A 230,686-nucleotide genomic window follows, 5' to 3' on the forward strand; every position below is an offset into this window, starting at 1 on the left:
CAGCCTCTTACTCGATTGAAAAGACACACTCATGACCTGGTTGAAAATGTTCCTGCTGTCGATCATTCAGGGGATCACCGAATTCCTGCCCGTCAGCTCTTCTGGACACCTGGTCATCGTCGAAAGTTTTATGGAGATCCAGTCAGACCAGACCGACGTAAATATCGTCCTGCACGCAGGCACGCTACTCTCGATTCTGATTTTCTACCGACGGACGATCTTTCGACTGCTCAGCCAGGACATGCGCGTCATCCCCCTCTTAATCGTTGGCACGCTGCCGGTCGTCGTGATTGGCCTGGCCGCGAAAAAATTCGCCGAGCATTATCTGGAGAGCTCACTGCTGGCGGGCTGCATGCTGCCCATCACTGGCCTGTTTCTATTGATGATTCCCCGCATCCCAGAGACTGAAAAGAGCTACACCGAGATCACCTACAAACAGGCGCTGCTGATCGGTTTCGCACAGGCATTTGCGATACTTCCCGGTATCTCACGCAGCGGCAGCACCATTGTGGCTGGGCTGCTGATGGGACTTTCGCGACAGTCGGCGGCAACCTTTTCTTTCCTGCTGGCGATCCCGGCTATTTCGGGAGCGACCATCCTGGAAACTGCGGAGATTATCTCCAACAAGGACCTGACCACTCCCCTGAGCCTGCTGGCTGCAGGGGCCGTCATTTCAGCAGTGGTTGGAATCGTCGCTCTCTGGCTGCTCGTACGCTGGCTGGAGAAAGGCAAGCTACACTACTTCGCCTACTGGTGCATCCCGCTGGGAATCATCATTGTGATTATCCAGCTCATGCAACAGTAGTCAGGCGGAGTACGCGAATCTCACCTGCGTCCCACTTTACGCGTATAGCACTTCAGCGAGCGAGGCGGCAGTACCGCCACGCGCGGGAAGAGCGTCGTTCCGTCCCGCTTCGGGAAGATATCCAGTGGAGACCGGGCCGAAGTGTCGATGACCAGACTCCAGGCCTTTGGCTTGATACCGTCCGGCAGCTCAAATGCCTGAGGATCGGGCGATGTATTGACCATGATCATCAGATCCGAGCCATCCTTGATGCGTCGTGAGGAGTGCTTCGCCCCCAGAATACACATCAGGCAATTCCTGTCGTGTTCCCAATTGACCGGCTCTCCCATGACGTTGTACCAGCTGACATCTGGCAGCTTCTCCACACCATCGGATTGACCAGTCAGGAAGTTCCGCTGTCGGAGCGTAGGCTCATTCAGACGGAAGTGGATCAACTCCTTACAGAAACGATACAGGCCACGATGCTTGTCGACCAGTGACCAGTCGAACCAGGAAATTTCGTTATCCTGACAGTAAGTGTTATTATTCCCCCGCTGTGTTCGACGACATTCATCGCCGGAAAGCAGCATGGGCACGCCCTGACTCAGAAAGAGAGTCGCGAGGAAGTTTTTGATCTGACGTTCCCGCATCGCATTGATCGCAGGATCATCCGTGGGACCTTCCACGCCGAAATTCATGCTGATGTTGTTGTTTTCACCATCACGATTGTCTTCGCGGTTCGCATAGTTGTGCTTATGCTCGTAGCTCACCAGGTCATTCAGTGTGAAACCGTCGTGCGCTGTGATGAAGTTCACGCCATGAAACGGCTCGCGTCCTGTTTTCTGATACAGATCGCTCGATCCGGAGATACGGGTCGCATAGTCGCCCAGTGAAGGCACATCGCCCCGCCAGAAGCGTCGGATGTCATCACGATAACGGCCATTCCACTCCGCCCAGCGGATATGCGAGAACGATCCGACCTGGTAGGCGCCAGCGGCGTCCCAGGCTTCTGCGATCAGCTTGGTATCTGCCAGTAGCGGATCTTCGGCGATCGCCTCAACCAACGGGGGATTCGGAACCAGATGCCCGCTGCGGTCACGGCTTAGAATGGAAGCGAGGTCGAATCGGAAGCCATCAATGTGATAATTACAGGTCCAGTGACGCAGGCAGTGGAAGATCATCTCGCGGACAACCGGGTGATTCCCGTTGATCGCGTTTCCACAACCGGAGTAGTTAGAGTAGTACTTTCCGCCCTGCTCCAGATGGTAATACACCTGGTTTTCCAGTCCGCGGAAAGACAGAGTCGGGCCGTTCTCATTTCCTTCCGCAGTATGATTAAATACCACGTCCAGAATGACCTCGATCCCCGCCTCGTGCAGTGCCCGCACCATCTCCTTGAACTCACGCACCTGCGCGCCCGGTTCTCGACTGGTGGCGTACCCTCGGTGCGGTGCAAAGAAGGCCAGTGTCTCGTAGCCCCAGTAGTTCTGATGATCGGTGAAAGTGCCGTCAGCTTCATTCATCGGGAATTCGTGGATCGGCATCAGTTCGACGGCCGTCACGCCAAGATCAATCAGGTAAGGAATTTTCTCAATCACACCCAGGTATGTCCCGGGATGGTCGACTTCACTGCTGTCTGAATTGGTGAAGCCGCGAACGTGCATCTCATACACGACCGTGTCTGCCAGATGGTGCCGTACATGGCGGTCTCCCTGCCAGTCGAACTGATCATCGACGACTACACATTTCGGTGGCCGCACAATGCCGTCGGGTGATGGCTGGAAATTACCAGCCAGCGCCTTGGCGTAAGGATCAATCAGACGAGCCCGCTTATCAAATCGCTGTCCGATTTCCGGCTGATAGGGACCGTCGGCCTGGAAGTGATACAGCTGCCCCGGACCGATACCGGAAATGAACGCAGTCCAGATATCTCCCAGTCGCCCATATTCCTGATTGAAGCGGATGACTTCGGAGGGCTCCGTGTCATCGACATGGTTGTACAACAGCAGCCACATGGCAGTGGCCGAACGGCTATAGACAGAAAACAGAACCCCGTTATCCTGCGGAATCGCTCCGTAGGAAAAAGTATGCATTGAATGTATCGGGGAGCTGAGTGAGTGTACCAATTCGCGACCCATTTATTACCTGATCCTCACTTGCACTGTGTTGATTCCGATGTCTGAAAAGCTTTGAGTTGCTCTCCCGAGTGCCAGAACAGCAACCATTGCTCTCAGTCCAACACAGTTATTTATCTCTATCTTAACAGCAGAAACCAGATTGTGAATACGAGTCCCTGCTGAAATACCTAACCAGAATATCTTCACTTAATATACTTTCGACGTCATCCAGGAGAATGATCATCCCTTTTTGCAATTCCTGCGGTGAACCGGGGAATCCATCACATCTTCAAATTAACTTCGAAATAACAGAAGTTTTATCTCCCGTTCCATTAATACTCAGTTTACATATAAATTGTTTGTCAGTTGCAGTCATTTTAACAGTCAAAACAGGTTTCCCCAGAATATTTTCAGCGAAACCTGTTTCACAAAAGAGAACTGAGCTGCGAGAGTCCCCCGCAGCTCAGTTTTTACTTAACCACATTGTCTATCCTGTAGTTAGGAACCTGGTTTACATCAATCACACCGGCCGCTTAAGGAAAAAACGGATCATTTCGAATGGAATTGGTCGACACAGGTACCGCACTACGATAGACGGGCTGAGCTACCGGACGGTAAGTCTGGTACTGGGGACGGCTATTCCAGTTGGGAGTGTTATAGCTGGGAGCGTTATAGCTGGGGTAACTCTGCACAGGGTAACGATACTGTGAAATCCCACAGTTACCACCGGGGCAGTTGTTAAAACCAGTTCCACAATTCCCGGTCGCACAGCTTCCAGTAGGACAGTTACCGGTCGTACAGGAACTGCTGTAACCTGAGCCTGTATAGCATCGGCCGTTGGCGCAGTTGGTGTTACCGTAGTTAGCCGAACCGTAGTAAGGCTGGTAAGCCACCTGGCGGGGCTGTGACTGGAATGGTGCTGACAGAGCCCGGAACGGAAAAGTCAGAACATCGACCACACCACTGCCCGGCTGAGAAGGATTGTAAGCGGTCTGTACCGGCTGAGTCAGACTGGTGTTGCTGAACTCGGCTGCTTCAGATTTTTCAGAGACCATAACCATGGCTGCCAGGCAAACTGCAAGCGTTGGAAATAAACGTTTCATTGCGATTTCTCCACATTCGTGAAAGTCATTAAACTGATGTCATTTAAACCACCTCGTGGTGACTCTCCACTAATGCATTCGCCGTGCCATTCATCTTACACCAACAGACAATACAACACCCATCATAAACAATAGCAGACACTTACAACATTTACCCACAAAACAAAAATATCATTTACGCAACACCCAGGCACCTCAAAATGTAACATTTACGATACCACATCTACAAATCAGACTGATACACAGGACCCATTCTTCAACTGCGCAAACTTTGACGGCATCAGATGCAATCTAATCTACCTGACCAGTATATATTCGAACTGAAACTTGAATCGAATGTTATCATTTTGATTTTGCACCTCAAATCAGGATGAGGCCTGCTCGGATTATTCTGAATAGGCGCTTCTGCCGATATCCAATATAAAGCCGCTTCCCCTCACGAAATTCACCAGCCATTGTTCTATCTGTCAGAGCGATTTACACGATGAACCGGTACACCAAAAAAGTCGATCAGTTTGCAGCCGCTCCCATGTTTACGGTTTCAATTCTGTTCCTGGCCTTTTTCGCCGGCTTTCTGCACCTGAAGAATCTGGAGTCAGAGGGAATCCCACTCTTAATCTGCGAGTGGAGTCTGTTCCTGCTCTACCCCTGCTTCATGATCGAAGCCATGGTGCACCTCGCACTGGGAAGTCCCCGCTGGAAACTGAATCTGCTCTACTGCCTGATCCCTCCTCTCCGCATTACAGCCCGCGACCAGATGAGCGGTCGTGCGATCTGGTTTCCGCTCCTCGCCTGGAGCGAAGTTGATAAACAGTTCTGCAAACGGGTTAGCAAAACGTTTTCCGCCCCCATGCTGTTAATCGCGCTGCTCGTCTTACCACTGTTTGCCGCCGAACACTACTGGTCGGAACAGATCCAGGCCAGCCCCATGCTGGCCGACCTGACAGCGATCGCCACCGGTTTCATCTGGTTCGCCTTCACGCTGGAATTCATTATCATGATTTCCATCGTGCAGAAAAGACTGGATTATTGCCGTAAACACTGGATCGATCTGGCAGTCATCTGCCTGCCCATGGTCGCGTTTCTGAAATTTTTCACGACCACCAGTAAACTGCTGCGACTTCAGCAACTTGCACGCTCTGCACGGATCTTCCGCCTGAAAAGCCTGGTGATGAAGCTCTACCGGGCACTGCTGATACTGGAAATCGTGAACCGGTTCCTGCATCGCAACCCGGAAAAACGGATCGCCCGGCTGGAAGAACTGCTCATCGAAAAAGAGCACGAAATGGAAGCGATTCGAGCCGAGATGGCACTGCTCTCAGAGCGAATCGCGCTCAATTCACTGGATGAAGATTCAGAAACCGAAGTGCTTCCGCTCCCACAAAAAAAGGCTGCCTGAAGACAGGCAGCCTGGGAACATCTCTATCTGGTTGAACATTAAATTGTGGTCGGAGATTTCTCCCTAGACCTGCGTCTCTGCTCAATCTCTACTCATCTCGGTCATACCGGGGACGACGATCCGACCAGTCGCCGGGAAGTTTTTTCAGGTGGGCATCCAGGAACTTGAGAATATCGACTTCCAGTCCCAGCCGTTTCCCCAGCATGTCAGTACCTCTCAGCTTTCCGGGGTAAGACTCCTTGTACATTCTCCCCTTGGAATTTGCAGCCGAGGTCAGTTGCGAAAAGAGCTTCTCAGTATAATTACGATCGTAAGAATCACCTGAACTGCTGCAGACAAAAAAACTGATACCGAAAACAGGTTCTTTCAAACTCACGGAAGGTTGTGAAGAAGTCAGCCCTTTGACGCGGGATTCAGGAGAAATCAGCACCAGTGCCCGTACGGTCTGACCTTTGGGAGTCTTAGCTGCCAGCACGGGGGCGTCATCATAGGGTACTTTGCCCCAGTCCAGTAACGCGTAGTTCAAAGCAATCGGTACACTCATATCAGAAGCAATGATGGCTGTCTTCTGCATATTGAGGTGCTTTTTCTGGTGTTCGTCGAACAGAAATTTCCAGATGGTTTCCATGTCGAACACAACCATCGCTTTGTAATCCAGTGCAGAAAGATTATCCCCTCTGCCCCCCTTCTGATTCTGGTTACCACCACCGGGAGCGTTCGGCTGGCTCTTTCCATGTTTACGCAGGTCGACAGACACAACCGCGTAGCCATTCTTCTGCAGGACCGGGGCAAACCCGTTATCCCAGGCCCGCTTGCTGCCCCCCTTACCGTGCAACAGAACGACGACCGGTGAATCCGCTGCGTTACTCGATTCATAATAAGTAATCGCAATCGGCCAGCCTCCCTGCGAAGACAGGGTCAACTCCTGCGGCTTCGGAGGGCCTTTCACATCCTTACTCTGAGCGAACACTGCACTGGAAGTCAGGAGTACCATTGAGAGAAACGTAAAGAGCGAACGCTTCCATTGACCATTTTGCATGCTGACGAATGACATTCTCACAGGACCCCCTCGGCGTTGGAATTATCTTGTTGTAACTGTAAACTGAACGTAAACAGTTGTTCTCGCGATTCAAAAGACAGGTTCTTATTCAATTCATTCTATGGATAACGGGAGATCAGGTCAAATAGAAGTCGGCAGTTCTGTGCAGAGATTGTACTGACACATAATATTCACCCACAAAGACTTACAACGGATGTGTTTACCGACTTTTTTCCCGTTGATTCCCCATGAACTGATCACCAGTCCCAACAGCATCCTAGATTCAGGCAGCCTGCGGATGGAAAACCAGACACCGGATGAATCAACGCCGCAGACCTTTCTGGGTCTGCACCGGAGCGATCAGTATTTTTTAGGTGTACTGCTGATTGTGATTCTCTGCCTGTCACTCCTGCATCTGGCGCGACTGTCCCGCTGGGGAACCGAGCCACTCGAAATTGAGAAACAGACACCGCTGCCTTACGATTATCAGCTCGATATCAATCAGGCAACCTGGGTAGAGTTTGCCCAGCTCAAGCAGATCGGTCCTGTTTTAGCCAGGCGCATCGTTGACTATCGCGAGATACACGGCCCTTTTCGCTCAATCGATGATCTGCTGCAGGTCAAAGGCATCGGACCCAAAAAACTGGCAGCGAATCGAAAACATTTTCTGCCCCTTCCCCCAGGCGTCAATCCCTGAAACAGACGGACAGACGTTGTCGCGAATCCCCCCGAAAATTAACAGTAGATTCTCATTTCTTTGCCGCTCGTCTCCGATGACAGTTGATTCCACGCCCGATTCCGGGTTGAATAGGCTTTCCTTATTATAACATCTGATCTGACACTTCTGACTGATCAACCCCGATTATAGCGTTCAACTCAAAGGGTTTACTTCTTATGGCAGGTTTTGATCACGGCCCGAATGAGCCGGGAGAACAGGAAAACCACGAGACGATCTCTCGTAACACGCGACTGGGTTTAATCCTGTTTACCGTTTATCTGTTGCTGTATGGCGGTTTCGTTTTCCTGAATACGTTCTCACCAGCCAAAATGGAAGTTGTGGTCTTCGCCGGACTCAACCTGGCCATCGTCTACGGCTTCACGCTGATCATCGCTGCCTTCGTGCTCGCCATCATCTATGGCTGGATGTGCCGCAATGATGTCGCCTCCTCCGGTTCCAGCAATCAGGGGGATGCATAATGCTTTACGAACCCTCTCTGATGGCGGTCCTCATCTTTGGTGTGATCGTTGCCATTACCCTCGGACTCAGTTTCTGGCTCGGTGCGAAAGCGAAGTCGGCCAAGGGATACTTCGCCGCCTCAGGTGGCATTCACTGGTTCATTAACGGCGTCGCCTTCGCTGGTGACTACCTCTCCGCCGCTTCCTTCTTGGGAATCTGCGGGATGATCGCCTTCTACGGTTACGATGGCTTCCTGTATTCCATCGGTTACCTGGCCGGATGGATCGTCGCCTTGTTCGTGATCGCGGAACCCCTCAAACGCATGGGGCGTTTCACCTTTGCCGATGCCCTCGACAGCCGTTTCCAGTCACGGGGTATTAAATTAGCCGCTGCCATCAGTACCCTGGCTGTCAGTATCTTCTATCTGATTCCTCAGATGGTTGGCGCCGGTGCACTGATCACTCCCCTGCTCGGCTTTCCACACTACGTCGGCGTGCTCCTTGTCGGGACGATCGTGATCATCATCGTCGTCACCGCCGGCATGGTCAGCACCACCTACGTGCAGTTCCTCAAAGGGTCGCTGCTCGTTATCTTCAGTACCCTGCTCACCGTCCTGATTCTGCAGCGCGGTTTCTCTACCGATCCGGTGAATAACGGGAAATCGACGCATCAGTTCCAGATCCTCGGACCGGCGGCCAGCGATGACATTGAACTCTGGAACAATGAACTCGGCCTGACCGAACAGGACTCCCTGACCCCGCTCAACGAAGGCCCCTGGAAAGACAAAGGCTACCTGCAGCTGACCCGCGCTGACAAAACATCCTACTGGAAACTGACTCAAAACGCGGAGCAGCAGTACTTTCTCTCGGAAACACAGTACAAGGAAAAAACAGCGGACGGTAAGATCATCATCAACGGCCTCCCACAGGGAACCGGCGAAGGGGAAACCGACTTCTACCCGGTCGGCCGTATCAGCAAGCTGCCGGATGACAAGAAAGAAACCGGTCCACTGGGGCTCACCGAGTTCTTCAGCACGCTCAGCAAAAGTGAAGTGATCCTCTGGGGCTCCGATACCGTCAAACTGAAAGACGGCGCAGACCTGACGATCTACTTCCCCAAGCCAACCTCAGGCGAGAAAGTTCTCAGTCCGGGCAACCATCCCAAATTCGCCGGGATCCGGGGTTCCGATCTGAAAGGTAAGCTCAACTTCCTCTCCCTGATGCTGGCCCTGTTCTGTGGAACCGCCTCCCTGCCTCACATTCTCATTCGTTACTACACCGTGAAAGACCAGGCCAGCGCCCGTAAGAGTACCATCGTCGGTATCGGGAGCATCGGCTATTTCTATATCCTCACACTCTTCATGGGGCTTGGAGCCATGACCAGCGGTGCCATGGATGTCACCAACTCCAACATGGCCGCTCCTCTGCTCGCCAAGAGCATCAGCGACTGGCTCTTCGCGATCATCTCCGCGATCGCTTTCACCACCGTGCTGGGAACCGTCAGTGGTCTGATTATCGCTTCCAGCGGTGCGGTCGTGCACGACCTGATGTCGAGCTTCATGAAAATCGAAATGAACGACTTCGCCAAAGTGCGGATCGCTAAAATCGCGTCGGTCGTTGTTGGTCTGATCGCGATCATCCTCGGGATTCTCTTCAAGGAATTCAACGTGAATTACCTGGTCGGCTGGGCCTTCAGCGTGGCTGCTTCCGCGAACCTGCCCGCCCTGGTAATGCTGCTCTTCTGGCCCAAAACCACCAAGCAGGGTATCACCGTCGCGATCTTTGTCGGCATGATTTCTTCGCTCGCCTGGATTCTGCTCAGCGCCGATTCCTATAAAGGCATCTATGGACTCAAACCCGAAGACGCGATCGTCCCCTTCAGCCAGCCTGGACTGGTGACGATTCCGCTCGGCTTCCTGACACTGATCCTCGTCTCCCTGCTGACTCAGCCCAAAAAAGAGGAGGCAGCCAGTTGAACGAGCAGCCACCCGAACAGGAATGGCTCACTGCGACCGCAGTCGAAGAAGGCGTGACCGTATTGTTTCGTCTGCTCCCCCACGTCCCGCTGGGCATCAAGACCAGTGATTATCCGGACCGCGTGGAGATCGTCTGGCCTTACCAGTCAGAGAACGAAAGCAAGCTCCCCGGTCCCCTCGATCGGGAGCAGATGAGCCACTTCGAAGAACTGCTCGTCAACCTCTGGGGGGAAAACGGTCTGGGACACCTCACAATGCTCATCACGGGAAACCAGGTCTGTCACTGGCAGTGGTACGTTCGGAACGAGGAAGAAGCACTCGCCATCTTCAACAAAGCGGTGGAAGAACTCCCCACGCTGCCGATCCAGATTCACTCCCAGCACGACCCCGACTGGCACGCCTATTCTGATTTCATGCATCAAGTCAGGAAAAGCAACTAAAACAGGCTGACACGGTCAAACCGCACCAGCCTGTATTTTTCAAAGTTCATTTGTGAACAATCGGTAGTTCTGAACTACTCTTGAGTCTGCTCCTGCGAACCGAACCGATCCAGGATTTCATTCACCGTCGACCGGATCGTAATGCACAGACCATCCAGATCCAGGTCGTCTTCATCCAGGCCGAACGGCTCTTCCACAGAGTGTGCGATCACTTCAATCCCGATCATGAAGTAAGCCATGATCACTGTCATCGGCACTGTCCAGAATTTAAACTCTTCCACCAGGCCCCAGGGGAGCGTTAACAGGTAAAGCGTAATACAGTGCCTGACGAATGTCCGGTACGAAGGAGACAGTCGCGTACGACGAATCCGCTCGCACGCCCCACAGATCTCCATCAGCTCACGGGTCTCCGAATCGATGATTCGCAGCTCGTCACCATCAATCATACCCGTACGCTTCCAGCCAATCACTCTGCGGTAAATCAGGTCCGCGATGTAAGCCGGAATGTGACGCGGAGGCGGATCGATCTGTTCCAGTTCCGGAAACATCGAGAAGTCGTCATCCTCACGCAGGTGATCCCGTAATGCTTCCGGAAAGGCGACAAGCAGATCTGCAAGTTCTCTTAGTTCCTGCTTGGTGAAGTTCGTCAGCTCGCGAAATTTGATCGCCATATTGCGGCTGATGTTAACCAGCTTGCCCCACAGTTTACGCGCTTCCCACCAGCGGGCATAGGAGCTGTTCGTCCGAAAGACCAGCAGCAAACCCAGCACCAGGCCGATGATCCCGTGTAGGCTGGAAGAGAAGTCACCAAACTCTTCAATCTCAACAATTCGCTCAGGATGTACGCCAAGACCTTCTAAAAAACCCCCGGCGATTGCACCTAAATCATTCTTGATCAGCGGGATCAGGCTATACAGCCCCACGAGACCTGCATAGTAAGCAATACGCCCGACGGTCCCCAGCTTTTTCTCGATAAACGAAAGATTCAGCTCTGCATCAGCTGCCATTGATATACGTTCCCTGTACCTGTCAATTTACGGTGATCGTTTCAGTCGCGCGAGACGAATATCAGAACTCTAGTTTTTTCGTCCCAATAACACAACAGATGTGTCGTCATGTCTTCCTGAACCGTCCGTAAATGCATTCGAATCCCGAAACAGATTCTCCAGTGCCGACTCCAGGCAGGTCGAGCGAGATTCCTGCAGAGACTGCATGATTCCCGGAATGCCGAATTCGCCGAACTGCTCCTTCTCGCCGGGAAATGCTTCCGCCAGACCATCGGTAAAAATCAGCAGCCGACTGTCGGGCGGAATTTTTGACGTATGCACGTCGTAGTCCACATCCGGAACAATCCCCAGAGGCAACCCGCCATCATCCAGTGTGCCGAGCTCATAAATCTGGTTCGTTTCCAGCTCGTGCACAATTGGAATTGGCGCCCCTGCAGACGTCCATTGAAATTCATTCGTCCGGGAATTCAGAATCCCGTACAGCAGCGTGATAAAACCACCGTCATCATTCACGACCGCCTGTTCGCACAACCGGTTATTCACATCCTTCACGAACGCCGCGGTATCCAGGTAACGATTCGAACGGATCATCCCCACCAGCGTATGCATCGTCATGATCGACATGCAGGCTTTCATCCCATGCCCCGAGGCGTCCCCCACCAGCAGCACCAGATTCTCATCGTCCAGCATGAAAACATCGTAATAGTCGCCACCAGCCAGCGTCACAGGCTGTCCGCCAAACACGCGGATCTGTGAAGATTCATACCGCGCAGTCACATCAAATCGATCCGGGGATAGAATGTTCGTCGGAATGATCGATTCCTGCAGCTTCCGCACCGACTCCACCTCTTCACGCAGTCGCTCTGCCACAAACCGCTCGCGTTCCGCTTTGACCGAATTCACCACGCTTTCCAGCGTCACTTCCATCAGGAACATGAAATCACCGCCGTCATCGCGGATGATGTAAGCCCGCATCCCCGCCGTCAGAAAGCGGGCGAGATGAAACGTATCCTGGCCGGGGCACGCCCCCACGATCGGCGTATCCAGATGCTGTTGTCGCACCTGCTCAAAGTTGTCATACGCCGTCTGAGGATCAGGGCTCGTAATCGACATCAGAATGATGTCCCATTCATCCTGTGTCGCTGCCTGCTGGAGGAACTCCTCCGGCGTCGCACAGATTCTGACTTCATTCTCACTCACCCCCAGATACATGGAGATCAGCTCACACTCCTGGGGATTATCCCACCCTACAAGAATTCGCATGACTGGCCCGCCTTCACTATTTCGAATTCGTATTCTGATTCATAATTTATTAACACGGCCATCATAACTGCTTCACACATTTTTCGCGAATAAAATTTGCATAAACTCTTCCCCTGAAAACACATCCTTCATTTCAAACAGCTGACAGAACCACAGTATGAACAGGTTTGAACTTCCCCGTTTGCACGCCTGAATTCACTGCTCAGACTGACCTTGATCCGCACTTCCCGAACCATATTCTTGTGCAATTGTGCTTCGCGCGCGAGGCGGATGATGCGTGCACCGGAACACCGCGCACAAGTCACTCACATTCACCTGAATCGTCGTCGATTTTTCCCGATCTTCACCGGAACAAAATGAACCACTGCGATCTGTGCCCCGCAATTTCAAATCAACTCGCAGCACTTTCAGAGCAATTGAAAACGATCTCGTCCACATCTCATCACCCCCTCCCCTGAAATCAGAGCACAATCCCCCTTGACCCCTGCGCGCCCTTCCACAAGATGAGCAACACTGACAGACAGAACAATTAACTCCCATTTCAGTCAAAGTAGGGGCGGCCCCATGTGTCCGCCCGCCTGGCGAGAAACGATTCCAGCTGCTGTTACGCCAGGCACGGGACAACCTGATAAATGGGAATTCAGGCGTAGGGGCGCCCCTGTGTGGTCGCCCGCAAGTGTGACCTGCGCTTCGCCAGCTAATGGCACACATCCTGATTATTCCTCTCAATTCAACATTCAGCATTCAACAAACGGAATGAACTCATAAGCCTCACCACACAGAAAGGAACAAAATCATGCACCAGGAATCCCCACAATCCACCACCACACCCTCACCCCGCAGATATCTCACGCAGGACGAACAGACCGTCATCGTCCGACTCATCAAGAAAATGATCGGACTGGGCCGGTTCACCTCCGAAATCAAAACCGCCATCTCCGCCGAATACGGTCTCAGCCGCCATTCCGTCACGCGCTACGTGAATCGCGCCCGCCGCGAAATGCGGGAATTCCTCGAACAGGATCTGGACCAGCACCGCGCCGACTCCTATTTCTTCTACCGCTCCATCATCGAACATCCCGACGCCTCCAATCACGAACGCATCCGCGCCCGCGAACGGATCGATAAAATCATGGGCCTCGAAATCCCCAGCAAATATCAATTGAACCAGGACTTCAATAAATCCATCGAGGAGATTGAAAACATGTCGGATGAAGAGCTCGACACCTACTACAACAAGCTCAAGAAAAAATACAGTTGAACCGCGCATACTACTCAAAGGCACCACTCAAACGAGCTGCACCTTCCGCACCGGTGCTCACACTGAGTGAACCGGAAGCACGGGAATGCGGTCACCGGTTTACTTTTGCCCCCATTCCTGTCATCGTGTCTCCCAACACAACGTGATTCTCGCGCAGGAAACGACGAACCGCATCGGAAGTATCAAACGGAAAATTGCCTGACACCCGATCGGGCAACTACACAGGGAAGCAAATGGCCGAAACTGAAAATTCAAAGCTGGGAATGTTCTCGACCCTTTCCATCGGCATTGGAGGCATGGTGGGCGGAGGAATTTTTGCCGTTACCGGACTCACCATCGAGATCACACGGGGTGCCGCTCCCGTCGCCTTCCTGATCTCGGGCATCGTCGCCCTGCTCACCAGCTATTCGTATCTCAAATTAACATTGCGGTTTCCCGGCGAGGGCGGAACCGTTGAGTATCTCAACCGCGCCTTCGGCAGTGGTATCCTGACCGGTGCCGCCAACATACTGCTGTTGATGTGTTACATCGTGCTGGTTGCTATCTACGCCTATGCCTTTGGCAGCTATGGTGCCAGCGTGTTCCCCGCCGATCAGAATAACTTCTGGCAACATACACTGGTCAGTGGTGTCATCATCGGCTTATGCCTTCTCAATATCGTCAGCACCGAACTGGTGATCCGTTCGGAGAACTTCTTTAACGGCGTCAAAATGGTCCTGCTGGCGATATTCGTCGTGGCCGGTCTGCTGACACCCATGGACTGGACGCGGCTCGGTCCGGAAAACTATGTCTCCCCCGTCGGCCTCATTGCCGGAGCCATGCTCATTTTCCTGAACTATGAAGGCTTCGAATTAATCGCCAATGCTTCCAATGACGTGGCCAACCCGAAGAAAACCCTACCTGTAGCCTACCTCGGTGGAATCTTTGTGGTGATGGTGATCTATGTATTGATCGTGGGAGTCGTGGTTGGACACATGAGTTTCGCCGAAGTCGGAAAAGTGAGCGATCGCGCGCTATCGGTGGCGGCAACCCGCATTGCAGGCACCCCCGGCTTCATCGCAATTTTGATTGCAGCACTTCTGGCCACCAGCTCTGCCATCAACGCGACCTTCTACGGCACAGGCCGCCTAACGTATATCATTGCCAAGACAGGCGAACTGCCAACAGAGCTCGAACGTTCGATTCGCGGCCAGCACCTGGAAGGTACTCTGATCTCAGCTTTCCTCGCATTACTCGTAGCGAACTTTGTCCCCCTGGAAGCGATCGCCACGATGGGCAGTGCCGGGTTCCTCTTGATCTTTCTCGCCGTCAACCTCGCCAATGTCCGACTGGCAAAACAGACAAACAGCCACGTCTGGCTCTCTGGTTTAGCGGCACTCAGCACAGCGGTGGCACTGATTGTTTTGTGCATCAAGGTTGACGAAAACCCGGCCACCCGCAACCACCTCTGGATCCTGGTTGGAATGATCGTCGCTTCGCTACTCATCGAATTCTATTACCGTAGTATCACGGGACGCAAGATTCACCTGATCCGACACCATAAACATCATCACAGCCAGTGAGTATTGTATGGTTTCACGAGTGATCTTTAGAACTTTTACCAGGCAAGCATCAATACACGCCGATACAACACCCTCGCCCTTGTTTATAAATCACTGACAGCAGAAAAAACAATTTTGCTACAGGGCATCAGCCCCGAATGAAACAACATGGGTGTTGAGCGTGCGAATTAAAATAACACGAATTGTCCAGCCTTCATCCTCTGACGAACAGGGGAGTAACGCAGTGAAACAGGCATCTTTACGGAGTTTTTACTTTACATTCACCTCGCTGCTCTATAATGGAAAGAGCAGCGGTCAGGCACTGAGATCTTCCCTCTACCTGTTAAACAACACGGTCCGTGAAACGGCACATTAGTTCGATACGCAGCGAGAGTAACTCAATGTGCAACTTCGATCTCTATTTCACGCTGGTTCAGCGATTGTCTGCCTTCACAACTGACAAGTGGCTCCTTCAGACCACCACCGCTCTCTGTTTCTCCCTGATCTATCAGACAGTCGTCGGCTGTCACTTTTCTCAATGAACAAGGATACTGCAATGAGACTTCAAATGTGCCAGTTACGCTCCCTGATTCTGTCGGCGCTGGCAGTCACCATCAGTCTGGCGATCGCCGTCCCCGCACACGCGCGACAGAAAAAACCGAACATCCTGCTCATCGTCTCCGACGACACCGGCTACGGTGACCTGGGCCCCTACGGCGGTGGTGTCGGCCGCGGCATGCCCACCCCTAATATCGACAAAATGGCCCGCGCAGGCATGACCTTCTTCTCCTTCTACGCGCAGCCCAGCTGTACCCCCGGTCGCGCCGCCATGCAGACCGGACGCATCCCCAACCGCAGCGGGATGACCACCGTCTCCTTCCCCGGACAGGGGGGCGGACTCCCCAAAGAGGAATGGACGCTCGCCTCGATCCTCAAACAGGCCAACTACCGCACGTACTTCACCGGAAAATGGCACCTGGGAGAAGCCGACCACGCTCTGCCCAATGCACACGGCTATGACGTGATGGAGCACTGCTTCCTCTACCACCTCAACGCCTACACCTATGGTGATCCAGAGCGGTTCCCCGACATGGATTTCAAGCTGCGGCTGATGTTCAATCTCGTTACGAAAGGGTCCCTCTCAGGCAAAGCGGGAGAGGCGCCCAGGCAGGACTGGAAAGTCGTCGGTGAATACATCGACACGCCGGAAAAGGGATTCGTCGGCGTCCCCTATCTCGATCAGTACGTCGAACAGTCGGGTCTGAAGTTTCTGGAAGACGCCGCCCAACATCCCGATCAGCCCTTTTTCATCAACGTCAACTTCATGAAAAACCACCAGCCCAACCTGCCGGCTCCCGAATTCAAACACAAATCCATCTCCAAAACCAGATACGCCGATTCCATCGTCGAACTCGACACACGCATCGGCAACCTCATGAACAAACTCAAAGAACTCGAACTGGAGCAGGACACGCTGGTCTTCTTCACTACCGACAACGGCGCCTGGCAGGACGTCTATCCTGACGCCGGCTACACACCGTTTCGCGGTACCAAAGGCACCGTCCGCGAAGGGGGCAGCCGGGTCCCCGCCATCGCGGTCTGGCCGGGTAAGATCAAAGACGGCGTCCGCAATCACGATATCCTCGGCGGCCTGGATCTCATGGCTACTTTCGCTTCCCTCGCCGGTCTGGAACTTCCGGAAAAAGATCGCGCAGGCGAACCGATTTGCTTCGACAGCTACGACATGTCACCCGCCCTGTTTGGCACAGGCAAGTCGAAACGGAATTCCTGGTTTTACTTCACGGAAAATGAACTCGCCCCCGGTGCCGCTCGTGTCGGCAATTATAAAGCCGTCTTCAATCTCCGGGGGGATGGCGGCCAGGCGACAGGCGGCCAGGCCGTCGATACCAACCTCGGCTGGAAAGGACCGGAGAAGTATGTCGCCACCGTTCCACAGGTCTTTGACCTGCTGCAGGACCCGCAGGAACGCTATGACATTTTCATGAATAACTACACGGAACGTACCTGGACCCTGGTGACCTTCAATGCCGTCATCCGGAACCTGCTGCAGAGTTACGTCGACTATCCGCCACGCAAAATGCAGAGCAAAATCTATCACGGACCGATCACCCTGACGGATTTCCACAAATTTAAATTTATCAGGGATGCCCTCAAAGAGGAAGGCATGAAATTTTCGCTCCCTTTCGGCAAATGATTACCTGGCTTGACTGATAATTGCGCGGACCGCTGGATCTCACCTGTTGGCTCATCTGATAACACTTGTCAGATCCAAACCAGCCAATTCGAATCAATAAACTCAAGTATGTTCCAGTCGTACCTGCCCCCCCATTTTTCACAGAGTTTTTACTTTACATTCTTGCCACCCGATTATAATGAGGTTAGTGTACCCAAGTCAGGCACTAACCTAAATCGATCTCATCATTGAGGAATCCTTCTATGCAGCGGGAATCATTGCCAGTTCCCCTATATGCTGAAGCCTGGTTCCGAAAATCCAACTACACTCTTCGCCCTGTCTGGCATCCTGAGTACATTCTGCTTAACTGCTATCGGCTTCGTTCTACCACTCAACTTAGACAGGGAAATAACGTCTGCTCCCTGACACTGTCGACAGCCCCCGGGCTGTTATCTACTCTCAACTGCTAAGGTCTCCACCATGAAACATCTTGCTCTTCCATTTCGCTCATTCCTTCTGCCCTTCCTGGCAGTCATCACCATCCTGGTGATCGCCCTCCCGGCACAGGCCCAGCAGAAAAAACCCAATATTCTGTTCATCGTCTCCGACGACACCGGTTACGGTGACCTGGGTCCCTATGGAGGTGGGGTCGGTCGTGGCATGCCCACTCCCAACATCGACCGCATGGCCCAGGAAGGGATGACTTTCTTTTCCTTTTACGCACAACCCAGTTGCACCCCCGGTCGGGCCGCAATGCAGACCGGCCGCATCCCCAACCGCAGCGGGATGACAACCGTCGCCTTCCAGGGACAGGGGGGTGGACTCCCCAAGGCTGAATGGACACTCGCCTCGGTCCTCAAACAGGCCGGCTACCAGACCTACTTCACGGGTAAATGGCACTTGGGAGAATCTGATTATGCCCTTCCCAATGCACATGGTTACGATGAGATGGAGCATTGCTTCCTCTATCACTGCAATGCCTACACTTACGGTGACCCGAACTGGTTCCCTGATATGAAACCAGATCTGCGGGCCATGTTCGACCGCGTTACTAAAGGGTCGCTGTCAGGCAAAGCAGGGGAAGCTCCCAAACAGGACTGGAAAGTCAATGGACAGTATGTCGACACACCTGAAAAAGGAGTCGTAGGCATCCCGTTCATGGACAAGTACGTCGAAAAGTCAGGATTGAAGTTTCTGGAACAGGCAGCCCAAAATCCGGATCAGCCTTTCTTTATCAATATCAATTTCATGAAGGTCCACCAGCCAAACTTGCCAGCACCGGAATTCAAACACAAATCACTCTCCAAATCCAAGTACGCTGATTCGGTTGTCGAACTCGACACGCGGATCGGTAACATCATGGACAAACTCCGTGAACTCGGCCTCGATAAAAATACCCTCGTCTTTTACACAACTGACAACGGCGCCTGGCAGGACGTCTATCCCGATGCCGGCTACACACCATTTCGAGGAACGAAAGGCACAGTCCGCGAAGGGGGCAACCGCGTCCCTGCTATCGCAATCTGGCCCGGAAAAATCAAAGCCGGCGTCCGTAACCACGACATTCTCGGCGGCCTGGATCTGATGGCCACTTTCGCCTCTGTTGCCGGAATTAAACTGCCCGAAAATGATCGCGAAGGCAAACCCATCTACTTCGACAGTCTCGACATGACCCCCATCCTGACCGGAACGGGCGAATGCCCCCGGGAGTCCTGGTTCTACTTCACCGAAAATGAACTGACTCCTGGAGCAGCCCGCGTCAACAATTACAAAGCCGTTTTCAACCTTCGGGGAGATGACGGATCAACCACGGGAGGTCTGGCCGTCGATACCAACCTGGGCTGGAAAGGCCCCAACAAATATGTCGCAACCGTTCCCCAGATCTTCGATCTCTGGCAGGATCCTCAGGAACGCTACGATATCTTCATGAATAACTACACTGAACGGACCTGGACACTGGTGACATTTAACGCCGAAATCAGCAAACTGATGAAAACTTACGTCAAGTATCCACCGCGGAAACTGCAAAGTGAAGTCTATACCGGACCACTCACGCTGACCGAATACCAGCGGTTCAAATTTGTCAGGGACGCTTTGAAAAACGAAGGCATCAGTCTGCCGCTGCCCACTGGCAACTGAGTGCGTGTGCCGACTGAAAACCGTGCAGACCGCCTGTACTTCAGGCGGTCTGCATTTTCCATCGAAGTTTGGTCCCCTTACCCGCCAGAGAGAGTGAACACATGAGATTTCAGTCACATCGTCGATTACTGACCGTCGTTCTTTTTCTGACTTGCTGTGCATATCAGTTACACGCTGCTGACCCGCTCCCCTCCTGGAACGAATCTGCCGCCAAACAGAACATCATCCAGTTCGTCGAAAAGGTGACCTCCAGGGATTCTCCCGATTACGTCCCTCCGGAACTCCGCATCGCCACCTTCGACAACGATGGCACCCTCTGGACCGAAAAACCGCAGTACTTCCAGGTTTTCTTTGCCATCGATCGGGTCAAAGCCCTCGCCCCCCAGCATCCGGAATGGAAAACGGAGGAACCCTTCGCTTCAGTTCTCAGGGGTGATTACAAAACCGCCTTCGCCGGGGGAGAAGCAGCCGTCCTGAAAATGGTTATTGCCACACACAGCGGCATGACCACCACCGAATTTGAAAAGATCGTCAACGAGTGGAGCAAAACCGCCCGGCATCCGAAAACCGGACGTCTCTTCACCCAGATGGTTTATCAACCCATGCTCGAACTGCTGGCCTACATGCGTGCCAACGGCTTCAAAACCTTCATCGTCTCGGGAGGCGGAATCGAATTCATGCGGCCGTGGACCGAACGAGTTTACGGCATCCCCCCCCAGCAGGTGGTCGGCAGCAGTGTCAAAACGAAATTTGAAATGCGTGAAGATGGTCCCGTGCTGATTCGTCTGCCGGAAATCAATTTCATTGACGACAAAGCCGGCAAACCGGTTGGCATCAACTCGCATATCGGCCTGCGTCCCATCGCCGCCTTCGGGAACTCCGATGGTGACATCCAGATGCTCGAATGGGCCACCGGTACATCCGGTGCCCGCTTCGCACTGCTCGTGCATCACACCGATGCCAAACGTGAATACGCCTACAATGTCGGTGCCGTACAGGCTCTGAAAGATGCCAGTGAAAAAGGCTGGACCGTTGTGAATATGAAGGACGACTGGAAAGTCATCTACCCGCCCCTCAAGAAATGAACCCCGTGCAACCGTCGGCCCATACTGCTGATACACATTGGGCCGACGCTTGATTCATCGCATCAGCTTAATCGAGTCAGGCACTCTCGACCGCCGGTTGCTGTGCCTGCTCTTCCTCGCGCACCGTTTCCGGCAGCATTAACACGGCCCCGAGAAAAAAACAGATCGCCCCCTGCAACGTAAAGGCAACCGCGACAGTCTCCATCCATTCTATGGACTGACCGGGAAGCGAGATCGCAAAACAGGCGGAGACCATAAAGCCTACGCAGCCCAGCAGGTTGATCACCACAATCCACCACGAAAGATTCTCCGACCGCCAGCCCCAGTAACGATGGCAGATCTCAATATAGGCCAGGTAACCGGAGGCCAGAAACAGCACCGAGCCCGCAAAGTTAGGAACCCACACCAGAAGATCGGTCTGAATCCACGTGAGCCCGGGCCACAGCGCATCGAAGGTATTGAAGTTAAACAGGATCGTCCCCACAAACTGCAAGGCACAACTTAACCAGCCCGCCTTCCACGGCTTCCACCCCAATAGACGGTATCGTTTCCCGGAATGATCGGGCTCGTCCGGCAGTGGCCCGGCATTCGCGGCCTGGTAGAGTTGCAGATAGGCGGCAGTCGTAAAGGGAAGCGAACCGGCAAAGTAAATCGCATTCACTTGAGTTGAACTCAATGCCAGCGCGTTCGCCAGCTCGGGTGCAAGTAACAGCACACTCGCCGTCGCAAACAGCAACGACCCGAACGCAAACAGACTTCCGATCCACCAGTTTAACTCGCCCGGCATCCACAGACAGCGGATCAACAGCTGACCGACAGCTTCCGCCAGACCGATTTCACGGGCAACCAGAGCCTTGCGGTGCTTGCGTGACAGCCATTCCCACAGCGTGCCGTCGGCGTGACGAAACAGACGGCGCGTAATAAACGGCCCCGCCCCTTCCTCTTCTAAACACTCCCACCCTTCAGTTTTCTGACGCGATCCAGACATACCCGCAGTCTACTGCAACGCATCCCAAAATACGAATGCAGACCGGATGATGATTTTCAGATGAGACAGTGATAATTTTCTTGACTCCCTGAAAACTGCAATCAACAATGGCGAAATACCCATCGGAACATAAGTCGAGTCATGTACAATGTTCGTTTTCCTGTCTTTCCTGAACGTCACTTGAATGTAGAGCTGGAATCCCCATGAATGATGAACTCACGCCTGAAGAACTCGTATCCTCCGAATCTGCCACCGATGTCATCGGATCTGAGAATGACCCGACGGTCATGGTCTGGTCGACCAGTTCGGGTGACAGCACCCTGCTGCACGTAATGCAGATCGACCCCACGGGCATTGCCTGGCTGCTCGATATCAAAAAGCCGAAAGTCCTCGAAGAACTCGTCGGCCGCATCAACGCACAGCCAGACGAGGCAACCGCGATCATCGCTGCAGAATCCAAGGGGACCTTCCTGCCGCGCGCAGAACTGTCCCGCGTCACCTACACGGAAGGTCTGAAGCAGCTCACCATCATCGACCAGGCCGGCAAGAAACAGAAAATTACCGAGGGCAACGCAGGCGAACACAGACAGATTTTCGATGCGGTCCGTCATCATCTGGGGGGCACCGCCGGCGAGGAAGAAGCCGATGCCTGGTCGGTCATGCAGGGTCCCCTGCTCGGCCTGGTCCTCACGGCGGCCATCGGCGGGTTCATGATCTTCCTCTCCACCGAAGCCGATCCGAGTCGCGAATTCTCGGGACGCCGCAGTGGTATGAAAAAGCTGATCAACTGGCTGGGCTACACCATTGGCCCCACCTGGATGTCAGTGATTGTCGGCGGGATCTTCCTGGTCATCTTCGCTTCCATGATGCACTCACTCGTCAAACGCCCCCTGCGGGAATTCCTGGCCTTCAGACCGGTCTGAAGGAGATTCATATGCTCCGTTTACTCGCAACAGCTGTCATCGTAACTGTCTGCACACTGCAGTCAGTCGTTCCGGGATATGCGGAGGAACCCCTGACCGACGCCGCCCGGGCCAAACGGACGCAGGAGTTGAGCGCTGGATTGCGACTCACTCAAAAATTCATCTTCCATACCGGCTATCTCTTCATCGGCGATCTGGCCCACACTCACCGGAGCGGCAAACCACGCCTCCCCTTGACCGACAACCAGGAACAGACCATCGCCAGCCTGGATCGCCTGATCTTCCTGGCACAGTTGGAAACCTTCAGTCGGGACGCCGATTACCTGGAAGGCAACCCCCGGGACTTCGCCGTTTACCTGGAACGGAGCAAAACGCGTCAGTCTCAGGCAATCCACCACGGTCAGCTCATGACGTTAACCGGCCTGCTCTCCCCCACACAAACCCGCTACAGCCTGCAGCACTACATTGCAGTCCGTAAATGGCACGCTTTATACGTTGACCTGATCCAGGAACTCTTTGAACTGACAACAACTCAGAAACGGCAGCTGCAGCAGGCGCAGACAAATTACAACAAGAGTACCAAACCTCTGTTCCTCGGCTCAATGCGGCCCAAAGCAGATCAACGCGACATCCAGGCCGGCATCGATCTTTACAAGGAAGAGTTTCGCCGTGCATCGCGTGCAGTCCTGACACCGTCCCAAAACACAAAATACGATGCACTACTCATTCAGCCAAAACTTCCCCAGGTTCTGCCTTCCACGCCCCCACTCTCAAATGACGATCAACAGCGTTTGGCACTGGAATCGCGTTCCCCAATCTTCCGCAGCATCCGCCAGCAACAGAAGCAGCTCAACCTCTCTATGAAACAGCAGGACTTCCTGCAGCAGCTGACCCAGGTCACACAACGCGGCTTACTCTGGATCGAAACCTCAGAGACACAAGAGACGGAACAGGACCTTCCCCTTTTCTCTCACAGCCAGGCAGCTTTCCTGAAACACGCCGAACAGGTCGCCCTGCAGGGCATCCTCTCCGAACAACAGGCACAGTTGGTCTTAGACGCCAGCTGAAACAGACTGCTGCCGTTCAATCCGTTCCTGCCGCCGAACCAGGTACCAGCCCAAAAGAAAGGTTGAGATCCCCACACAGGAAAACAGATATTTGAGAAGACCGGGACCAAACAGACTCCCCAGATAGTAGCCATTCAGGTACGGAATCCCCTCGACCTCACCCTGCACGCCCCCTTTCCCGTCAGCGGTAAAACGAACGCCGTTAGTATAATTCCTCACATCCACACCCGCTGGAAAAGTGAACGCCAGGTCCTGGTCTGTCACCGTCCCAAATGAGACAGCCTCAACCTGAATTTCCAGTGCGGATCCACCGGCTTTGGCTGTAGGCAGCTCAGTCCCCTGCAGTAAATACAGTCGCGCGGGAAACCAGATCCCCTGCTGCTGTTCCGCCTGCTCAACACGCATGGCCTCAAACCAGCGTAATTTTCGCCCTTCGACACGTTGATCAAAGCGCTCCAGCCGATAAGCCAGCGGAAGAAACTGACGCGCGGGATCAAAATTCACGCACATGATGCCCGTCCAACTCTGCCGACGTTCGACCTTGATTGGATACGAAATCGAAATCGTTTTCCGATCACCAATCTGCCCCGACTTAATGCTTGGTGACGCATCCAGATCTACCTCAACTGTCTCTAATGCCAGTACCGCATCCTGAATGAAGAAAATCTGATGCTGCCCCGAAGTTCCACGCCCCCAGCGTGTCAGCATCCCAGCCGGATTCTGTCCTTCTTTGAGGTGCGATATCTGCCCCCGCGACTGGGACTCTTCCTTCCCGTTAACCAGAGTCGCAGACCGAACCTCGCCCTGCTGCACATCACAGACTTTGATCATCTTGGCGTCTCGGATCTCCTCGTGCTCGGGGGTTTTCGGCACCGTGAATGTGAAATCATCCCGGAACGATTCTCCCAGGCAACGGGTCCGACCTTCAGCGCGTAAGATGATCTCATCAGCAGGATCCGGGATAGCCCCCTGGTAAGGAAAGGCAACCAGATCGGCGTGTACCTTATATCTGCGACTGCGGGCCTCGTAGGAAATATTCTCAAACAACCGCAGTCGTTGTTCCAGGGCCTCAACCAGCAGAGCCCGCTGCTCCTCCACCGGCAGCGCAAAAAAAGCATCGGCACTCATCGCAGGAATCTGCGGCAGCACAGCCTCATCGGCCGCCACCTCTCTGTCACCAAAACACAGACCCAAAGTCCCAACCAGGATCAGCAGCAGAAAATTCCAGCGCAACATCACATCCGCCTTTCGAGAGAATCATCAACTCAACAGGACATGCAGAGAATCAGCTTCCATAGTACATGTGCATCGTCGGCGAATTCAAGCAGCAATGTTTAGAGGAGCGTCTTTCCAAAACAGAATACTAAAAGAGTAGCAAGCCTCACTTTCACTCCCTTACCGCATCATACTGCGTCAGATACCAGTTCTCCGCGAGCTGATCCGACCGGACGAGGTACGACGTCCAGTTGTCACCGCTAATTTCGACCTGTGGACCGCTGCTCCCTGGCGGATGATATTCCAGCAGGTACAGGTAGTGCGGCGACAGTGCGAAGCTGACGCCGCCGTCGGGAAGTTGCTCAACGTCCGCACCGAATTGTTCGTAGGTTCGATACTGCGTCTTTCCCAAAGGGGTGAGTTTTCCTGGACGTGTTTCATGCGCAAAATACCTGCCAATCTCTGGCAGTGTTCCGGATCTCGCAGGCCACTCCTGTAATAACGGTTCCAACGCTCTTTGGAACCGGGGTAAATCATTGGAAATACGGTGTCGCGCCGCGTACCAGAGCAGATTGTCCTGCTGAGATGTGATAAACACGAGGCCACAGACAACCAAAGTGAACCCGACCAGATAGGTTTTACTCGCCCCCCTCAAAATGACGTGCGTCCCTGCCAGCAGCAAAGCAACCGCACTCCCGCACATGATAAAGATCATCGCAGCAATTCGAGATCCAAGAACCGAAAAAGAATGCGTCCTCTGGTAAAATGAGGGTTCTTCCGTAACTGGAATCATCAGATCACTCAATGAGCTCAGCTTGAGATATCCCTCCCCCATGTCATCTGGGATACTCAGATCAACTCGTGCCCAGGTATACGCGGATTGAAAACTGGCATCCCACCAGAGCCAGGCAGGAAAGATGAGCAGCACCAGCCAGAGAAACCCCAGTGACCATTTGGAAGTCCTGTCAGTAACCTTTCGAACCACCGCGAGCAGTCTTTTCACTTTCGCGCGGAAATTGTGTGTTGCCCAGACAAAGAGAACAAAACCAGCCAGACAAATCAGCCCCCCCTCCAGCCGGTATACTCGAAAACGCGACCATCCGCCCACAAACATCCACACGGCAACCACTTGCAGAAACAGCCGCACCAGACGTCCCGACAACGGGATATGGTCGCACTCCTCGCAGACGTCGGACTGGATAATGCGGAACACCACCCTCCGATTGCCGCCACATTTTTCGCATTTCAAAACCATAGTTTCGAAAACGAAAACGCCTGCCACGGGATCAAACTAATTCAGATTTGCTGAAGCAAGATCATTTTCAACTCAAATCAGCTCGCTGATCAACTCCCGGCGTTCCAGGATGTACCGCGGGCGGCCACTGTGATCCAGGAACGTGGTCGAGGGATCGATGCCCAGGTGGCGATAGAGCATCGCCAGCACATTCTCAGGACGATACGGCGCGTCGACCGGCGTCCCACCTTCTGCATCGGAGGCGCCAATCACCTGGCCGGTTCTGATGCCGCCGCCCGCTAAAGCGACGCTCATCACACGTCCCCAGTGATCGCGGCCCGCGTTCTTGTTGAATTTCGGGGTCCGCCCGAATTCGCCCATCGCCACCACCATCACTTTTTTATCGATCCCGCGGGCGTGCAGATCTTCCACGAGTGCCGCGAAGGCGCGGTCGTAGGGAATCGCTTTCTGCTTCATTCGTTTGACCAGATCACGATGATCGTCCCAACTCGGGCCGGTCACCCGAACCGAAGCCACGGTCACCCCGTGTTCCACCAGGCGGCGGGCCAGCAGAATATTCTGGCCGAAGGAGTTCCTGCCGTAACGGTCGCGCGTCGCCTCATCTTCCTGGGAGATATCAAAGGCATTCCGCGCCGCATCGCCGGCCACCATCTCGAAGGCTTCCCGGGTGAACTGATCCATGGCATCGCCTACGCCGTTGTTGTCGATGATTTCGCGTGTGGCGTCAAAGCCCTTCAGCAACTGCTTGCGGTCTTTGAGACGTTCTGAAGTCAGACCGCGTAACAGCGTCAGGTTGGGCACCTCAAAGTTCTTCCGGTCTGCATCGCGGGCGGTGATGAACGGGTTATACCCCTTCCCCAGCCAGGCAGCGCGACCAAATCGCATATCGCGGGGCAGTGAAACATACGCGGGAATTCCCTGTTCGTTACTGCCGCGGACCTTGGAGGTAATACAGCCGATGCTCGGCATTTCGTTTTCGTTACTCTGTCGATCGCGCAGATAATACCCGGTCTGCGTCAGGTGACTGCTGGTCCGATGGCTGCCCGAATTGTGATGAATCGAGCGAATGACCGCCAGCTTATCCATCACCTGTGCCTGCTCTTTCATGAACTCACTGAACTGCACGCCCGGGACAGAGGTGCTGATCGGATTCAGCGGGCCACGATAATCGGAAGGTGCATTGGGTTTCGGATCGTATGTCTCATGCTGAGTCGGTCCCCCCGCCAGTTCCAGAAAGATGATCGCCGTATCGTCCTGCGCGCGTCCGTTCGTCGAGGCAGCCTGGGCCTTGAGACGCAAAATTTCAGGGAGAGACAGCCCCATCAGGCCGGTCAGACCTGCTTTGATGACTGAGCGTCGCGAGATTCCATCACAAAATTCAGAGGTTCGTCGAGACATTCCTGCTCCTTTCCCGGGTGTGTCAGGTGGGATGGTTGCGGGGGTCGGCACTCATTGCCAACAGGTGGGAAGACTCTATTGTACAGGACCCACGGCCTTACATCAACAGCAATGCATATATCCAGCGTAGACTTCGACTTGTAAAACAACAGTGAGAGGAGAGATACAGCAGAGAAACCTACTTCAACCCCGCCGGTTCCCCCAGCACCTGGATACTCAGCAGATGATGCGACGGCATTTTGGTGCCGCGTTCGACCACGGGGACTTTGCCATCCTCTTCCAGGTCTGTTTTCATCAACTTCCAGAGCACGCGTTTGTCACGGGTGATTTCAAACGCCTGCACGTCGTTGTCCATCCCTTGGCGATGATGATAATCGGAATTGATCACCACCAGATTCCCGTTGTTCCGCACCTGCACCCCCACCGGATACAACAGTTCGAAACCGAGGTCGTCCCGCTTGTCCAGAATCCAGGTGATCTTCCCTTCGGGATCGACTTCGATAATCTGATACGACGTAATACAGGGAATCAGGGTCCTCCCGTTTGCCAGCCGGATCGCTGTAAAGGGACGGTCTTGCGGTTTCAAGTCGTACCGCCAGACCTCTTTCCCCTGAGCATCCAGTTCCAGAATCACCTTGTTTTCACGATACGAAATCAGATACGTCCCCTGCGGCGTCTTGCGTGCCTGCATATACCGGTTATGTACATTCTTGCCACCGTCGGGCAGATCGATTGATAACGTCACATTCTGCTGCCGATCCACTTCCAGCAACTTCTGATTGCCGCAATCCAGAATCAGCACCTTTCCATCACCCAGCGGCTGACAGGAATTAATCTCCTGCTGCCCCTTGATCGGAGGGACTTTAAAATCCCAGACCGTTTCCTTCTCACGATTGACTTCCCGCACACCGAACCGGTGCGCAAACAGCACATTCCCGTTCGGCAGCTTCCAGGCATCGTAGACCGTTTCAATGCCGGGCTGCTGATAATGCCACACAATGTCATTCTGCCCGTCCAGTTCGAGAATCCCTTCCCCATAGCCGATCAGGAGTCGACGCTCAGCTTCCTTTTTCACCGGGACGGTCTTTTTTACCGCTCCGGTTTCAGGCTCCCCTTTCAGCAGCCGACTTGCCTTGCCGGCCAGTTTGAGATAATGATCGCTGGGTAAACCTTCGTACGTGACAAACTTGCCCCCGTTCCCGGTCGGCGGGTGATTGGTACATTTGAAAATCGCCGTCGCTTCGTCCACTTCATCAAACATCGCGATATACAGCATCCCACAGCCAATCCGTTCCGCCGCCTTGATCTGGGACCAGAGGAAATCTCCCTTCCGCCGCGGAATCTGATTCAGTTCCCCCCCGTGCAGGTTGTGCCAGCTGAATCCCGGGAACGCAACCGGCAGGAAATCGAGCCCCTCTTCTGCGCACCATTGACGATCCAGCTGCCAGACCTGTTCCGCATGCCGATCCGCCTCTTTGGGACTCCGATAGCGACCCACCGACCAGGGGCTGATTACATCAGCGGCTTTGATAATCTCCTTCAGCAACGGATCGTCAACCGCGTCCCGCGTCCCCTCGCGCCAGTAAGACGGAACACCCAGCATCACCGCGCAGCCGTTCCTCTTGAACAGTTTCACCAGTTCATAACATTCCTGCAGCGAATACGGCCGATCATCACTGAAGCCAATGCCCCACACCGCGACCAGCGGTTTCCCGTTGTGCCGCTGGTATTGAGTATCCTCAGCCACGCGCTGGATCTCGCGGAGTTCCGTCCAGTCATCAAAGACCCGCTCAACCTCTCCCTCCTGCAGACCACTCAGGTCATACATCACGGCGAACGTGCGTCCCGACTTTCTGGCTCCCTCGCGAACATGGTTCAACACCTGATTCATATTCTTGAGCAGCCGCGGATCCGACAGTCCGGAGGGGTGTCCGGAGACAAACCGTTGCAGAAAGGCCCCATCGATCCCGTATTCCTGCATCCAGCGAAAATGTCGCAACACGGTTTTACGATTCGCACTGCTGAAAACTTCCGCCCGGCTGCCGTCTGCATGGCGAAATCCGGTCGCATAGCGTTCATCGGCATCCAGCTCCGAAACATCGGGCCACAGATCCACGGTCACATTTCCCGGCCCGAATTGTCGATGCCCCAGCCTGGCCCAGTGCTTCCAGCCCAACTCGGAGCCATCCTTCGGACAGTTAAACCAGCCCTGGTAACCCACCATGACTTTTCCGGTCAACGTTCCGGGATCGACCGGCTGCACATTCTTCTCATCCTGGGCAGCCAGCGGTTGAACCAGGCAGGCCAGCAGACTGACCAGCAGTAAAATACAGGGAGCAGCGCTTCGATTCATATCTCTATTTCCAGATCCTGTTCGGACAAACTAACAATCAGACTTCAGGCACCAGCTTGACCGGATATGTGTTCCCAGACGCGAACTGGGGCACATATATCGCCCCGTCCGCAGCAACCACCAGGTCATGCGGATGCCGGAAAAAGCCCCCCTGCTGTGACATGGGCTGCAGCTTCCCATTTACATAGCGGGGTGCCGTTCCGCCGATATTCGACACAATTTTATAATCGCGATCCAGCACCGAAATATACCCCTTGCTCTCCCGGTCTTTCGGCCAGTTATCCGCCAGATGGGGCACAAACATGTGTTCGCCCACAATCTGGATCATCCGCGGATTCGAACCGGGCAGCGATATCTCCTCGATCAGCTTTCCCTCCAGTGTGAGTCGCTTGATCGTCTGCTGATCGCTCATCGCGATGACTAGTTCGGGCTCCCCCGGACCACGCGTATCAATCACGCCCCCGTGCGGCCCCCAATGGGCGATGCCCCCTTCCGGACCGCCAAAGTAATCCAGCAGCTTTCCCGCACGGTTGTAACGCAGGATGTAATCTTTGCCGTAACCGTCGAGCACGAAGAAATCCCCGTTCGGCAGATTCAGCGTCCAGGCGGGGCGATACTCTTTCTCATTAGCATACTTGCCCGTCGACTTGGGATACGTCAGCTCCATCAGAATTTCGCCGTCCAGCGTCGTCTTGAAGACCCGGTGCAGATTGAGATCGGTAATGAACAGCACTTCGCGATCGTCCTCTTTGACAATCTCCAGACCATGCGCTCCGGGAAACCGCGTGCCCCATTTCTGCAGCAGCTTCCCGTCCCGGTCATACACGATCACATTATTCGCACAATGATCGGTAAGTAAATAAATCCGCCCCCGCGCATCGACCACCATCGCACTGCAGTTCTTCACCGGCGTCCGCTCATCCAGCACACCCCAGCTGGCGACAGGCCGATAACGAAATTTCCCCTGCCCCAGCACGGGCAACTTTCGTTCTTCCGCAGCCAGCCGCCCCGCCCCCAGCGCACAGGCCCCGGTGAGCAGACTCTGATAAAGAAAATCGCGTCGATGCAGTTGATGATAAGACATGAGTAACTACCTGATGAAGTTCATAATAAAAATGGTATCTCAATTCCTGATTTGTTGATCAGCTGTCATTTTCCCGCTCATTTAAAAATTCCATGATAAATGAGTATCTCTCGAGAACTTCTTTGTTTGGATGATTCTTCATGATTTGAAGAAGTTCTTCACACTCTTCCGGATCAACCAGATGTGACCATAAGAGTTGATCTACAATTCCTGCAGACCAACATTGAATGCCGTCATCAGGATCTTCTAATAAGCCCTTAATCCACGGCAAGGCTCTTCTGTCAGCTACGACACGGAGAAGTTCGATTGCCTCGACCCGCGCATCAGGATCTTTTTCATTCTGGTAGATCTCATAACAGCGTTCCATTGCACACCAGGGATGAAGCAGCCAGAGAACATTACGAACCAGCTCGGATCCTTTCTGTTGACTGACGTAATGGTCAACAGCAGCACGTAAATGTTTTGTTCCAATAATCATGCAGATAGCTTCACGTGCAGTTGTACTACTTCCCCACTCGCGTCCGTCGTCATCCAGCGCTCCCAGAGTTCTGGCAATCGCCGTCCAATCGATTTCACCCTGGTTCATTTCATCTGACAAAGCCATTCCGTTCATCCTCTTCTCTCTAAATCATCAGCGACTAAGCCTGATCATACGGATTCACAATCTTCCGCCAGCCCGGGTAGTTGGGCACGTCGCTGCAGTCGGTGGTGGAACATGATTAATCCTTTGAAAATCAGATGCTTCTCTTATTTACCTTCAGCATGCCAGCGTTTCATCAAATTGATATTTGCTTCCAGCTGCTTTGCCTCAGCCGGATTCCGTTTGCGACTCTTCGCCAGGTAGGGCGCCATATCACTATCGTACATCGCCTCTGCTTCAGGGAAACGACCCCGGTCGTCCGTCTCGAGTTCCCAGTTGGCCAGCAGACATCGCATTTGTGCGACCTGCTGTTTAAATGCCGGGTCGCCAGCCAGATTGTGGATCTCCCAGGGATCTTGAGCCAGATCGTAGAGCTCTTCTTCCGGCCGCGTCTCAGCCAGGTGCAGAGACTGCACCGCATTCAACTTTCCCGCAGCATTTAATTCGCGCAGCACGGGCATGAACGGTTTCCCGTCCTTATATTTACACGGCTGTAGATACGGGCGTTGAGGCAGATAATTGCGGATATACTTGAAATTGCCTTTCCGGATACTGCGGATGTGGTCTACGGTTTCATCACAACGGTCGCGGGCTGACACCACATACGCACGCGGCTTCGCCTGCGAACCAAACAGGGGGCGTCCCTGCATCCACTTCGGAATTTCGATTCCCGCCAGTGCCAGACTCGTCGCGGAGAGATCAATCTGTGTAATCAGATCATCGCGTACGACCCCGGCAGATAAATACTCTGGAGCCCAGACAACAAACGGGATTTTCACCCCTTCCTCATAGAGGAACTGTTTGCCACGGGCGTGACTGATGCCATGATCGGTCAGAAAAAAGACAACGGTCTTGTCGAGTACATCTTCCTCTTTCAACTGCTGGAGAATCTTTCCCACCTGATAATCGGTGTAGGAGACAGAGTTCAAATAGGCAGCCCAGTCTTCGCGGATCACGGGATGGTCCGGGTAGTAAGGCGGCAGCGTGACTTCGTCTGCCGTTACGAGCTGTTTCAGACCGGCTTTGACTTCTGCATACCAGCGATCCACATTTCGCAGTTTCCCTCCCTGAAGTTGATACTGCGCAAAGAACGGCTGGCCGGGCGCCCGTTTTCTCCAGTCGAATCCATCATAGAGATCCGCTTTCTGGTAAACGAAGTTGTAATCTTCTTTTCCCTGGCGGGTCCCCTCCGGGTTGGCATTCGTGGTGAAATAACCGGCTGCACGAAACAATTCAGGGATGGTCTGCATCCCTTCCGGCAAATGAATCTTTAATTCTCCCCGGGAGCTGCGATGATGATGCGCGCCAATTGTGGTCTGGTACATTCCCGTAATTACCGCTGAGCGAAATGCAGAACAGACCGGCGCCGTCGCATAGGCATTACTGAAAATAACACCTTCCCGGGCCAGTTGATCGACATGCGGTGTCTTAACCAGTTTTTCTCCCTGGTAACCAAAGTGGCACGACATGTCGTCCACCAGGATCCAGACAATGTTCGGCTTCCCATCCCGCTGTGCGCCTGCATTCCTCGCTGGCTCATCCGCCAGAACGGGAAACACCACAGTCAATGTGAGCAACAGTAGAAACAGTAAGCTTTTGACAGGAGCGCGCTTCACGTTTACTTCTTTCTGGTCTGATCTCAAAAATAACCGCTAATCATTCGGGTTCACAATGTTCCGCCAGTCCGGGTAGTTGGACCGTGCCCCGGCATTCGGACCTCCCTTGACCGGCGGCGCGGGGGGAATGGTCGACAGCGTCTGCTGCAGCATCCCGCGTGCAGCTTCTCCCTCTGTTCCGGCCTGACCTGCGGCGAGGTTCTGACTCTCGGTCAAATCGACGGGCACATGGAAGAATCGCCCGTCACGGTACAATTTGAAACCCTCGTTCCGCACGTACTGATCCCCTTTAAACCGGCCCCAGTAAGGCTGGTAGTGATTCAGCACCCACTCCCGGGGCTCTCCCGCTTTGCCATTGAGCTGAGGCAGAAAACTGCGCCCGTCGATGGGATCGTCTTTCCCCAGCTTGATCCCGGCCATCGCGGCGAACGTGGGATAGAAATCGGTGAAATCGACTAGATCATCCAACACCACACCCTGCGGCGTGTGTCCTTTCCAGTAAGCAACCAGCGGCACATGCGTGCCCATGTCGGTAGTCGAACCTTTCCCGCCATGAATCGTCTGGCCGTTCCACTGAGATTTGATTTGCACATTCGTGCCATTGTCGGCGGTAAACAGGATCAGCGTATTCTCCAACTGGCCGACGTCCTCCACCTGTTTGACCAGCTTCCCTACGATTTGATCCAGGTAATTGACCATCGCCACAAAGTTGGCTTTCCGGGCCGCTTTCCCTTTGGGCTGTTTGTTCGCAGCCTGTGTTCGCGGTGCCGATCCAATCGTATCGGGCGTGGGCACAAACGGATTGTGCACCAGCGTACTCGGATAGTAAACAAAGAACGGCTGATCCTTGTTCTTTTTGATGAAGTCGCACAGGAAGTCCGACATGATGTCCGGACCGTACTTCCCCTGGTTGTCTTCAATCGAAAGATATTTGCCGTTCTGTTCCAGCGGCGGACTCCAGAACCGCTCGCCGCCCCCCTCTTTGACTTTCACTCCCGTGGTCACCTGCCACAGGCAATACTCATCAAAGCCCGCTTTGAACGGTCGCGTATTATCCTTAAAACCGTCCGCCTTGTGATACAGTCCGTTCAACTGCCATTTTCCCGCAATCGCCGTCTTGTAACCCGCCGACTGCAGCAACTGACCGAACGTTTTCTCATTGGGATTCAGATAGCCGAAATGCGTGTAGTTGCGAAAATTGTATTTCCCCGTCATCAGCTTCACGCGGGACGGCGTGCAGAGCGGCGTGGAATAACAGTTCGTAAACCGAATGCCCTGCTTCGCCAGCGCATCGATGTGCGGCGTCTCGTAATCTTCCGCCCCGTAACTACTGAAACATTCCCAGCTGACGTCATCCGCCATGATCAGAATAATATTCGGCCGGCGGGCCTTTGATGCAGCCTGTTCCGCGGCATGACCGGGCATCACGCAGGTCATCACAAACAGGAATAAGATCAATCCAAGTCGCTTCATTCCAACCTCATCAATTTTCGATTCGCAGAAACACAAAGAACATTGCTCTCTGAAAGGAACAGGACATGCTTCAATTATCCTACCCGGTTCCACCAATGATGAACAACCGCATCCGGTACTTTCCTTAGAATCGTTGCCAGTGGTTTCTTCCATATAACACCACATTTGGTCTCTGAGCGCTCAATCGAAATGCCAGCCTGACGACCGCATTGATTGACCAGCGACCAGCTGACCAGTGCAGTCTCTGCTTATAAACCGCATAGCCAGCAGATATCGAACGGGAAAGGGGGTGCTGAGCATTGGCACACGATTCGCTACTGTCCAAATGACCTTTCAATGATTGATCTTCAGACTCTGAATTCATCGGAGACCAGATATGAATGAGATTCAACAACAGCAAAGCACGATATCAGCCCCGAGTGAGGGAGTTTTAGACGCGATCGGTTCGACTCCCCTGATTCATCTCCGCCGCTATCTCGAATCGGCGGATGTTCAACTTTACGCCAAACTGGAATCCTGCAATCCGGGAGGCAGTGCCAAGGACCGCCCCGCCCGGACGATGATCGAACACGCATTGCAGACCGGAGAAATCGACGAGAACACCACGGTCATTGAAGCCACCTCCGGGAACATGGGTATCGGACTGGCCCAGGCCTGTAACTATTATGGCATCCCCCTGATCTGCGTCGTCGATCCGCACGCGCAACCACAGAATATCGGTATTATGGAAGCCTATGGTGCCATCATCGAACGTGTCACACAGCCCCTGTATGGGGATTATCTGAAAGCCTGTCTGACCCGCGTGCAGGAACTGCTGCAACAGATCCCCGATTCCTACTGGCCTAATCAGTATGCGAATCTGCAGAATCCCCAGGCCTACGAACAGGGCACAGTACAGGAAGTCGATGCAGCTCTGCAGGGAGAAATCGATTACCTGTTTGTCGCCACCAGCAGTGTTGGTGCGGCGCGTGGCTGTCAGGAATACTTCACGAAACGGGGGCGCCAGACCAAAGTGATTGCCGTCGATGCCGCAGGCAGTCTCCTGTTTGGTGGGCCGGGTGGCGCGCGTCGCATTCCCGGCCTGGGTTCGGGAAACATCCCCCCACTGGCAGCAGGACAGGATTTTGACCGGGTCGTCCGGGTCACCGATCTCGACTGCGTCACCGGCTGTCGCAGGATGGTCAAGTATGAATCAATCCTCGCCGGGGGATCGGCCGGCGGAGTACTGGAAGCAGTCCGTTCCATGATTCCGGAACTTCGCACCAAAGTCTGTGCCGCGATCCTGCATGACTCCGGCACGCGCTATCTGGATACAATTTACTCAGACAATTGGGTCGAACAGGAACTGCGTTACCCCGTGGAAGAATTAGAGATGCGGATTGAACAACCCAGTCGAGTGAATAAGTCGTTCTCCACACAGAAACCAGTGCGTTTCAGTCCTCATTTTCTGGAACATGCAACGGTATGATCATTTAGCCGGACTCAGCTCTCTGTCCCGCTGAACGAGCCCGCATCCCGACAACGACGGCGTATCTCCGCCTCGCCGTTGTCGGTTGCGGGCTTATTTTACAGATTCATTCAACAGCGGGAAGATCCGGATCCGTTCGTACTCCACTTTCGTCATCCGCTCCCGGTTATTATTCAACGCCCCGACCAGCACACTGTACTTACCGATGTCAAAATCGAGCGTAAATGGTTCTCCACACTGTTTCCCATTTAAGAACACGGTGATCTTGCGGCCTTCGATCAGAATCAGTAACTGATCGATCTGGTTCACCCCGCGGGTCGGTGCCTCTTTCTCCAGTAGTTTGTACCCGGGCATCAACGTATTCTTCCGATCCCCGAACAGAGAAGCTCGGGCGGCCATTTCCCCATCTTTCAATTCGATGAGAAAACCGATATCTTCAGAAGTATGCAGATTAACCAGCCAGCCGGCGCCTTCCAGCAGCTTCACATCCACCTGAATCAGCCCCGATCCGTTCCCGTCGATCCAGGGCCAGGCACCATCATAGGAGCCTGCATTCATCTCGATCAACAGGCGACCGTCCCGGAAGGTGAGATTTGAAACATCAATCCGTTCCGGACCACGTTTAAAGTCAAACTCCTGAACCATGTCTGGCTTCTGTCGCATCATCGCCAGCAGTCGGGCCAGCACGGGATCGGGTTCATTCAGGGGAGGACTTTCGCTGGCAGGTTTTGCCACTGGTTTTTCAACAGGTGGTGCAGTCTGATCCAGCACTTCGATGACCAGCGGTTCGTTCCCGTTTTCCGCAACCACAAAATGAAACTGATCATAGCCTTTGACGATAGTCCCGTTGTGGGTCACTGTCACTTCATGCGGGCCGATCGCCAGTTCGACCTCACCCTGCTTGCCTGAAAATCTGACTCGCTGTTTTCCATCGATGGTCACCACGGCTGACGGATCATCAATCGTCACCTGCACGGTCCGCTCACCGGCACGGAACAACAGGACGATCGCCCCCAGCAGAAATACGATCGGCAATGCAGCCGCCAGGAACACCGCCCGACCTGACACAGAACCATTCCGGAAGTCAAACCAGTGAGACGCCGGTTGTCGCTCCGGCGTCAAAGATGACTTTCGCTTACTTTTGGCTGCAGAGGTCTGTCCTGATTTTTTAAGGAACGCAGTCAGCGCATCGACGACTTCCTGCATCGACTGATAACGATCGTCGATTTTCTTCGCCAGCATTTTCAGGCAGATCGCTTCGAGCTCGGGCGCCACTCCCTCTACCTCACGGGACGGGGGAACGGGCTCTGCCGTCAGAATTTGACCGATCAGAACCACGGCTGGTCCCTGGAATGGCAGCCGGCCCGTGAGCAGCTCGTACAAGATGATACCCAGGTTGTAGATATCACTCTGCGGTCCCACTGCATCAATGTCGCCGGTGACCTGTTCGGGAGACATATACGCCGGCGATCCCATCACCATGCCGGTGACCGTCAGACGTTCCGCTTCCTGCTTTCCCAGTTGACGGGCCAGTCCGAAGTCCATAATTACGGGCTCGTTATCTTCATCCAGCATGATATTCGCCGGCTTGAGGTCGCGGTGGATCACTCCCTGCTGATGCGCCGCTTCGAGTGCCAGGGCCAGCTTGCGCATCACGATCCCGATTTTCCGCTGCGAATTGATTATCCCCTGGGCGATACAAGTCGCCAGCGGCATCCCGGGAATAAAAGCCATGGAGATGTAACTCACTCCCTCCTCGCACCCGACATCATAGACGGGACAGATCCCCCGATGTCGCAGTGTGGCTGCGGAACGAGCCTCACGATAGAAACGCTCCAGCACCATTTCGGCCGACTCGGAATCATCCAGCCTGGGCACTTTCAACGCCACCTGCCGTTCCAGTTCCAGATCCTCCGCCAGGTACACGGTGCCCATCGCCCCCTGTCCCAGCACCTTTTCAATCTGGTAGCGACCAAATCGCCCCTGCAACAACTGGCTCTCTATATCAGACTCAGAATGACCGCCCTGCCGATAATGGGCCGTCTGCTCTGCCTTCGCATTCCACTCGGAAGCATAACACTGCTCCGATGCAGTAGGGCCGGCCAGTTTTTCGATCAGTGCCACGTCAGCCAGATAAGCTTCGAGCTCTGCCTGCAGATGCGGATGATCCCTCACCAGCTGTTGAGCATCGATTTTCTCCCCCTGATCGATCTTCCGCATCAGACTGGCAATAATCTGATCCAGATCGCCTTCCATCAGTTCGTGCTCTTCAGACATGATCGCCTCGCAGTGAATGGCCCTCAGCATCAGACAGCAACTACTGCCTGAAATTACCGGTCGCTTAACCTGTGTCTCGTTTGTCCCTCTGCTTTGAAATGGAGAGATTCTCCCAGGCCCCGGAACCAGAAACTGCCCGGGCCGAATCAATCATTATGCACAAACGTCTCGCCCATGGAAACCGAATTCTCAGTTCGCAGACCGCGTCCACATCCTATCAGGCGTAATGCTTCGCGAAACCGGTCGGTGAAATATCTAGATTTTGAAAAAAAGCCGGAAAATGGCAGGTCGGCAAACGGCATTGATTCAATCGCCGGCACCTGAAACAATGTCCCAACACTCCCCATCAACTGGACAACCTGATGCCCGAGGTAAACCTTGCAATCTTCAATCTCCCGCTGCTCACTTTTAATAATGCTACTCTCGCTTATCGGCTTGACTGGCTGTTCAGACTCTGCCGATTCCGTAGCCACCGATCCCCCGCTGCCCGTCGCCCCGGCCAGTGACAATCAGGTTCCCGACGATCATTCATTGCCGTTAGCTGAGTACCTGGAAGCCGGAGTCCCCGCCCACGATCGCAACTGGACCGGCAGTGACATGCAGCAGGCGGCCGAAGCCCTGGGCAAGCTGACCAAAGAGGACGCTGCGCTGCTCCCGCGTTACCAGAGCCCTCAGTCCGGCAAGCTCTTCGAGCGGATCACCTCAGCCGAGAATCTGGACCTGTATCAGAACGAAGGTTCTCCCATCGAGGTCCGCGTGCATGAAGCCATCCTGCTGATGCAGTCCAGTAATCAGATCCTGGTTCTCTATGCCACCGCATTTGCAGACCAGAAAGTCGCCGACAGCGAACTGATCGAAATGATCGGCTCCACTTTGCGCTTATCCGCCACCATTGTGCAGCTCATCAACGAATTTCTGCCCACACTGGATAAGAAGGATCCCACCTACCCCACGCGCATGGAAAGTCTGGACAACGTGCGAAAGAATCTGGCAACGGTGGTGATCGCCAATCTGAAAGTCCTGACCGAATCAGACCTTTATCGTACCTCGGAACTCAAAAGGCTCCTCGGCTACATGCAGAACACCTACCCGGTAATTCTGCCCGCTCTGCCAGAAGCCAGCCGCGCCGAAGCCCTGCAGCGTCTGCGGACATTAATTGAAGATCCAGAAATGCAGCCCCTGCGGCCGGAATTAAAATCGCTCTTAACGGCCGTCGAGCAGTCTCCCGAACAGACTGAGTCTGCACAGCAGGAGCAATAGAATTAAGTGACGTCTCATTTTTCATTAATAACAGACTTGTGATCCGCCAGCAGAATCTCTTCAGATCTGTCCGCTTCGCGGCTTAATTGTGTCTTCGATTCCAGCAGGATTCACATCCGTTGATGGTTCATCATACTTCCTGATCATCTTCCACAGTTCAGCACTTAAATCCACAATCAGTTCGTCATCCATATCTTCCAGATACGTCTCCATAAGTGTCCCCTGCACGCGTATCCAGAGCCCGTGACCATAGCGGTTCTTACGCATTGCCACAATCTTCTTTCGCGGCCATTCAGTTTCGATTCGCTCTCCCAGTTCGGTGGCAACCAAAATCATACGAAACCGGTCGGCATCAATTTCAAACAGCGCCCGCAGCGGCGTCTCCTGTTGCAACAGCAGACGTTCTAGATACAACTCCATTAAATTGAGCGATTTAAAAGGCATCTGCTGCATCCTCTTAATCAGTGGAGGCGTCGGCACCACCACTCGCACGCAATCCCCCTCGTAAGAGACAAGAAATCGCTGTTCAGCCATGTTAATGCTCCGAATATTTGACGGCGAATCACTTAACTGTATGGATCTGATTTTATCAGAACCAGATCAAACATTCATTAACTTTTTTGCCCTGTGTATTCAGCCGCATGAATCCGATACAGCCAGCTCTCCATCCCCGATCCATCCGTTCGGCTGCCGTCACGAACTCCGCCGATCTTTTCCACCGCCCGCTGCGAACGAATGTTTTCCGGACCGATCAGAAAGATCACCGCATCCACAAACTGAAATGCGTGCTGCAGCATCAGCTGCTTCATTTCGCCGTTAAACTGTCCGCCCCAGTGCGAACGCGCCAGAAAAGTCCAGCCGATCTCCACTTCGGAGGCACTCTCGTTATATCCGTGATAGCGCGAAGAACCGATCACGGCACCGGTCGCCTGATCGATCGCCAGCAACGCCCCGCCCGATTCCATCGCGTCCCGGAAGAATTTCTGAAACACTTCCGGCTGGTAACGGTCAGACGCCGGATGCTGTTCCCAGATCAACCGATCAGAGGCGACCGCAAACAAAGCGTCATAATCGTCCTCCTGCAGCGGACGCAGTTCCAGCAGTCTGCCGGTCAGTGTGGGTTGTGCCTCGAATACCATCTGTCTTGCCTCTCTGTATTTCACTCTGGTTCAACTTTAAGTTGACGAAAGCATCATAGTGGGACACCTCAGATTCGGATAGACAAAAACAGTCTGCAGACGTGTCGGTCGAATTTCGGAATGCTATACTGAAATCAGACAGCGAACGTATCGGACCATCTTCCCCCGTTGATGTTTCGGAGAGCACCCGAGATGAGTACTACCCAGCCCGCCTCCCGCAATCGTTCAGACAACTCACCAGACCTGGAACGGGAAGAACTGGACGTCGTATTTCAGCAGCTCCAGACCTCTCCCCAGGGACTGACCTCCACCGAGGCGGCGTCACGCCTGGCACAGTACGGCCGCAACGAACTGGAAGATCACCAGCTCAGCGATCTGCAGAAGTTCCTGCGTTATTTCTGGGGACCGATCCCCTGGATGATCGAAGCCGCCGCCCTGCTCTCGGCACTCATTGGCCACTGGCCCGACTTCGGCATCATCATGGGCCTGCTGATCTATAATGCCGGCTCCGGATTCTGGCAGGAACGCAAAGCCAGCAACGCGCTGGCCGCCCTCAAGGCAGGCATGGCTCCCCGGGCCCGAGTGCTCCGCAACGGCCAATTCGCATCCATCGACGCCGCCGAGGTCGTTCCCGGCGACATTATCCGCATTAAACTCGGCGAAGTACTAGCAGCCGACGTCCGCTTCATTGCAGGTGACTACATCAGCATCGACCAGGCGGCGCTGACCGGTGAATCCCTGCCTGTCAGCAAGAAAGTCGGCGACAGCGGTTATTCGGGCAGCATCGCCAGGAAGGGAGAAATGACGGCCGTCGTCATCGGTACCGGGAATAAGACCTTCTTCGGCCGCACCGCCAGCCTCGTCGCAGCGGCAGGCACAGAAGCCTCTCACTCCCAGAAAGCAGTAGGCCAGATCGGCGACTTCCTGATTTTCCTCTCGATGTCCCTCGCCTTTGTATTGATGGGTGTCGAATTTTATCGGCAGGTCGTACTCCGGGATGACTGGCACCTGGAAGAACTGGTCAACATTCTGCGCATGGTTCTGGTCCTGCTCATCGCGTCCATCCCGGTCGCCATGCCCACCGTCATTACCGTGACCAACGCCCTGGGCGCCCTGGCACTCTCCCGGAAAAAAGCGATCGTCTCTCGACTGGAAGCCATCGAAGAATTAGCGGGCGTCGACATCCTCTGCTCCGATAAGACAGGCACCCTGACCAAAAACCAGCTGAGCCTGGGAGAGCCGATTCTGTTCGCCACCACCGATCCCCAGGAAGTCATCCGCGGCGGTGCCCTGGCTTCCAAACGGGACGACGACGATCCCATCGACCTGGCGGTCATCGCCGGTCTGCAACAGCCAGACATCCTCGATCAGTATCAGTTGCAGAAGTTCGTCCCTTTCGACCCGGTCAGCAAACGTACGGAAGCCACCCTGACCGACTCCCAGGGAACTTCCTGGAAATTCACTAAGGGGGCTCCGCAGGTCATCATCGAATTATGTCACCTCGACCCGGATACCCAACACCGCGGCGAACAGTCTGTGCTCGACCTCGCCTCCCGAGGCATGCGGGCTCTGGGAGTTGCCCAGTCGTCAGACGACGGAAAGAGCTGGACGTTTCTCGGCATCCTCTCGCTGCTCGATCCACCCCGTGACGATTCCCAGGAGACCATCCGCCGTGCCCAGGAACATGGTCTGGGCGTGAAGATGATCACCGGCGACGACGTGGCCATCGGCAGCGAAATCTGTCGTCAGCTCGGCATGGGCACACACCTGCAACCCGCATCCGACCTGTTCACAAAAGAAATGGACATGAGCCACCTCCCCGAGTCGATCACCGCCTGCGTCGAACGGGCCGACGGTTTCGGACGGGTCTTCCCCGAACACAAGTACGGGATCGTGAAAGCCCTCCAGGACCGTGGGCATGTCGTCGCGATGACCGGCGACGGCGTGAACGATGCCCCCGCCCTCAAGCAGGCGGACTGTGGTGTGGCCGTCAGCGGCGCCACCGATGCCGCCCGGGCTGCTGCGGACCTGATTCTGACCGAGCCCGGTCTCTCCACAATCGTCGATGCCATCGACGAAGCCCGCAAGATCTTCGAACGCATCATCAACTATGTCCTGTTCCGGGTCACCATGACCCTCGACATCATGTTTGTCGTCGTGCTCTCGACCATCATTTTCGGCTTCTCCCCCTTAACGCCGGTCATGATCGTCTTCCTGGCACTCCTGGACGACGTCCCGATTATGACAATCGCTTACGACAATACACTGCTGCCCCCCAAACCAGTCCGCTGGAACATGCGACGCCTGCTGTTGATCTCCAGTTTCATGGGACTGCTCTCAATCGTCCAGACGTTCGGCCTGCTCCTGATTGGCGAAGAATGGATCACGAACCCCGACTGGATGGCCCGCATCAGCCTCAATCACGATCAGCTGCAAACCATCATTTTCCTGCAACTCGTCGCGGGGGGACACCTGCTGCTGTTCGTCATGCGTTCGCGAGGCGCGTTCTTCATGCCCCCCTGGCCGGCCCTTCCCCTGTTTTCGGCCATCGTCGGCACGCAGATCCTGGCCGTACTGATGTGCGGTTTTGGCTGGTTCGTCACGCCCATCCACTGGAAGCTGATCGGTCTGGTCTGGCTCTATATGCTGGCCTGGATGGTCCTCCTCGATCTGGTCAAGCAGGTCATTTATCGCAAAATCTCAAACCACGAGAACGGTCGTCCGCCCTGGTATAAACGTTTTTTACACAGTCGCAGCGCAGGTCGAAAATAAGTTTTTGAATTTCACCGCAGCAGCTGTCTGTCTATCAAGGAAAGCACGTCATGGATTACATCAGCAGATTTCGTGTCGAACCGGGCAGCCAGGTCGATCTCTCGAAAATCGATGCCAGCTTTAAAGACCAGCATGAATCACATCAGCACGCCTTGCCCGAAATCGAAACCTATCGCCAGCAACTCGCCGACCTGCAATACCTGATGTATGCCGAAAACAAACGGTCGCTGTTGATCTGCCTGCAGGGCCGCGATGCAGCAGGCAAGGACGGCACCATCAAGCACGTGCTGGGGGCCATGAACCCGCAGGGCTGCAAGGTCGCCGCCTTCAAAGTTCCCACCAGGGAGGAAGCCGCCCACGATTTTCTCTGGCGTTACCATCGGGCCACCCCCGCGAAAGGGGAAGTCGCGATCTTCAACCGCTCGCATTACGAAGATGTGCTGGTCGTCCGCGTACACAACCTGGTGCCTCAGGATGTCTGGTCGCAACGTTACGCGCACATCAACCACTTCGAGCAACAGCTGGCTGACAGCGGGACACACATCCTCAAGTTCTACCTGCACATCGATGCGGACGAACAACTGGCCCGCTTCAAGCAGCGAATCGACGATCCCGCCCGCCACTGGAAAATCAGCGACAGCGATTATTCAGAGCGTCCCCTGTGGGACGAATACACGACAGCCTTCGAAGCCGCCCTCAGCCAGTGCAGCACACCCCACGCTCCCTGGTTCATCATTCCCTCCAATCACAAATGGTTCCGCAACCTGGCGATCTCCCGCATCGTATCCGAAACCCTGTCAGCGCTGGACATGAAGTTCCCGGCCCCCACGGTCAACATCAACGAGATTCGCAAGAAGTACCATCAGATTGAAAAGGGGGAATCTCCCTCGTGATCTTGTACAGTGCCATTTGATTCAGGTACCACTACTCGGTTCGACTGGAAAATTCGAACCACCGCCGTGTCCCTTTTGCCTGGACCCCCACGGCCAGAGAATCCCCTGCGGCACTGAAAACCAGGTCCACCAGTTCGCCGCGAGGCAGTGGCTCGTCGAGTACGAGATCCCAGGTGCGTGTATCAAAGATCTCCAGTTGCCCGTCACTGCGCGCGACCGCCAGTAACGGCTCGCGGGGATGAAACTGAGAATAAACTGCCTGCGCATCGGTTCCGATCTGATGCACCATTCGACCGGTTTCGACCTCGTGAATCTGCACAAGCCCCTCCCGGGTATCGATCGACAGCAGCCTGCTGTCCGGTGAAAACTTTATCGGTCGGTTCGTTTCAAAGGGTTGCTCAGCCGTCGGCTGCCAGGTTTTGGTGTCGATCCGTTTTCCGTAGATGAACAGGTATTTTCCATCCGGGGTAAATCGCAGCTTGCCATTTCCCTCCTCCATGAATTTGAGATCGTGATTGCGATGAATGATCTTCTGCTCCAGAATCGACCAGATCACGAGTGCATCGGCGTGCCCCACTGCCAGCAGATTCCCGTCGGGATGAAAATCCAGGTCAGTATTGACGGGCCAGGGATCACAGCGAAGATGAGCGACCTGCTCACCGGTTCTCATCGAGAACAGATCCAGAAAATCATTACCGTTGATCAACGCCAGCATCCCCGTGGGTGCGTGAAAGGCAACGCGACGAGCCTGTTCATAAAAGATATCCGAGGCATGCTTCAGACTGACAACCCGCGTTTCAAGGTCCACCGTATCCTGCCCCTGATCGTGGATCATTACCACCCAGGGTTCTTCCTGATCATAAAGGATATTCGGATAGACGCGATTTCGTTTGTGAGGCTGAACGGGCTCCCATTTAGCCAGTTCAGTCTCCACAGTCTCTGAGTGAAACCGGCGGATGCGCAGTGGTGCCTCACGGATCCTGACCGCCTTAGCTTCGATGGTCGCGAACTGTTCGCCTGTTGGACTGACAGCCGTCCCCATCGCTTTTCCCAGGTATTCCCCGGTCTCTCTGTGCCACCAGCAGATCTCTTTTTTCTGGGGAACCGGACTTTCTGTGTTCCCCGAATTCAAAACCACGTAGCGATCGTTCGTGGAGAGCGCAAAACCACTGGCCTGGTTGAACGTATTCAAGGTCATGCTCTGCAGCTCCGCATACTGGAACAGGGCATGCGCTACGGAATCGTCAGTTTCCAGTACCGAAATCATACGTGCCGGAAACTGCACAACCGCGGCCTGACCCGCGGGAACCATTTTATTGCGTCGGTTCCAGGGCCAGGGATCTCTGAGTTGCCCCACCACGTACTTCTGATCCTGGGAGACATTCCAGTGAGTCGCGCCCAGCCGGACCATGATTGTCCGGGAAACCGTCTGCTCCTGGTCAGCCGAACCAATTGAGACCAGGTTTTTATGACGCAGTGCCAGTTCGGTTCCCTCCGGGTTCACGCTGAAATTGAAAGGCAAGCAATCCGGACCGGTCCCATGATCGACCTCTTTTCCCGTGATGAAGTTCCAGGACAGGTAATGCGCCTGCCCCTTCTCATTGATTTTCTGCAGCACGACCTGTTCGGACTCTAATCGGCTGGGAGAAAAATTGCGAATCTTCTCCCGAGTGGCAATGATTTTATTTTGCTCGACATCGTACACGCCCAGCTTCCCTTCGGAAGGCAGTCCGTTGGGCATCCGGTTCCGTAAATTCACCAGCAGATAACGTCCCCCTTTTGTGAAACCAATTCCCCCCGGCGCCACAAAATGATAATCGTCTCCCACACGCTGCAGGAATTTTCCCGTACGGGCATCACAGATCCAGGTCACGGCGCGATCATCGACCACATGTGCCAGCGCCAGCTTCTCCCCTATGTCGTCAAAATAGACGTTCGCATTCTTAAACTCCTGTCCGTCCGGATGGGGAATCGTACACAACACGCGAGGAATCCGCGCGGACTGCAGTTTCCAGACCCAACCACGATCCTGCGGATCGACGGCTTTCAGCAGTTCTTCCGCTTCATAAAAGCGCCCTGCACGAATATTGTATCCCGCCAGCAACAGACTGTTCCGCGCCGACTCTTTACGCTGCTCCTCCGCCGCCACCAGGGCATTGTCCCGCTCGCTCACAGCCTCTTTTTCCTGAATTTCCGCGTAAGCCAGATTCTGCCGAGCTTCATCGCGGGCTTCGGATGCTGCAAACAGGGAAAAAGAAACAACCGTCAGACTGACCAGGAGTATCAGCGCACTGGAGAGAATCAGGCTGCTGATCACCCTGTTTCGCTGACACCATCTGGTAAATCGTTCGATCTGCGATACGCGACGCACCGAAACAGGATGCCCGTCCAGCCAGCGACTGAGATCATCGGCAATCGCCTGGCAGTCCGGATAGCGATCCTCGCGGGTGGGCTCCAGCATTTTCTGACAGACGGCAATCAAATCCACGGGGATCACTGTCTCGGGGCCTGCGATCTCAGGGGGAGGCGGATCTGTCTGCAGTTGAAGCAGCACAGAGTGCGTCTTACCTGACCAGCGGGGGTTGCCCGTCAACAGTTCATAAAAGATCCCCCCCAGTGAATACTGATCGCTCTGTTTCCCCAGTTCCTGGGTCTGTCCCCGCGCCTGCTCGGGCGACATGTAGGCCGGAGTCCCCATAATCAGACCGTCGGAGGTCAGATCGAGTTCCTGGTCAATCCGCTTGGCCAGTCCGAAATCCATAATCATCGGACGCTGACGCGAGTTGATAATCACATTGGCCGGCTTCATATCCCGATGAATGATATTCTGCTCGTGCGCGTAAGCCAGCGCTTCTGCCAGATCCCGGATCCAGGTGACTGCCTGACGGATCGCAGGGCGTGTGCGATCCAGGTACTCTTTCAGCGTTTCGCCCTGGACGTAAGCAGCGGAAATATAATACTGCTCCCCAACCTGTCCCCGCTCCCAGACAGCCACAATGTGCGGATGCTGTAACTGGGCGGCAATCTGTGCTTCTGCCAGAAATCGATCGATACGCTCCCGATCCTGTTGATCGAAACGGGGCAGTTTCAATGCCACCTCGCGATCCAGTGTCGGATCGTAGGCCAGGAACACCGTCCCAAAGGCCCCCCGCCCCAATTCGGACTTGAGAATAAAGCGACCGAAGTGGGATTCAGTCGGTTCAGCGTTTTCCGGTTCCGCCAGGCTCTCTTCTGCGGATTCCAGACTGGATGAAACCAGCGTCGCCTGTGGTTCCGTCGCCGCTGTCTCAATCACCGCATCAATCGCCTCGCGATATTCGGGATACAGCTTCAGGTAATCGAGGCGGGCTGCGGGAACACCTTTTAACTGCCGCAATTCGACATCCACCTTCAACAGTTCCAGGAAGGCAAAACGCCGTAGCGGTACCGGGCACTGCTCAAGGACAGATTTCAACGTCAGCGCACTGTCCGGCGTCCAGCCCGATTCATACGCATCGCAGACCGAATCGATTTCCAGATAATCATCAAACCGCAGTTGATCAATCATGGAGTTTCCTGAATGAATTGGAGCGAATGAGACAGGCCAGTTCTTCGGCTTTACTTCGTTTCCAGCAACCGCAGATCAAGGTATTCCACATCGCCATGATCGTTCGTCCGCCCTGATAAGCGTTTCCCCGTCGCATCCAGGCGAAACTGCAACTGCGTGTCCCAGTTACCAAATACATTTCCAGGCCCCGATACTTTCTGCTTTTTCTTCAATACCAGTCCAAAACCGTTCGTCCCTCGATCCGAAGTATCCAGGCTCCCCTCAAACACTACTTTTGCTTTCTGCTGAACCTTAGGCACCAGCTCCAAGGTAACCTGTTTTCCCTCTAATTCATAACCACGAACAATCATTTTCACTTCGGCCGTCTGTTTATGTTTCAGACTTCTGATGGTCCCTTCCCATATCTTCCCCGGAGTCAGTACTGTTTGCCAGACCTCTTTGCGTGCTTTGGTCGCCAGTTGATCTGTACTTTCCACACTAGCATCCCGCTCCAGAGTCAACATTTCCCCTCCGGAACTCACGCCATACAGCTTCTTGCCATCGGGTGAGATACGAAAGACTTTTTTATCTTCAGACTCCCAGCGGCTGAAGAAGACACCGAAGTAGTCGTGTTCATAAATCGTCGCCGCCCCATACTGCTGCATCACCAGACCGTAGCCATCAATCATCCCGTTCCCGTTGAGCAGAGCCCCCTCGTAAACGACCTGCTGCACCGGTTCGTCGTCCCGGGCAAGAGTCAACCGCACATATTTGCCCTGGTCGCGCACTTCCGCCACACGCAGGGTGACCTGCTTCACTGCTTCGTCTCGCCATTTGGTCACACCGCGCCACGCAGCGCCCGGCACCAGCGTATTCTGCCAGCGCTGTTCGGCAGTGATGACCTCAGATTCTCCGGAACGGCGTTCGAACATGACCTCCGCATCGGCAAACCGGCCCCGGAATCCCTGTTCGACGGGAATCAGTAACAGTTCACTGCGAGAATTATGGGTAAAGAGTCCCGATTTTGGTTTGCGCTGACTGGGATGCGTATGGCTGGTGACCTGCTGCAGCCGAATCGGGATTCCCAGATGATGCGGTGCCTCCAGTTGCAACTTGCCTTCAAATACCGCAAAGGTAAAAGGGGTCTGCGCATCTTCAATGACCACGCGCATGTTCCCCGTTTCCGCTTCATAGCCGGTAATCGACATGACCACCGCCCGGTCTGCCTGGCCGACGATGGACTCGCGCCCCGTGTGTTGTGCCCCTTCCACGATTTCCTGCTCACGACTTCTCCCCGCTAACGCTTGCGCCACCTCTGAATCGGTCGCCACCTGCAGCGTCTCGCTCCGGCGTGCATCGGACAGTTGATACAAATTACTGGCGGGATCGTAAAACAGAATCCGGTTTTCCCGCACCTTGCGTGCCATCCGCGAGAGACTGGGATCTTCGTTATTGAGGATCAACATCCAGCCGTCATGAACCCGGCGTAACTTCTGTGACGCGTCTGAATTCACTGGAGGCAGAGACAAGTCACCCCGAAAGACCACCCGTGACAGCGGATCTTTCTGATCGATGGCCACCGCATTCAAGCTGGTCTCAGTCTTCCCCCGTTCATGCAGGAAGACAACGGCTTCCGACTCCGACTGCGCTGGAAAGAGTTTTCCCGAAAGTGGCAGGGAATGTTGAATCAGTTTTTCCAGGGCCTGCTTTTCCTTCAGCAGTCTGTGCTCCATCTCTGTACTTGCCTGCGCGACTCCCGCCACGAATTCTGCCTGCAATTCTCTATATTGACGTAAGGGATCAAGCGGCCCCCCATCCGCCAGCACCGCCTCGGACGGCAGAGAGGAGCGGGCAATCAGATCGCGCACAGCCGTCCCATCCGACAGTTGCAGATCAGACAGGGTCATTTGAGTCTCTTTCCCCGATCGGTCCACAAGCACCGTCGCCTTCCATTTAACGGGCTCTCCCTTGCGGCAGCTCAGCTGAAACAGTTCCGGAAAAGTAAACTGCTCGAGCTTGCGACTGTGCGGAATCCATTTCTGACTTTCGGGCGCACGTAAGTTCTGTAAGGTCTGAAGCGCAGCCTCGTACTTCTGCTTCAGAGAGTCCTCCCCCTGCAGTTCTGCTGAGGGATCCAGTTTCAGCAGCCAGTCTTCCTCGGGAGTCTCCTCGCATTCAATTTCCACATTCCAGCGCTGGTCCCCGTCAGCTTCCAGCGACAGGATTGTCAGTTCCCGAGCGCTGATCGCCAGCGGGTGCGGAGCCTCACGCGACATCAACTCGGTCAGTTCCCCGGCCCCTGGTTTCCCGGAGCAGCCTGCGCCGATTCCCAGCAGCAGGAGCACAAGCAGCCCCCGCGAGAAACAGACGTTGATAAAAGACCAGAGAAATGCATGAAAACCTTGATGAGTCATTGACTTACTCCAAACCCGAAAGTGATAATTGAACTGACAGACGCAGTAAAAAGAAGCATTTTTTCTTCCCCTCAATCAGTTACTGCCCAGAACAAATCCGCATCCGACAGTCTTTTTCCAATTTTTTAAAAATGCAGCAACCACCAGACGACGTGTTCTCTGATGACTCTTCGCAGGACCTCTCGCTATTCGCGGAAAGTGTGCTGGAAGAGATGCAATCCACCATCTCGCCTCGCTTTGAGCATCTCTGGGATCGATTTCATCAGGTCCTGAAAGACTACGTGGAACGCCGGATTTCGCCTCAACTGCAACCGCATGTCGGTGCCAGCGATATTCTGCAAAGCGCGTTTCTCAGCCTGTGGAGAAGACTGGAAGATTCTTCGAAACCACCCCTCACCGACCAGGATGACCTCTGGGGATTTCTGATGACCATCGCCCGCCGCAAACTCGCCAGACGCTGGCGACAGATTCAGACGCAGAAACGGGGAGCCGGAAATGTGATTACGGCGACTGACTATACCAGCTCCACTTCAGGAGCTGCATTTGAAGAGATTTTCTACGAGGAAGTCAATCAGCAGCTCAAACTGGAACTGGAAGAAGCCTCTGACCGGCTTGATGTGGAATGCCAGACCATTATCTCCATGAAGCTGACCGGCATGACCAATGCCGAAATCGCAAACGAATTGAAGTGCAGCATCCGACGTATCGAACGTAAAAACAACCTGATCCGCAAAGCATTCACGGACGCCGAGGCTGATTCCACTATCATCGCCGAAAGTTGACGCAGCTCTTACATGCCACGACAATCAAACTGTTCCCGATTATTCGCGCCCGTATTTCAGGAAAGTAAACCCCCTATGATTCCCGCATCGCCCCTCAGAAAGATATTCAGGTTCACGACCCTGCTTGTTGTCAGCGGCATACTGCTCCCCTCTGTCATTCCAACCGCTCAGGCCGCTCCCGCGACACGCCCGAATATTGTCCTGATCATGGCCGACGACCTCGGCTTCTCGGATCTCGGCTGCTACGGTTCGGAAATCAAAACACCCAACCTGGACCAGATGGCCAACGAAGGACTGCGATTCAAACGTTTCTACAACGCGGGACGCTGCTGTCCCACCCGGGCCTCGCTGATGACCGGCCTCTATCCGCACCAGGCAGGCATGGGCTGGATGAACCGCAACGATAACCTTCCCGGCTACCAGGGAGAACTGGGCAAGAATTGCGTCAGTATCGCCGAGGTCCTCTCCGCCGCCGACTATCGCTGTTATCACGTCGGCAAATGGCACCTGACCTATCGTATGCGGGAAGCCAATGAGAACTGGCCTCTGGGCAGAGGCTTTGACCGCGCCTATGGCACCGGCGGTGGGGGCAATTATTTCGCACCGCGTCCGCTCTATGAAGACAATCAGCTGATCAAACCACCCAAAACGGGTTACTACATTACTGATGCCTTCAGCGACCGCGCGGTCGACTATTTGAAAGATCACGCTGAGCAGCACAAAGCAGAACCTTTCTTCATGTATCTCGCTTATACGGCCCCTCACTTCCCGTTGCACGCACTTCCGGAAGACATCGCCCGTTATAAAGGACAGTATCGGGGCGGCTGGGATGCTCTTCGCAAACAACGACACCAGCGCATGCAGCAACTCGGGCTGATCAACTGCCCGCTCTCCCCACGTGATCCCGATGCCCAAGCCTGGGACAGTCTCTCGGAAAAAGAGCGCGAGGAATGGGATCTGCGCATGGCCGTCTATGCAGCCATGGTGACCAGCATGGATCGAGGCATCGGCCAGGTCCTGAAGCAAATTGACCAGATGGGCCAGAAAGACAATACCCTCGTGCTGTTTCTCTCCGACAATGGCGCGAGCGCTGAATACATCGACCGGGGACACCAGCCCGGCGCGATCACCGGCACCCGGGAATCGTTCCGCTGTGCTGAGGTCGGCTGGGCCAACAGCAGTAACACCCCCTTCCGCTTCCACAAAATGTGGGTGCACGAAGGGGGCATCTCCACGCCCCTCATCGTCCGCTGGCCCGACCAGATTCAGCAGACCGGAGGCTGGACCAACCAGGTAGGACACATTATTGATGTAATGGCGACCTGCGTTGACATCTCCGGTGCGAAATATCCCGCCACCAAAAATAATCAGGCCGTTTTCCCTTACGAAGGCAACAGCCTGCTCCCCACGTTTCAGCATCCGGAAACAACAAAGTCCCGCATGCTTTACTGGGAACACGAAGGTAACAAAGCCATTCGCCAGGGGGACTGGAAACTGGTAAAAGAAAACGGTCACAAGTGGGAACTCTACGATCTGAGTCAGGACCGCAGCGAACTGCAGAATCTGGTGAAAAGCGAACCGCAGCGGGTGGAAACCATGTCCCGCGAATGGGATGCCTGGGCCGAACGTGTCGGCGTCGTTCCCTGGGACGATCTGCCTCCCCCCGGCTACAGAAGTAAGGGGCCGGACTTCTACCGCAAGAAATAAGTGCTGGCTGTCCGTCTGCTGTGCCCCCCACCAGTCTCAATACGAGGCCCCGGCAATCACACAGGAAAACAGCAGATCACTTGAATCTGCAGGCCCGAAACGGGATAGTTGAAGAAATGTGACCTCAAGGTCGTCCATCAACCGGCTGGTGAGACCGCCACTCCTGCCTGCGTTGGTTTTTCCAACCCTATCAATAGAGAATGTCAGCCTTTCATGTCCACAGTCGCCTCTTCGCCGTTACTGAAACTGCACCCGGAAGATAACATCGCCATCGCCCGTAATTCTGTGGCAGAAAACCAGGAATGTGCGATCACCGACACCGAGAACGTGACCGCCCGGGAAAGCATCGATCTGGGACACAAGGTCGCCATTCAGCCCATCGCGAAAGGGGAACGGATCCGTAAATTCGGTCAGGTCATCGGTTTCGCGACCTGCGACATCGAACCCGGCGACTGGATTCACAGCCACAACCTGGCAGCAGGCGAACTCAGCCTCGATTACGCGTTCTCCAGCGACGTCCCTGCACCGCCTGCACCTGTGGAGGGACGGACTTTCATGGGCTACCGCCGTCCGAACGGCAAAGCTGCCACTCGTAACTACCTGGCGATCATCAGTACCGTCAACTGTTCGGCCACCGCATCCAAGTACATCGCCCGGGAACTGGCCCAGACCTCACTGGCCGACTATCCCAATATTGATGGCATCATTCCCCTGGTCCATAAAGGGGGCTGTGCGATGCAGTATGATGGAGAAGACCACCATCAGCTGATGCGGACTCTGGGGGGATTTGCGAAGCATCCCAACATCGGCGCTTATGTTATTCTGGGTCTGGGTTGTGAAACGGGGCAAGGTTCTTTCCTCTCCGACAACGAAGGACTGGTCCAGTTGCAGAACCTGAAAGAGCCCGATCCCATGGAGCCGCTGGTCCTCAACATCCAGGATATCGGGGGGATCAGAAAGACCGTCGACTACGTTTCAGACGTGCTCAAGGACTATTTACCGAAGGTCAATAATGTCGTTCGGGAGCCAATCCCGGTTTCCGAGCTCATTCTGGGCACCGAATGCGGCGGCAGTGACGGGAACAGCGGCGTGACCGCGAACCCGGCCCTGGGAATCGCCAGCGACCTGCTCGTCGCTCACGGCGCGACCTCCATCCTGGGAGAAACCTCCGAAATCTATGGTGGCGAACACCTTCTGACACGTCGCGCCATCACGCCGGAAGTCGGTCAGAAACTGATCGAGCGGATTAAATGGTGGGAAGAATACACGGGCAAATTCGGCGTGGTGATCGATAACAACCCCTCACCGGGTAACAAAAGAGGTGGTCTGACCACGATTTATGAGAAATCACTGGGAGCCATCGCCAAGGGGGGCAGCACCGCGCTGCGAGCCGTCTACCGCTTTGCAGAACCGGTCACCGAAAAGGGTTTCGTCATTATGGATACCCCCGGCTACGACCCTGCTTCCGTCACCGGCATGGTGGCCGGAGGCGCGAATGTGGTCTGCTTTACCACAGGCCGGGGCAGCTGTTTTGGCTGTAAGCCAGTCCCCAGCATCAAAATCTCCACCAATACCCCTATGTTCGAACGCATGCAGGACGACATGGACCTCGACGCAGGTCGCATTCTGAACGGCACCTCAGTAGAAGAAGTGGGCCGCGAAATCTTCGAGTTAATCATCGAAGTCGCGAGTGGAAAAAAGACAAAAAGTGAGGCCCAGGGCATCGGTGATGAAGAATTTTGCCCCTGGAGTATTGGTCCGGTGCTCTGATTTCCCGGATTTGAGCAGAATTCCCGCTCCCGTTCGTACCTGACCTCTTCCAGGAGCGTTCCGAGCGGGTCTTTTGGCCCAGCATTCATCTTAACGTATTATGAAATAACCAGTTCCCTGGCTTGCTCTCTCTGTCGGATCAACCTCTAAATCAGTCAGGCCGACTTTCAAACACCCACCACAACTATACATTCAAACACACAAGAGCACCCTCGATACAACCGCTAGAACTCTTGAAACAGGAAAATTCGGCATCTCCCGAATAATCGCTACAGTTTACCAGAAGCCCTGTCCGATATAACCAGCAACAGACTCCGCGCATTTCCGTTTTAGACGCGCGGATTGTTATCAGGTTTCCGCTGTTTGTTTGTAAGGACGTATAGATGCGGCTTCTTCATTGGCTAGCACCGGTTTTGAGCATCGTTCTGATCTCACACGCATACTCCACAGTACACGCGCAGGGATTTCCTCCAGCTGAAATGCAGTCGCGTATGATACAACCTGTATCATATAACCCTGCCAGCTTCCCGGGATATCCCCAGAACGCTCAGGCCATGCCTGCACCCGTACAACCTGGATTCTTCCAGGCTGCGGCAGGCAGCAATGGTTATCCGACTCCACCGGGAGTCCCCATGAATGCCGGACCCGAGTCGCCATTGAGTGCGTTCCCTCGGATCTCGCCGTTCGAGCACCAGTTCCAGCAGCACCGGGTTGATAGTAACGGTCTCTGGTCTTACCGGGCCAGTAATAACGGTAAGCGGCACTTCCTGAGTATGGAAGCGTTGTTCGCCCGTTATCAGAACCCGGGTGGAGCCCTGATCGGTAATGTCGGTACTCAGTCCTACCTGGGCATGGTAGAAGACGAACTCATCGACGCCACCGACGAAGATTACTATGACCAGTTCAGTGAAAATACCGGACTGCCTTACTTCGATCAGAAGTACTTCAATAATGTACCAAAACTGAATGCTCCCGGTTTCCGTCTCCGTTGGGGCTGGTATAACGATGATGAGAGTGGGTTTGAATTCACCGGCTGGTGGATTTCACAGGCTGATTCAGACTGGTCCGCGATTGAACAATCGACTCACAAACCGAATCCGGCGAATCAGGCCATCATGGACATCCTGCTTTCTCCGCCTAACTTTATCGATCCAGCAGGTACTGGTGTGGTCTCTTCGATCCCCGGTGTGACTACTGCTCAGGTGAACGAAGTGCTGCAGAACGAACTGATGAACCTGGGTGGCCTGCCACTGGATGACGGTACTGTTGACGGTGTCACCGTACCTTACGACCTGGATTTCCGTGTCAAATCAGTCAGCCAGGCCTGGGGTACCAACGCCACCTGGTTGTCGACTCCGATTGTAGACAAGAAAGCCCTTAAGGTTCGTGGTCTGGCCGGTGCCCGCTACATGCAGGTACGCGAAGGCTTCAGCTTTGTCGGTCGCGACAGCGGTCTGCTCTACAGTGATGCTACTAACATCGCCGGTATCCGTCCTGACCTGAAACTCTTCTCGCTTCCCACCGGAACCGACGAAAACCAGGACGGAATCGTGGACAACGCTGGGGTTGTTGAAGATGACAGCACTGGTGGGGGAACCACAGGTACCTCAACCGCCTTCTTCGTTGCTCCTGTTGACCCGGTAACTGGTCAGCCCGTTCAGCCCTACACCACCTGGGTCAACAACACCGTTGATACTCATCTGGCTGGTCCTGAAGTTGGTTTCCAGTTTGATCTCGGTGGCGACAAGTTCAAGATCTGGGGTCAGACCAAAGTCGGTATCATGGCCAACCAGGAAAAGATTAAATTGAACGGTAACAACGTGGGGATGGGCATTCGGGCCGACCCGGATGACATCGATCGTCCCAAGGCTCTGATTGATGCAACTCCAGGTAACCCAAACCCGAACGCCTTCAGCGATTCACAGAGTCACACCCACGTATCACCCATGTTCGAACAGTCGATCTTCATGGAAATGGCAATCTTCGACAAGGTGCCTGTCCTCAAACGCATGAAAATGCTGGAAGAAGCGAAACTGAAAGTGGGTTACACCTACATCGTTGCCGGCGAAATCGCCCGCCCTTACGACAGCATCCGCTGGCAGGGTATGCCGACCCGCGGCCTGTTCCCCTCGATCGATGTCGAGCGTGAATCATGGAGTGTCGGTACCTGGAGTGTCGGTCTCGACTGGCTCTACTAAAATCGTGGCGAATCAACGAACCATCTTAAACGGTCGAGAATCATTCTCGGCCGTTTTTTTATGCGCCTGACGCTCGCTAAAGTCCAACCGCTCAATCCAGCCGTTTGAGAATCACATCACCCCGCGTACTGTTGTCGCCGGGATAGACACGATCGGCTCCCTCTTCCTGAAACCAGATATCCAGCATGCCGGTTCCCGACTGCAGTTCGAAACGGGCCGAGGCCTGATCTGCTGACAGAAATTCGTGCGATCGCTTCCCCTGCCAGTTGACAGTCAATTTGCCCGGTTTGGTATCAGCGCCCCGCTGAATTTCCACCTCATAGCGTCCGGGAGTCTCTACCTGAACCATCCAGCCCTCTGACGTTCCTTGCATGAAGGTTCCATCCTGGTACCGACACAACGTGGTCGGGTTCTCTTTGCCGCTGTTGATCACAATCAGGCCCGGTTGAAAATTGCGGGACTGTTTCACATCCGCAAACCAGCGTTCATAGTCCTTGCGTAAACCAGCGGCGATGTCGGGCTGTGTGGAGATCAGATTCTTCATCTCCCCGGGATCGCTGGTCAGATCGTACAGCTCCAGTACCGGCTCGGCATCGCGCATCAGGTTTTCTTCTCCGAAGGTGCCGGGATACCCTACCAGTTTGTACCGTTGTGTCACTACGGCGCAGTTTTGATAACGCTGCGGGGTCAATCCACGATGCACCTGGAAGAACAGCTTCCGTTCGGGCAGTGTCTTGACTTTCCCCGTCAGCAGGCCAGTCAGATCGATGCCATCCAGTTTTAATGATTTCGGTTTTGGGGTCCCCGTCATGTCGAGCAATGTCGGCAGAAGATCGATGTGTGCCGCGATCTGGGCACTCTGTGTCCCCGCGGGAATGTGTCCGGGCCAGGTCGCCACAAACGGCACGCGGATTCCCCCTTCATAAACCCACGACTTCCGCCCTCTCAGCCCCGCGGTATAACGTTTCTGCTGAGGACCATTGTCTCCCAGAAAGATCAGGATCGTGTTCTCCTTCAGTTTGGTCTGATCCAGATGCGCCATCAGACGTCCCAGGTTTTCATCCAGGTTTTCCACCATCCCATACACGCGGGCCGTCGTTTCATCCAGTCCCTGCTCTTGATAAGGCTTCCAATAGGAGTCCGCTATTTCCAGAGGCGTGTGCGGGGCATTGGTCGGCAGATAGACAAAGAATGGTTTCCCCGCCTGGGCCTGTCGATCCATAAACTCCAGGGCAGCGTCAAAGAACAGATCTGTGCAATAGCCCTTGCCCTGCTCTCGCTGACCGTTCTTCCACAACCAGGGATCAAAATAACTGTTAGGTTTATCGGGAGCCTGACCAATGCCACCACTCCGATGCACCAGCGACTCCGCAAATCCCTGATCCTGCGGCCGCATCGGATAATTGTCACCCAGATGCCATTTACCGAAGATGCCCGTCGCGTAGCCTGCTCCCTGCAGCAGCTCGGCCAGCGTAGTCTCCTCGCCGTACATCTTCGCACCGCCGCGTGAGGTGTGTACAACTCCCGATCGATAGTAATAACGTCCAGTCATCAGACTGGCCCGGGTCGGTGCACAAACCGGACTGCAGTAGAAACGTGTCAGCTCCATTCCCTGCCGAGCCAGTTCGTCCATGTGCGGGGTGCGGATCTGCGCGTTGCCATGAAAGCCGACGTCTCCGTAGCCCTGGTCATCGGTCAGCAACAGAATCACATTTGGCTGTTTCCCCTCTGCTGCCATCCCCTGTGAGAACCCAAAGATCAGGAAAACCAACAGCCCACACGGAATCAGTCCCCAGTTTCTCTGTAACAGTGCTCGCAGCATCACGTTCCCCTTCACACGCTAAGCAATATCAGCGAGCCCACTTACCCCCATTCGAGCTAAAGAATGCACGCGGGCAGGCGACGCTGGTTGAAAAAACAGTTGTCCTCTTCGGCCTGAAATCATACGATAGAACAAAGCCAATCGTGTGACTCGGGAGGACGTACTGATGAATCGTAAACTGACCTGCCTGTTAGTGTGCTGTGGAATGCTGGCTCTGATGAGTCTTCCCGCTCACGCACAGGTCCTGCGAATTCAACAACCCATCGTACAACAATTCTCGGTGGGAACAACAGTCACAGTGCCGGATCGAGGTACCGCTCTGTTGGGAGGCGTCAGTTCCGGACGGATCCACTCCCGCCAGGTTGGTCCTTTTCGTCGTGGCTCAATTTATGGACAGGAATTCCAGAGCACAACCAGCAGCGTAAGCGTCTATATACACGACTTCGAAGCCATGGACCGTTACCTGCTCAACTCCGCTCCACGCAGTATTCGTGAAGCAGCCGCTCATCCCAGTGATCACTGGCGAGATCAACTGCATGCCCCTGTGGCGCACAATCAGCCCGGTTCCTCAATCGCGCGAGAAAAGCAGGCTGCGTCGCAAGCCAGAACCCAGGCCAAAGCACAGCGGTTTTATGAACTGGGGAAGCAGGCCGAACAGAAACATGCCACGTCGAACATCGCAATCCTGCACTACACCGCTGCCGCCAGGTACGGCAGCCTGCCGGCACAACAGCGACTCAAGGAACTGAAAGCCGAGTCGACCTCGATTTCAGCAACAGAGTGATATCTGGCAGTGCTGATGCTTTGAGGGGACCTAGGCGGCTTCTTCGTCGGCAAAGATGCGATTTGGCAGATTCACTTTCGCGTAGCGTTCGCCACGGGCATCGTAGAAATAGATCATGTTGGAGTCAGAAGCCCAGATGGCTCCCAGGCGAACCGAACGCGGACCGTTAATCGAAAACTGAAGTCCACATCCCCGACCCCGGCGTTGTAAAGCCATTTCAGACATCGTGAACTGCTCTTCGAGCAGGTTCTCTTTTTCACACAGTGTTTTGTGGATGTACTGACGTAGATCGTTTAGTGACTGGATATTATCGACACTGATGCTCATGCACGCTACCTCTTGCAAAGATTCTCGTTCACCTGTTTTTTCAGGTCTCTCCCCTGACTGTCAAAGGGGACCATTCTCGAATCGACAGGTTGACCTCACGAGTATCGTCCAACCGCAGAGGCATCTGTCACAAGAGTTTGTGTGCCGTTGTCTTTGTTAAAATTTGAGAAGATTATGGAGTTCCACTATTCGTTAACGGGACAGACTTTTTCCCTGTGCGATCCGCATTTTTAGAATTCCGACTGATGAATGCCCCCGCTGGCAATTCACTGAAGTCGTTTCCTGCCCCCTCAGAGGCATGGAATACCATGCCGCTTTTATCTAACCGGAACACTCCTGCTACATTGAAGCACCCTGCACAACGCGGATGCCGGGCTGCGTACTGATTTTTCTGCTCAACAGGAAAAATCGGACGATTCACTAAATTTACCGGATCTGGATTTGTTTGTATGATGAAGGCCAACGTCAGCTTTACATCAGTTATGGCATGTAAATTTGCTCATTCAAACATCCATTAACATAGAGGGTCATCAGAAGTGCCTGTTATCTCTGCCGAGTCGCTGCAAAAATTTACCGAAACGCTCATGCTCAAAGGCGGCGCCAATGAAGAAGAAGCGCGCATCGTTTCCAAGAGCCTGGTCGACGCCAACCTGCTGGGGCACGATTCCCACGGCGTGATGCGTCTTCCCTTCTACATGGGCCGTGTCAAAGAAGGCATTCTCAAAGCCGGTGAAACTCTGAAGATCCTGAACGAAACACCGGCTGCAATCAACGGCGACGGCGGCTGGGGATTCGGTCAGACCGTGATGCACGATCTGATGAATCGCCTGATCGAAAAAGCGGGCAACCTGGGTGTCTCTGTCGGAACCCTGAAACACGCTTCGCACATCGGCCGCCTGGGAGAATATGCGGAAATGGCTGCCGCCAAAGGCATGGCATCCATCATCTGTGCCAACACACATGGCTCCGCCCCCCGCGTGGCGCCAGTGGGAGGCAAGCGTCCCCGTCTGGGAACCAATCCGATCTGTATCGGCATGCCCGGCGGAGAAAAGGGTCCCTTCGTACTCGACTTCGGCACTTCTGCCACTGCAGAAGGTAAAGTCCGCATCAAGAAAATTGCCGGCGAACAGGTTCCTCCCGGCCTGATTCTGGATCCGGATGGCAATCCCACTACCGACCCCAATATGCTCTATGGCGATCCTCCAGGGACAATCCTTCCCATGGGCGGCGATCAGGCTTACAAAGGTTTCGGTCTGTCTTTCATGGTCGAAATGCTCTGTGGTGCCCTCTCGGGTGGACAGTGTGCCTTCCCTGATCCTCCACCACCAAAGGGGAACTGTGTGTTTGTGGTCGTGATCGACCCCACTCACCTGGGAGGCCAGAATCACCTGTTGAACGAGATTACCAATCTCGAAAAGTATGTCCGCAGCGTGCCTCTCAAGGATGGCGTTACAGAAGTCTTTCTGCCGGGCGACCCGGAAAAGAAAACCGCTGCCACCCGTAATGAAACGGGCATTTCCCTCGACAAAGGGAACTGGGAAGCACTGACCAAACTGGCTGAAGAACTCGACGTTCCCGTTCCGGAAGTCCAGGACTGATCAGCCATCAATGACACAACAGCCTCGCGAATTGACCAGACAGTTCGCGAGGCTGTCTGATTTCAATCAGCCGACAAACCGGGAGCTTTAGCCATGGCGAATGAAATGGATCCGAATTCGAACCAGCCCGCTCCCGAGCAGGATGCGCGGCTCTATGTGCCCATCAATGATGCAGAAAACATCACGATTTTCGTGAAAACATCCTCGTCCAAGGAGTACTGCTTCTCCAAGTTTCCGGGCGAGGATCATTTTCACCTGCTGATGCATGGCGAGATCGTTGTCACTAACGGCCATGACCTGCACTGCGTCGACTGTGCCCTTCGGCACGGATTTCTGACCCGCGATCGCCTCAACTGGCAGCATAAGTCCCGCAGTTAGAACGCTGTCGATCCAGGTATCAATCAGACATTAACGGGTAGTACCGTCGTCGCTTTCAGATAATCGGACTCAAATTCGTCATCTTCGGAGACATGCTGTACCATATGCTCGGCTTCAGACCACCACGCGGATGCCTGGGCCTGGGTCCAGCTATTGACCTGTAACTGCTCCAGAGCTTCCAGCAGTTCGGCGGAGTTCTGGTAACGATCGTCCGGCTTCTTCTCCAGGCATTTCATAATGATCTCTTCCAGTTCAGGAGAGACCTCCGGATTCAGTTCCCGCAACGGTTTCACGGCCTGGCTCGCATGGGCGAACATCACCTTCAAAGCGTTATCCCCTTCAAAGACCGGTTTCCCGGTCAGCAGGTAATAAGCGCTCGCCCCCAGTGAGTAAATGTCGGACCGCGGTCCGGGACTGCCATCTCCAGTGACCACTTCAGGACTCGTATACAGCGGAGAGCCCACCACGGCCCCTTCCATGGTTAACTCCAGCGAAACGTCATCGGTACGATGATACTTCACCAGACCAAAGTCGAGCAGCTTAGCCACATCGAACAGACCGCCACGCTCGGCTGAGAAAATGTTCCCCGGCTTGATATCGCGGTGAATCAGCCCTTTCTGATGTGCTTCCGCCAGGGCAGAACAGACCTGTCTGAGCAGATACACAACCCGCTCCTGGGGCAGAGGTCCAAACCGCTCCACGATTTCCTGCAGGTTCAGTCCGGGCAGGAATTCCATTGCATAATAGAATGTCCCCTCTTCGGTATGCCCGTAATCGTAAATCTCAATTGTATTCGGGTGCGTCAGGCCAGCAGTCGCCTGCACTTCGCTTTCAAAACGCAGCAGGACATTTTCATCATCGACCTTGTCCCGCCGGATCAGCTTGATCGCACAGGGACGCTTCAGCAACCGATGCTCGGCCAGATAGACTTCGCCCATCCCGCCGCTGCCAATCTGTTTGCGGAGCGTGTACATCCCCACGCTTTTCAAATCGAAGGCTTCGCGCCTCAAACTGTCAACCCGATGCGAACCATAGACGGCTGTGCTCGCGGCAATCATCAGCAGGATGATTATCTCCGACAAACCGCCGCTATACAGTACTTCTGACACCTGGGGCACCTGCATCCCGGTCATGATCGCGCCCACAATCGGGCTGATGACCATCAGGCTCACCACCGAGATCACGCCCTTCAGCGAGTTCGGAATGAAGATCCCGTAAGTGAAAATCAAGATCACCCAGGGAAATGCGGTTCGCAGGGGAAATTCAAAAGCGACTTTGCCCAGTAATACCGGATCGCAGGCGCAGAGTTCACTGAAGTGCCACCAGATGAAAAATCCGGCAGGCGCACCGAAGGTGATCGCCTCACAGATCCGCAGGCGGTATTTACAGAGACAGGGCTTCCACCACAGAAAGGCGGAGACGGAGAAAAGAATCACCGCCAGAACGCCATCCAGCAGCAGCATCTGACTGTCGTGGGGGTTCTTGTACTCACCCAGCCAGAAACCGCGGATCAGGAATGCAGTTGCCCCCAGGCCTAACAGCAGGGAAGCCATCCGCAGACGCTGGAGCAGCAACGTACGTCCCTGCTCCTGAAACATACTGCCTGAACCACGAGAGACGACCCCGGCATGCGGACAGAATTTGCCGGCATCTTTTCTGATCTCCTTGGAAATCAGAGTAGGCATCGATTTTGTGTTTGCAGCAGAATGGGGTGTTGGTTTTGAACTCATCCTCAAAGTTCCCCGGTAGAAACCTGGATTAGACAGGAGCATCGCTGGATACCGTCCGTGAGCGCCTCGTTGTCAGCCGCAGCGATCTGTGATTCCTGTCTGGTTTTCTTCAGGCTAGTACCGTCTGTTCGATATATCAAATAAACTGAACGTGGAGGGCAGCATATTGACAACTATTATAGGTACTCGGAGATACGATTGACAGTAGTTTTTCTCCGGGAAGCTCAAATATGCGTGGGAGGGTATAAGCTGTTACAATCACGTAACTTATACTACTCAGACAATCTCTTCTGGTAACACTCACCCAGGTGGACCATCATCTCCAGTGCCAGCAGGTCCGCCCGCGACATGACATGCCGTGAACTTCGGTTCCCCAGCCCCCGGACAATCGTCTCCACACACTCCAGATGGAACTCCAGCACCTGACGCGAGGTCAGTCGGGCTGCCGCCAGCAGTTCCGCGATCTGGATAATCTCGTCCTTCAGACTCCCGGAGCCCATAATGACATAGGTCCGCAGCAGCTCATGATAGTATTCCGGAATGTCAGCGGGAATCTGCGCATCCGACATCGACTCTTCGGAAAGACTCTGTTCAGCCGGTGCTTCTCCAGCAGACGGTTCCAGTTCTCCCGGGTAGACCAGTGTCTGCAGTTGTTCGACCATCGAGCGCTGCTGATTCAACAACCGCTCGGCTTCATCCCGTTCACGGACCAGGCGACGATGATTTTCAACCTGCAGACGATGATGGTCTTCCTGCAGTTGCTGAACCCACAATGCCCGTTGCACATAATCCAATAATGCGGGTGAGTCCCAGCCGGCGGGGGAAACCAGCAGTTCCGCCTGGAATTCGCAGGCAGCCAGAGACAGTCGATCATCGGGTACGGATGAAATCAGAACAATCGGTTCATCACAACCACTGACGCGAATCGCCTGCAGCAGTTCGCTGCAGTGATGACGTCCCTCAACGTCGGCCTGAATCAGCAGACAATCGTAGCTGTGATTGCTCAGCAGTTTGAGCATCTCTTCGGCATTCGAGGCCCACTCCAGACGGGGCTCCTCACAGCCGATGGCATCCAGCCGTAAAGCAAAGCCCACCCACTCGGGACGCTGGCTGCTTACAAACAGCAGACGAAAGCGGGGCGGAATCACGGAAGCATGATTTTGCTCAGAGGAGGCTTGAGAGTCATCTGTCGGCGAAAGTCGGTCTGACTGCGGAGACCGGGACTGTCTTTCTGCGAAATCCGCGAAAGCAGCTGCCCCTGTCTGGTTGTGTTCATCATCCTGCACGTTCATATCCCGACCTGAAATCAGCCTGAACTATAGGGTTTTCCGTTCAAAACTGTCAATACGAGGTCGCGTTTCGCGTCTAAAATATCAGCTGCTCGGCGTTAAACACGGGCCCTTCTACGCAGGTTCGCCGATAGTCCCAGTCGTCGGCACCGACGCGGACTTTCGCCACACAACTGAAACAGGCGCCAAAGCCACAGGCCATCGGAGTCTCCAGTGACAGCCAGCAGGAAATCCCCGCTTCCCGGGCGAGCTTACTGACCGCTTCCATCATTGGTTCCGGACCACAACAGAAGATCGTTTCGGGAGGTGCAGCGCTTTCAATCCGCTGCTTGAGCAGTTCGGTGACATAGCCGGCATGTCCAAACGAGCCATCATCGGTAGCTACTTCGACTTCCAGCCCATCGAGGCGAAAATCATCCAGCCCTGCCAGGTATGCTTCCGAACGAGCCCCGTAGAGCAGGCTCACCCGTTCGGGAAACGCTTCCAGTTTCCGCGCTGGTTCACCATACGTACGTTGTCCCAGTGCTTCCCGGGCGGTCGCCAGAAACGGCGTCTGTCCGATCCCTCCCGCCACCATGACCAGCGAACCGGAACCGGGCTGCGGGAAGCCATTCCCCAGCGGTCCCCAGATTTCGACCTGATCACCGGGTTGCCAGTGCGTCATGCGGGACGTCAGTTTTCCAACCACCACATAACCAAAGTCCAGTCCGATCGGCTGTCCCGCTTCGTCCAGGCAGGTATCGTAGAGTGCGAAGGGACGCCCCAGCAGCGGATCGTTCACGCCCGGCTCGCGGACCATGAAGAACTGGCCCGGCAGAATCACCCGCGCAATTTCGGGACAGTGAATTCGCAGCCGCCAGGTATCCTTTGCCATCTGGACCTGTTCGGTGACGGTCGCTGCCAAATACTGGGGGGTTGCACAATCGCTGAATGCGTGAGTCTCTGTCATGTTTGCTTTCCTTGCCGGCGCTCAGTGGTGCCCGTTCATCAATCGCCGATAATACGGCGTCCAGTAGACTTCTTCTGAGCGGGTTTCTTGGGAACCGCAGAGGCCCCTCGTTTTCCTTTATTGCCGACAGACCGTTTTTTTCCACCTGTCTCTTTGTCTGAAATATTTTTTCCCGCACCACGCCGGGCCGGTTTTCCACGACTGGGAGCCGCTTTCTTCTTGCTTTTGCGTTTGCGGAGATCGGGGGAATGCTGCTCATTCAGCATCTCCCGCAGTTTTTTAAGTTCGGTATCCGACAGCCGTCGGTATTCGCCCGATTTGAGTTTCCCCAGGTTCAGCGGACCAAAGCGGACGCGAATCAGCTGCATGACTTTATGGCCGATCCTGGCCATCATTCGCCGGATCTCACGGTTCTGTCCTTCGTGCAGCGTCATTTCCAGAAAGGTACTTTTCCCCTGCTTTTTCAACGGTTTTAAACCGGAAACGCGGAAGACACCTTCTTTGAACCGCACCCCTTTTCGCAGTTCGTCCAGCTTTTCCCGAGTCGGATGACCGGCGACCTGCACATGATAGGTTCGTGCGACGCGATAACGCGGATGCGCGAGACGCTGAGCCATCGCACCGTCATTGGTCACCAGCAGCAGGCCTTCACTGTTTTCATCCAGCCGACCGACGGTAAACAGCCGCTGCCCTTCGCCGGGAAACAGGTCAATCACCCGTCGCCGTCCCGCCGGATCCTGGTTCGTACAGAGAAAACCGGACGGTTTGTTCAACAGAAAATAACGACGGGGTTCCATCCGGGCCCGCTCGCCATCCACGGTGATGACCTGCGTTTCAGGGTCGATGCGGGCGCCCAGTTCAGTCACGATCTCCCCGTCGACGGTCACGCGTCCGGTTTCGATGTACTCTTCACAATGACGACGGGAACCCAGACCGGTCGCTGCCAGATATTTCTGCAAACGAATCAGGTGGCTGTCGTCTGTGGGGGAATCGGATTCGGACGGGGTGGGGTTATCGGAACTCATGATCTTTCAACTATGGTAAAATTTTCAGGTCAAAGCAGGCCTGCTGGCCGCGTACCTTATACCACAGCGGAGAGATGATACCAATTATGCAGAACCGATTTCTTGGCAGGGAACTCAAAGGATTTCAGAAATATCCGGTATTTCCAGACTCTGCTCCTCAATCACGTCCCGCATCCGCTGCAGCGAGCGGATGGTCAGTTGACGCACCCGTTCGGTACTCACGCCGAAGTCTTCCGCAATTTCGCGGAACTTTTCAGGCACCTCGGCCGGCGGCAGTCCAAAACGACGTTTGAGAATCTGTTGCTCGCGTTGGCCCAGGGAACACAGTACCTGTTCGAGGACCTGTTCAATCGACTTATGATAGGTTTCCTGCGAACGCATAGTCGAACGAATATCACTGAGGCCCAAGGCGAGGGTCTCAGCCCCGTTGACAAAGTTCTTGCGGTACTTTCGCCCTTTTTTCGTAGTACGAAACAGATAATTTCGCACTGCCCAGGTTCCGTAAGTACTGAACCGGTTACCGCGATCGATATCGAAAATCTCCACCGCCCGAATCAAAGGCATATAGCCGTCACTGACAATATCTTCGAATGAATTTGCCCGATCGGTCAGATTTTTGGCAATCGAGACCACCAGCCTCAAATTCGCCTGAATGATGTAGTCCCGCAGGCTGTTCGCATCTTTCAGTTTCTGCTCGATCCGGTCCAGCACACCAACGCAGGGTGCTTTGAGATCAACCTGTTTTTGCAGCATCGCCGCTCGATACTTCAGATAATTCATCCCGCGGAAGAGAATGATTTCCTGCTCTTTGCTCAACAGGGGAACCGCATACAGACGCGTCTGCAGCAGACCCGCATCGCTGGTCAGGTCATCCTCGGTATCCGGCTTAAGTTCCGCACAGAGTTGCTGCAGGGGAATCAGCACCTGATCCATGGCTTCGGGTTGATCGAAGCGTTCGCTGTGAACGTACTCGATTTCTTTTGAGTACAGACGCTCAGCACGAGCCTGTAATTCACGTGTCACACAGACTTTTCGCATCCGCGCCGCCTTTTTGACCGCCAGCAGTTCGCACTGGCAGGACTGCGACTGGTCCAGGTGCACAGCACGTTCGCCCAGATCGGAAAATGTGTCCAATTCTGATGCGGGATAACTTGGTTCGTATGACATATATCCGAGACTCACTGAGAGAAATTTTCTGGCATATCGATTCTGTAAAACAGAACCTGCGGGTCCTATCTTAGAGAATTGGATCCAATAAAACAATTTTAACAATCTAAATTGCTTAAATTGGACAATTTTTATACAGACGTTTCACATCGATTATGACTGATGTATTTTATTCCCATCCCGAGCACACATTAACACAAGCACACAGGAACACCACTCGAAATTCCAGTCAGACTCACGCCCTCTCACCTCAAAAGCCGATCATATCAACAGGGATACTCTTCCCGGCCCGCCTGAAAACCCACGAAAAACCTGCCTCATTTCCTTCAAAAAGCCTGTCTCCGGCGCCGTCTCAGCTATATATGACGTTTGCTATGTCTATTAAAGAGTTTAGACCGGTTGCTATCACTCGCAAAACCGAGGGAAATCAGCTAACATTTCGATTAACGAGATCAGTCACCGCTTTCGCGATGTATTCCAATCTGAATCTGCGGCGGGATGGCCTCAAAAAAGCCCCGGTTTAGTTCCCTTAACAGCGGTGCATTCCTAGAATTGTTTTATTACTCAGCTGCGTGATTTCTTCCAGATCGTGAACTGGTTAGTGATCTGAGAGAAGTTACGCTCAACGAACGAATATACTCAGTCAGGTTGAAAGAACCTTATCTCATGGCAGAACAGACAGTTACAGGTGCAGTGCCTGGAGTCGATCCGGCAGAACTGGAAGAATGGTTTGAGTCACTGGATGATCTCATCATCCGCTATGGAAAGGAACGCGTACAACACGTTCTGGCTACTCTTCAGGAACGTGCCTATCGTCAAGGCGTGACGATGCCTTTCACTGCCAATACGCCTTACATCAACACCATTCCGCAGGATGATCAGCCTCTCTTCCCCGGCAACCGGGAAATCGAGCGGCGGATCAAAAGTATCATCCGCTGGAATGCGATGGCGATGGTCGTTCGTGCCAACAAAGATCATGACGGCATCGGCGGTCACATCTCTACCTACGCGTCTGCAGCCACACTCTGGGAAATCGGATTCAACCACTTCTTCCACTCTCGGACAGAAGACCATTCCGGAGACGTCGTCTACTTCCAGGGTCACGCTTCTCCCGGTGTCTATGCCCGTGCCTTTGTCGAAGGACGACTGACCGAAGAAAACCTGCAGCGGTTCCGCCAGGAACTCCCGCGCGGTGGTGGACTCTCTTCCTACCCGCACCCCTGGCTCATGCCTGACTTCTGGCAGTTCCCCACCGTATCGATGGGCCTCGGTCCCATCATGTCCATCTACCATGCCCGCTTCCTGCGTTACCTGCACAACCGCGGCATTATGGATACATCACAGTCGAAAGTCTGGTGTTTCGTTGGTGACGGGGAAACTGATGAACCCGAAACCCTGGGTGCGATTACCCTCGCCTCCCGCGAGCATCTGGACAACCTGATCTTCGTCATTAACTGTAACCTGCAGCGTCTGGACGGACCGGTTCGCGGGAACGGAAAGATCATCCAGGAACTCGAAGCCGCCTTCCGCGGTGCCGGCTGGAACTGTCTCAAAGTCATCTGGGGCAGCGACTGGGATCCCCTGCTCTCCGAAGACGAAGACGGCCTGCTCGTCAAACGCATGGGCGAAGTCGTCGACGGTCAGTATCAGAAATACGTCGTCGAATCCGGGTCTTACATCCGCGATCACTTCTTCGGCGAAAACCCCGAACTGCTCAAGATGGCCGAGCATCTCTCTGACGAACAGATTAAGAAGATGAACCGTGGCGGTCACGATCCGGAAAAAGTTTACGCTGCCTTCAAAGCAGCCACGGAACACACCGGTTCGCCTACGGTCATTCTCGCCAAAACCATCAAAGGCTACGGTCTGGGTGAAGCCGGTGAAGGCCGCAACGTGGCTCACAACGTGAAAAAAGCCAACGAAGAAGAACTGCGCGACTTCCGCTCCCGCTTCGGTATTCCCATTCGCGACGAAGACGTCAAGAACACACCGTTCTACCGTCCCGAAGAAGGCAGCCCCGAAATGCAGTACCTGCAGGAACGGCGGAAAGAACTCGGCGGTTACCTGCCCGAACGGAAACCCACGGAAGAACGCCTGGAAACTCCCACGCTCGAATCGCTGGGCAAGTTCATGGACTCCATGGCCGGCAAAAAAGGTTCTACCACCGGTGCCCTGGGCATCCTGCTGGCCACCCTGCTCCGTGACAAAGTCGTCGGCAAACGTATTGTGCCGATCATCCCCGACGAAGCCCGTACCTTCGGTATGGAAGGCCTCTTCAAGCAGTGCGGTATCTATGCCAGCCAGGGACAATTGTACGAACCGGTCGACCGCGATCAGCTGATGTACTACAAGGAAGCTAAAGACGGCCAGATCCTCGAAGAGGGGATCAACGAAGCCGGTGCGATTTCCTCGTTCATCGCTGCAGGAACCGCGTACTCGAACCAGGGCGTGAACATGATTCCGTTCTACGTCTACTACTCGATGTTCGGCTTCCAGCGTGTTGGCGATCTCGTCTGGGCCGCCGCTGATTCCCGTACCAAGGGCTTCCTGCTCGGCGGTACTTCCGGCCGCACCACCCTCAACGGAGAAGGTCTGCAGCACCAGGACGGGCACAGCCACATCATGGCTTCTACCGTTCCCACCCTGCACGCCTACGATCCTGCTTACGCTTACGAGCTGGCGGTCATCATTCAGGACGGCATGCGACGCATGTATCAGGAAGGCGAAGAGATCTTCTACTATCTCTCCGTCTACAACGAAAACTACGAAATGGCTCCGATGCCCGAGGGCGACGACGTCGTCGATGGGATCATCAAAGGGATTTATAAATTCCGTTCTCTGGAAGCCGACAAACCAGCCGTCGACGCTCGTCCGCAGCTGTTCGGCAGTGGTCCGATTCTCCGCGAAGTACTGCGAGCCCAGGAAATCCTGGCCGAGAAATACCAGATCGCTACCGATGTCTGGAGCGTCACCAGCTACAACGAGCTGGCCCGTGACGTGAAAGATGCGGAACGTTACAACCGTCTGCACCCTGATGCAGAACCGCAGAAATCCTTCCTGGAAACGACCTTTGAAGGCGTCGCAGGCCCCTTCATCGCTTCCAGTGACAATATCAAAATTGTCGCCGACCAGATCCGTGAAGGTATCCCCGGTAACTACTGTGTACTGGGAACCGATGGCTTTGGTCGCAGCGAAACCCGTGAATCGCTCCGCCGTCACTTCGAAATTGACGCGGAAAACGTGGTGCTGGCAACACTCGTCGAACTGGCCGACGAAGGCAAGTTCGATAAATCGAAGTTAGCCGCCATCATCCAGGACCTGGGTATCGATCCGGAGAAAGTCAATCCCCGGCTGGCCTGATCCCGGTGCACCTGACCCAGTGACAACGGTTCAAACCAAACATTACCATCATCAGATAGAACGATAAGACATGGCTACTGAATTTAAACTTCCAGAAGTAAGCGAGGGCGTGGAAACCGCCGATGTCGGACAGATCTCTGTTGCCGTCGGCGATACCGTCGAACAGGGACAGCTCCTGATGGACATCGAGACCGACAAAGCGGTCGTCCCTCTTGAATCTCCTTATGCAGGCGTGATCAAAGAACTGAATGTCTCCGAAGGGGACTCCGTCGCAATCGGCACCGTGCTGCTCTCCATTGATGAATCCAATGGCGCAGCTCCTGCTAAGGAAGAAGCCAAAGCAGAAGCGCCAGCTGAAGCAAAAGAGGAAAAGCCAGAACCGGCAGAATCCAAATCGGCTCCCGCAGCGGAAAGCAAACCGGAACCGACACTGTCTGCACCTGCCAAGTCGCAGCCTCAACCGGCTGCCGGATCTTCCGACGACAAAGCTCCTGCACCGGCAGGTCCCGCGACCCGGAAAATGGCCCGCAAACTGGGTGTCGATCTCTATAAGGTCGCCGGCTCCGGCCCCGGTGGTCGTATCACTCAGGAAGATGTCGAAAACTACGTCAAGAACCTGATCGCCAACGGCGGTTCCTCAGGCGGCGGTGGTGGCATTGCTGTACCGCCCCTGCCCGACTTCAGTCAGTTCGGCGAAATCGAACGCAAGAAGCTCAACAAGCTCTCACGCGTTTCTGCCCAGAACCTGAGTCTTTCCTGGCAGGTCGTGCCCCACGTCACTCAACATGACCTGGCGGACATCACCGATCTGGAAACGGCCCGTAAGCTCTTTATCTCCAAACCCAAGTACTCCGGTCCCAAGGTCACCATGACCGCCCTGGCGATGAAAGCCATCGCCATCGCGCTGCACGAGTTCCCCGTCTTCAACTCCAGCTTCGATACGGAAACAGAAGAGATCATCTACAAGCAGTACATCAATATCGGCGTCGCCGTCGATACCGAAAACGGCCTGGTTGTTCCCGTGGTCAAAGATGTTGATAAGAAAAACATCATCACCATTGCCAATGAAATGAACGAACTGGCCGTCAAGGCCCGTGATCGTAAACTGGAAATGAGTGACATGCAGGGCGGCACCTTCACCATCACCAACCTGGGTGGCCTCGGTGGTACCTCGTTCACACCGATTGTGAACTATCCCGAAGTCGCCATTCTGGGCATGTCCCGCTCACGCCATGAATTCCAGCTGATCGACGACAAACCGGTTTCGCGGCTCATGCTGCCCCTGTCGCTTTCCTACGATCACCGGGTGATCAACGGTGCCGACGCTGCACGCTTCATCGTGCGACTCTCCGGCCTGCTGTCTGATCCGTTCAACCTGCTGGTCGACTGCTAAGCCCCGAGACATTGCTACCACGTTAAAGCATCAATAGACAAAGAAAGTTAATGCACATTATGTCTGGATCTGCAACCAGAGAAACCGATATTGTTGTCATCGGCGGTGGTCCCGGCGGTTACCCGGCAGCGTTTGACGCCGCCGACAAAGGGTTCAAAGTCATCATGGTCAACGACGACGTCGCCCCCGGCGGCGTCTGCCTGAACCGGGGCTGCATCCCTTCCAAGGCGCTGCTGCACGTGGCCAAGCTGATCAACGAAACCAGGGAATCCTCTGATTGGGGCATCACCTTCGAAAAACCGAAGATCGACCTCGACAAGCTTCGCGAATTCAAAGAGAAAGTCGTCACCCAGCTGACCGGCGGCATCGGACAACTCGCAGGAGCCCGCAATGTCGAAATCGTCAAAGGCTTCGGTCGCTTCAAAGATTCTCACACCGTCGAAGTCACCAGACACGACGGCACCACGGAAGCAATCGGCTTCAAGTATGCCATCGTTGCCACCGGTTCTTCCCCCGCGGTTCCCCCGGTCTTCGATCTTGATGATCCCCGGATCATGGATTCCACCGGAGCCCTGGAACTGGCCGACATCCCCGAAAAACTGCTGGTTGTCGGCGGCGGCTACATCGGCCTGGAAATGGGCAGCGTCTACGCCGCCCTGGGTTCAGAAGTCACTGTCGTTGAAATGACAGGCGGCCTGCTCCCCGGGGCCGACCGCGATCTGGTCAAACCGTTGCAGAAACGACTCCAGGAAAGTTTTGCTGCCATTCACCTGAATACCAAGGTCGAAAAACTGACTCCCACCGATGACGGCATCGTCGCTGACCTGAGCGGTGAAGGAGTCGAGCCACAGCAGACCTTCGACCGCGTGCTGATCTCGATCGGCCGACGTCCGAACAACAAAGGCATCGGACTGGAACACACAAAGCTCGAACTCGACGAGCGTGGTTTCATCAAGAACGATTCCAATCAGCGGACCGCCGAATCCCACATCTTCGCCATCGGTGATATCGCCGGCGAACCGATGCTGGCTCACAAAGCAACCCGCGAAGCCAAAGTCGCCGTGGAAACCATCGCCGGTGAACCAGCCGAATTCGATAACATCGCGATTCCCGCGGTCGTCTTCACCGATCCGGAACTGGCCTGGTGTGGCGTCACTGAACAGGAAGCGAAAGATCAGGGACTGGATGTCGAAATCACCCGCTTCCCCTGGGCCGCCTCCGGTCGTGCTCAGACCCTGGCCCGCACGGAAGGGCTCACCAAAATCATTTTCGATAAGAAAAAAGGACGCGTACTCGGTGTCGGCATTGTCGGTCCGGGCGCAGGCGAACTGATCGCCGAAGGGGTGCTGGCCGTTGAGATGGCTGCCGTCGCCGAAGATGTCGCCGAGAGCATTCACGCTCACCCGACTCTCTCGGAAACCCTGATGGAAGCCGCTGAAAGCTTCCTCGGTCAGGCGACTCACATGTACCGACCGAAACGAAAGTAAACATTGAACAGGGCAGCATTTGACACTTCAGAGTCTGACTGTCGAATGCCTGCCTGCCAACGGGAACTTAACTCAAGAAAGGGCGTTTCTGCATGCGATTTCACAATCGATCTTCAACGCCCTCTTACTTCAGTCGCCGGGACCAGGTCCGGCTCTTTCGCCTGGTGGCCGCCCTCGGAGTGATCCTGCTGGCGATCCTCTACGCCTCCCGCGAATCAACCTGGTACTGGCTCACCGGTCCCCCGACAGAGCAGCGTCAGGGAGAGCAACAACTCGATCCCGATCGCGACGTCGATTACAACGTCAAAGAAGACTCAGCCCTCAGACCGGGCGAGTTCCGCTCCCAGCCGGAACCGGAAGTGGATATCCCCGAGTCGGTCAATCCGCAGCTGGAAAACGGCGAATACGACGTTCGCGTCGATCCTCGTCTGCTCAAACAGGTCACCGACAGTGTTTCGGGCATCCGGCCCTATGAAGCCAATGCCCTGTATTATCTCCTCGCGAAAGCAGCGTCGATTCCGCAGAACGTCCTCGAACGCTCCGCCGAACCCGCACCTCCGTTCGTCGTGCTCATGAACGAGTCCAGTAAATACCGGGGCGAACTGATGACCGTCAAAGGTCAGCTCAAACGCCTGGTGCCTCTCAAGCCGGAAGAGAATAAGTTCGGCATCAAAACCCTCTACGAAGGCTGGTTCTTTTCCAAAGATTCGGGCACCCATCCCTGGCGATTTCTCTGCACGCAGTTACCCGAGGGGATTCCCACCGGTCCTGATCTCCAGGAGATGCCTTCCGTCCAGATCACAGGTTATTATTTCAAGAAGTACGGCTACCCCTCTCAGGCAGGTAAGCTGCAGACGGCGCCCCTGTTGATTGCAGGCCAGATCCGCTGGTTCCTTGCCTCCGAGACGCCACAGGCTCCCAGCTCTTCCGGAGCCGTGAAATACATCGTCATTCTGTTTCTGGTGATCAGCATCACCCTCGCTTTTCTGATCTGGCGTTTCACCATCAACGACCAGGAATTTGCCCGCAGCAAGACGGCCAAGCTGATGGAACGTCCCGACATGTCGATGGACGATCTGAAAAACATCAAAACCGTCGATATCGGCGAGGTGCTCAAACAGCTCGGAGAGCAGGCGGATTCAGACTCAACCGATAAGCCCGGCAAACCCGACCCCGACTCTGACAAACCCTGATCAGGCTACCTGCAGGCTGATTGCTTTATCGATGGCCGCAAACACCACATCGCACAACTCGTGGATCTGCGCGGCCGGCATGCCTGGCGCTGGCATCAGAATCACCACGTCTCCCAGAGGTCGAATGATAACACCCTGCTCACGCGCTGCCAGGGTCACCTGGTGTCCCATGCGGCGGTCGGCAGGAAAGGCTTCCCGGGTTTCCCGGTTCGCCACCAGTTCGATCCCCACCATCGTCCCTTTGTGACGAACTTCTCCCACGTGCGGATGGTCTTTCAACTCCGCCAGCCGTTCTGCGAGAATCTGTTCGTTCGCTTTCACATTCTCCAGCGTGTTCTGAGAATCGAACAGCTCCAGCGTCGCCAGAGCGGCCGCACAGGCCAGGGCGTTCCCGGTGTAAGTATGCCCGTGGTAAAACGCATTGTAGTCGGTATGCTCACCTTCAAAGGCAGCCGCGATTTCATCGGTAGTCATCGTCACCGCCAGGGGCAGATAGCCGCCTGTAATCCCTTTGGCCAGGCAGAGGAAATCGGGCGTCACCCCTTCCTGCTCGCAGGCGAACATGGTCCCCGTGCGTCCCAGTCCGACTGCCACTTCGTCAGCAATCAACGGAATGCCATAGCGGGTCGTGAGTTCCCGTACCCGTTTCAGATAACCGGGCGGATGCATCTGCATGCCGGCGGCTCCCTGCACCAGCGGCTCGATCACAAACGCCGCCAGTCGTGTATGGTTTTCTGCCAGCAGTCGTTCCAGTTCCGCGTAGCAGTGTGCGTGATAGTCAGCTTCGCTCATCCCTTCAGGACGATGATACGCCGCCGGACAGGGCATCTGCACCGAATGGAACAGCAGCTTCCCGAAGATCTCGTGGAAAATGGAAATCCCGCCCACACTCACCGAACCGATTGTGTCGCCGTGATAAGCGTGCTGCATGCAGGCGAACAGATCCCGCGACTGAGCATCGGGGTTAGGCTTCTGATTGTGATACTGGAACGCCATCTTGAGGGCGATCTCCACTGCGGTGGAGCCACTGTCCGAGTAAAAGACTTTGGTCAGCCCTTCCGGCGCCCGTTTAACCAGCTCTCCCGCCAGCTCGATGGAGGGCACACTTCCCAGCCCCAACAGCGTGGAATGGGCGATGCGGTCGAGTTGATCCCGGACTGCCTGATCCAGTTCCGGCACACGATGCCCGTGCACGTTACACCACAGTGAAGAGACGCCATCCAGGTAGCGTCGTCCTTCGACGTCGATCAGGTAAAACCCGTCCCCGGATTCAATCAGGGGGACGTTTTCTGCACGATGCCCCCGCATCTGGGTAAACGGATGCCAGAGGTGTTCGTTATCGATTTGGCGTAATTCTTCAGGCTGCATGAGCGTCTCACATCGAGAATTCAGAAAAAACAGTAAGTGTAAAAAGAGAAAGAGCCACGCCGGGAGATCGTGACTCTTTCACTAAGACTGAAACGCGAAACCGAATTACTCCGGCAGCAGGTCGCGAACGACGTCCCGCTCTTCCCGCAGTTCCTGCAGGGTCGCGTTGAATTTCTCCATAGCGAAGTCATCGTGCTCGATGCCTTCGACGATCTTCCAGGTGTTGCCGTCGCTGGTCAGCGGGTAACCGAAGATCAGACCTTCATCCACACCGTAGCTGCCATCGCTGCAGACAGCAGCACTGAAGCTTTCGCCCAGCGGGGTAGGAGTGATAATGCTCTTGATCGTATCCAGGGCAGCATTCGCAGCGGAAGCGGCACTGGAAGCACCACGGGCCTGGATCACAGCCGCACCACGCTTCTGGACGGTTTCGATGAACTCGCCCCGCAGCCAGTCGTGATCTTCGATGATTTCCGGAACTGGTGTGCCGTGAATGGTCGCGTGGTAGAAGTCCGGGAACTGAGTCGCGGAGTGGTTACCCCAGATATTCATGTTCTTGATTGCGGTCACAGGCTGACCCGATTTTTTGGCGATCTGGGTGACGGCCCGGTTTTCGTCCAGACGGGTCATCGCGTACCAGCGATCGCGGGGAACCTTGGGAGCATTGGCCATTGCGATCAGGCAGTTCGTGTTACAGGGGTTTCCGACAACCAGAACCCGCACGTCATCGGCAGCGGCGTTCTGAATCGCCTGACCGGTGCTGGTGAAGATCGGACCGTTAACGCGGATCAGATCGCCCCGCTCCATACCTGCTTTACGCGGTACACTGCCCACGCAGATCACGAAGTTACAGTCAGCGAAAGCGTCTTCCAGATGATCACTGTCTGCTTTAACGACACCGGCCAGGGTCGGGAAAGCACAGTCTTCCAGTTCCATTTCCACCCCGTCCAGAGCGGACAGAACCGGAGGAACTTCGACCAGATGCAGGATTACCGGCTGATCGGGGCCAAAGATCTGCCCGGAAGCCAGACGGAATAACATAGCGTAACCAATCTGGCCAGCTGCCCCGGTAACTGCAACTCGAATCGGATGATTCATCTCTTTATCGCTCCTTAACTTATGAATGTGGCTCAGTGAACCTGTCTCCAGGTGGAAGTTCGCAGATTTATTCTGTTTTTTGTACCTCCACACTGCCGGATCGGCAACCGACTGAGGGCATCAGTTTCCAATTTCTGAAGACTCGTCGCAAATGCGATGCTCCCGCGCGTCACAGCCTGTGAAAATAGACGATTTCTACCCGTTCTGACCCCAGACGAACACGATCCTTGCCGGACCCAATCGATCATTGATTGAACAGATAAGCGCCTCCGCCGATGCCCAGGGCAGCCGCCAGGCAGGCCAGCGTAATTTTGATCCAGCTGTAAGGCCGCTCTCCGTTCACTTCCCCCGTCGCTGCATTGACGGCCACCTGGTACAGTTTGCCTTTATACTTGTAGCTCATCAGCCAGAGAGGCAACAGCAGATGTTTATAGGTAATCGCATCATACTGGCTCTGCACCGTATCCACCCGTTGGGTGTCCCCGCCAATCCTGCTGCAGACTTCCGAATACAGGGCATCGTCCATCCGCTGCTTCCCCAGCACAAATCCGTCTTTGAGCTCAACATCGTATGTCCGTGCCGTAAAGCCCGCCAGATACGCGTGTTTGAAGGGGACCAATAGATGCATGGGAAACGGTTCCAGCGCCCGAATCAGCGGTCGCGGCAGTCCCCATGATGCCAGAATTACCACATCGTCAAAGAAACGCTGAAAGTTGCCGGAGGCGGGATACCAGCGGGTCCTGCGTTCGCGCCGTCGATTCTTCCCGGTCCCGACCGTCACGTAATAATATTCGCCCCGTTGTCCGGAGTAATAGGTGCTCGTCAGGCTGTCAAAAGTGAAGTAAGGCAGATAGACGCCGTGAAACTGACCTTCGGCCCCCTTCTCCACAAAATCGTTTGGTGCAAACCAGAGTGACTTCACCCAGGCCTTGAGATTCAGCCGCGATCGACCTTCATCCACCTGGAACGGCAGCACCGCATCCACGGGCACCCGCTTCTCCGAGGTGTGCACTTTATCCAGCTGAATCGGCGAGGCACAGTAGGGACATTCCGAACTGGTCAGCGTTCCGACAAAGCGGAGTGTCGCCCCACAACTTTCGCAGCGGACCTCCTGCTCTTCCTCGTTTTCCACATCTAACTGCTGTTCGCGCAGCTCCTGCAGATGGGCCAGCATCCCGTAGAAATCCTGCTCTTCGATTTCCTTATCAGGATCGATGCCGATCACTTTTTCAAACCCGCAATGCTGGCACTTCAGCTTCTGGGTATGGATATCGAAAGTCAGATCAGACCCGCAGCCTTCGCAGGGGAAGATATGCCCCTTTTCGCCATCAATCCGCTCTCCTTCTTCCCCGAACGGCTCTTCGAGAAAGATCGGCTCATCAGCATCATGCGGAGGCAGAGGCGGTGGTTGCGGACTCATAATTCCCTTTTGGTCTGATTAAAACACGTGTTGGCGATCACCGGTCAGTGGTTCAACGTCAATTCAGGACGCCTGGATTAATCTACTTTGAAAAAATCAGTCGCCGTAGTCAACCTGAACCAGATAGAGACCGCTCGCTGGCGCCGTAGCTCCCGCCTGGGAACGATCCATCGACTCGACAATCTCCCGCACTTTCTCGGGAGACCAGCGTCCCACGCCTACCTCGAACAGGGTCCCCACAATCGCCCTCACCATATTGTACAGAAAGCCGTCCGCGACAATATCGACCGTAATAAACTCCGCCGGCGAATTCGAGGCACTTTGTGACAGCCCGGGATTCGCGCCCCACACCGGCCAGACCGAAGTCCGCTGTACCGTCAGTTCCTTCACCGTCCGTATGCTTGTCGCCTTGTTCGGGAAATGCGATTCAAAGCAGCGGAAATCATGTTTGCCTAAGAGATGCTGGCCCCCGACATGCATCTGCTCCGCATCCAGCGGCCGCCCGAACTCACAGACATACCGCTTCAGAAACGGAAAGCTGACGCTGCTGTTATGAATCACATAGCGATACCGCTTTTGTACCGCCGAGTATGTCGCGTGAAAGTCCGGAGCAACCTCGGCCACTTCCCGAACACAAATGCTGTCCGGCAGAAACCGCTGCAACCCCGTCTGGAGATTCTTGCAGGGAATCTTCGACTCGGTCTGAAAACTGGCCACCTGCCCCAGCGCATGCACGCCGGCATCGGTGCGTCCCGCGACCAGTACTCCGGTTTTCTGCTGTGTCAGCTTTTCGATCGCCGCTTCCACGCAGCTCTGGACCGAAACACCGTTCGGCTGGACCTGCCAGCCCGCATATTCCGATCCGTCATAAGCCAGTGTCAGTTTGATATTTCTCATGACCATTGCTTCGTCGGCACCAGTCAGTCTGACTTAGAGACCGAGCTTCTCTTTCCAGTAAGCGGTCTGCTCCTGTACCGGCTTTTCGCCCCCCGAACCAAAGCTGCAGAGTGCCGCCATCGCGTTCCGGGCGCCCAGCACCTGGTAGATATCCTCTTCGATATCGGGACACGCCTGCTGCAGTTCTTCCAGAGACAAATCTGCCAGCCGGATACTCCGCGATTCACACAGCGACACCAGTTTCCCGACGATCCCGTGCCCGGTCCGCATCGGCGTTCCTTTTTTGATCAGGTACTCCATCAGGGCAGTCGCATCGAGGAAGCCGTCTTCCAGCTTGGCGTTGATCGTCTCGACCTGCAGTTCCGCCCCTTCGACCATCGCAGCCGCCAGCTCCAGACAGGCGGCGACTGTGTCGTAAGCGTCGAACATTGCCAGCTTGTCTTCCTGCATGTCCCGGTTGTAGGCCATCGGCAGACCCTTTAACAGCACCAGTGTCTGCTGCACATCGGCAATCGGTCGGGCCGACTTACCGCGGATCAGTTCCAGCACATCCGGGTTCCGCTTCTGTGGCATGATGGACGACCCCGTGGTGAAGGCATCGGGCAGCTTGATGAAGCCGAACTCAGTCGAGAACCAGGCGATCCATTCTTCGGCCCAGTTACTCAGGTGTGTGGCGATCATCGCCATGCAGAAACAGAATTCAGCCAGGTAGTCGCGGTCACTCGAGATATCCAGACTGTTCCGGGCTACGTCAGTGAATTCCAGCAGTTCCGCAGTAAAGTGCCGGTCAATTGGCAACGAGCTTCCCGCCAGTGCCGCCCCGCCCAGCGGAGAAACATTCACACGGGTAAGACAGTCGGCCAGTCGCTGACGATCCCGGTCGAACTTCTCGCAGTAAGCGAGCCAGTAATGAGCGGCTTTGACCGGCTGTGCCCGCTGCAGGTGAGTAAAGCCGGGCAGCACCTGATCGGCGTCACGCTCACAACGCTCGACGAACGCCACCTGCAGATCCTTGAGCAGGCTGTCAACCCGTTCGATGGCACCCCGGGTATAAAGCTTGAGGTCGGTCGATACCTGGTCGTTCCGGCTGCGGCCAGTGTGCAGTTTGCGACCGATGTCGCCGATCCGTTCGATCAACGCACTTTCGATGTGCATGTGGATGTCTTCGAGTTCAAAACGGAATTCGAATTTCCCGTCAGCGATCTCGGCACCGATCTGATCCAGCGTTTCCACGATCTGCCGGCTTTCGTCAACCGTGATCAGTCCCACTTTGGCCAGCATCTGGGCGTGTGCCTGCGAGCCCTGGATATCAACAGCCGCCAGCCGACTGTCAAAACTGATTGATTCCGTAAACGCTTCAACGCGGGCATCGGTCTGCTGTTGAAATCGTCCTCCCCAGGCTTTTGCGGCCACGGTCTGTCTCCACTGCAAGTCGTTAAAATAGTTCGGTTTCGCTCGGGCTCCGCATTCTCAAAGAGCCCTGCATAGGCAGAGTAATCTGCCAGACAGCATCCATCAAGCCGCCCACGCGCCCGGAGCCCGAATGACGCCATAATTTATCCCTTTTTCCGCATCGCAGCGGGAAATATGTTGGTAAATGGTCCAAAGGCCCCTCTAGGATGGAAAGTTGAGTCACTCTCTTTTGAACACGAGTCAATAACCTGAAGTCCTCCAAAGAGCCATGAAACTGAACCTGACACTAACCCTCGTCTGCGCCGCCCTGCTGAGTGGCAGCCTGCTGCAATCTAGCCGGGCCGCAATTGAAGCCCCGAAACCCAAACTGACGGACACAGAAAAGACTCCGCAACTCAAAGCACCAGGCAAAGCCGCTTCGGCCGATACCTGGACCATCGAGATCACTCCTGCCCCGGGCTTGAATTCCTATGCGACAAAAAAAGTTCAGGTTCCCCTGCAGCAAACGCAGACAGCCTCAGCCGAGAACACTGCTGATACCATCGTGATTGTGCCTCGTGACATTCCCCAGATTCCTGAGCAGGAATGCGAGCACTGCAAAGCACCGCACCGTTCCATTCAACGGATGGCGGCCCAATACGGTTTCGGCAGCTGGCCCCTGGCCTCCAACGGCTATTTTGCCAATCTGCAATCCGTGCCGGCCCTCTACATGTATAGTGACCTGATTCGCTCCAACTGGTTCGGTTCTCCTTATCGCGGTCACACTTTTTACTACAACGGTTATCGTCCCTCGTTCCGCTTTGGCTCGCTGCAGTACCGCGGCTTCGGGAATTATGACCGCATGTACAACCCGCGGGTCATCCCCTTCGGATATCAGTATTCCGGCGCCCGCGATTACTACCGGATTCTGGCCCTGACATCGATGCTGGCCAACCTTCCCTGATTGATCTGATTTTCAGGCAACAGCACGACTGCTCTGGATCACATGCATTTTCGTTGATATAATCAGCCACAGCTCTTGAGTTCTCCGTCACTCCCAGCCATTCCAGGGGGCCCGCGTGATGACTGAAATGACTACGGGTGGCATGTGTGCGCCACACCTGCTGAATCGACGACAGGCGATGCAGATCGGCGTCGGTCTGTTCGGCCTGAATCTGCCGCAGTTACTCCAGGCGAAACAGTCCGACGGCAAAGAATCGGGTAAGCAGGACATCTCCTGTATCTTCATCTTCCTGGCAGGTGGTCCGAGTCATTTTGAGACCTTTGATCCCAAGCCCGATGCCCCCGCCGAAATCCGTGGCCCGTGGAAACCGATCGACACCAACGTACCCGGCATTCAAATCTGTGAGAAGCTCCCCCTGTTGGCGCAACGGATGGACAAGGTCGCGCTGATCCGTTCCTGGCAGGGAAAGAGCGGCTCACACAGCACCGGCTCTCAGCATGTCGCCAGTGGATTCAAACCGACGGGCAAACAGTATTTCCCCAACTTTGGTTGTCTGGTTTCGGCCCTGTACGGCAGCCGCGTTCCCGGCGTCCCACCCCATCTGGGCCTGCCGGTCGCCGCCCGATATACCGATCCTCCCGGCTACCTGGGCACCGCTTTTTCCGCCTTCGATCTCAAAGGGGATCCCAGCAAACCGGAAATGGAACTGGGGGGCCTGAACCTGTCACAGGTCCGTTTCGAAAACCGCCTGGAAATGCTCTCGCAGCTGGAAAACCTGAGTCGCCTGCAGGAGATTCAGAACTCGCAGTTCGAATCGGTCGACAAATTCACCGACGAAGCCATCGCCATGCTGACCAGCGGCGCAATGCAGAAAGCAGTGAACCTCGAAGAAGAACCGATACAGACCCGCGAGCGCTACGGCGATAACATTTACGGGCGACGCGTCCTGCTGGCCCGGCGCCTGGTGGAAGCGGGAGCCCGCTTCGTAACGATCAACCAGGCCGTCCAGGGCGGCCTGTTCGGCAATGCCAAAACCAATGGCACCTGGGATAACCACGGCTGGCTCTTCGATTCGATGATGACCTTCTCCAAACCGCCCGCAGACCTGCCCAAAGGCAAACGCTGGCACAGCTATGCCGGCCCCGGAAACGTTCCTCAACTGGACATGTCGCTCTCTGCTCTGCTGGACGACCTGGATGAGCGGGGACTACTCGACACAACTCTGGTTGTCGCGATGGGTGAATTCGGACGCACACCGAAAATCAACGCCACCGCTGGCCGCGATCACTATCCCAATGCAGGTAGTGTCCTCATGGCAGGCGGACCGGTGCAACGAGGAACAGTGATTGGAGCCACCGACCGCAATGGAAGTCTGCCCAGCACGCGTCCCTGGCGTCCCGAGGACTTTGCCACCTCCATTTATCACGCGCTGGGCATCGACGCCCACCAGACCTATTTCCCCCGGCTCGCCCGCCCCACGCCAGTCGCTGCTGGTGAACTGATCGAAGGCCTGTTCTAAGTCGGATTACGGAAATTCAACCTGGGAACCAGAAATCAGGCGTGTATTTCAGCCCAGCGATTGCATCCGTCTACCACTCCTGCTAGGTTTCACTTTTTAAGCGCACGATCTCTGCAGGAGTGTTTTTTTATGTCATCCGCTGCCCCCCGCGCCGTTGTGCTCGTCAGTGGCGGTCTCGATTCCGCGACCACGCTGGCCATCGCCGCCGATGCCGGTTTTGAACTGTATGCTCTCTCCTTCGACTACGGACAGCGGCACCGTCACGAGCTGGACGCCGCGAAAAAAGTCTGTCAGGCTTTCGATGCACAACACTTCGTCACTTTCCCGCTGGATCTGCGTGTCTTCGGTGGCTCGGCACTCACCGCCGACATCGAAGTCCCCAAGGACCGCTCGGATGATGACCTGGAAGCCGGCATCCCCATCACCTACGTCCCGGCCCGGAATACGGTATTCCTCTCGCTGGCACTCGCCTGGGCCGAAACATTGAATGCTTTCGACTTGTTCATCGGCGTGAATGCCGTCGATTACAGCGGCTATCCCGACTGCCGCCCCGAGTTCATCGAGTCGTTCGAGAAAATGGCCAACCTCGCCACCAAATCGGGAGTGGAACACGGCGGGACCTGGAAGGTGCATACGCCATTGATTTCACTCACCAAAGCGGAGATCATCCAAAAAGGGATGGAACTCGGCGTCGATTACGGCCTAACCCACAGCTGCTACGACCCGCTGCCCGATGGCACGCCCTGCGGTCACTGTGACTCCTGCCAGCTCCGCGCCAAAGGTTTCGCGGAAGCCGGCTTTGATGATCCGGCCCTGAAAAAATAATTCGCGTTCAACTGGAGGGCTTCAACTCCCACCCCGGTTGTGTCACGGGAGGTTCCGCAGGAGGCTCCACGAGCTTGCCGTACAGATCGGGACGCCGGGCGCGGATGTAACGTCGCCCACTGGCCTGCGACAGTTTTTCCTCGGTGCACAACGCGATCGCGATGTCATCTCCGAGGTTCGTACACTCGGCGATGATCTCTCCAAACGGATCGAGAATCATCGAAAGGCCCGGCTTGACTTCCTGGTCATCCATGCCGACCGGGTTCGTGAAGATCGCATACACGCCGTTGTCATAAGACCGCGCGGGCAGCCAGCGCATCAGCCAGCCTTTCCCCTTGGGCCCCTGAAATTCCTGTCGCAGCCGTACCGGATCGCGTTCCCGGTTCTCCCACAGTTTCGGATCCACGAGCCCCCGCCCGGGCATCACCGATGGGAGGCAACAGGTCACATGCGGCATAAAGATGATCTCGGCACCCAGCATGGCTGTCATCCGCACGTTTTCGATCAGGTTGTTGTCGTAGCAGATCAAGATCCCACAACGACACCCCCGTAGATCGAAGACCGCGTATTCACTGCCGGAAGAGAGATGCGAATTCACAAACGCATGCAGCTTGCGATAGCGGGCCACCAGTTCATCCCCATCAACACAGACGTACGTGTTATACACGTCCCCCTGATCCTCTTCGAACAGGCCGGCCAGAATGGGCACGCCGACTTCCCGGGAGATTGACATCAGTTCCTGTGTACTCGGTCCGGAAGGCACCGGTTCAGCCAGCGCCAGCAGTTCTTCTTTGGAGAACGATTGCACGAATGTGTAAGCGGGGATACAACATTCATGAAAGCTGACAATCTCAGCCCCCTGGTCGACCGCCTGTTGAGCCAGCTCACGGATTCGCTGCAGATTATATGCCTTGTCTCCGTTACGATGTTCAAACTGGACGGCAGCGATCCTGATGTCTCTCATTGGGTTTTTCCTTCCGATTTGCTATGCTGTGAATTCACCCATCTTAATCTGATGTTTTCCAACGATAAAGGGATTTTAAAACTGATGGCGACACAATTGACGAATGACGCACTCTCCGCAATCGAAGCAGACTGGCTGATTATTCCCCTGGCCGAGGCAGCCCCGCTCCCCGCTGAGGTTTCAAAACTGGACGAAGCGATCGGTGGCCAGATCAGCCGCCTGATCGAAGCTGAAGACTTCACCGGCAAACTGGCGTCGACCGCCACCCTGCTCGGATTAAGCGGCATCAAAACCCCACGCATCCTGCTGGCGGGACTGGGCCCCGCAAAAGACCTCTCGCTGGCAGCGCTGGAAAAATCCCTGATGACCGCCGCCCGTGCCATCTCAATTAAAAAAGAGATCCGCGCCGCGGTCCTGCTCCCCGAAGTGTCAGAAAGCTCACTCTCTGCAGCCCAGATCGCCCGTCAGATCAGCACCGCCATGACCGTCGGTTCGGTGGGACAGGACCTGTACCGGGCCGAACCCGGCCGCTTCCCCTTCCAGGAAGTGTCGATCGCGGGCGCAGACTCTGCTGAAGTTCAGCAGGCGATCACAGAGGGATCGATCCTGGGCGAAGCCGTTAACCTGGCACGCGAAGTGGTCAACCGTCCCGCCGGCGATATCTTTCCGGTCAGCTTTGCCGACAAGGTTTTGGAAGTCGCGAAGGAATGTGGCCTGGAAGCAGAGATCCTCGACGAAAAACAACTGGCAGATGAAAAGATGGGCTCCATGCTGGCCGTCGCCCAGGGCAGTGATCAGCCTCCCCGCCTGGCGATTCTGAAACATCAGGGCGGCGCTGCCTCCGCTCCTACGCTGGCCCTGGTCGGCAAAGGGGTGACCTTCGACAGCGGCGGACTTTCACTCAAGCCCAGTGACGGCATGAAGACCATGAAATGCGACATGGGTGGTGCAGCCGCGGTCCTCGGCGCGATGACGGCGATTGCCCGCCTCAAGCTGCCCGTGAATGTCGTGGGCTACATGGGACTCGTGGAAAACATGGTCAATGGATCGTCTTACAAACTGGGTGACGTCCTCACAGCCCGGAACGGCAAGACCATTGAAGTTCTCAACACCGATGCCGAAGGACGCCTGGTTCTGGCCGACGTCCTCACGCTGGCTGTCGACCGCGGGGCCTCGAATCTGATCGATCTCGCCACCCTGACCGGAGCCTGTGTCGTCGCCCTGGGTGAAGATGTAACCGGCGTCTTCTCTAACACCCCGGCCTGGTCTCAGGCGGTTCAGGACGCCGCCAAAACCACCGGTGAATCGGTCTGGGAAATGCCCATGTTCCCCGAGTTTGGCGAGCAGCTGAAAAGCGACGTTGCAGACCTGAAAAACGTCGGTCTTCGCTGGGGTGGTGCCATCACCGCCGCCAAGTTCCTGGAAAACTTCGTCAGCGAAACCCCGTGGGTCCACCTCGATATCGCAGGCCCGGCTTTCGCTTCAGCCAATCTGCCTCACCGTGAAGGTGGCGCTACCGGCTGCATGGTTCGCACCCTGGTAGAAGTTGCCCGCGAGTACAAAGGCTAAGCAAAAGACAGCAGAGGTTACTCTTCGGATTCTCGTTCCAGCGCCCCCAGGTCACTCAACGATGCTGCGGGGCGTTGTTTCATTCCCCGGGGGCCTTTGAACTCCTGTTTTACGGGGAAATTTGCTTTGACAGCTTCCGGTAGAGCGCCCGCTTTATTCAGGCAGGCGGACTTGGCAGTGAGGAAGAACAGGTTCTTCTCTTCGTCCTGAAATCCCGGATCGGCACCGGAATGGATTTCGTCTTCCGCACTGACCTTGCCGAAGCGAGTAGAGTGCGCGGCTTTCCAGCCCCGTTTGATCCAGTTATGACTCAGACTCGCGGTTCCCTCTTCATCAAGAATCGCCAGGCTGCTGCCATCATGCGAGGTATAAAGAATGTTATTCCGGCAGTCCAGGTGTTCGCTCGCGGTTGACAGACGCACCAGCGTAGTGGACGCCCGCCGGGAAACCATCGTGTTGTTGTAGAGAAACAATGTCCCCTTGCGATAATTGTCTTCGTCGCCGCTGTCGCCGCCGTAGTGAATCATCTGCGTGTTTGAATCTTCCTTGCGTTTCACCAGCACATTGCCGTACACATAGGTAGAGCGGTAGCGTGGATCAAAGCGAATCGTATCGCTGCCCTCGGCATCGACCAGATCGAGTTGACGGTTGCCGCTTTCAATCCAGTTGTAGCGCACGACCAGGCCGGCAGAGCGATCTTTGAGATTGTTCCCCAGGCAGTTTTCGCGAAGCGGACCGAGGTAGTTCCCCTGAAAGATCATCCCGGCGGCTTCAGTATAAACGTTGTGTTCGTAATAGCTGTCGGCGATCCCGTTATGATAGATCGCACAGTTCTCGACGAGGATCTCTTTTGAGTCGGGGGCGATAAACAGACCGTTGCCGCAATCGTGCAGGAAGCAGTTGCGGATCGTAATGTGTTCCCCTTTTTCAATGAAGATCGCCGCGGCATTCTGAAAATACTTCTGCAGTCCGTCCGAACTGAAATAGAAGAAGGAGGGACGCGCACTGCGGATGTCGAGGTTTTCGATCACAATGTGTGCGGGCATCGTATCGGCTGGATCGCGGGCACCACCAATTTTGATGATCCCCCGCTGTTCGCCCCAATAGCGGAGCTGCGGTCGCGTGACGGCCCGCCGACCATCGATGACAGGCAGATCCCCTTTGTCGGAGGGGATGCCTTTGATAACAATCGGCTTCGCCTGCGTCCCCCGGCGACAGAGTACCCATTTACTTCGATAAGTCTGCGCCCGCCAGTGAATCTGGACCTCATCCCCCGGAGAAAGACTCTCCCAGGGAACTTTTTCCAGCAGAGTATACTTTTTATCGGGGCCTACTTCGTAAAGTTCCGCCTGACACTCCGTCGCCCTGGCAGAAACCAGAACCACTATGAAGCATGCCAGCAGACAGTTCAGAAGTCGAACAGACAGAGAACCGGTTCCCTGCATTGGAGTTTCAGTTCGCTGCACGGCAGGGTCCCTTCCCTTTCGGATCTGTTCTCAACTCAGGCCGGCACGTTCATTGTTGATCGACGACCTGAGATTTCTGCTCCACACCGGGGCTGCTTAGTGAACCTGAGCTGGCACCCACCGTACCGGACGGGCTCCCTGACCGGGCTGAGCCGAGCTGGGAATGTTGGTCGGAGCATACAGCATGGAAGGCGGAACGGAAGACATCGGCTCTTCGGCAGCAGGTGCAGGCGCTGGTTTCTGGATGGCTCCCTTAGGTCCGTGATCGGGCGTAGGGGCAATCTTCTGAGGGACCACAGTTGCAGGACCAGAGGGAGTACCGTGTCCTTCCGGAACGAATCCGCCGTGGTAATCACCTTGATACTCACCTTCGTAGGTTTGCGGAGATTCATAGTACTGCCCCTGTCCTCCCTGCGGACCACAGGTCGGGCAGTTGGACTGGGAAGAGAAGTTCGGCGTGGGGTACGATTCCATGGGATAGGTTTCCATGGGACCTTCATCCCAGCCACCATAGCTGAAGGTTCCCGAAGCCAGAGTGGAAGGGAACTTCTTACCAAAACCATGCTTCTTAAAAGGACCGCAGGTATTGCAGCCACCACAGGGATCACAGGTATTGCACGGATCACAGGAATTGCAGCATAGCTTTTGCATCCGCTGTGCGCGGTGCTTTGACAGCGAACATTTGATATCATCCATAAAGTTGGTGGGTCCGTACATCTCACCACCGCAGACCATGCCGGTCGACGGATCGTAATAACCTGGTCCGGCGCAGCCGGTCAGAGGAAGACAGAGTAAAATACCCACACTTAATTTCAGTAACGAATTCATTTGGAAAATCCGGTCAATCTCAGTTCTTAAAAGTGGTCGTCACTCGCGGAGTGACAGTCGCAGGATCCCCTGCAGAGAGAACCCTCTATCTCTGAGATCGTCATTTCCCAATGTTAACCTTTAATGATTATAGGAATTTTAACGATTTTTATTGTCGTTCAGCTGCCAGAGGTTCGCGTTGTCGTAAGCCGTTGTGATAGAACAGATTAAATAGACATGAACAAATCCGAACAACTTGATCTGAGTAAAATCGGCTTTCTCGCGATGTGGAAATTAGGGGGCCTGACTCCCTGGGATCTGGTCCGACGTGCCTTTATCGGCTACAACCAGCACCGCCTCAGTGCCCAGAGTGCACAGTTCGCCTATTACGCCATCTTTACGCTCTTCCCACTGCTGATGGTCCTGATCGGCTGCGTAGCTCAACTCCCGATCGAGGGCCTGATTCGCAGCATGGAAAACGCCATCAATATGGGACTGCCCCATGATCTCTCCCAAATCCTGTTCGACCAGATCGCTGACATCCAGAAGAAAACCACCTTCAGTCTGATCATGGGAGGCGTGGTCCTTTTATCCTGGGGGGGCATGCGCCTGTTCCTCACGATGGGTAAAGGACTGGATGCCGTGTTTGAAGTCGATCATCGCAGAAAGTTACTCAAAGCGGGCGGACTCTCCCTGTTGCTGACATTTTTTGTGCTGTTCCTGTTGTTACTTGCCATGATTCTGCTGGTGGTCGGCCCCGCGATGGCCCGCCTGCTGCTGTCAAATTTTGATATGCCCTGGCTGCATGTCCTGCTCTCTGCCGGTACCCGCTGGTCAGTTGCCTGCGGCTTCATGCTGATTTCGACCTCGGTCATCTACTGGGCCGTTCCCAGTGTCAGACTTCCCTGGAACATCATCACTCCGGGCAGCCTGTTTGTTGTTGTCAGCTGGGTGGTCATGTTGCTGGGCTTTCGCGAGTATGTCGAAAATTTTGCACACTACAACGAAACTTATGGGACCCTGGGGGGATTCATTGTGTTACTCGTCTGGTTGTATATGACCGGAGCGATTCTGATGATGGGGGCTGAGATCAACGGCGTAATTTATCGGGCGGCGAAAGAGAAATCCGCAGCCATCAGCTGACCGTCCTGCTTCGTTGTTTGCTCTCTCCCCCTGATTCCCGCTCTCTCACTCGAAACAGAGCGCTTCCTTATTGACGAAACCAGAGAGAGGATTCTAAAATACATCAACGTCCACTTATTTCTTAGTCGCGTTCTGGAGCGCAATTATGTTCCGTGTCGAGTTTGGCAAAAGCGGCAAATATTGTGACGGTCTCAGCCGTCGTCACTTCCTGCAGGTCGGTATGGCTGGCATGGGCTCGGCCAGTCTCTCACAGATCCTGCATGCGAAAGCAAACGCAGCTCAGAACGGCATCCCGGCGAAAGACACCTCCGTCATCTTGCTCTGGCTCGATGGCGGACCAAGCCACCTCGACACCTATGACATGAAGCCCGAAGCCCCCAGCGAATACAGGGGCATCTGGAATCCGATTCACACCAACGTCCCCGGCATGGACATCACCGAGCTGTTTCCGCTCCAGGCGAAATGTGCGGACAAGTTCTCGGTCGTCCGCTCTCTACATCATAATACCGGTGACCACTTTACCGGCGGACACTGGATGCTCACCGGACGGGGAGGCGTCAGCGGTGGCAGCACACCCGGTCGGAATCCGTCCATCGCCTCAATGGCCACCAAGGTCCTTGGTCCGCGTGATCCGGGAATGCCGGCCTATGTCTCCGTCCCTTATGCATCGAGCATCGGATTGCGTCCCGGCTACTTCGGCGGCAACTTCCTGGGCGTGCAGTACGATCCCTTCGAAACCGGCTCGGATCCCAACAACCAGAATTTCCAGGTCCAGAACCTGAGCCCCATTAACGGGCTCTCACTCCAGCGGCTCAAAGACCGCAAAGACCTGCTCAAAACATTCGATCGCCTCCGCAGAGATGTGGACCAGTCGGGCATGCTCGATTCCATGGATCGCCTGGACCAGAAAGCTTATGACATGGTCACTGGCGAAAAAGCCCGCCGCGCATTTGATCTTAAATCCGAAGACGAAAAGCTCCGCGATCAATACGGACGCCACACCTGGGGACAGAGTGTCCTGCTGGCCCGCCGTCTGGTGGAAGCGGGAACCACCTTCGTCACCGTGCACTTTGGTGGCTGGGACCATCACTGGAACCTGCAGAGCGGAATGGAAAGCTATCTCCCCCGCGTCGACCAGGCCGTGAGTGCTCTGTTTGAAGACCTCGCACAACGTGGTCTCAGTGAAAAGGTGCTGGTCGTGTTGTGTGGTGAATTCAGCCGCACTCCCCGCATGAACGATGGCGGCAACGGTGGACCTCCATTAAGCCAGGGAACGCCCGGCCGCGACCACTGGGGCAACTCCATGTTCTGTCTGCTGGGCGGCGGAGGTGTCAAAGGGGGCCGGATTGTCGGCGCCACCAATCGTCTGGGTGATGCCCCTGCGGACCGTCCCGTCCGTCCCGGTCATATTCATCATACGATTTACCGTGTTTTAGGCATGGATCCGGAAATGCACTTCCCGGATCACTCTGGAAGACCTACGATAGCCGTAGATCACGGTGAAGTGATCAGCGAACTCTTTTAGTGCCTCTATCAGTCAGCGTACCAGTGCCTCACGATTGTCCAAAATCTGATTCCCCAGACGACTCTGCCGGTCTGCGCCGGCGCTGGTCAAGCTTTTTACTGGTAACCGGTGCCCTTGGCCTGGTCTGGTTCGTTGCACTCCCCCGCATCGCCCGGGTCCCGCAGATCCGTGCGAAAATTGAACACCTGGAAGCACACCAGATCGATCCCAGTGCGATGTACTACACCGATCTGGAAAAAGTCGAAGACACGGTACAGCAAATCCACGACTTTCACCGCGAACATCCGAACGCGTTATGGTAAACTGGCACTCAGCAGTTAATGAAAACCTCTCAGTGTCAAATCAAAGAGCGCATCATGGATCAGATCCCCTTTCAGGAAGCACTCGCGGCGTTCCCTTCCTCCCGTGGCAGGACGCTGTCAGACCTCTCCAATGAGGCCCCCGTACTCGTCGTGTTCCTCAGGCACGGCGGCTGCCCTTTCTGTCGCGAGGTTCTGGCCCAACTGCAGTCCCTGTCCGCTGAACTCACCAAACGCGGCCTGCAACTCGCCATCGTCCATATGATGGAACCTCAACAGGCAAGCCAGTTGCTGGCCCGCTATCAACTGCAGGACGTCCACTCTTTCAGTGATCCGGAGCGCAAACTGTATGAGCTCTTCCAGGTCAAACGCGGCACGCTTTCTGAAGTCGCCGGACCTGCGATCTGGTGGTCCGGCTTCAAGACCACGATCCTCTCCGGCCATCTGCCAGGCATCCCCGGTAAAGATGTGCAACAGCTGGGAGCAGCGCTGATTCTTGACAAGGGGCAGATCGTCGCCAGCCATTTTTCCCAGAACTCGGCTGATCAACCCGACTGGGATCAACTGCTAGCCTGCGAACTTCCCCCGCATTGAGCTTTGATTTGTAAGCATTTCCGGTACGTTTCCATTTCCGGGAGAAACCTGCCATAATGCTTAGGAACCTTAAGATATTGAACCCGATTTCATATCGCTCCCACACGACCACAAACGCCCAGGGACACCATGCCTCAGGAATTTCCCGAAACAATTGAGAACGTCGCACAACTCGAAGAACTACTCAGCCGCCCCACCCCCGGCGTGATGGAAGCATTGCAACAGACTCCCGGCGATCTGATTCTGCTGGGCATCGCAGGCAAAATGGGACCAACACTGGCACAGATGATCCTCCGTGCGGATGAAGCCGCCGGAATCACCCGCCGCGTGATTGGTGTCAGCCGCTTTTCAGATGAATCGAGCCGTCAGCCTCTGGAAGACCTCGGCATTGAAACGATCAAAGGAGATCTGCTCGATAGCGATTTCATCCAGAGTCTGCCCGACGTTCCCAATGTGATCTACATGGCGGGCATGAAATTCGGCGCCACGGGCAACGAATCGCTGACCTGGGCTATGAATACCTATCTTCCTGCCCTGGTCTGTAACAAGTACCGAAACAGCCGCATCACCGCATTTTCCACGGGCAATATCTACGGACTCGTCCCTGCGAACGGCTCGGGTTCGGTCGAAACCGATCAGCCCGATCCCGTGGGTGAGTATGCGATGAGTTGCCTGGGTCGCGAACGAATGTTCGAGCATTTCAGTCGCACGCTGGAAATTCCAATGACGATCATCCGCCTGAACTACGCCACCGAGTGCCGCTACGGTGTACTCGTCGACCTGGCACTTCAGGTCTACCAGGAACAGACGATCGATGTTTCCATGGGTTACGTCAACGTGATCTGGCAGGGTGACGCGAATGCGATGACGCTCTGCTCACTACCCGATGCCACCACCCCACCGGCTTACCTGAATGTCGCCGGTCCGCGGATCCTCAAAGTGCGCGAGGTCTGCGAACGATTTGGGGAACTCTTTGGAAAACCGGTTCAGTTCACAGGCAGTGAAGCGCGGGACGCCCTGCTGAATAACGGCCAGTATGGTCATCAGAAGTACGGAGCCCCCCTGGTGGATGTCGAACAGATATTCGACTGGATCGCACACTGGATTCAAACCGACGGCCCCCTGCTGGGCAAGCCGACTCACTTTGAATCGCGTAGCGGCAAATTCTAAAGACAGCTGACTATCACCTCCTCGCTTTGAATCAGGATGCAAACGAACTGTGACCCCGTCCATCATTACGAAAACACTCCAACAGGGAACCGCCATCCCGGCACATCCCCTGGCCCTGAATGCCTCCCGCCAACTGGATGAACGCCGGCAAAGGGCGCTCTCGCGTTATTATATCGCCAGTGGTGTAGGCGGACTGGCAGTCGGCGTGCATACCACACAGTTTGAAATACGCGAACCGGGTATCGATCTGTTTCAACCCGTTCTGGAACTGGCCAGCGAAGAGATGGATCGGGCCGACGCGACGCGGCGCGTCCCCCTGATTCGCGTCGCGGGGATTTGTGGCCCCACCGATCAGGCCACCCGGGAAGCCAGTATCGCCCGCGAGGCCGGCTACCATTATGGTCTGCTCAGCCTGTCAGCTCTGAAGGAAGCGGATGAAGAGACGCTGATTCAACATTGTCGCGCCGTGGCTGAAATCATTCCCGTCTTCGGATTCTATCTGCAACCCGACGTGGGCGGACGACTGCTCCCCTACTCCTTCTGGCGGCGGTTCTGTGAGATTGAAAACGTGGCTGCGATTAAGATGGCCCCCTTCAACCGCTATCACACTCTGGACGTGATCCGCGCGGTGGCAGAATCGGGCCGCGAAGATATCGCCCTGTATACGGGGAACGATGACAACATCGTGCTCGACCTGGTCACGCCGTTCCGCTTTCGTTCGGGAGAGAATGCCCTCGAACGCCGCATCCGGGGCGGCCTGCTCGGACACTGGGCTGTCTGGACCAGTCGTGCTGTGGAAATTCTCGATGAATGTCAACAGATCGCGTCCCGCGGCGAAGCCATTCCGCTTTCCATCCTGCAGTTGAACACCGAAGTAACGGACTGCAACGCGGTCTTCTTTGACGTCGCCAACCGGTTCCAGGGTTGCATCCCCGGCATTCATGAAGTGCTGCGTCGTCAGGGACTGCTCGAGGGAACCTGGTGCCTGAATCCCCAGGAAACCCTGGGCCCCGGTCAGTTGGCCGAGATCGATCGGATCTATGAAGCTTACCCGCATCTGAATGACGATGCCTTCGTGGCGGAGCATCTGGACGACTGGCTCAGTGGTTGAGCCCCGTTAAATCCAATCTCGCCATGCGTCCCAAAAAGGCAAATAACTTGAGTCAAATTCTGGTAAAACGGTTCGAAACCCAAGTTTGAGATCGGTCTTGACGATAATAACTATGTCGGGTAAGAAGTGCTTCTCTTCACCGGGCCAACCTGCTCACAGACACAATCTCCCCTAAACACAAGATGAAAAAGCATTTAGCGACGAAGGACCGTCTTCATGTTTGACGAGAATATGACTCGGATTCTGCAGGAAGCAGTCAACGAGATGTTAGTCTGGGTTGGTTTTGGCACTCTGGTAGGTCTGGCTGCCAAAGCGATCATGCCCGGAAAAGATCCAGGCGGTGCCGTCAGTACCATGCTGATGGGGATCGGCGGCAGTGTCGTCGGTTGTGGCACCCTGATGTTTTTCTGGGACGGAGCCCGCGTCACGCCGATCAGCTCGATCGGTTTCCTGGCAGCCACCGGTGGTGCCTTCATTCTGCTGTTTTTCTATCGCCTGCTCTCCGGTTCCTTTTTTTCCGAAGCCGAAGATGGCGAACGCTGGTTGCACCGTCGTCGCAGACGCCGTCGTGCCCGTGACCTGGCTGACGAGACCTATTAAACCGGGTTCAATCAGCTCGATCAGCAATCGACACTAACCTCTTCCTTCTATCTGCTCACGAAGGTAGTTTCGAGAATACGTCCCCACCTGACCAGCATGCTGATTCACTCATCTGAGACAGTGAAACGCATTGACAAATACGCGAATGTTCACCAGAATTGTAAGCTGACATCTGCTCAGTCCCTTTGATCGCGAGCGGGCTGACGACAGGCTACTCAGCTGAGGACGATTCATGAGATTCTTATCTCCCCACCCAGGAGATCCCAACTGGTTTCTACTGGCGAAAGCCCTGATTGGTGCCGCCATGGTCATCGGGGCACCGTTTCTGATCAAACCGACATTCAAGAAAATCAGCGAAGCCAGACAAAGTGCGAACTGGCCGCAAACAGAAGCGGAAATCACACGATCTGAGGTCAAGACCGGTCAAAATCGTGGCAGACCTTCCTGGGATCCCATCGTTTCTTATCGCTATTCGGTCGATGGAAAAAACTATACGAGTTCAGACATCGCCTTTCGCGGTTATTCGACTCCCATTCCCTCCCACGCCGAAGAGGTCGTCGATAAATACCCCGTGGGCTCAAAGCACCCGGTATATTATTCTCCGGAAGATCATTCCAAAGCGGTCCTGGAAAAAGGGTCGAACTGGCTCGTAAACCTGAGCCCATTGATCCCTCTCGTGCTATTGATCGCGGGCGGTTATTCCGCCTATGACAACTATATTTTTCTGCGTTCCCGCTTGAGCCAACCGAAGAAAAAGAAGAAAAAAAAACGAGCATCAACCGGCACATCCTCCTCTCCCGATTCGGCTTTGCAACGCCGCAGACGACGCATCAGGAAAAACCAGGACGGTGGTTAACCTTTTTTTTGATTGAGTAGAAAAGCAGCTGAACCTGACCAGACCAATCAGTCTGGTTCTTGGCGGGGATTCAGGCCCCCTGTTTTTCCGGTTCTCGCTTGCAATACATAACCTAATAATCTATATACTCTTAAAGTCATGGCCGAGTGGCGGAATTGGCAGACGCACGGGACTTAAAATCCCGGGTCCGTAAAGGGCGTGCGGGTTCGAGTCCCGCCTCGGCTATTACTGTTTCTCTTTGCAGAACTGCTTTCTGCTTCCCCCCACCTCAGGTGCTTAGCTTTCGCATTGACCTGCGCAGTGTCTGCCCTCTGCCGGTTACTGATACTCCTGCCTCCCTGTTTCTATCTGATAGAGAAACCCAGTACATAATTCGGGGTTTCTCTAAAAACCAAAATCAGACATAATCCTCCTGATAGAGACGCTTCACACAGACTTGAACAGTTCATGGCCTGAACTCAAGCTCCCTCTACATGAGGCACAGGGACCAGGTCGGTCAGCCCTTCAACACAGCACAGAATGCGAAACCAGCACATGGATGTTGCTACGACCACGATTCAGGGGCTCAATTTTCTCCCCGAACTGCTTCCGCCTTCCACGCGCGTACAGATCAATGAAAAACTGCGACAGGAGATGCTGGAACAACGGGAGACAGAGCGGTCTGCCCAGTTACAAATGATTCTGGATGTGAATCCGGATCTCTATTTTCATCTGAATTTACGAGGTGTCATTACCCGCTTCGTGAATGAAAAGAATCAGCATCACTTTCTGCCGGTCGAAACGGTACACCAGAGACATCTGCACGAGATCTTCCCCTCGTCTGTTGCCAGCCAGTTTGAAACGGCACTACAGGAACTGATCCAGTCCCAGGTACCAGTCACTTTTGAATACGCGCTGGAAATCACTCAGGCGATGCGCTGGTTCCAGGCCCGACTGCTCCCTTATCAGCCAGAAGAGACGCTGGTGATTATCCAGGACATCACACAAAGAAAAACCGCAGAAATTAAATTACAACACGTGCATGCCCGTCTGTCAGAAGCACAGCGACAGGCCCACATCGGCAGCTGGGAATGGGATACCCGGGAGAACACACTCTGGTGGTCGGAAGAGATCTATCGCATCCTGGGTCTGGGAGACCTCGATTTCCATCCCACAACGCAGACCTTCATGGAAATGGTGCATGCTGAAGACCGGAAGCTGGTCACCCGGGTGATCACCAACACTCTTGATAACAGGCTGCCGTTCAGTTTCGAACATCGTATCGTGCGGCCCCAGGGAGAGATTCGATACGTCCATCTGCAGGCAGGGTTCAAGCCGGACGCCACGGGAGAAAGCCAACTCATGTACGGCACCATTCAGGACATCACCGAAAAAGTTGAGGCCAGCAGAATTGCCCAGGAATATCGGGATGAACTGGCCCATGTTTCCCGTCTGGTCGTGAAAGGGGAACTCATCGCCGGGCTGTCACATGAACTGAATCAACCTCTCACAGCGATCGCCAATTACTGTGGTGCGATGAAGACACTGATGGAACAGGGAGAAGATGTCAGTCAACTCCGCGATAAAATTGAAAGACAGGCACTGCGTTCCGGCGAGATTATCCACAGACTCAAAGCATTCACTCAAAAACAGCCGCAACAAAAGTTTCTGTTTAATATTCACGACAGCATCCGCAGCGCTCTGCAGATCATCAACTACCAGATCCGCCTGAAACAGATCGAAGTCAAAACCTGCTTCAAGCATAAGTTTACGACCGTCTATGCTGACCGTGTGCAGATTGAACAGGTGCTGGTCAACCTCTTTAAAAACGCGGTAGAAGCCATGGAACATTCCCCGGCTCCCCGCACGTTGACCATTTCGACGGCTTCCACCCCTGACAGAATGATTCAAATCTCCGTCTCAGATACCGGCTGCGGCGTTCCCGAAAGCTTCCGCAGTAAGCTGTTTACTCCTTTCGCGACAAGTAAACAGTCCGGACTGGGAATCGGCCTGTCACTCAGCCGCTCACTGATCCAGGCCGCGGAGGGAAAAATGTGGTTTCTTCCCAACCCCCGCAAGGGAGCAACCTTCTGTATCCAGTTGCCTGCCTGTCAGAAGCCCCTCGAACGTCCTCGTACTGAGCTCAATCGGCATTTCAGAGCCGACGCGGCTCACGACTGAAGCGAATTCCAGCTCAGTTATGATTCAGTTGCAGCATCGCCCGGGCGGGAAGGTAGCGTTGCACCATCTCATACAGGACATCGAATTTGACCGGTTTGCTGAGATAGTCAGTGCAGCCGGCAGCAAGGCATTTTTCCCGGTCGGCAACCAGGGCATGCGCCGTGATCGCAATCACGGGAACCGGTATTTCCTGTTCCCGTAAAAGCCGTACCGCCTCATAACCGCTCATCACAGGCATCTGCATGTCCATCAGAATCAGATCGAATGCAGCATTCTGTGCCACAGCGGTTCGAATCTGATCCACGGCCTCTTTTCCATTGGATGCCGTTTTGACATTCAACCCCATCTTGTTTAACAAATATGTAAACAGACGACGGATCTCCGGAGTATCATCGACCAGCAGAATCTTCTCCGCATTACCACAGGACCGCTGGTCCATTTCAGGGCTTGTGATGTCCTTCCTGTTTGAGTCAGCAGTTTCGAACTGGAATCCCAGTCCATGAGACAAGAGCTGATCTTCATCCGGTTCCAGATGCAAGGTGACGGTGAAGACACTGCCCCGATCCAGGGTAGACTGCACGGTCAGATTACCGCCCAGGATCTGTACCAGCTTGCGACTCAGCGTCAGTCCCAGTCCGGTACCACCATAGTTTCGCGATGTTGAACTGTCGGCTTGGGTAAATGGCTCGAAGATGGTTTTCAGTTTCTCAGCAGGGATTCCGATCCCTGTATCACTCACACTGAACTGCAGAATCCGATCCAGGGGAGACTGAGCAGACATCCGCACATCCAGTTCAATATGCCCTGTATTCGTAAACTTGATGGCATTACTGATCAGATTCGCCAGAACCTGTTTCAATCGCGCCGGATCAGTCTGAATCGACTCGGGTATTGATTTCTGGTACCGCGTCTGAAGACTGAGCCCCTTCTGAGATGCCTGGGGCTGATATTCGTCAATCACTTCCCTCAGGACCCGTAGCGGAGAACAGTGAACTTTCCGGATGGCGAAGTCCCCCATTTCGATCTTGGAGAGGTCCAGGATATCGTTGATGACCTGCAGCAGATGCGCGCCATTATTCTGAATAATCTCAATCAGTTCCTGCTGCTCCTGACCGTTGGAATGCGCTTTCAGGAGATCGGAGTATCCCAGAATGGCCGTCATTGGAGTGCGTATTTCGTGACTCATGTTCGCCAGAAATTCACTCTTAGCCTGATTGGCCCGATCAACGATACTCATGGCGGATTTGAGCTGAAAATCCTTGCGTTTCATCTCTCTGCGAGACTGTTTGAGCCGCTCGACGTATTCATCCAGTTTGTTCTGCGACTTGCGTTGCTCGCTGCAGTCTCGGAAAACACCGATGAATTGAATCTGGTCTGCGGGGTCATCAACGGGCTTCAGAGTCAGCTCGGTGGCGAAACAGGAGCCATCTTTTCGCCTGGCCATCATATTCCGGGCAGTTCCGGATGCTGTCCCCAGTGATTCGACAACATAATGGTCGAACTGTTCGAGACTGGACTCAGAAATCAGTTCTCGAATATTCTGCCCGCTCGCGTCTTCGCGGCTCCAACCGAAGAGATCACTGATTGAATTCGTCGCAGCTAAAATGATGCCCCGCTCATCGACTGCGATGGAAACATCAATACTCAGTAGTAACAGCTGACTGGCAAATTGATCCTCAACGGATCGACTTTGTCTGGATGTCATGACAGGCCCTTCTGTCTGGCAGAATGATAATACGCTTAAGTTAGATTTTTCCCCTTCAGATAATTCAGCTTGTGAAAGACCCCGATTTCTTGTCACTCACTGAGAGAGTTAAAATATGCTGATGTTCGGTTTATCGACTTTCGATCAGTCAAAATCGATGGGGGAATCTCCCCAATCCAGCTTAGGGACAGGCAGATCGCGCCTCACAAATCAAAGGTAACAGGTCACAAACAGAGTGGTTAAGCAAGAATGTCAGCAGACAGGGATAGCCTTTGAAAGGCTTAGTTAAGTCTGAACGATCAGGCAGATTATCCTGCCGCTCAGTGGCTGGTTAAGTATGACAGAATGGAACTCAGGCGTCGTTTCCGTCTTTCTGAAAACCGGGCAGGTCTTTGATTTTATATAGAATATGCACGATATCCGTCGCACTCGAGATGCCCAGCTTGTTCAACACATTGGCTTTATGTTTTTCCATGGTGCGGTAGCTGATGGACATCGCATTCGCAATCTGTTTTCCCGCCTGACCGTCTGCAATCAGGTGAAAGACCTGTTTTTCGCGACGGGTTAAGTTGTCGTAGAGTCCGAGATATTCCTGACTGTCCGCATCGGCCGGACCGCCTTCCTCGTTGAGTTGTGATCTCGCGTATTCGATCGCTTTGATGCACTTCTCTTTCTCAAACGGCTTTTCCAGGTAGTCGCAGGCCCCAAGCTTGACTGCAGAAACCGCTTTTTCAATATCTCCATAGGCACTCATCATCACGACCGGATAGTACAACCGCTGCTTGCGAATCAGTTCCATTGATTCAATGCCGCAGATTTCGGGCATGACCAGATCGATCAGCACACAACCCGGAGTGGAATTCTCTTTCGATTCCAGAAATGCGTAGACGTTGTGATACGTTTTTACTTCATAACCTGATGTGGAAAGTAGTGTTGCAATAGAATCCAGCACGTCGAGATCATCATCGATCACATACACGACAAAATCGCTCATTCGGGCCTCTAAAAGTGTGTCTGTTCAAAGTTGTCCAAGCATCTAATAGAGAGTCGTAGAATCACGCCGTTCAATTTCAACCTGAACGAGGAACGCGTTCCCGCCAAAGACTCTCATTCGCAAGCCACAGATCTCAGTTACTCTGTTAAATCCATTAAGAAAGCAAAAGTGCTTTCAGATAAGGGCAGGCAAAATAATTCCCCCCTCTGCAAGCTCATGGCCCGCATTCCTTACTTGTCTATCTCCTTGTCTATATTAAACACGTGATGGTTAGGAGCAGATCGACTGTGTTTTCTTCAAGTTATTTAGTTTGAGATACTTGCCAGATTTTTTTTATAGATCAAGCAGTACCGATTTCCAGTGTGGTTCTGTATCCAGGAATTAAAGGACACAACAAGAACCAACTGAATGTAGAGGGGAGAAATACCGAGGAAACGATCCGTCGTCTCGAACTTCAGTTCTGTTCAAAATGCGGCTGAAATATAGCGTCTATCGCCCGCGGGCACGCTGATGATCAGCTTGAACGCAGCCCTGATAACAGGAATGCTGGCTAAAACAGGTATGACCGGCTCAATTTAGCTGGTATCAGAATCGATTTGTCTTGGAATAAGATAAAGGAGTGAAATAGGCCCAATTACGTATAAACATAGCACCTGAACACACCCTATGCCACCTGTTTTACCTATACACAAGATCGAATTCAATAAGGAGGTGAATACTCTACCTGCAATTGGGTAATATCCCCCATTTTTATTTTATTTCGAGAAGGCGATAGATGATTAAGTGAAAGACCCCCAAATCAAGTAGCTGACAGCGAATGATTTTAATTCACAGCAGGAATCGAAAATGAAAATACTGATTGTCGATGAAATCGGGTTCATACGTCAGAGTTTGAACCAGAAACTCTCCCGCCACAATTTTGACACGGTATCTGCAGAGAGTGGGGAAGAAGCGCTCGCCATTCTCAAAACAGATTTTTCCGTCGACGCCGTGCTCACCAGCCTCTTCCTGCCCTCCATGAATGCCATCGATCTCTACAAAGCCGCCTCAAAAATTGAACGTTTCAATGACGAAGGGATCATCCCCCCGCTTAACTTCTTCCTGATGGTCACTCGGGAGCATGGAACCTCCTCTCCCCGCATGAAAGAAATGACCAGGGACGCACTGGCGATCGGGTTTAAAGATATGTTGATCAAACCCATTGATACGGAACTGCTCGTCACCAAATTACGTGGGTCCGTGCGCTCTTCAGAACCACCACCGGAAATTGCAGAGCCGGAACCAGTTGTTGCCGCCAGCACAACAGAAGAGACTCGACAGAGTACTCAGCGCATCGACGGCCTGGCCGTCATGCAAAACAGTCTGCATGCGCTGAAAAAGGAGATGTGTGAATCCATCGATATTCTACTGGAAGAAGTGAACCGCAAAGTCAGCAAATGACGTGTGGAGTGCCTGGAGTCTCTGCTCCCGGCACTCTGGTTCAGACATCAAGGCGCACAACGGGCAGGAGGCTGGCTGACCAGATCCCGCAGTACTTCGCGTACGCGAATCGCCTGTTCGGAATTCATTTCCAGGTAACGGTCGCGTCCCAGTTCTTCCGGCTGGAATTTCAGAAAACCGTCGTCTTCTACGGTCACCCGTCCTGGCTGTGACAACGTGAAATATCCGTCATCCGGCCGAACCGCGTAGAGCACACTGGTCAGATCCCAACTGGGCCGATCGTGCTCGGGACCACTGTGCAACAGATAGGCTTCGCGCACGATATGATGTGAACGGTAGCTGAAATCCCGCGCAATGCTCTCCCGCGGATATCGAACCGCGATGCCAATTTCAAAACCGCTCCAGATCACGGGGACCTCCCGGGGCCACTGGTTGACGAAGCGCTGCATCGACTTGATTCCGTTGCGAATATTGGCTTCCAGGAAGTGCTGATTGCCGTCAATCGGTTCAAACGCGCCAGCCATCACGGACACCAGACTCACTTTCTGGCGGATCAGTTCCTTTCCACTCAGAGGGCTGATCTCATCGGCCTTCGATTCCACCAGATCTGCGAGATTCGCCGCTAACCCGACCTGAATCAAGACCACCGAATGATCCGGCTGTGCCATCAGCGTCTTACGCAGCACTGTCACCGCATCTGGTAAATCTTCATTGGAGCGAACATCATGTGGATAGCGCCACTCCTCTTCGTCCTTTTCATTTACCAGTTTCAGGTAACGGCTCTCGCGACGTTGTGCATCCCGGGTCACTCCAATCGGAATCTCACCCCGCCCGTAAAACGTATTCACAGCGTCTGTAAAGGGACCGGTCAACGGGTTGATCTTGGAGATTGTGACAGCCAGCAGTTCGCATTCCCCTCGATCAGCCAGTGTATGCAGCATGGCCAGGGCCAGCACATCATCCACGTCTCCGGAAATATCGGTATCAAAAATGACCCGCACCGGCTCTCGGGCAACGCTCACTTCAGACAGGAGCAGCAGCGCCAGTACGATTCCACAAATTGATCTCAAACTCATTTCGTTAACCATTCACTTCAGCAATTAAGAATACGTTTCCACCGGGAGCAACCAGAAGGTTGTAGCAAGGCCTGCTTATTTCTGCTTCTGCTGTTGCCGGGACCGGTTCTCCATGATCCGCTGCAGTTTCCGCTGCTCAGCCGCCAGAGCCTCATCAGAAATAGTGGCCGGCTTGACCGGACTACGATCCAGCGATTCATCTCCGGGAATCGTACGGAGTTTGATACCGCGATACCAGACCGGATCACCATGATCCTGCAGATAAAGTACACCTCCCCGGTCCGTCAGTTGGGCACCCCGGTTTGCCAGCAGTTCCACATGCCAGGCATAACGGGGATCGGTGTAATCAAAGTCGATCACTTTCTTCCCGTTCAACCAGTGCTGAATAACAGTCCCTTTGCAGACAATTCGCCCCTGGTTCCACTCGCCAACCGGACGCGTCGCATCCTGCGAAGGGGGCATACAGAAGTAAAGCGAGGCGGCACTCGTGCGGGGATTTTTCCCATCCGCATGTTTCTCATTATCCAGAATCTGGTACTCATATTGTCCGGGTCGATAGTACACGCCGCTGTTACTTCCTTCGCCCACTTTCCACTCAAACTTAAGTTCGAAGTCGTCCGGCAGAGGTTGCTGCTTCAAAGTCAGACTTCCCCCTTTACCGGTTCGGGCAATCACCCCTTCCTGAACTTCCCAGTTACCACTCTGGTCCCAGTTCTTCAAATCTTTGCCATTGAACAGTAACTCAAAGCCCTGCTCCTGTTCCTGCTTTGTCAGTTGATTGGGTGAACCGGGCTCTGCTGCACACCCCCAGGTACAAAACTGAAAGAGGCACAAACAGGTTAAGATCGCGCTGGGTTGCAATAAATTCATCTCGATTCCTCAAACTGATTATTCTTGTTTCTGATCCACTTGTTTCAACATCGACAGTACCTGTTCGGTGATTTTGACCGAAGCATCCACTTCAAGATAGCTCCAACTCGACCGCCAGGTTTCATAGCCTTGCAGGATGTGTTGTTCCGGTGTCGGCAGATAACCGTTATAGCCGTTGGCCAGGGCAATCACAAAGGTTGGCTTGAGCGGACTTTTCTGTTTGATTTCCAGGCCGATCTCTGCAAACACTTCGCAGGGAATCGCGACGATCCCCAAATCGCCAATCCGCAAGGCCTGCAATTTCAGATTCACACTGCCGGGCCATTGGTCTATATTAACTGTCTCCCGGGCATAGACTTCATTTGTCGTCAACTTCTCCGGATCTTTCGCAGCCGCCAATAACGCTTTCGCATATTTGACTTCTTCCGCATTCGGCTTCCGAATTCCCAGGTCCAGTGTGCGTTCTTCCATCGCGAGCGTTACGTCCCGGCGGTACTTGAGATCTTTGACCGCCCGATAAGTCCGATCCGCGATTACTTTCGCGACGGCGGTGATGCGTTCAAACACGCCGGCCCGTGGACGCGGTTCTCTGAAATTGATGTTATTGATATCGCCGCTGGAACCGTTGGACATAATGCCGACAAACGTCTCATCGCCCCCCAGTCGTTCCTTGACCTGACGGGCGAATTCACCGAAATAGTCAGCCGAGACCTGGTTCGGCGGCAGTCCTCCTACATAATGCAGCGAGTAATTCGCCAGCAGTGCCAGCGGACGCCCGTCGGCGTGTTGTACCGACAGGATTGAAATATCCGGGTCGGTCGGCCCCGCCGGTTTGATCAACAAGTCACTGCCCCGGGGCGGATTCATCCGCACCTTATCGGTCGTCTTTCCGAACGGATTCGGCCTGATTCCCCCCTCTTTGACGTACCAGCGTCGATTATTCACCTCCGCCGGCTCCGGCACGACGGCCCAGGCTATCTGCGCGGACGCCAGCCGTGAATTGGCTTTGATAATCGCCTGTGCGATACTTTCCGTCAGGAACTGCACATATTCAGGACTTGGCGTGCATTGTGCGAGTGGAGTCACTGCGGGAGCGGTGTGCGTGTGTGTCGCGGAGGTCAGCATGTGGCTGGTGGGGATCCCGGTTTTCTGAGCGGCGATTGCTTTCGCAGCATCAAAGATCTCCCGCGAAATCAGACAGATATCACAGACCACAAACGCCACGCGCGTGTCACCATTCTTTAAGACCAGTGCCCGTGCATGCAAGGTGTCATGCGCCCCTGTCGCCTGTCGATCCTGAAAACTGCCCACCATCGAAACCGGATACTTCGGCGGGTTGATATTCACTTTCACCGCTCCCGCCTGGAGCAAATCATCCGCCGCTGCAGATACAGTCAGCGAGCAGGTCAGCAGCAGAGTGAAACACAAAATCAGTCGATACATGAGAGACTCCATTTAGAGGGTCGTTTATTTTTCCGGTTGTGGTGTTGCGGACTGGGTGACATCCTTTTTCCAGACCTCGAAAGCAGTCCGCAGGCTGTCAACACGCTCAGGCTGCTGCTCAGCCAGGTTCTTTGATTCAGAAAGGTCTTCACTGAGGTTAAACAGTTCCACCGGTGATTTCCGATTCTGATTCAGAACCAGCTTCCAGGGCCCCTGTCTTACCGCCGAATTGCCGCGGTAGTCCCAGTATATTTTTCGTGACAGTAGTTGCTTTTGTGCGGTTAACAATCCCGCCAGACTCACGCCGTCCAGTTGATGTCCCTGCGGAACGCGAACCCGGGTCAGTTCCAGAATCGTGGGCATGACATCGATACTGATCGTGGTCTGATCACAGACCGTTCCCGGGGAAATCTTGCCCGGCCAGCAGGCAATCGCCGGCACGCGGTGTCCGCCCTCCCAGACGCTCCCTTTAAAACCGCGCAAAGCCCCGTTGGACCCTTTGTTATTGGCCCCGTTGTCCGACAGAAAGAAGATCAGGGTATTATCGGTCAGATCGAGTTCCTCGAGGACGGCGACCACTTTACCGATGCCCTTGTCCATTTCGGTATTCATTTCCCGGTAGGCATTCGCGATATCCTCGCGCTTGGCCGATTTAATTTCGCCGCCCCCCGCTTTACGCATCGCTGGATCGTCCGGTCCCTGGTAGGGGTAGTGCACCGCTTCATGTGCAATATAGACAAAGAAAGGCTGCTCATGCTGCGCGCGGATAAACTTGACCGCATGCTCTGTAATCAGATGCGTCGAATACCCCTGCTCTTCCCGGTTGAGCTCGGCACCATGCCACCAGTCAAAAACGCCCGTCTGATCGAGATGGGCGACGTAATCCACATTGCCGCTGACGTACCCTACAAACTGTTGGAAGCCGCGAAATGTCGGATTGTACTGCCGCTGATAACCCAGATGCCATTTGCCGAACATGGCTGTCCGGTATCCGGCATCCAGCAGGCACTGCCCCAGGGTAATCTCATTCTTCTGTAGACCATGGTGTCGATTCTTCTTTGGATCGGCATACACGACGCCATCAATGCCGGCCCGCTGCTGATAGCGTCCCGTCAACAGTCCCGCGCGTGTCGGACTGCAGACCGCACCGCTGGAATGAAAATCGGTAAACTTCATGCCGCGAGCTGCCAGCTGGTCCAGATGGGGTGTCTGACAGTTCTTACTACCGTAACAACTCAAGTCGCCATACCCCAGATCATCGGCCATGATCAATACGATATTGGGCCGCTGCGATGTTTCGTCAGCGATTGCCAACGCAGGAAGGAGTAACGTGATTAGAATCAGCAATGATTTCAGCAAGAGCGCACCTCTCAATCAGTCAAAGCGAGTTTGAATCAGCAAAGCCGTCTCACTGTTACCGAAAGTAATCAACGTAGGGGAAGATTAACCGTAACGGCGCAGACTTTACCATCGCTTTATTAGACTGGAGTGAGTGTCTGAAATCAATCGCACAGCGCGCTATCGCATGTCTCAGGCAAAGAGTTCATGCATAATCCGACCGTGGGGCACCAGCATCGTCGGTCGCCCGGTGTTGGTGTAATACTCTTTCAGTGGATCAATACCCAGTGCGTGATAGATCGTGGCGGCAATGTCATCCGGTGTGATCTCGGTCTGGTCATCCGGTGCATCGCCGGCTTTGGTCGTCCCGCCGATCATCTGTCCCGGTTGCACTCCCCCGCCAGTCATCAGGCACCAGTTCACACGGGGATAGTGATCGCGGCCCGCGTTCTCATTGATCTTTGGCGTCCGCCCGAATTCGCCCATGATCACCACCAGCGTCCGTTCCCAGAGTCCCTTCTGCTTGAGCATTTCCAGCCCTGCGGTCATCCCCGAATCCAGCGGCGGTATCAGGCGTCGATGCCCGGCAAAGTTTTCGGTATGCGTGTCCCACCCCTGGTAGGTCACGGTTACAAAAGGCACGCCATATTCGATCAGGCGACAGCCCAGAAAGACAGACTGGCTGAATTCATCGGCACCAAACATCTGGCGTAATCTGGGTGATTCCTGCTCGACATCAAAGGCAGCCCTGGCCCGTTTGGAAGTAATCATGTGATAGGCCTGCGAACCAAACTGATCGAGTGCGTCCAGTAACTGGCTCTCGGTCTGTTCCCCTTTGAACCGGCGGTCCAGCTTGTTGAGCAGCTGCTGCCGCTGATTGACTTTTTCCAGCGTCAGACCTTCCGGCAGCGAAATCCCCCGCACCTGGAAGGGCTTTCCAGGTTGAGGCACTGTGTTCGTCTTAAAAGGCGCAAAGGCATCTCCCATATAGCCGGCGTTCCACTCCGTTTTGGGAATTGCGACATAGCCGGGCAGATCGGGGCGGCTGGGAATCTCTTTGGTGATCACCGATCCCAGTGAAGGATAGATCAGCGCTGGCACAGGTCGATTTCCGGTCGAAATCCAGGACTGCCCCTGGGGATGTGCTCCCGCGGAATGCGAAATCCCGCGCAGCAGTGTGAACTGATCGGCCACTTTTGCGTATTTCGGCAGATACTCACACACCTGATGCCCCGGCATGCAGGTTTGAATGGATTTGAACTCCCCCTGCGTCTCCACCGGCGCCTCGGGTTTCATGTCCAGCGTATCGAGATGCGATACCCCACCCGCCAGATTCAGAAACAGGACCGCATCTGCCGACGATTTCTTCCGGACGGGAGCCTCTGACTGGGCGGCTGACAGTTTCAGGAATCCGGGCAATGACAGTCCCAGTCCTCCCAGGAACCCCGCCTGCAGGACATCTCGCCGCTTAATCTGTTTCCGTTGTTTCATAATTCCGTCCTCATGCGCTCTGTCGATCGCAAATTTTTCCATTCCGCGGGTCTAATGATTCGTAATGAACTCCTGCGTGTTGAGCAGCGCCCACATCAGGTCCTGAAGTCCTTCCTGAATCGTTTTCGTCGTCTGAAGGTACTCCAGGCTGTCTTGCAGTTCCGATTCTTCCGGCAGACGGGAGAGTGTCCGCAGATAGGCTTCCTGAATAAGCTCTTTCCGAACCGCATCATCAAAAGTCTGTTGTTTCATTTCTGCCAGCCAGCCATCCGGGCGGGTCAGTTGACTCAGCATCTCGGCATCATTCCGCACATAGAGCGACTGTAACAGCGTCGGCTGATCCTGGCGTTCACAGTCACAGTTGGTGGTCCGCAAAGGTTTGCCGAAAACCAGCAAAGAAAAATCAATCGAACGTGCCTGGAACGAAAGCGGGTGCTGTGTAATCTTACGTCCGTCCATTTTGCTGACGTGCTGCAGTAACTTCCTGTCTCCCGCCGTTGCCTGTTGAATCGCATCGATGGCCACTTCCGCCGGGAGTCTCCGCAGCACAGCATGACTGAAATTGCGGGTATCTTTCCGATTGCTCTCATTGGGTCGCCAGCTGAGCTGATACGTCCGACTGTTGGCAATCGTCCGATGCAGCCACTTCATATCGTAACCGCTCTCAATGAAACCCTGCACCAGATAGTCCAGCAGGGCCTTGTTACTGGGAGGATTCGCCTGATTCAGATCATCCGGCGGATTGATAATCCCCACGTTGAAGTAATGCGCCCAGATCCGGTTCACGAATGCTTTCGCAAAATAATGATTGGGCTCATTCAGCATCCACGCCATCAGCACTTCACGCGGATCCTGAATCTGACTGATGTCGATCTCTTCTCCCCCCAGCAGTTTGGCAAGCTGCTGGTCCCCCTGCGCGGGTTCAATGTAAACTTCCCGCCAGGGAATCGACCGTCCCTCAGCCGCAATCCGCAGATAACTCTGTCTGCGTAACGCAGCGGTATTGAGCTTCACCGGCACGCCCAGCATGTTCCGCGTCTCTTCATGCAGGACGCGGGCATCGGGGGGCACACCGAATTTGATGCGCGTGAAAAACTCGGTAAACAGCTTGAAATCCTGCTGCGACCACTCGTCGAAGGGATGCTTGTGGCACTGGGCACAATCCAGCCGCATGCCCAGAAACGTATAACCAAAGGCGAGCGCCTTATCGGAGGGTACCGTCATGTTCGAACGCGCCCAGTAGTGGGGCATCGTATTGTCCAGCGCGGTGAAGTCGGCCCGGTCTTTGACGCTGGTGAATTCACTCTGTTGTGCCATGAACTCTTCGAAAGTCTGTCCCGGCAGTCGACTCGTACCCAAAATGATCCCCGAGACAATTTTATCCCAGCCGACATTATCTTCCACCCGTCGCCGAATCCAGGCATTCCACTGACCGGCCACGGGTTGTGCCATTTCGGTCCCGCCCAGGTAGCCCGCGTTACTGCCTGTCAGATCAGACAGCTTCAAACTCCACCAGGCCACGTAACCGGGCCGTGCGAGCAGTTCCTCGATCTTCTGACTGCGTTTCTCGGTAGACGGATCTTTGAGAAAATCCCGAATCTCGTCCGGCGTGGGCAGCGTGCCCGTCATATCCAGGCTGACGCGTCTCAGAAATTCTTCGTCCGTACATAATTCAGAGGGTTGGATGCCCAGCTTCTGCAGCTTGTTAAGCACATGACGATCTACGACGGTCGGCGTCGGGACCTTGGGATATTCTCCCGGCTGATACTCCCGCACCGGTTGCAGGACCTGCGTGGAAAAGATCCCGTTATCGTAATACGAAATGACATAAGTATCGCCGGGAGCTTTCGCTCGTATTACACCTTCCGTCGTGACTTCCGCGACACTGTCGTCTTTGGATTCAAAGCGGGTCAGGCAGGTCACATCTTCTCGCGTCCCATCCGACCAGACGGCAATCGCTTTCAACGTCGCCGATTCTCCCTTTTTCTTAAAGACGATCTGTCGGGGCGTCACATCCAGCCTTACAAAACGGGGGCCTTCTGGAGAAACGGACGCGGCTCCCGCAGCAATCCAGTCGTGCAGCAGCTGTTGTTCCCAACCGCCGGGAGGCAGGCGCAGCCCCCCTTCATGTTCGTCTTCCGAGGTCGGCTTGTTCAATACCAGGCTTTGCTTCGGGTGCTGTTTGTCGATCCGCTCCAGCAGATTGTCATGGTCCAGCTTGAAGTCATAGCCGAACATCGACAGTTGAAACCCGCCCCGCCCCTGAAACGACCCGTGACAGTTGCGACTGTTGCACCCCAGTCGCCCCAGCAACGGGATCACATGCTTTTGAAAATCGGGAACCAGCTTCTCCCCCGCTGCGATCCGTTCTTGAATCGGTTTCAGCAGCGGTTGCTCTGTGGTCGGAACCAGCTGTTTCTGCTCAGTCAATGCAGCCAGTGTCTCTGGTGTGGTTAAATCATCGGTGAACAAAGCTGTCTTCGAAAGTTGAGTTTTCAGTTCTGACAGAGCCTCCGAGGTCAGCCCCGTGTGATAGACTTCCAGGCCTTTCAGATGTGAAAGTTTTGAAAGTGCACCTGCCGCTTCAGGACCGAGTGTGCAACGATTGAGACAGAGGTATTCCAGTGCAGGCAGCTTCAATTCTGCCAGCTGTGTGCCCCTGACCTTCGTTCGTGCCAGGTAGAGCGTCTTCAACTGCGGAAATGCGTTGAGCGCAGACAAACCTGCATCGCTGACCTGGGTTCCCGAGAGCAGCAGAACTTCCAGGTGCTGCAGTCCTTTCAGAGAAACCAGTCCCTGGTCGGTAATCTTTGTATTACGCAGTGACAGTACTTTGAGCTGCGTCAGTTGTGCGAGCTGTTTCAGTCCCGCATCGGTGAGCTGCGTATTGTCGAGGTAAAGTCGCTCCAGACGATTCAACTTCCGGAGGTACTGCAACCCTGCATCCGTGACCTTCGATTCCGAAAGTAATAAGGTATCCAGGTTGGTCAGATCCTGAAGATGGGGTAGTACTTCATCCCCGAGGTGCGGGCAGACCAGGGCCAGGTAATCCAGCTGATGAAACTGTTCGAGGTGAGCCAGCTTTTCGGCGGTGACGTGCGGTTTACTGAACCGTACGAGACGGACCGTGCCATCTTTGTTCTGCTGTAGATTCGTATAAATCCCACGCAGCTCCCTGATGGCGAGCTCCTCGGGCGTCTGCGCCACAACGGGAGCCTCTGTTTCCGCTGCAACCACCTGCAACGGCAGCGTCAGCAATAACAGCCACAAGGATCGGGTCGGACGTGGAACGCGCATACTTCACCTCATCACACAAGTCGGGTAAGGTGTTCTGTGAGCCGCTTACATAAGCACACTCTAATGCGTCACGTCCCTGTTAGCAATGTTAAATAATTGCCCGCCCGGTAAAAACGGAGATCAGGCCATTAACCGGGCTATTGGGCCGTCCAGCCGCCATCGATGGTCCAGCAGGCACCGGTGATGGATTTGGCCTGCTCCGAACAGAGATAACTCACCATCGACGCCACCTCAGAAGGCTCAATCATACGGCCCGTCGCAGACGCTTTCAGGAAGACCTGACTTTCCACCTCTTCAATGCTGATCCCCAGTGTCTCCGCCTGGGCGGCGATCTGCTGTTCGACCAGGGGCGTTCGCACATAGGCGGGACAAATCACATTGGCAGTGATCTGAAACGGTCCCCCTTCCAGGGCCGTCGTTTTCGTCAATCCGACCAGTCCATGCTTGGCGGCAATGTACCCCGCTTTATTGAGTGAGGCCACCTGGGAATGAATCGAGCCCATGTTGATGATGCGTCCCCACCGCCGCTCTTTCATTCCGGGCAGGACATACTTTGTCAGCAGAAAGGGCGCTGTCAGCATCACCTGCAGCATCTTCTCCCAGACCGCTTCCGGAAAATCTTCCAATGGCGAGACATGCTGAAAGCCCGCATTGTTGACCAGGATATCCACGCCACCCCATTCCCGGGTCACCCGCTCCACCAGCGACTGACACTGCTCTACCTGCGAGAGATCGGTGGAGATAAACAGCGTCCGCTGTCCTTCCGCAGACAGCTCCGTGAGATATTCAGGCGCGTGCAGATCGGCGATCGCCACATCACAGCCCTCATGGAACAGCGTCCGGGCAATTTCCGCCCCGATGCCGCTGGCAGCGCCGGTGATCAAAGCGACTTTGGCTTGTGTCATGATTTATTCCTCTTTCAGAATCTGCTGAATCCGCGCCAGCTTCTCATCGCGCCAGGCAGCCCACTCGGCTCGCCCCTGTTGTTCCAGGTACTTCTGCGTCCCCGCCACCGCTTTCTCTTTGGCTGACTCGGGAATCCGGGTCCAGGTCTGCATGTCTTCCCAGTACGCTTCGAACGAAGCCCCGATGGTATCGAAGAACTTCTGGTAACCGCCTTCCCCACCCCCCAGCTCATAAATCAGGTGCTGTCCCATCAGCGCCCAGCGCAGACCCGGTCCCTGGCAGAGGGCCGCATCAATGTCTTCGACACTGGCGACCCCTTCATCCAGTAATGCCAGCGACTCGCGCCAGATCGCCGCCGCCAGTCGGTTGGCGATGTGACCCGGGACCTCTTTATTGAGGATCACGGGATACTTGCCCAGTTGCTGAAAAAAGTCGCGTACCCGTTCGACGGTCTCTGGCGCTGTCTGTTCGCCGGGCACCAGTTCCACCAGCGGGATCAGGTGCGGCGGATTGAAGGGATGCGCAATCAGCGCGCGTCCGGGGTGCTGCATGACTGACTGCATTCGCGTCATTAACAGCCCCGAAGAACTGCTGGCCAGAATGGCGGTCTCGGGAGCAGACTGCTCGAACTGCCGATAGACGTCGGCCTTGATCTCGTAATCTTCAATCACCGATTCCTGCACGTATTCTACATTGGTTAACAACTCCTGCATCGAGTCAACCTGTTGCAGATTCTGGAGACCGACGGCTTTCGCTTCTTCGCTGAGCAGTTCCAGTTTGACCAGCCGCTGCAGATTGTTCTCCGCTACGCCGAGGGCCTGCTGTTTGACTTCCTCGTTCACATCGTAGATCCGAACATTCAGCCCCTGAGCCGCGAAAAAAGAGGCCCAGCTCGCCCCGATCAAACCTGCTCCCAGAATCCCAATTTCCTGCATGCTAAAACGCCCTCTTTCTTCAATAGTCACTTCAAGCGGACTCAAATAACATGGCGATTCCCATTCCGCCTCCAATGCAGAGCGAGGCAATGCCGCGGGCAGCCTGCTGTTTCCGCATCTCATGCAGCAGCGTTACTGCCACGCGGGCCCCGCTGGCTCCCAGAGGATGTCCCAGGGCAATCGCTCCGCCGTTGACGTTCACGCGGGCTTCATCCCAGCTCAGCTTCTTGCCCACCGCGAGTGCCTGTGCCGCAAACGCTTCATTGACTTCCAGCAGATCGATGTCCGCGAGTTTCAGCCCTGCATCCTGTAACAGATCTTCAATCGCATTGGCCGGCCCCATGCCCATAAACTGTGGATCCAGTCCCACATTCGAAAAGCTGCGAATCCAGGCCAGCGGTTGCAGCTTCTGTTCGACGACAAACGCTTCCTCCGCGATCAGCAGCGTCGCGGCTCCATCGTTGATCCCCGAGGAATTCGCTGCGGTCACGGTCCCCCCCTCTTTTTTGAAGGAGGGACGCAGGCACGAGATGGCTTCCAGGCTTGTCTCTTTCCGCGGGTGTTCGTCGACGGAAACCAGCTGCGGTTCCCCTTTGCGCTGTGGCACCGAGACGCCCACGATTTCCTCGTCAAACTTTCCCGCTTCCAAAGCGGCCTGGTAACGTTGCTGGCTCTGTACCGCATAACGGTCCTGGTCCTCCCGCGTCACCTCGTATTTCTCAGCCAGGTTCTCGGCGGTAATCCCCATGTGACAATCATAAAAGGCATCCCACAAGGCATCGTGGATCATGGAATCGACGAGCTGCTGATCGCCCATCCTGAATCCGCTGCGAGCCCCTTTTAACAGATAGGGAGTGTTGCTCATGCTCTCCATCCCGCCCGCCAGAACGACACGCGACTTGCCACACAGAATGGACTGCATTCCCAAAGCGACCGACTTCAGACCGGACCCGCAGACCATGTTCACGGTCGTCGCCGGGACATGATAGGGAATGCCCGCGTGCACGGCCGCCTGTCGCGCCGGGTTCATACCGCAGCCGGCAGTGAAGACCTGCCCCAGGATGACTTCATCCACCTGCAGTGCGGTCAGGTGACTCCGCTTGAGTGTCTCCTTGATGGCGGTCGTACCCAACTGGACTGCCGACAGATTCTGAAAGGCGCCGTTGAAGGCACCAATGGGTGTGCGGACGGCTCCCAGAACGGCAACCCGCTGTTCTCCCTGCTGACTCATGTTTCTGAACCTTGAAATAAATCCCGTAATTTCCGCCGCATCACTTTGTTGGATGCCGTGCGGGGCAACTGTTCGATCTCACGCACCGCCTGTATTTTAAACAGCGGATTGAGCTGACTGCGAATGATCTGCTGCATGCCGGACTGCAGTGACTCTGCCTCGAAGTTCGCTTCCGGCTGCATGACGACATAAATCACCAATAGACTCGGACCGCCGCCCGCCGGTGGGACCGCAATCGCGGCCACTTCCCGCACGCCCTCCGCCTGGGTGAGCAGCTCCTCAATCTGCACGGAGCTGACTTTGATGCCTCCCAGGTTCATCGCATCGTCAATCCGGCCCTGCGCCCGGAAATAACCGTCGGGCAACGCTTCAATCTGATCGCCGTGCCGACGCAAGAGTTCCCCCTCCGGTCCCGGCGGGATGTCGGCAAAGTAGACTTCATGGTGATCGCGGTTGATCAGGCGGGTCGACAATCCAATCACGGGAGGCACGAAGAGGACTTCGCCGTTTTCAGTCAGGTGACCTGCTTCATCCAGTAGCAGCCAGTCGAAGCCGACAGCCGGACAGGCAAACAGGCCGGGCACACCCGGCTTCAAGACTGTGCCCGTAATGTAACCGCCGCCGGTCTCGGTTCCGCCACAGTATTCGATCACGGGACGATAACCGGCCCGCGACATCAGCCAGAGCATATCGTCCGGATTCGAACATTCCCCGGTCGAACTGAAAACCTTGATTTGCGTCCAGTCCAGCCCGGCGACACTATCCTGGCTCCGCCAGGCAGAGACGATACTGGGGACCAGCCCCAGCATGGTCACACGGGCGTTCTGTACGAACTCACAAAACCCACGACTGGTCGGCACCGCATCGCTCAATGCAAGGGTCGCATCGTTGATCAGCGTGGCATACACCAGCCAGGGGCCCATCATCCAGCCCAGATTGGTCGGCCAGCAGACGACATCGCCGGCCTGAATATCATGATGCAGAAACCCGTCGCCGGCGGATTTGATCGGCGTGGTCTGATCCCAGGGAATCCCTTTGGGATTGCCCGTCGTTCCGGAAGAAAAGAGAATCGTGGTTTCATCGTGCGGATTGCGGGGTTCACAGGTCAGCCCCCGGTTCTCCGAGAGAAATTCCGACCAGGGCCGGTCCCCTTCCCGGAGCGGCCCCTGTAGCGTCTCCTGTTCGGGTAGCACAATTGCAGGGAGCCGTTGTTCCTGGCCGAGTTTGGTATAGAGGGGCAACTGCCTGCTGCCGCGGGAGATGACATCCTGGATGAAGATGAGTTCCGGCTCGGTAATCTTCAGCCGGACCTGCATCTCTTCGGCAGAGAAGCTGTCGGCAATAGTCACCACCACACAACCGGCGGCGATGATTCCCAGAAAAATCGCCACCGATTCCACTGTCATCGGCATCATGACGGCGATCCGGGTTCCGGGTTCGTAACCCGCTGCCCGCAGTCCATTGGCCACCTGCGCGGTCAGCTGTTTCAATTCGGTATAGCTGAGTTGCTGCAGTTCCGAACTTCCTTTCTGGAAGCAGACGGCTGTCTCGTCGGATTTATCGCGAAAACAACTCTCGACGATATTCAAGCGCGCCCCGGTCAACCACTGGACCTGTTCGATCCCTGCCTCAACGTTCATGACCTCATGCGGCGGTTCCTGGAACCGGATCCGCAGGGAATCGATCAGCTTCTGCGTAAAATGGTCTCGATCGTGCACCGACCAGGAGTGCAGGTCTTCCATACTGTGCAGATTCAACTCATTCAGCCAGCCTGCCAGATTGGATTCCGCCAGTTCCCGCTCCCCCGGAAACCAGGCTGGGGCGGGCGTACCACTTTCGAGCTGACTCTGATAGACGCTGTGATACAACAGTTGATGGACGGCGAACGGGAGTTCGGGAGTGAGGAAATCTGTGACCAGCGTCTGCCAGAGTTCATTTTCGTGCTGTGAAGGTAGGGCCTGCAGTCTCTGTTGCAGCTGAACCGCTGTTTCAGGCGAGAGACCACAGTTTTCGAGCGCTGCCGCTGTGATGTCCATGAGTGATTCCCAGTTCAATTGTGCATCCCGTCAGCAGCATGGTCCATGTGCTCACGGTGGGGTTCTCTTTTAGACTCTACCCGTTCCGCCGGCAATTCGCCAGTTCAGGCCGCTGCTTCGTAAACGCAACAACAAAAAAGAGTTGGGAACAAATATGTTTTTTGATTTATCTTTATTAACAGGCTTCCATTCAGCACGGGAATTGCGAAAATGATAATATCGGGTGCGCGCCTTAGAGTAGTGCGTCCCGCTTCCAACAGTCTTCCAGACGAACACGTAAAGACAACAGGCCCCCTTTTCAGAAACCTGTGGAGAAAGAGGTTATATGTCTGTTCTGAACTCGAACCGGATTTCCAGATTACTCGCAACCGGATACGGTCTGCTTTTCGTATGTGGCGTCAGCCTCTCACTGATTACCGGCCCTGCCAGCCTGCGGGCCGAAACTCCTACCAAACCCGCCAGCGCCAAAGCCAAAACGGAAGTTGATACCGCCAGCGGCAAACGGATGCTGGACGCGATCAAATACCTGGCCTCCGATGAACTTGAAGGGCGTGGGGTCGACACACAGGGCATCAACCTCGCTGCGGACTATATCGTCAAAGAATTCAAAGCAGCCGGCCTGGATGTGACAACGGTCGAAGAAAGTGCCTTTCAGAAATTCACCATCAACACCGGCAGCAAACTGGGACCGACCAACGAACTGCAGTTGACCGGACCGGATGGAAAAACAATTCCCCTCGCCTACGACAAAGATTTCCGTTCCTGCTCGTTCGGCGGCTCGGGAAAATTTGATGCGGAAATCGTCTTCTGCGGATACGGCATCGATGCCCAGGACGCGAAATACAATGACTATGCCAACGTCGATGTGAAAGACAAGGTCGTCATCATCATGCGTCGCACGCCTCAGCAGGGCGATAAAGAGAGCCCGTTCGCAGGGGCCCATGGAATTTCGCGTTACGCAGCTCTCCGCTACAAAGTGAGCACCGCATTCGGCAAAGGGGCCAAAGCGATCCTGTTCGTCAACGATTACTATTCTACGCAGGAACACAAAAAAGAGGCCCGCGAACTGGAACAGGACGCGATTGAAGAACTGATTCTCGCTACCGAAAAATGGGAAAAAGCAGCGAAGGATAAAGAGGAAACCAGTGCTGTTTCACTGAAGAAAGCTCTGCACGACGTGCAGCAGGCACGCAAGAATCTCAAAGAGGCGCATTTCGACCGGCTGATGGAATTTGGTTATGCCGGCAGCGGAGATGGCCGTTCGATTCCAATCGCTCACATCACGATCGAAAAGTGTAACGAACTCTTCAAGGACGCAGGGAAACCAACGCTGCAGGAACTGGAAGGTAAAATCGACGAAACTTTCAAGCCGGAAAGTTTCGCGTTACCCCAGTGGAAAGCCCGGGGCGAAATTTCGGTCGAACAGATTCGCACAGAAGTCAAAAACGTGATTGGCGTGCTGGAAGGCAAAGGGCCTCACGCTGATGAAACCATCGTCATCGGCGCCCACTATGATCACGTCGGTTATGGCGGTGAAGGTTCACTGGCCCCCGGTTCGACCGATGTCCACAACGGTGCTGACGACAATGCCTCGGGAACCGTGGCCCTGATCGAGCTGGCCCGCAAGCTGGCAGCCCGCAAGGAGCCCCTGCCTCGCCGCCTGGTCTTTATCGCCTTTACGGGTGAAGAACGGGGACTGATCGGTTCAGCACATTACGTCAAAAATCCCGTGTTTGACCTGAAGAACACCGTGGCGATGCTCAACATGGATATGGTCGGACGTTTAACTGACGACAAGCTGACCGTCTTCGGTACCGGCACCGCCCCCCGCTGGAAACAACTGGTAGAAAATACCGCGAAAGCCTATGATCTGAAACTCTCACTCAAGCCGGAAGGGTTCGGTCCCAGCGATCACAGCTCCTTTTACGGCAAGCAGATTCCGGTACTGCACCTCTTTACGGGAACTCACAGCGACTACCATCGCCCCTCCGATGACTGGGACAAAATCAACATCCCGGGCATGGAACGGATCATCGGGTTTCTGGAAGAGATCGCTATCGCGACTGCAGAGAACCCCGACCGTCCTCAATATGTGAAGATCGAGCGTCCTGCCGCGACCATGCGTTCCGGTAACCGGCCTTACTTCGGCAGTATTCCGGACTTCGGTGGAGAAGGCCCCGGCTATCACATTTCGGGAGCTTCTCCCGGCAGTCCGGCTGACAAAGCGGGCCTCAAAGCCGGCGATGCCATCATCAAGATGGGCAAGACGAAAATCGATGGTCTGGATGACTTCGACCTGGCCCTGCGGATGTTTTCCGCCGGCGAGGAGGTAGAGGTCACTGTCCTGCGGGACGGAAAGCGAGTCAAACTGACCGTGAAGCTGGGTAAACCCAAATAAGCGTTATCTGTTTATTTTCGCGTGTAAACCAGGGAGACCGTTCCGGTAAAATCGTTCTTCTTACGGCCCGCGTTGGGATAAGAGTTGTAGACCTGCAGCAGTCCCAGTCGCAGGTTCCAGCGGTCTTTGTTGTCCAGCTTGAACAGGATCCCCGTTTCGCTTGTCAGACGGAGAATCTGGATATTGTCCACACTGGGAGTCCAGGTCTGTTTGTGCTCGAGTTTCGCATGGTCCCCTAAGGGCCAGTGGAATTCGATTTCGGCAAAGACGTCGAGTGTGGTTCGTCGCATACTGGGATCGTTATAAATTTCGTGCGTACCACCAGGACCAACACGCACGATCAATCGGCGATCTTTTTCATTGACAAAACGGTAACCAAGACCACTGGAAATCGTACCCCGCCAGTCCAGATTCTCAAACTCGTCGTAAACGTTCTTATTCGTTACGAAGACAATCCACTTCGTGGTGCGCGCCACGTCCAGAGTCGCATTACCGTACCAGCGGTTGGCATCGCGAATACCATTGGACTGCCCCCAGCGACCGCCGATCTCAAACAGAAACTGGTTATCATCATCGGACTTCTCCAGTTGCAGTGCGGTGGTGACATAGTCCCGCTGCGTATTTCCAGCCAGAAAAGTTCCGCCGATCTCCATCCGCTTGGTCCAGATTTCAGCGTATTCCCAGCAGGTGTCATAATAGTTTTCCACCCGATCCCAGGGAGACGTATTTTCATCTTCAACATCACCGAACTCCGGTGAAACGCCAATCGGCTGGGGAACTGGTGTCTGATTGATCATGGCCGGCAGCGGGGGAAGTTCCACGTTCTCATTGCTGACCAGCAGTTCTTCACCCGGGGGTGGAGCATCGGGGTCGGTCGCCAGCTCGGCGTATTCGAGCCGATCCACATCTTCCAGCAAAACCTTACGGACACTTCCATCAGTCAGCTGGAACAGGATCTTGCCCGACTCAAAACCGACGCTTTCTCCCGCCAGGAACTCCCCACTTTTAAGATAGAGCGTTTCTGCCGGTACCGGTTCTGCAGCAGACAGCACATTACCCAGGCTACAGACCATCAGCCAGAGCATCATTATTCGCAGGCTGTACCAGCGATATTTTCTTCCTGTAATGAGGTGGAAACAACCCATTAGACCATCCGTGGCTGGATTACTCAGTGATAAGTAGTTGAAGTTTGGTGTAGATTTGCGCGACAGGGGTTAAGAAGGGACCGGGATTTTAGTTAGGACGGCGAATCAGTGCAATGTGTATCTCTGAGTACGTTCATTTGATCACCAGAGCGAATCCCCGATTTATCACAGGTTGTTTTTTTGCATCTAACTCCTTTTAAAACAGAAATTTATATAAACAATACCTGATTACATCGTCTGATTTTTTTCAAGCCGCCCCCTGTCCTGACGATCGAGCCCGTCTGATCGATTTTAGCGATTCTCGATCCCGCAAAACGGATCTGAAAATTACCTGATCGCTATAAACGGATCTTTTCCCTGTCTGGAACTCTTTCCTTATTTCCTGCTGCCCGCTCTTTTGGCTTCGACTCGCTGAAAAAGCAGATCAGATCAGGACTACTTCGGACCTCCCCTCATTTCGCATGCTAGAGTTTTTTTGATTCCCGCTCGTTTCGGGCCTGCAAGAGCGAGCAGCGGATCAAGTTAAAAGCAAACATCAATTCATATCAAAGAGTATAAAACGGCACTTCAAGCCAACGGCGATCACAGAATCGCCTCTCGTGAGGGGGAGAAGATTTAATCATGGGATTCTTGAAACGATTTTTGAAGACGACCTATCGAGACAATACTGCGGGGAAATCGCGCAGCAGTTTCGAAAGTCTTTCAGAAGACCAGCTGGAAACGCATTTAAATATCGCCAAGTACGGTGATTTCATGCTGACCGATGCGATCCGTCCTTCCTACGATCTGGAAGTAGTGCCGCAGGCCGGTTACCGACATGACGTTTACACCGACAAGGAATCCGGAATCAAAATTCCGGTTCTGATGGCTTCCGCTTCCCGCGAAGTTCTGTTCGACCTGTTTATCGATCTCCTCGATCCGCTGGGTCATGAAGTCGATGTTGTACTGGAAACCAGTCACGACGGTGGCCACAATCAGCACCAGGACCTCTATCGGGAACACATGGACCTGCCCGTCCTGAAAAGTACACTTTATGATTACGAAGATCTGTTACTCAACGATGGCTGTGCCGGCATTGCTGTGCTCAATCCATTGATTCCATTGGAAGTACAATTCGACGAGCATAAGCTGCTCATCATGTACGGCCAGGGAATTGATCAGTTTGAGAGCATTCTGGATGAATATGGGATTCCCCACGATCCGGAACTCAAATTTATCACCGAAGCAGAACACGTCCACTCATCAAGTGATGAAGCGATCGAAGAACTGGATCAGTTGAAATACCGGCTCGGCATTGATTTTGAATAAGCGATCTTATTCATAGCTGCGGATCCGAAATGGTTCTGCCTGTCCTTCGATCAGATGCAGTTCCTGATTCGCAGCGATTCCGGTAAAGCGTTGTTTTAGTCCGGATGGCCAGTTGACCTCCAGTTCTGAAACCTGCTGGTCAGGCCCCAGACCAAATACCAGCGATCGCTGATTACTCGCCTGGTATCCGTCTCCCGCGGTCAACTGACGCATCAGCGTCTGCCCGCTTGTTTTCAGGCGGACTGTCGTGCCGATGGCATCCCGATTCGATTCGGTCCCCGTCAATCGCACTACCAGCCGGTTTCCTGCGTCCTTTGTTCGGTTCTCCAGCAACACCACCGGTTGATCGAGACTCGATACAGCAACTTCCGCGCGACCATCCCGGTTCCAGTCCAGCCGCGCCATGCCCCTTCCCAGTCGTGGTTTTTGAAAGAACGCGCCCAGTTTGTCTGCCTTCAGTTCTTCAAATCTCCCCTGCCCCTGATTTTTCAGAAACTGGGGTCGCATCTGCCAGGGTGTCTCCATTTTGCGCAAGTCTTCGACATGCCCGTTAACGACGACCAGATCCTGCAGGCCATCCAGGTCGGCATCCAGGAACTGTGTGCCGAACCCGAGCAGGTACAGACTCGATTCCGCCAGATTCGCGGACTGGGTTGCATCTACGAATTCATCCGGGCCGATCTGCCGATAGAGTGTATTCGTCTCCCGATAATAGTTGGTGATGAACAGATCCAGCAGTCCATCCGCGTCCGCATCCCCGGCGGCAATGCCCATGCAGGCTTCAGTACGTCCCTGGGCATTCAGAGCCAAACCCGACAAAAGTGCCTGCTCAGTAAAGTGAAGTTTTTCAGTGCCTTGATTCACGAAGAAGAAATTCGCTACTGCATCATTGGCAATGAACAGACTGGGATAGCCGTTACCTGTAAAGTCGGCGGCGACAATGCCCAGACCTTTCCCGGCGGGTACTTCAATCCCTGTGTCCGTGGTGACATTTTTCAGGCTACCATCTTTTGAATTCAGATAGAGCTGATCCTGGGCAGCAGGAAAATTCAAGGGCATGCACGAGCGACTGCTCCCATCTGCATTCTGACAGACTCTATCAAAGACATCGGCGCCCGAGAGATAATTGACCGCGTAGATTTCAGGAGCTGCATCGCCATTCAGATCCGCCATCAGACAACTCGTAGTCCAGTCATTCGCGGAACCACGGGCCTCTTCCACTTCGGAGAACGTGCCGTCACCGTTATTCAGGTAGAGTCGGTTCTGACCAATGTTACCGATGTAAACATCATCAAAACCATCCTGGTTCAGATCGCCGATTGTCACTCCCTGGCTGAACCCGTTTTCCTGGATACCGGTTTGTTTTGTCACATCGCGGAAAGTGCCATCCCCCTGATTCAGGTAGATCCGATCGAGGAATTCGGTCGCCCGCTCATCAACGGGCCACCGCGTACCCTGCGTCAGGTACAGATCGGGCCAGCCATCCCCATTCAAATCGAGCACTCCCACTCCGCCGCCGGTGAACTCGTACATCTTGTGCTGCGTCTCGGGCCAGGGATGTCCGTTAAAATATTGAAATTCAATCCCCGCGTCCGTGGTAACATCGGTAAACGCGATCTGTGAATCGGTTTTAGCAGCTTCCTTACCGGATTTTTGAGCTTCCATGTCTGGCGTTGTTTCTGATGATTCCGGCAGGGACAGATCACGAATGGGATTCAGTCCGGGGTCCGTTCGCACCAGAGGCAGTTTTTTGAGTTCCCCCTGGAGTTCGTCTATAGTCTGTTTCGCCCAGCTGAGATGAGGGTCGAGCAGTAAGGCGGCCCGGCTCCAGCCATAGGCCTCCCAGACCAGCCCCAGTTCACGGGCCAGTTGAACGGTTTTCTCAGCGGCGGGCAGTTCTTTGTCACCGTAAACGACTTTGACCAGTCCTTCATAGGTCTGCAGTTTTTGTGAATATTCGAGCAGCTGTTCCGCCGCTTTGGTATCTCCGGTCTGCTTCAACAGCTGTCCCAGCTGATAACAGGCGGTAGGGTTCGTTGCATCCCGTTTGAGTGTCTGTGCAAAGCAGTGAATCGCTGCCTGCTGATTTCCCTGCTGCTGATACCACTGCCCTTCGACATTCCAGATGTCCGGGTGTTCGCGGACTGGTTCCGGTAATTCAGACTGCCACTTTTGAAAGGTATTGGGCGTCTGTAACTTAAGCAGAGTCTGACCGAGCAGCACCTGGGCCTGACTCAATTCAGGCTGGATTTGAATCAGTTTCAGCAGTCGCTGCTGTGCCGCTGCATATTTCTGTTCATCCACATCGAGTCGGGCCAGCATGAGTTGCACGAGAGGATCGTGAGGCGCGGCCTGTTCGTAGTCGGCGAAGAGTTGCGGGTTCTCTAATGAACGGTCACTCATCGACAGCAGATACAGCACGACGGGATTCAGCTCTTTCTGCTGGAGCAGTTTGATGCGAATCGGTACCGCCTTCCAGGTCTGCGTGGACAATCCGTAAATGAATGAGAGCCGTTCGAGAATCAGCCCGTCATCGGGAAAAAACTGGTAGGCCCGCTCGAACTGATCGAGGGCGAGTGACAACTGCTTTAACTGAAACAGATAGTACTCTCCGGAACGGGTGCGTGCCTGGTAACAATCGCGGCTCTGATTATCGGGAATGCGATCATAGTACTGAATCGCAGCTTCGAAATCGCCCTCTTTAATAGCAATTTCTGCGAGCAGCATTGCCGCATCGTCAGCGTGTGAGGGAGACTCCAGCACCGGGAGCAGTTCTCGTTTCGCTTCAGCATACTGCTGCTCACGAAAGGCGTGCGCGCCTCGTTTCAATTGTGCGGACGGATCAGGTTCGAACACTCCGGCGAACCAGAGTGCCAGCCCGATCGTGATCAAAACCAGGAGAATTACAGTCAGTCGCAACAACTCGATGTGCCTTTTCTGTGCCACCAACCATCTGGGTTGTGGGCTGCCAGTGTCAGTAAAAGGGTCAGCTCCCCCATTGTAAAGGGGAGTCTGACCTGACACCATGGGCACGTTGTTTAAACCGTGACATTCTCCTTTTCCTGCGCATCGACATCAGATGCAGTTGCAGGCTGGGTTTTGAACTGCTGAGCGACACTGGGCCTGAACAGATTGATGACCGAATGCTTGGCATCCATCGTCAGACTGAACAGCGTCGGCACGAGGACCAGCGTAAACAGCGTCGAAACAATCAGGCCCCCCAGCACCACACTTCCCAGACCGCGATAAAGTTCACTCCCGGCACCGGGAAACAGCACCAGGGGCAGCAGCCCGAGTACCGTAGTGGTCGTCGTCATGAAAATCGGTCGGATACGTGTGCGGATACTTTCCAGAATTGCTTCGCGAGGCGTCATCCCATCTTCATTGATATGGTTCAACGACTGGTGAATGATCAGAATCGGGTTATTCACCACGGTACCAATCAGGATCACGAAGCCGAGCATCGTCAGCACATCCAGGGTCTGCAGCATAAACAGGTTCAATACACTGAGCCCCAGAATTCCACCGACTGCCCCCAGGGGGACACTGAAAATAATCACGAACGGATACAGCCACGATTCGAACAATGCTGCCATCAACAGATAAGTAATCATCAATGCCAGCAGCACGTTGAACTGTAGTGCCGCCCAGGTATCGCGGAGCTTATCAGCGGTCCCTGAGAGCATAATCCGGTAACCGCCATCCAGTTGACCACTGTCCCGCATAGGCTGGACAATTTCATCCTGGATTCTCTGCATCGCATCTTCCAGTGCCATCGCTTCAGGCGGAGAAACTTCGATAGTAATTGCCCGTTGTCGTTCGCGGTGATTCACCTGTTCCGGACCGCTGGTGATTTCTACATTCGCTAATGCTTCCAGTGGGACCAGAGATCCCATTGGCGTCGCGACCGAAAGGGCTTTCACGTCCTGGGTATTCTGAATGTGGCGGGACTGCCCAACGATCGAGAGATCAATTTTATCGCCGCCCAGGTAATAGTCACCGGCAAAAGCACCATCGACCAGCGCGTTGGCTGTATATCCCAGATCGGCACTGCTTACTCCCATTTCTGCAGCCTGCACCAGTTTGGGCTGAATGTGCACTTCAGGACTGGACAGGTCCAGACTGGGAACGGGACGCACCTGGGCGTCGGGAATCATCCCCTTAACTTTCCCCAGAATCTGCCCCCCCATGCCGACCAGCTTCTGCAGATCGGGCCCGATGATTTCAACTTCGACAGTACGGCCGCCTGTCAAACCCTGTTCGAACAGACTCGATTGCTTGGCAACCGCGAAAGTTCCTTCCAGCTTGGCTCCCGCCTGCTGGACCAGAGGAATCAGTTCACCTACGCGTTGGGAATCATGGGCGCGAATCCCCATAAAGACCATGCGTCCGCGGGCCACGAAAAAGAAATCGCCGATCACCGGATAATCCAGGCTTTTAGCTTCTTCGCTTTCGGGGTCAACAATATCCCAGTAAGGCCGCAGGTCCGATTCGACCGCTTCCCCCAGTTCCATCAACTGGTTCATGTTGTAGCCGGGAGGGGGAAGCAGAATACAGAAAATCAGATTACGGTTACCTGTCGGCAGGTATTCCACTTTTGGCCAGAGCTGCCAGCTGATACCGAAGGCGGCTCCCACCAGAACGCCGGTTACTACCAGGCGTCTCAACAATCCTTTCTGAATCCAGCTGTTCATTCCCACAACGGATTTCACAAACAGAGCGCCCGCAGATTCGATCGGAGTGATAATCACTCTCTGCAAGCGGCCTTTTCTCACCGGTTGCTCGGGTTCGGGATTGTCGACAACCCGCATATCCTCAATGTCCTGTCCCTCCCGTTTGTGTAACAGACGGGCCGAGGCAGTGGAAATCAATGTCATCGAGACCAGCAGCGAAAGTCCGACTGCGGCACTGATCGCCAGGGCAATATCCTGGAACAGTTGACCGGCTTCTTCCTGAATGAAGACCACCGGCAGGAAGACGGCAATCGTGGTCAGAGTGGAAGCCAGCACCGCGCCCCAGACTTCCTGGGTCCCTTTGATGGCCGCCCGGAAGGGAGACTCACCCAATGAGTATCTGCGGAAAATATTTTCCAGAACCACCACCGCGTTATCCACAAGCATCCCGACGGCAAACGCCAGACCAGCCAGACTGATCACGTTCAACGAACGTCCCATCAGTCCCAGAATCAGGAAGGTGCCGATAATACTGGTGGGAATTGCCAGCCCCACCACCAGGGCCCCGCGGGCAAACCAGAAGCCGGCCCCAATGATCAGCGCCAGACAGACTGCGAAAAACCAGGGGGAGATATAAGCAGCAGCGACGGCAGACAAAATAATAAACGGCACCACAATCAGGGTGCGAATTCCCAGATGCAGAAACGACATCAGAACGATCATCGTCAAAGCACCACCGATAAAGATGTTGTTCTTCACCAGGTCGACTGAGGAATAGATATAGTCGGTTTCATCATAAACCTGAACCAGCTGTAAGCCACGGGCTTTGAGAATTGTTTCATCAATCTCTTTAGCGGCTTCGCGGAGTCCGTTCATAATATCCAGCACGTTGGCGCCGGTTTCGCGGATACAGTTCACCGCGATACTCGATTCGCCAAAACGTCGTACCAGGCCATCCGGTTTTTTGTAACCCAGGCGGACTTCTGCAACGTCCCGTACATAGACTGGCGCGCCATCGCGAACCGCCAGCAGCTGATTTTCCACTTCTTCAATATTGCGGAACTGCCCCAGAGTACGCACCACCCAGCGACGTTTGCCTTCCCAGAAATCACCGGCGGAAGTGTCTTCATTCTGGCCGCGCAACACGCGACGCACATCGGCGATCGTCAACTGGCGCGCGGCGAGTTGTTCGGAGTCGACAACCACCTGCAGTTCATCTTCCAGCCCCCCCAGCACGTTTGACTGGGAAACGCCGGCCACACGTTCGAAGCGGGCTTCAATTTCATCTTCCGCGAAACGCCGCAGCTTGGTGACCTCAATATCTTCCTTGGGCAGAATTTCTCCGCGGACATCAGGATATTCATCAGACAGCATTCGCAGGCGCAACATCGCCAGTCCGGGATTGGGAGTTTTTCGAATCACTTCCAGACGGTCTTTGAGTTCCGGATGCTTCTCTCCAAACGCGACAATTTTTTCTTCAGAGGGAAGACGGCTGCTGAGAATGAACCAGGCAATCGGACGGTCCGCAGCGTTCGCAGTACTGATGATGGGCTGATCGGCGTCTTCCGGGTATTCGGGAACCTGCTGCAGGCGCGAGTTGACCTTAAGCAGGGCTTCGTCCATGTTGGTGCCAACCAGGAACTCCAGCGTAATGGTTCCCTTGGAGTCGGCACTTTCCGAACTCAGTTTGGTGATGCCTTCCACACTCTTGAGCTGTTCTTCCTGTTCCAGCACAATTTCGCGTTCGACTTCCTGGGGACTGGCACCGGGCCAGCGTGTTTCGACGGTGATGGTGGGCCGCTGAACTTCGGGCGTCAGCTGCATCGGCATACGAGTCAGAGCGACCAGACCGAAGAGGACCGTCATCAGCACACCAACGGTCACTTTAACCGGATTATGGACAATGGCTGTAATCAAATTCATGATGGTTCCTCATTAACCCTTGATGTCGATGGCTTTGGACTTGGGTTCTGCATCGGGAGACAGAACTTCAGAAATCACCACGTCCTGACCGGGGCGCAGACGCTCGTTACCACGGATCACAACCTGCTGCCCCGGTTTCAGATCTCCCTTAACCTGAATCAGGCGGCCTTGTGCCACCCCAACCTGCACCGGCACTGCCCGGGCTTTGCCCTGCTTTTTATTATCTGCAGCAGGATCGACGACATAGACCATTGGTGTCGGGCCGCCCAATACCAGGGCATCCTTGGAAACCAGCAGCGCTGACTGCTGAGGTCCGGTAGGCAGAACCGCACGGGCCAGCATCCCTGATTTCAACAGGGGACCGCCATCCTTAGTAATTGTATTTTTCAGACGGACTTTGACGGGAAACGTACGGGCACGGACATCGGCCTGCGGTACGATTAAGGCAACTTTTCCCGTAAAGACCTGGTTGGGAATCGCGGGGACTTCCACCCGGACTTCCATTCCCAGCCGCACGTGGGGGACGTGATTTTCCAGCACCTGCACACTGACATCGACCTGATCCAGAGCGATGACTTCAGCCACAAGTTCGCCAGAGTTCACCCACTGACCGACTTCGGTATGTTCGGCGACCACGTATCCATCAAAGGGAGTAATGATCGTGTGTTTGACCACTTTACTTTCAAGTTCATCGACGAGCGCCTGCTGCATGGCTACGCGGGCCCGGGCCTGATCAATTTTCTCTTTGCGAGGCCCCTCGACAGCCAGTTGATAAGCGGACTGTGCTTCTTCGAACATTTCGTCAGCACGAATCGATTCGGAAACAACCTGCTGAATGTCATCATCGTTAACAGCTTTGCGGGCATACAGGGATTCCAGACGTTTACGGCGTTTCGTCTGGTATTCGCTCTCGGCCCGGGCCGCCTGCATCAGTGCACGGGCCCGTTTGATTTCATCCGGACGCGAACCGTTCTCCATCTCTTCCAGTTCGTGCTTCCTCAGTTGCAGTTCTGCCTTTTCTGCAGCCACTTCCAGCTTAATCGTATTCGTCAACAGCTGGGCCAGCGGTTGTTTCGCTTTGACAAAATCCCCTTCATTGACGGGGAACTCAGCCACACGCCCGCCGACGGCACTGCCGATCACACTGCGTTTAATGGGGAGTACGGTTCCGACAAACGTCTGTCCCGAAGCAAGATCCTTCTGGACGACTTCTGCCACCGCAACAGGGGCCGGCCCCCGCTGGGCACAGACAGTCTGTGCATTGATGATCAATACAGCGAGTGCTGCGACTATTCCGGTTGCAAATCTCATAAACTTCCTCAACGTCATATCAAGTAGTCGTAAGTAGTCAGCTTCATCCTGAATCTTGTTTCAGACCGCCTCAAACTCAGGGAGTTTGACTCCCAGATTTTCCTGCACCTGCATCAACAGGGATTTCAGTGTCTCCACCTGTTCGGCGGTCATGCCTTTGGTTGCTTTTTTTCTGAGCCGCTTCAGACAGGAAACCATCTTGGACCAGATCGGTTTCGCTTCCGGCAGAACCTGTAGAACCTTCCGCCGCCGGTCTTCCGGATCACTTTCGCGTTTGATCCACTGATCGCGTTCCATTCGATCCAGAATCCGCACGAGGGTCGGAGGTTCGATCATCATTCGCTCAGCGAGTTCCACCTGGGACAGGGGACCTGCATAGACCAGCCAGCCAATCACCTGAAACTGTCGGAAGGTGATCCCGTAAGGAATCAATTCCTGATTCAACGCATCCTGATAGGAATGCGAAGTCATCGTAATCCAGTAACCGATGCTCTCTTCAAAATCGTATTGCAACATCAGCACCTCCTTCGGAGTGAACGCCCCTGATTGATTAGCCAGGCTAATTATTAGCCCTGTTATAATATTCAGGCATACCCTGTCGCAATAGCGAATCGCCGGGATACAAGGGCTTTAGGCCGATTGCTGCTGAAATCAAGCGGAAAATGCGAGGCAAAGCGGGTAGCTCAAAGTGGACATTAAGGGCATCTATCAATGCCCTGAACAGTTTCAGGCGGGAGACACTGCAAAAAAGAATTAAAACGCGTTCGCGGGGCGGGCGTTTTTGTCAGGCTGCTGGCCTGCAGCGGAAAGGTTCAAGACACAGCGAAAACCAACATCCGGGCTGGGAGTCCGCATGTTTTCTCCGGCCCTTTTCCAGGCTTTCCAGGAATCTTTCGCGCCACGGGCCACTCGTTCCCCCGATACAACCGGCAGCTTGGGACCGGTCCAGTCACGGACGACGCCGGCATCGGAGCGGGCCAGCGCCGCTTTGTAGGCATCGGGAGAATACCAGTCATCGCACCATTCCCGGGCGTTGCCCGCCATGTCGTAAACTCCGTAGGGACTCTTGTCTCCCGGAAAACTTTTCACCGGATCTATTTGTCCGGGTTGACGGTTCTTGTGCCAGAGCGGGCGACCATCACCCCAGGGATACTGAAATCCCAGTTCGCCCCGCGCGGCTTTCTCCCACTGCGTTTCCAGGGGCAACTGCTTGCCCATGGTTCGCGCGTAATTGATGGCGTCGGTATACGCGATGCCCATGGCCGGGATGTTCCCTTCCGCCTGATCATTACCCGCCGGTTCGGGAATTTTGCCTTTCGCGGCGATCATTTCCGAACGCCAGCGGCGATATTGTTCGAGTGTGACTTCATGCAGATCGATATAAAACGCGTTCTGAAAAATCGAAAACTGCGGCTGTGCATTCGGATCGCCGGATTCGACTCCCTGAATCGAAACGCCGGCAGGGACCAGCGCCATCTCGGAGTAATCGCGGTCACAGCGAATCCGCCGGGGAAAGCCTTCTGCAGAATAGCCATATTCTGGCAACGCAGTGAATCCCTTGGGAAGTTTAAATGTAGAACTGGGCTGGGTTGTCTCACCCGTCGCCTCCGGCTGAATGACGGTAAAAGTGGAAGCATTCAATCCCGGTTCGGCAGGGGGTACCACTGCGAACTCTTCTCCGCGGGCGCGATTGGGATCGGGCTTCTGAATCTGGTAATTGTGCAGATAATCGACTAACTCAAAATGATCTTCCGGGTCTCCCTCCAGTTCCGCCGGCTGTGTAGACCGGGAAGGCTGCGGTTCCACTTTACGAGGCTTTAACTGCGGTGCCCGCATATTGGAACGATTTGAGGAAGGTGACCTGGCTTTGTCCTCTTCTGTAAAGCTCCCCACCTTGCCTCCACCGTCACCACAACTGGTCAGCAGCAGTGCAAGCAGACAACATGACACAGAAAAGCGAAATCCGGCGGTCTTCGATAACAGAGGCATGATCAGTACCAGGGAAGCAGAGTGAGTCAAATGAAAAGAGACAGACTATCCTGATTCTAACAACCACGAGACAGATTAACAGCCCTTTTCAGGCCGTTCAGCCGTTTTCCCGGACTGCGTCGATCAGCAGCGATTTGAAATCACTCATCGTTTTACATTCAGTCGCAATCCGGGGATGCGCAAAAACGCGCACCCGTTTGACGAAATCATCAAACTGCTTGCGCGCCAGCGTATCTACCACGGGAGAGACGACGTGCAGCGGCTGATATTGTGCTTCGCGCGGCGAATAGATCTCCACGTTGAATTCCACTTCCCGATGCGTGGGCGGTGCGTCGATCAGAACGTCGGTCGCATCGACCTGCTGATTTAACCGCTGTGTGAGGCGCGCTGCCAGTTGTTCGCTCCAGTGGACCAGTGAAGAGACCGGCCGATGCGCAATCAGTTCGAAGACTTCAGACGACTCGTAGAAACTGAATTCAGCCACCCGTTTATAGAGCACACGTTTGTTACTGAAAATCCCTTCCACAAGTCGTTCGCAGTCAGTCCCCTGTGCTTCCTTGCGGAGTACGGAAATGGAATCGGACTCGGTGAGTTGGAAATACTCGGCGAGATCCAGCCTGGGATAGAGATGATAAAATGCGCGGGCAAACATCGTACTCGCCGCACGAACCGCGTGATGCCAGTAGACTTCACTGAACATCACATAACGGGCAAACACCATCAACTCGGCTGCCGTTTTGCCCTTGGAACCAATCGCCAGTCCATCACCGCACTCGTTAACCATCAACGACTGGATCAGTCGCTTTTTATCGTAGTTACGACCATAAGGCACGCCCGCGTGGAGACTGTCGCGATCGAGGTAGTCCATCTTGTCGATGTCAATCGGGCCGGAGAGAATCGAACGCACCAGTCGCATGCGGGGTGTATCCGAACTCGGTACCAGAATATCCAGCACTTCGGAAGGTTCAATGCCCCACTCTTCCCGCAGGATCTTCGGCAGTTCGTGTCCTTCCGAGAGAAACTCCCGGGCAAACTGCTCGTGCCGGGGAATGCCTTCCAGTGACATATCTTCAATCAGATGACAAAACGGCCAGTGCCCCAGATCGTGCAGCAGGGCCGCTGCAATCAGCACTTCCGCCGTATGCACGTCCACGGTCGCCGCGAAACGTTCGTCCCGTCCCAGTTGCCAGAGATACTGCAGCGCATTCTGATAAACGCCCAGCGCGTGTTCAAAACGCGTGTGCGTGGCTCCGGGATAAACGAGCGCCGTGAAACCCAGTTGGGTGATGTGCGACAGGCGACGGAACTCGGGTGTATCGACCAGGGCCCGGACGCGACCGGTAAAAGGCACGTCCTGCTGGTAGGGAATCCGCACCAGGCCACTGCCTGACTGCAGGTTGGAGAGTTCAGGAATCTCGACATACGGGTGGTTCATGAAACGTCAATTCCGTTTTACGATTTCGTGAGCCGTTCAGGCGAGCAGCGAAGAACGATCGTTCGGCGCAAACAACTCCTCGACGACAGACGCGATCATTTCGTTATCTTCCTGCGCCCCTTCGGAGCACATGGCCTTCCACAGTACCTGACCGGCCTGCACTGCTTTCTGAACCTTGGCGGGCAACGCGTCCACTTCCAAAGGAGGACGCAGATCATGATTCAGGATCGCCGTGGAGAGAGCATGCGGAATCTGTTCGATTTCATCGACCGATTCAAATTCGACCATACCCACCAGCAGCGGATTGTAGCGTCCCTGAATCAACGAGCGGACATCATCTTTATAGGCGATCAGCGGCTTGCCCAGCATCCAGGCCATGGCTGCTTCGGACACAGCGCCTTCATCGGGAACGCGTCCGTTGAGGTTCCAGACCATCGCCTCACATTCCACAACCAGCTGGTAGACATCCAGCGAGAAAATGGCTTCATGCAGAAATTGAGCAGCCGTGGGTGCATCCCAGTTGCGTTCGACCAGCACATCCAGGATCAGTCGAAATTCCATCCCGTCGCGGTGAGGCAGGTAGACGGTATAGCCGGTTTTGGTTAAGAGATCTGCAATCTCTTTCATCTCGTCCCGTTCGGTCCGATTAAACAGAGGACCTGCGCAGTACACGCGCATCTGTTCGTTAGAATGTTTCATGGTCAAACCTGTAATGCTTCCCTGCTGAAAGAAAACCATTTAGAATAGTGAGATAGAGGGGATTCGGAGTTCATTGTAACAACGTCCTGTTTTTTTTCACCCAAACCGGATTCTTTTCCGCCAGCATCTCCCAAATTTGTCAGAGCAGCGCTCAACAGCGCTGCCTGAATCGTCGCAAGCCAGTTAGAACATACCCAGACAGTCTGCTCCAAATTCATGAATCAAAGCGCCCCTACTCCTCCCACGATCGACAGCCGCCGATTTACTTATGCGCTGCTCTGCGTGTTGCTGGGCCCCGGTGCGGTGACACTCGCCCTGCAGACGATCTTCAGCAGTCAGGACCTGGCCGGAATGTATGTCAGCGTTCCGCTCTGGGAAGCACTGCTTTCAAGCTGGGGCGCGACGCTCGATCCGACCACACAAACAGTCGCCATTCCCTTTTTCCCACTGATGGGATACCTGCTCCTCACCGCAGCACTGACCTGGCTGGCGGGGGGCTTCCTGATTTCCCGCCTGCAGAAGTCTGCGTTCGCTGCTGCGCTGACGGACTGGGGCTGCCTGGGTTATCGCTGGTGGTTTCTGCCCGGCGTCTGGGAGCTGCTCAGAATCCTGCTGTTTATTATCGGCTGGAGTAGTGGCGAGGGTCTGCTGCTGGCCACCTCACAGTTCTGGTTCGCGATTACGATCGCGGGCTGGCTGGCCACACTGGTGACGCTGCTGTTTCCTGCTTCTTTGAGTGAAGCCCCGGCCGAAGAACTTTCCACGGAACCAAAGTCCTCCCTGCCCGTCACTGTCTGGCTGCTGATGGGCGTTTTCGTATTGATCTTCACCTGGATGAACTGGCGGCTTTACCAGGGCCTGCTGATTCCCCACGGCGATTCCGCCATGTATGAAGAACATCTCTGGAATGTCCTGCACGGAAAAGGGTTTCGCAGTTATCTGGATCAGGGACTGTTCTGGGGGGAACATATTCAATTCATTCACCTGCTGCTCTCGCCGCTGTACCTGATCTGGCCGTCCCACCTGCTGCTCGAATTGAGTGAAACCGTGGCCCTGGCATGCGGAGCAATACCGCTATACCGTATGGCGACGCGACACAGCGGTTCTAAAACCGTGGGCACTGCAATCGTTGCAGCCTATCTCTGCTACTTCCCCCTGCAGTTTCTGGACATCGCCATCGATCTCAAAACATTCCGACCGATCTCCTTCGGCGTTCCCCTGCTGCTGTTCGCCCTGGAGGCGATCGATCGGAAGCGCTGGAAATCTGCGATCGTCCTGCTGCTGCTCTGCCTGGCTGCCAAGGAAGACTATGCGATTATCCTGGGACCTTTGGGGCTCTGGATCGCCTGGCGCGCGTTTCAGGAAAATAAACCGGAATCGAAAGCGAATAAATCCGTGCTGCTGAAAAGCATCGCCCCGGGCATCGGTCTGTCAGTGTTCGCGGTCGTTTATCTGGCACTGGTTGTGAAAGTTTTGATCCCCTGGTTCCGCGGTGGCACACAGGTGCATTACGTCGGTTACTTTCAGAAATTCGGGAATTCCCTGGGCGAAGTCGTCAGCAACATTCTGTTCAATCCGGGACTGCTGCTGGGCGAACTGATTCAGCCCGATACGTTCATCTATGCCCTCGCACTGCTCGTCCCCCTCGGCCTGCTGCCCCTGTTCTCACCGGGACGGCTGCTGGTGGGGCTGCCTCTGTTCGGACTACTCTGTCTGAACGAACTGGCTCACGATCCACGACACCATTTCCACGCTCCCATTGTCCCCATTCTCTGCTGGGCTGCGGCTTATGGAATCGGCAATGTCACGACGGTGCTGCGTCGCTGGAAATCGGAACCCGTATCTCTGGCACAGACACAGACCTGGGCGACGCATTTCCTCTGGAGCTCCTCCCTGGCGACCGGTCTCTTTTTCAGCCTGGGTCCCGCCGGCCTGGTCTTCTGGGACTCCGGTTCCAGCTGGTACTGGGGACGGCTGTACGTACCCGGAGAGCGGGCGCGTCAGTTTGAAAAAATCGCGGACCTGATTCCCCCGGAGAGCAGGGTCGCCTCGACCGATTTCGTGCATCCCCGCTATACCCACCATGCCCGCTCTTACGATTACAGTAATTACCGGCGGAAAGTAAACGACTACGAAGCAGGGGTGCCGGAGGACACCGATTATATCGTCATCGACACCCAGCACCCTTACAGCGAGATCAAAACCCCTGATCAGATCCCCGAATATCACGATCACCCTGACGAATGGGAATTGCTGCCGGACAAGACCGATGGATATTTCATCGTCCTGAAACGAAAACAGCCCCCGAAACCCGCTGCCAGCGAGTGATCAACGTTGATTTCTCTCAAAATTCAGGAAAATGGGGGCTTCACCCGGTGAAATGAACGGTAATAATAGCCTGTGAACCCACCACGAGACTGACAGGCGGCTGTTTCCCAGTCTCTCGAAAATTGACCTGTTCCAGGTCATCCGACTTTCCCGAATTCCCATTCCCGATTTCAAAAAATCGCTTCTGGAGCGGTGTTTTTTGAATATTTCGCAAGTCTGCCCCTGTTTCGAGTGACTTGCGAACCTGGTCCAGCTATGGTATCTCGCGTGTGGCAGACCGGTTTTCCGCTGAGGAAAGCGGACCTGATTCTCACAAATGCGTTCTCACTATTTTCATTGGTCACTGTTAGCAGAAGTCCCACAGGGCAAGAGACGGAGACATGGCACAACAATACATCATGCAACTGGAAGGCGTTACCAAAGTCTTTGAACAGAAAGAGATTCTGAAAGACATTTGGCTCTCATTCTTCCCTGGCGCAAAAATTGGTGTTCTGGGGGTCAACGGTGCTGGTAAAAGTACCCTGCTGAAAATCATGTCGGGGGAAGACACCAGCTTCCAGGGGGATGTCCGCCCTGCCAAAGGCATCAAGATCGGTTACTTCAAGCAGGAACCGGATCTGAATCCTGAACAGACCGTGGAAGAATGTATCGCTGAAGCGGTAGCTGAATCCCAGTCGATCCTCGACCGCTATAACGAAGTCAACATGAAGTTCGGAGAAGACCCTTCTCCTGAAGAGATGGAAAAGCTGATCGAAGAACAGGCGACACTGCAGGACCAGATCGATGCAGCCAACCTCTGGGAACTGGATCGTACCCTGGAAATCGCCATGGACGCCATGCGTGTTCCGCCGGGAGACGCCATCATTGGCAGTCTGTCCGGGGGTGAGCAGCGGCGTGTTGCCCTCTGTAAAATCCTGCTGCAGAACCCTGACCTGCTGCTGCTGGACGAACCGACCAACCACCTGGACGCCGAATCGGTAGCCTGGTTGGAGCGTTACCTGCACGACTTCCAGGGAACCGTTGTGGCGATTACCCACGACCGCTACTTCCTCGATAACGTCGCCGGCTGGATTCTGGAACTGGAACGGGGCCGTGGTCTGCCCTTCGAAGGGAACTACTCTTCGTGGCTGGAACAGAAACAGGCACGTCTGAAAGTCGAAGAAAAACAGGAATCGAAACGGCAGAAGTTCCTCAAACGCGAACTCGAGTGGGTCCGCATGTCACCCAAGGCACAGGCTTCGAAAAACAAGGCCCGTGTGCAACGCTACCAGGAACTGGCTGCGGAAGAGTACGAAAAACGCGACGATGCCTCCGACATTCAGATTCCGGTTTCCCGGTCGCTGGGCAGCAAGGTCCTCATCGCGAATAACCTTACCAAAGGCTTCGGCGACAAACTGCTGTTTGAGAATTTCACCTTCGAACTGCCCCCCGGTGGGATTGTCGGCGTGATTGGTCCGAACGGGGCGGGTAAAACGACGCTCTTTAAAATGATCATGGGACTCGAAGAGCCGGACAGCGGGACCCTGGAAATCGGCGAATCGGTTGAACTCTCTTATGTCGACCAGAGCCGCGATGCTCTCGATCCGAAGAAAACCGTTTACGAAGAAATTTCCCAGGGACACGATCACCTGGTCGTCGGTAAATCGAGCGTGCATTCCCGTACTTATGTCGGCCGATTCAACTTTAAAGGACCTGATCAGCAGAAACTGGTCGGCGAACTCTCCGGCGGGGAACGTAACCGCGTGCATATGGCAAAACTGCTCCGCTCGGGTGGTAACCTGCTGCTGCTGGACGAACCGACCAACGACCTCGACGTGGATACCCTGCGTTCGCTGGAAGAAGGGCTCGAGCACTTCAGTGGCTGTGCCCTGGTTGTCAGCCACGACCGCTGGTTCCTTGATCGTCTGGCGACACACATCATTGCCTTTGAAGGTGACAGCAAAGTCCGCTTCTTTGAAGGCAACTACAAAATGTACGAAGCCCGTCGTCACGAAGAGCTGGGAGCCGATGCCGACTCTCCGCACCGGATTCAGTACAAACCACTGTCACGTTAAACGACAACTGACAGTTGAGACATCAAAAACAAAAGGGGCAGTCTTATTAAGACTGCCCCTTTTGTTGGTATACGGGTTGAATCAGCGGCGCTCGCCTCGAACGCGACTCAGAGTTGCTTCCTGAGTGGATTTCGTTTCCTGATCCGAAAATGGATTACGATCTGCCACGGTCTGGCGATGCACTTCAGTGCGGGCCACTTCTACGACTTTGCGTGCAGCGATGAGTTGCTCCGGTTTGAAGTAAGGCACACCACCACCCACGATTTTGTGTTTTCTTTTGCTGGCCAGGTCCTGCCAGTCCAGGTGGCTGGAGAGGTGCCAGGCGATGGCCTGCATCATTTCCCAGTCGTCGCGACGGGGATTGAATTTCTTGAGCAGAAGCACCAGTGCTTTGTCCTCTACCTGCGATTCGATGGGCCGCAGCTCATAGGTTTTTCTGCTGGAAGGGCACGGCTTGCCATGTTCCAGGCAGACAGAACGCAGTCGCAGGCGTACGGTCTTTTCCGGAGGAATGGTAAAGAAGCCCTGGAAATCAAAATTCTGATTGTTGCTCATCGGTGCCAGATTGCCACCGACCGCCTGGGAATCTCCCGTCATCGGTTGATTGAGTCCCTGCAGGTCCTGTAATAATCCCTGACCGAGTCCCGGTTGTTGTCCCGGACCAGCCTGCGCCAGAATGTGCACGGAAGAAACCGCGGGAGGTACTTTGACCGTCAGTGGCTCGGAAGTCTTATTAGTAATGAAGACTGAGGAATTATAGGCGCTGATGGGATAGACCCGTGCCGACAGGGTCTGTTTCTTCAGCCCCTCAAACAGTTCAACCTGGGGGGCATCCTTACTCAATGAGAGTTTCGTGATGATATCTCGCCGTGGTGTTCCTTCCACTGAGGGAGCCGTCGCGCCACCTATGGTCAGTAAGGCGCAGGCAATTGCTAACATCTGTATCCGTTTGGTCATTTTAACTCCTGTCTACCAGATTCTGCCCGCCTGAACCCGGAATAGTGTTCAATGCTAGCCTATTGCTAGCAGGCATATGTACAACGAAATGCACACAAGAAACGTGTCCACTTCTTTGAGCGTCAAAATAGAGATGTTATCTGGAGCGCGATACGAAAACTGACAGGTAAACTGAACGACGAACACTTTACAGAGTCCAAAAACTCTGTGATATTGAGCAAAACTTTCTCAGGCATCGAAAGATAGAAAAGAAATGAAATAACAGAAAAAGCTGCTCAGCCTCAACGATAACGACTTGGTTTGAAGATTTCAAATTTTTTTTCATAAATCTTACTACCTGGATTCATTGGACCGCCGACTATGAAAGACTCAAACCGGACTGTGCGCTGGGGCATCCTGGGTACAGCCCGTATCGCCGAGAAGATCAGCATTGCAATTCACCAGGCAGAGAATGCCGAGTTGACCTGCATCGCCAGCCGCGATGCCACCCGCGCTGCCGACTGGGCAGAAAAGCATCACGTCAAACGCAGCGTTGCCAGCTATGACGCATTGATCCACGATCCCGATATCGATGCCGTCTACATTCCACTCCCTCCGGCACTGCATGGTGAGTGGACCGTTCGCGCCGCCCGCGCGGGTAAACACGTGTTATGTGAAAAGCCCCTGGCACTCAATGTGAATCAGGCACGCGAAATGCGACGCGTCTGTCTGGAAAACGAAGTTCAGCTGATGGATGGCGTGATGTGGTATCACCATCCCCGTGCGCATGAGATGCTCGAACTGATTCGCAGCGACGCGCTGGGCGAACACCGCAGGATCACTTCCGCTTTCACCTTCAACTGGGATACCGTCCCCGAAGGAGACCTCCGTCTGCAGCGCGATCTGGGAGGCGGTTCCTTAGGTGACCTGGGCTGGTACTGTATTGGAGTCGCCCTCTGGGCTTTCAATGAACTGCCCACTAAAGTCTTCGGCACCGCACGACCTTATAATGACGTCGATTATAATTTCTCCGGAATCATGTGGTTCAGCAAAGATCGCATTGCCTCCTTTGATTGTGGTTTTGATGTCAACATGCGGAAGTGGTTTGAACTGGCCGGCACAAAAGCCTCACTGATTTGTGATGACTTCACACGCCCCTGGGAAAACACCAAACCCGCCTATGAAGTCAAAGACTCGCAGGGAAACCGTACCCGACACGAAACGGCGAATCCCCTGCAGGAAACGTGCATGATCAACCATTTCTGCGACATTATCCGTTCGGGACGACTGGAGCAGCAGTGGCCTGACCTGGGCATCAACACTCAGCGGGTACTCAACGCGTTGGACTACTCGGCGCGTACGGAAACCGTCGTCAACCTGGCCGACTTCTTTCCCAAATAAACGCTCCCGCACCGCGCATAAAAAAAGCACCCTGACCAGATTCGCTGATCAGGGTGCCTGAGGTGGAGACCTCCGCCTCGATGCATGCCTGCTTCCCGTTGAGGAAACATTATGTGTGAGCAGAACTGCTGTTCCGCGATAGTTTAATTGTAGTAGCCGTTCCCTTCGCTGCGGGGCGGACGATCACAGACGATGTCATTCTCGCCGTCACAGAAGTCCGCCTGATCGCGGAAACTGCTGCCGTCCGTGCAGGCCTTGTGGCCATGTGCCCCTGCGACATAGAAACTCTGATTGATGCGGCCAAACGCCGAGCCGACGTCTTCCAGTTCCTGGTTAATACCATGGGCGACTTCACTTAGCCCCACGATCATCGCCAGAACGGCGATCGTTGAGATCAGTACCAGTTCGGCAGAGACAATAAAGCCCGCCTCCTCGTTCATGAAACGGATCAGCACACTATTCATGTTCACAGACTCCAGAGATTAAGAGATTTTGGTTTTGTTTCGGGTGACCGGATGCCCGCAGGGGTGGTGAATCCCTGCAGGCGGTCGTCTTCGGAAAGAAAGCAGTTTCGGGTAGAGTTGTTTTCAGAGCGTCAGGCTTAGTAGATGTCCCACTGACCTGAGCAGAAGTCGGGGCAGTCACGGAAATTGCTGCCGCTGAGTTCCCCTTTGTGACCTGAGACTTCACAGAGGTTGTAAGTCTGGTTGATGCTGGAGAAAGCGGATCCGACATCTTCCAGTTCCTGGTTCACGTTATTAGCGACTTCAGACAGTCCGACGATCATGGCCAGTACGGCGATCGAGGAAATCAGAACCAGTTCTGCAGAAACAATGAAACCGGCTTCGTCGTTGATCAGTGAGTTGATGATGTTTTTCATAGTTGTGGTCTCCAAAGTTGTTTGATTAAGAGTTGTTTGCATCGAGTCAACGTTTCAAAGTTGATACTGGGATGTAAAGCAAGCTGAATACCAAACGTGCCGGAGCGTAAAAAAGTTTTTACAAACTGTTCACAGCAGTGATCACAACCTGTTGAAATATAAGAAGATAAAAATAGTCCGCCCGTTGAAAGAATTCTTGCGGCACGCGGCACACCGTCTGGGCGGGTTGTGGTGAAAAATCAACACGATCTGAGGGGCGAGGAGCAGAGAGGCCTTAACCCGCTGTTATCAGGGCAGTTAGCGTGATGTTGTTTCAATGCAACACGTGGCGAATCGGCAACAGGGCCCCAAAACAGTCCACCTGGATTGTGAGAGCGTCCGTAAAATCCCATCAATCCGTAGAGTCAGCCGTAAACAGCAGGCTCAGAGAGGATACGAAGAGAAAAAATGAAAAAAGTCTCTGATATCCATGATTTACTTCTTGTCGTACCCTTGACCTCAGCGGATAAGATTACATAATCTTCACACACAGCAAGCACGTGTTGCTTCTGAAAGTGATCTTCACTCTCAGTCCAATACATGCCAGCTCGCGGGTGTAGCTCAGTGGTAGAGCACCACGTTGCCAACGTGGCTGTCGAGGGTTCAAATCCCTTCACCCGCTCTTTTTTTCGCATGCAAAATCTCAGGGATTGAATCAGAGCCCCCATCTTCTTGAATGTGGGGCTTTTCATACTTTAAGTAGTATCGCTATCAGAATCAGCTCCGCAGTGTGCAACTGCCACCCTCAGATTGAGTGCAGTGATTTGGTAAAGCCCCCATTGCTGTTTTCCACACAACGTAAAAGAAAAGGATTGGACCGTGTCTGACGATCTCGCAACGACAGAAGAAACCGTCTCCACAGAAGGCGAGTATAAAATGTCTGCGACCGCCGATATTAAAGAGGTGGGTCCCTGTAAGAAACATGTGACTGTATCAGTCCCCCGTTCTGACATTGAGCACTTCTACTCTGAGTCTGTCTCTGAACTGGGCGATCAGGCAACAGTTCCCGGTTTCCGCGTTGGCCACGTTCCCAAGAAGCTGATCGAAAAACGTTTCCGTCAGGAACTCAACGATCAGGTCAAACAGCGGGTCCTGATGGAAAGCCTGGAACTGATCGCGGAAGACAATGATCTGGATCCGATCAACGAGCCAACCATTGATGTCGAAAGCCTGGAAATTCCTGAAGACGGCGAATTCACCTTCGAATTTGAAGTCGAAGTTCGTCCTGATTTCAAACTGCCCGAATACAAAGGGCTGTCGCTGGAACGCCCTGTCCGCGAGATCAGCGATAAGGACATTGAAGAGTACCTGAACCGCTTCCTCGGCCAGTACGGCGAAATGGAAGAACGGAAAGGTGCTGCTGAAAAAGAAGATTACCTCGAACTGTCAATCAAGTTCGAACACGACGGCAAGCCACTCAGCGAAATCGCCGAACTGGTAGTTCCGCTCCGTCCGATCCTGCGTCTGCGTGATGCCGAAATCAAAGACTTCGGCGAAGTCATGGCTGACGTCAAAGCCGGCGACACTCGCGAAACCGAACTCGAAGTTTCTGCAGAAGCCGACCAGATCGAAATGCGTGGCGAAAAAGTCAAAGCGACTTTCACCGTGAAGACCGTCAAGTTCATCCAGCCTCCGGAAATCAACGAAGAGCTGCTGGAACGGATCGGTGCCGAATCGGAAGAAGAACTCCGCGAAGAAATCAAAAACATCCTGGAACGTCAGGTGACTTACGAGCAGCGTCAGTCTACCCGTACCCAGGTTCTGGAAAAGATCACCGAGTCTGCCGACTGGGATCTGCCGGAAACACTGGTTTCCAAGCAGGTGGAAAACGCACTGCGTCGGGAAATCCTCGAAATGCAGCAGGCCGGTTTCTCCCGCCAGGATATTCAGGCTCGCGAAAACGAACTGCGTCAGCAGGCGATTTCCAGCACACGTCAGGCACTCAAAGAGCACTTCGTGCTGGACAAGATTGCCACGACTGAAAACCTGATGGTCGATCCTTCCGAAATCGACATGGAAATCTACTACATGGCGATGCAGCAGGGTGAAAGCCCCCGTCGCGTTCGGGCTCGGATGGTCAAATCCGGCATGATTGAAAACCTGGAAGCTCAGTTGCGTGAGCGTAAAGCGGTTGACGTCATCCTGGAAAAAGCTGAATACAAAGAAACCGAGATGAAGAAGCCAGAGGAAAACAAAGTCTCTGCCATCGCTCGCTCGGTCTGCTCCAGCTTCGCCGGCTCCGCTGCGGAAGCTGAAGAGGAAGAAGAAGCCGAAGGCGAAGGGGAAGACTAATCCCCCCGCTTCTCATTCCAAATAGAATCAAGGCACCATCAAATCGATGGTGCCTTTTTTTATGCGCGAGCATTCCTCTGCTTATAAATCAGTGCGAGTGTAAATTTCTCTTTCTGAAATACCTGATCTCGCTAAAATAGAAAGATTCCTTTCACATACATCATGATACCCGGGATAATTACTTCCATGCCTGAACTCACTGCTCCAGAGCCACAGTCCGGCGGACGTCCGGTGATTCTGCTGGGAGCAAGTAATCTGACCAGAGACTTTCCTTTGATTCTGCGTCTCCTGCAGCCGAGCATAGGGGTTCCCTGCGACATCTACACCGCCCTCGGTCATGGACGCTCATACGGAACCTGGAGTCGTCTCCTGCACCGTGCCCTGCCCGGCATCTCCCGCTGTGATTTGTGGCAGGCATTACCCACATCGGATCGCATTTCGGAACAACCCCTCGCGCTGTTGACTGATATCGGCAATGATCTGATTTATGGTCAATCGGTTGATGCCATCTTCAGCTGGGTCAGGCTCTGCCTGGATCAATTACAGGCGATCGATGCCCGGGTGACGATTACGCTGCTGCCCGAGTTCACACTCGCGAAACTCTCGAATCTGCGTTTTGAGATGACACGACGGCTGTTCTTCCCGAAAAATCCGGCTTCACTTCCCGATCTGATTCAGAAAGTCGGCCAGTTGAATCAGCGACTCACCGAACTGGCTGGAGATCCCCGCATCCGGATTGTGGCTCCCCAGCCTGAGTGGTATGGCTTTGACCCCATCCACTACCGCGCCTCTCAACGGGCCCGGTTATGGAAAACTATTCTGACCAGTTGGGAACTCGAGAATCTGGAACAACAGACAGTCCGCAATCGCCTGCTGGACGGCTGGTATGCCTTCACCTATCTGCCCCCCGCAGTCAGGCGTCGCTGGGGAAAAGAGATCCGGAGCAGTCAGCCGACACGGATGTTCGCTGATGGCACCCGCATTTCCGTTTATTAAATATCATTGCCCTAATCCATTTTCTGGATTAGAGTTAAGAAATGACATCTTAATTTTTGAATGAAAATTCCAAATTGAGGAGTGATATCGCTCAAGAGAATCCGCCCGTAAAAAAGCCGAGGTAAGGCTGGATGTTTGATCTTCCGCTGCAACAGGGACCCACCCCATGGAATTCGTGCTGGTATTGATTCTTTTGACACTCTTCGCTTCCTTCATCCACGGAATCTGGGTGATTGGTCACTTCCTCACGAAACTGTTCTCGCCGGAAGCGCCCCCAAACGACGTCCATTCCTCTCATCAACTTGCCGAAGAACGAAAGACGACAGAGAGTACTCGCGAGCAGGAACGTCAGACAGCCGAACGCTACCTCCGCCGACTATATAATCAGGGCGTCATCCCGGAAGAAGATTTCGTCCGCCTCTTCAAATATACAGCAGCCAAGCAACCGGCGCCCGCTCCTCCTGAAGTCGTGCCACCGAAACCCGAGCCAAAACCCTCACCCGAGCCCAAGCCTGTCCCCGAACCACCGACGCAGAAACCAGTCCCGCAAACGACGCCTGAAAAAGAACCGGTTCTCGAAATCTCCGATTTTCTGGACGAGAGTGCCTTTGAACCAGAGACCAGGACCGAACAGATTGAGCCTGTCTCTCCGGCACGAACTTCCCCAAGTCCTGCGATGCCCGTCGAAGAGCAGAAACGTCCGCTGGGTTCACTGCTGCAGGCGTTCATGGAAGAGAAAAACATTCGCTGGGGGGAACTGGTCAGCGGTCTGCTGATTGTCGGCAGTGCCATTGGCCTGGTGGTCAGTCTCTGGTCGACATTGAAAAATCAGATTCCCTATCTGCCAGCCCTGCTGTTCCTGCTGGCCACCGCCGCCATCCATGGTGCGGGGCTTTACACGTTTAAACGCTGGAAACTGGAAGCCACCAGTCGCGGCCTGTTACTGATTACGGTGCTACTGGTGCCTCTCAACTTCCTGGCAGCCATTCGCCTGTCCGATCACAGGCCTGCGACCGACCCGCTCTTCATACTTGCACTCGGTGTCGGCTTTGCCGCGTTCGGGTGGATGGTCCATTCGTCCAGCCGCATCCTGCTCAGTTTCGGACGCTGGCCTTTACTGGCGATCGTCCTGGGTACCTCAGCCGGGCAGATTCTGATCTCCCGCCTCGGGGATCACGCTACGACGTTTCTGCAAATCAATTTCCTCGCACTGTTACCGGTCGGCTGCTTTGTCGGTGGATTGGTGTATGTGCTGCGCAATACGTTCGACTGGGAAGAAATATCTGATTCCCGCGCCCGCGAACTGGTTACGCTGCTCGGGCTGGCGGTCTTTTCCGTGCTGGCTCCCTGCTGGCTGATGATCTGGAATGCCCCCGAACGCCTGGAAACCTTTGCGAGACTGACGCCGCTGTTCAGCCTGATGGAAAGTCTGCTGGTCGGATTCGGTCTGCTGCTCCATCACCGGAAAGGGAAAGACGAATCGCCGCACTGGTCCCTGACGGGCTCGTCCCTCGCGATCTTTGCTGCGATCATGCTGCTGGTTAACTTCGCGATCGCCTGGCCGCGCGTCGACATTCTGATCGCCCTGGGAATCGTCAACGCCATTAGTCTGACACTGCTCGCCTTTCGCGGACGTTTTCCTTTGTGCCATGTACCGGCACTCGCATCGCTTACGATTTCAGTCCTGCTCGGATTTCACGTTCTGGGCGGTACCCTGCCTCTGGAAGGTGTCACACAGCGGATGCTGATGGAAGCGATGCTGCTGGGCCGTTCTGCCATCGTATTACTGGCATTGGCGATCGGTGCGGGAATCGGAGCGATGCTCCTTAAGAACAAATCGCACCGGGAGGCAGCGGAATACTACCTGTATGCCGCAGTTGGGCTGGCCTGCGGCTCCAGCCTGATCGCGGTCTACGCAGGCTTTTATACCCGCACGGATGTCATGTGGACTACGGTGGCTTTACTGTTGAACTCCGTTCTGTTCCTGACAGCGAACTGGCACGTTCGTCGTCAGGTGCTTTCCAGTATCGGATCATTTCTCTGGTTCCTGACACTGCAACACGCACTCTGCCTCAACGGCCCCATCCGCGAGTTGCTGCAGAGCATGCATCTGCGTCCCGATGGTCCCTTCGCCTGGGGCTGTCTGATCCACGCTTCGACCAGCCTGCTGTTTTTACTTGCCCTGCAATTCTGGTCCCAAACTCGACAAAAGTCACAGAACAGCTGGTCGCTGCTGCCCGCTGAGGGTAATTCGTATACCAGCCCCCTCACCGCAGGTGCCATGATCACGTCGGTCCTAATGATCCCTTATGCCCTGCTGCAGATCATGCCGGCCCACATGCATGCGTTTTACTCGTTCTGGTTGATGTTGATCTGGCTGGGCATTGCGTTGATCCTGCGTTCCGAAGTCTGGTTTCTGTGTGCCCAGTTCGCGGGGACAGCCGGCACGCTCTACACCGCGACTGCGGTCGGCCAGCGTTTTGATCTCTGGACGGGCAATGGTTACCATTCTCCCCGTTACTGGCTGTTCCATATCCTGGCGATTGCCCTCTGGAATGGCCTGAACTCCCTGATCCGTTCCCAAAAATTCTCACGCAACATGCTGGGATCACTGGCCCGCGCCAGTCGTCTGAATCTGCAACCGATTCTACTGGGCGGTGCCATCCTTGCTACAGGTCTCGTATTTGCATTTGCCCTGTTACCCCTGGTCGGAGCCGAGTTCAGCCAGGCTTACCGGATGAGTGCGGTCTGGAAATATCTGGCTCCCGCCATGTTCGGCCTGTTCGTGTACCTGATGGGATTGACGGCCATTACCATCACGCGGCCCCGGGAACACAGCCTCTGGACACAAGGTGCCCTCTCCTGCACGCTGGTTGTACTGTTTTCCCTGTTTGTTATTTTCAATTCCGCATTGAAAGAATTCTCGGTCGGCTTTCCTTTACAACTGGCACCAGAGGCCTTCAGTATCTGGAGCTGGCTCTGTCTGGGCCTGTTGATGCTGGGATGTCTGACTTTTCTCAACAGTCGCCTGCAGAAACTCGCCTCGCTGGGCATGCTGTTAATCAGCTACCTGATTCCCTTTTTGCTCGCCGGATATTTCAACCAGACTCAGCATGTGGCGGGGGCTCTCCGCTGGTGCCTGAGCCTGCATGCCGTGGTTATATTTGTGGTTGTCTGGAAAGCAGAATCGGTGCTGCAGACTTTCCAGTCGCAGCTGGTCCGCTTGGGGTACCTTACGCGACTGCTGGAAGACAAACCGTCGTGGCGTGACTTGAGCATGCTGGGGGTCGGTCTGCCTGTCCTGTTCCTGACAATGTGCCAGGTACTGGGAACGGGGCTGGGACAGGTCGCAACTCTTGATGTTGCAGACCGGTTACTCGCTTTCACACAATTTGGTCTGCCGCTGCTGATACTGCTGGGAACGATTATCTGTTATGCAGTGCTGTTCCGCTCCAACGGCTGGATGCTACTCGCATCCCATCTTCTGCTGGTGACAACGCTGGCGGGAACCATTCTGATGTTTTCGACACCCCTCGATCAATATGATACCGCCGAGTTTCTGCAGACTCTTACCTGGCTGGGACTCGCGGCTGCCGGTTTCGGGATCTTCTGGCTGGCGTGCGAACGCTGGATTCATCCCGAGTTCCAGAAATACCAGCTGCTCACGTCTTCCGAGTGGCCACCATTACGGATTCACCTGGCGACGATGCTCAGCCTGGTCGTCTCTCCTTACCTGCTCCCCTTCCTGTTCAACCTGTTCGATCCCGCTGGCTCATGGGGGCCACGTTTCTCACAAGCCCCGTGGGTGACTCTGCCTGCGGTCGGAGTCTCTACGATCTGCATTCAGTATTTTGCCCGCAGGTACTCCAGCAGTATGCAGGTCAATGGTCTGAGTTTCCTGAGTCTGGCACTGATTGGACTGGCAGCGGTCCTGGGCTGGCATCATACGGACTGGAACGCCTGGCAGGTCAATCTGTTGCTCGAAGGGGGCCTGCTTCTGGTGCTTACTTTTCACGCGTTCCGCTTTGCGCAAACCTGGCGTCGCTCAGCCAGCGATATCGAACTACAGGCTGACACACAACGACATCTCTACTGGTCTCAGTTGCTCTTTGGTCTGTTACTGCTGTTCGGACTGCGAGGAGGCTGGTCTGACCTCTATCGCCCCTGGCCGGGACTGACGATCGCAGCGACAGGGACGGCCCTGTATTTCACGCTGGGACTCTGTCTGCGAAAACAAATCATGGCTTGGACTTCACTAGCGACGGCGCTGGTCGGCACCGTGCTGGTCTTCACCGCGTTCTGGACCGACACGAATGTAATCGTGACGACTCAGAATCAGATGGACCTCTTGAAGTGGCTGATCACAGTCGCGTCAGGTATCGCTGCCTGCTGGCTGGCGGTGGACGTCTATCGGCAGCGTGTCTCAACTGACGAAGAGCTCGGACTGTCTGAATTCAGGTTGCAGCACATCGTGGCGGGGGCGCTGTCGGGAGTCGTCCTGCTCTACACGCTGACAATCACCGTTTCCCGGACATTGCTGACAGTAGAAGGTCTTCCCGTCATTCGTGACATTCAGGGGTGGATTGCCCTGGCATCGGTGACCGTACTGTTGACGGCACTGCTCTGGGACCGAAACAGCCGATATGGGCTGTCGCCACTGTTCATGATGGGATTATGTGCGATCGGCACCTTCCTGAGTAATGAGACTGAATTGCAGATCCTGGTACAGCAATCGGGCATCGCGTTGTCTGTCTATGCCTGCCTGATCGGGATTCTATGGAGACTGCGCTCACAGCTGGGTCAAGCTGGCAACCGTCTGGCGATTGCCAACGCGGACCGCATCTGGGAGCAGGCACGCAGCTGGGTCCCGCAAGCGGTTTCCGTGATGACGCTCTCGACAATTCTGGCATTGCTGCACAGCGTATTGCGATTTGAAGATCAGACACTCCGCTGGTGGTCGGTGGTGGGGACCTTCCTCACGGTTCCGGCACTGCTGGCTGTGGGTGATTTGACAGCACTTTCCGAACGGTTCAAACACCGTGCTCTGTTAGCACTGGGCGCCGCATCCATCTATTTCAGCTGGGCCCTGTTGCCCGTTAAAGGGAACTTCTACTGGCTCGACCATCTGATTCGCTTACTGGAGGCAGTCTCCGTTCTGAGCCTGCTGACCACGGTTGTGCTTGCGAAATGGTCGCGTCTCACTCCGGACTGGACGCAAGCGATTCGCAAAAGCGCACGAACCTTCCTGACCGCTGCTGGTGTCGCACTGTTATCCATCCTGGCTTCGGAGATCGGACTGCAACTCACCGGAGTCCGACTGCAATTGAATCCCGCGAGAATTGGCGTTGTTTCTGCGGCGCTGGTGCTGCTCTCCGCAGCCCTGATTGTGATGGCTGCCATTCCCAAATATGATCCGTTCCAGCTCCCTTTGAAACGCAGAATGCTGTATGTCTATGCGTCTGAAATCGTACTGGCCCTGCTGTTCCTGCATATTTACCTGACAGTGCCGGAACTGTTCCGAGGCTACCTGCTGCCTTACTGGCCTTATATCGTCATCGCGATTGCCTTTGCCGGTGCGGGGGTCGGTGAGTTCTTCGACCGCATCGGGCTGCAGGTGTTGTCTGAACCGCTCCAGCGGACGGGTGTCTTCCTCCCGCTGTTGCCTGCACTGAGCTTCTGGATGCATGGTGCTTCGACTCAGACCTCTCCGGTGGTTGGCGAGTATTCCCTGGTGCTGCTGTTGATCAGCCTGGTCTACGTGGTGATGAGCCTCTGGAGAAAGTCGTTCGTCTATACCACGCTGGCTGCTCTGGCCGGTAACGGTGCCTTGTGGGCTTTCTGGGTGGAACAGGGACAGTTACTCACGCAGCATCCTCAGCTCTGGCTGATTCCGCCGGCATTGTCGGTACTGGTCGCGACACATCTGAATCGTGAAAAACTGAGCGATTCCCAGCTGACTTCGATCCGGTACTTTTCCACGATTGCCATTTATGTCAGTTCGACCGGGGACATGTTCATCACCGGAGTAGCGGAAAGTATTGCGCTACCGATGATTCTATGTGGCCTGTCTGTCGTGGGAATCTTCGCCGGGATGCTGCTGCGAGTGCGGGCCTTCCTGTATGTCGGCACTTCGTTCCTGGTGCTTTCGATCGTGAGCATGATCTGGCACGCGTCGCAGTCACTGGGACACGTCTGGCCCTGGTGGGCGTTTGGGATTGGCCTGGGGATCTGTATCCTGGCCCTGTTCGGGCTGTTTGAAAAGCGGCGCAATGAAATGCTGGATCTGGTGGGTAAATTAAAAACCTGGGACCGGTAAGCCGGCCCCAGGTTGGGAAGTCAAAATCATAGGGTGCGTTCTGCTGAATTAAGCATTCGCACTGCGGTGCTGGCGTTTCCGCTCGTTTTCCGTGAGGTAGATCTTGCGGAGACGGATCAGCTTGGGAGTGATCTCTACATACTCGTCCTGTTCGATGTACTCCAGCGCGGCTTCGAGACTCATATCCCGTGCCGGCTTGAGGGCGACGTTTTCATCGGAACCTGAAGCACGCACGTTCGTCAGCTTTTTACCGCGGATCGGATTGACAACGAGGTCATTCTCACGGGCGTTTTCGCCGATGATCATTCCTTCGTAGACATCATCTCCGGGAGAGACGAAGAATTCAGCCCGTTCCTGCAGTTTCCAGAGAGCATAGCCGACGGCCTGCCCTTTGGCCTGGGAGACCATCACACCATTCGCACGCCGGGGAACTTCCCCTTCGCTGGGCTTGTAGCCTTCGAAGCGGTGGTTGATGATCGCTTCCCCTTTGGTCGCGTTGAGCAGACGGGTTCGCAGACCGATCAGCCCGCGGGCGGGAATCGAAAACTTAAGGTGCGACATTCCGGTTTCGCCGGCGGTCATGTCGATAATCTGTCCTCGACGGGCACAGACCAGTTCCATCACGGAACCGACCGAATCCGCAGGGACGTCGACAACGAGTTCTTCGAACGGTTCATGCCATTTATCGTCGATCTTCTTGCGGATCACTTCAGGCTTACCGACTGAAAGCTCATAACCTTCGCGACGCATCTGTTCGATGAGTACGGAGAGGTGCAGCACGCCACGACCGGAAACAGAGAACGAGTCTTTATCTTCCCGTTCGGTGACACGCAGAGCCACGTTCGATTCGAGCTCACGCATCAGACGTTCCCGCAGGTTACGGCTGGTGACGTATTTGCCATCCTGCCCTGCCAGCGGAGAACTGTTGATGGTAAACAGCATCGAGAGTGTCGGCTCATCGACGTCGATACGTTCCAGGGCTTCAGGTTTCAGTGCACAGGCAACGGTGTCGCCGATTTCAGGATTGTCCAGACCAACCAAAGCGACGATATCGCCGGCGGTGGCTTCTTCAACGGGAGCCCGCCCCAGGTTATTGAACAGTTCGACCGAATCGATGGTACAATTGATATGCTTTCCGCCGGCCTTGATCAGGGTTACCTTTTCACCGCGACGGACTTTACCGGTGCTGATACGACCGGTGGCTACGCGGCCCACGTATTCAGACCATTCGAGGGTCGTGACCATCATCTTCAGCGGGGCGTCGAATTCGACTTCCGGAGCGGGTACTTTCTCAAGCACCATGTCCAGCAGCGGGTGGATGCTGTCGCCGAAGTTGTCCAGATCGTGTGTAGCGAAGCCTTCACGGGCACTGGCGTAGATGTAAGGGAAGTCGAGCGTTTCGTCGTCTGCATCCAGATCGACGAACAGGTCGAACATTTCGCTCAGCACGTGATCGGGGCGGCAGTCGGGGCGGTCGATCTTGTTGATCACCACGAGAGGCTTCAGATGACACTCGAGGGCCTTTTTCAATACGAAGCGGGTCTGGGGACGGGGGCCTTCAAAGGCATCCACCAGAATCAGCACACCATCGGCCATACGGAGCACGCGCTCGACTTCGCCACCGAAGTCGGCGTGGCCCGGGGTATCGATGATGTTGATTTTCACGCCCTTGTACATCAGGGCAATGTTCTTGGCCAGGATGGTGATTCCCCGTTCGCGTTCCAGATCGTTCGAATCCAGAATACAGTCACCTTTCAACTGGGAATCCCGGAACTGGCCGCTCTGGTGTAGCAGGGCGTCGACCAGCGTGGTCTTCCCGTGGTCCACGTGCGCAATGATAGCAATGTTCCGCACATCTTCTCGTTTCATGACTCTTCAATCTTCCCAAAATGTTTCAATCGGGAAACCTTCTTGATATTCGGACGTTCCTCACGGGGAACAGAGGGTCTCACCAGATAGCCGCCTCGCAGCGCGTCAGGCTACTATAATAAGGGGCAAAATATATCAGCAATAGATTAGTAACGCAAAGCCCAGAAACCGTCATTCTTACTGGTAGTTCGAAGCGGTTTTAGCGATACTTTGATCATGAGTACGTCAAATCTTCATAATTTGCGAGCTCGTACCGTAAACCCAATTCAATTCAGGGAGTTCCACGCATGAAACTGCTCCGTCTGCAAGTCAGCCTGTGCCTGTTGTTACTGGCTCTGATGCCCCTCAGAACGCTCTCCGCCCAGGAATCTGCCTCGTACGACCTGCTGCTCAAAGGGGGCACGATCATCGATGGAACAGGAAAAGCGGGTTTTACAGGAGATCTGGCAATCAAGGATGACCGGATCGTCAAAATTGCCCCGGAAATCGAAGCATCCGCCGATCAGGTCATTTCCTGCAAGGGACTGATCATCGCCCCGGGCTTCATCGACCTGCATAATCACAGCGATCGGCAGATTGTTTCCCCCCTGACCCGGGCGAATATGAACTTTATCACCCAGGGATGTACCACCGTGGTCACGGGAAACTGCGGTAGTGGCCCGGTTGATACAGGAGAATATTATCGGCAGATTGACGCCGCGGGTAGCGGGACGAATGTGATGCACCTGATTCCGCAGGGTTCTCTGCGAGACCATGTAATGGGCTCCGGTCAGCGGGAACCGACGGAAGCAGAACTGAAGAAGATGCAGGAGTTGGCCCGCCGTGCGATGCTGGACGGTGCCTGGGGAATGTCGACCGGTTTGATCTATGTGCCGAGCTCGTATGCAGATACGGATGAGCTGATTACGCTGGCGAAGATCGTCGCCGAGTATAACGGCATCTATGCCAGCCACATTCGGAATGAAAGTACGGAGCTGCTGGCAGCTGTCAATGAAGCTTTAAAGATCGGTCAGCAAGCCAAGTTGCCTGTACATATTTCTCATTTCAAATCGAGTGGTCGGGATGCCTGGGGGCTGGTTCTGCGCGCCGCAGCGATGATCGACGAAGCCCGCCAGCAGGGTCAGACTGTGACTGCGGACCAGTATCCTTATATCGCGTCCAGCACATCTCTGGGCGCCACCCTGATTCCAGCCTGGGCCCGGGCTGGAGGCAACAAGGAACTGGTAGCCCGTCTGGAAGCCCCGGAGACCTCTAAGAAGATCATTAAACAGATCGAGAAGAACATTGAAAAACGCGAGGGTGGAAGTGCGGTTCGGATTGCCCGCTACGCGGATCGGCCCAACTGGGTGGGTAAGAACCTGCAGCAGATTGCGGATCAGGAGCAGAAAAGCATCCTGGAAATCGTGCTCGAGATCACCCGGCACGGGGGCGCGTCGGTCGTTAACTTCAGCATGAACGAAGAGGACGTGCGTCAGATCATGAAAATCGACTGGGTTGCGACCGCGTCGGACGGACGTGCTTATCTACCTGGTTCAGATCGTCCCCATCCCCGTAATTACGGAACCTTTCCCCGGAAACTCGGTTATTATTCGCTGCAGGAAAAAGTAATCCCGCTGGAAAAGGCCGTTCGCAGTGCCAGTGGCCTGCCGGCTGACATCCTGGGCTTAACGGACCGAGGCTATTTAAAAGAAGGCGCTTATGCGGATATTGTAGTCTTCGATCCCGCAAAGCTGATCGATCAGGCGACGTTTGACAATCCGCATCAGTATTCCGAGGGAATCCGTTACCTGTTTGTGAATGGGACACCTGCCATCAATGGTGGCTTTCCCACAGGCAGCCTGGCGGGCAAAGCACTCCGACGTCCGCAACCGGAAAAGTAATCGCATCAGAAACATCCAAAGCAGGCCGCCTGATGGTCTGTCTCAATACAGGAAGGTCCTTAGTTGAATCCCTGCCGCGTCGAGTTACTGGTCAGTGTGCGTAATTGTGAAGAAATCGCTGCTGCGCTGGCCGGGGGTTGTGATCTGCTCGACTTCAAAGAGCCGGAGAACGGCGCACTGGGAATGGTCGATGCTGAATCCCTGCAGGCGATCACGGTCTACTGCGAACGCCACAGCATCACTCAACCCCTCAGTATGGCACTGGGCGAACTGGTTGAGTGGAGAGAGCGTAGCTCAATGACCCGCATCCCCTCGGCCATGAAGTACCTGAAACTGGGACTCTCCGAAACCCGGGCACTGCCCGACTGGAAGTCCTGCTGGCGGGAGTTGACCGAACGGATCGAAACGGAACATCAACGGCAGTTCGACTGGATCGCGGTCGCTTATGCAGACTGGGAACAGGCATCGGCAGCCTCTCCCCTCGAAGTCCTGTCGGCTGCGATTGAGAGCCGATGCGCTGGTCTGCTGATTGACACTTTCCACAAGCAGGGCCCCGGGTTAACGGACCTGCTCTCTCTGGAGCTGCTGGACGAGCTCATTCAACGGGCGCATCGACACGGGTTGAAGGTCGCGCTGGCAGGTTCTATTCGCCTGGGTGACCTGGAGACACTCTCTCCCCTGCAACCGGATATCGTTGGAATTCGGGGGGCAGCCTGTACGAGAAATCGACGTACCAGTTCGATCGAGTCGTCCGCAGTGCGCGAATTCAGAATGCAGCTGGAAGAACAGTTCCACTGTCATCCCTGGGGATGAACGACGGTCTCAGGAAGCACTACCGGCAGCGACGGTCTGTTCCTTATGATCCTTCTGGGGATTGTAAGGAGCATACTCTTTGAGCTTGAGTTTCTGAATCATGGGGATCACCTGATCGGCGGGAATCGCGAAGGACTTGGTTCTGCCAGCCCGGGCGATGTTCAAGCCAATGGCCTTCCCCTGCAGGTCAACAATGACGCCGCCACAGTCTTCGGGGCGAAGTACGGTATCGTGCTGCAGGACTTCAGAGAAACCGGTTTTACGGCGACTCAAGGCGCCTCCCATTTTCTTCTGCATTTCCCGCAGGCGATCGTAGATCAGCATCTGGGGATCGGTGAGGACCACCACTGCGTTGATTTCTTCTTCATCTCTCAGTAACCGGACCTGGACACGATCGCCGGGTAGAAACTTTCGGATGAACCGCGAGAGTGAACTGGCACTGTCGATGTTTTCGCCGGCCACATTCAGAATCACATCGCCTGGTTTCAGGCCCGCTTCTTCGGCACCACTTTCGCGCATCACCTGTTTGACCAGGGCGCCTCCGTTGGCATCATCGATCTGCACGCCCAGAACTCCCGGGGCGGGTTTGATATCGCGGCGTGTCACGCTGAGTACGCCGACACTCACGGGAGACATGCTCAGGCCGGGAGTGACCAGCCACTGACCGACTTTGGGGTCAGTTACTGACTGCCATTGAACTGTAGGCAGATTCCGGGCATCAATTTTGAGCAGCGCCAGATCGAGCTTACCGTCGACGCCGATGATTTCGGCTTCGTAGCGTTCGGCGGTTGTGAGTTCGCAGGTCACTTTTCCTTCCAGCTGGCTGGCTTTGGTCAGGATCCAGCCATCAGATTCCACGATGGCTCCCAGTGAGGCCTCTCTGCCATTCACACGGACGCGGACCGTCCAGGAACGGGGAGTCGAAACGACAGACCGGAACGCGCGACGCATTTGAGAACCGCTGGTCAGCTGGCTCGGCTGCAGTTGATCGAAAGCGGAGGCACTGTCTGTCAGCCACCCAGCGCAGGTGGTGATGATTAAAGTCAGAGCGAACAGCCGGACTATCTGCGGAATGCGGTTTTTATGATCCTGGTTCAAGAGCTTCTCCTCACATCACTTTATTATCAGATCCGAACTACGAAGCAGTCATCCAGATCGCGATCAAGTTTGTATTAATCCCGGGCGGCGAGTTGAACTTCAAACGACATGCTTTTGCCGTCACGCGTCAGTTGAACCTGCACCGTCTGCCCCGGTTTGTATTGTTGAACGACTTCCGCCAGTTGTTCGATGCCGGTAATCTTCTCATCGTTCAGCTGGTAAATAATGTCGTTCTCTTTCAGGCCGGCGATTTCTGCGGGAAATCCGCGGGTGACGCCGGTCACTTTACATCCTTGATCTGTCGTTTCGCCATTGACGCCGAGGACGGCATTCTGGCCGAGAGGCTTCGCCCCCCACATATCGCCGGAAACAAGTTTTTCCCAGTCGTCCTGAAATGCGGAGACGGGGATATGAAAATTCCAGCTGGTAGAGGGACCGATGCGGCTGTGAATGCCAACCACCTCTCCCTGCATATTATATAACGGGCCACCTGAGTCTCCGCCGATCAGCGTGCAATCAGTCTGGAGCAGATGTTTTTTCCGGGTCACGACCCGTCCCAGCCGTACGACAGGGGGACGCCCTGCCTGATAACCGTTCGGGTGTCCGGTGGCCATCACCCACTCACCGGTTTTGATCTGGGAGATGTCTCCCATTTTGGCGGCTGTGAGTTTGCTGATATCGACTTCGTCATCTTCAATCAGTTTCACCAGTCCGGCATCGAGACCGCGGTTCAGGCCCATGGTACGGCCTTTCAACGTGCGGCCATCGTGTAGGATGATGGTGGCATCTTTCTGAGCGAGTCCGATGACATGTGCGGCTGTGAGGATGTAGCCGGCTTTGTTATCAATGATTACCCCACTCCCCTGAGCATCGCCGACCCGTACGGAGACCGTACTGTGAATCGATTTTTCTGTCAGGGAAGTGACCTGCCGTTCAATCTCCTGGAGATCCTCCAGGGAATCGGGAACGGTCTTGAAAAAGACTTCGGAAAGTTTCGCTGGGGCGACAGGGGTAACAACGGGTTTACGTACCTCAACTTCCTGAGCGTTGGCGGGCGCCAGAGAAAGCAGGAAAAGGGCCATTGCACTGACGAGAGTGCGTTGCACCAAATCACCGGTTGTGGCTCTGAAGAAGATCAAGGGGCTCAAACTCATACCTCGTCAGCAGGAAACTTTGCGGGATGTATTTCTCAGGAAAGAAATACTGCATATAGAATACGCGATGTACATGAGCATTTTCAAGAAAAAACAGGAAATTCCGCATGGATGGGCGTTTTTCTAAATTCCTTAAAAAAGGTGACTTGTGTCGTGTTTAGGGGTTAAGAAAGATTTTGAGAAATCCATAACTGGACTTTCTCAATCCTTATGAAATGGCCTTGAAATCGCTATGATCCGTATGATTGTTCCCCGCAAGAAGCGGTACAGATACGCCCTTTTTCACTCAGAGAGAGAAGTCACACCTCATGGAAGTAGAACAGACCGGTTTTCCCGGGTTACTGGTGATCACCCCCCGGGTCTTTTCTGACGAACGTGGTTTTTTCAAAGAAACGTACCAGGAGGAGCGGTACAAGGAAGCTGGCGTCGATGCCTCTTTTGTACAGGATAATGCATCCCGCTCCACTGCCGGCATTCTCAGGGGACTGCATTACCAGATTCAGCACCCCCAGGCCAAACTGGTGCATGTCATGGAAGGGGAAATTCTGGACGTCTGTGTTGACCTGCGGAAGAATTCCCCCACGTTCGGCCAGTCCTACTCCATCCGCCTGACGGGCGAGAACCACAAGCAACTCTATGTGCCCCCGGGTTTTGCCCACGGTTTTTATGTCATGAGCCCCCAGGTTGATTTTGTGTATAAGTGTGGCGATTATTATTACCCCGAACACGACCGGACTCTGCTCTGGAACGATCCCGATCTGGGAATTGACTGGCCGCTCTCAGGCGAGCCACTGCTCTCGGAGAAAGACCGTCGAGGGCTGCCGCTGAAAGAATGTGAAGTTTTCGAATCGCTATGAAACAGCCGCGAATCGCTCTGACAATGGGAGATGTCTCTGGCATCGGTCCCCAGTTACTGGATGCCCTGTGCGTTCAGCCAGAACTGAATGAACTCTGCTGCCCGGTCGTCTATGGCAATGCGGAGGTTCTGCAGCGTGCTGCCCGCCATTCCGGGAGTGGACTGGAAGTCATTTCCGTCGATCAACTACCAGAAGAACTCTCATCCCGGCCGGGAGCAGTCTACTGCATTGACCGCGGACGCGCGGATGTGGCGGAAGCGACACCCTGCCAGGTCGATGCCCGCGCGGGTCGCGGCGCGTACGACTACCTGGTCAGCGCCATCGATGACTGTCTGGCGGGGAAAGTGGATGCGATCACCACGGCCCCCTTGAATAAGGAATCACTGCATCGAGGCGGCATTGATTATCCGGGACATACTGAGATCCTGGCTGACCGGTGTCAGGTAGCAGACTTTGGAATGATGCTCTATCTACCGGGCAGTGATGTGATTCAATCACCGGCTGGTCTGGGAATCGTGCATGCGACCCTGCATACTTCCATCGCCAGCGTTCCCGGCCTGTTGAAAACTGATGAGATCTTTGAGAAGACGCGGCTGATCGCAGAACTGATGCAGATCATGGGCGCGGAACCTCCCCGGGTCGCTGTCTGTGCATTGAACCCCCATGCGGGAGAACATGGTCTGTTTGGTGATGAGGAAGCGCGGATCATCGCCCCGGCCGTCGAACGGGCCCGGGCCTCTGGTCTGAATGCGACAGGTCCTCTACCGGCCGATACACTAATTCGTCGTGCCGTACATGGGGAGTTTGACGCGGTCGTCGCCATGTATCACGACCAGGGACACATCCCCTTTAAGCTGCTCGGCTTTGATCAGGCGGTCAATATTACGCTGGGATTGCCGATCGTCCGGACCAGCCCCAGTCATGGCACCGCGTTTGACATTGCCTGGAGCGACATCAAGCCTGAGACCAGAGGCATCATGGAAGCCGTCCGGGCCGCGGTCAAACTGGCCGCACACCAGAAACAGATTCAAACCGATTAAAACCTTTCCTGACACAGGACTGAACATGGAAAAGCAACACTTTATCCCCCACCCTGAACCCGATGCGACCAACCTGCTGCTGATTCGTCATGGAGCCACTCCCCCGAACGAACAGCGGCCCTATATTCTGCAGGGTTGCGGCATCAATCCCAGTCTGAGTGAATCGGGACAAAAGCAGGCTCAGGCCCTGGCGACTTTCCTAGCGGAGAACTGTTCGATCGACCATATCTACAGCAGTCCGATGATCCGTGCGAAAGAGACGGCCCAGGCGGTCTGTGCACATTTCAATCTGACTCCGCAGGAAGTCACGGAGATTCACGAATGCGATGTGGGTCTCTGGGAAGGAAAATCCTGGGACATCATTGAGCAGGAATCGCCGGCCGCCTACAAAGCGTTCATGGATGACCCCTACCGGAACCGTTACGAAGGCGGAGAATCTTACGGCGATGTATTCAATCGTTGTGAGCCTGCACTCCGGTCACTGCTGGAACGCCATACCGGCGAGACGATCGCGGTGGTCGCGCATAACGTAATCAACCGGGTCTATCTGGCCAGCCTGCTGGGACTTCCCATCGAAAAAGCCAAGGACATCAAGCAAAACAATACCGGTATCAACATCATCCGCCATCATGCAGGGGAAACCAAAGTGGTGACGATGAATGCCATCTTCCATTTGAGTAGTGTCCCCCATTAAACAGGACGCGGTTGTCACTCAGCACTATTTCTGCTGCTGGAGATACTGACTGAGTGTCTCCAGATTGCTGCTGAAGCGATCACTGGCGATGTACCTGGTATTCACCGGGAATTTGGGTTGCCCCACCAGGCGTTCGCCCGTACTGACGCTAATCCAACGTGCCTGATCGTCCAGGTCGTAGAGAATCGCTTTCACGCGGATCAGCAACTGCTTCGGAGTCAGCTCAGTCTTTAGTTCCCGACCTGCGCTGACGGCTTTAAACTCACGTTCGAGTTCTTTGACCTCTGAGTTGATCTTCCAGCCGTAGTGCCGGGGCAGATCGGAATCGTCGTAGGTCAGGCTGTACTTTTTTCCGCTGCGGTTCATGTAGAGCGGGCGATTGGTCTGCAGTTCGTAGTAGCGGGCGAGCTGCCCATCGGGTAACTGGGAGCGTTTTAACCAGGCGAGTGCCCGGGGAATCGGTTCCAGATATTTTTTCTCGCCGCTGAAACGGTAGATCCGCATCAGGGTGGCAATCACATCCTGGGTCTCTCCCCCGGTAATGGCCGGTGGTTCGAAGCGACGGGCCCAGATGGGTTGCATATCGTAGTTATACTGCTGCGCCCAGGCGGGCTGTGGTTCGGGTAACTGAGACACAATCAGGAAGTCGCCCAGTTTGAGCACCGCCTGTTTCAGGCGTTCGTCTTTGTAGATTTCGTAGGCGTCCAGCAGTGTCGTGCAGACATAGCCGGCCAGACCGTCGTTGAGGGTATAATAGTCCCAGTAGTTTTTGATACGTCCTTCCGTCCGCCAGTCGTATTGGGGAAAGCTGGCCGGTTTCGCGGGGATCTGTGGCACCGGTTCGGTCCAGACCTGGGGAAAGGCCCCCACGGGAAACTGTGCCGCCAGCAGGGCATTCAACGCGACCTGGGCAGATTCATGGATCTGTTTGTGCTGAAACTTATGAGCCTGATCGACATGAATGATGAGGCGAATTGCCGACTGCGAAATTCCGTCGTCGAGGGTCGAGTTGTTCTTGCCACGCCCCTTCCCATTCCGGTACTCGGCGGTCAGTTTACTGCGGGGATTGAAATCAACCGAATTCGTCCAGCCTCCCGATTTTAACTGACCATAAACGAGTGCCAGTGCGGCATCGGTGGCGGCATCGAGATAGAACTGGTCCCCGGTCGCTTCATAAGCCGAGAGGAACGCCATTCCCACTGTCGGTGTGCCGGGAGGCTGCACCCAGATCTGATCCGGAGACGCCTTACCTTCGCCCCAGCGTTCTTTCAGATCCAGGCTGTAGTAGTAAACGTAGCCTCCGTGCAGAGCGAGCTTATTGCGATAAAACTCGCTGGCCGCCCGCATCGCTTTCGTGACGTTCTCTTTAGAGACCGGCACCGCCGCCTGAGCGTCAGCAGTCCTGAAACCGAGGAGAGCAATCATTGAAATTCCCAGCAGAATCGACACTATACGGCCCGGCTTATGCACAACGAACTCCTCTCATATCTGATAACAGAACGGTTTCAGAACAGACTCACGCTTTAAACGGATTCACTCCTTGACGGGAATCCACTGGACGGCGTCGATGATGACATAGCCGTTGGCATCGGCATTGGTCACTTCGACAGCCGCTGTTTTGTCCGGTGTGAATTCAAATTCTCCCAGCGAGATAAACACGCCTTCCAGAGGTGGTGTCTGACGCTGGTCGATGGTTTTGGAAGTAGATCCCCCCGCATGCTGCACGGTCACTTTGACCTGCGAGCTACGATTGGAGTTCGGTGGATAGGCATAGCGAACTTCGTAGCGTCCCGCCTGGGGAACTTTGGTTTCAAAGCGGGCGGCGGCTTTGCCATCACGCGTATTTGACTCGTGACTGTAACCCGACGCCACATACTTCTTCGCCGAGCGGCTGGTCTGCCAGAGCCCGGTCAGTTTGGCCTGTGCATCGTCGACAACAATGCCTTTGAGTGTTTCCGGATTAATGCCGTTACTTCCATATTTGACTTCGGCAGGAGCTTCCAGAATCTGGCCCTCTTTGATCAACTGGGTTTTGAGCTGATCGTAAGGCACATCCTGCACGTCCAGTTTCTGATCCAGGGCGATCGCAGCTGCCGTCGCAGCGGAGTGACCGAGAATCATGAAAACGGGCTCCATGCGGATCGAACCGAAGGCGATGTGCGAGCTGGAAACACAGACCGGCACCAGCAGGTTGGCACATTCCCCTTTTTTCGGAACGAGGCTGCCGTAAGCAATTTCATAGGGACCACGGGTCGAAACGCCGATGTCCCCTTCGTTCTGCACGTAGCCTTCCGGAGTGACATACCGCTGTACGTTGTGTGAGTCCATCGTGTAGGAACCCATGCCGACCGAATCGGGGGTAGGTTTCTTTTTGAGCAGTTCGTTTTCGGTCATCACGAATTCGCCGATCATCCGGCGGGCTTCACGGATGTAAAGCTGATGGGGCCAGTTGCCGTTATCGGTGAACTCATCTTTCGCCAGTCCCCATTTCTGCATCTTCTGCTGCACTTCTTTAGGAACACGGGGATCGTTGGCGATGAAGTACAGCCAGCCTTTCTGGTAAGTTTCGTGCTCTTTGATAATCTCTTTACGGCGTTCGTAGGATGCTTCGGGATAGTCGTAGTTATAGCCGATGTTGTCGGTACTCATGGGACCGTGATTGTTGGTATCGGTCTTAAAGTTCGGAATGGGATCAAACTTGGCAAACGTCTGTCGCCAGCCAGCATCATAAATTCGTAGCAAGAGTTCGTACTGGGCGGGGTCGTAGCCTTCCGGCTTCGGAAACGGAACGCGATTCTCGTCGTGGTTGGTCAGGCACATGCGGAAACAGTAGGCCTGAATTTTGTCATCGCCCGAACCGTATTTTCCGGGGTCGGCACCACTGATGCGAGGCAGCAGTCCGCTGGCTGGATCGCCGGGTACTTTGTAGGGACTGATCTTTTCTTTGACCGCATTCGGACCAAAGTGGTGCCGGTGATGCAGTACGCCGGTCTGCACACCATTCCATTCTTCACCATAGACACTGTTGGCTTCGCGGCCCACGTGGTAGCTCACGCCGGCAGTTGCCAGCAGGTCACCTTCGTAAGTGGCGTCGATAAACATCTTCCCCTGGAAGGTTTTGCCACTGAGCGTTTTGATGGCGGTGATTCGGTCTCCGTCTTTGGTAACTCCAGACTTGCGATCCAGCCATTCGTCACGGTAAACGGGAATTTCGTATTCTTTCACGAACTCATCAAACACAGCCTCGGCCACGTGTGGTTCGAAAATCCACATGGTGCGTTGCTTACCATCGATGGCGGGAGTCCCCTGTCCTTTGTCGCCGTAGTCTTTTCGCTGCTGCCACTTCCAGGCATCCGGGGTCTGATAGTGTTTCCAGACGCGATGATAGAATTCGCGAGCCAGGCCGCCGATAACGGCTTTATTGCCGGTGTCTGTCCAGCCCAGACCACCACTGGAAAGCCCTCCCAGATGTGTATCGGGGCAGACGATAACAGCGGTCTTCCCCAGTCGCTTCGCCTGAACGGCTGCGGTGACGGCCCCGGAGGTGCCACCATAGACGACGACATCATATTCCTTGCCTTGTGCCTTCGGGACAACCAGTAACAGAAACAGTCCGCAGGCGAGCAGTTGCGACATCCACTTCATTTATTCTCTCTCTTAAGTCTCTAACGATGCTGAAAATTCCAAGGGTAATTCATACAGAAAAATCATTCTAACGGCGCGAATGGGCAATACCTAGTCAGAAAACCATGCTGTCCCCGGTTCCCACCGGATTCACTGTTAACAATCATTAGTAATTCGGCGCATCCAGCAGCATTGCTTTACCGACGTCGATTGTTGACTGGAGCCCAACCTGCTTTAATGTCTGCCAACCAGGAAGCGATCAGATTGATCGCCTTATCGCCCGACTGAAGGAATCGCCCCCGTGACTGAAGAACTGACCGCCTACCACGAAGTGGGACATGTGCTGATGGCCGTGTATGTCGGTGCCCGCGTCTATTCGGTGACGATCGATCCCGACTGGGATGATGGTCCCGAGCGATACGGAGACGCCGAGATCGCCTGGCCCCAGGGGGTGTTCGATGACAAGACCCTGTGTGAAAAAGCGATTCTCGTGGCACTGGCCGGTCCGGTTGCCGAGATGATTCACACGGGTGATCCTTTTCATCCGGCTCTGGTGGCAGAATGGTCGGGGGACTGGCAGCAGGCGTGGGAAGCAGCTTCCGCACTGGTTCCTCAGCGACAGGCACGCATGCAGTACCTCGAGCAGAAGACACTCAGCCTGTATCAGCTGTATCGGCAGGACAACTACTGGGCGGCGATTGGAGAACTGGTCGATCAACTGCTGGCCCATGAGACGCTCGAAGAAGAGATGATCTACGACACGATCTCCAGTTGGATATCCATTAACGGTCAGTAGACTGTCAGTCCGTGCCCCGATCATGGTATTCTTCGATCGTCCTGAGAATCTCTTGTGCGAGGGTGATTCGTTCGGCATCGGAATCCGTCAGTCGTTCGATCAGTTGCAGCCGCGCCAGATACTCGGCCGGGAAACCGTGAAAACGGGCTCCCCGGAGAACCAGCTCATGGTACCAGTCGAAAGGCTGCAGAGCGGGATCAACAAACGCGGTCATCGCCTGGTAGGTAAACACACGCATCAAACCTTGTTCATGCGTCAGCACATCCACCTCGCGAATCTCATATCCTTGTCCCAGCGATTCGAAGCGGTCGAGTTCCCATTTCTGTTCTGTCGTAATCTGGTAGACGGCCCCCCATACACCACCTGCGGTTGAGTCCTGAATCGTAATATCACATTTCCCGGACGCATCGACGCCGACTTTGTGAAAGCGGAGGTCTGCCTGCTCGAGCAAGGCGATTCCCTGAAACTGACAGCGACCGATGCGCGCTTCGAGTCGTGCGGGGTGCAAATTTGAACCGTAGGCAAAATAGTTCAATCGCTTCTGCATGTCGTTCTATATTTCTCATCTCGCACAACACTCATCCTGCTCACACTTAAGGAGGGGAATCATGCAGGCGAGTCGTGTTATCTCAAGCGTGATTCGCGTAACTGTTCTAAATGATACAGCAGGCCGGAATCCGCGTCCAAGAGGTGATCAAACCATTACATTTCTCGCAGATTCTGCCTTAATTTCAAGGCTATTTTTCACGGTGTTCATTCCAGTACGAGGTGTTTCCCTGATATTAAACAAGCCTGAATTTTCCAGCTATACGCGTGCTCCAGTTCTCTGCAAGAAAGACACAATTATTCCTTGTTTTTGAGCGATACTAATAAGTACTCAAACCCTTGCCCCTGAGAGAACTGGATTGAAATGAGTTACACCTTCGACAGAGCAACACAACCAGACGCCGTTCAACAGCATTTCGACCTGTTCCTGCAACACACGACGGAAGGGGTCTGGGACTGGGTCGATCTCGACGCCCAGGAACAATGGTGGTCTCCCCGGTTTTATGAACTGCTGGGCTACTGCGACCAGGAAATTGAATCGAGCCTGGACACCTTCGAACGGCTACTGCATTCGGAGGATGCAGTACAGACGATGCTCGGCCTGCGATCTGCCCTGGAGAACACCAGTCGTTTTGAGCACAACTTTCGCCTGCGGGTCAAAGGGGGCCTTTATCGCTGGTTTCGGGGACAGGCCCAGGTTCTGCGTGATTCCTCCGGACAGGCTGTGCGCCTGACCGGATCCCTGTCGGACATTCACGAGCGAATTCTGCTTCAGACAGAACTGGAAGGGACACGTCTGCAGGCGTTTCGCGCCCGCGAATTACAACAGTCATTTCTGGCGATGATGAGTCATGAAATCAGAACTCCTCTCTCCGCGATCCTGGGCTTTGCAGAGATCCTGAGTGATTCCAGCGAAGATGAGGAAACGATCAGCGCTGCAAATACGATCCATACCAACGGTCAATATCTGCTGGATACATTCAACGACTTCGTGGACCTCTCCCGAATTGAGGAAGGCAGGTTTGACCTGAAGCTTCAGGACTGCTGTCCACTGACGGTGATCGAAAACGTAAAGTCGGTCGCCCTTCGCAAAGCAGATCCCAAAGGCCTGGCTCTCAATGTCGATCTGGATCATAGCCTGCCGACTTCCATCCAGTCCAATCCAATACGCCTCAGGCAGATCCTCTTGAACCTGATGGGGGTCGTCATCAACTACACTCACGAGGGAACCATCAACCTTTCGGTCAGAAAATCAGACGCGGTTCCCTCCGATCAGCAAATGGTCTTCACGATCCGTAACTCTGGGAATGGATTGAATATCGAACCGATCAATCAGATCTTTGCCGGACGCCAACTGGCTGATCTGACATCGCTCACTTATCCCGGGGGTGTCGGCCTGAGTCTTTCGCTGGCGCGACATCTGGTCCGCCTGTTGGGAGGAGAGATTACGCTTCAGCATGAAACGAATTCCGCTTCAATCGTTGAATTCACAATCAATACGGGCACCAGTTGTGATATCAAACCACAGCAGCTTTCCTTATCACAGCGTATCCGTGAACACAAAACATCCCGTTCCAGCTTCGGGATGCTGAGGCAGCCCTGTCGTATTCTGCTCGTGGAAGATGGAATCTACAACCAGAGGTTGATTCAGTACCTGCTGACAAAAGCCGGCGGAAGCGTCACCCTGGCTGAGAACGGGCAGCAGGCAGTCGATCAACTGGGAGCTGCCCTGCAGAGCAAAACCGACATCAACGAGCAGTTTGACTTGATCCTGATGGACATTCAGATGCCGCTCCTGGATGGGTACTCCGCGACGGAACTCATCCGCGAGATGGGATTCAATAACCCGATCATTGCACTCACCGCCAACGTCATGCCCGGCGATCGGGAAAAATGTCTGCAGGCCGGGTGTAATGAATACCTGAGCAAACCACTGGATCGCAAGCGGCTCATTCAGACGATTAACAACCTGCTCAAGTCCAGAAGAAAACGGATACTGCAGCTGAAATAACACCGCGCGCTGGTTCAACTCTGCAACACGTCTGCTTTAATCTCCTGTCTGAATCTGTTAGGCTGAAACCGTTACAGTTATAACAGAACAGGAGTATTTTCAGAGTGAGTGATCAACCTTCCGTCCCCGACCTGCCTCCCGCATTTGAGATTCCGGCTGCCTGGAAAGGTGCAGAACTCTTCTCCCGAGACGACTGGCTGGTTCACCTGGAGCAGCGTCATCTCGATGATCTGGATTCGGCTGTGAAGACAATCTCATCGAAAAACCTGAGCCAGGCTGAAATCACCCCCGAACGTTTCCCTCTGCCAGAACTTGGTCCCCTGCTGCGCCGGGTTCAACATCGGCTGGAGCACGGATCGGGAGCCTGTCAGATCAAACGCGTGCCGATCGAGAACTACTCTCAAGAGGAACGCGAGATTCTGTTCTGGCTGATCTCCGTGCATCTGGGAACGCCGGTCTCACAGAGCGCGACCGGGGAAAAGCTGTTCCATGTGCGGGACGAAGGTTTTAAGGTCGGACAGGCCCAGGCCCGCGGTCCGAACACAAGCAAACGGCTCAGCTTCCATACCGACCGTTGTGATGTGATTGGTTTTCTGTGCATCCAACAGGCCCTCTCAGGCGGCGATAATCAACTGGTCAGTTCGGTGGCTCTCTTCAACGAGATGCGGCAACGCTGGCCCGAGTTGACGCAAACTTTGATGCAGCCGTTTTACTATCTCAGGCATAACGTCGATACGGGAAACCAGAAGCCGTTCTGTCGGCAACCCATCTTTTCAGTGCAGGATGGTCACTTCGCCGGCAGCTTTCTGCGGGTCTTGATCGAACGCGCTTATGCTTCCCCCGACCTGCCTGATATGACCCCCGAGCAGAAGCAGGCCATGGACCAACTGGAAGCACTCGCCGAAACGCCGGAAATGAGTGTCACCTTCAGCCAGGATCCGGGGGACCTGCTGTTTTTGAATAACTGGGTCACGTTTCACCGCCGGGATGAATTCACGGATGCGGAAGAGCCGGAACTGAAACGGCACCTGCTGCGGGTCTGGCTTGCGGTTCCCAACAGTCGTCCACTGGATCCCCTGTTTGCCGATAATTACGGGAATACAGCTGCTGGATCTGTTCGCGGAGGCATGCCGACGACCGCGGCCCGCTGAGCCCGTGCAGGCTCGATTCGTGATCCGCCTTGTCCCATTTCTCAATTGAGCTAGAATAGGGGACCGATTCGTCCTTTTACTGTGCCCTTGAGATCTGAATTTCATGCTTCGCAAATCGCAGCCGCATCAGCAACAGCCTGAATCTTCATCCGATTCCGGATTAAATCTGGATCGGCTGGCGTTCGATGAAATTCATCCTGCATTCCTGGACACCCTCGATGAGCAGACCGTCCCCACGGTAACGGGACTGAGAAAGGCGATCTATCTAGTTCTGGCGGGATTCTTTTTTGTGCTGGGCGTGCTCGGCGTGGCACTGCCTGTGCTCCCGACTACGCCGTTCCTGCTGCTGACCAGCTACTTTCTGATCCGCACTTCTCCCCGAATGAACCGGGCACTGCTGCGTTCTCCCGTGCTGGGTCAGGTTCTCAAAGAATGGCAACAGGATGGTGGTGTGAGGCTGAGCGTCAAAATTCAGGCAATTACGATCGTGGTTCTGATCGTCGGCGCGACGCTGATCTTCTCGCCCCTCTCGGTGCTGCTGAAATCCGTACTGGTGGCCCTGGCCTGCGTAGGCATTCTGGTGGTGATTCGCCTGCCCGGGCTGAAGTAAGTATTTCCAGCAGGATGCTGTGCAACTGACGAGCGGTTTGACATTTCGTGTGTGCGCCTCGAAGCTGGTCCTGAGAATCCAGAGGGATAACAGGTGCATCCGCCTTGCTGTTCAGCTAGAATAAATTTCCGATACAAGCACACATATAAATTCGCAACAAGGAGTCTTACATATGCAACGTCGAGAGTTTCTCAAAAGCGGGATGCTGGCAGGGGGAGCCGCTGTGTTAGGTAGTACTGCTGCCCAGGCAGCCGACAGCAAAGAGCAGAAGCCATTTAATCTGAAATACGCGCCCCACTTCGGCATGTTCAAGAATGCCGCGGGCAACGATCCCATTGACCAGTTGAAGTTCGCCGCCGACCAGGGCTTTACCGCCTGGGAAGACAACGGCATGAAGAAGAAACCCAAAGAGCTGCAGCAGAAAATCGCCGACACCATGGAAAAGCTCAACATGGAAATGGGTGTGTTCGTAGCACATGGTTCCATCGGCAAGCTGACCTTCACCCGTAAAGACAAAGCGATGTGGGACGAAGTCCTCAAAGACATCAAAGACTCCGTCGAAGTTGCGAAGCGGGTCAACGCAAAATGGATGACCGTCGTTCCCGGTAACCTGGATGAAGGTCCCCGTGCCCGTCTGGCTGAAGGTTACCAGACCGCCAACGTGATTGAACTGCTCCGTCGCTGTGCCGAGATCTTTGAACCACATGGCATGGTCATGGTGCTTGAGCCACTCAACTGGTATGCCAATCATGGTGGCGTCTTCCTGCAGGGTTCTCCTCAGGCGTATGCCCTCTGTAAAGCAGTCGACAGTCCGGCCTGTAAGATTCTGTTCGATGTCTACCATCAGCAGATTACCGAAGGCAACCTGATCGTGAATATCGATCAGTGCTGGGATGAAATCGGCTACTTCCAGTCAGGTGATAACCCGGGCCGCAAGGAACCTGGTACAGGCGAGATTAACTACCTGAATGTATTCAAGCATATCCACTCCAAGGGATTTGAAGGTATCGTGGGAATGGAACATGGTAATTCCAAGCCCGGCAAAGAAGGCGACATGGCCGTCATCGAAGCTTATCGTGAGGTCGACCAGTTCTAAACGCTGCTAAGACCTGAAAATGCAGCCTGTATCAGGCTCGTTGCGCGCTGGTCTGCTCGCCTCGCGTTGATTTACTGACGATCCCCCATTGATGGACCACTGACTATGACTGAAAAGAAAGCCAAAAACGTGCTCGGCACCGAACTGGAGATCTGTTCTCTGGAACCGGTAACCGGATTTTATCGTGACGGCTGCTGCAACACTGGCGGTTCGGATCTCGGTCTGCATACGGTGTGCACCGAAGTCACGGAAGAATTCCTGGCCTTTTCCAAGGAACGGGGCAACGACCTGAGTACACCTCATCCGTTGTTCGAATTCCCGGGTCTGAAGCCCGGCGATCGCTGGTGTCTCTGTGTGGAACGCTGGAAAGAAGCCTTCGAGGCCGGCATGGCCCCCAAGGTGAAACTCGAATCGTGCCACATTTCGACACTGGAATTCGTCGATCTGGAAGATCTGCAGGCCTATGCCATCGAAGCCTGATGCACGTCGTGCGGATTTCCACATACTGATAAAATAAAACCACGGAACCTGCTACTGCCGGTTCCGTGGTTTTTGCATACTGACACCAAGTGACACAGTTTAACTGCCGCTGCGGAATTATTTCGCTTTCAGCATATAGATTTCGCTGAAGGATGAGGTCAGGAACATCTCTCCATTCTGATCGGTGCCAAACGTCATCACGGGGATGCTGGGGCTTTCGATCACATGATTGGCAGTCACCTTTTTGCTGCTCTCGTCATACTTCAGAGCCCAGAATTTACCGGAGACATAATCGCCGTAAATGTACATGCCCTGGATCGCGGGAATTGCTTTGCCGCGATAGACGGATCCGCCGGTAATTGACTTACCGACATTGTGATCATATTCCCAGATCGGCTCGATGAGGTGTTTGCGGGCTTCGACACCATTGGGACCGAAGGGGTGTTTGCCTTCACGGACCGACCAGCCATAGTTGCCCCCTTTGACGACGATATCGATTTCTTCCCAGATGCCCTGCCCGACATCGCCGGCCCAGAGTTTGCCGGTCTTATCATCGAAGGCAATCCGCCAGGGATTACGAAAACCGTAGGCCCAGATTTCCTTACGGATCGTGGCGAAGGTCGGTGTTTTACCATCTTCAAAAGGGTTGTCTTTGGGGATCGCGTAATTCAGTCCGGGTGATTTGTGATTGACGTCGATGCGACAGATCGATCCGAGCATCGTGGACAGGTTCTGGCCGTTATGGAAGGCATCTCCACCCGCGCCGCCATCACCAAAGACGATATACAGCATCCCATCCGGGCCAAATACGATGGTGCCCCCGTTATGGTTCCAGGCGGGCTGTTCGACTTTCATCAGAATCTCTTCCGAGTCTGCGAGGGCCTGATCCGGATTGTCTTTGGAAACCCGGAAGCGGGAAATGACGGACGTCGCATTCGGAGTTTCAGGAGAGCTGTAGTAGACGAAGAATTCGCCGTTCTTCTTGAAATCGGGATGGAAGGCCATGCCGAGGAGGCCCATTTCGTTTTTCTTGTCGAGATAGATCACACGATCGGAGATATCGAGGAAAAGTTTGCCTTCTTCCAGATCTTCATCTTCAGGTGTATTGGGAACGATGTATATCTTTCCCTTCTGCGAGGCGATAAACAGACGGTCCGTGCCATCGCCGGCGTGAGTAATCACAATGGGGCGATCAATCTGCAGGTACGGGAAAACCTTGACCAGCTTGATGGGAGCTGGAGAAGTATCCACTTTCTCTTCAGCAGAGAGTGGCGGGCAGACAGCCAGAATCAGCAGCAACGCGAGTGAGGTAATCGTTTTCATAGAGGGTCTCTTTGTCATGCGGGTAAACAACGGGGGTAGAAACGACGCGCTTGCGTGATCACCAGAATAGAAAAAACAGACCGGCAATGCCACTCTGCGCCCGGTCCGCTTTCCGGCGGGAGTTTAAAAAACGAATCAGGGCTTTTTAATCAGCACCGGTCGGCACCAGTTGAGATGATCTTCAATGTCCGCGTTTTTACCAAAACCGACTTTCAGCACCAGCTGCTGTGCTCCGGTGAGATCAATCCGGGGCACTTTGACAATCTCTGTTGAGTGCCGCGCCACTTCGCGTTGATAGACAGGCTTGCCGTCCACCAGGATCTGCACCTCGACACTCGCCCGATGCCCTGCGGAATCGTCCAGTCCCACACTGGTTTCGAACGCAGAATACTGCCCGTCCAGTTGATAATGCAGCTCTGCAGCGCTGTGCATGCCCAGACCGGAATCGAAGTACTGCCCTCCTGAAATCAGCGGTCCGTCAAGCACATTGCGATTGCGCTGCCACTTCCAGTTGCGAGAGAGATAGGGGATAAAACGGTACTCAGAGGGCTCCAGCTCCGACAGGGGAACCACGCGTCCTCCCCGAGGTGTGACGCCAGCCAGGCGATCCCGCTCACAGATGATGTCTGCCCCAAACAGGGTGCGAGCCCGCAGTCGGCTGTCGTTCAACGAGAGATTGGAGGCCGTTACCCGTGTGCCATCGGTGAGTGTGAGTTGATAATGCAGCTCTTCGGGCTGCGGAAACGCAATCAGCTCCGGATTGAAATAGAAATAGGCGATCCCAGTACGGGGAACCGTTGTTTCACCGGCCGCAGATTCAAACTGGAAACCGCCCTCATCGAAGCCCAGAAATTCGCCTTCAAGGTAGTCGCCGTTTTTGAGGTAGAACAAATCGGTCTTTTTAACCGTCTGTTCCAGCTGACGAATCAGGCGGGCGCGGGCATGTGTGGCACGGGGCCAGCTGAAATAAGCTGCCCGGATCGTTTCCAGGGGCACTTTCAATTCATCCAGCCGGGGACAGGCGGTCAGACGAATCACAAGGGCTTCCTCAGCAGCCCGTAAAATTTCGGCATGCAGACGGTCGCCGTTCGCGAGGATCAACAGGCCCCCGCTGGGAGGCAGCTTGTCGACCGGATCCAGCTGCAGGCGGATAATCTCTGTCGCCGGTATTTCCTCGGTTCCCGCTTTGCTCTTGATCGTGAACCGGTTCTGCTCGATCTGCAGCAGTTCGCCGGTGATTGTTTTCCCCGCCGCGGTCTGCAGTTTGTCGGCCTGCAACGGTTCTGAAACCAGAACACAGGACAACAGAGTCAGACTGAACACAACGAACAATCGCATCGGACAACCTCTGGGGGAATGCAAGCTTCTCGATCAACGCTGGAAAATCGGGATGTTATTGCGGGGGATCTGTAGAACGATGCAGGACATGGCCGTGCTGTATTCCACGCAGTTGGAACTGTCGGGACGCCAGCTGCCACTCGCCATCTGGCCGGCGACGAGCTCTTCGCGAATCGCGGTGTACCAGGTATCCCAGTACTGCTGCCCCGCCTGCCACATCGCCTGGACGGCGTAATACTGACCATAGTAATAATGACTGCCTCGGAAATAACGTTGATTAGGCAACCGGCCCATCAAGTAGGTCAGCCCGTTTTCGATCTCCGGACCTTCATAGATCCCGGCACTGTATAAAGCGACAACGCCTGCTGCCGAGCGTGGGAACTCACTCTCGGCCTGCCGGACCAACTGGTAGCGAAAGCCACCGTCTGGATTCTGACTCTTTTTGACATAATCGATGCAGCGATCGATGACTTCTTTAGAGATAAAGATGCCGCAGTTACGGGCGGCACGCAGGGCCATGATCTGACAGACGGTGACCGAAAGATCCGCGTCCTTACTTTCCGGCGTGTAGCGCCAGCCCCCTTTGGAGTTCTGCGATTTGACGATCAGCTCCACCGCTTTTTCGAGTTTGACGCGGACATCCTTGCTGCGCGTCATCCCGTAAACTTCCGCGAGAAACAGCGTCGCAAAGCCATGACCGTACATCGGGCCGTGTGAGATGCTGTCGGGCGAAATGATATATCCGGATGGCTTGCATGAAGCGAGAATGAAATCGACGGCTTTCTGAACCTGAACGCCGTACTTGCCCCGCCCCGGTGTGTTCCCGTCTCCCAGGAAGGCCATGCCACACAGCGCGGTAATAGCCACGTTGTTCTTGAAAGTGGAACCGGACCCGAAAGAACCATCGGGATGTTGACGCTCAGCCAGATACTGCAGACCACGCTCTACCGCCAGTCGCGCCGGTGGAGTGTAATAGCGTTTACCCTGCGCATCGATCGAACGGTTGATTTCCGGCTGGGCTGCGACGGGCTGTACTGCTCCGCCAAGGATCAACGTCAGCGCCAGAACCAGACCGCGGACGGAAACCGGGATTCGAGTGAAGAGGCCTGGTTGAAATCGCAGGTATTGCAAAGCAGTCACTTACCCTGAACAGAGTGAAATCGGAGTCGACTTACCCCTGTATTGTACGGGATCGAGGAGTAATGAAAAGCAGCAGCCTGGAAAAACAGCTCGATCGGCTGGATCAGGGCTGAATGACTTCCGGATATTTCGAATTGCGTCCCGATAAGCGGGGCGTAGGCCGCATGGCTCCCCCTGGCTGAGGTTGTCCAGTGGGTTTCGTCATCATCGACTGCTCGATGGCCAACCGTGATTCGGTCCGCTGACGGCTGAAATCAGGGGGACGGACGACTTCCGGCCCCAGCGAGCTGGAGGGAATCGGATCTTCCAGCTCCATCATCTTTCGTTCTTCCATTTTCTGACTGCGGTTCATCGCCTGACGGTCCGAAAACAGCCGGGGAATCCGCGTATTCGTAGAGTTAATACAGCCTGCACAGGCAGGTGTAAGTAACACGATCACGCAGAGACGAAACCAGGAATTCATGAAATGACAGACTTTGGAAAAACGGGGCTGTCCTCAGCGGAAAGCAGAGGCTCCAGAACAGGGGCCGGACTATAACAGATGACCTGCCTGACGAATAGAGAGATTTTTCAGGATCGGCGATCTGAAGAATGCCTCTAAACTGCTCGTATTTCTCAATTTACAACGATATAATCAGGCCCTGATGCATCAAACTGAGGAAAACCCGGTTTTTAAGAGGCTAACCCGGTGCTGACGCTGGCAGAAAACCGGTTTTCGCAATAGCATCCTCTGTAGTGGAAACAATTTCCCCTGAGACTGGTATCGAAACAAAGGATTTACGCTGCTCCCATGTCAACTTCTCCCAAAGTCTGTGTGTTACGTGCCCCCGGAACGAACTGCGATATCGAAACGGCACATGCCTTTGATCTCTGTGGAGCCGAATCCACCCGCATCCATCTGCTCAAACTGCTCGAAAAACCGGCGCAACTGAACGATTACCAGATCCTCTGCCTGCCCGGTGGCTTCAGTTATGGTGATGACGTGGGCGCGGGCATCATTTTCGCCAGTCACCTGCAGGGACAGCTGGGAGAAGTGATCGGGAACTTCCTGGCCGCTGACAAACTGGTACTGGGGATCTGTAACGGATTCCAGGTGCTGCTCAAATCGGGAATTTTGCCCGGTGGTGCTGCCAGCTGGCCCCCCAAAGCCGATCAGCCCCGCGATGCCACACTAACCTGGAACAACAACGGCAAATACACATCGCTGTGGGTCAACCTGGGAGTGCTCGCAAAAGAGAACGTCTTCCTCAAAGACATCGACCAGATCGAGCTGCCCATCGCGCACGCTGAAGGCCGCATCGCCGTCAGTGATCCGTCAGTCATCGAAAACTGGCAGGCCAACTCGCAGATCGCGATGTGCTACCGGGAAACCGGCGAAGCAGAAACGACGATACAGGAGGAAATCCTCCCCTATCCTGTGAACCCGAACGGTTCGGCCTGTAACATCGCCGCCCTGGGAGATCCTTCCGGTCGCGTCCTGGGACTGATGCCTCACCCCGAGCGTTACCTGTTCGCCACACAGCATCCGCAGTGGACGCGACTGGGGCTGGAAGGGGAAGGCGCAGGCATCCAGTTGTTCCGCAATGCGGTTAACTACTTCGCCTGAGTCTGAGCAGCGAACGATTCAGCTCGAAAGTTTCAACAGCAGGTCATCATCGACGAGCTCCCCCTTGGGGAGTTCTTTAATGGCCTGCATCACGCGTTGCACGGTCTGCTCGCTCGGCTCGCGCCCCAGTTCATGCAGGCGGTGCAGAATGGCTCTCCGACCGCTGTGACGTCCGAGAATCAGTCGAACGCCCTCTGCACCGACCGTCTCTGGTCGATATGGCAGATACGTATCCGGATTTTTCAACAGTCCGTCCTGGTGGATGCCCGCTTCGGTCGCGAAGATGTTACTGCCGCCAATCGGCTTCATCGGTGAGAGAGGAATGCCCGTCAGCTCGGAAACCAGACTGCAGAGCGGCGCGAGTTGTGATACATCCAGTTTATGCGGTCGCTCATATTCATCCTGATGCAGATGCAGGGCCATCGCGACCTCTTCCAGTGCCGCATTGCCGGCCCGCTCTCCAATGCCGTTGACGGTACACTGCACAACGTTCGCCCCCGCATCGATACAGGCCAGAGTATTCGCGACCGCCAGTCCCAGATCGTTATGAAAGTGCACCGCCAGCAGTACGTTCTCAATGCCGGGCACCTGGTCCTGAATCTGACAGATCAGGTCCTGCGCCTTGTAGGGGGTGAGGATGCCCACGGTATCGGGAAACCCGATGGTCGTCGCCCCGGCAGCGATCGCTTCCCGGTAGACTTCACAGAGGAAGTCGACTTCGGTCCGACTCGCATCTTCAGGACTGAAAGCCACGATGTCGAACTTTTCCGCCGCGTATTGAATGCTGTCGACGATCAGTTTGAGGACTTCGGTTTTACTCTTTTCCAGTTTGAATTCACGGTGCAGCGGACTCGTCCCGCAGAAGAGACTCACGCCCCGTTTGTGTGGCGGATTGCCGGCGAGCGCCTCGTCGGCAGCGTCGATGTCGCCGGGCAGCGTACGACAGAGTGCCGTGAGCACCGGCTTCTTGATCACACCGACCATACTTTGAATCGCTTCGATGTCCGCCTGCGACGAAGCGGGGAAACCGGCATCCAGTGAATGCACGCCGGCTGCTTCAAGGGCTTTGGCGATCTGCAGTTTCTCGGCTGGATCAAGCGTGGCGCCTGGCATCTGTTCGCCGTCACGTAGAGTCGTATCGCTGAACAGGACCGCACCGGAACGTCGATGATGACGGATCACTGCCCGCTTGACTTTATTCTTTACGTGTTTTTTGGCACCAGAGAAAAACTGAAACATCCATTCGCATCCATACTAAAACTGAAAGCAGTATCTCGACTGGAACACGATTATAGCCAGCGTCCGCCGATCTGACACTGTTTTCAGAGACATTCACTCGATTTCCAAAGGATTCCCCCTGTCCGCGAAACTCATTGCGTTTTACTCAGCCAATCCATGCCTGCCGGATCTTCCCTCCCCGTTATGACTCGTATATGATCCCCACAGATTCCACCCGCCATAAAGGATTTTGCAGCGATGACCTTGTTCGACTTTGGAGTGTTCCCCACTCAAACTTTTCATCTCCTGGCTGCCACAGAAGGAACGATGTGGCATTCCCTGGCAGATATTCTCATTCTGCTGGCAACGGCCATTGTTCTGGGAACCCTGGCCGAACAGCTCAGACAGAGTGCCATCCTGGGCTACATCGCCGCGGGAACACTCGTTGGGCCCAACCTTTTGGGATGGGTCGCGGATCGACAGAGCATTTTTGACCTCGCGGAACTGGGGGTGGCACTACTGCTGTTTGCCATCGGTCTTGAATTTTCGCTACCGCGACTCAAGCGACTGGGACGCATCCCGCTGGTCGCCGGCATCCTGCAGATCATTCTCACCCTGCTCGGAGGACTGTCTGTCTCGCTGCTGCTGAGTTTTTCCTTTCCCGAAGCTCTCGCGATCGGGGCCATGATCGCCCTCAGCAGTACCGCGTGTGTCGTGCGCATGCTCAATGACCGGGCCGAACTCGATGCCCCTCACGGCCGCACCGCGTTGGGAATTCTGCTGGTTCAGGACATGGCGGTCATTCCGCTGATGCTGATCATCACCGCGCTGGTCGGCAAAGGGTCGGCCGGAGAGATCGCGATTCAGCTCTCGATTTCGTTTCTGCTGGCAGTCGTCTTTGTGGCTGTGTTTTATGGACTGTTCAATTTTATCCTGCCCCGACTGCTGGAACTGTCGTCGCTGAGACGGAACCGTGATTTCCCGATTCTGCTGGCGATGGTGATGGCGGCGGGCTCCGCCTGGGCCGCGCATCGACTTGGACTCAGCCCTGCTCTGGGCGCGTTTGTCGCGGGAGTGTTGCTGGCGATCTCTCCGTTTGCCACGCAAATTCGCGCCGATGTTCAGCCACTGAAAACCGTGCTCGTCACCCTGTTCTTCTCTGCAGTCGGGATGTTTGGTGACCTGAACTGGGCCGTCCAGCATCTGGGACTCGTCCTGGCTGTTGTTGCAGCGATCATTACTGGCAAACTGTTAATCACCTTCGGCGCAGCCTGGTTCTGTGGTCAGCCCTGGCAGTTCGCCCTGGGAACCGGCCTCTGTCTGGCCCAGGTCGGGGAATTCTCTTTCGTACTCGCCACCGTGGCGCGAGGCACAGCGGACGCACCGGGGATTCTCTCGGAAACCACGTTCCGCCTGATCATTTCGTCGACGATCGCCACGCTGCTGCTGACTCCTTACCTGATTCAACTGGCACCGGTCGCCGCGAATCTGCTCCGCCAACTGTGGGACCGACAACCGGCAGAAAACGAATCACGCTCCCCGCATGTTGATGTTACGGATCTGGAATCCAGCCGGGAAACCAACGATGATCTGGTCCTCATCCTGGGATTCGGTCCCGCCGGTCAGCGCGTCGCAGGTGAACTGCTGCAGGTGGGTTTGAAGAAAATTGTGGTCGTCGATCTGAATCACGAAAATCTGCGGATGGCAGAGCAGTACGGTCTACGTTCCCAACTGGGCGATGCGACTCAGATCGAAGTGCTGGAACATGCGGGCCTGTATCGCTCCCGCCTGGTAATTATGACTCTGCCCAGTCCGACGGTCTGTCGCCAGATCATCTACCTGGTACGTCAGATGTCACCGGCTACGACCCTGTATGTTCGCTGCCGCTATCACCTGCATCACTGGCAGCTCCTGGCGGCGGGAGCGGATGTGATTGTTGATGAAGAAGAGCACGTGGGCGAGTGTCTGGCGAAACACATTCTGGATTCCCCCCTACTGCTGCAGCAGCTGTTGAAGTCGAATCAGAAACCAGAGGCGGGACAGTCCCCTGACCAGACATAAAAAAAGGCCCCCTTCGATAGCGAAGGGGGCCTGGTCATGATCGTTTCAGATTGAAACAGACTCTTACAGTTCAGCTGTTGTGGGAACCACGAACGGCTTACGGTATTCACGAGTCAGTTTCGGATTCGCAGCAGAAGCCTGTCCACCGGTGAAGGTTTCTGACTTGCTGTCGATGGTCAGTTTGGGGCCCATGCTGATGATGGTGTCATCAGTATCGAGCTTGTTGTTGCCCAGGTGCTCGCGGAAGCGGCCCAGAGTTTCCAGGGCTTCGCTATCACCCTTGAATTCACCGGCGACTTCCTTCACAGGCATGGTGTTGCCCATTTCGTAGGAAATGTTACCCAGGTGACACAGGGCACTGGAGATGTGACCTTCTTCGATGTCCGCATTCAGATCGCTGATCTTGCGGCTGCGAACAGCATCCACAAAGTTGGCGAAGTGATCGGCAGAACCGGAGAACTTCTTGATCAGCTTGCCGTCGTTGTTGAAGGCAGAAGCACTGTTGTAGCTCGGAATCACAACGTAACCGTCGGTACCGTAGAAGATCACCCCTACTTTAGCACCACGGTAAGGTTCGGTTTCCAGACCACGTACTTCGAAGACCAGACGCTTGTCGCCGAACTGGTGGATACTGACCTGAGTGTTGGCGACGTTACCAGCATCGGTGTAACCCAGACGTCCGCCGTAAGCCTGAACGCTATCGCCGACGTTATCAACGCCGAGACCCCAGCGGGCTACGTCCATCTGGTGAATCCCCTGGTTACCCAGGTCGCCGTTACCGGTTGGTGTCTGCCAGTGCCAGTCGTAGTGGAAACGCTGACGTGTCAGCGGTGCCATCGGTGCTGGTCCGAGCCACAGATCGTAGTCGACGCTGGCCGGTACATCGTAGTTCCCTTTAGGACCGATTGATTTACGACGCTTGTAGCAGGTACCGCGAGCCAGTTTGACTTCGCCGATCCCGCCGGCTTTCACGAATTCAATCGCATCGATCAGACCAGGTTGTGAACGGCACTGAGTACCGGTCTGGACGATCTTGTTGTGCTTACGGGCCGCTTCCACAATCCGACGACCTTCGCTCACGTTGTGGCTGACAGGCTTTTCGCAGTAAACGTCTTTACCAGCCTGGATCGCCCAGATCGCTCCCAGAGCGTGCCAGTGGTTGGGAGTCGCGATGCTGACGATATCGATATCCTGATCGTCGAAGGCTTTCCGCAGGTCTTTGTAGTAAGTTGGTTTTTTGTTGGTCTTTTTGTAAACATTGCCCACACCTTTGGTCATCCCCACGCTTTCATCGGGATCGACGATGGCGACGATTTCGGTGTCTTTACGGCCGGCGAAGGCACCCAGGTGAGACTGACCACGACCATTGACACCCAGCAGGGCGACACGCAGTTTTTCGTTGGGGCTGCTGGACTGCGACTCGGCTGCAGAGAGCTGAGGAATCGAAGTGCTCAGAGCTGCTGCACCAGCGGCAGCAAACATCGATTGTTCAAGGAATTCGCGACGAGATTGTTGAGACATCTTCTTTTTTCTCCTCATTGTAGTGTCAGAAGGTAGGTGGCACTGTGCACGCTCAGGCGGGGTGGAATAACAGACAGCCAGGTGATGCAGCACACAGTCAAACCGTGCCTGGGTACTCGACCACAGCCAGTTCAGGTGCCGTCATTCCGGAATTTTGTAAATTCTGTTTAGCAAAGTGTAACCGATGGAAGGACGAACATTCAAGGTTGAACCGAAAAACAGCCCCGATTCAGGGTGATTTCCTCGCTGGAAACCTGCGGACTCCCCAGTCGGGAGAATCCGCGCAACTATGAATGCTTACGTTCATTTCGCCGCCGATAATGGCAGAAAACATTGAATTCCGATCTCTTCACGACTGGCAAAGGGTTCACCATAGGCGCGATGAATGGTCCAGCCCCAGTAACGGGCCCGGTCTTTGATGTCATCCAGCACTGTCGGGTGCTCTTCCGAACGCCCCTGGATCATCTGGCTTTCATAGCAGCGAACCGCCTGCATTTTCTGCTCGATATGCGGTGAAATATCAAACACGAAACTCGGCTTGGGATGAATTCGCAGGTGAATGCTCCAGAAATAATAGATCTGGGGCGGCCAGTAGCGTTCGCCCGACATATCGGTTTTGCTGAGTTTCGACCAGAATCGGGCTGCATCCACCAGATGGCTGGCGGCCACGTGGTCGGGATGCACGTCTTCCCAATAGGGGGCGAGAATCACTTTCGGCTGCTGTTCGCGAAAGACTTCGGCCAGTTGTCTGCGGGCCGTCAGACTCGATTCCAGACTCCGGTTCGGCAGTTGCAGATTCTCCCGCCAGTCCAGCTGCAGGACCTCCGTCGAAGCTGCGGTCTCTTTCGCCCGGATCTCGGGACTGCCGTAAGGCGTTGGCTCACCATTGGTTAACTCCACAACGCCCACTCGCTGTCCCGCGGCTTTGCAAGCCAGAATAGTGCCTCCCACGCTGATTTCCGCATCATCGGGATGCGGGGCGACGACCAGTACATCTAATTGAGAACCCACGGATACTCCTTAAATAACAGACTCAAACGGCTCCGGACCGGACTCACGAAAATCAGGCTAGACTTGAAAACCGAAATCCTTAAAATCCCTCGCACTCTCTCTCAATGGGACCCCCGTCCCACTCACAATTCCACATCATTACTATTGTAGACCATCAATCATAACGGTCGAGGCACGCGCTGTCCCTGCCGACGATGATTGTATGGAGGATCCTCTCATGAAATCCTTTGTCCTGGCGTTGATCGCCTGTGGCCCGGTGTTTCTCTTCACCAGTGGCTGCGCACAGGTGATGAAGCCCATTTCAGAACTGCAACACGAAACCATGCGAGCCTTCAAACCCAAGCCTTTCGATTCCGACTGGAGCGGCGAAGACGAAGTCGACCAATGGGGCTATGTGGGGGAAGAAGCCCGCGGCGACCGTCCCCGTGAATACGATCCGGACCCCTGGTGGCAGAAATACGTGATGAGTTCCAAAGCACGCAGTATCGAACGGAACCTGGGAATCGATTGATCCCACCGGTCGGAGGCAGCCGGGGGCCGCTGTCTCCCCTGCTGCGGGGCGATACTTTTTCTTGCATCTGCTCGATCCATTAATTATATTAAGTTAATACAGGCAGGGCGTTTTCGTCTTGTCTGGAGTGAATTAACTTACCTGCCGTACGCTTCAGAACCGTCGGCTACCGTCAGCCTACATACCGACTGACGGACTGGTATCACCAAACCTGAACCCGCGCTGTTTGTTGTACCATTCTCTCTACCTGCGCTCAGTCTGTGAGACGCTCTCCCCGGGTACGACGGCACCGCAAATCCTACCTGAAGGTGCATACCCATGTGGAATCTCTACCTGAGAGCCATTTCTCTGGCAGGAATCCTCTTGCTCAGCGCGCACGCTGCGAGTGCCGCCCCCCCTGCGGATCCGTCCTCGCAGACCAACACACCCGAGATCGATTTCAATCGGGATATCCGACCGATCCTCTCCAAGAACTGCTTCCACTGTCACGGTCCCGATCCTGAAACCCGCGAAGCCGGCCTGCGACTGGATGAACGCGCTTCCGCCGTCATGAAACTCGAAAGCGACGCCCATGCGATCGTTCCGGAAGACGCCGCGAAAAGCGAACTCTTCAAGCGAATCACCTCCGAAGACGAATACGCGGTCATGCCGCCCCCCGATGTGGGTGAAAAACTGACCGACACCCAGATCGCGAAGATCAAAGCCTGGATCGAACAGGGGGCCCCCTATGCCCGGCACTGGTCGTTCATTCCGCCTCAGCGTCCTGCGCTTCCCGAAGTCAAACAGCAGGACTGGCCCGCGAATGCCATTGATCGCTTCATCCTTGCGCAGCTGGAACACGCGGGACTCAAGCCGAGCCCTGAAGCCGACCGCTACACACTGATTCGTCGCCTGAGCTTCGACCTGCGGGGCCTGCCTCCGACACTGGCCGAAGTCGAACAGTTCGTGAATGACAAATCTCCCGATGCCTACGAAAAACTGGTCGACCGCTTCTTAAGCGATCCCGCCTATGGAGAACGCTGGGCCCGCAAGTGGCTCGACCTGGCCCGCTATGCCGACTCAAAAGGCTACGGCTCCGATCCGCTGCGAATGGAGATCTGGCGTTACCGGGACTGGGTCATCAATGCGTTCAATCAGAACATGCCTTTCGATCAGTTCACCCTCGAACAGCTGGCCGGCGACATGCTCCCCAACCCGACACTCGAACAGAAAGTCGCGACCGCCTTCCATCGCAACACGATGACCAACACCGAAGGGGGCACCGACGACGAAGAATTCCGCGTCGCCGCCGTCCGGGACCGCGTCGATACCACGATCCAGGTCTGGATGGGGCTCACCATGGGTTGTGCCAAATGTCATACGCACAAATACGATCCGATCACGCAGAAGGAATACTATCAACTCTATGCGATTTTCAATCAGACTGCAGACAACGATCAACCGACCGATGCCCCTACCATCGCGGCTCCCACGTCGGAGATGCTCAAACAGACCGAGCGCATCGAAACCCAGATCGCGACACTCAACCAGAAACTCAAAACTCCTACCAATGAACTCGCAGCCGCACAGCAGAAGTGGGAAAGCACGCTGCACGCGAAACCCGACTGGCAGACATTGAAACCGACCAGCGTGACTTCAACAGCGAAGACGACGCAGTTCGCGATTCAGGACGACGGTTCGATTCTGGCCTCCGGTCCCGCAGCGAAAGAAAGCTACACGATCGAAACCGAGATCGATGCCCCCGCCTTCAAAGCACTGCGGCTCGAAGTTCTGCCGGACAAGAGCCTCGCGGCCAGTGGTCCGGGGCGGGCCAAAGACGGGAACTTCGTCCTGTCTAATATCAAAGTCGAGATGCAGCCGATCAAAGGCGAAAACAAAGACGCCCCCGCCCAGGGTCAATTCCTGCGGATTGAACAGCAGGGAAAAGCGAAACAGTTTCTCTCGCTGGCCGAGGTGCAGGTCTTCCAGGGAGACAGGAACATCGCCAGCCAGGGAGTCGCGACACAGTCGAGCACCGGCTACTCCGCTCCCGCGAAACTCGCCATCGATGGCAACACCGACGGCCACTTTTACAACGCGAAGTCCACAACGCATACCAACGGAGAAGTCCAACCCTGGTGGGAGCTGGACCTCAAATCAGAGACACCCGTCGAACGCATTCAGATCTGGAACCGCACCGATGGCTCGGGCGATCGGCTGGCGAACTTCAAAGTCAGCCTGCTCGATAAAGACCGCAAAGTGATCTGGCAAACCATTGTCGCGAAAGCACCGAATCCCAGTACCACGCTGTCCGTTTCGGATCGGCGGGTGATTCCTCTCAAGCGGGCCCTCGCTTCTCACTCGCAGTCCGGCTTCCCGGTGAGTGCAACGCTGGATCCCAAGAGCGGCAACAAAACGGGCTGGGGCATCGCTCCTCAGTTTGGTAAGGAGAACAGTGCCTACTTCTTTCCTGATCACGGAACCGCGCAGCCGACGGGCAAACAGCGACTGATTGTCACGCTGTCACACAATTACAAAGATCCCCAGTACGCCCTGGGACACTTCCGGCTGTTGTTCACGAATGATTCCCAGCTCGAGCCCCGGCTCAAGGTGCCCGATGAGATTCTGGCGATTGTCGATACCCTGTCAGAAGCCCGTACGCCGGCGCAGCGCGACAAGCTGGCCGCGTATTACCGTGGCGTCGCACCACTGCTCAAACCGACGCGGGACGAGATCGCCAAGCTGCAGAAGGCGAAACCGAAATACCCGCAGCTGCCCATCATGGAAGAGCTGCCGGCCGACAAGCAGCGAAAAACGCACATCATGGTGCGAGGCAGCTTCCTGCAGCCGGGCGACCTGGTCGAACCGGCACTCCTGAGTTCGTTCAACCCGGCTCCCCAGGAGACGCCTAACAACCGCATCGCGGTCGCGAAGTGGCTCACCGATCCAGCCAACCCACTGACCGCGCGGGTCGCCGTGAACCGTTACTGGTCGCAGCTGTTTGGAGCCGGTCTGGTCGTGACGGAAGAAGACTTCGGCACGCAGGGCGAGCTGCCCAGTCATCCGCAGCTGCTGGACTGGCTGGCAACCGAATTCGTTGAGAACGGCTGGGACATGAAAGCTCTGCTGAAAACAATCGTGATGTCCAACACCTATCGGCAGGCTTCGACCACAGAGCCGATTCACATTCAGAAAGATCCCAAGAACCGGCTGCTCTCCCGCGGACCGCGGTTTCGTCTGTCGGCGGAGATGATTCGCGACCAGGCACTGGCCGTCAGTGGTCTGCTGACGAAGAAGCTCGGCGGGCCGTCCGTCTATCCGGTGCAACCCGAGGGCATCTGGCGGGCCGCGTTCAACGGTCAGCGGAACTGGGCCACCAGCAAAGACGCCGATCGTTACCGCCGGGGTCTGTATACCTTCTGGCGGCGCACGGTCCCCTACCCTTCGATGGCAACCTTCGACGCCCCCAGCCGGGAGATCTGTACGATCCGCCGCATCAACACCAATACGCCGCTGCAGGCGATGATTACGATGAACGATCCCGTCTTTATCGAAATCTCGCAGGCCCTGGCTCGACGCCTGTTCGACGAAGGGGGAACGACAACGGAGTCCCGCATCAAGTATGGACTCCAGCTCTGTCTGCTCCGTCCGCCGCAACCCGAGCAGGTGCAGCCGCTGCTCGAACTTTATGAATCTGAAAAGGCCTACTATGCAGCCCATCCCGAGGAAGCGAAACAGCTCCTGGAGAACCCGCTGCATCCGCTGCCTGAAAAATATAACCCCGCAGAACTTGCAGCCTGGACCGTGATCGCCAACGTGCTGCTCAACATGGATGGCGTTCTCACGAAAGGATAGACCGATGAATTTGAAACAACAGCAACTGCAGGCGGTAACCCGCCGTCACTTTCTCGCCCAGGGGTCAACCGGCATCGGTTCGATCGCCCTCGGAGCGATGCTCGCGGAGAACAACAGTGCCGCCGCCAACAAACCGGAACAGCCGGACGCGCCGCCGTTTCGTCTGCCCGCGAAAGCCAAACATGTGATCTTCCTGCACATGGCCGGTTCGCCTCCGCAGCAGGAACTGTTTGACTATAAGCCGGAGCTGGTCAAACGCAATATGCAGCCCTGCCCCGATTCGTTCCTGAAGGGTCGCGGCTTCGCGTTCATCAAGGGACATCCCAAGATGCTGGGGACGCCCTACAAATTCAAACAGTACGGCGAGGGTGGCACCTGGATGAGCGAGCTGCTGCCGAATTTCCAGAAGGTCGCCGACGACGTGGCCGTCATCAAGTCGATGCATACCGATCAGTTCAACCACGCACCCGCCCAGCTGTTCCTGTATACCGGTGCCCCCCGTTTCGGCGGGGCCTCGATGGGGTCGTGGATCACCTACGGTCTCGGTTCGGAAAACAAAAACCTGCCCGGGTTCATGGTGCTGCTCAGCGGCGGCAGCGATCCGAGTGGGGGGAAGAGCCTGTGGGGGAGCGGCTTTCTGCCGTCCGTCTACCAGGGGGTGCAGTGCCGGACCAGCGGCGATCCGATTCTGTACGTCTCGAACCCGAAAGGGATCAACCGGGAGGTCCGTCGGCGGAGCCTGGATGCACTGAAGAAGCTGAATGAATTCGAGCTCAAGCAGTTCGGCAACCCGGAAACGCTGACCCGCATCAACCAGTACGAGCTCGCGTTTCGCATGCAGATGTCGGTTCCCGAAGCCGTCGATCTGACCAGCGAAACCAAAGCGACGCACGAACTCTACGGCACGACCGGCGGTGCGCCTTCGTTCGCGAACAACTGCCTGCTGGCCCGCCGAATGGTGGAACGGGGCGTGCGGTTCATCCAGCTGTTCGACTACGGCTGGGACATGCACGGCACGAGCAAGGGGAACGACCTGATCACCGCGGTGCCGAACAAAGCCAAAGACATCGACCGTCCGCTGTACGCGTTGATTACTGACCTCAAGCAGCGGGGCCTTTTGGATGAAACGCTGATCGTCTGGAGCGGCGAATTCGGCCGCACCTCGATGAACGAAGCCCGCAACGGTTCGACCTACCTGGGCCGCGACCACCACCCGCACTGCTACACCATCTGGATGGCCGGCGGCGGCATCAAAGGCGGCGTCTCCTACGGCGAAACCGACGAACTGGGCTACTTCGTCACCGAAAAGAAAGCCAGCGTCCGCGACCTGCAGTCAACAATCCTGCATCTGACCGGGTTGGATGCCCGCAAGCTGAAGGTGCCGTATCAGGGGTTAGATCAAAGACTGATTGGACCGGCGGATGAGGATCATTTGCTGGAAGGGGTGCTGGCTTGAGGAATGGATGATTTTCTCATCATTCGTGCCAGTTCCAAGTGAGTACTCAGGCAATATTAAAAAACAATTTCTTCCTTTCCCCATGTTAACATAACAGGAAATCGGAATGATGATATCGCGCACGGCAAATTCGGACTCAGTCTGTGGTCCTCAGGGCGGATATCGAGCGTTTCAGTAACAGTCCGAGAATTCGAAGGTTTCTCGAAGTAGTTATCCTGTGAAATGTAGCATTGCTTAACTCCTGCAGGGTTGTTGGACTGACGCTAGTTTCAGTCAGTCAGTGGGATGTCTTTTTGATAAGCTTCATGATCCGGATCCGCTGGCTTGTTATTCCACCTGACCAAGCGGTAGACAGCATACTCAACAAACGCTACCATGGGTACAATTGAACGCCTTCTTGGTTTGTTGAGAAAATGCGGATTGGCTCCTTCGCGAAGTCGGACCACTTGAGAATGCGATTCAGATCATTTTCCGTAAATCCATGGGTAAAAAAAGTATGCACGACGTATTGAATCGCAATTTGTATCTCGTCAAAGAACACGTGGGTATGTTCAAGGCGGCCAACAACTTTGATATATACGACCCGGAAACGGGTGAAATGATTCTGGAATGCCGCGAGAATAATCTGGGGACCTTCACGAAGATGCTCCGCTTCACAGACTATAAGCGGATGACGCCTTTCGATATTCAAATCCGCACGCCGTCGGGTGAGAAAGTCATTCGTATCTCGCGCGGAGTTTCACTCTTTCTATCCACCGTCGCCGTATTCGACAAAAACGACACGTACATCGGCGGCTTCAAAGAAAAGTTTTTCTCAATCGGCGGTGCATTTCATGTTTTAGGGCCGGATGACAGCCCCTTATGTGAGCTAAAAGGGAAATGGACCGGCTGGAACTTTCACTTTATGAAAGATGGCGTCGACTTCGCGCACGTCTCGAAAAAGTGGTCTGGGATGGGAAAGGAATTCTTCACCAGTGCCGACAACTATGTACTGGAAATGTTTGACACGATACCGCAGGACAATCCGCTGCGGCAATTGATTATGGCTGCGGTAATGTGCATCGACATGGTGCTGAAAGAGTAGCAGCCGCATTATTGACGGATGAGGGAAAAGGGCGCAGCCCCTGAATTGGCTGCCGAACTCGGCGACTTCGTCACCGAAAAGAAAGCCAGCGTGCGGGACCTGCAGTCAACGATCCTGCATCTGACGGGTTTGGATGCCCGCAAGCTGAAGGTGCCGTACCAGGGGTTGGACCAACGGTTGATTGGCCCGGCGGATGAGGACCATTTGCTGGAGGGGGTATTGGCTTGAGGGGGTGACAGTTGTTTTTTACCCACTGAGAGCTGAGACGACTTACGAATTCTAATTAAAGAGAAAGTAGTGATGTGAAATCCCCAGGGCCACTGAAATATTCACTGTTGAGTTCTCACATTGAATGGGTATTACATATCACAGTACTGCTGTTAATATCTTCCGTTTCATATTGTCTGGCGGAGAATGAAGCCTCTCCCCGGACGTCTGGTACTGAAAAACGGTTCAAAAATAAAATCGGCATGACGCTGGTAAAAATTCCTGCGGGTGAGTTTTTGATGGGGTCGCCTCCGACAGAAAAGTGGCGGAGCGATGACGAACAGCAACACCGCGTGCGAATCACCAAGCCGTTTTACATGGCGACAACCGAAGTTACCCAGAAACAATGGAACGCCGTAATGGGAACGGAGCCGTGGAAAGATAAAAACAACATCCGGGAGGGTGCCAACTTTCCAGCCGGTTTTGTGAATTGGAATGAAGCAACCGCATTCTGCCGCAAACTGAGTCAAAAGGAAGGTCGCACCTATCGCTTGCCGACCGAAGCAGAATGGGAATATGCGTGTCGAGCCGGCTCCACAACGAAATATTGTTTCGGGGCGGACGACAAGCACCTCGGAGATTATGCCTGGTATGATGAAAACACATACGATGTCGACGAGTATTACGCACATCAGGCAGGTGTGAAGAAAGCAAACCAGTTTGGTCTGTACGACATGCATGGAAACGTATTCGAGTGGTGTCGAGACTGGTATGATGAAGATTACTATGAAAAATCTCCGCCCGCAGATCCACAGGGGCCTTCCGCTGGCGCTTTCCCCATTTTCCGGGGCGGCTCCTGGTATGGTTTCCCGCGGATCTGCCGTTCTGCCTACCGCAGTGGAGGCCCACCCGGTTATCGAAACTTCAACGTGGGTTTTCGAGTCGTCTGTGAGCAGGATTAACCACAGGAGGGCTTAACGGTTCTTACTCTTTCATCTGACCGGGTTGGACGCCCGGCGTAAGAGGATCATTTGCTGGAGGGGGTGCTGGCTTGAGGACAGGGCTTCTGATTCATTCCAGGTTGGGAGCTAAAATCACATAACAACGTCTATTTCCGATAAATCGAATACCGGAGTCGAACATCAATCAAAGCGAAATGGTTTCTGCCAAATCTGGATCGTCTTTGGAAAGATCTCTCCTGCGATCCACGGCTGCCATTGCACTGATCGTGTTCGGGGCAGCCATGGTGTTCGTCTCATTCGAGTTGGTATCGAACCGATTCGGTAATACCGATACGCTGGGCCTCTTTTTGTTCGGTCTCGCAGGATGCATTTTCGCAACCGGCGTTGCTCTATTCTTTCTCCGTCTTCCCCATGCGATATTAGTGGGCATCATTGCCGCCCCTTTGTTGGTTGTACTCCTGTTTGTATTGTTCTGGGTGACCTTATTTACCACAGTATTTCAAAACCGTCATCATCAGGCTTTTGCTGCCAACGGTGAGGCACAGATTCAGCCCGCCCGACAGATGGACGAAGAATTCGATGAATGCCATCATTACATCACATACGGTAAAGATAGTCCGTTGTTTAATTCGGTCGCCTACTTTGGTGACCGCTATCAACTGACAATGCAGGTCCCGGTAAACATCAAATCCAAAATGTCTGGATCAGTCACAGGTGAACCGAAATTCTATCTCAATGAGATCGAATCAATCACTGTTTTCCCATCAGGCGGGGTCAGTACATCCTATTCTCGAGATCTCCATTTCGGTTCAGCGGAATGGCAAAAGGTCTTCGAAAGCAATGGTGACTTCAGTACAATAGGATTTGACATAAAACCAACTGGTGTCGCCAACTTTCAAAAACACGTTGATGCGTCACGGCCTTAAACCAATACGCTATGGTTTTCACTGTTCTCCATGTGTGGTACTAAGTCTTTTCCAGTTTTGAGGTAGTTCGGATTATCAGTAGGCCCGTTAGCTGGTTGCTCACTGCCGTTGGCGCCAGGCTACCTCATTTCTGAATGAAGTTTTAAAGTGGAACAGAACAGTTCAAAGGGGCCAGTCCCCGAACCATCAGCAAAGACGAGAAAATAGAGTCTCGTCTCTTTTTTCAATGAGACCTTACCTCTCTATTCTCCCAGTTCTGCCACTCAGCTCGACCAAAGGAGACCGACGATGAATCGACACATCACCTTCGTTATTGTCGCGGTGGTCGCAGGCGCGGCTTCCGTATTCTCGAATGCTGAAGAAGAGACGCGAAAATCCGAGATTGCCACGTTCGAATCGGTGCAGCAAAACAGGGACTATCGCGTTTCGCTGCTGGGCATCACCAAAGGAATTTCGTTTGTGGATTCGCAAGCTCTGATTGACGAGGGCGGCCGTCCTCCCGGAAACAACGCGGTGCCCTGGATGCGCGTCGTCGCGGTCATCGAAAAACTCACAGACAAAGACGAAACGTGGGGCTTCAACGCGGAAACAGCGGATGGCAAACCGCTGGTCGGCAAAGTCAGAATTGAATCGAACGGTCGCGTCATCGGAAGTCGCAGCAATGGCATCACCGAAATGGATTGTAATTCTCCGCAGCTGCCCGCCACCACCTTCCCCGTCGGATTGCCCCAGGATCTGAATGAGCAACAGTCCAAGGTCTACTCCTTCACCTTGTCCGGCAAGTTCCTGCCTGCGGAAACAGTCGTGCTGCGATTTACCTTCGGCGATGCAAAACACCGCCGCGAACTTGTGTTTGAGGATGTCCCACTGCCGTAGGCAGTTGTGTATTTGACCAGGTTGGATGCGAGGAATCTGAAGGTGCCGGACCAGGGGTTAGATCAGAGATTGATCGGACCGTCGGATGAGTATCATTTACTGGAAGGGGTTGAAGAATTACAGGAATATATAAAAACAATCCCAACTTGATGCGACGAGCCCTAAGATGCTAATATTCACTATTCTTATCGCAGTATGTTTTCAAGCCTAACATACAAGGCTCTTCTCTTCTCATTTTTTTCTTCATAATTGATTCAACACCATTCTTCCTACTCTTCAAGGCTAACTGCAATTGAAAATCGATAAAGAGCTCATCAGTGTTGATTTCGAGAAGTGCTCGGAACTTAGTCAGTATTTACTTTCAGTTCAGATTCCCCTTGATCGAGAAGAATCCACACTACCGTGCCTTGATCCCATATTAATAGGTAATTTCTACTTATTGTTAGTAGCAATCTGTCATCAAACATCTCCGCTAAATAAATCTCCACTCAAAGGGATCGTAGATGGTAAAGAACTAAAAGGATGGGATTACCTTTTCAAAAAGCTTGAACAAGAAGCATCACGAAATCCCAAACTCCTTCTCGTAGATTCTTGGGTTTCATTCTCTCCAGAATATTTACAATCACTTTATCATGATGATCAATTTGGAAACAGTCTTTCAGATCCTATTGGCAGAACTGCTCTGATCAATAATTTAGGATCTGTTATGCTAGCCCAAGGCTGGAACTCTCTAGAAGATATTTATCTTGAGTGTGGAAGACAGGTAGCCGAAGGTTATCCGAATCTGCTTGGTCAACTAACCCTATTTGAAGCTTTTCGTGACCCTGTCAAGAAAAAATCTTTTTTCCTGTTATCCCTAATGCGAAATAATGGACTTTGGAATTACAGAGACGAAGAGAATTTAGGTCCCCCTGTTGATTATCACGAGGTGAGAGGCCATCTACGTATCGGAACTGTAAAAATTCTCGACTTGTCATTGCACCTTAAAATAATGAGTCAAGAGCAAGTTTCAGAGAGAGAAGATATATTTATTCGCCAGGCAGTTGTTGACGCGATAATGTTAATCTCAAAACAAACAGGCATGACCCCAAGTCAGTTGCATTATTTATTTTGGAACATATTTCGCTCTTGCTGTACCAGAGAAACCCCTCACTGCCATAAATGTCCACCTGAACCTCACCTACCAGAGAGATATCAACATCTCGCAGATCAAGGTTCTGAAACTCAATGTCCTTTTAGCAAACATTGTGATAGTGCAGACAATACTCAAAAATACATAGAACACATCTTCGTAACTGATTTCTATTAGGATAGTGAGAGAATGAATGATGCTACTGTAAAACCACACTCCAATATCAAGGATGAGACTTCATTACATTCTGAGTTTGTTGGAATGCTTTTCGCGCTAGCCATTGCGCAAGTTGCAGTTGAATCAGCTGATTTAGTGAATCATAAATTTTATTCTTTAAAATCGGATTTCTTACCAGCATTTTCACATCTTTTTTTAGCAACAACCATTATTGGATCCAGTTGGATAGGATGGAAATCATCTAAATCCAGCATGAGTAAAATTAATAACATTTTCACCTTGAATTCAATTGAATTACTTATAGATGTATTTCTAGTTGTTTGTTACTTCATCATCGTCAAATCCGTCGAAACCATTTCTCCTCTAGGACACTTTGTACCCTCCGCGAAACCCGAGGTTCTATGGACAACAGTCATTCTTACCACTTATTTTTTGTGGGATCTATTGACAAAACTATTTAAAAAAATTGAGCTAGCCCCACACTCAGTTGAAGGCCCCACACTCCAAAATAAAAGCCAAATAGTCCAAAAGGTTTGCTCATGCCCTATTATCATCCTTAAAAAGCTATGGTTATGGGTTACCAAATGGGAATGGAAATCATTCTTAAACCGCGGATGGGCTTCATTCGTTTGTTCCTTTATGTCGATACTAGCCTTCTATTTTTTACCCCTAGAAACCACAAATACACTCACCATCGTTTTCATAGACCTCGATCTATTCTTTCTGATCCTTACATTTAGGGCCATGAAGTTAGAGGACTTCGATAAGCTCTCTACTTGTCAACATGTCGGATGGATCACACTACTGGTCTTTTTTTTGGGACTAATGATATCCCTCCACTTACTGCCTAAGTAGTCATATAAAAACATAAGCATAAAACACTCGTCTCCTCAAAAGATTTACTAAATACGATTTTCAACTCATAACTTTTTTGACAACTGAATTGGCATCTTCATGGGACGCAAATTAACAATTTATATGCTAGATGGTTCTGCCACGGGTCCCAAAACAATAGAGATTGGTAACTGGTCAGGAAAGGCAATATATTGCCCAAGAGCAAAACTAAAATCACTACTCTCACGACAAGAATTTGATTCACCTGGAATTTATTTCTTGAGAGGACAAAGTGAATCATATGAATTTGATGAATCTATCTATATTGGTGAGGCTGAAGAACTTCGCGCGAGGTTAAAACAACATATTGCAGATCGTGATTTTGATTCCGTGATATGTTTTCTAAGTAAAGACGAAATGCTAACCAAAGCGCATATCAAATACCTTGAAGCAAGACTAATCTCACTATCGAGAGAGGCGAATAGCTCATACGTCGAAAATAGCAACACTCCTAAGGCTTCTCGAATCTCAGAAGCTGACATATCTGATATGGAGTATTTCATAGAGCAAATTAGATTAATTCTACCAACAGTAGGATTAAATTCTTTGGTTGTCGCTGCCCCTCACTCAGTCCAATCGGTTTCAACAGAGGACAATGATCCCACTTATCGTATAAAATCCAAATCTCTCAATGCCACTATGGTTGAAACAGATGGAGCATTTGTAGTTAAAGCAGGTTCTCAAGCTAATATATCAACATCAAATTCAATCTCTGAAGGCTGGTTGAAAATTCGCAAAAAACTGCTGGAAGCGGAAGTCTTAAAGAAACAAGGAAAATATCTGGTGTTTACTGAAGATGCGAGTTTTTCATCACCTAGCGCGGCTTCTTCTGTAGTACTAGGCCGTCAGGCTCCCGGTCCGGTTTCCTGGTTGAATCAGGATGGCATAACTTACAAAGAAGTTCAGGAAAGCCCTAACAATATTTAAATTGTTATAGCCCCTGAATTGACTGACAAGACGAGATTTTCAGGCTGTTTTCTTTCCAGTTAAAAAGAAGTGCCCCAATGCCATCAAATAAAGAACAGCGACGTCACGCGGCACAGCGTGAGAGGGAGCGGCGGGCTCAGGAAATTGAATCGCAGCGACGGCAGGCGGCGGCGAATGTGAACTGGGGGTCTGCGATGACGCTCCTGGATGGTGAACTGCGTGAGCAGATTATTCGGCTCGGTGGGCTGCCGGTGGAGCCGACGGGGCAATCCGCTATCGAAATCCTGACGCAACAGATCAAGTGGCCGGCGGGTACGTTTCGTTCCTCCGAAATCCGTTTTCGTGAACTGTATGCGGGGATCGGCACTGTTGAAATGACTGATACTCAAATTCAGGATTCTGTGCTGGTGTGGTGCCATGACTTCGAATTTGCGATGAACGGCAGCTTCTACCCTGACTGGCAAGCTGACTTCACAGCGGTTGATTCAGCTCAGTTCGTCCCCTTCGGTGCAGACGCACATTACTTCTACCTGATTGGTGAGAATCCGCAGGATCCCACGAACCCGCTGGTTTACTCGGTCGATCACGAAACGACGTTCGAGGAACCTTACAATAGCGAGGGGACGACCGTCCTCAGTCTGTTGGAATTACTGATCGCGAATTGATGAGAGGTTGGAACGGAAAAGTGGCAGGCAGCGATACTATGCACTATGCGACTTTCACAGTTGGACAAGCCAACTGTGCCACCCGCCGGGACTGACAAGAGGGACCCCATGCTAATTCAGCCTCAGGAACAAACATGAACGCATCGGACCACAGCCATCCAGATCACTCTGCCAGGCCGCTGGACTTCTCCCCTGCCGATCCTGCTACTCCCGGTGTCATTCAACGGGCGGCAGAGATCCTGGGGCGGAAGCCTTCCTGTCTGGACCGGCGCAACTATCAATGTCGACTGCTGGCGGCGGCCATTCATGAGCCGACCGGACGCCTGGCTTACCTGGAATCGCGGGAGAAACTTCACTGGTGGGCCTTCAGGACGACCGTGATGATCAAGGTCCATCTGCGGGATGGGAACGGCAAGGACCGGTCTGTTGACATTGAAACTTACAATCCGTTCTTTGGCTGTACGGTCGACATGCTGGAATGGATCGATGAGACGGCCGTGCTGATCTACCAAGAGAAACATCATACCTATGTCTGCACGTTCGGCCCGCACTGGCCGCCACGATTTATCGCCATCGAGGATTACTGGATTATCAAAGACGGTGTGCTCGGCTACCGGGGGTATCAACAGAACGAGGTCCAGCGTCTTTCGGTTCCCGATTTGACGCCGCTGGAACCACTGTCGCTGACAGAAGCGGAAGAAACTGGACTGGTGCCTGTGGATGTGTATGATCAGAATGAGGAGTGACGCTGGATTTTTTACAGTGGGACCAGCCCACTGTGCCACCCGGATGCGGTGGAGGCTGGTGGCTTTGCACTTTATCAATCGCGGCAGCTGCGACCTCCTGCTCGCTGCGCTCGGATCGAATTGCATTCGATCCCACCCTCTTTCTCTGAAGATTTTTACTGGTTCCGTTTCACGTTTACTCTTTTTCGTTCGCTGCCAGGCGGGCCGACACATGGGTCGGCCCCTACTACTGCTGTGCCCGGATCCACTCTCCGTTCTGTGGTGAAGGGCTTTGATTTCATCATAGTGGGACCAACCAACTGTGGTCCCCGTTGCATCCAGAGCTTGTGATACCAATTCAGGATACAGTTGGCAGGTCACTTTAACTTGCCATTAGAAAAGGTCTTCAATTTTATAAACCTGTGATGGTTTTGATGTCGCAGCAATGAGTACCTCTAAAGCGTCTGCAAGGTTATCCGCAATGTTATGTACCCCCACTTCAGAAAGGCTGTAAAAAACTCCCTTCTCTGAAAGCACTAAAAGAGCATTATCTCCCCAAATACTTCCAAGACAGCAAAGTGGTTCTTCCATTTTCTTTTCCCAAGCTATTACCTCTGTCGTCCAATCTGCCATAATAGGATCAAATTCAATTTCTCCTGTCGCATAAACTCGATCAGGATTCAGAGGTGGATTGACTTTAAGACCACCGAAATTTTCAAGAATTTCAATAGCATCAGGAAAATATGACATACCTTCTCTTCTAAAATAACTTTGATAGAGATCAGTCGAAACTTTTCGGTCAACACTCCATCCGGCGCTTCGTAGTATTTCGCCTACGTATTCACTAATAGGATTTATATTCATATTTTTTTTCTTATTTATATTTGAATTTGATATCAATGACACTAAATGAAGTCCTCTGGAAACAGTGGGCGTTCTAAAGAGAGTGTAAACAATCCTGAAGAGAAACGGAAAAGGGAGTAGACTCTGAATTGTCTGATCATCAGGGAAAGCGACGCCAGGTAGCGTTACTTAATTCGGATGAAATAGACCAAAGACGTTTCAACCGGGGCTAAGGCCCTGCGGCTCATTTTCTTTTCTGCTGTTGAAGTCCTGAAAACAAGTGTCACAACAGACCCTCGGCCACAGTGGCTACTTACATCGCTAACGTTGTCGATCTCATGGACACTCAGAAACCTATTCAATAAACGCTACCTGGTATGTATCATAGTGGGACAAGCCAACTGTGCCACATGTCGTAAGAAAGACTATTGAAACAATGCGGTGAGGGTGAGCTTCTTTGCGACACGCAGGAACGAGCTGGTTCAGCGTCAGAAATATGAAACACGGGCATCAGCCCGGCACAGCATTTTCGAGTACACAGAAATGTTCTACCATCGTGAAAGGCTCCATTCATCTCTGGGCTATCAGAGCCCCGAAATGCTTGAGCAGGCAGACTAACCTGATTTCAGAGTCCACTATTTCTGAGGAACTTCATTTCATGAATTATTGTCTCGTTTCAGTGATATTCCTGATGTCATCCGCAATTTGTTTTGCCAAAGAATTGCCTACCGAAGCAAAGAATATTTTAGCACACCATAAAGCAAGTATTGCCAGGCTGAAAAGTATTCAGGCGAAGGTGGTCAGCAGGGTAGATACTGGCGATGGTACTCTGAAAAAAATGACGGAAACGGATTGGTATCGCGTTGGTTCTGAGGATCGCTTTTCGATAAAAACATACATGAGTTACGGCGTTCAGGAAAAGTCATGGAATGCCAGAAAAGAGCCTCTACTAGAGGAATATGGTTACAATCCCAAGGAGATCCGTATCCTTTCCAACTGGGATCAGGAAAACCATCCCAAGCTGCCTCTCAAGCCAGGTGGAAAGCATGCCATTCACTTTGCCAGAATAGAAGGATCAATCCAACCCCGAGATCCTGCCAGAAGATATCAAGCAGTCTTATCATGGTTATTGCTTGTCCCAATTGTTACACAGGATTTAGAAAGTCTTATCGAAAACGCTTCAGAAGTTGATTTAAAATCAACCGAGGAAGGTCCTGTTTTCGAATTGAAAACCGATCATGGAAACGTGAATATTCAACTTGACCGTGAGCATGGATATTTAATCAAGCGTTGTGAGTGGTTTGCTGGTGACCGGGCTGAAAAACCAGTCAGCATTATGGAAGTCACGAAGTTTCAGCATTTTAAAGACAAGCTTGTATTTCCTAAAGCAGCGGTGGTCAAACGTGGCGAAAAGGTAGTATTGGATGTTGATGTTATTAAACTCTCATTAAATGAGCAGTTAGACTCCAGTCTGGCCAGAGTTCAATTTCCTGAAGGAGCTCGGGTTAACAATCCCCATCGGGGAGAAATCTATGTATGGGGAAAAGATAAGCCAAGACTCACGTTTACTTCGAATAAAATATTTCACGAATGGGAGAAGGCTGCAGCTGGAAGTCATGTTCCTGATAATAAGGAAGTGCCTCGGAGGAACGGAAAAGCGGGTAGCCCCTGAATTGATTGATCAGTGGTTATAATGATGCTGATTTCATTACAGTGGGACCAGCCGACTGTGCGACCTGACGAGAACTGAAATGAACTGGATTGTTCCCCGAGTCAGAAACGTTCGCAGAATTCTGCCGTACCTGTTGTATGGGGTGCTGCTGGGCGGACTCTACGGGATGCTGCATGATCAGATCAGCTATACGATCTCGCGGGAATATTTCACCGATTTCAAATTCCACCAGTTTCGTTATGCGGATTTTCATTTGCCGGAGCGGCTGTATGTGAGCATCATCGGCTTCCTGGCGACCTGGTGGGTGGGTTTATTTTCCGGCTGGTTTCTCGCGCGGATGCGTTTCAACAGCGATGATTTACAAACGGCCCGCCGCGATATTCTGCAGGGGTTCGCAATCATCGCCTGTTGTGCCATGGGTGCGGGTATTCTGGGTGGCGTCGCGGGATACCTGAATTACTACGTCTTTGATGCTCAGGAATTCCTGGGGTTTGAAAAACAGTTTTCCGGAACTACGCTCAAGCGATTTGCGATCGTGGGTACGATTCATAATTCTGGTTACGTCGGCGGTCTCGCAGGATTAATTGTTGCAGTCTTCCTGCTGAAACGGAAAATGAAACAGCGGCTGTCCGACGTTGATATGTGATGGAACAGGGATCTCCCCCCAAATCGGTTATTTCTATCAATCGTTAACCCTGCAGAACGAGTCTTTAAATGAATCTCACTGATGTTGTTCGCGAGTTGTATCAGACGGCCATGGTCATTCCGGAACCGTTCTCAGAATTGTCCATGGAAGAACAGGGGGAAGCAGCGCGACTGCTCGCACAGTTCGAGGAATTGCAACAGGCACACGACACAGTGCCTTACGCTGAACTACTTCATCCGATGCTGCTCAGTAAGAACGGGCGTTTTCAGGATGCACTCACTCTGACACGAGACTATTACGAGAATGCCCGCAGCTGGGAAACCGCAGTTGCGTACGCAAACGCGGCGCGGCGAGCTGGTGACCTTGATTTAGCGGTGACTCTATTTTCGACTGCTGCCGAATATGACCCGAACGATTTGACGTGCTGGCTCGAAGTAGGAGACATCAACCTGGAACGTGGGCAGTTCACGGAGGCGTTGACTGCCTACGAAAAGGCACTGGAAAAAGAGAACAGCAATCAATGGGCGCTGCCATCAGCCTTCTATTGCCGACACAGACTGGGCATCGCCGGGAACTGGCTCACCAGCCTGCGGGAAGTCGCCAACCAGGAGGGGTGCACCTGCGGTATGGAAGGCTGCCTGACAGAGATCTTTGGCGGATACGGGTCCAGCGACGGAATTGCCAGGGCGGCGTATTTACTTGAGAAAGCGGAGCAGTAATCGGACGGAAATAGAGGCAGATTCCTGACTGGCTGATCAGGCGGGGTGTGATGCTGTTGCTTCACAGTTGGGCCAGCCAACTTTGTCCGGGGTGTCCCTGATCGCGAGGGGAGGATCAACATCCGCTGTGATGCAGGTCTTCCCTGAAAAACACGGCCAACGAGCGCAGATAAACACTTAACACATTTACACCCTGCGGAAATCCTGATAGATTAAGACAGAGTCAGACTCTATCTAACAATCGTTATCCAAAAGGGAGAAAGACATGAAACCAGTCTGTTTCGTATCGCTGTTCCTGGTTGTACTTTTACTGCCTGGGCTTGCGACTGCTGATAACAGCGGGCTTGCAGGCGTGGAGTTTTCAGAAACGACGGATCTCTCCGATGCAGTGGAGCGATTCAATGCTCAAGTCAATCGAATCAGCAAGGTTGGCCGTGCTCAGCCACCGTTAACGGTCGACGAAATCGTTGCTTCGATTCGTGCATGGGACCGTAAACAGAATCCGATCGACCCCGGGTTGCTGGCTGTCTTTCATCAGATTGCAGAAACCCAAACATTGCCCGCTGATTCCGCGATCATGTTCACTCAAGGCTGGACGCCAAACGGGGACTATGAATTCACGGTGTGGTGGGTCGATATTTGCCTGTACTACCCTCGCCCGGATCGTGAAGACAGCAAATATGTTTACGTACACCGCATTCGTGATCGTACGATATCAAGTCGACCAAGACAAAAACGGATTGCCGTCGACTCAGGTTTGCTCACGTTGCCGGAAAGAGAACGTCTCGCTGCAAAGCACTTCGCTGCCTTCATCTCCGGAGCTGACGCTAAACAGTCCTCGGATCACAAAGCCGAGAACCGGAACACTCATTCGCGCGGCAACTGATAGCGAAGTCTTCCATTCGTACCCGGGGTGTGAAGTTGAGGTTGGTGGTTTTTCTCTGCATCGCGGCGCGGCAGCTACGACCTCTTGCTCGCTGCGCTCGGATCGAATTGCATTCGATCCCACCCTTTCTGTTTTTTTTGCGGGTGGGGGATTTTGCTGATCCCATTCGTGGTTTGCTCTTGCTTGTTCTCTGCCAGGCGGGCCGACACATGGGTCGGCCCCTACGACTGTTGAGGTTGGAATGGGTTTGATATTTGTTGCGTGTTCTGTTTGTTGGGGCTTTCAACCGGGGCTAAGGCTCTGCGGATAATTTCTCTTGTTGCCTTGAGGGGGGGCATATCCAAGCATACTGCTTTCCCGATACGCCTGGGGGGCTTCATAATTTGCTTGACAACCTGATCTTATGGAATGACACTGCACTCATGCTACTCGTGATGTCAATAATTGTTTTCTCTCTGTGATTCCTGTCTTCGAGTTAGATGAGCCGATGAGTGATACTTCAGATATCGACCTTTTACTGCAGGCGCCAGCCTCGCTGGCTGTTGCCGAACAACTTTTAGCATGGGCCGAGAAAACGCGCCAGCAAATTGCACGCGGGGATCTGCAGTTGGGGATTTTGTCGGTCGAGAGTCTGGCGAAGATTCCTGTGGCTTACAAGACGGCTGCTCAACAGGGACTGTCACCGACGTGGGTCACTCTTGCCTGGTGGTATGCCTTTCCTGATATCGGCGAACCTGACCTGCCTGCTGCCGAGGATGCAATGCAGGAAGCTCTGGCCGCCGACTTCCAGTACGCAAAGCTGGAACTGGCCCGGCTGCGCTGGTTCTGCAAACGAGAGACGGCTTCGCTTCTGGAACAACAGCAGGCCTTTGAGTATGTCTCTGAAATCACCACAGACGAAACAGAAAACGCTGAGGCATTTTATCTGCTTGCGTTATTGACTACACACGGTTTCGGGGTGGATGCTTCCCCGGCGGCGGGTTTCAGACTGCAACAACGCGCAGCGGAACTCGGAAATGTGGATGCCCAGTTTGAAATCTATGTCCATTATGCGAATGGTCTCGGTGTTGCCGTCGATGAAGAGAGAGCGTTTGCCGCCTGTCAACGTGCTGCAGAGGGAGGGCATCCGCGGGCCATGTATAATCTCGGGGCGTATAACGCGACCGGCAGGGGGACTCCCCGAAATATGACAGAAGCGGTCAAATGGTACGAACGAGCCGCTGATGTTGGCAACGCCGCTGCGCTGGCTGGTCTTGCGATGATCTATGCGACCGGTGATGGTGTTGAGTTGGATCACGAATATGCACGCGAACTGTTCGATCAGGCCGATTATTGTGGACTCGATGTCAGTCAGCTGCGAGAACAGGTGGGACTCTGACAGCAGAGATCCAGACACTGGTAAAGAAACAGGAGTAAGCGATGGACGATTCGGAGCGGACATTCATGGGAGGGAATCGGAATCCGGAACGCTTTGGTTTTTCGGTGCGGGCCAGCCTGGGATCTGAACCCGATCAGAGTGTGATTGATCGTGCCGCGGTGCTGCTGGGGCGCGACGCCTTCTTTGTCGACAAAAAAGGTTATGAATGCGAATTGATCGCGGCCGCCATTCATGAGCCCACGAACCGCGTGGCTTATGTCGAATCGCGGGCGAAAGAACGCCGGTGGACTTCGATGATTGATGTATCGATCAAGGTGCATCTGCGGGAGGCGGACGGCAAGGACCGGTCGGTCGATATCGAATCTTACAATCCTTTCTTCGGCTGTGATGTCGGCTTTTTTGAATGGCTCGGCGAGACGGCGGTGCTGATCTACACCGAGAAACATGACACGTATGTCTGTGCATTCGGGTCAGAGTGGCCGCCACGATTTATTGAAATTGAAAATCGCTGGGTGATCAACGAGGGAATGCTGGGATATCTTGGGTACAAGCAGAAGCAGGTGCAGCGACTGACGCTGCCGGAGTTATCACAATTGGCACCTGTTTCTCTGGATGAAGCAAAAGCGGCGGGACTGCTGCCGGTGGTTAGATATGGTTTGGATGAGAAGTGACTCTGGATTGCCCCACATCTGATAAAACTAATCGGTAGGAAGCCTCAGGAGTCGGCCCCGCTTTCAATATCCTGCTCTCTCCAGCAGCCCGATCACGGAATCGGCTACCAGTTGAAAACTCTGTTTTGTGTAGCCGCCGCTCAGTAGCATGATCGTGGGAATTTGCCGTTTGCGTAATTCGTTGACAACGTATAAGTCGCGTTCGCGGATCGTCGCTGCGGAGATATTCAGTCCCCCCAGAGGATCTCCCGCGAAAATGTCAGTGCCTGCATTGTAAATCGCCAGTCCGACGGGGGATTGGGAAACCGAATCGAGAAAGCCGGGGAGGTTGTTTTCCAGTTCCAGCATGTATTCACGATCGGTCCAACTCCGCGTAATGCCGATCTCACAGTCGAGTCGTTCCCGGGCAGCGACATCGTTCTGTGGATAAGCCTGCGCGTTGAAAATATCGAACAGAAACGCCCGATTGTCGTTCATAAATGCATGGCTCACCCCGTTCCCCTGATGGGCATCGGTATCGACGTAGACAATCCGGTCGGTCTCTGAGATCAATGCCTGTTGCCGCAGCGCAGCCACCGCGATCGCGGCATCGGCGTAAACACAAAAGCCTTCGCCCTGGGCTGGCTTGGCGTGGTGATAGCCGCCGCTCAGATTGATGGCCAGTCCATGTTCCAGTGCCTCTTGAGCGGCCACAATGGTGCCGCGTGTAGCCCAGCGCATCGGACGCAGTACGTGATGATCAATGATCCAGAAGGGCAGAAACTGCAGCGGGGCCAGTTCGAGTGCCTGCGCGACATACATCGAATTGGAAAGTTGTTTCAAATAACGTTCCGTGTGGACCAGTAACAGTTCCTCACGACTGACGGCTTGTTCCGGGGAAACATGGATTTTACGCAGCGACTTTCCAAAACGTGCACGCAGCTGTTTCCACGCCCGCCCGTATTTGCGCGAATCGAACGGATGCAGGCGTTCCAGCCCGTAAAAACCGATATTGTATTTTGGTGAATAAACGACGCGGCACATGGCAGGACTTACGACTTTCCGTTAATAGCGATTCGCATATCGTATCGACGTCGCACAGCGCCCCCCTGTTAAAGAGCAACTGGCAGCATCAGATAATTGTAACGATGACTAAGTGTATAGATTCTATTTTTCTTCGTGGGTTCGCTCAACAGAAGGTTCTCAAGAAAGCCCGTTACTTTGAATTGATCGCGGCAGCTGCGACCTCCTGCTCGCTGCGCTCGGATCGAATTACATTCGATCCCACCCGCTTTCTCGGGGGAGTTTTATTGCCCCACTTCACGTTTACTCTTTTTCACTCTCTGCCAGGCTGGCCGACACTTGGTTTGGCCCCTACGACTGATGTGGTTGGAATGGGTTTGGTGTTTGTCGCGTGTTCTGTTTGTGGGGCTTTCAACCGGGGCTAAGGCCCTGCGGCTAGTGGTCGCTGGTTTTTGTCGGTTTGATAGTGTGGGACTGATTATATTGTCGGTTGTGTTATCTCTCGGCCTTACATCGCATTCCCGGCGATCCAGGCTGTGGTCCAGGCGTTTTGGAAGTTGAAGCCGCCTGTGATACCGTCGATGTTGAGAATTTCACCGGCGAAATAGAGGCCGGGACAGAGGCGGCTCTCCATCGTGCGAAAATCGACTTCGTTGAGGTCGACGCCGCCGCAGGTCACGAATTCTTCTTTGAAGACGCCTTTGCCCGTGACCTGGAATTCGCCGGCCGTCAGTTCGTTGACGAGGGCCTGCGATCCCTTTCTGGAAAGTTCGGCCCAGCGCACCGGTTGCGGGCCCAGGCTGTGATCGACGAGCGACTTCCATAAGCGTCTGGGGAACTGCCAGGGACTGGCTGCGTCGATGTTTTTCTTCGCCTGCGCTGACTTGAACGCGTTTAACTGTTCGCGTGCCTGGTCGGCACTCGTTCCTGCCAGCCAGTTGATGCGGAGCAAGGCACTGTAATTCGCTTCAAAGAGTTCGCGGGCTGCCCAGGCAGAAAGTTTCAATACCGCCGGTCCGCTGAGGCCCCAGTGCGTGACGAGGATCGGTCCCGACTGGGTGAACGTTTTCGTGCTGGTGACCAGTTGACACTCGACCTGATCGACCGCGACGCCGGGCAGGTCCTTGATGCGCGGATCGTTGACTTTGAACGTAAACAGCGACGGAACGGGGGGCACGATTGTGTGACCGAGGCTGCCGGTTAATTCAAAGCCGGCGCGACTGCCGCCGGTTGTCATGAGGATGTAGTCTGCGGATATTGATTCGTCCGTCTGCAGTGTGACGGTGAATTGAGATTCGTGATGTTCGATCGCGGCAACGTTGGCACGCAGACGCACTTCGACGCCCGCGTTTTCCGCTGCGGTCATCAGGCAGTTGACAATGGTGGCGGAATCATCGGTGGTGGGAAACATGCGGCCGTCGGCTTCCGTTTTGGTGGCGACCCCGCGTGACTCGAACCACTCGATCGTGTCGGCCGGTTGAAAGCGGGTGAAGGGACCGCGGAGTGCTTTTCCGCCGCGAGGATAGCTGTTAACCAGGTCGCGGGGTTCGAAGCAGCTGTGCGTTACGTTACAACGACCGCCACCCGAGATGCGGACTTTCGCCAGGACGGAGGAAGCGGCTTCGAGGATCGTCACCTGGTGACCATTTTCCGCAGCTGCGATTGCCCCGAAGAATCCGGCTGCACCGCCGCCAATCACAATGACTTTCAATATTCCTCGCCTCTACTCAACCGGGTGATATCGCACGCTATGACCAGAATCATCTGGTTTTACCATCAACTGAAGACAGAGAGTCTAGCAGTTCATGCGTTTGAATTCACTCGTGCGGCTTTGCTGTTTCCGGCTTTCATCTTGAATCGTCGTTTGCGAGGCGTGCGATACGGAACAGACATTCCATACCCGGGGATTGTGTGAAGTTGGTGGTTATTCTCTATATTGATCGCGGCAGCTGCGACCTCCTGCTCGCTGCGCTCGGATCGAATTGCATTCGATCCCACCCTCTTTCCTGGGTGAGTTTTATTGGACCATTTCACGTTTACTCTTGATTGTTCTCTGCCAGGCGGGCCGACACATGGGTCGGCCCCTACGGCCCTTCTGCCTGCTGGAGCTTTCAACCGGGGCTAAGGACCTGCGGCTATTTTTATTACTGCGTTGGGAAGTGGAAATGCTGTTTGAAACGGTGACTGGGGTGATGCCGCTCAGGAGTGTTGAGGCAACTGCGTGAATCGCTCGCTGAGATTCCGTTTCAGATGGGGATTTCCAGGAACTCGGCGAGGGTTTGGGCGTCTGCCTGGATCTTTTCGAGGTTGTCGTGATCGACGACGTTGGTGCGGACCCTGTCGCGGAAGTTGGCAAACCAGGCTAGAGATCACCACCTGGAAACGGTAAGATGACTTCGAGTATCGTCCGTGGGCCGTTTTACTTGAAACAGGATTACCATGATGGAATATCGCTTTTCAAAAGGCTTTTTATTCGGAGAAGAGACCATCGTCATGACGGAGCATTCACTGCAAAGGCTCAATCGTCACGGAAAGGTAACCAGGGAGATTCCATACAAAAAGATCTCTCGAGTGAATTCCTTCTCTGGCCTGTCAGCCTATGATGAAGAGAAAAAAACGTTCCCGGTAGAAATGGTTCGGATCATCCCCAGCTGGGGGCTGTCCATCAATTTTCAATCCAGCTATTACCTCCGAATGGGATCGAGACAAATGCAGATGGCGAAAAATCAGCTGGAAGCATATCAGGCCTTTTTGGAAGAACTTAAGAATCGGATTCGCACCAACAACCCAGACGCCGTGCTGCAAACCGGCAACAGAATACTCTCCGTGCTGAGCTACCTGTTTGCCTTATTCTGCCTGATGATATTTTTACTGACACTGGCAGCCCCTGTCTACGCTCTGTTTGTCCCCTCACGTTCCATTGGTGATATCTGGCCGCTTGAAATAGCTTTATTGTTTCTTACAGCGATGTTCGGTCGTACTGCGTTTCATATGGGACGGGACTACGCTCCTGAGCGAAGGAAACTCTAAGGCTGGAACAGGGAGAGATCCTGAACTGGCTGGCCCGGCGGGGAAGTGACAGCTTTTGATCACGTTGAACAAGCCGCCTGTGACACCCGGGTGAATGTTTGAATCTGCTCCCTTAGATTCCGTTCCAGATGGGGACTTCCAGGAACTCGGCGAGGGTCTGGGCGTCTGCCTGGATCTTTTCGAGGTTGCCGTGATCGACGACGTTGGTGCGGACGCCGTCGCGGGAGATGAGATTCATTTCGTAGCTGTGATACGAACTGTTTTTGCTGTGGATATATTCTTTGATCAACTGGATCGCGTGGATTTCCTGAAAGGGCATCAGCTGTTCGTTTGCGGTGGCGTAGATCAGTTCATCGTCGGAGATTTTGCCTCTCCAGAAACAGTTGTGCTGCTTGTCGAAGACCACCGGCAGTGTGCCGAAGTAGAGCGTCGTGCCGCCGATGATGGCGAAGGCGATACCGACGCCACCCGGAATGAGGATCTCCGGTACGAATATTTTTTCATTACTGACGATTTGAAAAATTGAGAAAACCAGAGCGGCCATCCCGATTCCAAAGAAGATCAGGTAGAAGCAGATGGCACCCGCTGTCGCACGGAACTCGTAACGCAGGGGGGAGGCCTGCACCAGTTTCCGCGTGCAGAAGTTTGCCCCGCCCCCTTTGAGCGGCGACCAGTCTGTTTTTAAAGCGATGGGATCGTCGAATGTTGCGGGATCGAAGGGCTCACTCCCATCCTCTGCCAGGCTTTTGATTTTGTCGATGAGGTTGCGAAACATGGGCAGTGGGCCTTCATGACGGGGGGGGGGATCTGATGTCGCGGGTATGATAGCAGCCGAACCTGTGTTTGCCTATGTTTGTCTCACCAGAAAGAGGAAACCAGTTTTCGCACCTTTACAGAAGAGTTCCCTATGGCCATTAACCCGCTCTCTGAGATTACACTCGACGCTGAATATACCAGTGGACCACTGGCGACTTCCGATCTGCACGCGGGGGGTATTTTCTTCTGCGTGCTGTACGAGGAAGTGCTGATCTTTCGCCCCAATAATGTAGTCGAACTTGATGTACGGATTCTCGACAACTGGCGGCCCCTCGACGACGAAGCGGATTTTCTATCAAAGCGATCTGCAACCGGTAGCTATGGTCTCAATGACAGGGAATATCTCAGTTGTAAATTCCCTCATGCGACTTACACTGGACTTCCGTGCGACCTGAATCCGGACTGGCTGGCGTTTCATCTGACATACAGGTATTTCGATCAATGTAACAGTCGTGTCTACACGCTTCGCACTGGAAAACAGTAAGTGAGTTTCGTCTAAAGGTGTATCTCACAGCCCTTCCCGGGTCAGGCGGAGTTTGTGCCGTTGATGGTCGCCGATGGTGACCAGTTCGTCGGTATATTCCATCAGGCCGAGTGTGCTGAGATCCCGGTAGGCCTCGTCCAGAGCTTCGAGGGGAATGCCCGGAAAGCGTTGAAAGTCGGCTTCGTCGGGTGACTTGCGATGGGAGTTTAGGAGCCGGTGCATGAGGTCGGTGACCTCGGGCAGATATTCTGTTGGATCATCGTCAATTTCATCCCAGTTGTCATCCATGATATTCTCTCCTGCGCGATCTCTGGTCTTCAAGTCCGGATACCTTCTACCCGTATACTGTATCAGGAGACCATCGACACAGATAGCCTTCCTGCAGGTGACCTGAGAAAACTGTGCCCCCGCCTGCACACCCGGGCAGAGACCTGGAAGCGGACTTCAGCTCCAGAGCTTCCAGAGGATGGTGATGATCAAGACCACGACAAAGATCAGACAGCCAGGAATCGTGGACTGTTTTTCTGCTTCCACGGGTTTGAAACCGTAATCGACGACCTCGGGCAGGTCCGGTCCTTCTTCTGGCTCGAAGGGAACCAGGTATCCCCGTTGCACCAGTTGCTGGACTGCACGATTTTCCAACAACTGCATGTAAGTGAGCATGTCATCCTGGTTGTGAATGGAGACAAAAGTGTCTCCCCTGCTGACAATGGTCTGCCGATGTTGTTCCAGTAACTCTTCGAACCTGCACTCGGGATAATACGTCACCACGTTTCCCGGCGTGCGATCGAATCTCTGACGTCCGACTTCGCTGGTAATCGAATTTTCTGCATCGATAAAGGTGTGGAGGCCACTTTCTCCCCAATATGAACCATCTGCTTCCCCGAAAATGACGGGAGCCGCTACTACACACCGACCGCTTTTGTGCCGGGCCAGAATCCGAACCCCCACCAGCTTTAAGTGATCGCGATTGCGACCGTAAAGGTAGCTTTCCAGCAGAGGATCGACGAAGCCCTGCTCTGCAAAGTGATCGAGGATCGGCGTGATCCGAGGCCGTGCTTCTTCCGGGACCTGGTCCAGTTCAATCAGTCGCTCTCGAATGTCCCCTTTGACCATGCTGATGGATGTTTTGACGCTGGCCAGACGGATTTTGAACATCAACCAGACATAAAATGCCAGTAGTACGCGGGGAGACTGCATCCGGAGCCATTCCCGCAAGGTAAGACGCCCCAGGTGTTCTTCGTAAAATTCCATCGTGCTGCTTTAGCTGTGAGTCAATGTGGCTGTAAAGTAATTCCCGGTTCTGGTCTGGAACAAGCGGAAGCTGCCAAGTGTATACCGTATTAATACATGAGATGAAACCGCTGTGATGAGCTGTCTTGAGAAAACAGTGAGGTTGGCGCGTGCTTCACGCAAACAACATAATCCACGCCTACACAAGCTCGTTGACAACAGGGGTGTAATCTGCTGTCGCGTGTTCTCCCTGTTTTTGCGTTTTTTCGGGAACCGCCTTAATGATGTTGAGGATTTCCCGGGTGTGCTGCGGTATGATAGGAATCGCCTCGCGCATGCAAACGGACTGAGTATTACCAGCGACGGATTGAATCTCTGCCTGAACCAGAACAGGAAGCAGACATGTCTCTCTCACCTTTCATCCGTCAGATCGCAGGCAGCCTGGGTGCCGCCTGGCGTCCACTGGTTGCGACCGATCTGCTCTATAAACTGCTGGCGTTTGTGATTTTGACGCCGTTACTGGCGGGTTTGTTTCATTTCCTGCTGGCGATCGCAGGTCAAAGTGTATTGACTGACGTGGATATCGCCCTGTTCTTTGCCGGCCCGTTTGGCTGGCTGTGTGCGATTTTTCTGGGGGCAGTCTGGTTGAGTATCGTCGCACTGGAACAGGCGTCGCTGCTGGCCATCCTGGCGGCCCGACATCGGGGGCAGCGACTAGGAATGCTTGATTCCCTGCGGTTTGCAGCAGGACACGCGGCCGACGTACTGAAAGTAACCGCGAAAATGATCGGCTGGACGTTGCTCAGCCTGGTGCCATTCCTGCTGATTGCCGGGGCTGTCTACTTCGGTCTGCTGGGTAAATACGACATCAATTTTTATCTCAAAGAACGTCCGACTGAATTCAACGTCGCCGTCGGCATTGGTGTCGTGCTGGTGCTGATTCTGGCCGTGATCCTGTTTCGACTTTATTCCGGCTGGTTCCTGGCGCTGCCCCTGATTCTGTTTGAACAGACGCCTGCCGCACAGGGTTTGCAGGCCAGTCAGCAGCTGGTATCCGGTCAACGTCGCCCGATCCTGATCTGGCTGGTGACCTGGGTGATCTGTGTGTTGATTCTGAACCTGGTGCTGGTTGCGCTCGTAGGTCTCGCGGGGCGGTTCCTGATTCCCACTACGGTCGGCTCCCTGCTGATTCTGGCCACGCGGGTGGGGCTGATGCTGTTCATCCTGTCGGCGAGCAGCCTGATTCTGAACCTGTTTGCGACGATTGCCTTCGCGGGTCTGTTATTTCATGGTTATCTGCGGATGCATTCCGCCGCCAGTGCCGCGATTAAGGCCAGCCCGCTGGAGGTACAGCAGCGCGGAAAACCGCTTTTGACTCCGTCCCGTCTGGCCGCGGTGGGGGTCGCAGGTTTTCTGCTGGCGGCGCTGATCGGATATGTGTCTCTGGAGCGTTCGCTGAATCTCGAAACCGAAACACAGGTGATGGCACATCGAGGTGCTTCCAAAGCGGCTCCCGAAAATACCATGGCCGCATTTCAGGCTGCGATTGACGAGGGTGCCGACTGGATTGAGCTGGACGTACAGGAATCGGCGGATGGCAAAGTGGTCGTAATTCACGACAGCGATTTCATGAAACTGTCACGTAATCCGCTTAAGGTCTGGGATGCGAAGCAGGATGACCTGGCGGGCATCGACATCGGCAGCTGGCTGGATCCGAAATTCAACGCAGAACGGGTGCCTCTGTTATCCGACGTGCTGCACTTATGCAAAGACAGGGTGGGCGTAATTATTGAGCTGAAATACTACGGCCACGATGAGCAGCTGGAGCAGCGGGTGGTGGACATTGTCGAAGCAGCGGGTATGGCCAAGCAGGTGATGATCATGTCACTCAAACCCAAGCGGGTGGCGAAGACCAAAGCCTTGCGACCAGACTGGAAATGTGGCGTCTTACTCTCTGTCTATGCAGGCAATCTGAAAGAGATTAAAGCAGACTTTCTGGCCGTGAACGCGAACTTCGCCTCGCGAAATTTTGTGAAGCGGGCCCATAAAGCGGGGAAAGAGGTCTTTGTGTGGACGGTCGATGACCCGGCCATGATGTCTCAAATGATGAACCGGGGCGTGGATGGATTGCTGACCAATGTCCCCGCGGTGGCGAAGCAGGTGATCCAGGAACGCGAGTCGCTCAACCCTGCAGAACGGTTACTGGTGGAAATTGCACTGTTGTTTAAACAACCGCAGGCAGAGCTCGTGCAGTGAGGCTGGGAGTTGTCAAACCGATTTAGTGAAGATGATCATTCAGGAACGTCACACTGTCAGTTACCTGCTCGCTGCGCTTGGTAGCGTTTCTTAAATTGGATGGTATATACCAGAGTCGTGCCATTCAATTATTGCCCATTACTTCGTTTCCAGAGGTGGATCCCATTGCTTTCCAGAGTGAGGCGTCGACATTATAACTGACCGCGCGGACTGAGCCGTCTGCCATCACGACATTCACTACGGAACCGTGCCGACTGTTGGCCGGCATACTATTACCATTCCAGGTGAGATCCGCTTTGCAGGCGGTGGTGCCTGGGGTCAGGAAGTGGTTGTAACGTGTAAAATTCATATTGCCTTCCAACCAGGTCATCCCGCCGTTCGAATCGGTGTTGGACAGGGTGGATGCCACCGATTCGTTCAAGTTGACACACCAGGTTCGAAATGAGTCTTCCGTCCAGGGTGCGGCTAACCCGAACAGATCAGACTCCATATCCGTGGAGCTGTCATCGTCGTCCCCCAGAATCCGTTCGCTGTAGGCAGCTGTATTGGACAGTCCATCCGTTATATGACTGACACGGACTGCACTGGACTGGCCGAACATTCCGTTACCGCGTTTGCCGTCCCAGTTACTGCCATTACAGGAGCGATAGTTGGTATTTCCCCAGGGATGAGTGAGTCGATCGATGTCGGATGGACAGAGAAATACGGGAATGGTGGTTTGTGCGACCTCTTCATTCGGACCGATTCCAGTGACCTTGCGGGGCTCGCCGGTAGTGTCCGGGTAGAATGGTTGCACGTTAAAATTGATCCTGTTGTAAACGTTGGTATGATCCAGAAATGGAAGTAACTGGGAATGGGCGGAATAGCGTCTTGAATCGACAGAGGTGATAGGATTCGTATCCGGCGCCCCCAGCACGACCCCCACTCCGAAGGGATAGATGGAATGCATGGACTCATAATTCTGTAACGCGATACCAATCTGCTTCAGATGATTGCTGCAGTTCAGCTTGCGGGCGGATTCTCGCGCAGACTGGACCGCGGGCACCAGCAGTGCAATCAATAACCCGATGACGGCCAGTACCACCAGCAGTTCGATGAGGGTAATTCCTCTGGCACGCTTCGATTTCATCTCAATTCCCATATAAGCTGCCCGGCAACTCAGGCTTGCCGTATTTTATAAATCACGATCAGAATGACACCGAGGATCACTACTGCGATCACGGCTCCCCAAATCCAGGGAGTCCAATTCGTCTTTGGTTGATAATCAAACGTAAGCTGATCTGCTTCCAGCATGATCTCGGTCAGAAGCAAGTCCACGGGGGCCTCGGATCCCCCCTGCTTCACGCCAACGTGCAGATAATCAACGGGACTCTCCGTATATTCAAAGGACTCGATCAAAACCGGTTCCTGACCATCGGCAGTGTTGGCAGCAAAGGTCAGGAGGTTGCCTTTACGTTCAATTTGCATGACTCCCTGACTGATGTTCGCCTTCTCTGACTTTGATTTACTGTCGTAGCCTTTACCGTCCGGTTTACGGAAACCACGATGCGCGACATTCACTTCGCCCGCGTGATGCTGGTTGACGTGCTGTACCGTTGCCCATTCCCGAGCCTTGTCTTTGATTCCAATGGAGAGTCCCGCCCCCGACCCGCCTTCAGGCTTTCCGAGTTCGTTGATTGTGTATTTTCCGGTGATCTTGAAATCCCCTTCGAGACGACACCGAATATCAATGCCCCCCCAGTCCTTTTTATCGCCGGCGGCCAGCTTCATATGTAATCCGTCAGCAGTGGGCTTAATTCCGGCCAGGTTACCATACAGCTCAAAGCGATTGAGATCGTACCCCCCTCCCCGAAAGCTGAAATCCCAGCGTTCCCGATCCGCAGCTGAAAGCGAATCTGGTTCCACCCCTAACAGGAAAAACGCGGCAGCGATTACAGATAATAAGCAAGCATGACACTTCAGAAGTTGCATCCAATTGAGCCTTATCGAAGCAAAACAGTTATCATGGAGACAGGAATAAACCGGTTGTCGAAGTGAGACAGCAGAAGACTGCAGAATCAGATTGGTGGGAAAATAAGGGAGTTCGCTAAGGATGCCTGCCTGCAACCACACGCCACAGACGTCCATATATACAGTATACACAAGGCCCGTTTTTTTGTGAAGGTCACATTAATGTAAACTGAGCCTGGTGCGAGAGCGACTCCGCGCCTGATTGATTATTGTCTCTGGTCAGCCGAGCCGACATCTGTGGGTTTGAGTTGTTTCATGGTGGGTTTGCCGGAGTGGCGGGTGTTTTTGATGGTGATATTTTCCGGGAGCAGCGTACGGGAGCGACTGCCCAGACCGTGACCGCGGACGATGTCATTCCCGGCGTTGTCGATCAGTGTGTTGTTTTCGATGAGTACATTGCGGACCTGGGCGTGCTGGTTCAGTTGCGGATTCTCAACGCCGGCACTCAAAGCGATCGCACCGTCGATGCGGTCGCCGACGCCTGCGATGTGATTCCCGATAATCTGGTGCCCTTCACCGATGACGCGGATGCCGCCGGAATGGCGGTCGCCGTTACCCAGGATGAGGTTATCGCGGACGATGCAGTTGTTACCATGTCGGAGGGTGAGTGCACCGGCACAGCCGACGATGGTATTGCGTTCGTAAACATTATCGCATGACTTATTGGAAATGAGTTCGATTTCACCATCGCAGTTTTCGAACAGGTTTTCGGAGACGACGCACTGGGCCGATTTCAGTGAGGTTTCACTGGTGCCGATACGGAGGGTTTCGAATCCGTTGCCGTTCCCGCGTGCGCGGTTGAGGAAGTGATTGCGTTCGATGCGGTGCCGGCCGACTTCGCCCTCTTCGTCCAGCCAGACGACCAGCGTAGTACCCGAATGGTTCTGGCCGGCGAATCGACAGTGATCGACGCGGTGATGATGCCCGTTGAGGCTGAGCCACTGATAGCGGGTGTCGATCTCGTCCGGGTTATAGGCTTCGATGGTGCAGCGGGTGACCCGATTGTGTGCCCCGCGGATCAGCAGAACATGCCCGGTCTCCAGACTCCCGTCGCGGAAGGTCAAACCGTTAAGGATGACGTGTTCGCCATTGAGATTGAACGAGGAGGCTCCCGTGAACGCGACTACGGAACGCACGGTGATCGGCTGCTCCGGCGTCCCCTTGAGTTTGAGTTTCAGACGGACATCGTGCCAGTCTTTGCCGCCAAGGGTGATGACGTCTCCCGGGCGGGCGGATTTTCTGGCGGAGTCCAGCTCAGCGGGAGTGGCGACGCGGAAGTCTGCGGCTTGAACCAGAGCGGGACTGGTCAGGAGGCAGAGTGTCACGAGGGTGGCTCTGATGAATTGCGACGGTGGTACACAGAATTGTGTCAGCATGGAGTTCTTTTCGTTTCCCGGTGGTGAGTGGTCGTGAATCGCTGTTATACTATTATAGACGCTGGATGAAACTGGTGGCCAGATACTATTTCAGTAATGGTTTTCGCATGTGTTCTACGAGGCTGTGCTCCAAATCATCGTTGATGATTTGGAAGAACCGGGGCTAACGCCCTGCGGCTAATGGATGCATACAACAGCGATTATCGATCCTGCGTCATTGATGATCTGAGACGCTCAGGGAACTTCTTTTTCCTGAGTCGCTTGGAGGCGTTTGAATTTCACGAAGATGTGTTGATTCTCCGCGTTCGTGGTGAAATCTGTGGGGCGGTCTTTGCCGGCAGGGGCGAAGCAGAGTTTGCGGCTTGTTTTGCCGAGTTCGTAAATGCCCCGATAGGTTTTTCCCTGGTCCTGTCCGGAGGTTGGCTGGATATCGATGGTTTTGACGCTTTGGCTGGGATCGATGCTGGTCGTCCCCCGGGCAATCTCGTTTCCATCGGAACGCAGACTCCAAGTGCCGTCGGCGCCGTTGACGACGGTGAGGTGTTTCACATCTTCCCCCGCTGAACGATTGCCGTTGATTTCCAGCACTTGGATCTGCCAGGTGCCCGCGATCTGGTTGCGGTCCTTTTGAATCGCGGCTGCTTGCTTATCGTCGGCTGAGACCACGGCGGTGAGGGCTGTGAGAGTCGCGACGGTGACGAGGGTCTTCAGTTTTGACATTGAGCGCTGCATGAGTTCTCTCCCCTGGTGAGATGTTTCTTTTTCGGGATTCCGTTCTGCTGCAGTCCTTGATTCTAAATGATTTGTACGTGAGTCACAAACATTTTTAATACCAGGTGATTCACCCTCCTGTTGCAGATGCTTACATATGGTTGAAGTGGGAATTGCATGTGCTTACGATACAGGAACTTGACTGACAACAAACATACGACTGATTTCTTCTCTTATATCAAACCGAGTTGAAACCGCATTCAGGACGGGATACCGAAAATGGAAGTGCCTTCCGACAAGATTTATGAGCTGTTCAATTACTGCTACGACCAGGCCAAATCGATGCTGCAGGAGTCGGGCGGGTTCAATCCGTTTGGCGCCCTCCTCACGCCCGCACTCGAATTGAACGCGGTCCGAGCAGAACTGGGGGATACGCAGCCTGACCAGAAAGATATCTACCAGGCCCTGGACAAGGCTTTGCAGGAACAGACCCAGAACAACGATATCGTGGCATCTGCCCTGGCCTGCGATGTGAATATTCCCGAGAAACATGAGCCGCCGTCCCGCGATGGGCTCCGCGTGCATGTGGTCAGCCAGGGGTTATCGCGCTACATCTACGTTCCGTATCGCATGGAGTCCGGTGAGGATGGGAATGACGTGACGTTCTTTGAGCCGTTCACAGTCGATCTGCATCCGCATATCCTGGGAGACCTCACCCAGGGCTGAAGACAAGTCGCTGCCTGTGGTGTAACCTTGCTGAACTTTCTCTGCTGCATGAAGGAGTGGCTATGATGCTCTGGAACAGATTTCCCGGATTCTGTCTCGCTTTCCTGTTTCTTGGTCTGTTTGCAGGCACCGTCTGTGCAGAGGAGCCGAAGTATGCTCCGATGCCGTGGCATCTGGCGGACCTGTGGTGGGAGATGAGCGAAGAAGTTCTGTTTGAGAGTTACAGCATCGATGTGACCATCAGCGACGAAGTGCCGGAGACCAAGCGACTGTATATCTCCCCGATCGGGCTGGGACACCTGAGTCAGACGCCCTTTTACGGAGGCCTGCAGACACAGTCCGACGGCTACACTCTGCAGAACCGTCAACTACGGAAGCTTGGGCCCGGACTGCTGATGTCGATGTGGGGCGAGCGGAGCCCTCAGGCGATTCGACCGGGCGAGGGTGGGTTCTTCCAGAGCTCCGGCCACGAAGGCGATTTTGTCAGCGTGCGGCGTCCTTTTAAGTGGTCAAAAGGGACGTATACCTACAAGATCATTCGTCTGGACCGGGAGGTGATTAACGGCAAGCCCTGCACCTGGGTCGGTGCGTTCCTGGAATCACGGGCTAAGAATGAGACAATTTTCATCGGGGCCCTGCGGTTTCCGGGAGAGAACCTGAAACTATCCCCCAGGATCGCGAGTTTTGTGGAAGTGTATGGTGCACGGATTCCTGTGGAAGAGATTCCCCGGGTGACAGTCACGTTCGGCAACCTGCAGGTCAACGGTAAACCTGCGACGGTGAAATCGGTCGAGGCGTTATATCCCAAAGGCGTGCCGGATTACGCGGATGCGAAATTGAAAGATGGTCGGATTGAAATCGAAGTGGGCAAGCCAGTGCAAGAACGCCGCTCACGGCAGATCCGGTTCGCATTCGATTGAATGTGCTGGAACGATAATCCCAAAGACCTGCTCGATCAGGCGCTGATCTTCTCGGGGATCTGTTCGAACGTGTTGCGAATTGCGGCTCTGACCTCTGCCGAGAGACTCTGATCAGAGGCTGCGAGGATCTCGCTCAGGTTTTTGATTTTCGTCGTGCCAAATACACAGCTTGAGATATCCTGATTGGCGAGCACGTAGGCAAATGCGGCCTGGGCCGGGGTCAGGTTTTCTACTGTGGCGAGGGCTTCCCGCATTGGTTGGGCGTTGCGAGAGAACTGACGGCCCGTCGATTTGAGCAGTGCCCGGGCCAGGTACCAGAGGTCGGCGGTGCTTTTGAAGGAGCCGATCTTGCCTGCCACGAGGTGCCCCTGGGCAAGCACGGTTCCCGCGACAACCCCGATGCCTGCTTCGGCCAGTTTGCGGATGACGGGTTCCCGGTCGAGCTGCAGGACGTTGAAGTCGAGCAGGACCATGTCGAACAGATCGGGATGATCGGCGATATAGAGCAGGTCGGCCGCGGAATGACTGTTGACGCCCAGGCAGCGGAACATGCCCCGTTCTTTCATATTGCTCAGACGATCGATCAGCGCGGGGGTAATCTGGTCCTGAGTGATGCCGTGCAGCTGGAAGATATCGAGGTAATCACAGTTCAGGTTCTGAATCGATTTCGCGCAGGTGGCTTCGATGTAATCGGGTGAGAAATCTTTGCAGGGACGATTGCGGAATACCAAAGGGGCGGACGGGACGATGGTGCCGGCCTTGGTGGAGAGTACGAACTGAGAGCGGTCGTGCTGCGCGAACAGCGGTTTCAGAATGCGTCCCAGTCGGGGTTCGGCGTGGAAGTGACAGTAGTTGTGCCCCGTATCGAAGAAGTTGACCCCTGCATCAAACGCGGTGTGAATGATGTCCGCAGCCTGTCGCTCTGGAAAGCGGGCATTGCCCCAGAATCCGGAACATCCGAGGGAGATTTCCGAAACCGTGATATCCGTATTTCCAAGCTTCCTGAATTTCATCATCGACATCCTGATTCGATTGGATTTTTCCGGGACGGGTCACTCAAAAGACTTACGTCCCTGGCCTGCTCTTACACGAGCCTGACATGCGGGGAGTTTAGCAGTTTTGTGCAGGTAGTGTGAGAGCGATTTGCGGGGAATCTGGCTCTGCATGTTTACCTCGCCTGGCCGGAGCCACTGCGTATGATGAGTGCGTTTTGGTGAGCGGAGAACGTTTCTCCGCTGCTGAAAGATTGCTAATTCTGTTTCCCTGGGAGTCTTACATGGTATCTGCTGCATCAGGAGACAACACGCCCGGGGCTTGCTCTGCGTTGCAGGTATCTGTTGTCACTCTGTGTGACGGGGCTGATCATCGCGATCGGCACGAGGGTGTCAAGCAGAATTTACGGTCTGAGTTTGCTGTGAGTTGCCGCTCAGTTTGGTTGAAATGGTTCCGAAATGCTTTGAAATTGTACGACACAACGGGAACCGGTGCTGAGTGTTCCGGTGAAAAACGGCAAAATTCGACGACGATTCAGGTGGACCTGGGGTACTTGTGTCACAGATTCCAGTGCACGCATCACCCGCCTCGCGCGCGAAGCACAATTGCAACACTTTATGGATCGGAAAGTGCGGATCAAGTTCAGTTTATTCAGTTCTACGCACAGACCGGGAGAGATATTTGCAGTGTGCAGTGTGCAGCGACAGAAGTTTTTTTCGCGACTGGTCAGTCTGCAGAGGGGACTTCAGCGTGTTCCGGCGTTGATTCCAAAATGGTGAGGGCTCTTTCCGTGAGCGCCAGCATGGCTTTCCCCCGCTTGAGATACAGGATGAGCGAGATCAGAAAGATGACCAGGGAGACCAGCATCGCGGTGGCCCCGGCACTCAGGGCGGTCAGGGAGTTATTGAGAATGTCCACAATAAATTCGAACGGCTGTTGCTGGTCTGTCTCTTCCCAGCGTTGCGAGATGCTGGTGATGATATTCAGGACCGCGTTGATGCTGAGAAATGGAGAGAGGATGGCTGCGATGAGCGACAGGCAAACCGTCCAGCCCCAGAATCGTCTTGATTTTTTCAGGTATAAGAATTCTTCCATCATTACCTCGGACGATTTCATAAACGACAGGAAATTGAGTCACAGCAAACAGTTTCAGTTGCATTCATTTTCCGCCTTGAGTATTTCTATACATGCATTTACGTCGAACTCAAAATATCCAAATCAGTCGCACTCTGCAAGCAGAATATTTCCCTGGAAGTGCGACCGCAATCTACAAGAATATCCCTTCGGAAGCTGCTTCCGACTTCAAGAGAATGCAGGTATTCCACATGCGCTGGCATTTCGTGGGAGGCATCATTGCTTCCTTAATCAGTCTGTTTTATATCGCGGTTGGCCTGATGATGGTGACCACGATAGTGTATTACAACGTGCGTTACGGACCGATCGAATACAGTTACGGCCGATATGAGTCACTCGACAAGATCGCCCTGACCTGGAAAAATTATTTAGGATGCAGTCTCACTCTACTCGTGGGAACCGGCGCCGGTGCTGCTGCCTTGTGCTGGTTCAAGCAGAAAAATCGATTTGGGACGCTCCTGTTTCTAATATCAATGGGCCTTGCGGGGGTGGCGTCCGCGATTCTGCGATAAAATTAAAATCACGTTGACGAAGGAGACAGGTGCGAGCACTTCTGTATCAGTTGGCAAACAGCTGGGATTCGATATCTTTGAAGGCTTTGAATTCCAGTGCGTTGCCGCTGGGGTCGAGGAAGAACATGGTAGCCTGTTCGCCCGGCTGCCCCTGGAAGCGGATGTAGGGTTCGATAATGAACTCGATCTGTCGTTCGCGCAGACGATCAGCCAGGGACTGCCAGCGATCCATGGTGAGAACGACACCGAAGTGGGGGACAGGGACGCCGTGACCGTCGACGGGATTCACGTGCGCCGCGATGCTGCCGTCGGGGCCGATGTCCGGATTCAGGTGGCAGACGACCTGGTGGCCAAAGAAATTGAAGTCGACCCAGGTCTCGGCGCTGCGTCCTTCACTGCAGCCGAGCAGGTCACCATAAAAGGCGCGGGCTTCGGCAATGTCACGCACCTGAAACGCGAGATGAAAGGGATCGAGCTGCATGAGAGGCCTCGGCTGTCTGAATGTTTCAGGAGACAAATACAATAATCATACACCAGCATGCCGGTATTGTCCCGGCAAGAGACGTTACTTCAGGGGCTTTCAGTGCCGTTACTTCTGCCGGCCTTGATATATTGTTTCAACAGGGCGTGCATCTGTTGCACCTGCTGCGGATGCTGTTTTGCGATGTCGGTAGATTCTTCGATGTCCTGGTCCAGATCATACAGGGTATACGCAACGGGGATGCTGTCATCCAGAACTTGCTCGACCGTTTGGGGGCCGCGGATCGTCAGTTTGAATTGTCCCTGTCGGACGGCGAACGTGCCGTTGTGATGATTGTGGACAATTGCCTTATGGAAGGAGACGGGCCGCGATTCGCCTTGCAGGGCCGGGTAGAAACTCACGCCATCTTCTGCGGTGCTGCTGTCGAGCGGGACATCCAGCATTTCTGCCAGCGTAGGCAGGACGTCGTTGAAGACGATCGTAGTCGAACAGGTTTCGCCTGGCTTGATGACTGTGGGCCAGCGCACGAGAAATGGAACGCGGTGCCCCCCTTCTTCGAGGCCCCCTTTCCAGCCGGTACAGGGACCGTTGCTGTCGTGACCGTAGATCATGGTATCGCCGCGAACCCAGCGCTGGGGATAGCCTTTGGTGCGGTTCACGGGCCCATTGTCGCTGGTGAAGATGACGAGAGTGTTGTCGGCGATGCCCAGGTCGTCCAGCTTCCGGAGCAGCTTGCCAACGTGGTAATCGAGCTCGACGACGAAATCGCCATAGGTGCCGGCTTTGCTTTTGCCCATGAACTCCTTGTGGGGAACGATCGGGTTATGGGGTGTGGTCATCGCGTAATAGAGGAAGAAGGGCTGGTCGGGTTTCGTGCGGACCGCGGACTCGACGAACTCGCAGGCCTTGTGCGACAGCGTGGGAACGAGTCGATCCATAGTGTAGCCGGCGGCGACAATGTTATCGTCCCGACCATACCATTCGCCGTGTTGTGCTTTGGCCTGGGCGGAAGTCATGGTGGGAATGACGGTCACACGGTTGTTCTCGATGAAAGCGGCGGGGTTCATCTCTGCAGAACCGGCGGTGCCGAAGGAGTAAGCGAAACCAAAGTCTCGCGGACCTTTCAACGCCGGAGAAGCGAAGTCGATATTTTTAAAGTTCTGATAGTTGGGGTCGACGCGGATCTGTGCCCGTTCGCTTTCGTCGTGCAGCTTCCAGTCGATGCCCTGGTGCCATTTACCGACGAGTCCGGTCCGGTAGCCAGCTTCCTGCATCAGGTTCGCAATGGTTTTGCGGCCCGGTTCGATCAGGGTACCTGCGAAATTCGCGAGGTTCCCCCCCGAACCCAGGCGGGTACGCCACATGTAGCGGCCGGTGAGCAGGCCGTAGCGGGAGGGGACACAATAGGAGCCCGCGGCGTGGGCATCGGTGAAGGTCAGGCTCTGACGGGCGAGTTGATCGAGATGGGGTGTCGGAATCCGGCTGTCGGCGTTGAGGGCGGTGACGTCACCATAGCCCATATCATCTGCAAGTATAAATACAATATTAGGTACACTCTTCTTTTCAGAGGAATATGCTATATTAAGCGAACCAAACACAATGTATAATGTCAGTGTTGTAAGGATGAGTGTAGTAATATTATGTAGTAAATATCTATTTGATGATTTTTCATCAAGCCCGGAAATTACTGCTGCAGGTTGCATAATGGCTCCAATCAAAGTGATTCTTCTCGGGGATTGCAAGTTATTACCTTTTGGTATCAGCCAATGGAACCAGCGGGTCAAGCAAATCATTACCCGAATCATTTTTGATGAAGCGGAACAGCATGAAACAAAAACGCACAAAACGACGTCAAACACATGGTTCCGCCTGGCATTGGAAGCAGACGGACTGCTGGTACTATACCCAGCCAGGTACCAAAAAACGGATTGCGCTGTTCGACGAAAAAGGCGAGCGACTTCGCGGTAAAAAACAGAAACGCGAAGCCGAAATCGCACTGGCCAGAGAAAAACTAACCTGGTCTGATGAAACAACTATTCATGCAAATCATGGTCCCTGGTTGGTAGCACGGGTTTGTTCTGAATATCTGCAGTACTGTGAACGCAGTCTGGAAAAAAACACAATGAGCAAAGGGCATTGTATTAACTCAGTTGCCTGGCTGAATGACCTTTGTGGCTACTGTGGAGCGCTTCCAGTTTCTGATCTCAAAAAAGGACATGTGCAGGAATGGATTGATAGTCACGAGACTTGGAAGAGCCCGGCCACACGTCGGAGTGTTATCTCGATTGTGAATGCCGCGTTTAACCGCGCTGAAGAGATGTTCGGAGTAGTCAATCCGATTAAAGGGCTCAAGAAGCCGAAAGAAAATCCACGCTTGGCTTCTCTCTCCCCCGAAGAAGAGCAGGCACTATACGATATTTGTGAGCCCTGCTTCAGCAATTTCCTCTTTGCTGCGATTCATACTGGACTTCGTCCTTTTAGTGAACTGGCCCGTTTGACGGCCGATGATATTGAGGAACACGATCGCGGCATGATGTGGAGGGTGTACGCCAGTAAGACTGATAAGACGCGGAAAATCCCTGTCCGACCGGAGATAGCAAAGCTCACTCGTCAGTTGATGAAAACTGCCCCTCAGGGATCAGGGAAACCCATCTTCAGAAATACAAGAGGAAATCCCTGGAAACGCATGAATGGTGTGCTGAGGTTTATCGGATTAAAGAAAAAACTGAAATGGAATGATGATCCAGTCAAAGGCAAGTACTCCTGCTATACGTGCCGTCACACGTTCGTACATCGAATGTTGTCCGGGTATTGGACGGATGGAAGAGGTGCCTCAATCGAAACAGTGGCTGAACTCATCGGTGACACACCCACGACCACCTTTCGGCATTATGGTCGAGAATGGGCTCAGAACTACCAGGACCCCTTATGGAATGCCATTGGTGAAAGTTCTACTGGACCCAAAGACAGTCAGTCTAAAACAAAACGAAAGCAGACCAAAGCTACTAAGAAAACGAGCAGGTCAGGTAGTACAAACTCGAGACGTAAAGTTGCTTCAACGAAGACAAAATAAGGACCATGTTGATCAATGGCAGAAAAATCAAAATCCCGTCAAAGGCGTTCCCGCGGACGTGCCTGGTATTGGGAACAGACGGATTCCTGGTATTTCACGCCACCGGGAACGAAAAAACGTTTGCGTCTTGTTGATACCACAGGGCGTCCTGTTCGCGGGAAAGAGAACAGTCAACTTGCAGAACTGGCACTGGCCCGGGTGAAAGCTGATGGGGACTGGTTGCCGACTCCAGAACAGAAGAGTAAGGTGGTGATACAAGTTGCCATGGTGTGCTCGCGGTATCTTGAACATTGTGAAGCTCGATTTAAACATGGAAACCTCAGCTCGGATTACCATGCTGAAGTGGCACGGTATCTGAATGAACTGTGCGCCTATTGTGGTGCTTTGGCCGTGGACGAATTACAGAAAGGGCACATACAACATTGGGTGGAAAGCCATCCTACTTGGAAGTCGACGGCGACACAGCGGAATGCGATGAGTATCGTGATGGCAGCCTTTAATTTTTACACAGAGGAAGTCGGCTCCATTCACAATCCCCTGGTGGGAATGCAAAAACCACCGCAGTGCCCACGACTCCATTCTTTCAGTGAAGAAGATGAGCAATTGCTGTATTCTGCTACCGATGATTATTTTGGCAATTTCCTGTTTGCTGGAATTCATACAGGACTACGTCCTTTTTGTGAACTGGCCCGTGTTACTGCCAATGATGTCATTGAATCTGAGCGGGGTATGCAATGGCGGGTCTATGCCAGCAAGACTGGGAAGACACGTACCATTCCTGTGCGGTCTGAGGTCGCTGAATTGACACGACAAATGATTGAGGAAGTGGGAGCTGATCCCACAACTACTCTTTTTCGGAATTCGCGAGGAGGTGCCTGGACGAAAGTGGCTGGCGTGCAACGTTTCCGTAAAATACGACAGGACCTAGGATGGCTCAATGATCCTGTCCGCAAGCAGTATTCGACTTATACCTGCCGTCATACATTCGCGCATCGGATGCTCGCCGGCTACTGGAATGAGGGACAGGGATGTTCCATTGAAGTTTTAGCAGAGTTGATGGGGGATACTCCCAAAGTGGCCTTTGATCATTATGGCCGTGAGTGGGGACAGCATTATCAGGAGCCTCTGTGGACGGCAATTGGAATGTAAACCACGCTCCAAAATCAGCTTTAGTTTGAATATTACTCAGCTGAAAATACTCAGTATCTGCCGCCTCTGTAGACAAGAATAGGACTCAACGTAAGTGTTTTGAGCTAATCTGGTCGCCCCAATGGTACCGTAATGCCTGGAAACTGTTTGGAATTTGTCGCCCTGTGACGGTGTATCCTAGTCTGAGGTTTGACACGCATTTCTTCTTTGATGCGTCCGATTTCACTCTTTTCGATACGAATCCGCCCCTGTCCTCTCCGGCCTCCCTGAAAGTATTTGATTTCCACAGCGGTTCCGCGTAGTACAAACTCACCACAGTCTGACTGCGCAAGCCAGTCGTAAAACGTCAGGACTGAGATCCCGAGTTCTTCTGCTGCCTGCTGTGCTGTTAACCAGTCTGTTGCCATGTCCGACCCGAATGTCGATACAAAGTGATGATATTGTTGACCCAGTGGTCATCTCGATCATCAGATTGTCGCAATTGAGGGTCGCACAATTGTCGCATGACGCGACAATTGACTGCTTGGGGAAGATTTTTGAGAAAAAAGTTAAATAATTTGCCTGATAAGCGTTCGTGTAGCCGGGCATTAAAAAACTTCCTCACTGTAAATATGAACCCTTGCCTTTCAACAGTGGGCATAGATATCAAGGAACGAACTAGGTTCGATAGAAAAATATTGCTGTCTAATGATCTCGATTGGACTAATATGCGTTGGAATGGAACCGGATTCTGTTGTAAGTGATCCGTTTTATCTCGATCTTAATTTTGAGCTGATACTTTGATGAATAAATTATTGTTGGCATTACAGGGGTTTGAGGATTTAGGTCCGCTTCAAGAAATAAATATGACGGAGGAGAAATCAGATCTTATTGAAGCGTGGTTAAAAGAGAGTGTTTGTCCTGTTGTAGAAGAGTTGGTCGATTTAACGACTTTTCAGTCAAATACTCTTTGGTCTGCTTCACACTTAAGTAAAGGTACGGAGACGCGAGAACGCAAACTTGTGGAGTATGTCGATGATTGCTTGGTTAAATTTGCAGTTCAATTGGAAGCCTGCTTTCCCTACGTTTATCAGGCTAGGATTCCCATACACCACATTAATGATATACGTTTCATTGCTCAGAGACGCTGGTTCGACCTTGTCCATGCAGAGGATTTTTATCAGCCGACACAGCAATTGTTATTAGAGGATTTCAATAATCAGCACACAAATAATTTTCGAAATTACAAGCAGAATAAAACACCAGCTGATCATGTCTGTGACAGCATGTTTGCCCGCATAAAATATTGGAAAGAAATTTTAGATCAAATATATAGACTCTTCTTTGCGAATATACGGATAGATGATGAGCAAAGTATGAAAGATTTTTCTTCTCTTATGGATTGTGTGACGCAATTAGATTCCTCAGTCAAGGAATTACAAAAAGTATGTCTGAAATCCAAGCAAAAAACTCTCCGAGATGCTTGCACAACTTTATCATTAATTTATTTGTCTTACGCGGATCGTCCTGAATTGAATTGGCTCGTGGAAGATTCAAGTGAAGTAGAAGTGAGATCACGATCTTTTCGAAGATGTGTCGTACGACCTCCCGGAGAAATCCAACATGTTGAGAAGCAGTTAGATGGTACTTTCAAACTTATAAAGAAAGAGCCTGCTTCATTATGTAATCCTGCAGTAATCCGAAAAGTTGCTCAAGCTTTGATGGACATCAAGCCTATTTATGAAGTTCCGGATAGCCCTGAGGATTTGATCGACTGGGCTTGCTCTCAATCCCGTCTGGTTTTAGTTGATCATTCACCGCGACAGGTCTTTTGGGATGGAGAACCTATTGTCCAAAAATGGGACACTGAAACTGTTCAATGGAATTTGTTATGGATTCTGGCATGCAACCCGGGAAGAACTGTTGATAAAGAGATGCTATATAAGCCTCAGGGTCAGAAAATTAGTTCGCGACGTACTCGTCTCAAAGAATTGCTCAACGGGTGCGAAGCATTAAACCAACTGATTAAAACTATTCGCGGCCAAGGATATCGTCTGGAATTAGATAGTGACAACATTATTTTACTGCAGTCTGATGGACTTGGAGGTTTAAACAGAGTTCCTACCAGAAAATCTAGAAGTATTAATTCTTAAAGTAAGCTTCAGTCGGCAGTCTCTCCTCTTGATGTGCTGGCATTAACCGCATCATAGGCTAAATTAATACGCTTTTTGTGTCATAATAAGTAGGGAATATTTAGCATTCAGGACGCTATTCTATGGCCATTTCATCGTCCTGACTGCTCGATTACAGGGCGCCCGTTAGCGAAAACCGCTCCCATCGGTGAAGGATAGTACGGGCTTTTTCTGGTTTTCGAAAAATTTTCTACGGTCCCGCCATTTTTTCTTTCAATGTCGCACGCTGCGACAATTGTGCGACATTCCATTTTTATGCTCAGCACTCGTACCACCTGCGACTTGTATTTGAAGTCTTCGACGTTCGAAGAAATATGTCTGTTGGCTGGGTGGCAAAACCTCTTTTAAGGAGTGCTTTCATGTTAAAGCCAAACTACAAAACTAAGGTAACTCGGACACGTGAGCAGATTGCTCAAGAACGCGAGGATTTAGTACTTAAGACAGCGGGAGAAATTGATGCGATCGTGGCAGAATACCACGCCAAACTTCCTCGCAAACAAGCAGAATCGATAGGGGCCGCTTATGCGAGATTTTCTTCCCGCTTTCAGGAATCGATTGCTGATCAGATTCGCGTTATCTTTGAGGCAGCGATCAAAGCTGGAATTTTCATACCACGCGAAAAAATCTTCTATGATTTGGCTGTGAGCGGCAAGAAAGAACGCCGTTCCGGGTTTAACCAGCTAAAAGAGGCCATTGAAAATAAAGAGTTCGAAGTTCTCCTGGTATTTACGACGTCCCGGCTGTATCGCAAAAACTACAAATCAATGCAGTTTGTTGAAGAAGAACTGGTAGAACGCGGGCTTCGTGCCATTTTTGTGAAGTCGGGACTGGACACAGCAGATGGAGATAACTGGAGAATGATGCTCCAGATGTACTCTTTTCTGGATGAAATCTATGCAGGAATGCATAGCGCTCATATACAGGCAGCACATGAGACTTTGTTTCTGCAAGGGATGGTCTGTACTTCACTTTCGTTGGGTTATACGGGGCAAGATGTTCCAGGTCAATTTACCAAACAAAAGCGACCGCGACAGAAGATAGTCATAGATCCAGAAACGGCACCCTGGATCAAAAAGATCTTTGACTGGTATGTGGCAGGTAAAAGTATGGACCGTATTGCTCAAGACCTGAATGGTGATCCCAATGCACCTGCTCCCAATAAATCCTTAACAGGCATCTGGACGCATGAGCTGGTACGAAAGCATTTGATGCGTCCAGCCTACCGGGGATTTTGGTGTTATGGTGCAAAAGAGACCGAATGGTTGAGCAAAAAGGATTATGCCAAACAGGTCGAACGCGATGAGCCCCTCAAGTCACAGCAGTTTGAATATCTACGGATCATTTCAGACGAGCAGTGGTACCGGGTCCAGGACCTTCTGGCAAACGAAAAGCAAAAATCCGGTCGAAAGCCCTTGGATAAAGTTCAAGAGGCAAGGCCGCGTTTGTTACGGCAACTTTTTGTTTGCCCTGAGCATGGTCGTAAGCTCGTCGTAGGGGGCCCATACGGCCGGAGCCTGCTTTGTCCATTATGTCGTGCTACTAAAGCTGAGGATCGCCCCCTATATACGCATCTCAACCGGGAGCTTGCGTTACAATTAACGTGTGAAAAACTTGTAGAATTGATCCGATCTGATTCTGAGCTGGTGCTGGAAATCATCGTTGCCTGTCAGCAGGCGGCTGAATCGGTTCAAAAGCCTGATCCAGAACGTTTAAGTCAATTACGCTCTGAAGCGAAAAAGCTGATGAGTAAAATTGAGTTCAATCGTCGTTCTCCAGGTGAATCGGATGCAGAGCAAAAACAGACAGAGCTGCTTCTGAAAGAGTTACGGGGACAGTACGCTGCCGTTTCAGTAGAACTGACTTCCCTGGAAACTGCACAAAGTCAAGGTGTCGTTATACCGACAGCTGAGGAAGTAACTGCTTTACTTGATGAGTTTGGCAATTTAATCGCATCTGCTTCATTTTCTGAAGATGAAACTGATTTTCGAATCGCCCGCCGTATCATCGATCTGCTGACTGGGGGTCAAATAGACCTATATCAGATGGGGGAGCGCAGACAGAAAAAAGGGTGGTTACAGGGCCGGTTCGTTGTGGATGTAGTTTCTGCCGTCTCCAGTCAGCTCACAGGTCTGACTGCCGATGCAGGACAGCGGCAGGGCAAAGAAGTGATTATCGACTATAAAGCAGAAAAGCTGATCGATAGACAGGCTGAAGAAGCAAAAGCCCTATCTGATGAGGGGCTGCTCTGTAAGCAGATAGCCAAAGAGATGGGTAAGTCACGTAGTTACATTACGGTTCTTATCAAGCACTGGTTTCGGTCTCGCGGACTGCCTGTCCCTGACGGACGTCGACGTCGTAAGCAACTGCCTAATAAACAGGAATCGTTGCCGCTTTACCGGCAACTGGCCGATGAAGCTGTGCAGTTGGCAGATCAGGGGCTGCCTTACCTTGTGATCGCCAGAAAACTGAAGACGAATGATACTATCATCGGTAAAGCGATTTCATGGTGGCATACTTCACGAAACCTTCCCGTTCCCACGGCGGACGACCGTCGTAAAAAAACATTATCAAAAGCAAAGGAGCTTTATGAACAAGGTATACTTAT

General features: G+C 54.0%; 180 protein-coding genes and 2 tRNA genes (1 of these 182 cut by a window edge). 97 read left to right on the top strand and 85 right to left on the bottom strand.

The features are described 5' to 3' along the window. Positions 1-31 precede the first annotated feature (31 nt). Positions 32-805 (top strand): undecaprenyl-diphosphate phosphatase, encoded by a 774-nt coding sequence (locus HG66A1_RS17285; RefSeq protein WP_145186593.1) that lies wholly within the window; start codon positions 32-34, stop codon positions 803-805. Positions 806-825: 20 nt separating this feature from the next. Here HG66A1_RS17285 and glgX read toward each other — a convergent pair whose 3' ends face one another. Together glgX and HG66A1_RS17295 are read right to left on the bottom strand one after the other, a co-directional pair. Further along, positions 826-2,877, bottom strand: a complete 2,052-nt coding sequence (gene glgX, locus HG66A1_RS17290) for a glycogen debranching protein GlgX (protein WP_232106599.1) — start codon at positions 2,875-2,877, stop codon at positions 826-828. 557 nt (positions 2,878-3,434) lie between these two features. After that, positions 3,435-4,004 (bottom strand): hypothetical protein, encoded by a 570-nt coding sequence (locus HG66A1_RS17295; protein WP_145186599.1) that lies wholly within the window; start codon positions 4,002-4,004, stop codon positions 3,435-3,437. 484 nt (positions 4,005-4,488) lie between these two features. On the opposite strand from HG66A1_RS17295, the gene HG66A1_RS17300 reads away from it, so the two are divergent. Continuing rightward, on the top strand, positions 4,489-5,403 hold the full coding sequence (locus HG66A1_RS17300) for a hypothetical protein (RefSeq protein WP_145186602.1): 915 nt from the start codon (positions 4,489-4,491) through the stop codon (positions 5,401-5,403). Positions 5,404-5,491: 88 nt separating this feature from the next. Here the strand turns inward: HG66A1_RS17300 and HG66A1_RS17305 are convergent, their stop codons facing one another. Next, positions 5,492-6,457: an alpha/beta hydrolase gene (locus HG66A1_RS17305; RefSeq protein WP_145186605.1), complete on the bottom strand. Its 966-nt coding sequence runs from the start codon at positions 6,455-6,457 to the stop codon at positions 5,492-5,494. 199 nt (positions 6,458-6,656) lie between these two features. Here HG66A1_RS17305 and HG66A1_RS17310 point away from each other — a divergent pair, with 199 nt between their 5' ends. The 4 genes from HG66A1_RS17310 (at position 6,657) to HG66A1_RS17325 (ending at position 10,034) form a co-directional block, all read left to right on the top strand. After that, a complete protein-coding gene (locus tag HG66A1_RS17310; RefSeq protein ID WP_145186608.1) occupies positions 6,657-7,139 on the top strand; it encodes a ComEA family DNA-binding protein in 483 nt (160 codons plus the stop codon). A gap of 197 nt (positions 7,140-7,336) precedes the next feature. Continuing rightward, positions 7,337-7,639, top strand: coding sequence for a DUF485 domain-containing protein (locus tag HG66A1_RS17315; RefSeq protein WP_145186611.1), 303 nt, complete (start codon positions 7,337-7,339; stop codon positions 7,637-7,639). Then, complete coding sequence (locus HG66A1_RS17320; protein ID WP_145186614.1) at positions 7,639-9,594, top strand: cation acetate symporter; 1,956 nt, start codon at positions 7,639-7,641, stop codon at positions 9,592-9,594. The genes HG66A1_RS17315 and HG66A1_RS17320 overlap by 1 nt, the downstream gene beginning before the upstream one ends. Continuing rightward, positions 9,591-10,034, top strand: coding sequence for a DUF695 domain-containing protein (locus HG66A1_RS17325; RefSeq protein WP_145186617.1), 444 nt, complete (start codon positions 9,591-9,593; stop codon positions 10,032-10,034). Before HG66A1_RS17320 ends, HG66A1_RS17325 begins: the two co-directional genes overlap by 4 nt. Before the next feature lie 74 nt (positions 10,035-10,108). Here the strand turns inward: HG66A1_RS17325 and HG66A1_RS17330 are convergent, their stop codons facing one another. Beyond that, on the bottom strand, positions 10,109-11,041 hold the full coding sequence (locus tag HG66A1_RS17330) for a bestrophin family ion channel (protein ID WP_145186620.1): 933 nt from the start codon (positions 11,039-11,041) through the stop codon (positions 10,109-10,111). Positions 11,042-11,110: 69 nt separating this feature from the next. Beyond that, positions 11,111-12,304, bottom strand: a complete 1,194-nt coding sequence (locus HG66A1_RS17335) for a PP2C family protein-serine/threonine phosphatase (RefSeq protein ID WP_145186624.1) — start codon at positions 12,302-12,304, stop codon at positions 11,111-11,113. A gap of 796 nt (positions 12,305-13,100) precedes the next feature. Here HG66A1_RS17335 and HG66A1_RS17340 point away from each other — a divergent pair. The 7 genes from HG66A1_RS17340 (at position 13,101) to HG66A1_RS17360 (ending at position 20,524) form a co-directional block, all read left to right on the top strand. Beyond that, positions 13,101-13,565: a hypothetical protein gene (locus HG66A1_RS17340; protein ID WP_145186627.1), complete on the top strand. Its 465-nt coding sequence runs from the start codon at positions 13,101-13,103 to the stop codon at positions 13,563-13,565. Next, positions 13,562-13,711 (top strand): hypothetical protein, encoded by a 150-nt coding sequence (locus HG66A1_RS32045; RefSeq protein ID WP_197996639.1) that lies wholly within the window; start codon positions 13,562-13,564, stop codon positions 13,709-13,711. The genes HG66A1_RS17340 and HG66A1_RS32045 overlap by 4 nt, the downstream gene beginning before the upstream one ends. Positions 13,712-13,798: 87 nt before the next feature. Further along, entirely contained in the window at positions 13,799-15,127 is a 1,329-nt protein-coding gene (locus tag HG66A1_RS17345) for an APC family permease (protein WP_145186630.1), read from the top strand. Between the two features lie 380 nt (positions 15,128-15,507). Continuing rightward, on the top strand, positions 15,508-15,648 hold the full coding sequence (locus tag HG66A1_RS32050) for a hypothetical protein (RefSeq protein WP_197993525.1): 141 nt from the start codon (positions 15,508-15,510) through the stop codon (positions 15,646-15,648). 14 nt (positions 15,649-15,662) lie between these two features. Beyond that, positions 15,663-17,321 carry an arylsulfatase gene (locus HG66A1_RS17350; protein WP_232106600.1) on the top strand — a complete coding sequence of 553 codons (1,659 nt, stop codon included), beginning with the start codon at positions 15,663-15,665 and terminating at the stop codon, positions 17,319-17,321. 459 nt (positions 17,322-17,780) lie between these two features. Then, the gene (locus HG66A1_RS17355) at positions 17,781-19,439 is read left to right on the top strand and encodes an arylsulfatase (protein ID WP_145186633.1); all 1,659 of its coding nucleotides are present in this window, start codon (positions 17,781-17,783) and stop codon (positions 19,437-19,439) included. Positions 19,440-19,540: 101 nt separating this feature from the next. Next, the gene (locus HG66A1_RS17360; protein WP_145186636.1) at positions 19,541-20,524 is read left to right on the top strand and encodes an HAD family hydrolase; all 984 of its coding nucleotides are present in this window, start codon (positions 19,541-19,543) and stop codon (positions 20,522-20,524) included. Positions 20,525-20,600: 76 nt separating this feature from the next. On the opposite strand, the gene HG66A1_RS17365 is transcribed toward HG66A1_RS17360, so the two are convergent. After that, the gene (locus HG66A1_RS17365) at positions 20,601-21,512 is read right to left on the bottom strand and encodes a hypothetical protein (RefSeq protein ID WP_145186639.1); all 912 of its coding nucleotides are present in this window, start codon (positions 21,510-21,512) and stop codon (positions 20,601-20,603) included. 203 nt (positions 21,513-21,715) lie between these two features. Here HG66A1_RS17365 and HG66A1_RS17370 point away from each other — a divergent pair, with 203 nt between their 5' ends. Together HG66A1_RS17370 and HG66A1_RS17375 are read left to right on the top strand one after the other, a co-directional pair. Further along, positions 21,716-22,435 (top strand): hypothetical protein, encoded by a 720-nt coding sequence (locus tag HG66A1_RS17370; RefSeq protein ID WP_145186642.1) that lies wholly within the window; start codon positions 21,716-21,718, stop codon positions 22,433-22,435. 11 nt (positions 22,436-22,446) lie between these two features. Continuing rightward, positions 22,447-23,502 carry a hypothetical protein gene (locus HG66A1_RS17375; RefSeq protein ID WP_145186645.1) on the top strand — a complete coding sequence of 352 codons (1,056 nt, stop codon included), beginning with the start codon at positions 22,447-22,449 and terminating at the stop codon, positions 23,500-23,502. Here the strand turns inward: HG66A1_RS17375 and HG66A1_RS17380 are convergent. From HG66A1_RS17380 to HG66A1_RS17415, 8 genes are all read right to left on the bottom strand, one after another. Continuing rightward, entirely contained in the window at positions 23,488-24,738 is a 1,251-nt protein-coding gene (locus HG66A1_RS17380) for a hypothetical protein (protein WP_145186648.1), read from the bottom strand. The genes HG66A1_RS17375 and HG66A1_RS17380 overlap by 15 nt on opposite strands. A gap of 151 nt (positions 24,739-24,889) precedes the next feature. After that, a complete protein-coding gene (locus tag HG66A1_RS17385; protein WP_232106601.1) occupies positions 24,890-25,930 on the bottom strand; it encodes a hypothetical protein in 1,041 nt (346 codons plus the stop codon). Between the two features lie 114 nt (positions 25,931-26,044). Further along, entirely contained in the window at positions 26,045-27,370 is a 1,326-nt protein-coding gene (locus HG66A1_RS17390) for a DUF1501 domain-containing protein (RefSeq protein WP_145186655.1), read from the bottom strand. Between the two features lie 178 nt (positions 27,371-27,548). Then, on the bottom strand, positions 27,549-29,723 hold the full coding sequence (locus HG66A1_RS17395; RefSeq protein WP_145186658.1) for a glycoside hydrolase family 71/99-like protein: 2,175 nt from the start codon (positions 29,721-29,723) through the stop codon (positions 27,549-27,551). A 37-nt stretch (positions 29,724-29,760) separates the two neighbouring features. After that, a complete protein-coding gene (locus tag HG66A1_RS17400; protein ID WP_145186661.1) occupies positions 29,761-30,807 on the bottom strand; it encodes a 6-bladed beta-propeller in 1,047 nt (348 codons plus the stop codon). A gap of 58 nt (positions 30,808-30,865) precedes the next feature. Beyond that, positions 30,866-31,411, bottom strand: coding sequence for a HEAT repeat domain-containing protein (locus HG66A1_RS17405; protein WP_145186664.1), 546 nt, complete (start codon positions 31,409-31,411; stop codon positions 30,866-30,868). A gap of 143 nt (positions 31,412-31,554) precedes the next feature. Further along, on the bottom strand, positions 31,555-33,063 hold the full coding sequence (locus HG66A1_RS17410; protein WP_232106602.1) for a sulfatase: 1,509 nt from the start codon (positions 33,061-33,063) through the stop codon (positions 31,555-31,557). A gap of 36 nt (positions 33,064-33,099) precedes the next feature. Continuing rightward, complete coding sequence (locus HG66A1_RS17415) at positions 33,100-34,536, bottom strand: sulfatase-like hydrolase/transferase (RefSeq protein ID WP_145186667.1); 1,437 nt, start codon at positions 34,534-34,536, stop codon at positions 33,100-33,102. A 376-nt stretch (positions 34,537-34,912) separates the two neighbouring features. Between HG66A1_RS17415 and sbnA the strand changes: the two genes are divergently transcribed. After that, positions 34,913-36,004: a 2,3-diaminopropionate biosynthesis protein SbnA gene (gene sbnA, locus HG66A1_RS17420; protein ID WP_145186670.1), complete on the top strand. Its 1,092-nt coding sequence runs from the start codon at positions 34,913-34,915 to the stop codon at positions 36,002-36,004. A gap of 93 nt (positions 36,005-36,097) precedes the next feature. Here the strand turns inward: sbnA and HG66A1_RS17425 are convergent, their stop codons facing one another. Then, positions 36,098-38,281 (bottom strand): serine/threonine protein kinase, encoded by a 2,184-nt coding sequence (locus HG66A1_RS17425; protein WP_232106603.1) that lies wholly within the window; start codon positions 38,279-38,281, stop codon positions 36,098-36,100. Positions 38,282-38,695: 414 nt separating this feature from the next. Between HG66A1_RS17425 and HG66A1_RS17430 the strand changes: the two genes are divergently transcribed. Continuing rightward, positions 38,696-39,541 (top strand): hypothetical protein, encoded by an 846-nt coding sequence (locus tag HG66A1_RS17430; RefSeq protein ID WP_145186675.1) that lies wholly within the window; start codon positions 38,696-38,698, stop codon positions 39,539-39,541. A gap of 60 nt (positions 39,542-39,601) precedes the next feature. Here HG66A1_RS17430 and HG66A1_RS17435 read toward each other — a convergent pair whose 3' ends face one another. Further along, positions 39,602-40,075, bottom strand: coding sequence for a hypothetical protein (locus HG66A1_RS17435; RefSeq protein ID WP_145186678.1), 474 nt, complete (start codon positions 40,073-40,075; stop codon positions 39,602-39,604). 77 nt (positions 40,076-40,152) lie between these two features. Continuing rightward, on the bottom strand, positions 40,153-40,680 hold the full coding sequence (locus HG66A1_RS17440; protein ID WP_145186681.1) for a GNAT family N-acetyltransferase: 528 nt from the start codon (positions 40,678-40,680) through the stop codon (positions 40,153-40,155). 192 nt (positions 40,681-40,872) lie between these two features. Here HG66A1_RS17440 and HG66A1_RS17445 point away from each other — a divergent pair, with 192 nt between their 5' ends. Together HG66A1_RS17445 and HG66A1_RS17450 are read left to right on the top strand one after the other, a co-directional pair. Next, the gene (locus tag HG66A1_RS17445) at positions 40,873-43,452 is read left to right on the top strand and encodes a plasma-membrane proton-efflux P-type ATPase (protein ID WP_145186684.1); all 2,580 of its coding nucleotides are present in this window, start codon (positions 40,873-40,875) and stop codon (positions 43,450-43,452) included. A gap of 50 nt (positions 43,453-43,502) precedes the next feature. After that, the gene (locus tag HG66A1_RS17450; RefSeq protein WP_145186687.1) at positions 43,503-44,345 is read left to right on the top strand and encodes a polyphosphate kinase 2 family protein; all 843 of its coding nucleotides are present in this window, start codon (positions 43,503-43,505) and stop codon (positions 44,343-44,345) included. Positions 44,346-44,376: 31 nt separating this feature from the next. On the opposite strand, the gene HG66A1_RS17455 is transcribed toward HG66A1_RS17450, so the two are convergent. Both HG66A1_RS17455 and HG66A1_RS17460 read right to left on the bottom strand, forming a co-directional pair. Then, positions 44,377-47,892: a WD40 repeat domain-containing serine/threonine protein kinase gene (locus HG66A1_RS17455; protein WP_145186690.1), complete on the bottom strand. Its 3,516-nt coding sequence runs from the start codon at positions 47,890-47,892 to the stop codon at positions 44,377-44,379. Between the two features lie 50 nt (positions 47,893-47,942). Further along, positions 47,943-50,285 carry a hypothetical protein gene (locus tag HG66A1_RS17460; protein WP_145186693.1) on the bottom strand — a complete coding sequence of 781 codons (2,343 nt, stop codon included), beginning with the start codon at positions 50,283-50,285 and terminating at the stop codon, positions 47,943-47,945. Positions 50,286-50,416: 131 nt separating this feature from the next. Here HG66A1_RS17460 and HG66A1_RS17465 point away from each other — a divergent pair, with 131 nt between their 5' ends. From HG66A1_RS17465 to HG66A1_RS17480, 4 genes are all read left to right on the top strand, one after another. Next, positions 50,417-51,067, top strand: a complete 651-nt coding sequence (locus HG66A1_RS17465) for an RNA polymerase sigma factor (RefSeq protein ID WP_145186696.1) — start codon at positions 50,417-50,419, stop codon at positions 51,065-51,067. Between the two features lie 75 nt (positions 51,068-51,142). Next, positions 51,143-52,774: an arylsulfatase gene (locus HG66A1_RS17470; RefSeq protein ID WP_197996641.1), complete on the top strand. Its 1,632-nt coding sequence runs from the start codon at positions 51,143-51,145 to the stop codon at positions 52,772-52,774. 213 nt (positions 52,775-52,987) lie between these two features. After that, positions 52,988-54,544 carry a UxaA family hydrolase gene (locus HG66A1_RS17475; protein WP_145186702.1) on the top strand — a complete coding sequence of 519 codons (1,557 nt, stop codon included), beginning with the start codon at positions 52,988-52,990 and terminating at the stop codon, positions 54,542-54,544. A 554-nt stretch (positions 54,545-55,098) separates the two neighbouring features. Continuing rightward, positions 55,099-56,742 carry a hypothetical protein gene (locus HG66A1_RS17480; protein ID WP_145186705.1) on the top strand — a complete coding sequence of 548 codons (1,644 nt, stop codon included), beginning with the start codon at positions 55,099-55,101 and terminating at the stop codon, positions 56,740-56,742. A gap of 91 nt (positions 56,743-56,833) precedes the next feature. Here HG66A1_RS17480 and HG66A1_RS17485 read toward each other — a convergent pair whose 3' ends face one another. Next, positions 56,834-58,564 carry an arylsulfatase gene (locus HG66A1_RS17485; protein ID WP_145186708.1) on the bottom strand — a complete coding sequence of 577 codons (1,731 nt, stop codon included), beginning with the start codon at positions 58,562-58,564 and terminating at the stop codon, positions 56,834-56,836. 166 nt (positions 58,565-58,730) lie between these two features. Between HG66A1_RS17485 and HG66A1_RS17490 the strand changes: the two genes are divergently transcribed. Next, entirely contained in the window at positions 58,731-59,348 is a 618-nt protein-coding gene (locus HG66A1_RS17490; RefSeq protein ID WP_145186711.1) for a hypothetical protein, read from the top strand. A gap of 30 nt (positions 59,349-59,378) precedes the next feature. Here the strand turns inward: HG66A1_RS17490 and HG66A1_RS17495 are convergent, their stop codons facing one another. After that, the gene (locus HG66A1_RS17495; protein WP_145041735.1) at positions 59,379-59,675 is read right to left on the bottom strand and encodes a hypothetical protein; all 297 of its coding nucleotides are present in this window, start codon (positions 59,673-59,675) and stop codon (positions 59,379-59,381) included. 536 nt (positions 59,676-60,211) lie between these two features. Here HG66A1_RS17495 and HG66A1_RS17500 point away from each other — a divergent pair. Both HG66A1_RS17500 and HG66A1_RS17505 read left to right on the top strand, forming a co-directional pair. Beyond that, the gene (locus HG66A1_RS17500; protein WP_145186714.1) at positions 60,212-61,273 is read left to right on the top strand and encodes an Ldh family oxidoreductase; all 1,062 of its coding nucleotides are present in this window, start codon (positions 60,212-60,214) and stop codon (positions 61,271-61,273) included. A 93-nt stretch (positions 61,274-61,366) separates the two neighbouring features. After that, positions 61,367-61,651, top strand: coding sequence for a hypothetical protein (locus HG66A1_RS17505; RefSeq protein WP_232101960.1), 285 nt, complete (start codon positions 61,367-61,369; stop codon positions 61,649-61,651). 23 nt (positions 61,652-61,674) lie between these two features. Here the strand turns inward: HG66A1_RS17505 and HG66A1_RS17510 are convergent, their stop codons facing one another. From HG66A1_RS17510 to HG66A1_RS17530, 5 genes are all read right to left on the bottom strand, one after another. Further along, positions 61,675-63,381 (bottom strand): serine/threonine protein kinase, encoded by a 1,707-nt coding sequence (locus HG66A1_RS17510; RefSeq protein ID WP_197993528.1) that lies wholly within the window; start codon positions 63,379-63,381, stop codon positions 61,675-61,677. Between the two features lie 272 nt (positions 63,382-63,653). Beyond that, positions 63,654-64,673, bottom strand: coding sequence for a hypothetical protein (locus HG66A1_RS17515; protein ID WP_145186720.1), 1,020 nt, complete (start codon positions 64,671-64,673; stop codon positions 63,654-63,656). A 73-nt stretch (positions 64,674-64,746) separates the two neighbouring features. After that, positions 64,747-65,619 carry a dihydroorotate dehydrogenase electron transfer subunit gene (locus HG66A1_RS17520; RefSeq protein ID WP_145186723.1) on the bottom strand — a complete coding sequence of 291 codons (873 nt, stop codon included), beginning with the start codon at positions 65,617-65,619 and terminating at the stop codon, positions 64,747-64,749. Positions 65,620-65,657: 38 nt separating this feature from the next. Beyond that, positions 65,658-66,644, bottom strand: coding sequence for a pseudouridine synthase (locus HG66A1_RS17525; RefSeq protein WP_197993529.1), 987 nt, complete (start codon positions 66,642-66,644; stop codon positions 65,658-65,660). Between the two features lie 114 nt (positions 66,645-66,758). Further along, positions 66,759-67,811 carry a sigma-70 family RNA polymerase sigma factor gene (locus tag HG66A1_RS17530; RefSeq protein WP_145186726.1) on the bottom strand — a complete coding sequence of 351 codons (1,053 nt, stop codon included), beginning with the start codon at positions 67,809-67,811 and terminating at the stop codon, positions 66,759-66,761. A 666-nt stretch (positions 67,812-68,477) separates the two neighbouring features. Here HG66A1_RS17530 and aceE point away from each other — a divergent pair. From aceE to HG66A1_RS17550, 4 genes are all read left to right on the top strand, one after another. Continuing rightward, positions 68,478-71,171: a pyruvate dehydrogenase (acetyl-transferring), homodimeric type gene (gene aceE / locus HG66A1_RS17535; RefSeq protein WP_145186728.1), complete on the top strand. Its 2,694-nt coding sequence runs from the start codon at positions 68,478-68,480 to the stop codon at positions 71,169-71,171. Between the two features lie 70 nt (positions 71,172-71,241). Beyond that, a complete protein-coding gene (locus tag HG66A1_RS17540) occupies positions 71,242-72,564 on the top strand; it encodes a 2-oxo acid dehydrogenase subunit E2 (protein ID WP_145186731.1) in 1,323 nt (440 codons plus the stop codon). Positions 72,565-72,623: 59 nt separating this feature from the next. Beyond that, positions 72,624-74,051 carry a dihydrolipoyl dehydrogenase gene (gene lpdA / locus HG66A1_RS17545; RefSeq protein ID WP_145186734.1) on the top strand — a complete coding sequence of 476 codons (1,428 nt, stop codon included), beginning with the start codon at positions 72,624-72,626 and terminating at the stop codon, positions 74,049-74,051. Positions 74,052-74,143: 92 nt separating this feature from the next. Then, entirely contained in the window at positions 74,144-75,244 is a 1,101-nt protein-coding gene (locus tag HG66A1_RS17550) for a hypothetical protein (RefSeq protein ID WP_145186737.1), read from the top strand. Here HG66A1_RS17550 and bioA read toward each other — a convergent pair whose 3' ends face one another. From bioA to argH, 5 genes are all read right to left on the bottom strand, one after another. Next, positions 75,245-76,612, bottom strand: coding sequence for an adenosylmethionine--8-amino-7-oxononanoate transaminase (gene bioA, locus HG66A1_RS17555; RefSeq protein WP_145186739.1), 1,368 nt, complete (start codon positions 76,610-76,612; stop codon positions 75,245-75,247). Between the two features lie 105 nt (positions 76,613-76,717). Further along, entirely contained in the window at positions 76,718-77,710 is a 993-nt protein-coding gene (locus tag HG66A1_RS17560) for a malate dehydrogenase (RefSeq protein WP_145041745.1), read from the bottom strand. Positions 77,711-77,954: 244 nt separating this feature from the next. After that, the gene (locus HG66A1_RS17565) at positions 77,955-79,130 is read right to left on the bottom strand and encodes a hypothetical protein (protein WP_145186741.1); all 1,176 of its coding nucleotides are present in this window, start codon (positions 79,128-79,130) and stop codon (positions 77,955-77,957) included. 96 nt (positions 79,131-79,226) lie between these two features. Further along, positions 79,227-80,027 carry a tRNA pseudouridine(38-40) synthase TruA gene (truA, locus tag HG66A1_RS17570; protein WP_197996642.1) on the bottom strand — a complete coding sequence of 267 codons (801 nt, stop codon included), beginning with the start codon at positions 80,025-80,027 and terminating at the stop codon, positions 79,227-79,229. A 33-nt stretch (positions 80,028-80,060) separates the two neighbouring features. Further along, positions 80,061-81,440, bottom strand: a complete 1,380-nt coding sequence (gene argH / locus HG66A1_RS17575) for an argininosuccinate lyase (protein WP_145186748.1) — start codon at positions 81,438-81,440, stop codon at positions 80,061-80,063. Positions 81,441-81,708: 268 nt separating this feature from the next. Between argH and HG66A1_RS17580 the strand changes: the two genes are divergently transcribed. From HG66A1_RS17580 to queC, 3 genes are all read left to right on the top strand, one after another. Next, positions 81,709-82,383 carry a hypothetical protein gene (locus HG66A1_RS17580; protein ID WP_145186751.1) on the top strand — a complete coding sequence of 225 codons (675 nt, stop codon included), beginning with the start codon at positions 81,709-81,711 and terminating at the stop codon, positions 82,381-82,383. Between the two features lie 118 nt (positions 82,384-82,501). Next, positions 82,502-83,902 carry a DUF1501 domain-containing protein gene (locus HG66A1_RS17585; protein ID WP_145186754.1) on the top strand — a complete coding sequence of 467 codons (1,401 nt, stop codon included), beginning with the start codon at positions 82,502-82,504 and terminating at the stop codon, positions 83,900-83,902. A 129-nt stretch (positions 83,903-84,031) separates the two neighbouring features. Beyond that, on the top strand, positions 84,032-84,727 hold the full coding sequence (gene queC / locus HG66A1_RS17590; RefSeq protein WP_145186757.1) for a 7-cyano-7-deazaguanine synthase QueC: 696 nt from the start codon (positions 84,032-84,034) through the stop codon (positions 84,725-84,727). Positions 84,728-84,734: 7 nt separating this feature from the next. On the opposite strand, the gene HG66A1_RS17595 is transcribed toward queC, so the two are convergent. After that, positions 84,735-85,691: a nitrilase family protein gene (locus HG66A1_RS17595; RefSeq protein ID WP_145186760.1), complete on the bottom strand. Its 957-nt coding sequence runs from the start codon at positions 85,689-85,691 to the stop codon at positions 84,735-84,737. Between the two features lie 84 nt (positions 85,692-85,775). On the opposite strand from HG66A1_RS17595, the gene HG66A1_RS17600 reads away from it, so the two are divergent. Then, complete coding sequence (locus HG66A1_RS17600) at positions 85,776-87,260, top strand: leucyl aminopeptidase (protein WP_145186763.1); 1,485 nt, start codon at positions 85,776-85,778, stop codon at positions 87,258-87,260. A 17-nt stretch (positions 87,261-87,277) separates the two neighbouring features. Here the strand turns inward: HG66A1_RS17600 and HG66A1_RS17605 are convergent, their stop codons facing one another. Together HG66A1_RS17605 and HG66A1_RS17610 are read right to left on the bottom strand one after the other, a co-directional pair. Beyond that, positions 87,278-88,726 carry a right-handed parallel beta-helix repeat-containing protein gene (locus tag HG66A1_RS17605; RefSeq protein ID WP_232106604.1) on the bottom strand — a complete coding sequence of 483 codons (1,449 nt, stop codon included), beginning with the start codon at positions 88,724-88,726 and terminating at the stop codon, positions 87,278-87,280. 96 nt (positions 88,727-88,822) lie between these two features. Further along, positions 88,823-89,554 carry a hypothetical protein gene (locus HG66A1_RS17610; protein WP_145041754.1) on the bottom strand — a complete coding sequence of 244 codons (732 nt, stop codon included), beginning with the start codon at positions 89,552-89,554 and terminating at the stop codon, positions 88,823-88,825. A 216-nt stretch (positions 89,555-89,770) separates the two neighbouring features. Here HG66A1_RS17610 and HG66A1_RS17615 point away from each other — a divergent pair, with 216 nt between their 5' ends. The 10 genes from HG66A1_RS17615 (at position 89,771) to HG66A1_RS17660 (ending at position 98,991) form a co-directional block, all read left to right on the top strand. Further along, positions 89,771-90,676, top strand: a complete 906-nt coding sequence (locus tag HG66A1_RS17615) for a YihY/virulence factor BrkB family protein (RefSeq protein ID WP_145186766.1) — start codon at positions 89,771-89,773, stop codon at positions 90,674-90,676. 145 nt (positions 90,677-90,821) lie between these two features. Further along, complete coding sequence (locus HG66A1_RS17620) at positions 90,822-92,201, top strand: DUF1501 domain-containing protein (protein ID WP_145186769.1); 1,380 nt, start codon at positions 90,822-90,824, stop codon at positions 92,199-92,201. Positions 92,202-92,224: 23 nt separating this feature from the next. Beyond that, positions 92,225-92,503: a hypothetical protein gene (locus tag HG66A1_RS17625; protein WP_232106605.1), complete on the top strand. Its 279-nt coding sequence runs from the start codon at positions 92,225-92,227 to the stop codon at positions 92,501-92,503. 54 nt (positions 92,504-92,557) lie between these two features. Beyond that, a complete protein-coding gene (locus HG66A1_RS17630; protein ID WP_197996643.1) occupies positions 92,558-93,094 on the top strand; it encodes a SelL-related redox protein in 537 nt (178 codons plus the stop codon). Positions 93,095-93,223: 129 nt separating this feature from the next. Further along, a complete protein-coding gene (locus HG66A1_RS17635) occupies positions 93,224-94,264 on the top strand; it encodes an NAD-dependent epimerase/dehydratase family protein (RefSeq protein ID WP_145186778.1) in 1,041 nt (346 codons plus the stop codon). A 49-nt stretch (positions 94,265-94,313) separates the two neighbouring features. Continuing rightward, on the top strand, positions 94,314-95,375 hold the full coding sequence (locus tag HG66A1_RS17640) for a dihydrodipicolinate synthase family protein (protein WP_145186781.1): 1,062 nt from the start codon (positions 94,314-94,316) through the stop codon (positions 95,373-95,375). A gap of 216 nt (positions 95,376-95,591) precedes the next feature. Beyond that, positions 95,592-95,975, top strand: coding sequence for a GlsB/YeaQ/YmgE family stress response membrane protein (locus tag HG66A1_RS17645; protein ID WP_145186784.1), 384 nt, complete (start codon positions 95,592-95,594; stop codon positions 95,973-95,975). A gap of 232 nt (positions 95,976-96,207) precedes the next feature. Further along, positions 96,208-96,831, top strand: a complete 624-nt coding sequence (locus tag HG66A1_RS17650; protein WP_145186787.1) for a DUF3592 domain-containing protein — start codon at positions 96,208-96,210, stop codon at positions 96,829-96,831. Positions 96,832-96,971: 140 nt separating this feature from the next. Continuing rightward, a tRNA-Leu gene (locus tag HG66A1_RS17655) sits at positions 96,972-97,056 on the top strand. A 309-nt stretch (positions 97,057-97,365) separates the two neighbouring features. Continuing rightward, positions 97,366-98,991 carry an ATP-binding protein gene (locus HG66A1_RS17660; RefSeq protein ID WP_197996644.1) on the top strand — a complete coding sequence of 542 codons (1,626 nt, stop codon included), beginning with the start codon at positions 97,366-97,368 and terminating at the stop codon, positions 98,989-98,991. Between the two features lie 13 nt (positions 98,992-99,004). Here the strand turns inward: HG66A1_RS17660 and HG66A1_RS17665 are convergent, their stop codons facing one another. Then, on the bottom strand, positions 99,005-100,696 hold the full coding sequence (locus HG66A1_RS17665) for a PAS domain-containing sensor histidine kinase (RefSeq protein ID WP_145186791.1): 1,692 nt from the start codon (positions 100,694-100,696) through the stop codon (positions 99,005-99,007). A 352-nt stretch (positions 100,697-101,048) separates the two neighbouring features. Next, complete coding sequence (locus HG66A1_RS17670) at positions 101,049-101,690, bottom strand: response regulator transcription factor (RefSeq protein WP_145186794.1); 642 nt, start codon at positions 101,688-101,690, stop codon at positions 101,049-101,051. Positions 101,691-102,536: 846 nt separating this feature from the next. Between HG66A1_RS17670 and HG66A1_RS17675 the strand changes: the two genes are divergently transcribed. Next, the gene (locus tag HG66A1_RS17675) at positions 102,537-103,130 is read left to right on the top strand and encodes a PleD family two-component system response regulator (RefSeq protein ID WP_145186797.1); all 594 of its coding nucleotides are present in this window, start codon (positions 102,537-102,539) and stop codon (positions 103,128-103,130) included. Positions 103,131-103,177: 47 nt separating this feature from the next. Here the strand turns inward: HG66A1_RS17675 and HG66A1_RS17680 are convergent, their stop codons facing one another. The 10 genes from HG66A1_RS17680 to HG66A1_RS17725 form a co-directional block, all read right to left on the bottom strand. After that, on the bottom strand, positions 103,178-104,206 hold the full coding sequence (locus tag HG66A1_RS17680) for a nucleoside hydrolase (protein ID WP_232106606.1): 1,029 nt from the start codon (positions 104,204-104,206) through the stop codon (positions 103,178-103,180). Between the two features lie 75 nt (positions 104,207-104,281). After that, positions 104,282-105,076, bottom strand: a complete 795-nt coding sequence (locus HG66A1_RS17685; protein WP_145186805.1) for a DUF1080 domain-containing protein — start codon at positions 105,074-105,076, stop codon at positions 104,282-104,284. A gap of 18 nt (positions 105,077-105,094) precedes the next feature. Continuing rightward, positions 105,095-106,519 (bottom strand): neutral/alkaline non-lysosomal ceramidase N-terminal domain-containing protein, encoded by a 1,425-nt coding sequence (locus tag HG66A1_RS17690; protein WP_145186808.1) that lies wholly within the window; start codon positions 106,517-106,519, stop codon positions 105,095-105,097. Between the two features lie 24 nt (positions 106,520-106,543). Continuing rightward, the gene (locus HG66A1_RS17695; RefSeq protein WP_232106607.1) at positions 106,544-107,878 is read right to left on the bottom strand and encodes a sulfatase-like hydrolase/transferase; all 1,335 of its coding nucleotides are present in this window, start codon (positions 107,876-107,878) and stop codon (positions 106,544-106,546) included. A 171-nt stretch (positions 107,879-108,049) separates the two neighbouring features. After that, positions 108,050-109,348, bottom strand: a complete 1,299-nt coding sequence (locus tag HG66A1_RS17700) for a DUF1501 domain-containing protein (RefSeq protein WP_145186812.1) — start codon at positions 109,346-109,348, stop codon at positions 108,050-108,052. 51 nt (positions 109,349-109,399) lie between these two features. Then, positions 109,400-112,645, bottom strand: coding sequence for a DUF1549 domain-containing protein (locus tag HG66A1_RS17705; RefSeq protein ID WP_145186815.1), 3,246 nt, complete (start codon positions 112,643-112,645; stop codon positions 109,400-109,402). 137 nt (positions 112,646-112,782) lie between these two features. Then, the gene (locus HG66A1_RS17710; protein ID WP_145186817.1) at positions 112,783-113,550 is read right to left on the bottom strand and encodes a 3-hydroxybutyrate dehydrogenase; all 768 of its coding nucleotides are present in this window, start codon (positions 113,548-113,550) and stop codon (positions 112,783-112,785) included. A 3-nt stretch (positions 113,551-113,553) separates the two neighbouring features. Further along, on the bottom strand, positions 113,554-114,486 hold the full coding sequence (locus tag HG66A1_RS17715; RefSeq protein WP_197996645.1) for a 3-hydroxyacyl-CoA dehydrogenase family protein: 933 nt from the start codon (positions 114,484-114,486) through the stop codon (positions 113,554-113,556). A 31-nt stretch (positions 114,487-114,517) separates the two neighbouring features. After that, the gene (locus HG66A1_RS17720) at positions 114,518-115,717 is read right to left on the bottom strand and encodes an acetyl-CoA C-acetyltransferase (RefSeq protein ID WP_145186823.1); all 1,200 of its coding nucleotides are present in this window, start codon (positions 115,715-115,717) and stop codon (positions 114,518-114,520) included. Further along, positions 115,714-117,753 (bottom strand): AMP-binding protein, encoded by a 2,040-nt coding sequence (locus tag HG66A1_RS17725; protein ID WP_145186827.1) that lies wholly within the window; start codon positions 117,751-117,753, stop codon positions 115,714-115,716. The genes HG66A1_RS17720 and HG66A1_RS17725 overlap by 4 nt, the downstream gene beginning before the upstream one ends. A 325-nt stretch (positions 117,754-118,078) precedes the next feature. Here HG66A1_RS17725 and HG66A1_RS17730 point away from each other — a divergent pair, with 325 nt between their 5' ends. Further along, the gene (locus HG66A1_RS17730; protein ID WP_145186830.1) at positions 118,079-120,151 is read left to right on the top strand and encodes a M20/M25/M40 family metallo-hydrolase; all 2,073 of its coding nucleotides are present in this window, start codon (positions 118,079-118,081) and stop codon (positions 120,149-120,151) included. Between the two features lie 11 nt (positions 120,152-120,162). Here the strand turns inward: HG66A1_RS17730 and HG66A1_RS17735 are convergent, their stop codons facing one another. Beyond that, positions 120,163-121,296 carry a YdiY family protein gene (locus HG66A1_RS17735; RefSeq protein ID WP_145186833.1) on the bottom strand — a complete coding sequence of 378 codons (1,134 nt, stop codon included), beginning with the start codon at positions 121,294-121,296 and terminating at the stop codon, positions 120,163-120,165. Between the two features lie 621 nt (positions 121,297-121,917). On the opposite strand from HG66A1_RS17735, the gene HG66A1_RS17740 reads away from it, so the two are divergent. Further along, positions 121,918-122,604, top strand: coding sequence for a hypothetical protein (locus HG66A1_RS17740; protein WP_145041777.1), 687 nt, complete (start codon positions 121,918-121,920; stop codon positions 122,602-122,604). 6 nt (positions 122,605-122,610) lie between these two features. Here HG66A1_RS17740 and HG66A1_RS17745 read toward each other — a convergent pair whose 3' ends face one another. The 7 genes from HG66A1_RS17745 to HG66A1_RS17775 all read right to left on the bottom strand — a co-directional run bounded on the left by HG66A1_RS17745 (position 122,611) and on the right by HG66A1_RS17775 (position 134,634). Then, positions 122,611-125,523, bottom strand: a complete 2,913-nt coding sequence (locus HG66A1_RS17745; RefSeq protein ID WP_197996646.1) for an FG-GAP-like repeat-containing protein — start codon at positions 125,521-125,523, stop codon at positions 122,611-122,613. A gap of 119 nt (positions 125,524-125,642) precedes the next feature. Next, positions 125,643-129,200, bottom strand: coding sequence for an efflux RND transporter permease subunit (locus tag HG66A1_RS17750; protein ID WP_145186839.1), 3,558 nt, complete (start codon positions 129,198-129,200; stop codon positions 125,643-125,645). Between the two features lie 12 nt (positions 129,201-129,212). Beyond that, complete coding sequence (locus HG66A1_RS17755; RefSeq protein WP_232106608.1) at positions 129,213-130,511, bottom strand: efflux RND transporter periplasmic adaptor subunit; 1,299 nt, start codon at positions 130,509-130,511, stop codon at positions 129,213-129,215. A gap of 60 nt (positions 130,512-130,571) precedes the next feature. Beyond that, positions 130,572-131,027 (bottom strand): MarR family winged helix-turn-helix transcriptional regulator, encoded by a 456-nt coding sequence (locus tag HG66A1_RS17760; protein ID WP_145041781.1) that lies wholly within the window; start codon positions 131,025-131,027, stop codon positions 130,572-130,574. A 237-nt stretch (positions 131,028-131,264) separates the two neighbouring features. Next, positions 131,265-132,500 (bottom strand): formylglycine-generating enzyme family protein, encoded by a 1,236-nt coding sequence (locus HG66A1_RS17765; RefSeq protein WP_145186842.1) that lies wholly within the window; start codon positions 132,498-132,500, stop codon positions 131,265-131,267. A 97-nt stretch (positions 132,501-132,597) separates the two neighbouring features. Then, on the bottom strand, positions 132,598-133,935 hold the full coding sequence (locus tag HG66A1_RS17770) for an HD domain-containing protein (protein WP_145186845.1): 1,338 nt from the start codon (positions 133,933-133,935) through the stop codon (positions 132,598-132,600). A 36-nt stretch (positions 133,936-133,971) separates the two neighbouring features. After that, on the bottom strand, positions 133,972-134,634 hold the full coding sequence (locus HG66A1_RS17775; protein WP_145186848.1) for a nucleoside 2-deoxyribosyltransferase: 663 nt from the start codon (positions 134,632-134,634) through the stop codon (positions 133,972-133,974). Positions 134,635-134,850: 216 nt separating this feature from the next. On the opposite strand from HG66A1_RS17775, the gene HG66A1_RS17780 reads away from it, so the two are divergent. Beyond that, positions 134,851-136,962: a DUF2079 domain-containing protein gene (locus HG66A1_RS17780; RefSeq protein WP_145186850.1), complete on the top strand. Its 2,112-nt coding sequence runs from the start codon at positions 134,851-134,853 to the stop codon at positions 136,960-136,962. A gap of 380 nt (positions 136,963-137,342) precedes the next feature. Further along, positions 137,343-139,016, top strand: a complete 1,674-nt coding sequence (ettA, locus tag HG66A1_RS17785; RefSeq protein ID WP_145186853.1) for an energy-dependent translational throttle protein EttA — start codon at positions 137,343-137,345, stop codon at positions 139,014-139,016. Positions 139,017-139,097: 81 nt separating this feature from the next. Here the strand turns inward: ettA and HG66A1_RS17790 are convergent, their stop codons facing one another. Further along, on the bottom strand, positions 139,098-139,973 hold the full coding sequence (locus tag HG66A1_RS17790) for a hypothetical protein (protein ID WP_145186859.1): 876 nt from the start codon (positions 139,971-139,973) through the stop codon (positions 139,098-139,100). 360 nt (positions 139,974-140,333) lie between these two features. Here HG66A1_RS17790 and HG66A1_RS17795 point away from each other — a divergent pair, with 360 nt between their 5' ends. Further along, positions 140,334-141,353 (top strand): Gfo/Idh/MocA family protein, encoded by a 1,020-nt coding sequence (locus tag HG66A1_RS17795; protein ID WP_145186862.1) that lies wholly within the window; start codon positions 140,334-140,336, stop codon positions 141,351-141,353. A 143-nt stretch (positions 141,354-141,496) separates the two neighbouring features. Here HG66A1_RS17795 and HG66A1_RS17800 read toward each other — a convergent pair whose 3' ends face one another. Together HG66A1_RS17800 and HG66A1_RS17805 are read right to left on the bottom strand one after the other, a co-directional pair. Continuing rightward, positions 141,497-141,817 (bottom strand): branched-chain amino acid aminotransferase, encoded by a 321-nt coding sequence (locus HG66A1_RS17800; RefSeq protein ID WP_145035800.1) that lies wholly within the window; start codon positions 141,815-141,817, stop codon positions 141,497-141,499. 137 nt (positions 141,818-141,954) lie between these two features. Beyond that, on the bottom strand, positions 141,955-142,233 hold the full coding sequence (locus HG66A1_RS17805; protein WP_145041790.1) for a Flp family type IVb pilin: 279 nt from the start codon (positions 142,231-142,233) through the stop codon (positions 141,955-141,957). A gap of 589 nt (positions 142,234-142,822) precedes the next feature. Here HG66A1_RS17805 and HG66A1_RS17810 point away from each other — a divergent pair. From HG66A1_RS17810 to HG66A1_RS17825, 4 genes are all read left to right on the top strand, one after another. Next, positions 142,823-142,894, top strand: a tRNA-Gly gene (locus HG66A1_RS17810). Positions 142,895-143,091: 197 nt separating this feature from the next. Continuing rightward, positions 143,092-144,564, top strand: a complete 1,473-nt coding sequence (gene tig / locus HG66A1_RS17815; RefSeq protein ID WP_145186866.1) for a trigger factor — start codon at positions 143,092-143,094, stop codon at positions 144,562-144,564. A 186-nt stretch (positions 144,565-144,750) separates the two neighbouring features. Continuing rightward, complete coding sequence (locus HG66A1_RS17820) at positions 144,751-145,560, top strand: hypothetical protein (RefSeq protein WP_145186869.1); 810 nt, start codon at positions 144,751-144,753, stop codon at positions 145,558-145,560. Positions 145,561-145,726: 166 nt separating this feature from the next. Then, positions 145,727-151,876 carry a hypothetical protein gene (locus tag HG66A1_RS17825; protein ID WP_145186872.1) on the top strand — a complete coding sequence of 2,050 codons (6,150 nt, stop codon included), beginning with the start codon at positions 145,727-145,729 and terminating at the stop codon, positions 151,874-151,876. Between the two features lie 48 nt (positions 151,877-151,924). Here HG66A1_RS17825 and typA read toward each other — a convergent pair whose 3' ends face one another. Further along, complete coding sequence (gene typA / locus HG66A1_RS17830; protein WP_145186875.1) at positions 151,925-153,745, bottom strand: translational GTPase TypA; 1,821 nt, start codon at positions 153,743-153,745, stop codon at positions 151,925-151,927. Between the two features lie 287 nt (positions 153,746-154,032). Here typA and HG66A1_RS17835 point away from each other — a divergent pair, with 287 nt between their 5' ends. Beyond that, positions 154,033-155,625, top strand: a complete 1,593-nt coding sequence (locus HG66A1_RS17835) for an N-acyl-D-amino-acid deacylase family protein (protein ID WP_145186878.1) — start codon at positions 154,033-154,035, stop codon at positions 155,623-155,625. A gap of 63 nt (positions 155,626-155,688) precedes the next feature. Next, positions 155,689-156,438 carry a (5-formylfuran-3-yl)methyl phosphate synthase gene (locus tag HG66A1_RS17840; protein ID WP_145186880.1) on the top strand — a complete coding sequence of 250 codons (750 nt, stop codon included), beginning with the start codon at positions 155,689-155,691 and terminating at the stop codon, positions 156,436-156,438. 9 nt (positions 156,439-156,447) lie between these two features. Here the strand turns inward: HG66A1_RS17840 and HG66A1_RS17845 are convergent, their stop codons facing one another. Both HG66A1_RS17845 and HG66A1_RS17850 read right to left on the bottom strand, forming a co-directional pair. Continuing rightward, on the bottom strand, positions 156,448-157,536 hold the full coding sequence (locus tag HG66A1_RS17845) for a S1C family serine protease (RefSeq protein ID WP_145186882.1): 1,089 nt from the start codon (positions 157,534-157,536) through the stop codon (positions 156,448-156,450). A gap of 74 nt (positions 157,537-157,610) precedes the next feature. Beyond that, positions 157,611-158,642 (bottom strand): S1C family serine protease, encoded by a 1,032-nt coding sequence (locus HG66A1_RS17850; protein ID WP_197996647.1) that lies wholly within the window; start codon positions 158,640-158,642, stop codon positions 157,611-157,613. 356 nt (positions 158,643-158,998) lie between these two features. Between HG66A1_RS17850 and rfbC the strand changes: the two genes are divergently transcribed. From rfbC to HG66A1_RS17865, 3 genes are read left to right on the top strand one after another with little or no spacing between them, the layout of a single operon-like run. Continuing rightward, positions 158,999-159,547: a dTDP-4-dehydrorhamnose 3,5-epimerase gene (gene rfbC, locus HG66A1_RS17855; RefSeq protein WP_145186888.1), complete on the top strand. Its 549-nt coding sequence runs from the start codon at positions 158,999-159,001 to the stop codon at positions 159,545-159,547. Then, positions 159,544-160,587 (top strand): 4-hydroxythreonine-4-phosphate dehydrogenase PdxA, encoded by a 1,044-nt coding sequence (pdxA, locus tag HG66A1_RS17860; protein ID WP_145186891.1) that lies wholly within the window; start codon positions 159,544-159,546, stop codon positions 160,585-160,587. The genes rfbC and pdxA overlap by 4 nt, the downstream gene beginning before the upstream one ends. 25 nt (positions 160,588-160,612) lie before the next feature. Then, positions 160,613-161,281, top strand: a complete 669-nt coding sequence (locus HG66A1_RS17865) for a histidine phosphatase family protein (protein ID WP_197996648.1) — start codon at positions 160,613-160,615, stop codon at positions 161,279-161,281. A 24-nt stretch (positions 161,282-161,305) separates the two neighbouring features. On the opposite strand, the gene HG66A1_RS17870 is transcribed toward HG66A1_RS17865, so the two are convergent. After that, positions 161,306-162,706 (bottom strand): pectate lyase, encoded by a 1,401-nt coding sequence (locus HG66A1_RS17870; protein ID WP_145186897.1) that lies wholly within the window; start codon positions 162,704-162,706, stop codon positions 161,306-161,308. Between the two features lie 108 nt (positions 162,707-162,814). Further along, positions 162,815-164,917 (bottom strand): FAD-dependent oxidoreductase, encoded by a 2,103-nt coding sequence (locus HG66A1_RS17875; protein ID WP_145193826.1) that lies wholly within the window; start codon positions 164,915-164,917, stop codon positions 162,815-162,817. A 289-nt stretch (positions 164,918-165,206) separates the two neighbouring features. On the opposite strand from HG66A1_RS17875, the gene HG66A1_RS17880 reads away from it, so the two are divergent. Next, positions 165,207-165,701 (top strand): hypothetical protein, encoded by a 495-nt coding sequence (locus tag HG66A1_RS17880; RefSeq protein ID WP_145186900.1) that lies wholly within the window; start codon positions 165,207-165,209, stop codon positions 165,699-165,701. Between the two features lie 4 nt (positions 165,702-165,705). Here HG66A1_RS17880 and HG66A1_RS17885 read toward each other — a convergent pair whose 3' ends face one another. Then, a complete protein-coding gene (locus tag HG66A1_RS17885; RefSeq protein WP_145186904.1) occupies positions 165,706-166,248 on the bottom strand; it encodes a gamma-glutamylcyclotransferase family protein in 543 nt (180 codons plus the stop codon). A 363-nt stretch (positions 166,249-166,611) separates the two neighbouring features. Here HG66A1_RS17885 and HG66A1_RS17890 point away from each other — a divergent pair, with 363 nt between their 5' ends. The 5 genes from HG66A1_RS17890 to HG66A1_RS17910 all read left to right on the top strand — a co-directional run bounded on the left by HG66A1_RS17890 (position 166,612) and on the right by HG66A1_RS17910 (position 171,595). Continuing rightward, positions 166,612-168,258 carry a PAS domain-containing hybrid sensor histidine kinase/response regulator gene (locus tag HG66A1_RS17890; RefSeq protein WP_145186907.1) on the top strand — a complete coding sequence of 549 codons (1,647 nt, stop codon included), beginning with the start codon at positions 166,612-166,614 and terminating at the stop codon, positions 168,256-168,258. A 104-nt stretch (positions 168,259-168,362) separates the two neighbouring features. Then, positions 168,363-169,409: a TauD/TfdA family dioxygenase gene (locus HG66A1_RS17895; protein ID WP_197996650.1), complete on the top strand. Its 1,047-nt coding sequence runs from the start codon at positions 168,363-168,365 to the stop codon at positions 169,407-169,409. 103 nt (positions 169,410-169,512) lie between these two features. After that, positions 169,513-170,019, top strand: coding sequence for a YbaN family protein (locus tag HG66A1_RS17900; RefSeq protein ID WP_145186913.1), 507 nt, complete (start codon positions 169,513-169,515; stop codon positions 170,017-170,019). A gap of 172 nt (positions 170,020-170,191) precedes the next feature. After that, on the top strand, positions 170,192-171,115 hold the full coding sequence (locus tag HG66A1_RS17905) for a TIM barrel protein (RefSeq protein WP_145041808.1): 924 nt from the start codon (positions 170,192-170,194) through the stop codon (positions 171,113-171,115). A 105-nt stretch (positions 171,116-171,220) separates the two neighbouring features. Next, on the top strand, positions 171,221-171,595 hold the full coding sequence (locus HG66A1_RS17910; RefSeq protein WP_145041809.1) for a DUF2237 family protein: 375 nt from the start codon (positions 171,221-171,223) through the stop codon (positions 171,593-171,595). A gap of 117 nt (positions 171,596-171,712) precedes the next feature. On the opposite strand, the gene HG66A1_RS17915 is transcribed toward HG66A1_RS17910, so the two are convergent. The 4 genes from HG66A1_RS17915 to HG66A1_RS17930 form a co-directional block, all read right to left on the bottom strand. After that, the gene (locus tag HG66A1_RS17915; protein WP_145186916.1) at positions 171,713-172,918 is read right to left on the bottom strand and encodes a PQQ-dependent sugar dehydrogenase; all 1,206 of its coding nucleotides are present in this window, start codon (positions 172,916-172,918) and stop codon (positions 171,713-171,715) included. Between the two features lie 135 nt (positions 172,919-173,053). After that, positions 173,054-174,256: an NPCBM/NEW2 domain-containing protein gene (locus HG66A1_RS17920; RefSeq protein ID WP_145186919.1), complete on the bottom strand. Its 1,203-nt coding sequence runs from the start codon at positions 174,254-174,256 to the stop codon at positions 173,054-173,056. A gap of 33 nt (positions 174,257-174,289) precedes the next feature. Beyond that, positions 174,290-175,387 carry a prenyltransferase/squalene oxidase repeat-containing protein gene (locus HG66A1_RS17925; protein ID WP_232106609.1) on the bottom strand — a complete coding sequence of 366 codons (1,098 nt, stop codon included), beginning with the start codon at positions 175,385-175,387 and terminating at the stop codon, positions 174,290-174,292. A 112-nt stretch (positions 175,388-175,499) separates the two neighbouring features. Then, on the bottom strand, positions 175,500-175,859 hold the full coding sequence (locus tag HG66A1_RS17930) for a hypothetical protein (protein WP_145186923.1): 360 nt from the start codon (positions 175,857-175,859) through the stop codon (positions 175,500-175,502). Positions 175,860-176,186: 327 nt separating this feature from the next. Between HG66A1_RS17930 and HG66A1_RS17935 the strand changes: the two genes are divergently transcribed. Next, positions 176,187-177,002 carry a phosphoribosylformylglycinamidine synthase subunit PurQ gene (locus tag HG66A1_RS17935; protein WP_145186926.1) on the top strand — a complete coding sequence of 272 codons (816 nt, stop codon included), beginning with the start codon at positions 176,187-176,189 and terminating at the stop codon, positions 177,000-177,002. Positions 177,003-177,020: 18 nt separating this feature from the next. Here HG66A1_RS17935 and HG66A1_RS17940 read toward each other — a convergent pair whose 3' ends face one another. Beyond that, positions 177,021-178,241 (bottom strand): pyruvate carboxyltransferase, encoded by a 1,221-nt coding sequence (locus HG66A1_RS17940; protein ID WP_145186929.1) that lies wholly within the window; start codon positions 178,239-178,241, stop codon positions 177,021-177,023. 237 nt (positions 178,242-178,478) lie between these two features. On the opposite strand from HG66A1_RS17940, the gene HG66A1_RS17945 reads away from it, so the two are divergent. Continuing rightward, positions 178,479-180,281 carry a cation:proton antiporter gene (locus tag HG66A1_RS17945; protein ID WP_145186932.1) on the top strand — a complete coding sequence of 601 codons (1,803 nt, stop codon included), beginning with the start codon at positions 178,479-178,481 and terminating at the stop codon, positions 180,279-180,281. A 63-nt stretch (positions 180,282-180,344) separates the two neighbouring features. On the opposite strand, the gene HG66A1_RS17950 is transcribed toward HG66A1_RS17945, so the two are convergent. Beyond that, on the bottom strand, positions 180,345-181,802 hold the full coding sequence (locus HG66A1_RS17950; RefSeq protein ID WP_145186935.1) for a Gfo/Idh/MocA family protein: 1,458 nt from the start codon (positions 181,800-181,802) through the stop codon (positions 180,345-180,347). Positions 181,803-182,105: 303 nt separating this feature from the next. After that, positions 182,106-182,813, bottom strand: coding sequence for a bacillithiol biosynthesis deacetylase BshB1 (bshB1, locus tag HG66A1_RS17955; RefSeq protein ID WP_145186938.1), 708 nt, complete (start codon positions 182,811-182,813; stop codon positions 182,106-182,108). Between the two features lie 217 nt (positions 182,814-183,030). On the opposite strand from bshB1, the gene HG66A1_RS17960 reads away from it, so the two are divergent. The 13 genes from HG66A1_RS17960 to HG66A1_RS18020 all read left to right on the top strand — a co-directional run bounded on the left by HG66A1_RS17960 (position 183,031) and on the right by HG66A1_RS18020 (position 197,210). Further along, entirely contained in the window at positions 183,031-183,324 is a 294-nt protein-coding gene (locus HG66A1_RS17960) for a hypothetical protein (RefSeq protein ID WP_145186941.1), read from the top strand. A 318-nt stretch (positions 183,325-183,642) separates the two neighbouring features. Then, positions 183,643-187,158 carry a DUF1553 domain-containing protein gene (locus tag HG66A1_RS17965; RefSeq protein WP_145186943.1) on the top strand — a complete coding sequence of 1,172 codons (3,516 nt, stop codon included), beginning with the start codon at positions 183,643-183,645 and terminating at the stop codon, positions 187,156-187,158. Between the two features lie 4 nt (positions 187,159-187,162). Further along, entirely contained in the window at positions 187,163-188,614 is a 1,452-nt protein-coding gene (locus HG66A1_RS17970; RefSeq protein ID WP_145186948.1) for a DUF1501 domain-containing protein, read from the top strand. A gap of 496 nt (positions 188,615-189,110) precedes the next feature. Next, a complete protein-coding gene (locus HG66A1_RS17975) occupies positions 189,111-189,698 on the top strand; it encodes a phospholipid scramblase-related protein (RefSeq protein WP_145186951.1) in 588 nt (195 codons plus the stop codon). A gap of 45 nt (positions 189,699-189,743) precedes the next feature. Continuing rightward, positions 189,744-189,926 (top strand): DUF1501 domain-containing protein, encoded by a 183-nt coding sequence (locus tag HG66A1_RS17980; protein ID WP_232106610.1) that lies wholly within the window; start codon positions 189,744-189,746, stop codon positions 189,924-189,926. A 242-nt stretch (positions 189,927-190,168) separates the two neighbouring features. Next, on the top strand, positions 190,169-190,867 hold the full coding sequence (locus HG66A1_RS17985; protein WP_197996652.1) for a formylglycine-generating enzyme family protein: 699 nt from the start codon (positions 190,169-190,171) through the stop codon (positions 190,865-190,867). A gap of 194 nt (positions 190,868-191,061) precedes the next feature. Continuing rightward, positions 191,062-191,793 carry a hypothetical protein gene (locus tag HG66A1_RS17990; RefSeq protein WP_145186956.1) on the top strand — a complete coding sequence of 244 codons (732 nt, stop codon included), beginning with the start codon at positions 191,062-191,064 and terminating at the stop codon, positions 191,791-191,793. Positions 191,794-192,081: 288 nt separating this feature from the next. Continuing rightward, complete coding sequence (locus HG66A1_RS17995) at positions 192,082-192,669, top strand: hypothetical protein (RefSeq protein WP_145186960.1); 588 nt, start codon at positions 192,082-192,084, stop codon at positions 192,667-192,669. A 292-nt stretch (positions 192,670-192,961) separates the two neighbouring features. Next, the gene (locus HG66A1_RS18000; RefSeq protein ID WP_145186963.1) at positions 192,962-193,978 is read left to right on the top strand and encodes a hypothetical protein; all 1,017 of its coding nucleotides are present in this window, start codon (positions 192,962-192,964) and stop codon (positions 193,976-193,978) included. A 12-nt stretch (positions 193,979-193,990) separates the two neighbouring features. Next, complete coding sequence (locus HG66A1_RS18005; protein ID WP_145186966.1) at positions 193,991-194,833, top strand: hypothetical protein; 843 nt, start codon at positions 193,991-193,993, stop codon at positions 194,831-194,833. A 99-nt stretch (positions 194,834-194,932) separates the two neighbouring features. Continuing rightward, the gene (locus HG66A1_RS18010) at positions 194,933-195,799 is read left to right on the top strand and encodes a GIY-YIG nuclease family protein (protein WP_145186969.1); all 867 of its coding nucleotides are present in this window, start codon (positions 194,933-194,935) and stop codon (positions 195,797-195,799) included. A 77-nt stretch (positions 195,800-195,876) separates the two neighbouring features. Beyond that, a complete protein-coding gene (locus tag HG66A1_RS18015; protein ID WP_145186972.1) occupies positions 195,877-196,464 on the top strand; it encodes a hypothetical protein in 588 nt (195 codons plus the stop codon). Between the two features lie 134 nt (positions 196,465-196,598). Next, on the top strand, positions 196,599-197,210 hold the full coding sequence (locus HG66A1_RS18020; protein WP_145186974.1) for a hypothetical protein: 612 nt from the start codon (positions 196,599-196,601) through the stop codon (positions 197,208-197,210). Between the two features lie 372 nt (positions 197,211-197,582). Here the strand turns inward: HG66A1_RS18020 and HG66A1_RS18025 are convergent, their stop codons facing one another. Further along, entirely contained in the window at positions 197,583-198,053 is a 471-nt protein-coding gene (locus tag HG66A1_RS18025; RefSeq protein WP_145186977.1) for an SUKH-3 domain-containing protein, read from the bottom strand. 426 nt (positions 198,054-198,479) lie between these two features. Here HG66A1_RS18025 and HG66A1_RS32825 point away from each other — a divergent pair, with 426 nt between their 5' ends. The 7 genes from HG66A1_RS32825 (at position 198,480) to HG66A1_RS18060 (ending at position 204,004) form a co-directional block, all read left to right on the top strand. Then, positions 198,480-198,650, top strand: a complete 171-nt coding sequence (locus HG66A1_RS32825) for an IS3 family transposase (protein ID WP_197996653.1) — start codon at positions 198,480-198,482, stop codon at positions 198,648-198,650. A 40-nt stretch (positions 198,651-198,690) separates the two neighbouring features. Then, complete coding sequence (locus HG66A1_RS18035) at positions 198,691-199,704, top strand: hypothetical protein (protein ID WP_145186983.1); 1,014 nt, start codon at positions 198,691-198,693, stop codon at positions 199,702-199,704. Between the two features lie 79 nt (positions 199,705-199,783). Further along, on the top strand, positions 199,784-200,350 hold the full coding sequence (locus HG66A1_RS18040; protein WP_145186985.1) for a hypothetical protein: 567 nt from the start codon (positions 199,784-199,786) through the stop codon (positions 200,348-200,350). 68 nt (positions 200,351-200,418) lie between these two features. Then, the gene (locus HG66A1_RS18045) at positions 200,419-201,069 is read left to right on the top strand and encodes a tetratricopeptide repeat protein (RefSeq protein WP_145186988.1); all 651 of its coding nucleotides are present in this window, start codon (positions 200,419-200,421) and stop codon (positions 201,067-201,069) included. Between the two features lie 265 nt (positions 201,070-201,334). Then, the gene (locus HG66A1_RS18050; RefSeq protein WP_145186991.1) at positions 201,335-201,955 is read left to right on the top strand and encodes a hypothetical protein; all 621 of its coding nucleotides are present in this window, start codon (positions 201,335-201,337) and stop codon (positions 201,953-201,955) included. Between the two features lie 487 nt (positions 201,956-202,442). After that, positions 202,443-203,333 (top strand): tetratricopeptide repeat protein, encoded by an 891-nt coding sequence (locus HG66A1_RS18055; RefSeq protein ID WP_145186994.1) that lies wholly within the window; start codon positions 202,443-202,445, stop codon positions 203,331-203,333. Between the two features lie 41 nt (positions 203,334-203,374). Then, positions 203,375-204,004, top strand: coding sequence for a hypothetical protein (locus tag HG66A1_RS18060; protein WP_145186996.1), 630 nt, complete (start codon positions 203,375-203,377; stop codon positions 204,002-204,004). 63 nt (positions 204,005-204,067) lie between these two features. Here HG66A1_RS18060 and HG66A1_RS18065 read toward each other — a convergent pair whose 3' ends face one another. Further along, positions 204,068-205,027 (bottom strand): histone deacetylase, encoded by a 960-nt coding sequence (locus HG66A1_RS18065; protein WP_145186999.1) that lies wholly within the window; start codon positions 205,025-205,027, stop codon positions 204,068-204,070. 487 nt (positions 205,028-205,514) lie between these two features. After that, positions 205,515-206,717, bottom strand: coding sequence for an NAD(P)/FAD-dependent oxidoreductase (locus tag HG66A1_RS18070; protein WP_232106611.1), 1,203 nt, complete (start codon positions 206,715-206,717; stop codon positions 205,515-205,517). 728 nt (positions 206,718-207,445) lie between these two features. Here HG66A1_RS18070 and HG66A1_RS18075 point away from each other — a divergent pair. Then, positions 207,446-208,036, top strand: coding sequence for a hypothetical protein (locus tag HG66A1_RS18075; RefSeq protein ID WP_145187005.1), 591 nt, complete (start codon positions 207,446-207,448; stop codon positions 208,034-208,036). Positions 208,037-208,148: 112 nt separating this feature from the next. Here the strand turns inward: HG66A1_RS18075 and HG66A1_RS18080 are convergent, their stop codons facing one another. Further along, positions 208,149-208,811, bottom strand: a complete 663-nt coding sequence (locus HG66A1_RS18080) for a hypothetical protein (protein WP_145187008.1) — start codon at positions 208,809-208,811, stop codon at positions 208,149-208,151. A gap of 132 nt (positions 208,812-208,943) precedes the next feature. Here HG66A1_RS18080 and HG66A1_RS18085 point away from each other — a divergent pair, with 132 nt between their 5' ends. After that, positions 208,944-209,336, top strand: coding sequence for a hypothetical protein (locus HG66A1_RS18085; RefSeq protein ID WP_145187011.1), 393 nt, complete (start codon positions 208,944-208,946; stop codon positions 209,334-209,336). Positions 209,337-209,360: 24 nt separating this feature from the next. Here the strand turns inward: HG66A1_RS18085 and HG66A1_RS18090 are convergent, their stop codons facing one another. Next, positions 209,361-209,624, bottom strand: coding sequence for a hypothetical protein (locus tag HG66A1_RS18090; protein ID WP_145041843.1), 264 nt, complete (start codon positions 209,622-209,624; stop codon positions 209,361-209,363). Between the two features lie 156 nt (positions 209,625-209,780). Continuing rightward, complete coding sequence (locus HG66A1_RS18095; RefSeq protein WP_145187014.1) at positions 209,781-210,590, bottom strand: hypothetical protein; 810 nt, start codon at positions 210,588-210,590, stop codon at positions 209,781-209,783. A 381-nt stretch (positions 210,591-210,971) separates the two neighbouring features. Between HG66A1_RS18095 and HG66A1_RS18100 the strand changes: the two genes are divergently transcribed. Next, on the top strand, positions 210,972-212,825 hold the full coding sequence (locus HG66A1_RS18100) for a glycerophosphodiester phosphodiesterase family protein (protein ID WP_145187017.1): 1,854 nt from the start codon (positions 210,972-210,974) through the stop codon (positions 212,823-212,825). Positions 212,826-212,949: 124 nt separating this feature from the next. Here HG66A1_RS18100 and HG66A1_RS18105 read toward each other — a convergent pair whose 3' ends face one another. From HG66A1_RS18105 to HG66A1_RS18120, 4 genes are all read right to left on the bottom strand, one after another. Beyond that, complete coding sequence (locus tag HG66A1_RS18105; RefSeq protein WP_197996654.1) at positions 212,950-213,954, bottom strand: DUF1559 domain-containing protein; 1,005 nt, start codon at positions 213,952-213,954, stop codon at positions 212,950-212,952. Between the two features lie 29 nt (positions 213,955-213,983). After that, complete coding sequence (locus HG66A1_RS18110) at positions 213,984-214,796, bottom strand: DUF1583 domain-containing protein (protein WP_197996655.1); 813 nt, start codon at positions 214,794-214,796, stop codon at positions 213,984-213,986. A 245-nt stretch (positions 214,797-215,041) separates the two neighbouring features. Beyond that, the gene (locus tag HG66A1_RS18115) at positions 215,042-216,211 is read right to left on the bottom strand and encodes a polysaccharide lyase 6 family protein (protein ID WP_145187026.1); all 1,170 of its coding nucleotides are present in this window, start codon (positions 216,209-216,211) and stop codon (positions 215,042-215,044) included. A gap of 234 nt (positions 216,212-216,445) precedes the next feature. Continuing rightward, positions 216,446-216,943, bottom strand: coding sequence for a TIGR03067 domain-containing protein (locus HG66A1_RS18120; protein ID WP_145187029.1), 498 nt, complete (start codon positions 216,941-216,943; stop codon positions 216,446-216,448). Between the two features lie 258 nt (positions 216,944-217,201). Between HG66A1_RS18120 and HG66A1_RS18125 the strand changes: the two genes are divergently transcribed. Next, positions 217,202-217,648, top strand: a complete 447-nt coding sequence (locus tag HG66A1_RS18125) for a hypothetical protein (RefSeq protein WP_145187032.1) — start codon at positions 217,202-217,204, stop codon at positions 217,646-217,648. A 62-nt stretch (positions 217,649-217,710) separates the two neighbouring features. Next, positions 217,711-218,568: a DUF3472 domain-containing protein gene (locus HG66A1_RS18130; RefSeq protein ID WP_145187035.1), complete on the top strand. Its 858-nt coding sequence runs from the start codon at positions 217,711-217,713 to the stop codon at positions 218,566-218,568. 35 nt (positions 218,569-218,603) lie between these two features. Here HG66A1_RS18130 and HG66A1_RS18135 read toward each other — a convergent pair whose 3' ends face one another. Both HG66A1_RS18135 and HG66A1_RS18140 read right to left on the bottom strand, forming a co-directional pair. Next, positions 218,604-219,584: an aldo/keto reductase gene (locus HG66A1_RS18135; protein WP_197996656.1), complete on the bottom strand. Its 981-nt coding sequence runs from the start codon at positions 219,582-219,584 to the stop codon at positions 218,604-218,606. A 703-nt stretch (positions 219,585-220,287) separates the two neighbouring features. Next, positions 220,288-220,659: a hypothetical protein gene (locus HG66A1_RS18140; RefSeq protein ID WP_145187041.1), complete on the bottom strand. Its 372-nt coding sequence runs from the start codon at positions 220,657-220,659 to the stop codon at positions 220,288-220,290. A 227-nt stretch (positions 220,660-220,886) separates the two neighbouring features. Between HG66A1_RS18140 and HG66A1_RS18145 the strand changes: the two genes are divergently transcribed. Further along, positions 220,887-221,207: a hypothetical protein gene (locus HG66A1_RS18145; protein ID WP_145187044.1), complete on the top strand. Its 321-nt coding sequence runs from the start codon at positions 220,887-220,889 to the stop codon at positions 221,205-221,207. A gap of 46 nt (positions 221,208-221,253) precedes the next feature. Here HG66A1_RS18145 and HG66A1_RS18150 read toward each other — a convergent pair whose 3' ends face one another. Together HG66A1_RS18150 and HG66A1_RS18155 are read right to left on the bottom strand one after the other, a co-directional pair. Further along, positions 221,254-221,688, bottom strand: a complete 435-nt coding sequence (locus HG66A1_RS18150; RefSeq protein WP_145187047.1) for a VOC family protein — start codon at positions 221,686-221,688, stop codon at positions 221,254-221,256. 89 nt (positions 221,689-221,777) lie between these two features. Beyond that, positions 221,778-223,493: a sulfatase family protein gene (locus tag HG66A1_RS18155; RefSeq protein ID WP_145187050.1), complete on the bottom strand. Its 1,716-nt coding sequence runs from the start codon at positions 223,491-223,493 to the stop codon at positions 221,778-221,780. A 20-nt stretch (positions 223,494-223,513) separates the two neighbouring features. On the opposite strand from HG66A1_RS18155, the gene HG66A1_RS18160 reads away from it, so the two are divergent. Beyond that, complete coding sequence (locus HG66A1_RS18160; protein WP_145187053.1) at positions 223,514-224,761, top strand: tyrosine-type recombinase/integrase; 1,248 nt, start codon at positions 223,514-223,516, stop codon at positions 224,759-224,761. A gap of 15 nt (positions 224,762-224,776) precedes the next feature. Further along, complete coding sequence (locus HG66A1_RS18165) at positions 224,777-225,910, top strand: tyrosine-type recombinase/integrase (protein ID WP_145187055.1); 1,134 nt, start codon at positions 224,777-224,779, stop codon at positions 225,908-225,910. Positions 225,911-226,014: 104 nt separating this feature from the next. On the opposite strand, the gene HG66A1_RS18170 is transcribed toward HG66A1_RS18165, so the two are convergent. Beyond that, positions 226,015-226,317 carry a helix-turn-helix domain-containing protein gene (locus HG66A1_RS18170; RefSeq protein ID WP_145187057.1) on the bottom strand — a complete coding sequence of 101 codons (303 nt, stop codon included), beginning with the start codon at positions 226,315-226,317 and terminating at the stop codon, positions 226,015-226,017. 375 nt (positions 226,318-226,692) lie between these two features. Here HG66A1_RS18170 and HG66A1_RS18175 point away from each other — a divergent pair, with 375 nt between their 5' ends. Beyond that, on the top strand, positions 226,693-228,042 hold the full coding sequence (locus HG66A1_RS18175) for a helix-turn-helix domain-containing protein (RefSeq protein WP_145187059.1): 1,350 nt from the start codon (positions 226,693-226,695) through the stop codon (positions 228,040-228,042). A gap of 398 nt (positions 228,043-228,440) precedes the next feature. After that, positions 228,441-230,686 carry the 5' portion of a recombinase family protein gene (locus HG66A1_RS18180; RefSeq protein WP_197996658.1) on the top strand. The gene runs 157 nt beyond the window's last position, so the window shows 2,246 of its 2,403 coding nt (coding positions 1-2,246); it begins with the start codon at positions 228,441-228,443; its stop codon lies beyond the right edge, outside the window.

The sequence above is a fragment of the Gimesia chilikensis genome (genome assembly GCF_007744075.1).
Classification (GTDB): Bacteria; Planctomycetota; Planctomycetia; order Planctomycetales; family Planctomycetaceae; genus Gimesia; species Gimesia chilikensis_A.

Excerpts from the sequence above, each read along its gene's own strand:
- HG66A1_RS17285 (WP_145186593.1), top strand. The coding sequence starts at position 32 with ATGACCTGGTTGAAAATGTTCCTGCTGTCGATCATTCAGGGGATCACC.
- glgX (WP_232106599.1), bottom strand. The coding sequence starts at position 2,877 with ATGCATACTTTTTCCTACGGAGCGATTCCGCAGGATAACGGGGTTCTG.
- HG66A1_RS17295 (WP_145186599.1), bottom strand. The coding sequence starts at position 4,004 with ATGAAACGTTTATTTCCAACGCTTGCAGTTTGCCTGGCAGCCATGGTT.
- HG66A1_RS17300 (WP_145186602.1), top strand. The coding sequence starts at position 4,489 with ATGAACCGGTACACCAAAAAAGTCGATCAGTTTGCAGCCGCTCCCATG.
- HG66A1_RS17305 (WP_145186605.1), bottom strand. The coding sequence starts at position 6,457 with ATGTCATTCGTCAGCATGCAAAATGGTCAATGGAAGCGTTCGCTCTTT.
- HG66A1_RS17310 (WP_145186608.1), top strand. The coding sequence starts at position 6,657 with ATGTGTTTACCGACTTTTTTCCCGTTGATTCCCCATGAACTGATCACC.
- HG66A1_RS17315 (WP_145186611.1), top strand. The coding sequence starts at position 7,337 with ATGGCAGGTTTTGATCACGGCCCGAATGAGCCGGGAGAACAGGAAAAC.
- HG66A1_RS17320 (WP_145186614.1), top strand. The coding sequence starts at position 7,639 with ATGCTTTACGAACCCTCTCTGATGGCGGTCCTCATCTTTGGTGTGATC.
- HG66A1_RS17330 (WP_145186620.1), bottom strand. The coding sequence starts at position 11,041 with ATGGCAGCTGATGCAGAGCTGAATCTTTCGTTTATCGAGAAAAAGCTG.
- HG66A1_RS17335 (WP_145186624.1), bottom strand. The coding sequence starts at position 12,304 with ATGCGAATTCTTGTAGGGTGGGATAATCCCCAGGAGTGTGAGCTGATC.
- HG66A1_RS17340 (WP_145186627.1), top strand. The coding sequence starts at position 13,101 with ATGCACCAGGAATCCCCACAATCCACCACCACACCCTCACCCCGCAGA.
- HG66A1_RS17345 (WP_145186630.1), top strand. The coding sequence starts at position 13,799 with ATGGCCGAAACTGAAAATTCAAAGCTGGGAATGTTCTCGACCCTTTCC.
- HG66A1_RS32050 (WP_197993525.1), top strand. The coding sequence starts at position 15,508 with ATGTGCAACTTCGATCTCTATTTCACGCTGGTTCAGCGATTGTCTGCC.
- HG66A1_RS17350 (WP_232106600.1), top strand. The coding sequence starts at position 15,663 with ATGAGACTTCAAATGTGCCAGTTACGCTCCCTGATTCTGTCGGCGCTG.
- HG66A1_RS17355 (WP_145186633.1), top strand. The coding sequence starts at position 17,781 with ATGAAACATCTTGCTCTTCCATTTCGCTCATTCCTTCTGCCCTTCCTG.
- HG66A1_RS17360 (WP_145186636.1), top strand. The coding sequence starts at position 19,541 with ATGAGATTTCAGTCACATCGTCGATTACTGACCGTCGTTCTTTTTCTG.
- HG66A1_RS17365 (WP_145186639.1), bottom strand. The coding sequence starts at position 21,512 with ATGTCTGGATCGCGTCAGAAAACTGAAGGGTGGGAGTGTTTAGAAGAG.
- HG66A1_RS17370 (WP_145186642.1), top strand. The coding sequence starts at position 21,716 with ATGAATGATGAACTCACGCCTGAAGAACTCGTATCCTCCGAATCTGCC.
- HG66A1_RS17375 (WP_145186645.1), top strand. The coding sequence starts at position 22,447 with ATGCTCCGTTTACTCGCAACAGCTGTCATCGTAACTGTCTGCACACTG.
- HG66A1_RS17380 (WP_145186648.1), bottom strand. The coding sequence starts at position 24,738 with ATGTTGCGCTGGAATTTTCTGCTGCTGATCCTGGTTGGGACTTTGGGT.
- HG66A1_RS17390 (WP_145186655.1), bottom strand. The coding sequence starts at position 27,370 with ATGTCTCGACGAACCTCTGAATTTTGTGATGGAATCTCGCGACGCTCA.
- HG66A1_RS17395 (WP_145186658.1), bottom strand. The coding sequence starts at position 29,723 with ATGAATCGAAGCGCTGCTCCCTGTATTTTACTGCTGGTCAGTCTGCTG.
- HG66A1_RS17400 (WP_145186661.1), bottom strand. The coding sequence starts at position 30,807 with ATGTCTTATCATCAACTGCATCGACGCGATTTTCTTTATCAGAGTCTG.
- HG66A1_RS17405 (WP_145186664.1), bottom strand. The coding sequence starts at position 31,411 with ATGGCTTTGTCAGATGAAATGAACCAGGGTGAAATCGATTGGACGGCG.
- HG66A1_RS17415 (WP_145186667.1), bottom strand. The coding sequence starts at position 34,536 with ATGAAGCGACTTGGATTGATCTTATTCCTGTTTGTGATGACCTGCGTG.
- sbnA (WP_145186670.1), top strand. The coding sequence starts at position 34,913 with ATGAATGAGATTCAACAACAGCAAAGCACGATATCAGCCCCGAGTGAG.
- HG66A1_RS17425 (WP_232106603.1), bottom strand. The coding sequence starts at position 38,281 with ATGTCTGAAGAGCACGAACTGATGGAAGGCGATCTGGATCAGATTATT.
- HG66A1_RS17430 (WP_145186675.1), top strand. The coding sequence starts at position 38,696 with ATGCTACTCTCGCTTATCGGCTTGACTGGCTGTTCAGACTCTGCCGAT.
- HG66A1_RS17435 (WP_145186678.1), bottom strand. The coding sequence starts at position 40,075 with ATGGCTGAACAGCGATTTCTTGTCTCTTACGAGGGGGATTGCGTGCGA.
- HG66A1_RS17440 (WP_145186681.1), bottom strand. The coding sequence starts at position 40,680 with ATGGTATTCGAGGCACAACCCACACTGACCGGCAGACTGCTGGAACTG.
- HG66A1_RS17445 (WP_145186684.1), top strand. The coding sequence starts at position 40,873 with ATGAGTACTACCCAGCCCGCCTCCCGCAATCGTTCAGACAACTCACCA.
- HG66A1_RS17450 (WP_145186687.1), top strand. The coding sequence starts at position 43,503 with ATGGATTACATCAGCAGATTTCGTGTCGAACCGGGCAGCCAGGTCGAT.
- HG66A1_RS17455 (WP_145186690.1), bottom strand. The coding sequence starts at position 47,892 with ATGATTGATCAACTGCGGTTTGATGATTATCTGGAAATCGATTCGGTC.
- HG66A1_RS17460 (WP_145186693.1), bottom strand. The coding sequence starts at position 50,285 with ATGACTCATCAAGGTTTTCATGCATTTCTCTGGTCTTTTATCAACGTC.
- HG66A1_RS17465 (WP_145186696.1), top strand. The coding sequence starts at position 50,417 with ATGCAGCAACCACCAGACGACGTGTTCTCTGATGACTCTTCGCAGGAC.
- HG66A1_RS17470 (WP_197996641.1), top strand. The coding sequence starts at position 51,143 with ATGATTCCCGCATCGCCCCTCAGAAAGATATTCAGGTTCACGACCCTG.
- HG66A1_RS17475 (WP_145186702.1), top strand. The coding sequence starts at position 52,988 with ATGTCCACAGTCGCCTCTTCGCCGTTACTGAAACTGCACCCGGAAGAT.
- HG66A1_RS17480 (WP_145186705.1), top strand. The coding sequence starts at position 55,099 with ATGCCTGCACCCGTACAACCTGGATTCTTCCAGGCTGCGGCAGGCAGC.
- HG66A1_RS17485 (WP_145186708.1), bottom strand. The coding sequence starts at position 58,564 with ATGCTGCGAGCACTGTTACAGAGAAACTGGGGACTGATTCCGTGTGGG.
- HG66A1_RS17490 (WP_145186711.1), top strand. The coding sequence starts at position 58,731 with ATGAATCGTAAACTGACCTGCCTGTTAGTGTGCTGTGGAATGCTGGCT.
- HG66A1_RS17495 (WP_145041735.1), bottom strand. The coding sequence starts at position 59,675 with ATGAGCATCAGTGTCGATAATATCCAGTCACTAAACGATCTACGTCAG.
- HG66A1_RS17505 (WP_232101960.1), top strand. The coding sequence starts at position 61,367 with ATGGCGAATGAAATGGATCCGAATTCGAACCAGCCCGCTCCCGAGCAG.
- HG66A1_RS17510 (WP_197993528.1), bottom strand. The coding sequence starts at position 63,381 with ATGAGTTCAAAACCAACACCCCATTCTGCTGCAAACACAAAATCGATG.
- HG66A1_RS17515 (WP_145186720.1), bottom strand. The coding sequence starts at position 64,673 with ATGAACGTGCAGGATGATGAACACAACCAGACAGGGGCAGCTGCTTTC.
- HG66A1_RS17520 (WP_145186723.1), bottom strand. The coding sequence starts at position 65,619 with ATGACAGAGACTCACGCATTCAGCGATTGTGCAACCCCCCAGTATTTG.
- HG66A1_RS17525 (WP_197993529.1), bottom strand. The coding sequence starts at position 66,644 with ATGAGTTCCGATAACCCCACCCCGTCCGAATCCGATTCCCCCACAGAC.
- HG66A1_RS17530 (WP_145186726.1), bottom strand. The coding sequence starts at position 67,811 with ATGTCATACGAACCAAGTTATCCCGCATCAGAATTGGACACATTTTCC.
- aceE (WP_145186728.1), top strand. The coding sequence starts at position 68,478 with ATGGCAGAACAGACAGTTACAGGTGCAGTGCCTGGAGTCGATCCGGCA.
- HG66A1_RS17540 (WP_145186731.1), top strand. The coding sequence starts at position 71,242 with ATGGCTACTGAATTTAAACTTCCAGAAGTAAGCGAGGGCGTGGAAACC.
- lpdA (WP_145186734.1), top strand. The coding sequence starts at position 72,624 with ATGTCTGGATCTGCAACCAGAGAAACCGATATTGTTGTCATCGGCGGT.
- HG66A1_RS17550 (WP_145186737.1), top strand. The coding sequence starts at position 74,144 with ATGCGATTTCACAATCGATCTTCAACGCCCTCTTACTTCAGTCGCCGG.
- bioA (WP_145186739.1), bottom strand. The coding sequence starts at position 76,612 with ATGCAGCCTGAAGAATTACGCCAAATCGATAACGAACACCTCTGGCAT.
- HG66A1_RS17560 (WP_145041745.1), bottom strand. The coding sequence starts at position 77,710 with ATGAATCATCCGATTCGAGTTGCAGTTACCGGGGCAGCTGGCCAGATT.
- HG66A1_RS17565 (WP_145186741.1), bottom strand. The coding sequence starts at position 79,130 with ATGAGTCCGCAACCACCGCCTCTGCCTCCGCATGATGCTGATGAGCCG.
- truA (WP_197996642.1), bottom strand. The coding sequence starts at position 80,027 with ATGAGAAATATCAAACTGACACTGGCTTATGACGGATCGGAATATGCG.
- HG66A1_RS17580 (WP_145186751.1), top strand. The coding sequence starts at position 81,709 with ATGAAACTGAACCTGACACTAACCCTCGTCTGCGCCGCCCTGCTGAGT.
- HG66A1_RS17585 (WP_145186754.1), top strand. The coding sequence starts at position 82,502 with ATGACTGAAATGACTACGGGTGGCATGTGTGCGCCACACCTGCTGAAT.
- queC (WP_145186757.1), top strand. The coding sequence starts at position 84,032 with ATGTCATCCGCTGCCCCCCGCGCCGTTGTGCTCGTCAGTGGCGGTCTC.
- HG66A1_RS17595 (WP_145186760.1), bottom strand. The coding sequence starts at position 85,691 with ATGAGAGACATCAGGATCGCTGCCGTCCAGTTTGAACATCGTAACGGA.
- HG66A1_RS17600 (WP_145186763.1), top strand. The coding sequence starts at position 85,776 with ATGGCGACACAATTGACGAATGACGCACTCTCCGCAATCGAAGCAGAC.
- HG66A1_RS17610 (WP_145041754.1), bottom strand. The coding sequence starts at position 89,554 with ATGAATTCGTTACTGAAATTAAGTGTGGGTATTTTACTCTGTCTTCCT.
- HG66A1_RS17615 (WP_145186766.1), top strand. The coding sequence starts at position 89,771 with ATGAACAAATCCGAACAACTTGATCTGAGTAAAATCGGCTTTCTCGCG.
- HG66A1_RS17620 (WP_145186769.1), top strand. The coding sequence starts at position 90,822 with ATGTTCCGTGTCGAGTTTGGCAAAAGCGGCAAATATTGTGACGGTCTC.
- HG66A1_RS17630 (WP_197996643.1), top strand. The coding sequence starts at position 92,558 with ATGGATCAGATCCCCTTTCAGGAAGCACTCGCGGCGTTCCCTTCCTCC.
- HG66A1_RS17635 (WP_145186778.1), top strand. The coding sequence starts at position 93,224 with ATGCCTCAGGAATTTCCCGAAACAATTGAGAACGTCGCACAACTCGAA.
- HG66A1_RS17645 (WP_145186784.1), top strand. The coding sequence starts at position 95,592 with ATGTTTGACGAGAATATGACTCGGATTCTGCAGGAAGCAGTCAACGAG.
- HG66A1_RS17650 (WP_145186787.1), top strand. The coding sequence starts at position 96,208 with ATGAGATTCTTATCTCCCCACCCAGGAGATCCCAACTGGTTTCTACTG.
- HG66A1_RS17660 (WP_197996644.1), top strand. The coding sequence starts at position 97,366 with ATGGATGTTGCTACGACCACGATTCAGGGGCTCAATTTTCTCCCCGAA.
- HG66A1_RS17665 (WP_145186791.1), bottom strand. The coding sequence starts at position 100,696 with ATGACATCCAGACAAAGTCGATCCGTTGAGGATCAATTTGCCAGTCAG.
- HG66A1_RS17670 (WP_145186794.1), bottom strand. The coding sequence starts at position 101,690 with ATGAGCGATTTTGTCGTGTATGTGATCGATGATGATCTCGACGTGCTG.
- HG66A1_RS17675 (WP_145186797.1), top strand. The coding sequence starts at position 102,537 with ATGAAAATACTGATTGTCGATGAAATCGGGTTCATACGTCAGAGTTTG.
- HG66A1_RS17680 (WP_232106606.1), bottom strand. The coding sequence starts at position 104,206 with ATGAGTTTGAGATCAATTTGTGGAATCGTACTGGCGCTGCTGCTCCTG.
- HG66A1_RS17685 (WP_145186805.1), bottom strand. The coding sequence starts at position 105,076 with ATGAATTTATTGCAACCCAGCGCGATCTTAACCTGTTTGTGCCTCTTT.
- HG66A1_RS17690 (WP_145186808.1), bottom strand. The coding sequence starts at position 106,519 with ATGTATCGACTGATTTTGTGTTTCACTCTGCTGCTGACCTGCTCGCTG.
- HG66A1_RS17700 (WP_145186812.1), bottom strand. The coding sequence starts at position 109,348 with ATGAAACAACGGAAACAGATTAAGCGGCGAGATGTCCTGCAGGCGGGG.
- HG66A1_RS17705 (WP_145186815.1), bottom strand. The coding sequence starts at position 112,645 with ATGCGCGTTCCACGTCCGACCCGATCCTTGTGGCTGTTATTGCTGACG.
- HG66A1_RS17710 (WP_145186817.1), bottom strand. The coding sequence starts at position 113,550 with ATGACACAAGCCAAAGTCGCTTTGATCACCGGCGCTGCCAGCGGCATC.
- HG66A1_RS17715 (WP_197996645.1), bottom strand. The coding sequence starts at position 114,486 with ATGCAGGAAATTGGGATTCTGGGAGCAGGTTTGATCGGGGCGAGCTGG.
- HG66A1_RS17720 (WP_145186823.1), bottom strand. The coding sequence starts at position 115,717 with ATGAGTCAGCAGGGAGAACAGCGGGTTGCCGTTCTGGGAGCCGTCCGC.
- HG66A1_RS17725 (WP_145186827.1), bottom strand. The coding sequence starts at position 117,753 with ATGGACATCACAGCGGCAGCGCTCGAAAACTGTGGTCTCTCGCCTGAA.
- HG66A1_RS17730 (WP_145186830.1), top strand. The coding sequence starts at position 118,079 with ATGTCTGTTCTGAACTCGAACCGGATTTCCAGATTACTCGCAACCGGA.
- HG66A1_RS17735 (WP_145186833.1), bottom strand. The coding sequence starts at position 121,296 with ATGGGTTGTTTCCACCTCATTACAGGAAGAAAATATCGCTGGTACAGC.
- HG66A1_RS17740 (WP_145041777.1), top strand. The coding sequence starts at position 121,918 with ATGGGATTCTTGAAACGATTTTTGAAGACGACCTATCGAGACAATACT.
- HG66A1_RS17750 (WP_145186839.1), bottom strand. The coding sequence starts at position 129,200 with ATGAATTTGATTACAGCCATTGTCCATAATCCGGTTAAAGTGACCGTT.
- HG66A1_RS17755 (WP_232106608.1), bottom strand. The coding sequence starts at position 130,511 with ATGAGATTTGCAACCGGAATAGTCGCAGCACTCGCTGTATTGATCATC.
- HG66A1_RS17760 (WP_145041781.1), bottom strand. The coding sequence starts at position 131,027 with ATGTTGCAATACGATTTTGAAGAGAGCATCGGTTACTGGATTACGATG.
- HG66A1_RS17765 (WP_145186842.1), bottom strand. The coding sequence starts at position 132,500 with ATGCCTCTGTTATCGAAGACCGCCGGATTTCGCTTTTCTGTGTCATGT.
- HG66A1_RS17770 (WP_145186845.1), bottom strand. The coding sequence starts at position 133,935 with ATGAACCACCCGTATGTCGAGATTCCTGAACTCTCCAACCTGCAGTCA.
- HG66A1_RS17775 (WP_145186848.1), bottom strand. The coding sequence starts at position 134,634 with ATGAAACATTCTAACGAACAGATGCGCGTGTACTGCGCAGGTCCTCTG.
- HG66A1_RS17780 (WP_145186850.1), top strand. The coding sequence starts at position 134,851 with ATGAATCAAAGCGCCCCTACTCCTCCCACGATCGACAGCCGCCGATTT.
- ettA (WP_145186853.1), top strand. The coding sequence starts at position 137,343 with ATGGCACAACAATACATCATGCAACTGGAAGGCGTTACCAAAGTCTTT.
- HG66A1_RS17790 (WP_145186859.1), bottom strand. The coding sequence starts at position 139,973 with ATGACCAAACGGATACAGATGTTAGCAATTGCCTGCGCCTTACTGACC.
- HG66A1_RS17795 (WP_145186862.1), top strand. The coding sequence starts at position 140,334 with ATGAAAGACTCAAACCGGACTGTGCGCTGGGGCATCCTGGGTACAGCC.
- HG66A1_RS17800 (WP_145035800.1), bottom strand. The coding sequence starts at position 141,817 with ATGAATAGTGTGCTGATCCGTTTCATGAACGAGGAGGCGGGCTTTATT.
- HG66A1_RS17805 (WP_145041790.1), bottom strand. The coding sequence starts at position 142,233 with ATGAAAAACATCATCAACTCACTGATCAACGACGAAGCCGGTTTCATT.
- HG66A1_RS17820 (WP_145186869.1), top strand. The coding sequence starts at position 144,751 with ATGCCTGAACTCACTGCTCCAGAGCCACAGTCCGGCGGACGTCCGGTG.
- HG66A1_RS17825 (WP_145186872.1), top strand. The coding sequence starts at position 145,727 with ATGGAATTCGTGCTGGTATTGATTCTTTTGACACTCTTCGCTTCCTTC.
- typA (WP_145186875.1), bottom strand. The coding sequence starts at position 153,745 with ATGAAACGAGAAGATGTGCGGAACATTGCTATCATTGCGCACGTGGAC.
- HG66A1_RS17835 (WP_145186878.1), top strand. The coding sequence starts at position 154,033 with ATGAAACTGCTCCGTCTGCAAGTCAGCCTGTGCCTGTTGTTACTGGCT.
- rfbC (WP_145186888.1), top strand. The coding sequence starts at position 158,999 with ATGGAAGTAGAACAGACCGGTTTTCCCGGGTTACTGGTGATCACCCCC.
- pdxA (WP_145186891.1), top strand. The coding sequence starts at position 159,544 with ATGAAACAGCCGCGAATCGCTCTGACAATGGGAGATGTCTCTGGCATC.
- HG66A1_RS17865 (WP_197996648.1), top strand. The coding sequence starts at position 160,613 with ATGGAAAAGCAACACTTTATCCCCCACCCTGAACCCGATGCGACCAAC.
- HG66A1_RS17870 (WP_145186897.1), bottom strand. The coding sequence starts at position 162,706 with ATGATTGCTCTCCTCGGTTTCAGGACTGCTGACGCTCAGGCGGCGGTG.
- HG66A1_RS17875 (WP_145193826.1), bottom strand. The coding sequence starts at position 164,917 with ATGTCGCAACTGCTCGCCTGCGGACTGTTTCTGTTACTGGTTGTCCCG.
- HG66A1_RS17885 (WP_145186904.1), bottom strand. The coding sequence starts at position 166,248 with ATGCAGAAGCGATTGAACTATTTTGCCTACGGTTCAAATTTGCACCCC.
- HG66A1_RS17890 (WP_145186907.1), top strand. The coding sequence starts at position 166,612 with ATGAGTTACACCTTCGACAGAGCAACACAACCAGACGCCGTTCAACAG.
- HG66A1_RS17900 (WP_145186913.1), top strand. The coding sequence starts at position 169,513 with ATGCTTCGCAAATCGCAGCCGCATCAGCAACAGCCTGAATCTTCATCC.
- HG66A1_RS17905 (WP_145041808.1), top strand. The coding sequence starts at position 170,192 with ATGCAACGTCGAGAGTTTCTCAAAAGCGGGATGCTGGCAGGGGGAGCC.
- HG66A1_RS17910 (WP_145041809.1), top strand. The coding sequence starts at position 171,221 with ATGACTGAAAAGAAAGCCAAAAACGTGCTCGGCACCGAACTGGAGATC.
- HG66A1_RS17915 (WP_145186916.1), bottom strand. The coding sequence starts at position 172,918 with ATGAAAACGATTACCTCACTCGCGTTGCTGCTGATTCTGGCTGTCTGC.
- HG66A1_RS17920 (WP_145186919.1), bottom strand. The coding sequence starts at position 174,256 with ATGCGATTGTTCGTTGTGTTCAGTCTGACTCTGTTGTCCTGTGTTCTG.
- HG66A1_RS17930 (WP_145186923.1), bottom strand. The coding sequence starts at position 175,859 with ATGAATTCCTGGTTTCGTCTCTGCGTGATCGTGTTACTTACACCTGCC.
- HG66A1_RS17935 (WP_145186926.1), top strand. The coding sequence starts at position 176,187 with ATGTCAACTTCTCCCAAAGTCTGTGTGTTACGTGCCCCCGGAACGAAC.
- HG66A1_RS17940 (WP_145186929.1), bottom strand. The coding sequence starts at position 178,241 with ATGTTTCAGTTTTTCTCTGGTGCCAAAAAACACGTAAAGAATAAAGTC.
- HG66A1_RS17945 (WP_145186932.1), top strand. The coding sequence starts at position 178,479 with ATGACCTTGTTCGACTTTGGAGTGTTCCCCACTCAAACTTTTCATCTC.
- HG66A1_RS17950 (WP_145186935.1), bottom strand. The coding sequence starts at position 181,802 with ATGTCTCAACAATCTCGTCGCGAATTCCTTGAACAATCGATGTTTGCT.
- HG66A1_RS17960 (WP_145186941.1), top strand. The coding sequence starts at position 183,031 with ATGAAATCCTTTGTCCTGGCGTTGATCGCCTGTGGCCCGGTGTTTCTC.
- HG66A1_RS17965 (WP_145186943.1), top strand. The coding sequence starts at position 183,643 with ATGTGGAATCTCTACCTGAGAGCCATTTCTCTGGCAGGAATCCTCTTG.
- HG66A1_RS17970 (WP_145186948.1), top strand. The coding sequence starts at position 187,163 with ATGAATTTGAAACAACAGCAACTGCAGGCGGTAACCCGCCGTCACTTT.
- HG66A1_RS17975 (WP_145186951.1), top strand. The coding sequence starts at position 189,111 with ATGCACGACGTATTGAATCGCAATTTGTATCTCGTCAAAGAACACGTG.
- HG66A1_RS17985 (WP_197996652.1), top strand. The coding sequence starts at position 190,169 with ATGACGCTGGTAAAAATTCCTGCGGGTGAGTTTTTGATGGGGTCGCCT.
- HG66A1_RS17990 (WP_145186956.1), top strand. The coding sequence starts at position 191,062 with ATGGTTTCTGCCAAATCTGGATCGTCTTTGGAAAGATCTCTCCTGCGA.
- HG66A1_RS17995 (WP_145186960.1), top strand. The coding sequence starts at position 192,082 with ATGAATCGACACATCACCTTCGTTATTGTCGCGGTGGTCGCAGGCGCG.
- HG66A1_RS18005 (WP_145186966.1), top strand. The coding sequence starts at position 193,991 with ATGAATGATGCTACTGTAAAACCACACTCCAATATCAAGGATGAGACT.
- HG66A1_RS18010 (WP_145186969.1), top strand. The coding sequence starts at position 194,933 with ATGGGACGCAAATTAACAATTTATATGCTAGATGGTTCTGCCACGGGT.
- HG66A1_RS18015 (WP_145186972.1), top strand. The coding sequence starts at position 195,877 with ATGCCATCAAATAAAGAACAGCGACGTCACGCGGCACAGCGTGAGAGG.
- HG66A1_RS18020 (WP_145186974.1), top strand. The coding sequence starts at position 196,599 with ATGAACGCATCGGACCACAGCCATCCAGATCACTCTGCCAGGCCGCTG.
- HG66A1_RS18025 (WP_145186977.1), bottom strand. The coding sequence starts at position 198,053 with ATGAATATAAATCCTATTAGTGAATACGTAGGCGAAATACTACGAAGC.
- HG66A1_RS18035 (WP_145186983.1), top strand. The coding sequence starts at position 198,691 with ATGAATTATTGTCTCGTTTCAGTGATATTCCTGATGTCATCCGCAATT.
- HG66A1_RS18040 (WP_145186985.1), top strand. The coding sequence starts at position 199,784 with ATGAACTGGATTGTTCCCCGAGTCAGAAACGTTCGCAGAATTCTGCCG.
- HG66A1_RS18045 (WP_145186988.1), top strand. The coding sequence starts at position 200,419 with ATGAATCTCACTGATGTTGTTCGCGAGTTGTATCAGACGGCCATGGTC.
- HG66A1_RS18050 (WP_145186991.1), top strand. The coding sequence starts at position 201,335 with ATGAAACCAGTCTGTTTCGTATCGCTGTTCCTGGTTGTACTTTTACTG.
- HG66A1_RS18055 (WP_145186994.1), top strand. The coding sequence starts at position 202,443 with ATGAGTGATACTTCAGATATCGACCTTTTACTGCAGGCGCCAGCCTCG.
- HG66A1_RS18060 (WP_145186996.1), top strand. The coding sequence starts at position 203,375 with ATGGACGATTCGGAGCGGACATTCATGGGAGGGAATCGGAATCCGGAA.
- HG66A1_RS18065 (WP_145186999.1), bottom strand. The coding sequence starts at position 205,027 with ATGTGCCGCGTCGTTTATTCACCAAAATACAATATCGGTTTTTACGGG.
- HG66A1_RS18075 (WP_145187005.1), top strand. The coding sequence starts at position 207,446 with ATGATGGAATATCGCTTTTCAAAAGGCTTTTTATTCGGAGAAGAGACC.
- HG66A1_RS18080 (WP_145187008.1), bottom strand. The coding sequence starts at position 208,811 with ATGTTTCGCAACCTCATCGACAAAATCAAAAGCCTGGCAGAGGATGGG.
- HG66A1_RS18085 (WP_145187011.1), top strand. The coding sequence starts at position 208,944 with ATGGCCATTAACCCGCTCTCTGAGATTACACTCGACGCTGAATATACC.
- HG66A1_RS18090 (WP_145041843.1), bottom strand. The coding sequence starts at position 209,624 with ATGGATGACAACTGGGATGAAATTGACGATGATCCAACAGAATATCTG.
- HG66A1_RS18095 (WP_145187014.1), bottom strand. The coding sequence starts at position 210,590 with ATGGAATTTTACGAAGAACACCTGGGGCGTCTTACCTTGCGGGAATGG.
- HG66A1_RS18100 (WP_145187017.1), top strand. The coding sequence starts at position 210,972 with ATGTCTCTCTCACCTTTCATCCGTCAGATCGCAGGCAGCCTGGGTGCC.
- HG66A1_RS18105 (WP_197996654.1), bottom strand. The coding sequence starts at position 213,954 with ATGAAATCGAAGCGTGCCAGAGGAATTACCCTCATCGAACTGCTGGTG.
- HG66A1_RS18110 (WP_197996655.1), bottom strand. The coding sequence starts at position 214,796 with ATGCAACTTCTGAAGTGTCATGCTTGCTTATTATCTGTAATCGCTGCC.
- HG66A1_RS18115 (WP_145187026.1), bottom strand. The coding sequence starts at position 216,211 with ATGCTGACACAATTCTGTGTACCACCGTCGCAATTCATCAGAGCCACC.
- HG66A1_RS18120 (WP_145187029.1), bottom strand. The coding sequence starts at position 216,943 with ATGCAGCGCTCAATGTCAAAACTGAAGACCCTCGTCACCGTCGCGACT.
- HG66A1_RS18125 (WP_145187032.1), top strand. The coding sequence starts at position 217,202 with ATGGAAGTGCCTTCCGACAAGATTTATGAGCTGTTCAATTACTGCTAC.
- HG66A1_RS18130 (WP_145187035.1), top strand. The coding sequence starts at position 217,711 with ATGATGCTCTGGAACAGATTTCCCGGATTCTGTCTCGCTTTCCTGTTT.
- HG66A1_RS18135 (WP_197996656.1), bottom strand. The coding sequence starts at position 219,584 with ATGATGAAATTCAGGAAGCTTGGAAATACGGATATCACGGTTTCGGAA.
- HG66A1_RS18140 (WP_145187041.1), bottom strand. The coding sequence starts at position 220,659 with ATGATGGAAGAATTCTTATACCTGAAAAAATCAAGACGATTCTGGGGC.
- HG66A1_RS18145 (WP_145187044.1), top strand. The coding sequence starts at position 220,887 with ATGCGCTGGCATTTCGTGGGAGGCATCATTGCTTCCTTAATCAGTCTG.
- HG66A1_RS18150 (WP_145187047.1), bottom strand. The coding sequence starts at position 221,688 with ATGCAGCTCGATCCCTTTCATCTCGCGTTTCAGGTGCGTGACATTGCC.
- HG66A1_RS18155 (WP_145187050.1), bottom strand. The coding sequence starts at position 223,493 with ATGATTCGGGTAATGATTTGCTTGACCCGCTGGTTCCATTGGCTGATA.
- HG66A1_RS18160 (WP_145187053.1), top strand. The coding sequence starts at position 223,514 with ATGAAACAAAAACGCACAAAACGACGTCAAACACATGGTTCCGCCTGG.
- HG66A1_RS18165 (WP_145187055.1), top strand. The coding sequence starts at position 224,777 with ATGGCAGAAAAATCAAAATCCCGTCAAAGGCGTTCCCGCGGACGTGCC.
- HG66A1_RS18170 (WP_145187057.1), bottom strand. The coding sequence starts at position 226,317 with ATGGCAACAGACTGGTTAACAGCACAGCAGGCAGCAGAAGAACTCGGG.
- HG66A1_RS18175 (WP_145187059.1), top strand. The coding sequence starts at position 226,693 with ATGAATAAATTATTGTTGGCATTACAGGGGTTTGAGGATTTAGGTCCG.